The organism is Yersinia sp. 2553 StPb PI (genome assembly GCF_052217105.1).
GTDB lineage: Bacteria > Pseudomonadota > Gammaproteobacteria > Enterobacterales > Enterobacteriaceae > Yersinia > Yersinia enterocolitica_E.
The window spans coordinates 56,913-225,195 of sequence record NZ_JAZGPX010000001.1; the positions used below are offsets into that span (position 1 = coordinate 56,913).

Here is a 168,283-nt window from a genome sequence, read left to right on the forward strand (position 1 = left end):
CATGGTAGCGGAAGTGGTGTTGGTTTTCCTGCTGTACCTCAAAACACATAACCCAGCTACTTTCCTGCTGATCCCCGTGTTCATCGTCGTCACCAAAGTCATCTTCTCCATGATTGGTGGTACTACACCTTAAGTCGCGTTCACGGGATGAAGCGTTATGAACGAGGATAAACAATCTCGCTATGATTTTCCTCAAACGTTCTCAGAACAGCGCCGCATCATCGGGATACCTCTGGATGAAGCGATAGTAGCCATAACCCCCCTTTGTTGGGGGGTTATTTATAATCACCACTTTGCTGGGCTGATTATGGGCGCGGTGCTCTGGTATGCGTTGAACTGGTTTAAGAAAGGGCGAGGTTCTACCTGGTTGTACAACATGTGTTACTGGTATCTGCCGTCTTATTTATTCAACGGGCTTTACAAAATACTGCCCGACTCAAGCTACCGCTTGTGGTTAAAGTAACAGGAGACAATGTATGGAATTGAGTGCGCGTCGCTCAACCACAAAATTTGTTTCTCTGGTTTATATTCTTCTGCTGTTTTTTCTTGGATTAAGTCTTGCAGGCAACCTCTTTGCCTGGATGCAGATAGAACGCCTCATTGACTCACGGGAAGAAACTTTTATTCCCATGATGTTTGATGCCCCGTTTACCCTGTCACGTAACCATGCTGACAGTAATTATCTGCAACAGACCGCCGAGTCATTTCTGTTCTTGCGACTCAATGTCACCCCTGAAAACGTTGCTGGGCAACACACATCCCTGCTGAGATTTTTCTCCTCAGAAGACCGTGTTGAAATGGCAAAAGCCCTAAAAGAAGAAGAAAACCAGATAGTAACAAATAATGTGACCTCTGCTTTTTATGCCTCTGGATTTAAGGTCTATCCCGCCTCCGGTGTGATTGACATACAAGGGGAACTCAAGACCTGGTTAGGTAATAAACCGCTACCACCAGAACCCAAATCCTATCGGCTGACACTTCACTATAAGAACGGTGTTACCCACCTCAAAAGTTTCAAGGAGAGTGTCGATGCAAAAACGAAATAGTCATCTTCAGTTATTGCTCGCCAGTGTGTGTGGCACGGTACTGTGTGTTTCAGCACAGGCTAATGTTGCCCCGCAACAAATCCCTTTTACGCCTGATGCTCAAGTCAATTTAGTATTGAGTAATACCAACCCGAACATGCTGGTTGTGCCGGGCGACCGGATTGTTGCCATTGACAGTAATGAAGGAATGCTGGGTGACAGTAAAGGGAAGACGGGGCAGCAGAATGGTGGGGTCGTTTTAACCACCGTGCAGGATAAACCTTTTACGTTCTATCTGCGTACTGAGGCGGGACAGTCACTGTCAGTGGTCGTCACCCCCCAAAAGAGCGCAGGCAGAACCTATCATTTGATGTCTCAACGTCCGGTGAAACGTCCGGCAGCCCAGAAGTGGGAAACCTCACAACCCTATGTTTCCACGTTGGTTGATATCCAAAAAGCGGTTTCTCGTGGTGAAGTCCCCCCCCATTTCACGGAAGGTCCAGCGACCCAGCTACCGACTTTTATGACGTTGCCAGCGGTGTTACAGGCTCAACCGGAAACCATGTGGACAGGGGGCGAACTGCGGGTATATCGCTATCGTGTTCGCAATACCGGTACTGTTGGTATGGCGTTGCCTGAGCGGCTTTTCTCCGCACCGGGTGTCCGGTCGGTCATGATTTCGCCCTATACCTCCACGTTATTACCCTCCGGCCAGGCCACGGTCTTCATCACGATGTCGGCAGGATAAGGGGGAAGCATGGCGAATATTAATATCATCACCAGGCGAAAACAGAATCTGACCTTGATTGCGGTGGCAGTCGGATTAACGTTGGTTGCCGGTGTAGGGTACTACCTGAGCCAACCGGCCCAAAAATCGGTAAAGCAGAAAACCAACAAAGAGCCGGTGCCTGATATGACCGGTGTCGTCGATACGACGTTTGACAAGAAAATTGGTCAGAAAGCGATAGCCGATATCCAAAATACGGCTAATCAGGCCGATAAAAAAATCAGCAGCTTTGAAGCCAGGTTGAAAAAACTGGAGGAAGAAAAGCGTAACAGTAACGAAAAGATAGTCTCACAGGAAAATGAACTGCTTCAGTTACGTTCACAGTTGGAAAGTGTATTAGGTGAGGATGGCGGCTCCCCCGCGGGGATGCCTCAACCCAACTTTGGTTCCAACAAGGGCGCGGTTCCCCCGCCAACTGCATTTTATCCTCCAGGCAATGCACCTGCCAATTACCAGATATCGCCACAACCTCGTAATACGCTGTCTTCCATGACCATTTCTTATGATACGGATAAGGAAACAGGGCCGGTATTGCCGTATGTGCCATCAGGGAGCTTTGCCTCGGCAGATATTATTGAGGGTGCAGACACCAATGCGTCGGTCACGGGAAGCAGTGACCCGTCGCCCATGCAGTTCCGTCTCACCGGCAAAATCATCATGCCGAATGACCGTGAGTATGATGCGAGAGGCTGCATGGTCACCGCAGCAGGGTATGGCGATATCTCCAGTGAACGGGCTTTGATCCGCACGCAAAACCTGTCCTGCCACCTGAACGGTAAAACGGTCGATATCCCCTTTAAGGGACACGTCGCTTTTGCCGGTAAAAATGGCATCAAAGGCGAGCCGGTCATGCGCAATGGCAAAATCATTGGTTGGGCGTTTGCCGCCGGCGCGGTGGACGGCATCGGGAACGGTGTGGCCAATGTGGGGAGTCAAACTGTGGGCTTGGGGGCTGTGGCCAGTACCGGGGGTTCGGATGTTGCCCGTGGAGCGTTGGGGGGCGGTGCCTCTCAAGTCGGTAAAACCCTCAGTGATTATTACATCAAGCGGGCGGAACAATACCATCCAGTGATCCCCATTGGTGCAGGCGCTGAAGTGACGGTGGTCTTTCAGGAAGGTTTTCAGTTGAAGTATGTGAACGATAAACCTAAAAAAACCACGCCGACAGAACAGGCTAAAGATGTTGCTAATACCGGTATTACCGTCACGGCCGATGCCCTAAGAGATATCAATATGGGTGACTATATTCCCAAATCTGCACCGTAGTGACCTCCCCAAATCCTATTTTTATTCTGTCTGTAAGGGATCTGACAATGCAAAACACAATCACAGCCGCACCGGTTGAACGCGACACACTCGGTTACTGGACTCACCCTGATTTTTTCACACCGGCTAACGGTAGTGAATTGGGTGTTGAGGGCGAGTTTGACGCTTGGCTGCAAAAAAATAACCTCCGTGCCTGGCACACCTTTATGACCGATGAAGATGATATTGAGGAATCGATGTATCAAGCCTATGAGAAAAGTGGCCAGGGCGATTGCAGCCACTGGACACCCTCTGATGTTGAGGGCAAAGGCTGGTTTATGGCCTCAATTCATGACAGTGATTACGGTCCCGTCTGTGTCTGGCTAAGGAATAATACCGATGAATAGTCCTGTATCCCCGCGTTTTATCCGCAACAAAATAGCAGTCTCTGCCTGTACCAGCAGCATCGCTGATCTTCCCGACTCAGACCTTGCCGCTGAAGTTATCGCCGCCAATTGTAGTTTTCGCATCATCCTTCGTTTGCCAGCCTGCCCCTATCCAGTTGAGAGGGATGAACATGATTGTCACGCGTAAACGTTTCATCACTACTGAAAGCGAGCTACAGAGCTGCCGTCAATTGCTAGCCAGTAGTACCGACTCACTGGCGGGTATTCAGGTTGCTGCTGGAAGTGGCAGCGGCATCTACAAGCGCATTCTTGAATGTCGAGAGATGGCCGAACGCGTGCGACGGCTGATGCCACCAACCCCATGCCATGATAGCTATATGTTGCTCGATCATCTGTCGTATATGGACAGCTGGTTAACTCACTTGGCGATGAGGCTGCCACAAGACCCTGACACATTGCCTCTGAAACAATGGGTTCTCGCTGGGGATGCCACCCTTATTTATTTGGCTAAGCCATACAATGCTGAAGCAGTAAGGAAGGGGATCTCTTTCACATCAGACAACCACTACGGGAATGAAAAATAATGAAAAACATTCTTCTTACTCCCTTATTAGGAAGTGTGCTGTTACTGACCGGGTGCGTCGGGATGAACAGTGATTTTACCTGTAATGAGACGGTGCAGGATCAGTGCATGACCATGGAACAGGCCAACAGCAAAGCCCGCTTCAAGCAAGAGGGGGCAGGGGCCGTCAAGGGAAAGCCGGTTTCGCCGGTGGTGTTACCGGCTGTCGTTAACCCGCAACCTGTGCCGATAACATCCCGTATAGCGCCAGCCACTCACTCGTCATCATTGCTGAAAACTCCTACTGTTCCAGCAACAACACACGCTCAGGCAAATGCAGTCACTCAGGTGACACCGCCCGTCACCGCATTTCGTCCGAGTGTACCCCCCCAGGCAGTGACAGCGTATCGGGACACCTACAGTGATATTGGGATGATCCCACCTATCCGACAGAACGCCTCCACCTCCCGTCTTTGGGTTGCCGCGTGGGTAGATGAACACGATACGTATCATCAACCTTCAGTCGTGTCATTTGTTGTCACGCCGTCCCACTGGGCAGGAGCATCTCAATGAACCTTGATAACATTTTCTCCGGTCTGTTAGGCGATTGGCGTAAGCCTGATGGTGCGAACAGGGCTAATCAGCAAATGGATGAGATGGACTATCCGCAGTTTAGCAGTCTATTGAAATACCGTATGTATGACCGCGAATCCGGATTGTTCATCAATGATAAAACCATGGGGTTTGTGCTGGAATGTGCCCCATTGGTGGGGGCCAATGAGAATATCGTCGAGGCACTGGATCATTTTCTCCGCAATAAATTGCCCCGCAAAGTGCCGCTGACCTTTACGTTACTGGGGAGTAAATGTGTCAGCCATTTATTAGACTACGGGTTGTCAGATTCAAGTTGGACAGGCCCGATGCGGCATAAATTCAATCATATCACTCAGGCGTACTATGAAAGTGGTGCCCTGAATGGTTTGCCTAACAAAAAAGGATATCCCTTAACGCTACGTAATTATCGGCTGTTTGTCAGCTACGCCGAAGAACACAGCCATCCGGACGACAGCACCCTTAATGGTATTAAGCAGACACTCAGTTCTATCCAACAGGCGTTGAATGCAGCTCAACTTTTCTCCCGCGAGCTTGATGCTCAGGGGCTGTTGTCCGTAGTACACGAAATGGCGAACTTCCGGCATGACCAGATATCCCCCTCTTCCGTCAAATACAACTCGTATGATGAAATCAATACGCAGTGTGTTGACCGTTCCATCAACCTAAACATCCAGGCAGACCACATCGTACAGAGCCTGTCCTCTTCTTCGGGCCGCCAAACGACCCGCATCAAGAGTTTCATGCTCGAGAAAAACCCGGATAAGTTCTTCCTTTGGCAGCAGGGCGACAATATCAGCCGTTTGTTGGACCCGACATCGAGTATCCCTTGCCCGTTTGTCATGACATTGACGGTTGAAGTCGAGGGGCAACAATCCACCCAGAATGAGGCCAATACCAAGTTTATCAGCCTCGATAAAAAGGCCAATTCCGCCTTTGCCAAATGGGTGCCGGGTGTCAAAGAAGCCTATAAAGAGTGGGGTGGGGTTCGTGAGCGCCTGAATAAAAATCAGTCTTCGTTGGCCCGCTATTTCTTCAACATCACCTTGTTCAACGAAGATGATGACGCTATCGCACAGAAAAATGAGAATGCGGTACTGAATACCTACCGTAATAACGGACTATCTCTGTTTAGCCCCACGTGTATGCAGCTTCGCAATTACCTGAGTATTTTCCCATTTCTCCCGCAAGAAGGGCTTTGGAGCGACCTGAAACGGACGGGGGCGACCCTTCGGGCTGAAGCTTTTCATGTGGCCAATATGTTCCCGATCATCGGTGATAACCGGGGTAATACCAAAGGTCTGCCTATTCCGTCTTATCGCAACCAGCTCGCGTTCCTGAACCTGTTTGACCAACAATCCCCCTACGGTAACGATAACTACAATCTGGCGATTGCCGGTTATTCCGGCAGCGGCAAGTCATTTTTGATGCAATCCATTATTCGGCAAATCCTCGACAGTGGGGGACGGTGCTGGGTCTTTGATATGGGTGACTCATACAAAGGTTTGTGCACGAACGTGGGCGGTGTCTATCTGGACGCCACCGAGCTGAGGTTTAATCCGTTTGCCAATATTGTCGATATTGGTGAATCCGCAGAGAGTATCCGTAACTTACTGGTTGTGTTAGCTAACCCGTCAGGGGATATGAATGACACCCATCAGGCCATTATGCTCAAGGCCGTGCACGAAGTCTGGAAGAATAAGGGAAATGCGGCCCTGATTGATGATGTGGTGGATTACATTAAACAAGAGATTAAATCGGGGGATTACAAAGATTCCGTTACCGTGCGAGGACGGATGGAAGAGATTGTTATCTCACTGGATAAGTACACGACTGGGGGGATTTACGGGGCGTATTACAACAGTGCGAAACCCTCACTGGATGATAATGTTCGCTTCTCCGTACTGGAAATGGGGAAGTTGCAGAACAAGCCCGATTTGCTGGCGGCCATCATGTTCTCGATGATGATCTACGTTGAACAGCGCATGTATCTTGCGCCGCGTAATGAAATCAAGGCGTGCGTGATTGATGAAGCCTGGAAACTGCTGTCCAACGACAACAAACGGGCGGAATCCTTCATTGAAGATGGCTACCGAACGGCCCGTAAATACCTGGGTGCCTATATCACCATCTCACAGGGGATACAGGATTTTGACGGCGATAAGGCCAGTGGCGCGGCACAAGCGGGCTGGTCCAACTCGTCCTTTAAAATCATCATGCGCCAAGACATCGACACCTTCAAAAAGTACAACCTCATCAACGTGGGGCAATTCAATAAGCTTGAGCAGGCTCTGATTGAGCATTTTCCGCCCGCTAAAAACTCGGGTTTCAGTGCCTTTATGCTGCGTGTCGGCGGACAGTCCACTTTCCATCGTCTGATGCTAGACCCCTTAAGTCGGGCCATGTGCTCATCCAATGGCGACGACTTTGAATTCCGTGAGCGCTGTATGCGAGAAGGTATGGACATAGACAGTACGATTTATCAACTTGCGCTCAAAGAATACCCCGAAGAAATGGCGAAACTGGAAGCCTGGGGCACCGCCGTTTAACCCAACAGCATGATTAACAGGAGGCCCAATCAATGAATGCTGAAACCACCCATGATGAAATATTCCCCGACCGTAAAGTTAAACGCAGTAAACGGCGTAACCGCTGTATTCGACAGGTCGCGATAGTGGCGTTTTGTATGCTTTGTCTGAATACCGGCGTCACGTTATTGATGAATCAGTGGCTTACCCCTAAAACCGTCACCTTTGATATGAAAGGGACAATTGATAATTTCATGACCCAAATGACCGCCAAAACCCTGAGTGAAGAAACCACCAATGCATTGACCCACCGCTTTAATGAAGCCCTGATGGGAAGTCTGGAAGAGTATCAGCACAATCATCGCGTCATTGTGTTGGTCAGTTCTGCGGTGGTCAGTGGGGCGGAAGATGTCACTGAAGATATTCAGGCAGTTATCGCCACCCGAATGGCGGGAGGGCAGTAATGTTCACGCAGGGTATTAAAAAGCAAAAAAATCAAACAACTGAATGAAATAGTCGCTGTCATTAACATGAGCAGAGAAGGTGCTAAGGAGCGTTATAAGAATCTTAACACGATAATTTAATCCGCCCCCGTCGTTATCTAAAAATTACACTCTTAAGGAAATTATATGAAACGTATTATATTGTGTCTTACACTTTGTATTTCTAATTTTACTTCGGCAGAGGTTCTACAGCCTCATAATTTTGCTGCGACTGAGACTTTACCGCTTCATGATACACCAATAAAGACTATCACTCAGGGCACTGTTAAATCAGAGCCGCAGCAATTTCTAAAACATGTCGGAGAATATTTAAAAGGAACGGAGCAGGATACATTTCAACAAGAACGTCTGACTTCGCTTATTGAGAAGATATCAATCAATATTGAGATTATTCGTGATGCGACTTTACGTAATAACGAGCACTGTTTATTTGACGGAAATGCTTATTCATTGGGCGCTATTCATCAGAGTATGACGATGGCGTGCCGTAAAGATAATAATGGGATGTATTACTGGTCAAAATAAATACTCTTACCTCTCCATTCTGTTTGTCAGTTACGTAAGGAGTATTTGATGCCCGATATTGCTGATGTTGCACAAGAGTATACCGATATCCAACTTAACCAGGCGCTAACAAAAATTCGCGATCCACTGAAAACACCGAGTCTCAGTATCTGCCAACACTGCAACGCCCCTATCCCGCCAGCACGACAGGCGTTAGGTGGCGTGACAACCTGTGTGACGTGTCAGGAGAGAGTGGAGTTCACACACCGTATTGTTCTGGCGGGTTATAGCCGCCGTTAACCTATTTCTACAGGATGTTAACTCAGAATGAAACAGACCAAATCTAACCAAGGTGTTATAGTAATATTATACCCGTTGGCGTTATTAGCCCTATTAGGATTGTTATCATTAATACCACAACTGTATGACTTGCCCCTGAATGAAGAAAGTGTGTACTGGCGGAATTGGCGCATTGTTGTTCTGGCTTCCATTATACCGATGGGGTTGTATTTTGTTGGGTTGACAGATATTCGTTCATGGCAGGATAAGATTACCTATTGCCTCTTTAATTCATTTGCGTTGTATTTCCCTCCTGTTGTGTCTCTCATCTGGATTTTAATAAAGTCATTCGCTTTGCTTGAATGGCAAATTCCGCTTTATGATGAATTGGGATTGATTTTGTCTACTGGTGTTGTTATTTCATGTCTTATATTGTTTTTCATAATTAAAAAAATTTAAAGCTAACTATCGTTTTTTCTCTCTTTATTATGAGTAAATCATCATGCGTCTATTTATTACCATCACACTTCTGTGTTGTCCACTGCTCACCGGTGCCCGTGATTTAGGTAAATGGGGCGATATTTATCCGGTGCAGGAGCAGAGTTTTTTAAACCTGATACAACAACGTTTAGGGGCACTGGAGAAAAGTGGCGAAATGGCCGAACTCCAACAGAGATTCAAAGATAACGTTATCGAAAACACCCTGCGACCGCCCGCAGTGGACGGACTCAGCACCGACACACAATCGCATACACTCTGGTATGACCCCACTTTTACCGCCAATCAGGAATTAAGCGACCATAAAGGCACTGTTTTTGTCCGAAAAGGGGACAAAATCAACCCACTCGATACCCTTCCGCTTAATAGCACGCTGTATTTTCTTGATGCTGATGATCCGCGCCAGGTTGAGTGGATGAAGGCACAAAAGCCACCCACGGTAAGCTACAAGGTCATTTTGGTTAAGGGCAACATTAAAACAGCCACGGAAACGCTTAAGACGCGTATCTATTTTGACCAGGGCGGCGAACTGACCCGCCGCTTCGGCCTGACCCATGTACCTGCGACGTTAACACAGGACAACAAACGGCTGAAAATTGTCAGCGCACCGATGCTGGAGGCGCACTGATGGCCTGGCGGAAATGGTGTATTGCGGTGTTGTTCCTGTTGCCCGGACTTGCCAAAGCCGATGTGATGTGCGAGGGCCGCTTTGTTAACCCGATCACCGATATCTGCTGGGAGTGCATTTTCCCCCTGAGTATCGGCAATATTCCGATTGCAACGGGTTTGGCTGCTGATACCGAAAACCCGTCCAGCCCCATACAGATATGCCCGATGGGAATATTGTACCGCGTGGGGCTGGCTATCGGCTACTGGGAACCCTTTGCGTTGACGGATGTGACCCTTTCTCCCTACTGCATGGTAAATCTGGGTGGTTTTAATCTCAATGTCGGCAAAGTTGGCACCGGCATGGCCGGGCAAAGCGACAAGACGGCTGCGGGGGCGATGTATCACGTTCACTGGTACAAATACCCGCTCACTTACTGGCTTAACATCATTACGTCTATGGGATGTTTGCAATCAGGTGACATGGACATCGGTTATCTCTCGGAGCTGGACCCTATGTGGGACGACGATACGCTTTCTCTTATCATCAATCCGGAAGCACTGTTGTTTGGCAACCCCATTGCACAGGCGGCGTGTGCCGCTGATGCCGTGGCGGCAAGCTGGAAACCCATCAATGCGTTGTTCTGGTGTGCCGGTGCGCACGGCAGTATGTATCCCTTTACCGGCTTTGCCTCCGACGAATTCAGCCAGCAACAAACCTCAATTCTGCTCTCTGAACGCATGGCATTTAAACTGCATCGACAGGGATTGATCATGAATAGCATCGGTCAAGATAGAGCCGTGTGTTTTGAGTACCCGTCGCCCATTATCCCCAAAGACCGTTACCGCTACCAGATGGTCAATATGCATGCCGATGCCCGGATGTGTCACCCCTTTGGCCGCACGGTCATGAGCTGGGAAACCGGTCATACCACCCCCGCCAGTCGCAAAAACTTCGGCTATCTCATTTGGCGTAAACGTAATTGTGTCTTTTTATAAAAGGAACCCTCCCTTGAAATTACTTCTCAGAGTCACGCTGTTGAGCGTTGTCATTGGAGCCATGCCGGTACTGGCACAAACACAAGAAGAGAACCAGGCATTCATTGAATCTATGCGCGATAAGAATGAGGCGCTGCAAAAACAAAAGGCACCGGCATCACTTCCGTTTACCCAACCCCGGCAGGGTGCGTTTGATGAAAAGTGGATCAACTCACTGAAAAAACAGCAGCAGTCTGCGTTGTCTGGCCCTGAGAAACCCCAGCCTAAAGCCCTCTACTTTGTGTCATTTTCTATTCCGGAAACAGGACTGAAGCTGATTTTGCAGGAAGCCGCCGATGTCGGTATTCCGTCGGTCTTAAATGGCTTGATTGATGATGACTTTGCCAAAACGGCCCGCGCCGTTTTTAACCTGGTCAAAGAGGATAATCGCGGTGGCGTACAAATCGACCCAGTGCAATTTCGAACCTACAACATTACCCATGTTCCGGCACTGGTGGTGATCTGCGGGGATAAATCAGATGTTATTAGCGGCTCTATCCGGATAAAAAGCGCGCTGGAGCAAATTGTCCGCGAGGGGGATTGTCCGGAGGTAGCACGGGAATTACTGGGGGAGAAATCGCATGAAGCCACACAGTAAGTTCTTCTTTTTGCCCCTGTTGATCAGTCTGGTGTTTATGACAACCAGTGGTGCCAATGATAAGTACAAGGAGGGGGCTGATTTTGGCAAATCCATTCAAGGGCAAGGTACCAATGCGTTAAATTCCTTTAACGCCCCCAATACCTTCCCCGGATTTACCGCTACGCCGCCAGAAACCGGTTATTACGGCGGGGAAACCTCGATGTCGAATGCCGATATTCTGAATGCCGGTAACAATGCACTGAACACCTCCGAAGTGGGGAAGGTGGCGCAAGAGTCTTTATTAAACCGGCCTGACGATAAGATTTCCCTGGATGCTCCCTTTATCGACAATGGTTTTCAAATTCAGGACAAGGCCGAAATTATTACCGAGGGTAGCAATGAATTCTGTGAATCGGTGAACGTCAACAAGACTGAAATCAATACTTACCGGTGTGACCGTGCACCGGCGATAGAGGTAGCTTGCACACGAACTGCTGCGATTGACGGTGACTGGGTGGACAGTACGCAGGATGTCGATGTCATCATTGATTCCACACAGCTCAGCTTTTATGCATATGGCAGTGGCAATAACCGTGAAGATGGCGCTCGAACGACGTTTACTGTTCCGGCCAACGTTAATGGCCCGATATTGAGCGCAACGCTGACGCACAGTGGCAGTGGCTCTACCTATATGATGATGCAAATTCTGGGGACTGAGGTGAATACCAGTGATGGCACTCGTGGGTTTGCGCCCGCAGTCAGCACATTATCGACGGGGCAACAAATCCCCATCAACATGATCCTCTCTTCCAGACCGAGTGCCACGGTGAGTTTCTACAACAACAAACAAGGCCGCTTTACGATTGTGCTGAGAGTGCGCACCGGCAGTCGGGAATATAAGCCTAAAGTGGTCTGGACAGAAAGTTGTCCTTTTAACAAGGCGGAAGAGGTGCTGATCACCAGCCAATGTGTTGAAGCCGGTGGCAACAGAACCATCACGGTAGAGGGCAGACAATACCCGGTTTACAGTGACTGTTGGAAGTACAAAGACACCTACTTTTCCCAGGTGGCCGATAACGGCACATGCGATAAATACATGACAGACAGTGCCTGCACATTGTCCTCGCAAAAATGCCTCACATCCATTGGTAATATTTGTACTCAGGAACAGGTGTATTTCTCCTGTGAAACCAAAATCAGCGGTGAAGCTCAACTGTGCGCCGGTGAACTGGTCTGCAATGACGGCTCTTGTGATTTATTGAACAACGATAAATCAAACAGTTTTGGTCAGGCGGTTTCTGGCCTCGCTGCATTGGCGGCGGCTGGGGAGGACGTTGCTGCACTGAACGGCATCAACGTAACCGCGTTTACCGGTGCCCCTAAATCCTGTCGTCAGGCAGCGGCCGGCTTTAGTAACTGCTGCAAAGACAGCGGCTGGGGAGCCAGTATTGGTTTGGCCCATTGTGACAGTGAAGAAAAAGCGCTGGGCGAGGCAAAAGAGCGATTACTGACGGTATATATCGGGGACTACTGTTCCAAAAAAGTGTTGGGTGTTTGCCTGCAAAAGAAAAAAAGCTACTGCCAGTTTGACTCCAAACTTGCTCAGATTATTCAGGAGCAGGGCCGTGGCTGGCAACTTGGTATTAATTTTGGTAGTGCAGAGAGTCCTAATTGTCGGGGGATAACCATCGATGAGCTGCAACGTATCCTGTTTGATAAGGTGGATTTCAGCAACTTCTACAGTGATCTGACTGACGGGACCACCATTCCCGTGGATGCCGACATTATTTCGCGCGTCAAAGAGCAGGTTGCAGCCAGCATACAACAGCAATCCGCGAGGGGGAAATGATGCGACATTCCCTGTTAACCCTGGCGTTATGTTTTCTGATAAGCCCACTGACACTGGCGGCAGATAAACCTGATGCAGTGACTTCCACCAAAACCTATACGGATGAACCGATAGTCGGCTGGCACTGGTATAACGAACCGCAGCCTGAAGAGGAAGACGAGGTGGAAGAAAAAGCCCCCGATGTCCCCCTCTCTCAGTTACCCCCCAATGTACAAATGCGGTTACTGCAAAAACTGACCGAAACGCAACTCAATACGGCCATTCTGCATCCGTCAGCAGAAAATGTGGGTAAATTCCTGCGTTTGCAACAGTTCTGGACCAATCAGGCCAGCGCGTTCCGACAGGGGGGTAAAAAAGCGTTACTGTCCTATCCTGAGCTGGATTACAACCTGCAATACAGCCATTACAACAGTACCGTTCCGGCACAATTGGCGGCGGATAAAGCCAAGCAGGTGGAGGCCATTCGTTCACTGACGCAACAATACGGTGTGTTCTTCTTCTACCGGGGCAATGAGCCACTGGATAATCTGCTGGCCACCGTGGTGCGGGATTTTGCCCACGCACAAGGCGTCGCCATTATTCCCATCAGTATGGATGGCGCTCGCAGTTCTGCGTTCCCAGCCAGTCGTATGGACAGTGGTCAGGCGCAGAAGATGGGTGTGACCCATTTTCCGGCGCTGTTTCTGGTCAATCCCACGACGCAGGAATTTAAACCGCTGGCGTATGGCTTCATGACCCAGGACGACCTCTCCAAACAATTTCTCAATGTGGCGACTGATTTCGCGCCCGTCTCTTAAAGGAATAACGATGAAAAACGAAAAACTCCTCGAAAATGTCATGCTCTTTTTTGGGTGTGCATTGATGTGTGCCGCCGTTGCCTTTCACTTTCTGGCAAGGATGGCCATCAGCTCACGGCTACTGACTCTCTCGCTATCCGGGCAGGAAACCTTACACCTGATATCGGTGGGCGGTGCCTTGTTCCTGTTCGTTATTGGGGCAGGGTTGGTGATTGCGGGCTGGCTCTATTCGGGCATGAATGCCTGGAAAACCTTTATAACAGTGAATACCCATCGGGAGGAAAAACCGTGAAAAAAGGGATGCTTTGCCTGTTTATTACGCTGTTCTTCGGTTATAGCCTCGCTCAAGCATCAGTGCGTGACGAAATAGCCCAACTGGAGGCACATAAATCCCCCTCAATTGCCCCACAAATCGAAGACGTTCCGTCACCGATAAAAGTCCCTAAAGCGGCCAATACGATACGCCTGTCCAGTGGGGTAATGGTCAATCTGAATGATTTCAATATCGTGCTGTTTATGCAGCAGAGTTGCAGTTACTGCAAACAGTTTGACCCTGTTTTGCGCGGGGTGAGCGAATCGACCGGACTGAAGGTTTTCCCTTACACGCTGGATGGTCAGGGAGATGAGAGCTACCCGAATGCGCTGCCCGCGCCACCGGAAGTGGTGGTGAGTTTCTTTCAGGAGTTACCGGTGGCCACCCCCACAGCGTTTTTGGTGAATGTGCATACCATGCAGACCTACCCACTGTTTCAGGGTGTGATGACGCCAGAGCAGGTCATGGCCCGCTTAGATGAAGTTCTGGTTATCTCTCAACGACCACAATAGCGTCATACCGTTGTCAGTCTTATTGTATTAATGCCCCGAAAATACCTCTTTTATCGTACTCAATGAATTCCATATTGCCATGGAAAGGAATTAAATATGTTTTCATGTAAACAGAAGTCTATTTCTTTAGAACAGTTGAAAGAAAATAGAGAAAAACAGATTAAGTCGTTAGATGGAAATTTGGATTTTCCAACAAAGCTTTTATTTACGGGTGTCGCTTTTTTTGTTATGTACTTAATGAGTGATTATGTTTTAAAAACGCTGTTTGATACATTAACCCGCGTTGATGGATTTGACACCAGAGTCCAGTTTGTTCTGAATATGGTGATGTATATTATGCCATGGTTTTTTGGGTTCATCAGCGTTGGGCTCATGAGTGTCGCCGCATTCATTGCCTCGGTTGAAATTGGGTATTCTGCTTTCGTATTTTATCGTTTTAATAAGAGAATAAAAAAACGTCAGCAGGAAGAAAAAAATACAAATGAACCTCAGCAAACGCAGCCTCATCATATTCAATATAAAGAGGGAGTGTCTGTTTCGGTACTGGATTTACATCATAAGGCATCTGCTCTTGCGGAACATGCTAATACAGACTACTGGGAATTTCTGATGTGTGCCTTTGGTGAAGAAGCCCATGCCCGTGGCTTTATTGCCCTGACGATTGATGAGTACCAACAGCAGATTGTGACCTGGGAAATTGAAGACTTGGATGCTCAGGATAAATCACATCTGGGCTGTACAGTTATTAAAGCCCGGCAGAAGATCTTCTCCCCGACAATAGCGCCGGATATTGTAGACCGCATTGTGACCACGGGAACTGAGGATGGATATAACACTTACTGGGCTAACATTATTTTGAACGCACTTGAAAAAGAAGGTTTGGTGGTTGTTAAAACCACCAAGACAGAACTTCCCAATAACGGATAGTCGTTATTTTTATTCCCCCCCTCCCTATTGATGGTTTAAATTTTATTAAAGGACGTATTCGCATGTTTAATTTTAAAAGGAAATCACTTTCGTTATCTCAATTAAAAAGGAAAAAACGGGATATCAATAAAGCCATTGAAATAACCCATGTGTTTAGCCTGAAAATTCTTTTTATTGCCATCGCTTTTATTATTGCCTCCATAGGCATTAAAATATCCTATAACGTGGAATTTCTGGCTTTAATCAATAATCAAGAAATGACGCATCGGGATGTCATCAATATTCTGTATGTCACTTCACCCATATTTCACCTTATGGGGTTAGGACTCGCTTCATCGGCGACCATTTTGTGGGTGAGCAATATTTACGCTTATCATTCTTTACGAAAAATCACCCAAACCATTGAAACCCGCGCTGTACGAGAGGAAATACAACATGCGGAATAAGTCACTCTTGTTTGGCTCAATACTCCTTATCGCCTCACCACTCCATGCCGATGTGAATAATGACCTCAATAACTTCTTCAATAAGCTGGGCTTTGAGGGCAATGCCACGGCGGCGCAGGTCTGGCAAGGGCAGGCCGCAGGTTATGCGACCGGTGGCTCATTGTATTTGCGCAGCAACGTGAAACAAATCCAGATGATATCCATGACCGTTCCCAGCATTAACGCCGGTTGCGGCGGCATCGATGCCTATCTTGGCGCATTCTCTCACATCAACAGTGAACAACTGGAGCGGTTCGCCAAACAGATTATGGCCAATGCCGCCGGATACCTTTTTGATTTAGCGTTGCAAACCGCTGTACCTGGCATGAAGCAAGCCAAGGATTTTGTGCAGAAACTGGCGACCGATGTGAACAGCATGAACATGTCGTCGTGTCAGGCAGCACAAGGCATTATCGGGGGGCTGTGGCCCAAAACACAGTTAGGTTCTGAGAAGATTTGTCAGGATATTGCCGGTGAATCCAACATCTTCAGTGACTGGGCCGCGTCACGTCAGGGCTGCACGGTTGGCGGACAACTCAGTGGTATTTTGAGCAATGCCCCGGAGCAGTACAAAGACCAAATCGTTACCAACAAAAATCTGATGTGGGACGCGCTCAGTAAGAATGCCATGTTCAGTGGCAATCAGCAGTTGAAAGAGTTTGCGATGAGTATCACCGGCACACTGATATTTGATAATGATGGCAAAGTGATCCCTTTGCTGTCACTGGCCGACAATCAGGACATCATTAAAGCCCTGATGCACGGCGGGCAGGCCAAAGTCTACGCCTGCAACAGTGATGCGTGTTTAAGCCCGACCCTCTCAACCATGACCATCAGTGCCAGTAACGGCTTGGATAAGCGCGTGCAGACTATGATTGACGGCATTTATAACAAGTTGAGCAGTGATGAACCCTTATCCGATGCGGAGAAAGGCTTTATCGAAAGCACCTCGGTTCCCATCCTAAAATACCTGGTTGATCCGCAGATGGCCGGTATTGGTCCTAACATGCTGTCCAGCCTGTCCGAATATGTCGCCTATGACATTTTGCTTCAGTATCTGAAAGAAGTGTTGCAACAGGCCCGGATGATGGTCGCAGCCAAGAACTTCCCCGAAGAAACCGCCAAGAACCTGAAAGACAGCATGGATATCGCTGGCCGTCAGCTTAATTCTTTACAGGGTGCGGTACAGGTGAAATCCAATGCGTTGATGGAGCTTGACCGGCAGATGAGTTATTTACGCCAACAAGTGTCCAGTCAGTTACTTGAACGCTATCAGCAAAACTATGGCTACGAGGGGAAATAATGGACGTTCAGACGGTTTATGTCCTGGCATCCGGGGACTACTTTCAGGCGGCATTTAATGGAGTTGCGGCCCTTATCGGTTCCAGTTCGTGGGACTCGATGTTCCGCATCGTGCTTTTTGTTGCGGCGTTCGTCTTCTATTTCACCTACATCCAAACGCATGACCCTCTGGAATTTATCAAGTTTATTGCGGTGTTTGTGATTGTCAGCAGTCTATTGCTCATTCCGAAAGCCACGGTACAGATTATTGACCGGAGCGACCCCGCGAGTGTGTATGTGGTAGACAATGTGCCCGTTGGCCTGGCGGTGCCTGCGCGGATCATTACCTCGATTGGCACAGACATGACGGAGCTGTATGAGCTTATTTTCCGCACTCCGGATTCCGCCACCTACAGCAAAACTGGCATGTTGTTTGGTGCCACGCTGGTTCAGCGGGCCAATGATGTTTTCCTGCAAAACGGGGAGCTGGCTAACTTATTCGGTGAGTACGTCAAAAACTGTGTGATTGGCGACATGATGCTCAACCATAAATACAGTATGCAGGATTTGATGAATTCAACCGACCCTTACACGCTGATTTTCTCGCAACCCAGCCCGTTGCGGGGCGTGATGGTGCCGCGCGGAAGCACTTTAGCCTCAGCCGGATTTCATACCTGTCAGGCGCTGGCCAGAAATGTTCTGCAACCGACATTACAGGCAGACACCACCAATGGCGGAGCAACATGGGTGCATTATGTGAGCCGTTTTTTTGGCAAGAAACCGGACGCCAATGTGTTGTTCGCCAACCTGGTGGGTGAAAGTTATGACTTTTATTATGCCGGTGGGAAGTCTGCCAGCGAAGTGATGCGTAAAAACGTGACCATGAGTGCGTTGCGGTCGGGCATTGCTGGCACAGCGTCGCGTAATGGGGATACGGCCAGTCTGGTGAATATGGCCTCGGAGTCGTCTTACAGCAAAATGCGCATGAGCTGGGCGGCGTCCAGTAGTATCAGCATGACTTTTTTACCGGTGATGCACACCGTGCTGATGGCGATGTTGATTGGCATGTTCCCGCTGATGATATTGCTGGCGTCTATTCATACTTTGACGGTCGGCATTTTGAAAGGGTTTGTCTTTACGCTGGTCTATCTGCAAGCCTGGCCTCCGCTGTACGCCATTTTGAATTATGCCATGACGTTCTACCTGAAGGGCAAAGCGAGTGGGATGAACATTACTCTGGCTAATGTGGCCTCCGTTCAGCAGATGCACAGTGATGTTGCCACCATGTCAGGGTGGCTGGCCAATTCTATCCCGTTTCTCGCCGGGGCCATTGTGTTTGGCTTGTGGAAAGGGGTCTCTCAGGCGGGCAGTTATTTGGGGACCGCAACCAACAGTTCAACCAGTGCATCAGCATCCAATGCCACCGACGGCACCTGGGCGTTTAATAACATGCAGATGAATAACGCCAGCGGCCAAAAGTGGGATACGAACTTCTCTCACCGTGATGGACAAATGACATCACAGCACGCCAGTGGGGCGACCTCAACTCGAACGGGCAGCGGTCAGACGGTCTATGACTCGTCAACCGGGATGTCTAAATTGCCGGTGCATGTTGGTGGTGCAAGAATGTTAAGCAGTTCCTTGCAGTCACAAGCCCGTGAGAGTGAAGTTCAGGCACAAAGTGCACTTAGTGGTTATAACAGCAGTGTGACCAGTGGTTGGAATCAACTCTCACAGTTTGCATCACAAAAGGGTAATAGTGATTCATTAATTGCCGGTTCTGACAACGCTACGGCAACATCACAAACCAAGGCCGCTCATCAAATGCAGTCTGCGGTGAAAAACTACGCAAGTTCAAACAATATTAGTGAGTCTGAAGCCTACAACCAATTGATGGATAAAGCGTCAAGAGGAACATCTGCATTGGGCTTTACCGCAGGTGCAAGAGCTGAAGCTGGTCTTCAGGTGTTGGGAAGTGGGGCTAAAGTCTATGGTGACTTGCATACAAATCAAGATGTCACAGGCACTTCAGGTTCCTCACATGGAACGCAACAAAGTAGTCAGCGCTCGACTGATTATAAAAATGATACCAGCAGTCAGGCAGCAAAAGACTTTAAAGAGGGTATGGATGTATTGACAAGTAGTCGCGTGACCAACTCTGCCAGTCATACAGATAACACTTCCAGTTCCCGATTGGATCAATATGGCGCCACACTCAGTGAGTCTCAGAGTCAGTACCAGCAATATACTGATGGCATGACGCGTAGCCATGAGTACAGTGAGATGGCTTCTAAAGTTGAAAGTATGAGCAGCCAGATTGATAGCAACTTTGACCAGCAATTTGCGAATTTTGTGACGGAGAAGTCACCACAAAATGCTCATGCAATTTTAACCGATACCTCATCACCAGAGGTGGCTGCACAACGTGATAAGTTGGCCAGTGAATTTGTTAGTGAACGATTGATGCCTCAGATCGAAGCTGCTTATCAGTCAGGTCGGGGGGGGATCGGTAATGATATGCAGTCAGCAGGTCTTCCGGCTGGAAATGTGCAAGATAATTTCGCTGCCAATAAAGGCAACATTGACGACGAAAGCCAGAGAGCAGCTATCAGGAATGATGTTGATAGTCGTGTTTCTGATAAGAATGAGGAGAGCCTGGATAGGGTGGTAAAAAACAGTCAGGAAATTAGCGCTCAAAAATCGAACGTTAGTAAATCTTATGATAACCTACAAGAAAACCATACAAAGGCTAGTGATTATCACGAAAAAGGGTTGAAGGAAGAGAGGGAAGAACAAGATTTTTGGGACTTGAGCACTATTCCTGGTGTGAAAGGCAATGATAAGTTTAATAATAAAGGAGGTGGTGATGAGGAAAAGTAAACTTATGCTTAACATTCGGGAATTAATATTAACTTTATTATATATTATTCCTGGCTCTACCTTTGTTTATATTTCTTTAGTGTATAGTATATCTACTCGAAATGTTGGTGTAATATGGATACCATTAGTCCTGCTAATAATTAGCTTGTTGTTTTTGTTATCTTTCATTTCTTTTAAGAAAAAGCTATCCAATTCAGTGGTGGCGAGTGATATTGAGAAGATAACAATTTTCACAATACGAAAGCCATTTTTCATATGGTTTTCTTTTGCACTCGCTGGTTTGTTTTTATCAATGCTTGTATATATTAAAAGTACAAAGCATCCTTTTGACATTGAAATGATATATATCCTTTTTAGTGTATTTTCTTATGTTTCTTTTGTAGGTGTGGTTATAAGTGGGTTGGTCTTTCTAGTGAAAGTTGGAAAGGTATTCCCTTGCAAAAACTCGCATCACAATGATGTGCGAAACACTGTATATTCTCACCCTATTTCTTCCAGCGAAGTGTCAGGTGTTGTCGGTGCTACAAATATGCTAAATTTTGAAAGTAATATACTTTCGCATGATAATAATATGGCCGTGAATCCAGCGAATGGTTTACCTATGGCAAACAGTACAACGGATATTCATGGGAATTTGTATGGCTTCAGTTCACATGGTCATTCTCATATAGATATAAATCCAGCAAGTGGTCTGTCTATGGCTAATAGTTCTATTGATGTTCATGGTAACGTTTATGGCTCATCGATGAGTCATGATTTTGTACATCATAACCATCATCATGACATTCATTCAAGTCATGATATTCACTCACATTATGACCACTATAATAGTCATTCGTAATCGAATCAGTTTAAGGGATAAATTGCGTCAAAAGTGAAATTTGTTAATTGTTTAAAATTAAAAATGGATATAGGGATAAAAATGGAAATTATTAATAAACGTCTTTTTTCTGCTGTTGTTTTGAGTTCAGTATTCATCCTTTCTGGTTGCGGTGCCATGAGTACTGCCGTTAAAAAAAGAAACCTCGACGTAAAAACACAAGTCAGTGAAACGATCTGGCTTGAGCCATCTAGCGAAAAAACAGTGTATGTCCAAGTCAAAAATACCTCAGATAAGGATATGAGCGGGCTGGCAGGGCAAGTCACTCAGGAAATCCAGTCTAAAGGTTATACCGTGGTTTCATCTCCCGATACAGCGTATTACTGGGTACAGGCCAATGTGCTTAAAGCCGATAAAATGGATTTGCGCACCGCTAACGGTTTCCTGAGCCAAGGCTATGAAGGCGCGGCGATGGGGGCCGCATTAGGTGCGGGTATCACGGCATATAATTCCAGCTCCGCAGGCGCTACCTTGGGTGTGGGCTTAGCCGCAGGGCTGATTGGGTTGGCCGCTGATGCGATGGTCGAAGATGTTAATTACACCATGATAACTGATTTGCAAATATCGGAACGGAGTAAAGAGAAGAACGCAGTGACGACCGATAACGTTGCTGCCTTACGCCAGGGAACATCCGGTGTGAAAATTCAGACCAGCACCGAAACCGGCGATCGTCATAAATATCAGACTCGCGTTGTTTCTAATGCCAATAAAGTTAATTTGAAGTATGAAGAAGCCAAACCGGTTCTTGAAGCTCAGTTGGCAAAATCGATAGCCAATATTCTCTGATATAAGCCACGTTGTAGAGTACCCCATTTTCATATGCACACGATTTATTAGTCGTGTGCATAATCAATCTGACACTATCTTAATAAGCTAACGCACTGCGTTTGTTTGCATAGAACAGTTCCAATAATGAATGATTGAAACCGTTCTATGTGCTGTACTTTCAAGCTCTATTACTTATAACATTTCATTGAATAAAAAGGTATGTCTATGAACAATACATCACAACATGTACTCGGTGCCAATTCAGTAAATAAAAGCGCTGAATCCCAGTTGCCAAATAACATTAATGATAATAATCGCTGTAAATCATCTCCATCTGTTATGCGTAAAATAACCAGAGCGAGTATATCAATAATAAATGCCGTCTTTATTTTGATAATGACTTTATTTAACATTGTGGGTTGGCTTGCTGTTGCCATTCCTATTATTGCGTTCTGGGTTTTTGTTGCTTGTTACGATAATAGTGTCGTCATTAATCGTGAATTTATCACCAACCTTGTCCATCTATCGTCTACTATCTCCGTCTTGGTTCTGTTTGCTTATATCGCGTTGGTATGGGGGTTTAAACGTAAAGTTCCATTTGTCTATGAGTGAATGTGCGGTTGATTAAGTCAGTATGACTGATAATTCTTCATTATTGTTATTAACTCTCTACAGGTAATATTCAATGACCTCTTCCAGTAAGCATATTACACAGGGAGGCCAGGTATTCAGCTATATGCTGGGTATGTTTATGCAGGTCAATAAACGTATCTCCTTCTGGCTTATTCTCTGCTTTGCGATATTTATGCCCGCTATTTTTTATTTTCGCTTACCTAATCAGGAAATTATAAACGGTGGGAAGTATTGGTGGTTATATCTGACCCATAAAAGTGAAGGGGCCATGTACCGCGTTCCACCGGTGTATGACATCCATTACAACGATATGGTGCTGAAGTTCACCTCTGAAAATATCCTGAAAGACCCTTATATGACCTATGCCGGTCAAATGGTGTTGCAGGAATTGGGGCTGGCGGCATTCTGGACGTCAGTCATCGTATTGTTCCTGGCCTATCTGGTCTACCGCTTCCTGCACCGGCTCGGTGAACGACAGGCGCAAGATGAACTGATTGGCGGAAGAAACCTGACCGACGATGTGAAAGCCGTCGCGGCCCTGATGCGTAAGCGGAATGATGCCTCCGAAATCTATATCGATGACTTACCGCTGAAAAAGGACAGCGAAGTCGCTAACATCGCCATGCTGGGTTCACCGAGTACCGGTAAGACCAATGCGATCAACAAGATTATCAAGCAGGCACGTCAACGTGGCGATATGGTCATTATTTACGACAAGGCGGGGACCTATACCGAGAAGCATTACAACGAAAACACCGACAAGATACTGAATTCCATGGACAGCCGGTGTGAGAACTGGGACCTGTGGACCGAGTGCCGTTCAATCCCTGAGTTCGACAGCATGTCCAGCACGCTTATCCCCATGAGTGCCAAAGAAGACCCATTCTGGCAAGGTTCTGCCCGGACTATCTTTACCGGTGTGGGCTATCAAATGGGAAAAGACCCCAAGCGTAGCTATAACAAACTGTTGCGTACCTTGCTCGCCATCAACCTGAAAGACCTCCGTGAATTTTTATCCGGTACTGAGGCCGCATCCTTGATGGAGGAAAAGGTCGAAAAAACCGCCATATCTATTCGTAGCGTGTTAACCAACTATGTCAAGGCACTGCGCTATTTGCAGGGGATTGAAAAAAATGGGAAAAAGCCGTTTACCATCCGGGAATGGATGAAAGGCGTCAATGACAGTGGCCGCAACGGTATTTTGTTTATCACCAGTCATGATGAGTATCATGAATCTGTTAAGCCCCTGGTTTCTGTCTGGCTGGCCATCGCGGCCAAAAATCTGATGTCCATGACGCCCAACCTTAACCGTCGAGTCTGGTTTATTTACGACGAACTGATTTCCCTGCACAAACTTGCTGAGTTGCCGGATGTGTTGGCTCAGGCCCGTAAGTTTGGCGGTTGCTTTACGCTGGGTTTCCAGAATAAATCCCAGTTGGATTACACCTATGGTGTGGACTATGCCAACGCCATGTTTGACCTGATCAATACCCGTTTCTTCTTCCGCTCGCCCAGTGAGCATGAAGCGACCTTCGCGATGAAAGAATTGGGTCAGCGTCGGGCCAAAATCTTTAGCGAGCAATACAGCTACGGGGCCGATACCGTCAGGGATGGGGTGTCATTCAGCAAGTCGGAAGAAGACGTGTATCTGGTCAACTATTCCGATATCCAGTCATTACCCAATCTGAGTTGTTACATCACCCTGCCGGGTGAATATCCGGTGGTCAAAATGGCCATGCGTTACGAAAAACTCAAAAACTACGCCCCCTCATTATTACCTCGTGATATGGACATCAGTCTCGATGCCGAAATCGAGGAACAACTTGAGCAACGGGAGCTTGAAGATCCGGGTCTAACGCGTTTGCTGGCGGGGGTCGGACTTATCCCTGCGGATAACCTGTCAGGCACAAGCCCCGCCCCGTCAGACAACCAGACAGGAGCCGATCCCCTTTCTTCGGTGAAGAGTCTCTCTACGCCAATAAATCCACAGTCAACATCAGGCAATACCGCACCGGCCGTGACAACCGCAACGGCTACGACTGGGGCGGCATCAGCGGCGGCTTCAGTTGCCGGTAGGGAACAGGAGATCCCCGGATTTGAGTACGTGGACAAAAACACCGGCGAGCTGGTCCGTGAAGGTGACGACGCCTATCACGACATGCACGAAGCTTACGAGCAGTCGATGTATGGCTTGCAGGCCGATGAAAAAAACATTCTGGTTCACCGTAACGATGATTCACCGGAAGTGGGAGATCGTTGGTAATGCTGACTATTGCACCGATAGCGGCAGGAGCCGCCCAATATTATACCGATTCCGATAACTACTATTTTCTGGGGTCGATGGATTCACGTTGGTTAGGTGAAGGATCTGAAACCTTGGGATTATCAGGGCGTGTGGAGGAGGTGGCGTTTGCTGAGATGTTAGCCGGCCGTTTGCCTAATGGTGACAGCCTGGAACGCATGGAGAACGGTAAGAATGTTCACCGTCAGGGCTATGATTTGACATTATCCGCCCCGAAAAGTGTGTCTATATTAGGTATTGTTGGTGGCGACAGTCGGATGATTGAGGCGCATAACGCCGCAGTATCCGCCGTCGCCATAGAGATTGAAGGTTTGATTTCAACCCGCGTCATGGAAGAGGGGCAATCCCAAACTGTCCTCACCGGCGCAATGGTTGCCGCAGCCATTAATCACGATACGTCCCGCGAACTAGACCCCCAGTTACACACACACTTACTCGTCATGAATGCTACTGAGCATGAAGGCGAGTGGCGAACACTGTCCAGTGATACCGTCAACAAATCCGGTTTCATCGAAATGGTTTACGCCAATCAAATTGCCCTGGGGCAGATTTACCGCCATGAACTCCGCCAACAGATCGAGGCCATGGGATTTGAAACGGTTGAAACCGGTAAACATGGCCTGTGGGAAATCAAGGACGTACCTGTCCAACCGTTCTCGACGCGAACTCAGCAGATCCAAGAGGCCGTCGGCCCTGATGCCTCATTAAAGTCCCGCGATGTCGCGGCACTCGATACCCGACAGGTCAAGCAGAACCCCGATAAGGAGGAGTTACTAACCGAGTGGTTTGACCGTCTGGATAAAGCCGGTTTTGATATGGGTGCTTTCCAGCGACAGGCAACTGAGCGGCAGCAGGCGAAAGACATTAACAACCCCGTTCAAGCCGTCGCCCCCTCACCCGATATGGCACTGGCGGTCAATCAGGCCATTTCACATCTGAGTGATAACAAGACTCAATTTACCTATTCAGAGGTGTTGAGCAAGACACTGGGGGGTATAAGTGCTCAGGCCGGCAGTTTCCAGCAGGCGAGAGCCGCCATCGAGGTGGCCATCAATTCGCAACAACTTATTCCCCTTGATCGTGAAAAAGGTACCTTCACTTCTGCTATTCATTTGCTGGATGAGCTAAGTGTGCAGCAGCTGGCGGGGCGTATCCAGTCGGAAAACCGCACCGTGGCGTTTAGTGCGCCGGAACAGCGCCCACAAGGCGTGATGGGGCAAATTGCCGATGTCATGCCGAATCTCGCGATTATCAGCGGCAGTGGTGGCGCGACCGTTCAGCGAGAGCGGGTGATAGACGCGGTGAATATGGCCAGCGGACAGGGGCGGATTGTCACTGTGCTGGCGACCGACAAGTCCGGGCAAGATTTTCTGGAGCAGGACGGTACGTTGTCCGGGCGCGTGATTGACCGTCGCGCCGTTGCTGAAGGTGTTCAGTTACCCACGAACAGTACATTGGTTGTCGCCAGTGCGGAGAAACTGTCGGTGAAAGAGACATTGCACCTGTTAGATCATGCGCAACGCCACAGCGTCCAGGTTCTGTTTATGGATACGCAGGGGCGCAAAGGCACCGGTAACGCACTGGCGACACTCGAAGATGCCGGAGTCGCACGATTCAAAGCGGCTAATGAAACGCCGGTCACGGTGGACATTATCAGTCAGGGTGATAAGCGTCAGCGTTATGACGCACTGGCACAGAAATATGCGGAACTTACATCGTCCTCAGTTCCGGTCATCGTTCAGGTTTCCGGTCCGCGTGAACAACAACTGTTAACACAGACCATTCGTCAAACATTGCAGACACACGGCGAGTTAAAAGCCGAGAGTGTCTCCGTGCAGAGTCTGGTACCGGTGTGGCAGGACAGTAAAAGTCGCAGCCAGATGGACGATTATCGTGCTGGGATGGTGCTGGAGCGATGGCACGCAGAAGAACGTAAGTTGGAGCGCTATACCATCGACACGGTGGCAGACCAGACCCGTAAACTGGTGTTGCGAGACAGCGACGGTAATAAGAGCGTGATGCCGGTCGGTCAGCTTAACAGTGAATGGCGATTGTATCAGTCTCGCGCTATCGAGGTCGCCGTCGGTGAGCGGCTTCGGTGGTTATCTAAGCAGGAGGGGATTAATTCGCGTGACACTGTCACGGTAACAGCATTTAAAAATGACACTCTGCATGTTGAGCATAATGGCAAAGCGCGAAAAATCCCATTCGGTGACGGTATCAAGGCGACCTATGGCTATGTGACGGCACCGGGGAGTCAGGTGCAGGAAAAGGGCGTGGTACTGGCCGCCGTGGCAGGACGTGATACGAATGCGACCCAACTGAATACGCTGGCGCGTGGGGGGGATACCGTTTTGCTGTATACGCCCTTGAGCGAAAACGAAGCACAGGTGCGGTTGTCCGGTTCGCCGCTTTACCGTACCGCCTTGTCACAGGTCAATCCAGACAGCCAGCCGTTACCGGTCGCACTGGATCAGGCGCGCGATAATCTGATGTCGGTGGCGGAAAAATCCGTGCGCCAGGCGATTAATGTGACACAAGGCAGTGAAGTGACCTTTGCCCGCATGTCGGTGATGGCCACGGCCCTGCCGATGCACGCCTCCATGACACCGGCACGCGTCAACACCGAAATCGATCGCCAAATTAAATCCGGTGAACTGTTACCGGTTGATACCCCGAACGGTAAAGCGCGCCAACTCTATGTGACCGCCGCCAGTTATGCGATGGAAAAGCAGATCCTGCACACGATTTTAGAGGGTAAAAACAGTGTTGCCCCCCTGATGCCAGAGGCAGACCCGACGTTGTTTGCCGGATTGACTGCCGGTCAACAGGCTGGCAGCCGCCTGATATTGGAAAGCCCGGATCGGTTTGTCGGTATTCAGGGGTATGCCGGCGTGGGGAAAACCACCCAATTCAAGGCCGTCCTGGCGGCTATCAATACATTGCCTGACGCGCAACGACCGGAGGTTATCGGTCTGGCACCGACACACCGTGCGGTCGGTGAAATGGTATCGGTCGGCGTCAAGGCCCAAACCATTGCGTCATTTTTGATGGATACCGAACGGCGAACGCAAAGCGGCGAAACGTTGGATTTTTCGCGCACGCTGTTTTTGGTGGATGAAAGCTCGATGATTGGCAACCGTGACATGAGCGATACGTTGAGCAGGATCGCCGCCGCAGGCGGTCGGGCAGTCATGAGTGGTGATGAGAAGCAGTTATTGTCGGTAGAAAATGGTGCACCGTTCTCTCTGATGCAGCAACGCAGTGCGCTGGATGTGGCCATCATGAAAGACATTGTTCGCCAGTCGCCAGAATTGCGACCGGCGGTGGAAGCCATCATTGAGCGCCAGATAGCCCCAGCACTCAACGTCATTGAGTCTGTCACCCCTGGTCAGGTTCCCCGCGAGGACGGTGTTATCCCACCTAAATCGTCCGTAGAAGAATATCAACAAACCCCGAAGGATAAAGCGGGAAAAGGGGATTTGGTGATTGATGCCATTGTGCGTGATTACACCGGACGCATCGACACAGCCCGCGCACAAACCCTCATTGTCACGCAAACCAATGACGACAAACGCGCTGTGAATCAGGGTATCCACGATACCTTGAAAGAGCTGGGGAAACTGGGGGAGGCAACGGTCAGTATTGCGGTATTTGACCGTGAAAAAACACATGTGGATGCCCTTAAGTCTGTCTCAGGGATGGCGAAGTTTAACGGAGGGACAGTCCTCATCAATAAAGAGTATTACACCCTTACAGTCGGAAAAGAGGGGAAACAGCAAGGGGTGGTGACGCTTATCGATACCGAAGGGCAACCGCGCCTTTTATCGGCCTTTGAGAGCAGCGTCAGGGATGTGGCCATTTTTAAATCGCGGGAAATTGAGTTGTCTGTCGGGGATAAGGTCAGCTTCAGCCAGAACGATAAAGAGCGGGATCGCGATGCGAATACACGCTGGACGGTGAGTGCTATTGCCGATAATCAGGACATTACGTTGACCCATAACGGGAAAAGTCGGGTGATTAATCCATCAACGGACCCCGCTGACCGTCATCTCGACTACGCCTATGCAGGCACGGCGCACAAGGCTCAGGGGGCCAGTGAACAGTTTGTTATCGTGCTGGCCGGTGTGACCGCAACGCGAAAATATCTGGCCAGCCACAGCGATGCTTATGTTGCTTTGTCTCGTATGAAGTCACATGTACAGGTGTATACCGATAATCTCATCAAATGGTCAGAAGCAGTGGGTCGCGCCGGCAGCAGAAAGACGGCTCATGACGTATTACATGCCAGCGATGACCGCCAGGCGGATACCGGCAACCGACTTTGGGAGCAGGCCCGACCGTTGGCAGATAATGGTTTGGGACGTGCGTTGCTGCGAGACAGTGGACTGAGTGAACAGGGAGAGGCTCGGTTTATCAGTGGCAGCAAAAAATACCCGTCACCGCATGTGGCATGGCCCGCTTACGATGCCAATGGCCGTCAGAGTGGCGTCTGGCTGGATGAAGTGCGCCTGAATGATGACGGCTACCTGCAAGGATTGGCGGGGAAAGGGCGCTTGCTGGGGAGTGAGAGCAGCAGTTTTGTGGTACTCCAACAGAGCCAGAATGGTGAAACACAGCTGGTAAAAGAGGTGGATAGCGCGATGGCTATCGCCCGCGCCTCACCCGACAGTGGTGTGGTGATACAGATAGGGGAAGCCCCACCGGCTTACCGTGTTGAAGCCGTCACCCAGGGCAGCCTCCCTGTTACGTCACCCGAAAATCCCCCTAGCGCACCGCAAGCTGACGCGCCACTGAGCCTGAAAACACCGGAAGAGCAGGCGCGAGAGCAGGCCGAAAAAGCCGAAATAGACCGCCAACGAGCGATGCCTCTTGGGGCAGAAAAAACGACGCTCTCACCGGAGACGATGGAGGCCGAAAAACAGATGGCCCGTGAGATACAACAGGAAAAACACGTGGGAACACAACATCAACAACAGCACACGGAGCAGGAAACACATCTTGAGCGTCAGCATAATCAACAACAGGCGTTACAACAGATGGAGCGGGAGATCGTCAAAGAGAAAATCTTGGGAGAATCATGATGAAAAGACTTTCGGTCATCACTGTGCCTTTCATTTTATTATGCAGCTCACTGGCGAATGCCGGGGTACAGGTGGGTTTTTCACCGGATGGAGGCGCTGAACCGTTGGTATTGAACACATTAAGCCAGGCAACAGTATCGATTGACCTCGCCGCGTATGCATTCACCAGTAAACAGGTGGCCACTGTGTTACTGGCGGCAAAACGGCGCGGGGTCAGTGTCCGGGTATTGGCGGATAAACAGTCAGCAAGTGATCGCTACAGTGCCGTCACGTTTTTGGCCAATCAAGGTGTGTCGGTTCGTCTGAACGGTCGCTATGCGATCCAGCATTCCAAATTCGCGCTCATTGACGGTGAGACCGTGCAAACCGGTTCCCTGAACTACACGCATTCAGCATTTACGCGCAATGCCGAGAATGTCGTCGTGATACGCGGTGAGAGTGCTGTTAACCAAGTATATCAGCAGGAATTTGAACGTTTATGGGCTGAAGGAGAGCCGCTTAACGCGAATTATTGACCCTTTTAATTCTCAGTTATCCGCTATTTGTGCGCCAACATGAGCAGCGGATCACGATCATTTACTGCCAACTGTCAGAAATTGTAGTAATCTTTGCCTAATTGATCCTTATTAGATCCTTGGGGAGGCAGAGATGTCACAGGTCAATGTAGTTACTTCCTCATCGAAAACGAAGCGTAATTACCGTAAAGGTAATCCCATGTCAGATACTGAAAAACAGTTGGCTGCCGTGGCCCGGAAGCGTGTAACGCATAAAGAAGTAAGTGTATTTATTCGGAATCCGCTAAAAGAGACGCTACTCGAATTTTGTACAGAAGAAGGTTTGACTCAAGGACAGATGATCGAACGTTTGATAGAAAGTGAGTTAGCGCGCAGAGTTCATGAAAGGTAAACCGTTTACTTTCTTGATGAAACGAGCTTTGGGTGTTAGATTACGAATAGTTTAATGGCTGGCCACACCGTAAGTGGCAGGGACAGAAAACGTTGAGGAAATCCTCCGGATTCTGAAAAGCAAAAACCCCGATAATCTTCTCTAACTTGGCGGTCGGAAAGATTAACGGGGCCCACTAAAACTGTATAGAAGCGTTGCTCTATGCAGGGAGTATAGAATTGTGCCAAAAATAATTCAACTCCTTCCGTGCAACATAAGCACGGGTAGGTTTGGCTAATACTGCCCCTTCTCAGAACTTTGCTGAGATATCAAACATATCCCGTCGTGGTGAATCAAACTCTCTGCGCAAAGGGACATCAAAAATTCATCGGCGCTACACGCCTACACTGACTTGCACTGTGCCTCGCGGCATGGCGTCAAGGGTCGTTGCACGTCTCAGTAGTCACAACTGGCACCGTAACCACGAACTGATCGAACTGCGTCGTCAGGGCTATGTGCCGTATACCAAACGTAACGATCCGCACTTTTTGCCAAAGCCCATGCGTATCTCCGCACGGTCGGAAAGCTGTGAGGCGATGACTGCGCTCTCAATGGCACTGGCGGCGAATTGTGATTACAACCCAGACAGTGACTATCCGTTCGAGATCATGGCCCCGTTTGAGCAAATTGCGGCCTCGATGGGGATGTTGCATGTTTATGATAACGGCCGCAAAGCTTACGACAGTCCTTTGCATGCGTTATCTGTGCAAGAACAACTGGGCTACGTGATAGCGCTTCACGGTAAAGATACTGACAGTGGCCAGAATAAGCCGCTGCGGTTATGGCTGACTGAAAAGTTCTTCATTTCAAGAGGCATTGCCGTTGAAGAAATCCGTCATTGGCTTGGCCAGTTCAAAACATGGGCGATAAAAAACGGTTTAACTGAAAGCTTGCGCAAGAAATATGAACGGCACCTGCTACGTGTTGAGAATATGGGTATTGATCTGAAAGACAAACCCTCCTTACGGAATCGTTTAAAACAAATCAAACGTTGGGTTGTTAGCCCGGACTTGGCAAAAGAGAAGCAAGAGAAAGTGGCTATTTTGGAAGGTAGACTGGCTGAAATCGACAGTGAGAATACCCAGCGTCTCGATCTTATTCTCGATGAGACACAGCAAAAGATACGCAGTCTGGCCAAGGCGAAGCATAAACGCCAAAATCCGTATTATCAGGCGTATGTCAAATGGTCAACCAGTGGTGCTGTCATGACGCATGAAGTCGTTATGCAAGAACAGGCGTTGCAGAAAGAACAGCCTGGACTTAAACACAGTGACCCCGAAGCCTATTACCGACAGTTGCTTGAGCGTGCCGGCATAGTCTAACCCCCATATTCATACATTATGAACCTTACCGTGCCTGGCGCGGTTTTTGTCTTGGTGAAACCGGACAAAACGAGTGTTATTTAGCCACCAGGTCACGCCCCATTCAGCATTATTCCCCCGAATTCATGAGCGATATTGGCGTAATGCCGATAGGGCTGAATATTTGTACCATTAACTTCGAATTGATGTCGTTAGCTTCGTAAGCTGTTTGATTAATATCATTAATTTCGAACGTTATTCCTGAACAAAATAAGCCTCTAAAAAGAGGAGTACTTTTCGAGCGGCTAAAGCCTGCTCTCTAAAGTAGCTCCCCTCGCTTTGCTCAGGGCAAATTAACAATCAACAATTGAGAATAAACAACACAATAGGTAGCTCCCGACTAAAGTCGGGCAGAGGAACTGATGCATTGCAAACCTAAGCGCTCGTCACGCTACGCGTGCCTATCGCTAAGGCCCCGGAAATCATGCTCAGCGCGTCGCTACGCGCCACACTGACCACTCACCGAGGTTCTTTGCAGTGTAACCACAGAATTGTTTGTAAGCCTGTATGGCTCACCAGGACAGGGGGGGTTATGAGGATCTCTTATGATCCGCACCGGCGCTGCCGGGCTTCAGCGGTTTTACATCGGGGAACATGTCACGACTGTGTGCCGCTTTCTATGCACTGTGTGCATCAGGCTCTGCCATGATTAATGATATACTCTGAACGGAAACAAGATGTTAACAACGTAATACCAGGAGACTGTGATGACCGGTGAACGCAAGATATTGACGCTAAAACGTAAGTCCCTCCCTGAGAACCAGGAAAAAGCCAGCGAAACACCGGTTCGCTGGTCGCGAAAGAAAATCGTGATAGAAGCAGTACCTAACCCGCGTAAGAAGAAAAATCTCACCGAACCTGTGATTGAAACGGTAGTTCACCCCGACGCCCCCCAATATGAAATACCAGAGCTTCGCGTCAGAGAACCCAAACCCATCAAGCCACCGAGACCAAAGCGCACAGTACCGTATGATGAAGCGGTCTGTATCATGCAGCGTTATTGGCCAGGCCTTTTTGATGGCCAGCAGCCTCGATTGATGAAGATTAATATCAGGGAAGATTTTTATCGCGATATTGAACAAAGGGCATTACCGCTGTCGCATAAGGTTCTACGACGTTGTTTGAAATCCATCACCCGATCAGCGGATTATTTGTCACAAATCCAGACGGATGCCCCTCGATACAATCTTGACTGTGCGGTTCATGGATATGTTACTGAATTAGAGTATCAGTACGCATTAAACCGCTTGGCCAGAATACCTCCCTCTATGACATCAGCTATCGAGAACTCCAGGAGTTAGTGAAATATTGGATCTCATCGTGCACGATGATGGAAATTATAGGAGTCAGTCATCGCTTCATCAAACCGGCACCAACCAAAACCCACAGAACACAGGTGACAGGACAGGAAACAGATATAGCCCGGCATTTTTTTTCAGGTATGGGTATTTCCTTGATGTTAGGCTGATAAGGGGTTTGAGGTCCAATGGTGCGAAAACCTACGTTAAGTATATTTTGTATACTAATAAAAAAATACTTTTATTGGAGGCCAGTATGGATACAGTTAAACTTTTTATAAGTGCCGTTCTAAACCCGCCATCCTTCAATGATTGGCAGTCGATGAGCAGCATCATAGATATGATTGTGACGGGCTTTGCCTTTTTGTTTCGTGAGGTTTCGATATTCTCCCTTGTCGTTGCCGCTGTTATCATTGTTGCATTTGTTGTTACCCTCACTGCCCAGAAAATTAAATCTTTCTGGGCACTCAGGTAATTCTGCCCATTTCTGGCATTTCGTTACCTAAATATACCAGCGAGTTAGGTGACGAAATATCTGGCTTACAATCCCAAAACGTAAGTTTCTGTTAAAATTCTCTAAGGAGAGCATAAGCCGGAACCGTCGATATTTATGGGCCGTAGTCTTGAGGTATATTAGTTAAGTTCACTGTTATATCTACCGCGGCCATAGCTGTACAAGGGCCGCGAAAGTGTATTTTCCTAGAGCCGTTGACGCTAACTATTTAGTCAGATGTCGCATTTTGCAACTTCGCTCCCACTAGGCCTATTTGTTATGGTGCGATTCCAACTTCCCATTTATAAGTGTTAGGGCCATTTTCTCCGGTGGTAGCATTAGTCACAATCTGAACGTAGCGTTCTCCAGCCAGCTCTCGGATCATTTGATCTAAGACCCATTGCAAATGATGCATTTCATCAGTTCCTCCATATCGACAGGCCAGTTCGATAGCTCGCTCAATTCGTTGTTGTTCTTCTGTCATGCAGAGTTCCTGTAGTGTAAAAAATGTGTTTAACGTTCAATATTGTCAGTTTCCCAAGCTGACCCAAGATTACACCATTAGAAACCCACTGTATGGGAGATAGCTAAAGTTACAGCTGAATATCAATGTATGGGGAATACCTAAAGTTTATGTGCCAGAAAAAGAAGGCTCCGGATTTTTGGTTATGATGGTAAAAATTAATTTTCCGTCTTCGGTCTCTGACATCGATGCCGACAGTGGTGTTTCTTTACTGATTTTTTCTAGTGCGGGTTTGATGAACGTTCGCTTCATTTCAGCAAAATTATCGCGTTGGGATTGTGGTAATTGATAGCGTTCGGCAAGCCAGTTCGGTGTAGTGATCCATATACCTGACTTCCTAAACTGACACAGACTTTCATACAGACGGATTGCCCGGACACTGTTAATACGGCCACAGTCATACAAATTGTAAGTCGTAAATTGGCTGCTTAGATCAAGGAGATAAGGCATGACCTTATGATTGAATTCAATTGACCACGAACCCCGGCCACGTTTAAGACCAGCCTCAGCTAACCACGGGCGTTTACGTTCTTCATATTCACCGTCTGACGGGAAAAATGTCACTGAGCTATTAGATAAAGCATCAATTCCTTTTCTAACGTCGGTACTGGCGGTTGCCTGGCTTACTTTAAACAGGCGCTGATAATCTGCCACACGGACGGTAAACGTTCCCTGATGTTCTTCTTGGCGATAGGTTTCCATAAGGCATAACCAGAGCACTCGTTTCGCTTGTAGTGAGAGATAGTAGGCCGCTTCGGTAAGCTCATTTGATTGTGCAATGGCGGGACGGTTTGTTTTAATAATCCCTTTATTTTCATTCATATGAAAGTCTATGGGTTGTTTTCAATGTACCCATAGTGGCACCTGTTTTAGTTATCGGTCAAGACTAACTTGTGCTAGTTCCCATACACAACCAAACACAAAACAAACTTTAGCTATTTCCCATACCAACTTTAGCCATTTCCCATACGTACTTTAGCTATAACCCATACTAACTTTATGTTCTTCCCATACTAAGTTGGGGTATTTCCCATATTGACAAAGCTGAGATGGGCACCAGTCAAGGCTTTGCTTAAGGTCTAAAAAGCTTTAAAAAGCATTAAAAACCAAATAAAAAGGTTTTAAAAAACAATCCTGTATATATGTGGATAACTTATTTATGGGAAAGACCTATAGTATCCTTAGGTAAACTGCAGTACCCCCCATCGGCAAGCCGACGGGTCCCGTAATCTCAATTATTCATATCCAACAGATGAGAGTAGGAAAGGCATAGTAGCTCAATAACCGGGTAGTCAGGCATCGCAACGGCACGTTGCGATCCAAGCTTCGGTGGGGCTTCCTGCGTCGTTAAAAGACAGGCCTAGTAGGATGGAGGGGGTTACAGTGATCCTAATTGATCATTCATTGGGTTAATTAAGATGGAGGCATGTTGGGTAACGACAAATATAGGGGTTATGTGCCGGAACCGCCGAAATTTCCGGCACTACGAATTAGTCGATTTTTGAAGCATCTTTGGTATGTGTTGACGTGTACGTTTATGGTGCCGTGAATGAGAATTTATCCGTACCAGCTATGTGAGACGTTGCAATCAGCCATTTTCCGCTCCAAACGGCTATTTCTTTGCTGTCCGGTTGACGCAGTCTTACGTACAGGCCGCCGCACGCCAAAATGATGCGTCACGGAAATTTCGGCGGTTCCGGCGAAGAACCCCAGTATCGGTCATTTTAGTGCTGTTACTGCCGACCGTAACACCAATGCCGCCAGTACTCATCAGGCCGGATTTTTTCTGCTCGAACAGGTGAGATTCACTCTTGCTTTTCCGCGCAGTACCGCATGAACATCACCTTTACCCCCGAACCGATCCCTGAACTGACACTGGCAGTCGGCACGTTGGCCGCATTGGGATTTACCACTGGTACCCCGTTGCAACTGACACGCCAGCATCACACGCTCTGGATCACTGTCGTCACTGCCGAAGCCACCTAGGAAGTGCTGTGCGAAGCCAGCCAAGACCGGCAGGATTTAGGGGCGGATTGGGTGTTGGATAACGGCGAGCTGATTATCGGCGGCGACTGGCTGACCGAGTCCGGCATTGCCAGCGCTGAACAGCTGGAGGTGACCGCTGCACCTGGTGTACTTCGGTTGCAACGGCGGGAAGTGGAGGTTTTTAGGGTTTAGAAGCAAAGATCCCGGCCAACTGGCCGGGATCTTTCAGTTCATTTGTTTATATATATGTTTCAACCATTCCTCAGATGAAGACCATTCATTAGGATAATAATAACTACAATCAATTTTGTTAAGCAGGATGTCCTGTAATTCATCATCTGGCAGAGAAAGTGCCAGCAGATAATCTATTTCAGCCTTCATCTGCAACCGCTCTTCCGCAGTCTCAGTTGCTTTATAAGCTGCCAATGTTTCATCTGCATTACCAAATAGCACCTCAAAATCCTGGTTAAAGTAACACCTTAGTAGATATGACAAAGAAGGATATTTTTCGTTAATAATCATGGTGTTGGATATCCAGTAATGATTTTATACCCTGTTGGCATTGAAGGATCTCTCGCAATGATAATTCTAGCATTCGTCACTGAAGAGACATTTGTAGAACCACGAGAGACACTAATACCAATCGGTACATTGGATTGATAATCAATCTCTAAATATCCTTTCTGGCTACCAGAAAGATAACTATCGATTTTAGCCTGATTGCTATCAATTGCCTTGCTTGTGACTGCTTCAGCTGTAGCCCTATCTGTGAATGAGGACGCTGATTTAACATTACCCGTTGACACTCTATTTAATAGCTCCGCTTCTGTTTTTCCAACATGCCTATCGATTAGGTGTCCACCTGCCGCTTCATGAGCAGCTAATCCCCCACCAGGAACTATTGAGCTACTCGGTCCGCTTGGTAACTTAGCAGCCTCAATATCAGGTATTTTTTTGCCCGGCAGGAACATACCCGCCAGCATTCCGCCTGTTGCTTCAAGAGCAAGCTGGTTACCTTGAGCCGCTTCTTTCACCTGTCCTGCAACCGCTGACCAGGTTTCACTCTTCATCAGGGCTTTCAGCGTATCTGCCGCAGCCTGATTTTTACCCGCCAGATCATTTAATGCCTGAGTGCAGTAACTGTCTCCCATGGCACATGAGGTGAGCGCCATCGCCGCATCAGCGCCGTAATCTGCTCCGCCTAATATCGCATCACCTGTGTCAGCCGTCGCATTAATTATACTGTTAACGATAGCGGAGAGTGTGCCTTCACCCAGCTTGTCTCTTACCTGATCTTTCAGGTTGCTCGTAACCTGCTTAACAGACTCACGGGCTTGATCTCCACTCAGGGAGTTATTCTCCACCACCGTTTTACCGGTCTGCGCCCCTGTTACTGTATCCGCTGTACTGTCACCAATCAATCCACCCGCCAATCCTGCCGCCAGTGTTGCCAGTGCCGAGACCGTTTGTTTTTCCGTTTCGCTCAGTTCGCTAACCGGCTTACCATAGGCATTCATTGCAATCATGCCTATCAGTTCGCCTGTCACCGCGCCACCCGCACCAACCAGCGCGTTATTACCCTGTGCCGCTGCCAGTGCGGCATTAACCGCCGCGTGTGCCAGTGTGCGCGATACCGGATCGTCAGGCAGGGTATCGGCGATAAGTTTAGTGATATACGGTGCAGCACCATTCGCCAGTGCCGCCGCCATATTGCCACCTGACAACCCTTGTACTGCCGCCGTCGCTGCCTGCATGGCACGTTGCACTGCGCCACCGGTTCCTAAACCCGACTCGTTAAACGCCTGATTGTATGCCGTCTGGTAAATCTGCTGGTTGATGTCCTCAGCAGTGGGCACTTGGCCTGGGTTGGCCTTCGCCCACTGTTTTTCTGCCGCAGCAATATCTTCAGGCTTCACGTCCTTCATTTTCTCATTCGCCGCGTTGGTCGCAATAATCTTGCCTTGCGTCCGCGCAATATCCATTGCCTGCCCCCCTATCTCGCCAATCAGTTGGGCTTCGCGCAGGCGGTTCTGCTCTTTCTCTTTATCAAAGATAGGAGCGATGCTGCCGTTGGCATTGTCGGTGTCGCGGCTCAGGTCATCGACATTCTGCTGTTGTTTATCGGTATCACGGATGGTGATGGTACCCTCACTGACCGCTGCCTGCGTGGTACCTTCGGCATGGCCGTCATTACCCAGCCCCGACAGCACCACGCTGCCCAGATTACTCAGCAGGTCAGACCCCACCGGGCCACCGGTGCTCAGGCTACCGCCCTGATGTTCCGCTTTAAAATCGGCTTTATTTTCAATGTCACTGAAGCCGAGCGTGCCGGTATCCAGACTGTTTTTACTCTTGTCCGCGGTGCTGGCAATCACTGCGCCATCGAGCTGAGTGTGTTCACCCACGGTGATATCAAAGCCGCCAGAGCCTGCAAAAATACCGGTCTGCTCCTGTACCGAGTCATAATTGCTGTGCAGCTTATCTTTACTGATGCTCAGGTTGGCAGAGCCACCGCCGCCGACCACCGCCATGCTGACACCGCCGCTGGTACTGGTCTGCTTCGCATCATAGTTATCGCTGTCTTGCTGGCTTTGCAGTAACAGGTCACGGCCGACATCCACTTTGACGGTTTCACCGCTGGCTTGCGCGCCTATCAGCGAAGTATCACGCCCGCTGCTGAGCGACAGTGTGCCACCTGTGTCAATCTGCGTTTCAGTCCAGAAGGTGCCGTCGCCGTGCTCATTGCCCTGACCCTTGTTGGCATTGGCAAAGATGCTCAGACCACCGCCAGCGCTACCGAACCCCAGACTGACCCCCACACTGCCACCGCTGCTGCTGTTGCTGCCGTCGGTTTTCTGTGTGTTGGCGGCACCGAGCAACAGCACATCACGCGCCGCATCCAGGGTGGTGTCGCCACCGGCTTTAAGCTGGCTGCCTTGCACCACAATATCGCCGCTGTTCGCCGGGTTCCCCTCACCGGTGGCCGTCACGCTCAGGTTGTTGCCCGCCGTCAGGGTCGAGCCTGTCATGCTGGTCTGTTCCTGATGTTGCTGCGAGGCCGATTTTTGTGAGCCTAATGAGGCGCTGATGCCGAACATGCTGGCAGTATCGCCCCCTTGCGCCTGCACCAACTGACCTGCTTGTACCGCCTGCGCACCACTGAGTGCCGCTTTAACCCCTTGCAGCGCAGACAGTCGGCCATTGCTCTCTTCGCGGGCATCTTTGGCGGTGGTGACCGCGGTATTGAGGGCGCTGCCGACCGCGCCAGACAGTGCCAGTGTCAGGCCGCTACTTTTTTGCTCAACGCTGTGGGTCTGGCTGCTTTGGTTCTCCGCCGCCAAAATAGCGACATTTTTACCGGTCAGACTGATGTCTTTACCGGCTAACACGTCAGAGCCTTGCACCGTCAGGTCTTTACCGGCGGTCATGCTGACATTACCCCCCACACTGCCCACCGTGCTGCCCACGTTGGAGAGAGATTTGCCGGTGTCGGTGGTTTTTTGGCTGTTGCTGCCCACCGTGACACCAATCCCGCCGGTGCTCATCAGACCCGATTTTTTCTGCTCGAACAGGTGAGACTCGCTCTCGCTCTGTTGCGCAGTGCCGACGGTGATGTTCTCTTTTGCGCGCAGGTTAATATCGTTATCGGCCACCACATTGCTGCCGGTGACCGCGATATTGTTGCCGCTGACATCGATAGAACCTGCTGACAGCATGGAGCCGACCGCCAGTGTCTGGCTAATACTGTCTTCGGTACGCGTGGTGGTGCTGGAGGCCAGCCCTTTTTTGGTGCCGGTATGAGTGCGCTGCGCATCATGCTGTTCAGTCTGGGTGGTGAGGGTGACATCGCCGCCCGCCGCCAGATTCAGTGCGCCATGGGTTTGTACCGCACTGGCACTGATATTGATGTCTTTTGCCGTCTGCAAATTGATATCGCCGGTGGCGTTCAACTGGCTGCCGCGCAGGGTTTCATCGTAGAGATCCACTGAACTGGTATGGCGCTTGCTCGACGATTCGCCAGTGACGTGCAGGCTGTCGGTCGCTGCACTCAGGTTAATGTTCTGTGCCTGTATATCAATGGTGTTGGCATTAATATTAGCGCCTACGGCAGTTAAATTGTCGACGTTAGCGGTTAGCGCGCCGCCGACATTCACCTCGCTGCCCAGATGGCGGATATGCTCACTGGTCGAACTGCCATAACCATAATTCGCACTTATCTGGTCGCTGCTTTGTACGGTATTCAACAGCCAGTCGCCGCCGGTATTGACCTGAAGATCCTGACCGACATTGAGGCCGGCACCTTGCATGATAAAATCACGCTCAGTATTGATAACCGCGTTATTGCTGACATTGATACTCGCCAGCGGCCCCAGTACGGTTTGGCTGCGTTGAACCGCACCATTATCACTGCTGAGTTGCTCACTGCCGGTGCGCAGGATCACATCGCGGCCGCTATCGAGTTGCAGGTTGGTGGCATTTAACCGCGCGCTGGTCAGGTCAATATCGCTGTTCAGTGTGCTGAGCAACATATTGCCACCGGCCTGAAGTAGGCCGCCACGGTTATTGAGCGTGATGTCTTGCGCCATGCTAATGCTCAGGTCATTGCTGGCTTTAATCGCCCCCTGATTGGTGAAACCCTGCATATCGGTTAATTCGATATTATTCGCGGCAATTAATGCGCCGTTGGCCTGTAAATCGCCCGGCTTGACCCCCGCCAAATAGACCACCGGCACCAGCACGGTTTGCCCGGCGACTTCGCGGCTTTCCATCAGCACGATATTACTGGTCAATGCCGCCATCTGCTCGGCACTGAGGTGGGTGCCAAGGGCAAGATTGAACGTCTTGCTGTACTCGAGTCCCGCCGCAAACAGTTGTTCGAACTGTTCTTGTGCACTGCGGTAATCACTGGCGACCGCCTGACCGGTCAGTGCCAGTACCTGATCCCGCACCAGACGCTGTTCATAGGCGTTATCCCCCAGGCGTTTGAATATCACATCCGGGTTACTATTCAACTGCTGGAGCACGTAGTCTGATCCGCGCCAGTTATTCAGATTGGCAAACGCCGGGTTAGTTTCAATCAGATAACCGCCGCTGACTGTGTAGTCGGTATTGAACTTATACAGTCCACCGTTGGGCTGTGTCAGGGAGATACCGTTAAACTCGATGGCCAGATCTTTTCCGCTATTGTCGCTACTCTGGGGAGGCGCAATGGCACCGGGGTTGGCACCGTAATTGATCGTGGTGCCGCTGCCGCTAAGGGTTTGTGCGGTAATACTGGAGGCATATTGGTTAGTCGCGCGCTCACTGACCTCAGGGCCCCAAGAGGTGCCCCATAAATCGCCTTTGTAGGTCCGATAACGCCACTCACCCGTGGATGTTGTTTGTTCAATCAGGCGTTGTGCATTCCCCCAACCATCCTGGTTCAGGGTGACACCCGAAAGGTCAATCTCTCCCTGCGCACTGATTTTACTCCAGAAGTTTTCCAGCGTACCCACTTGTGGGGTCAGGTTCCCACCGGCCAGCAGTTGCGCCTCTGGGCTAATGTTATCGATGCTGTTATAGGCGATAGTCGATGTATAATCGGTGCCAATATAGTCGCTATTCATCGAGCCGCCATGAGGCGGTTCAGCATAGCGTCCGCCTGGAATATCAGGGTTTTCTTCTGTCCAGACCGCGGACCCATTCACGGTGTCGGCCACAACAAAGTTGCTATTGGCGGTGAGAATATGACGGCGATTGGTCAGTGTCGTGGCGTAAATCAACATATCTTTGCCGGATTCAATCAAACCCGAAATATTGAGCACCTGAGCCGCCGCCAGATAATTGCCGCTATTGTCCAATGCGCCGGCCAGAATAATGTTGCCCATGCCTAAAAGGGTGGTGGTTGGGGCGGAATCAGTGTTGGTGACGGTATCACTGTTTTCAATTACCGGTGCCAACAAGGCTAAGGTACCGTTTTCATCGGTGGCACCGATCAGGGCACCAGGGCCGGAGTTGGTAATACGCTCCCGTGCTTTAAGCGTGGCTTCGGCACTGATCAGGGTGCCGGTGTTGAACAGGGTATTGGAGTCGGTATCGAGTCGCCCGCGGGTTAATATCTCACCACGGTTAATCAATGCGCCCGCTGCGCTGAGGCTGGCTTGCGTCGCAATAATATGGCCACTATTGAGCAAGCTGCTTGAGCCGGTGCTGAGTTTGCCGCCCGCTAATAACTGCCCGTCATTGGTTAACGCGCCGCGGGTGGTTAAGGTTAAATCATGTCCGGCCTGCAGTGTCGAGTCGGCCAGATTGCTGAAATCACGCTGTAAATCAAGGGTCAGATCCTGACTGGCAACTATCTTGCCTGCGTTATTGTCAAGCTGGCCCAGATTCAACGCGATGTTATTCGCCGCCAGTGTGCCACTTTGGTTATTGAGGGTTTGCCCGGCACTTGCCCCCGCATTAATGGTCAGCGTTCCAAGGGCGAGAATATTGGCGCGCTGCGTACTGATATCGCCACTGTTGGCGGTGATGTCTATCTCGCGGGCTTGGGTATGGCTGTCGGTCAAATCAACCCGGCTACCGGTTAGCGTCATCGCACCGGCGGCGAGGGTCTGCCCTTGCGCGATCAGCTCCTGACGGGTGCTTACCCTCAAGTCACCGCTATCCATCAGGCGGCCATCACTGTGTACACCCGCCGCTAACAGGCTGCCCCCGTTGCTATCCAGGCGCTGTGCATTGACCGCCACATTGCCTTTAGAGAGCAGGGTGCCACCCCGGTTATCCAGATAACCCGGCAGATTCAGGTTGAAGTCCGTAGTACCGGTTTGCGCTATCACCCCGCCGACATTGGAGAGCGATTGGGCGCTAAGCGTGACCCTCTCCGCAATCAGTCTGGCGCTGTCGGTACGTAACAGCGCGGCGGTCGACGCAGACAGGTTGCCACTGGCTAACAGTTCAGCGCCGGTGAGATCGATAGCGCCACCTTGTGCGGTGAGTGTCAGGTCACGGCTCTGGGTTTGGCTGCCACTCAGATCGATACTGTGCGCGTTAAGCACTTGCGCCGTCCCGCTAATATTTTTGCCTTGGGCGGTTAACATCCCGCTGGCATCAACGCGCAAGGTGCCACTGGTGATCGCGCTGTTGTCGGACTTGACACCGGCACCCAGTACCGAGTTGCGGCTACTATTGACTTCTGCCGCGCTCAGCGAGGTATCACCTGCCGCCGCGACAGTGCCGGTGTTATTCAACTTGCCTGCAGTAGTGAGCTGGGTATTGCCCTGCGCATAGAGCACACCTGCGTTCGCTATACCGGCGGCGGTCTTCACCGCCAGATGTTGAGCACTGTTGATCTGGCCGTTGTTTACCAGCATGCCATCCGCCGTGATAGTGATATCGCCGGCTGACGCGCCTATTTCACCGGCATTGCGCACCCCGACACCGGTTTCAGTCCCGATCAGGCGGATTTTACCGGCGTACATGCCACCCAAATTGGCGACATCCACCGCCACGGTAGGGCGGGCGCTGCCATCGTCGGCTTTAGTAGTGATATTTTGGTGCGCGGCGTCAACCTGATTGCGCCCAGCAGTGACTTTCAGGTCATTGGCCCAGAGACCGGCATTGACTTTAACCGAACGGGCAATCAGGTCGGTATGGTCCTGACGGCTGCTGTCCAGACCTTTGCCCTGAATAACAATCTCACCCCGATCCACATTGTAGCCAGTGAGTTGGCCGTTATTGAGCTGTGCCTGACCGGTGGTTAAGGTCGCACGGTTAGCGTTGATAAAGCCGCAGCCATCACAGGTAATGCCTGATGGGTTGGCGATAACCACCTGCGCTTTGCGGCCAGCGACCTCGATATAACCGTTAAGTTTACTCGGGTCGCGGCTGTTGACTTCGTTGAGGATAATACTGGCCTCACCGCGTGCCAGCGACGGGTTGCCGTTGACAAAACCGCCGAGTTGGGTCTGGTTGACACCGTGGCCGTTATTGAGGATCACGCCGCGATTATCGACATCGAACTGGCTGTAAACGTTACGCGAAACCCCACCGCTACTGGGTGTCTGGATATTGACCTGTGGCGTACCGTTGGCGCTGCTGATAATGGTCGGCTGTTGGTTACCCGGCGCACTGGCATCGGCGACAATATTGGCTTGCGCGGATAACGAGACGCACCCCAAGGCCAGTAACAGACTAAAACTCAGCGACGATAAGGCACTGATACGGCGGCGTTGAGTATGCCCAAGACCTGACGAGGGCGATGAGGCGGCCCGACCGGAGGCGGCGATATCGGCTACCACCATTAATAAGCCACGCGCCTTGTTAAATACGATACGGTACAGGTTCTTATTCATGGTGACTCTCAACAGCTAAAGGGTTAATAAGGTGCATCAGTATTGCCAGTTCAGGTTAAAGCCCACCGTCACTGAGTCGGCTTTGAAGCCATCAGGTTTTGACAGCGGCTTGCCCGCAAACAGGTCATAACGGGTATTGAGCACAGTGCCGCGCACACCGACGACACTGCCCGCCAGATGGTGGCCCAGCAGATAAGGGTCGCTGCGACCGCTGACCTCGCCGTAATCCACGCCGACATACAGTTCATGGCCTGGTAGCGGGGTATACCAGCCGAGATCATTGCGCACCGTCCAGCCGCGATCGGCATTCAGCGTGCGTTCGCCATCAAATCCGCGCACTGACCAGCGGCCGCCGATGGAGAATTGATCCTGTGGTGTCAGGGGTGTGTTGGTGCTTTGCCGCTGATATTGCAGGTTGTAATGGACGTTTTGCGTCGCAATCACAAAAGGAATATCCAGTTGCGCATTCAAACGCAGAATTTTGCTCAGGGCAGTGGCTTCGCCGAAATACTCTTCTTGTGCCAGTACTGCACCCAACCAGCGGGTGCCGCGCTGGTAACTGATACCTGCGTCCAGTGTGGCCTGCGAGATAAAGTGGCGATGTTCCAGCCCGACACGCCAGGCCGAGGTGCGGCGGCGCTGCACTTCAATTTCGGTATCATTGATATAGTTTTTCGACGAGCGGGTCAGCACATCGTAGGTCAGGGTAGTTTTTTGGCTGGCATTGCGGTGCAGCAGGCGGCTGAGTTGCAGCGTGACGTTCTCACTTTCACCACTGTAGTGGTAGTCGCCATTGAGGCCCGCCACCGTTTGGTGATAGTCATAGCTGCTGGCGGTGATGCCCGCGGTCCAGTAACCGAACGGCAGCGAGTAATGGCCGGTCAGGTTATTGGTGCCTTTATCGCCGCGATCCTTTATTGACCCCCCGGCAGAGACATAAAACAGGTCACTCAGCGAAAGCGGGTTATCCAGAAACAGGGTTGCGCCACCTTGATAACGGCCGGTGCTGCGGGTGCCGGAGTCATCCAGTGAGGCCGCCAGCCGCCACATTTTGCGCTGCTGCCAGTTCAGGGCGATATCGGTCTCGCCGGGGGCATCACCCGGGATCAATTCCATACTGGCTTGCACGGTGGGGACGCGCTGCAGGTTCTCCAGTCCTTGCTCGATATCACGCAAATCCAACAGGTTACCAGGGCGGGCAGGGAAGGCACTGAACAACGTGACATGGCGGTCACTGCCGGGCGTCAGCTCAACATGGCGTATTTTGCCGGGCACCACGTGTAACGCCAGCGTGCCGCGGTTTAAGTCCTGCTGCGGGGCCAGTACCCGGGTGGTGACATAGCCATGGTCGATCAGGCGGTTTTGTATCTGGCTCATCAGCAGGTTAATGCCCTGGCCGCCCAAACACTGGCCTTGCGCCTGATTGGCGATACGTTGCAGTGGCAACCAGCGAGGTAATGGCTCTGCGCCACTGATTTTTATACGATCAATGGCAAAGCAGGGGTGCTCAACCGGGAAGACAATACGGCCCAAAGAGGCCGCTGGCGCTGATAAGCGCACATCCGGTGTTGCGGGGGCCAACCGCTCTTCCAGTGCCCGTTGCCGGGCCTGTTGATGAATACTTTGCTCAACGGGGGGGAATTCCGCGCCATAACTGGCGAGCGGAATAAGGGTTATGGGCAATATTGTGCTTACCATGGATAGGCCATAGCAGAAACGGGACATCAGGAATGCCTTTGCCCCAGAATATGGGGAGAGTGATAGACTATAATTTGAGGCTATTCTGCCTGTCGCGGTGTTATTTTCAACCTGTTTTTGATGAGGCTAAATATCCCAGGGAAATAATTAATCAATCTTGTAGGAAATATCTGACAATAAAGTCATTGTGTGGGAAATATCGCACATAGAAGACAAGTTAAGTGAGAAATATCTTATTTATGAGCCAGGGTGAAGTATCAATAGCCGATGAGGTCCAGCAGAAGCGAAGCTGCAAAAACGACATCTATCTTAACTGGGGCAGCTATTAACAACACATCTAGCCAAGGATATACCCGATCCTTAACTGTTTGCGGGCAAAGTTCAACATCCATGTTGAATCATTCAACGTTGAAGCGTTACCCTTGGTTTCTTTCTTGGTATGAATGATAGAAGTACAAACCAATCAGTCCAATGGGTGCAATGAAAATGGCAAAAGCCCAACATAGTGCCATCATTATAAATTTTGTCATGAGAAATAATATGGCGTTAGTCCAGAATCTATTATCCCCAATGATATAGTTTATTAGGGTTTCATATACAAATCGTGAGTATGGGTAGGGGTTTGAGGGCCAACGGGGTGAAAACCTACGCTAAGCCTAACCCCCTCATTACCTTTTTAAGTATCTAGGCTGTGTCCCTCAATTGCCAGAAACGGAAGTGCGTTCATAATTTAAGCATTTTTAGGGTGAATTCTGGCATTTTTGGCTCGATAATCACTCTAATTCGCTGCTTCTATCGTATTGGTTTGTATAAAAATGAATTAAGGGACATTGCCTAGTTTTTATGCCGTCAAATAATGGATCGCAAAGCCAAGTAGATTGGTGGGGTAAATTTCCTTAACTCCTGCCTGTCCTCCCACTTTCATTTGCTGTTGTAGCTCAATTTTGTTGCCATTCTTTTACAACAACTCCCCAATCGACAGTTCTCTCGACCAATTTTCCATCAGTATCTTTTCTTGTCCAAACATCCCAGAAGTCAGGATCATCAGAATGTGGTTGCTGCTCTTTTGTTAAATTTTTCATTTTAACCAGGACAGGAAGTTCAGATGCCCAGCCCATCAGTATTGCATGTTGAGATGGCAATGAAGGCAGCTCACGGAGTAATCCTCGCAAATTATCAGGTACCATTTTGTGAACTTGCTCCTGATCTTTGTCGTTACTGATTCGATGCAAAAGAAAAGTATTACATTGAGATAAAACTGTAGGTGATAATTCGGATGGTCGTTGCGAGGAAATCACCATACCAAGACCAAACTTTCTGCCTTCTCGTGCAATTTTCTCAAATACTTGGCAGCAAACAGCTGCGACATCCTGATTTTCAGAGTCATCACGATACCGTTTAATAAATGTATGTGCTTCTTCAGCGACAAGTACCGTGGGTAAAGATTTATTATATAGTCGTCTATAACGTTGTAATGATTCAAAAACAATCCTTGAAATAACTGCTGTCACAAGATGAGTAATTTCAGTTGGTACTAAAGAAAGATCAATGATTGAAACACAGCTATCATCGTCGCCAGTTCCATCTTTCCCAATATACGTTTCTAACCAATTGGCTAAGTCAACTCGGTGCTCTGAGTCATTGGTTATAGGTTTCATTCTCGTATCTGCAAGCATTGTGCGTATTCTAGCCACCAAATATTCGACATATTGCTCACTGCCATTTTCTTGGGCTAATGCTTCTAAATAGGAGACTAAATTACTTCCGTCAAAAGGGACGGGGATATCCTCATTTTTAGGAAAAAGCTCACGCTCATTTCCACCAAAGCTCTGAAATGACGATAATATTCTATATATTATGTTATCAACTGCGCTAACTTTAGCATTGTAATCTGGGTATTTGCCCTCTCTTTGTCCACAAAAATCTTGAATAGAGATAATTAATTCATCTAGCTCTAGATTTATAACAGGCAATCTTGCTTTATATTCCTCAAGACTCTGACGCCAAGTATTAATTTTAGCCAGAAGATTTTTAGCTCCCGGAAAGTCATTAAGCGCTGCTGCACCTTTTGATTTATCCGCTTTCAAAGAAACAAGAATCGTACCTAGGTACTTTTTAATTTCTACATCCAAGTTCGCTTGTAAATCAAACTTTTCATTTCTCATTGCTCTCAAAGAGCGCTTTAGTAATGGAAGTTGCGCCTTAGGACTTGCTTGTGTGAATGATGCCCATTCGGAACTATTCCAAAACCAAGAAGGTACTTGTAATTGCTTTTCACTACCTTCTGTTTCAACCTTAAAAACTCTGCCTTTAAATTTTGTAGTTGGTCCCAAGGCACGTGTATACTCGCCATTGGGATCTAATATAATAAATCTGGCATTTGGTTTACTGTCTGACTCCATTGCGGACTCGAGAGACCATTGGATTAACCCTGCGACAGAACAGGACTTACCACTACCAGTATTACCAAGTACTGCTATATGACGACCAAATAATCTATCCGGATCTACAGCGACATTAGCATTGTTAGCAAGTGGACTTTGTCCAATAATTACTCGTCTATTATTACCAGACTCTATAATTGATCTGAGCTGTAAATCTGTTGGTAGTAAAATAGCTGAACCAATAGATGGAAATGATTCAGAACCGCGTTGAAATCTAAAATAATCAGTACCATCTTTGGACAAACGTTTAAGAGTTCCAACCGGATTTAAACTCATTTTTTTTCGAGGAAATGGTAGATTTACAAGACCAAACTCTTGAATGTCTCTTTGTTTGGGATAAGGCGAATGCTCAACTGCAAGCCACTCTATTTGCCCAACTAAGTAACCATTATCACATGAGACTAATACATAGCTGTTTACTCTAGGAAAGTTTCTTGGTGTTCCTGCATTCAAGGCTACAGTATCAGGTGAGTCGATATCTAATAGCGCCCTAATCTCATTGGGTGAAACAAAATCTACAGTACCGACCCTGAGTTGCTCACCTTGTTCAATAGGAAATGAGTTCATTCGGCATCTCCACTCTTATTTTGGATTGTTGCACGATATAAACCTCTTGACTTTAATAGCTCATCCATACGAATTGATGATCTGTCTATCGCGGCTTTAGGAAGATAAAAGTCCACTAAATTTGTTAGGTCTCCAAAGTGATCACCAAGCAATAACGATATTTGAGCTTTTCTTCCACTATCATTTATAAAACGCATAATTCTACCAAGTGGATCACCGTAGGCAATAATTACTATATGCGTTGAGGGTATTGTCAACATGTCAATAATAACCCGATTTATATGTTCATCTCCAAAGCTATAACCATATGTTACCAAAGTACTATTAGGACGACATGTTGCAGATGCTAAATCCCTAAATAGCTCAACATAAGGATATTCAGATGTTTCACGGTCTTTAACTGAATTTGGATAAATCATTAATTGATGATAATTCGCAGTTCCAGCAGCTTCCACTTGTAAAAAGGGTTCTACCGAATTCGCTCCAAAAGGTAATCCAAAGCGCCTTATAGCCCCTTCAGTAGCATACCAGTCCAATGAACCATGTAATTTAGTAAAGCGCGCAACACCTTCCAAATATCTTGGCTCCCCCCGAATACCTGGTGGGTTGTAATGATAATCCACTTCTAAACGCGAAGATCTAAAAATCGGCGCTATAGTACCAACGAATCTGTCAATTAGTCGAAGGCCAGCTATTTCAGCACCGGTTTCAATTATCCTGTCGTAATTTGTCGTAAAAACATGTAATCTGTCCCGTGTTGCTGTTCGACTTGAAAAACTCATTAAGAAGCTTACTAAATAATTAAACGTTTTTGTTTTTAACTCGTTGTTTGCATCACGGATTAATTTCTCCCCATGACTAACTGAATCTGAAAATAATGTCAGACATCTCGTTAGCTCATTATTTAATTCAGCTAACTCATTTTTGAAATTGCGATATGGGGGGCTACCAGGTGGAGGTTCGGGAAGTAGTAGGTTTTGTACCGTTAAAATCTCTAATCCTTTAATCAACTCATTAATTGAACGAATTTGGTCTTCAATATTCCCCTTTTCTCTTCCCGAGGCTTTCGCTGTTTTAGCTACATAACTGTCTATTTCGGCCTTGCAAACTTTGAGATCATTAATCCATCCCATACCTTGAGGTTTCGTGCCTGTTGCTGACTCTTGAATAGCGGAGCTAAGGCCAGCGCCGATAAGTAGATTTAGGTGCTCAGACTGAAAAAGAGCAGTTAACCAAGGTTCTATTCTTGAACGCAGAAAGTCAGGAGTAATTTTATCTTCTGGTTTTGCCCAAAAACAGTGTCCAACGGTTTTAAATGCACCAACCTCGCTGTGGGGTTCCAACTGAACAGGAGACTGGTCATCTCCAAGTTTTAAGTATTGACTCAATTTAAATACATCCTTTTAGAATGTGACTATTACTAAATAGAAGCCGTGCATGTTTTCTAGAAAATATTCATCTTTCTTATTTATCATTGAAAAGATGAATATTCTTAGAGTTAATAACCTTTTTTCTTTTCAGCCTAAAATACGTCGCTCGTGATATTCCCGTTTTTTCCATTACTTCCTTAACTTGTATATCCTTATTGATCAATTCATTAGCTAATTCTGCCTTCTTGTGAGGCTTTCTTCCGAATTTAACACCCTTAATCATAGCTGCCTGACGACCATCGTTTGTTCGCTCCAAGATCCTTTCACGTTCCGCCTCAGCAACAGCCGCTAGTATCTGGATAACCATTTTTCCCATTGTGCCTTCAGTGCTAAGACCGTTCTCCAGAAAACGAATGGCGATTCCCTTTTTATAGCAGGCATCAACAATGTGGATCATGTCTGCAGTATTGCGACCAAACCGATCCATTTTGGTACACATAATGATGTCACCCTTCTCTGCACGAGCAAGCAGCCGTTGTAATCCTTCGCGCTCATCTGTGGCTCCTGACATCATATCGGTAAAAATCCGGTCATCTCTGACACCTACAGATTTTAGCTCCGTAATCTGTACCGTCAGTTTCTGATGGCTAGTTGATACTCTTGCATATCCCAGTAATGCCATATTGGTCTCATAAATCGATATTGATACTGCGTAGTATCATAAAGCATAAATCGCGATTTCTGATACTCATGTTTGGAGCCACTTTTAGTAGTCTCAAAATTTATAATATTTGAGATAATTAAAAGTAGACCAAAGTCATACTTATGCAAGGAACGCTGAATGCCTATCGATTTTTTGACCGAAGAGCAGAAACAAAATTATGGGCGTTATGCGGCAGAACCGAACGAGGTACAACTGTCTCGTTATTTTATTCTGGATGAAAATGATCTGACATTCATAGCACAACGGCGCGGGGACCAGAACCGTCTCGGTATAGCCCTTCAACTGACATCAGTCCGATTTTTAGGAGCGTTCCTGGCTGATTTGACTTTGGTTCCGCGCAATGTACAAACCGTTGTTGCCAGGCAGCTTTCAATCAGTCGGACTGATATTCTGGCAGAATACGCCAAACGAGAACCAACCCGTTGGGAGCATTACGCTCAAATCAAAAAGTATTATCACTATCATGAATTCGGGGAGTTTCCGTGGACATTTAGGCTGAACCGGTTGTTGTATACCCGTGCATGGATTAGCAATGAACGCCCCAGCCTGATGTTCGATTTCGCTACTGCATGGCTGGTACAACATAAAATTTTATTACCAGGAGCCACAACACTCACCAGAGTGATCACCGAAATCCGCGAACGAGCGGCTAACCGGCTTTGGCAACGATTGCTGGTATTGCCCAATGATGAACAGAAACAGCAACTGGGTGAATTACTGAGCTTTAGTGAAGGTCAGAGAGTATCCATGTTTGAGCGACTGAAAAAAGGTCCTGTGACAATCAGTAGCCCTGCGTTTAATGATGCACTGGATCGCTATAACACATTGCACCAACTGGGTTTTCAGCAACTTGATTTTACAGGTCTTCCACCGGCTCAGCTAAAAAGTCTCGCCCGCTATGCAAATGTTACCTCGGTAAAAAAGATAGCTCGTATGCCCATGAAGAAACGTACAGCGATACTTATTGCCTTTGTTAAATCATTGGAGGTCACTGCGCTGGATGAAGCCATCGATGTTTTGGATATGCTGATCACTAATATTGCGGGAGAGGCTAAAAAAGCGGGGCAAAAGAAGCGGCTGAGGACGCTGAAGGATCTGGACCGCTCTTCGTTGATGCTAGCTAAAGCCTGTGCACTCCTGCTGGATGAGGTAACTGATGATGTGCACCTCCGAAAATCGATTTTTTCCTGCATTCCCAAAGAAAGACTGGCTGAGTCAGTCAAAATGGTCAACGAGCTGGCTCGGCCGGCAGACAATAATTTCCACGATGAAATGATTGAACAATATGGACGCGTTCGCCGTTTTCTGCCCAGAGTACTACGGGAGTTAACTTTTCGGGCTGCTCCGGCGGGAGAACATACCCTGGCAGCCTTTAACTATTTATCGTCACTAGGCACTTCAAGAAAGCACATACTTGACGACGCGCCGAAAAATATTATCACCGGTGCCTGGAAACGACTGGTCTTTGACGAAGAAGGCCGAGTGAGAAGACCTGGCTATTCACTATGCCTACTGGAACGGTTTCAGGATGCATTAAGGCGGCGGGATATTTACCTTGAGAATAGCGATCGTTGGGGTGATCCACGGTCAAAACTGTTACAAGGGGCAGAATGGCAAGCCCAACGCGTCCCTGTCTGTCGAGCATTAGGTCACCCTGTAAATGCTCGGCAGGCAACAGAAAAGCTGGCTCAGCAGTTAGATTTTGCCTGGAAAACGGTAGCTGATGGTTTTAATGATAATGCGTCAGTTCATATTGACCACGCAGGGAAACATCCTACGCTGACTATCAGCAGCCTTGAGAAACTGGATGAACCACCCAGCCTGATAGCTCTCAACAGGCAAGTCAGACGTCTTTTACCCTTGGTGGATCTGACGGAGCTATTGCTGGAAATCAATGCTCATACAGGATTTGCCGAAGAGTTTACTCATGTCAGCGAGTCCAATGCGCGAGCGAAAGACCTGCATATCAGCATTTGTGCCGTATTACTGTCAGAAGCCTGCAATATTGGCTTTGAGCCATTGATTAAGCACAATATTCCATCATTAACCCGGCATCGCCTGAGCTGGGTTAAACAAAATTATTTTCGGGCCGAAACGCTTATCAAAGCTAATGCCCGCCTGGTTGATTATCAGGCTACCTTGAGCCTGGCACAGCGATGGGGTGGTGGAGAAGTTGCTTCTGCTGACGGTATGCGTTTTGTTACGCCAGTAAAAACGATTAACGCCGGACCCAATCGAAAATACTTTGGCTCCAATCGGGGAATTACCTGGTACAACTTTATTTCCGATCAGTTTTCTGGTTTTCACGGCATTGTTGTACCGGGCACCTTGAGGGACTCAATCTTTGTTCTGGAGGGTTTACTTGAACAACAAACGGGGTTGAATCCACAGGAAATTATGACTGATACAGCAGGTTCCAGCGATTTGATATTCGGTCTGTTCTGGCTGTTGGGATACCAGTTTTCTCCCCGTCTGGCGGACGCCGGAGATGCCGTTTTCTGGCGAGTTGATAAAAATGCTAATTACGGCCCTCTCAATGAACTGGCCCGTGGTTGCATTAATCTGGCACTGATTGAGGCTAACTGGGACGATATGATGCGGATTGCAGGCTCTCTTAAGCTGGGTACTGTACAAGCATCAGAGTTAATCCGTAGTTTATTGAAGAGCACGCGTCCGTCCAGTCTGGCACAGGCCATCATTGAAGCGGGGCGAATAAATAAAACGCTGTATCTATTGAATTATATTGATGATGAAGATTACCGTCGCCGAATACTAACGCAACTAAACCGGGGTGAAGGAAGACATAGTGTGGCTCGCGCCATTTGTCATGGCCAACGTGGCGAAATCAGAAAGCGCTATCGCGAAGGGCAAGAGGATCAACTGGGATCGTTGGGACTGGTAACAAATGCTACTGTTTTATGGAATACGCTGTATATGCAGGAAGCCCTTGGACATATTAATACTGATAGCCAGCCTACTGAAATTAATGAAGAAGATATATCCAGATTATCACCATTGATGCATGGCCATATCAATATGTTAGGTCATTACTCATTCACCTTGTCTGAAAATGTGATGAAAGGTGAGCTAAGACCGTTAAATCAACAGGTTAACGAATATATAGACGCTTAGCGTAGGTTTTCGCCCCATTGGACCTCAAACCCCGCTAACTTCTCTACGCTAATGAGACATAACCCTTTAGCTTAGGTTCTGTCGCATTAAGGCGTGGTCAGGTAACATGCTGTTTTTTTACGATGTTGCCTGCCCATGTCTCTGATCCGAAATGCCTTTAAACGCCTGCATTATCCCACTGATATCAACGCGCAATGTGTTCGTTGGTATCTGGCTTACGCCCTCAGCCTGCGCAATTTGGAAGAGATGATGGCAGAGCGCGGTATTATCGTTGACCACTCCACGCTTCACCGCTGGGTCATCCGCCGGGTGCCCTTGCTGGATAAGGCGTTTCGCCGGCATAAACGCTCAGTAGGTCGTCGGTGGCGCATAGATGAAACCTACATAAAAATCAAAGGTCAGTGGAAATATTTGTACCGGGCGGTCGATACTGCAGGCCAGACCATCGACTTCCTGCTGACGGCCAAACGGGACGCTGCAGCGGCATTGCGCTTCTTTCGCAAGGCCATTAGTCATCACGGCGAACCTGATGAGGAAGCGATTACCGTCAGGCAGAGTAAATACCTGAACAACCTGATAGAGCAGGACCATCGGAATATCAAACGATGCATACGGCTGATGCTGGGATTCAAATTCCGCTTAACTTTTTTACCTTTAATGCTACATAATCTTAAATAATTTGCAATGAATGAAGAATACAGAAACCACCGTACTGCGTGGACCGCTGGCGAATTGAGGTTTGTGCAAGCCCACTATCACACGCGACCCGTTTCAGAGATAGCGGTTCACCTGGGTCGCACTGTGACCGCAATAAGACTGGCGGCCAAATCGTTGGGGCTTTGTAAGGCACATGTGGGACCTTGGACGGAAGAGGAAAAAGAAATCCTCCGTACACATTATGCTAACGGTGAAGGGATAACCTATGTGCGCACCTTACTGCCAGGTAGAGAGAGAAAGTCCATTTTTATGATGGCAAAAGTGCTGGGGATAAAAAGTCTCCGGAGCTGGCAGGAAAGTGAAGTCCATATTTTGACACAGTTTTACGCCCTAATGGGCACCAAAGTGGCGCAAAAACTGCCGCGTAGGAGTGCTGAGTCGATCAAAATCAAAGCAAGCCAACTGGGCCTGAAATACACGAAATTCAGCGTACGAGAGACACCCTTTCAGCGCTGGAGTGATGAAGAATGGCGTTTGCTGGAGAGAAACCTGCATTTATTCCCTTCCGAGATGACAGCATTGTTTCCAAATCGAACCCAAACGGCGATTGAAAAGGCGAAAGAAAGATTAACTCACCGCAAACTCAGGCAGAAGACGCAGAGCAACTGAGGAAGCACTGTTGCAAATAGCCAATGGTGGTATCTTTTCGTTGGAGTTACAAGCGAATGAACCTTTTCCATGGTCAGCATTTTCAGAATGAGATCATCCTTTGGGCCGTTCGCTGATATTAAAAATATGGTATCAGCTATCACGAACTTCAGGAAATGCTGGCCTAATGCGGTGTGAATGTTGATCACACTGCGATTTACCGATGGGTTCAACGCCTATGCCCTGAAATGGAAAAGCGACGGTTGCCGTACTGGCGTAATCCCTCTGCTCAACCAATTGAAAGAGCTTGGCAATATGTTGAGTTTCCCGCTGATGCGCCCCGTTAACTCAGGCACTTTTCAATTGCGGGCATCGGGGCGAATTTTGCTCGTAATCTGTTTGTTTTTCAGTTGGGGCAGAAAGTTTATATTTTGCGGTACTTTTTCAAAAAAAATGGAAAAATACTCCTCAAAGATTACATTAGCTTTTCATCGTCCGAAGGTATGGCTGATGCATAAAGTTTAACCGTTTATCATACCCAAGCACGTGCTCTTTTTTTGAACACACAGGAGGCAGATCAGGCATATGAAAAGGTCGTTGAAGAGTTTGCTTTACTGGATCAACTGACGGAATTGCGAGGAAATGTAGGGTTAACCCGCGACAATGCAACAGTCAGTATGGGAGTCAGTAATCGGGTTATCAGTTAGCTGGAAAAAATGTTACCGGGGTGGGGTGGCGGACGCTGAAGGGTTATGCTCAAGCGTGTGGCGTGAAACTCGCGCTGACTGCACATCATGGATAAAGACATGGATAAAGACATGGATAAAGATTTATAGCGTTGGAACTGGATCCTGCTGTTCAGACAGCATCGTCGCTAATTGAACAGGATAGACATTGCGTAAGCGACAGCATTGAGATGACAATTATGAAAAGAAGATCAGAGACATATGAAATCAAAAAAATACGGTTACTCAATGCATTGTGGGAATTATGCATTACCCCTGATCAGGACACCCCAAAACCACTTCCTCCGCCTGAGTACTGGCGAAAAACGCGGGAATTGGCAGACCTGTGTGATGAGAATATTTATGTGACACGCCGATTGCTCCTGATACTTGATAATGAAGGAAAAGTATACTGCAGCCACCGAAAAATCAACAACTCACTGCGCTGGTATATTGTTACTCCATTCAAGTCTCAGTCATAGGGGTATGAGTTGAGCTGTTGGTTACTCGGACAGTGCCTCCTCAGAACCGGACTTGATGGTTAGGAAGTTGGATCCCTTTTTTTCCCTTAGGTCAGAGGCAAAATAGGGGGATAGGGCCATGCGTTTCATCCGCTCAGGCAGCACGAGGTTGACTATTGGTTAAAATAAACCCCATTTTGATGCCCAATACAAATTTCAGGCAGATCTTCCCTATGCCGCCTGCCGCAACCATCGCTCTGTTTTGAACTCCTGCCGACATCGCGCCAACAACTCTTCTGCACGGATACCAGCCTCCGCGCTGTTAAATACCATCCGACTACCACACAGCACGCACTGGTACGGATCCACATTGGTAAATTGTTTCATCAGCGACGCAAAGCCCGGTTTCGGCGGTTTTTTCTTCATTTCAATCCCCAGGGCGGTGTAGACCTTAGGCAATAACTCCCCCCGTTTGCGGTTGGCCAGAAAACCGTAATACCTGACCATCTTGAAATGGCGTGACGGGATATGGCTGATATAGCGCCACAACATCTCTTCCTGGCTGAGTCGTTGCGTGCGGTGTTGCTGAGTTCGGTGGTCATAGTAATGATGAACAACGGCTCCGCCGGTGTAATGACGCAGTTTTGAGGCTGCAATCGGTGGCCGTTTCAGATAGCGACCGAGGTAATTGACGTTTTGCCGGGCGTGTCGGGTCTTTTTAGCAAAGTGGATTTTCCAGCGCCGCTGAAACTGCGCCTCAAGAAACTGGCACCATTCCCGGTAATCCCTAATGTGTTGATAGCCGGCAGCAGATAAATTGAGCGAGGCATAGCTTTCTCGCAACAGGGTGATGACGGCCTGACGCCAATAGCGCTCAACGATTTTCTTTTTGAAGTAAACTGACCGCCAGATACCGTGTTTGAGGCACAAACCTCCGCGAGTGACGGACAGATGAATGTGCGGATGCTGATTGAGCTGGCGGCCATAGGTATGCAGGGCTACAAACAGGCCTATTTCGATATTGAGTTTTTTAGCCCATTTCAGCAGGGTATTGGCGGCGCAGGCGAAGAGTTTGTTGAGTAGGGGCCAGTTGTTGGCAAAGGCGGGCCAGAGTTTATCTGGCATGGTGAGGGTGATGTGCTGCCATTCGCAGTCGGGCAGGATGTGCTGTTGCTCAGCAATCCATTGCTCGGTGGCTTTCATGCCACAGGCGCTGCAGCCTTTGCTTTTACAACTTTGGCAGACGTATTTGGTGTGAGAACAGTGGGCAGAAGCGCAGCCATATCGGCGAACGCCCATGGCGCCGGTCCCGCAGGCGAGCATCCGCTCGACGACCCGTTTGGTCCATTCGGGGACGACGCTATCGTGTTTAGCGAGTAACTGGCCCCAGCCATCATCAATCTGGAAGAGGAGTTTTGACGGTCTAGGTATGTGCATACACGGGAGTATAGCGAGCTACGATGCCTGAAGAAAGTCACTTTCTAACAGCGTCTTAGCTCCCGCCGCAGGCGGGCTACTGTTCATAGCCTCCCCGCTTCACTGGCTTTGTCTCATGTGCATTTGTGCATAACTGACCGTTATAAATGAGAATATTCCCACACAGAAAGGGATGTAGTCCGATATAAACAGCATTTGCCTTACTGTAGAGTTAAACCACATCAAATCACTCACTAGCTATATTGCTTCATTAGTTTTATTCTAATTCTATCTTTTTAAAAGTATCAAATCATAAACAATGCTGACCAAAACAACTCTTTAATTATAATTTTATTTTTTTTCATAAAGGATATAGCCCAATATTTTTCTATTTAAATTGATAATATTCAATGAGTTGTAACCAATTGTAATTGAATTAGGTTGCATTTGTGTTTAACTAATCTTTACTCAAAATTTACAATATATCAAATCAAGGCGGTGTGGTTTTTTTAGGGATTTTTCCCTTGAATTTAATTTCACATGGTAATAAGGCAAATAGTTCAAATTAAATATGAAATATTTTGTAAGTAATAAATTTAGATTTATCCATAACCTGAACATTACTTACTAATAAGTAATATTTTATCAATTAACCAGGCATCTGAGCATAAAATGAAATTATCAACCAAAATAAGCGTGCTGACCGGACTTCTTTTTTTTGGCACTTCTATGGTCATGGCTGCTGATATAAGTACAATTAATATCACTGGCAACGTTATTGCAACGCCCTGTACCGTTGATGCGGCTAACTCAGTGATGAATATTGAATTTGATAATATCCAAGCAACAGCGTTAGCGACAGCGGGTTCTTTCAGTCCATGGAAAAGCTTTGCGATTACACTGAGCAATTGTCCGGTATCAACAACTAAAGTCAGTGCGGCTTTTTCAGGGACGGCAGATACGTCAGATGCAACACGTTATAAAAATACCGGCACAGCTTCTAATATGTCCGTTGAGTTGCAAAGCAGTGGTGGAGTTAATTTAGGAAACAGTAAAAAAACTAACGTCACAGTGAATTCTTCAAATAAACAAGCTGTTTTTTCATTGCAAACACGCGCTTATTCAGCTGCCGGTAATGTAATGCCCGGCACAATAAACAGTACTGTACTGGCAACTTTTACTTACCAGTAAATATGGGGTTCACATAATTAAATTTCAATAAAAAAAGAATTTTCCTACAAAAAATTCAATAAATGACCATATATTCCCATCGATACTTGATGCTATACTTCAAGTAGATTTTAGTAGTGGAAATACACTACTATTTATAATTAATAGTGATATGCCCCATTTCCTCTTCGTTATTGAAGCTTAAGAACACTCTTAATGCGGAAACTAGCAGTAATCTATAAACAGAAAATTAAAATACACTTTTATTTTTCATGTATGATCCTGTAACCCGGTTACAGAAAGTAACAGTATTTACACTCTTATTAACTGCCGTCTGGCACGTTATTTATATCACCGTCTACATATATTTATGCAGGCGTACTTATCAAATATTTAATGGATATTGAAATGAAAAATAATTTATTCACCCTTGCATTAGTCGTTTCTGGTTTTTTAGCCACCTCCGTTTATGCTGCTGACGGCGTAATCAATTTTACCGGTGAAATTATTGACTCAGCTTGTCAAGTCGATGCTAACTCAGTGAGTAAGAGTGTTTCACTGGGTAAAATTGCCGCTTCATCATTTGCCGGTGTCGGCTCTACTGCTACCGCAACCAACTTCCAGTTGGTTCTTGCTGAGTGTCCGCTCGCCGCATCAAGCGCCACTATCAAATTTGATGGAACCAGTGTTGCCGGTGACAATAGTGTGTTGGCTCTGACTCCGAACGCTAATGTTGCTAAAGGGGTGGGCATCCAGTTATCTGATGCATCTCAGAACGTTATAAATCTATTCGAGAATTCTGCACCTTACACCCTCAAGACCGGCGCTGGCTCTACGACCAATCTGGACTTTACCGCACGTTATATAGCAACTCAGGAGACCGTGAGTGCTGGTAGCGCAAACGCGGTTGCCCAGTTCACCGTGATTTATCAGTAATCTTTCTTTTCATTGTACACGTTAGGAAAATTTTGCTGAAAGTAGGCCGGTATTAAACCGGTCTTATTTTTTTGAATGGAAATAATATGAGAATTTCCATATGATTAAACGTTTTCATCAGGCATATTGAACTGTCGCGCCTCTTAACTTAAGTTTTCGTTATTACCGAATTAAATTATATAGTTGGTTGAGCGCAAGTAATGGTCTTTAAATAAAGACTAGGTAAACCAGAATCGCCTAAAGCATCTATACTTTATTTAGATCTCATTCGGATTCGCATACAGGAAATTTCAATATGAAATCATGGTCAATGGCATTAGTGACAGGTTTACTCGTTACCGCATTTAGTTCAACAGCAGGTGTTATTGTGGGGGGGACTCGTCTTATTTATGATTCCGCCAAAAAAGAAGTGACATTAAGTGTCAGTAACCCTGATAACGTTGCTTACTTGATTCAATCTTGGGTGGACACGCAAGAGGGGGCAGAGGCTAAAGCTCCTTTCATTATCACGCCTCCTTTATTTCGGTTGGACAGTAATAAAAGTAACGTTTTACGGGTCGTCCGTGCTGGGGGGAACTTACCGGAAGAGAAAGAATCACTGTTTTGGTTGAACATCAAATCAATTCCTTCCAGTGAAAAAACAGATAACACTTTACAAATTGCAGTAAAAACAAGGATAAAACTGATTTATCGTCCGCAAGGAATGAAAGAAACACTAGATCAGTCTGCAAAAAATATTAAATGGCAACGAAATGGTAATACCCTTAAAGCTATCAATGACTCTGGTCATTACGTGACATTTTTTTCCATCAATGTTGGGGGAAAGGATATCTCAGAAGTAACAATGGTAGCCCCCGGGTCTACATTGACTATGCCCCTACCCGCAGGCAGTGCCGGTAACAGTGTCAATTGGCAAATCATTAATGATTACGGTGGTACCAGTGAAACCTATAGGGCCTCACTGTAAATTTAATCGGTTGATTTGTTAAAAAAAGCTACCGCGTAAATATTTTTTGGTAATAGAAAATGAAAAAAGGTCCGGCCCCAAAAACCATCAAAAAAATAAAACGCGATGCCTGTTTGACGCGGCTCAGTTACCTAATTTTGTGTCAATTGGGGTTGCTGATCACTGGTATCAGTAACACACAGGCACAAGAATATTTTAACCCAGCATTATTGGAACTGGATAACCCATCCCAAGCAGGTGCTGATTTATCCGTATTTGAACAAAATGACATGCAAGCTCCGGGGAAATATCGTGTTGATGTTCTACTCAATAACCAACTTATTGATACTCGCGAATTGGAGTTCACTCTGGTAAAAGGAAGTACCGGTAATGAAAGCCTACAGCCTTGCTTGTCATTTGATGATCTCAAAAAATTAGGAATTAAAGTTGATGCATTCCCTGAATTAGAAAAGAAAGGTTGTGTTGATTTATCCGCTGCTATTCCGCAGGCATCTTCAGAGTTTAATTTTGGCCAACAGCAGGTTAACCTGAGTATTCCACAGGCAGCGTTGACCCAGCAAATCCGAGGATATGTCCCCCCAGAGCAGTGGGATAAAGGCGTCACTGCATTTCTGGCTAATTATAGTTTTAACGGTTCTAACAGCAAATCGAATAATGAAAGCGGAAATAGCAATAATAGTTATTTTTTGAATTTACGTACAGGGTTGAATACCGGCCCGTGGCGATTGCGTAATAACTCGACCTGGAACCGTGACGCTGAAGGTTCAGATAAGTGGAGTTCAATAAATACCTATTTGCAGCGTGATATTATTGCTCTACACAGCCAGCTTACATTGGGGGACAGCACTTCCCCGAGTGATATTTTTGACAGTGTGCCATTTCGTGGCGGCCAATTAGCTTCAGATGAAGACATGTTGCCGGATAGCATGAGAGGTTATTCTCCCGTAGTCCGCGGGATTGCAAGAAGTAATGCCCAGGTTACCGTGCGTCAGAATGGTTTTGTTATTTATCAGAGCTATGTTTCACCAGGGGCATTTGAAATTAATGATCTGTATTCGACCTCTAGCAGTGGTGACCTGGCCGTAACCGTCACTGAGGCTGATGGCCGTGAACAGAACTTTATTGTGCCTTTTGCCTCAGTTCCGGTTTTGCAACGTGAAGGGACACTCAAGTACAGCTTTACCGGCGGTAATTATCGTTCTTCTGATAATAGTGTGGATAAAAATACCTTTGCGCAGGGAACGGCTATTTACGGTTTACCCTGGGGTTTAACGATATACGGAGGGGTACAGGGTGCCGCAAATTATCATTCCGTTGCCAGTGGGATCGGTAAAAACATGGGGCGTATTGGCGCGGTATCACTGGATATTACCGAAGCAAAATCGACCTTATCGGATGAGAGTAGCAGTAACGGTCAGTCATGGCGTTTCCGTTACGGTAAGAGTTTTGTTGACATTGGAACCAACCTTAGTCTCGCTGGTAATCGCTATTCCGAGCAAGGTTTTTATACCTTGCAGGAAACGCTGGATACCTATAATAGTAATCACACCCCTTGGTTTAAACAGCAAAAACGCAGCCGTGCAGAGGTTGTTATCAGTCAAAATCTCGGGGAGTTCGCAGGTTCCCTTTCGTTAAGCCTGATCGATGAAAGTTATTGGAATAACGGTCAAAAAACTCAATCAGTGAGTATTGGTTATAGTAATAGCTGGCAAGGGATCAGCTATGGCATTAACTATAATAGAAGCCAGAATGCAGCCAGTATGAATGGAACCCTCAGTCAGACTTCTGATCAGATAGTTGCTTTAAATATCAGTATTCCACTCAACCGCTTTATGAGCAATTCATGGGTAAATTACACCATGAGCGACACCAAAGGTGGGGCAACGACTCATAACGTTGCATTAAATGGTACCGCGCTGGAGAAAAATAATCTGAGCTGGGGCGTTAACCAGGGCTATGCCTCGCAGGGCGATGGGATGAATGGCAATGTAAGCGCCAGTTATGACGGTAGCATTGGACAGATTAATGGTGGTTACAGTTACGACAATAATCAAAAAAGGATTAACTATGGTGTGCAGGGTGGAATTATTGCTCATTCGAGCGGTATCACACTTTCACAGCCATTGGGTGAAACAATAGTATTGGTGAAAGCACCGGGTGCCAAGGGTGTAGCCGTCAATAATAATCGCGGAATTAAAACAGATCGGTGGGGATATGCTGTGGTGCCCTATACCAGCCCGTACCGTAACAACCCAATCAGCCTTGATACCAGTTCGCTGCCTGATGATGTTGAACTTGAGCTAACCAGCCAAACGGTCACTCCGACGCGGGGGGCCGTGGTCGTGGCTAATTATCAGACAAAAATTGGTCAGCGAATAATGATGACATTACAACAAGCAAATGGTCAGTGGGTACCTTTTGGTGCCATGGTCAGTGATATGGCCAATCCATCAACAACTGGTTTTATCGTTGGCGATAGTGGTCAGGTTTATCTGACCGGCATGACAAGCATCGGCAAGCTGCAAGTTCAGTGGGGAAAAAATAGTGATAGTCAATGTGTGGTTGATTACCAGTTGCCTAAAAAAAGTACTCAGGACACAACCTCAAACGGTATCCAAATTATTAATGGCCTCTGCCAATAAAGGAACAGAGATGAAAGTTATATGTAATGCTGGTTGTATGATGTTATTTTTATATAGCATTCACTCATGGGCTTTTACTAGTTGTACAGTTAACTCATCTGGGATCACGATCAATACCAGCTCGTTAATAATCAATAGGGATGCTGTTAATGGTACGCGCATAGAACCATCAAATGTAACCTCACCTATCACACTACTATATACTTGTCCGGCGGGTCTTTCCTATCCATCAGGGAATCAATATGCAGGCGTAAAAGCTATCACGGCCTCTTCAGGAATGAGCAGTGGTGGAAGCCCTATCTTTAATACCAATATTCCAGGCCTGGGAGTACAACTGGGTGCTGTGACCTCTGCGGGGAATCTCACCGGTTGGATTGGGACGGGTAATAATATAGATGGAAATATTAATCAGGTTGCATTCATATCCTCTCCGAGTGTGATGCCGTCATTATATGCCGGAGCAGCTGTCGCTTTTTATAAAACAGGTCCTATGACCTCGGGTGTATTAACACAAAGAGTTGGGTCAATGATTCTTGGCGCTACAGGAAGTTGGGCCACCGAAGTCCCAATTAATATTAGCGGTATGACAGTGACCGTCTTATCCTGTTCGCTCACGACACCAACGTTTACCGTGCCGCTAGGGAATATCTATGCGACCAGTTTTACCGGGGTGGGTAGTTTCACAGGGGCACAAAGTTTTAATTTGGGTCTGAATTGTGCCAGTGGCTCCAAAATCAATGTGTCGATGGCTGGTACACAAGATGCCAATACGGTTAACACCAGTGTACTAGCGTTAACCGGTGCCGGAACTGCGGGCGTAGCCAAAGGGGTCGGTGCACAAATCCTGTATAATAATAGCCCACTGACTATTGGTAGCTGGTTGTTACTAAAAACCTCGGCGGGGGGAGTAGAAACATTCCCATTTACAGCACGTTATTATCAAACATTGAGCAATGTTTTGCCTGGTACCGCCAATGCAACAGCAACACTCAATATTACTTATCAATAAGTAAGGTTCTGTCGCATTAAGGCGTTGTAAGTATTCAGCGCTGTTTTTTTGTGATGTTACCTACCTATGACTCTGATCCGAAATGCTTTCAATCGACAGCATTACCCCGCTAATGTTATTGCTCTGTCGCATTAGCGTAGGTAAGTCAGCAAAAGTAGCGATGCCGTTTTTTTAGGCAGCCAACCAATAAAATTGTTCTGCTGGTGATAAATGTTCTTCGGCGGGATGCTGAAGTTGCCCTTTACGTATCATCTGTAACAACTCGATGCCTGCTAACAGCGTCTGCGCACGCCGAAATGATTTAAATCCCAGCATCAGCCGTATGCGTCGTTTGATATTCCGATGGTCCTGCTCTATCAGGTTGTTCAGGTATTTACTCTGCCTGACGGTAATCGCTTCCTCATCAGGTTTTTCAGCGTTGAGCGTGGCTAAAGCTGCGGTGTTGGCGCCACTTTTATCAAGGTTCACTGTCTCAGGTTCATCGTGGTGTCGAGTGGCTTTGCGAAAGAAGAGTAATACCGTTGCAGCATCCCGTTTGGCGGTCAGCAGGAAGTCGAGGGTCTGGTCTGACGAATCAACAGCCCGGTAGAGATATTTCCACTGACCTTTGACTTTGATGTCAGTTTTGTCCATGCGCCACCGACGACCTACTGAGCGTTTATGCCGGCGAAACGCCTTATCCAGCAAGGGCACCCGGCGGATGACCCAGCGGTGAAGCGTGGAGTGGTCAACGATAATACCGCGCTCTGCCATCATCTCTTCCAAATTGCGCAGGCTGAGGGCGTAAGCCAGATACCAACGAACACATTGCGCGTTGATATCGACGGGATAATGCAGGTGACGGAAAGCTTTTCGGATTAGAGACATGGGTAGGCAACATCGTAAAAAAACAGTACTGTTACCTGACGACGCCTTAATGCAACAGAACCTATTGATAACTTAAATACATATTACTTGAAATATAGAGAAAAATAATAGTTAATTATATATTTTTAACAATGTCGAGGTTTTCTCAGATTGTTCTAGTATTAATTTTCATTGAAATTATATGTTGTAGCAGCATGTGTATTACAGCCGATTTATTTTCATATATAAATCAATTATATTTTTTGATTTGTATTTTGTTTTTATATTTTTCCTATGTGTAAACACTGTTTTTACACTAATATTTAGTTGAATTGCAATGTCTTTACTTGACATTCCACGAAACATATAGCTGCAAATTTCCATTTCCCTTGGTGTTAATAAGGTTTTCTTTGCTGTATTGAAATTATTTTTTCTTAAAAAGAAATTGGGATTATAAATAAAGTTATAAAGGTCTTTTTCCATCTTATTTAATGATGATTCTTTACTCATAATAAATGGCGACTCTTTCTGCATCGCAATATAGCCATTAGAAGCTTCATTTTTTTTTGTAAAAATTAGAATTCGGCCATTTTTTAATTCAATAAAATGGAATAATCTGTATAAATCAATTCTTCCTATATTGTCAACATCAATGATAATCATCGGATGAATATCATTATAAATATTTTTTTCTAAGCTTGATAGACTTTCACATATAATTAGATTGTTACTTTCTGATTTTTTTATATTTAAAACATTATTTTCCAGGGATGACTGTAAAAAAAAACTAATTAACGCACTATCACTGTAAATAAGAATACTCATCTATTATATCCCATTGGGTTAAAGCCTATTTAGCTACTTAACATTCTCGTGTGCTACATGATAATGCTAAGTGACATAGTCGAAAAATATAAAAATAAATTGGGGTTAACTTACCCATTGAAAAATATTCTTTATATTCAGTATCTTATATATAAAATTAAATTTTATATATTGGAATGTTTCTTTATAATTATAGGAAAAATCTTTTTTGTATGTAAGTATATCGCCTACTTCATTGGAGGTATTTTCTTTTTTTTATGATTAAATAATAACGACTGTCTAGTATTGCGGTTCTGTCGCAATAGTACAGGTAAGTTAGAAAAAGTTGCGCTGCCGATTTTTTAGGCCGCCAACAGATAAATTTGTTCTCACTGTGATAAAGGCTACCACGGTAGGATGCGGAAGTCGCCCCTTGCGTATCATTTGTACTAGCTCAATGCGCGCCAATAGGTATTTTCACTGGCCTCTGATTTTAATTTAAGTCTCGTCCATGCACCCACTTTATGCTAATAAAAGGTCTTATCTAGTAGCTGCACCAGGCGGATAGTCCAGCGGTGTAACGTGGAATGGTTAACTATAATACTGTGTTCTGCCATCATCTCTTCCAAATTGCGCAGGCTCAGGCCGTAAGTCAGATACCAGTGAACACATTGCGCTATAATATCTATGGGATAGTCGTTTAAAGGCTTTTCGTATCAGAGGCATAGGCAGGCCGCATCGTCACAAAAACACAGCATGTTACCTGACGACACCTTGATGCGATAGACCCCAGATTGTCCCAGGAAAAATAATTCACATTTTAGCAGTATAAAAATAAATGCAACTTTTGATGATTTTTTTCTGTTAACGGAACAAAACTGAATTGTCTCTATATCCAACAGAAAGGTTTGTTGAGAAAATAGAATTAGATAATTTTCTTCGATAATAGAAAATATTTAGGTTGTCGACCGACTACTATAAGGCCTTAAAAGGCGTTTGCGAAACTGATCATTTGCTTCAACTTTCCGTGGTCAATTTCGATAAAATTATCGTTCTAAGCATTTTATGTCACATGAGGTTTCATGTGTCAATGATATTACATCAACATAAGGTACTCCGTTGATTTTTTATAAATATAACAGCCAGCACCTGAATGTGGGTTAACACTATTGGTAAACAGATGATCACGTTAATCATTTGCATCCCTCAAGTTCTTTATATAAATCTATTGTATTTTTTAATTGAAATTTTTTTAAAATATTCGTTCGGTGTGTACTGATGGTTTTATTGTTAATATTGAGTTTTTTTGCGATTTCACTATTTGAATCACCCTTTAAAATATAGTGAATGACTTGTTCTTCACGCTTGGTTAGTTTGACTTTAGCATTATCACTTTCAAACGGCACCGTCTTCATTTCATGGTTTAAAATAAAATTGGACAGTGTCAACTTCAAAAATTCGACAGGCGTCACTTTAGTTATATAACCACATGATATTTTTACTAATTCCATCATGATATATGAATGACCTGGGTCAACTATCGAAGTGTATAAAAATAATCTTGATTCTTTATTGATATTGTCAAAAATAAACGAAAGTTCTAATCTAGATATTCCATCCATGTCTAAAATGATTAAAGGACACTCTAACGTTGTTATTGATATTTTAAAATCCTCAAATGATTCCTGTATTTTAATTGTTGTGATGTCGGTAAGGCTTTCATTGATGACTTCATTGATGATTTCTTTTAGAGTGTATCTAATGAGAGAGTAATTGCTGAAAATAATGACGTCACCCATGTTGAACTCCAATGTTTTTGATGTAGTTTTTTTGGTTGTTATTGAATTATAAGAGAAAGACTAACTTCCGTTAGTTAATTATTTCCCTTCTTAGGGTAAAACCAAATTATTGACCATTTTCTTTACAAGAAAGTGTAAAAAGTCAGATCAAGTAAATGAATGAATTTCCGGGTCCTGATTGACGCTCAATACAGGCCCCGGAAAATACTCTTAGAAGTTGTATTTAAGGCCTAACATGACCGCCGTATCACTGTAGCCTTTGTTGCCCACTTGCTGACCAACATTGCCCCACAGATTCACTTGCTTATTGAGCTGCCCTTCAACACCCATTTTCAGTTCCGCAATATTGGCTGCGCCGTCTTGTTTCACGGTCACGCTATCCATTGTAGTACCAAAATCGTTGGTATTATGGACCCAGTTCGCTTCAACAAACGGCTGGAATACCCGGTCTTTGCCTTTGTCCTGGTCACTGTAGCCCTTCATAAACGCTTTCACGCCCAAACGGGTCTGGATATTGCCATCACCTTCACCTGACACATTCGTGCCGTTGGCTTCTTTATGGTCATCGGCTTTCACACCCATCCACGTCACTTGTGCTTTTGGCTGGATAAAGTACGTGGCGTTTTTAGCAGCATTCTCGCCCACTTTAAAGGTATAGCCACTCTCAACAGAAGCCGTTACCCCTTTGGACTTGTATTCTTCAGACGCTAAATCCTGACCCTCCACGGTGTTGTTAAACCAGCTGTACTGTGCCCAGCTGTCCACGTATAAGCCAGACTTGTCGGCATCATTGGCATACCAGGTACCGTAAATGCCGGTGCTGTAACCGTCAGTTGACCCTTTGGCGTTGTAACCCGACAAACTGGACACTGTGGTACTCTTGCTGTTGCCGTAACCGGCCATCAGGCCCAGATGGAAACGGTCCCTGTCGTTATTGCTCCATTGCGCAATATCGCCACCCAGTTGCACCACGTAACGGTTAGCCTGTGTGCGCAACTGACCCGAGGTATCACGGGAACGATTGTGCCCGCCTTCATTACGCAGCCACAGGCTGGTGACTTTCTGCTCGCCGGTCAGGGCATCAATGTACTGCGTTTCACCCAGGCGGTCATGCAGTGTAGTGACAAACATATTATTGACTGCCGCCAGGTTGGCGGTATAGCTGCCAGCTTCCGGACGTTGAAGCAGTGTTGGTGGTGTTGGTGTTGGTGTTGGTGTTGGTGTTGGTGTTATTACACTGGTCAGATACCAGTTGCTGGCATTTGTATCTGCACCGCGCACCAATAAGTAATCATAGGCACCCGCCACAATACGGCCATTTTTGACAAACTCCCCATCAGAAACACCGCTGACCTGTATTAACTCAATACCGTTGAGCGTTGCGGCACCACTGCCACCGAGGTTGTTCACTCCCACATACGTGGTTCCGGCAGTACTGCCGTTCACCACCAACTTATCGGTGACCGATGCATCATCAGCCAGCACGGTATTCAACAGCAGGCTGCCGCCATTCCCCACATAATCGCCGTTAATGATGGTGACATCGCCCGCGCGGCCGTTGTCCATGCTCAGGATACCGGTGCTGGCGTTGGTGAAGGTACCAACATTGTTGAATGTGGTGGTCTGCACCGGGTCAGTTACAGACCCGTTCGCGGCGATAAGGGTGCCGTTATTGACCAGGCTATTGCTGGCTGTCAGCGCGCCGAACTCATTGGTCCCACCTGCGGTGACCCAAGAGCCGCCGGCGTTGTTAATGACACGGTTGCCTTCATCGCTCAGTTGAACAGTCCCCTGCAACAGGCCACTGTTGGTGAGGGTTCCCTGTGCTCCGCTGGTCTGGATAGCGATATCTGAAGCGCTGCCTGATAAATTACGGACAGTCCCGGCGTTGGTGATATCGATTGGCGTGGTCGAATTGACGTCAATACCGGTAAGAGCGCCTTGCACCGTACTGCCAGTGTTCACCGAGACAGAGACCGGTCCAAGGCCGGTGTTTATCGCCTGAATGCCACTCTGGGCTGTGCCGGTCACCGTACCGGTGGTGGTAATCGATGTTACCCCCGTGCCGCGATTTTCAGCAAGAATACCAACGTTTCCGGAGACATCAGCGGCCTGGATGGTCAGGTCGGTGCCTTGGTTATAAGCATAAATACCAGACTCGTCCGTACCAGTTGCAGTGCCAGTGCTGGTGATGGACAGCGCACCAGTGCCACTGTTGATGGCTAAAATGCCTGCATCGCCTCCAAAGACATCAGTGGCGTGGATGGTCAGGTCTGTGCCGAGGTTGGTAGTAGAAATACCATATCCATCCGTACCCGTACCCGTTGCCGTGCCGGTGCTGGTGATTGACAGCGCACCTGAACCGTCGTTTCGTGCGAGAATACCGGACTGGTCTCCAGACACCGTGCCGGTGGTGGTAATGGACATCTCCCCCGTACCGCTATTGGTGGCATAAATGCCTGCACCTTCACCAAAGACATCGGCAGCCTCAATGGTCAGGTCCGTGCCATCGTTGGTGGCCCTAATGCCGTACCCGGTAGTGCCAGTTACCACGCCTGTCGTGGTAATGGACAGCACGCCAGAGCCGTTATTGGTGACATCAATACCTGCAGTTCCCCCGGAGACATCGGCAGCCTTTATGGTCAGGTCCGTACCGACGTTAGCAGCAGCAATACCAGACTCGACCGTACCAGTTGCAGTGCCAGTGCTGGTGATGGACAGCGCACCTGAACCACGGTTGTCAGCATTAATACCGTAATACAGTCCGAAGGTATCAGCGGCCTGTATGGTCAGGTCTGTGCCGATATTGGTAGTAAAAATACCAGATCCCTCCGTACCCGTTGCCGTGCCGGTGCTGGTGATTGACAGCACGCCAGACCCACGGTTGTCAGCATTAATACCGTAATACAGTCCATTGTTATCGGCGGCCTGGATGGTCAGGTCAGTGCCAGTGCTTTCGGCTGCAATACCGCTCCCACCGTTTATGCCGGTATTTATGCCAGTGCTGGTGATGGACATTGCACCCGTGCCGTAGTTATAGGCGAGAATACCGGACCGGTCTCCAGACACCGTGCCGGTGGTGGTAATGGACATCTCCCCCGTACCGTTATTGGTGGCATAAATGCCTGCACCTTCACCAAAGACATCGGCAGCCTCAATGGTCAGGTCCGTGCCATCGTTGGTGGCCCTAATGCCGTACCCGGTAGTGCCAGTTACCACGCCTGTCGTGGTAATGGACAGCACGCCAGAGCCGTTATTGGTGACATCAATACCTGCAGTTCCCCCGGAGACATCGGCAGCCTTTATGGTCAGGTCCGTACCGACGTTAGCAGCAGCAATACCAGACTCGACCGTACCAGTTGCAGTGCCAGTGCTGGTGATGGACAGCGCGCCAGAACCACGGTTGTCAGCTCTAATGCCTACATCACCTCCAAAGACATCAGTGGCTTGGATAGTCAGGTCTGTGCTGAGGTTATCGTTGTAGGCATTAATGCCGTGCCCAATTATGCCAGTCACTGTGCCAGTGCTGGTAATGGACAGCGCGCCAGAACCGGCGTTGTTGGCGTAAATTCCGACCCCTGCAGTTACCATACCTGTCGTGGTAATGGACAGCGTTCCCGTGCCAAAGAGATTGGCTACAATGCCTAGACCGCCGCCAAAGACATTGGCAGCTCGGATAGCCAAGTCAGTGCCGGCGTTGTTGGCAGAAATGCCCATCTGGCCTGTGGTGGTCACATTGCCAGTGGTAGTGATGGACAGCTCACCTGTGCCATTGTTATAGGCATCAATACCTAACATACCTCCAAAGACATCTGCAGCCTGGATTATCATGTCCGTGCCTGTGCTATTGGTAGCACTAATGCCAAACAGGTTTGTTCCGGTGACTGTACCAGTGGTAGTGATTGACAGCACTCCTGCACCGTCGTTTCGTGCTAAAATCCCGTACTCCTGTCCGGTGATAGTTGAACCATTGTCGTCGGTAAAACTCAGACCGTCGGTCCCATTCAGATTAAACGCCTCGTCTGAACTGGTAACGATGCCGAAGTTAGGCTCAGTGGTTACTGACAACGGTGAACCTGACAAGTACTGAGTGGAATCGGTTACGCTATCCTGAACTCCCGAACAGGTATAAACACCGAGCGAGCCAGTACACGAGCCTGCGTGAGCCATTCCGGCCATACTACAGAGGATGACTGTACTCAGGGTGCTCAGAAGAAATTTACGCCTACGAGTATCGCTGGGATGAGGGCAACGGGTTAATTTTAACATTTAATTTATCTGTTCCTGTGGAAGGTATTGTTGCCTTTTATAAGGGCTACGGTATGGTTGTGGCATGTGCTACCAATAAAGGCATCAATATCTGTAATTCAAAGAAATAATACAGACAAAAACCATCAAAAAGGGCCGCAATAAAATTATAGGAAAAAAGTCCTAAATAGCTAATACCGGACAAGTCGATGTTAGGGGACATCTTATTAGAAACAATACCTTTGGCGGTCGTCCTTAACTGAGTAATTCTATTGATTGGCTACGGGATAAGTATGGCTCACGATGTTTCTATAAACGCTCAACAATGATATTGTTATATAAGACAGTATTATATGGCGATAATTATTAACTTGATATAGGAATACAGCCTCTATTCAGTGAGAAATTTCCCATTTAACAGGGGCGATTTTGTCGCATTAAGGCGTTGTCCGGTAACATGCTATTTTTTGTGATGTACATTCCGCTGCTCTGTTGAAAATATTCTACAAAATCGAAGGGGCCTTATTCTGGGCATAGTGAGGCCACTAACGAATAGAACGGGGCTTGTTGCAAAAAAATGGAGTTGTCATGAAAACTGAGGCTATTCATCCCTTTTTCAGTGAACCCGCATGACCCCTAGCGATTTCAGCGGTTCTGTCGAAAATATTGGGCAAAGTCGAGTGTGGCCTTATTCAGGGCGTAATTAAGCCGCTAACGAATAAAACTGCCTCCAGGCTGGCGTATCGCCGGCGTTTTCCAGTTGTCCTTTCTTAAGCATCCTATGCAACTCAATTCCCGCAATAGTCGCTTCGGCCGTTTCAAATGATTTAAATCCGAGCGTATATTTCGTGATGTTTTTAATCCCTCGATGGTCTTGCCTCACCAAATTGTTCAGGTATTTTATTCTCCTGACCTCAATCAACAAAGGCCAAAGACCGTAGAGGAATAACAGGTTATTGATACGCTCTAACGCCGCAGTATTCGCGCCTGATTTATCAATATTGACCTTCTCTGGAAATCCACTGGCGCCAATCGCTTTTTTGAAAAACCTCAATACCGCCGCGCGGTCACGGGTTTCTGACAACATAAAATCAATCGCATGCCCGTCATTATCCACCGCCCGATAAAGGTAAACCCACTGGCCATTCACTTTGATATAGGTTTCGTCCATCGTCCAACTGCACCCTACAGGCCTCTTGCTTTTTCTGAAAGAATGCTCAAGTTGCGGCGCATAATGGGCGACCCATTTTTGCACTGTTGAATGGTCTACAGTGGCGCCCCGCTCTTCCAGAAGCTCTTCTATATGACGATAACTGAGCGGGTAGGCAAGCTTCCACCGCACAGCCATCAAAATGATATCTTTAGGAAAGTGGCGACCTTTAAAACTGAGCATCATTCAACCTTTACTCGGATGTCTTGGTCCGTAGTATCACTGAGCTTTCAGATTTTCGACAGAACCGCACGCAGTGCTGAATGGTCTCCTCCGGGGTGTCATAAAAGAACTCGGCGACGTCGCCAAAATCGCTTTGAGGCGGAGTAGAGACCAGAAAACGCTTCGGATAACAGGGGCGAGGGATGGCTGTTCCTGACGCGGTGTAGCCTGATTTACCGGGTTTACGCTTTCTGGGGGATTTATTGCGAGCCATGTGGATGAGTACCTGGGGAAATTATCATGCCGCAGAGTATAAAACGGTGCGCCGGCGCTGAACACCCCTGAAGCTGCACCGCAGCGCCGCCCCCGCCGCAGGCGGGCTACTGTTCATATAGGAATACAGCCTCTATTCAGTGAGAAATTTCCCATTTAACAGGGGCGATTTTGTCGCATTAAGGCGTTATCCGGTAACATGCTGTTTTTTATGAGAACGTAGCCCGCCTTTTCCAACAACGTAAAGGACAATATCAACATCCGCAAAATGAGGGATTGTCACCTGTGGAACAATTTTATCTGTTGGCTGCCTAAATAACCGGCAGCGCCACTTTTGCTAACTTCTCTACGCTAATGCAACAGAGCCTAATTAATCAGCTCCAGCGTCAGAAGAGACTCTTTTGTCGTGCTCACCCCGACTCTGGCCTCTTCGTTTGTCATAATAGGTTCTATCTCCACACGGACACTGAAGACTTTTCCCTTGACAAGCTGTCTGTTAAGAGTGGCTCCCACCGCCTGCCCAGGTTGCAACCGCTGTGACTCCGACGCAGACCCAGTCACACCGCCATCCGGGGTGACCGGCATTATCTGCACGCTTTCTCCATCCCGCTGCATATCAAACAGACGCACCACCACGCTGCCTCGCTCGCCATAACGCAACTCTCCATTACCCGAACGGTCGCCGCGCAGCGCCAACCGCAGGGGCTGCGTGTAAGGACACACCACACTCAACGTCAGTGTTCGCTTGCCAGGGGTTAGCGTATTGCCACCTGGAGAGGCGGCCTGCAGTTGCCCGCGAGACTGGTTACCGTAGTCAATCACTCCGCCGCCGAGAGACAGACTGCAACGGGTATCCACCAGCAGAGAAGGGGGCTGAGCCTCCGTTAACGCAGGCTCAGCCCCGGCAAGCGAGCTGAGCCCCCAGCCCAGCATCAGGGCAATAAAATAGGTTCTTTTCATGGCAGCTCCAGAGTTACGCCGGTTATCGGCATTGCGCATTAGCGGTCTCAAACAGTTCGCCCCGCACGGCTTTTTCAGGCAGGCTAAGCACGATACTGCACAGCGTCTGGCCCGAGGTTTGTACATCCAGCTTCATGTTGTTGGCCGCATCAGGAATAAACAGCTGCCCTTTGTTACCCACAACGGTCACGAAGTTACCCTCACTGTTGAACACACTGGCCCCGAGGGGTAAAGGATTACCCTGCACATCTCTCACTTCAGCCAAGACCCGACGGCTACGCACAACATCAAAATTGACGTAACTCACCGAACCCCGCGCCGCCTCGGTTTCCTGCCAAGCGTTGCCAATATCGATATTTTTCTCCAGACTGCGGGTATCCAACTGAATGGCAGAACGTTTGTAACCACTGAGCGACGGCAGCACCGCGTAGCCGCGCCTGTCGGTCCAGGCAGGACCGACAGGCGTTTCCAGGCGTACCCCCCCCTCTTCACCTACCTTGGCGATACCAAAGGTGTCACCCACACGGTAAGGCGACAACGTCACGCCATGGTCATGTGCCACCACGGCACCTGTGGCGCGTGCTGACCAGGTGGTGTTATTGTCAGAATTCCGGCTGAGGCTGCCGTTGAGCTGGCTGATGGGGGTCACCCAGTCTGCGCTGCCCGTACTAGACGTTCGTTGGTTACGAAAATCACGGTCGCTGGACAGGCTCCACCCACGGTCCTGGCTGGAGCGGTTGCTGTAGCGCACCCCTGCGCGGTTGCTGCTGCCGCTGCTGTTGAAGTAGCTGCTGACGCTGCGGCTATTGTCAAATGGAATATTGACGGTCAGGAAGGCGCGGCTCTCTGCATCGGTGGTACGGCTCCCACTGCTGCGCTCCAAGCTAGCACCCAAGTAGACTTGGCCGAACTGTTTGCTCCAGCCCCCGCGCAGGTAGTCGGTGTGGTAACCGTCAAAGGTGGTGCTACGAGCCCAAGCAACAGACAAACTGCCCAGGTTTTTCTCTGACCAGTTGACCCCTCCGCCAATCTGGTTACGGCTGCTCCCTGTGGTGTTCTGGTCATCTGCCTGCAAAGCATCGCTCAACTCCCGGTAACCAGCGGTTTTCTGCGATGCATTGACGTTGACCCCGATGCGTTCAGTCAGACTGTGGTTCAACGAGGCCGATAGCGAGACACCCTGACTCCCGTGCTTGTTGTCCTGGGCCACGGTGGTTTGCAATGACAGCAGGGTGGCATCAAACAATTGACTGTCCAGCCCGATAGCGCCCGCACGATAAGGCGTAGAACCCAACAATCCGGCATTTAATGTCGCTTGTGGGACCAACGTCCACCCATTGGCAATCGTGCCAACCAGAGGGGCTTCACTACTGCCTTTCTGGTCAATTTTTCCCACACCGAAAGACACCCCAGGCGCCACTGTGGTTCCGTTCAATAACAAGGCGGACGCCGGTACGGTGAACTGGCGCGTCGCCCCCTCACCGCCGGTGACAGTCACGACCAGGTCTGAGCGAGTATTAAGCAGCGAAAACCCCTGAAGACGAAAAGGGCCGGCTGGCACGGTGGTGCTGTAAACCAGTACCCCGGACTGCCGTACCTCGACCACGGACTGGTTGTCGGCAATCCCTTCCACCAAACCGGCCCCGCCGCGGTTACCCTGCAGTGCCATTTCCGGGAACATCTGAAACCCCAGCACCTGGCCGGTCCCGAACATGGAGTTGGACAGGCTGATTTGGCCAGCCTGCAGTACCTTTTTGATGCCGATAAACGAACGCTGGGCATAAGCATTCTGATGGCGTAACTGGTCTTCACCGTTAAAACGTGAAAACGTCTGGCGACTGCGGACAATCCAGTCGCTGACGTTGAATCCGGCCTCGGTACCGAGTTGCATAAAGCTGACGCCGGCCGCACTGCCGGCAGAATCCAGATATTGTGCGTCGTAGTTGAGCATACCGGCAAAACCACCGTGGCTCCAGTTGCCACTCTCTGTCCCAGGGCCCGCTACAGCCTGCGGCGGTACCACGACATCCACGCGCCCCTCTCCTGGGTCAAAGTTCAATTCGGTTTGCGGCCAGGCGGTTTTCAGATCAAAACAGGGGATATCCTCGTTAAAACCGGGCAGTGACACCAGGCCAGCGTTGTCCTGAAAACGCTTATTGGCACACAGCTTACCCTCACTGTCAAAACGCAGGGTGGCCTTGCCACGCGCGCTGCCGTTGACGGTCAGTTCCACCGTCGACTCGCCGGGCATAAAACGCGGTGCCTGACGAAACCATTCGGCCAGTTTGGGGTCGATACCCCGGGTCTTCATCATCTGCGCATCGAACTCGGTCCCCTCCTGACGGTCAGTGGGGTCAGCGGCCAGCAAGGGGGCTGAGATGGCGAGACTGCCCAGCAAGGTCAACTGTAGTCTGGTGAAGTGATACTTATATCTCATTGGTGTCGCTTATCAGTGAGTAAGAGCTGCGTCATAGGTATTGACGGTATAGCCCCAGGTCGTGGCCGGAGAAATCCGCACCTGTTGCGCGGCACCGGCCTTTTTATTGTCGTTTGGGGTGACAGTCATCGTCTGGCCCGGCAATATGTAGCTGTTCAGCAGGGTCCATGACGTGTTGTCCGGCAGGGTTTGTACGCCCTGCCCCAGGCGAACCACGTACGGTGACGGGTTGCTGACGGTGATACTGTTGCCACTCAACTTCCAGGTCAGGTGTTTCCACGGGGCAAGGTCTTTCTCCAGGCCCGCCGGACGAATAATCACCGGCAGGTTCTGGCGCACGGTCATGTGCACCTCGCTTGTGCCTTTTTTCTGCGGCGGTACGCCTTCAAAGATGACGCGTTTCAGGCGTTCCGTTTTCAGCGGCGTCTTGCTGGTCATGATAAAGCGCACCCGCTGGGTTTTGCCCGGTTCAACGCGCGCCGCTGGCGGCGTGACAGTCAGCAGGGTTTCATCGTCGTCCTTGATGTTTTCGAGGGTTGTGAGCAGCAGCACCGGGGAGGCATCCGTATTCTTGACGTTGATAGCACCTTCGCCATCATCCTGTTCGACAATCACGACAGATGTTTCCGGCACCATGCCGGTGGCCTGGCTATAGGTGGAGGACAGCAGCAGGGCCGCTGCACCGGTTTTCAGCAGGGAAGAGAGTGTCATGGTTTTTTCCTTTCGATTGCGCAGGGGATGTTGAAATAAATGGTCATGTATTCAATGGGTTGATACCACATCAAACGTAAGGCTCTGTCGCATTAGCGCAGTTCAGTCAGCAAAAGTGGCGTTGCCGGCTGTTTAGGCAGCCAGCAGATAGAATTGTTCCGCAGGTGACAATCCCTCACTTTGCGAATGTTGATATTGCCCTTTTAGTATCATGTGGCTCAGTTCGGTGCCGGTCATGAGCGTCTGTGCCCGTCGAAACGATTTGAATCCCAGCATCAGCCGTATGCGTCGTTTGATATTCCGATGGTCCTGCTCTATCAGGTTGTTCAGGTATTTACTCTGCCTGACGGTAATCGCTTCCTCATCAGGCTCGCCGTGATGACGAATGGCCTTGCGAAAGAAGCGCAATGCCGCTGCAGCGTCCCGTTTGGCCGTCAGCAGGAAGTCGATGGTCTGGCCTGCAGTATCGACTGCGCGGTACAGGTATTTCCACTGACCTTTGACTTTGATGTAGGTTTCGTCCATGCGCCACCGACGACCTACTGAGCGTTTATGCCGGTGAAACGCCTTATCCAGCAAGGGCACCCGACGGATGACACAACGGTGCAGCGTGGAGTGGTCAACGATAATACCGAGCTCTGCCATCATCTCCTCGAGATTACGCAGGCTGAGGGCGTAAGCCAGATACCAGCGAACACACTGAGCGATAACATCAGTGGGGTAATGCAGGCTTTTAAAGGCTTTTCTGATTAGAGCCATGGGTAGGCAACATCGTAAAAAAACAGCATGTTACCTGACGCCGCCTTAATGCGACAGAACCCCTTTATTTTTCAATAGTGCCAGGCACAATGCCTGGCACGGCGTGACGATTACAGATAAACAATTTCGATGGTGGTCAAACCATCCAGCGCGATGGGTTTGGTCAGGTCGAGCTCAGAGGCTTTGTTGATATAAGCCTGCACACCCAGTTTACCGGTCAGTGTGGTAAAAGCGATTGGGGTGGTTGTCCCAGGGGCGGCCCAACTAGCGCCCCGTGTGGCCGTGCTGAAAATGCTGCCAGTGGAAGTAACCACCCATGCAGAGGTAGGTGAAGGTCTGTAGATAGACACTACAGGGGCAGAGTCAGCGGTGTAAGTACCTGGCACAAAGCGCATGCCGTAGCCGCCAATTTTATTGTTGTCATGCAATCCGAGACCTGCAACATAATTACTGTTTGTACCAAAAATAGTCACAGAAGTGACAGGCTGCCCGCCGTTGGCTGTATCAGCGGCGGCATCAGGCAGTGTTCCCACACGGTAATTAATTACTTGAACAGCTACTTTGGCCGGTGCATCACAGTTGATAGTGAAATCCAGTTGTTTCTCAGCCAGCGTGGTGTAGGCATCTTTAGCCAACGTATTAGGATGGATGGCGCCATAATCGATGGTACCGCCACCAGTCAGTACCGGGGTACAGGCGGTCGGGGTGATGGTACCGATCACACGAACATCAACGCTTTCTGCAAAAGCCGGCAGAGAGGTGGTGGCCAGTACGGCCAGGGCACAAACGGTTTTCTGGATATTGTTTAACATATTTATTGATTACCTTTTCAAGGTGAGTAAAAGCGGCTCTGTCGCATTAGCGTAGAGAAGTTAGCAAAAGTGGCGCTGCCGGTTATTTAGGCAGCCAGCAGGGTTCTGTCGCATTAAGGCGGCGTCAGGTAACATGCTGTTTTTTTACGATGTTGCCTACCCATGGCTCTAATCAGAAAAGCCTTTAAAAGCCTGCATTACCCCACTGATGTTATCGCTCAGTGTGTTCGCTGGTATCTGGCTTACGCCCTCAGCCTGCGTAATCTCGAGGAGATGATGGCAGAGCTCGGTATTATCGTTGACCACTCCACGCTGCACCGTTGTGTCATCCGTCGGGTGCCCTTGCTGGATAAGGCGTTTCACCGGCATAAACGCTCAGTAGGTCGTCGGTGGCGCATGGACGAAACCTACATCAAAGTCAAAGGTCAGTGGAAATACCTGTACCGCGCAGTCGATACTGCAGGCCAGACCATCGACTTCCTGCTGACGGCCAAACGGGACGCTGCAGCGGCATTGCGCTTCTTTCGCAAGGCCATTCGTCATCACGGCGAGCCTGATGAGGAAGCGATTACCGTCAGGCAGAGTAAATACCTGAACAACCTGATAGAGCAGGACCATCGGAATATCAAACGACGCATACGGCTGATGCTGGGATTCAAATCGTTTCGACGGGCACAGACGCTCATGACCGGCACCGAACTGAGCCACATGATACTAAAAGGGCAATATCAACATTCGCAAAGTGAGGGATTGTCACCTGCGGAACAATTCTATCTGCTGGCTGCCTAAACAGCCGGCAACGCCACTTTTGCTGACTGAACTGCGCTAATGCGACAGAGCCAGTTAAATAACTCGGTACTGTTGTGTATTAATTCGATTGAGGTTGCCCACAAGAATTAATTATATATTTATCGCTGCTGGAAAATAAGACCAGTTGATGAGTACTTTTATCAATCTAATAAATGTAGAAACTCAAGGTGTGTACTTTGTAGCAAAACGATACTTTAAATATTTTTAATAGTAGGAGTAAAGCGGGTTTCTAATATTCACATTGCCCGTACTGTATATAAAGCATTTTAGAAACTTGAAATGTCCTTGTCGCTGTACTCTCTTGCTATTGATTGAAGTATACACGTTCGATTCCTCTAGTAAACGCAAATACTGCAGATCAATGGCCTGTGGATGGAATTGAATTTAAGTTTATTATTATGATATCAATCTAAATCCAGGTTTTTTAGATCAGTTATATAAAAAAATTAACCGTTAATATTGATTTGGATAATTTTAGCAGCTTATTGTTTTTTTAATTTAAAGAATCAAATGATTCCTTCCCATGCGAAAATGGGAATAATCATGTTATTTATGTAATTAAACCTACAAGTTAAAAATAAAAATCCTACGTTATTGTAGGAATATGATTATTTATTGGTCTTTTTTAGTATATTAACCTCACAGCAGCCTTACTTACTTCTCATTAAGTATGGCGTTGGTGCATGGATGGCTAAATTGGTATCATTAGAGGGTTCTGTCGCATTAAGGCGTGGTCAGGTAACATGCTGTTTTTTTACGATGTTGCCTGCCCATGTCTCTGATCCGAAATGCCTTTAAAAGCCTGCATTATCCCACTGATATCAACGCGCAATGTGTTTGTTGGTATCTGGCTTACGCCCTCAGCCTGCGCAATTTGGAAGAGATGATGGCAGAGCGCGGTATTATCGTTGACCACTCCACGCTGCACCGTTGGGTCATCCGCCGGGTGCCCTTGCTGGATAAGGCGTTTCGCCGGCATAAACGCTCAGTAGGTCGTCGGTGGCGCATGGACAAAACTGACATCAAAGTCAAAGGTCAGTGGAAATATCTCTACCGGGCTGTTGATTCGTCAGGCCAGACCCTCGACTTCCTGCTGACCGCCAAACGGGATGCTGCAACGGTATTACTCTTCTTTCGCAAAGCCACTCGACACCACGATGAACCTGAGACAGTGAACCTTGATAAAAGTGGCGCCAACACCGCAGCTTTAGCCACGCTCAACGCTGAAAAACCTGATGAGGAAGCGATTACCGTCAGGCAGAGTAAATACCTGAACAACCTGATAGAGCAGGACCATCGGAATATCAAACGACGCATACGGCTGATGCTGGGATTTAAATCATTTCGGCGTGCGCAGACGCTCCTGGCTGGCATCGAACTGAGCCACATGATACGAAAAGGGCAACTTCAGCATCCCGTCGAAGAACATTTATCACCAGCAGAACAATTTTATTGGTTGGCTGCCTAAAAAAACGGCATCGCTACTTTTGCTGACTTGCCTACGCTAATGCGACACAGAACCTTAAACCTTATTTATAAAAAAACAATAATGGTCCTATCATCTAAAATAATCATGATGCTTAGTGCGTATATCTATATATCAGTAATTTCACGATCTATCGGTCTATATAAAGACTGTTTTATGGTGTTTAATTCTACGAATACTGTTTGTATTGGTATTTAGATCTGCATTTTGTTTGGTTGACAGGATAAAAGGCTGTAATGTATAGTTTCTTCGGCGTTTGAGTTCGAGTAAAATCTAAATTTAAATTCTGCGTTTTCTAAGAAATATTTTCGTAGGTTGGAGTGTTTTATGGCGATTAATAAGATAAGCAAGTTAACTCATAAGAAGAATGAAATGAATTTGGCTCTCGGCACTTCATTTATTATTTTAGGCCTGCTGGGGATTGCCTTAGTCTTAATGTAATGAAACCAATTCCATTATTTTTTTCAATTAACCCTATTGGGTTGTGTCATTAAATAATGAGTTAAGTTGCCATTTATAATGTCAACGCCTTAAAAAATACCCAGGAAGAAAGGTAAGCGTAATGTTTATTCATCTATATGGCATGAAAGAGAATAAAAAAACAACAACAAAAAGACCCATTCTTTCAGGTCTATTACTGTTTCTGGGGTGTACGGCCCAATCATTCGCTGTACAACCTCCGGTTCCGGTGGAGAGCACGACTCAACCCTTTACCCTCAAGTTAGGGGCTACACGGGTGATTTATGACCCCACATCAGCGGGTGCCACATTGGTGGTCAGCAATCCGCAGGCCTATCCCATACTGGTTCGCTCCGCTGTGTTGGCGGAAGACAGGGTCGCATCAGCTCCTTTTATGGTCACGCCTCCGTTGTTTCGGCTGGAAGGACAGCAGCAGAGTCGCCTTCGGGTGGTCAAAGCTGGCGGTCAGCTGGCCAGTGACCGTGAGAGTTTGTACTGGCTGTGTGTGACGGGGGTTCCTCCTAAAGGTGATGAAGCGTGGGCTGAAGGACAGGATGGAAAACCGGCTCTTCCCCAAAAATCCGTGAATTTAAATATCCAGCTTAGTGTGCAAAGTTGCATCAAGTTGTTCGTTCGTCCCTCAGGATTGGGCCAGCCCTCTAATACCGCTTCCACGCTGACCTGGACCCGAAAAGGTGAACAGCTCGATGTCAATAATCCGACGCCGTTCTACATGAACCTGAAATCTGTCAGGGTGGGAGACAAGGCCGTTGAAAACATCACTCACGTACCGCCTTTCTCTTCACGACAGTTTACACTGCCTAAAGGGGGGGGCGGGCAGGTACAGTGGCAGGTCATTACTGACCTTGGCGGTGAAAGCCGTATTTTTAGCAGTACGTTGTCATGATTTTTATTGTAATGAAGGGTAAGTCTCCAACAATAAGCACAATGAAAAAAAATATTATGACCACATATTTGATGGCAGGATTGGTCTGTATTTCAGACGGCGCTGCGGCACGGACATATACCTTCGACTCTGCAATGTTGGGGGGCGATGCGAGCAGCGTTGACATCGAGTTATTTAACCAGGGTGGGCAGTTACCCGGAACTTATATAGTTGACATACTACTGAACGGTGAGCGTGTTGACTCGCGAGAAGTGACATTCGCGCAGGAGAACAATGCGCAGGGTGAACCAGTGCTTAACCCCTGTCTGGCAGTGGTGGCCTTATCCCGTTACGGTATCAGGGTTAACGATTATCCCGGTCTGTCACGTGACGGTGATGATTGCGCTGATTTGTCTGCCATTTCCCAGGCCAGTGCAGATTTTCAGTTTCATAACCAGCAACTGTTACTGAGCGTACCTCATGTGGCTATACGCCCAAAGATGCGCGGCATTGCTCCTGTCGAGTTATGGGATGACGGTGTGACTGCCGCACTGATGAATTACCGAGCCAATACCAACCGGACAGAGTATCTGGGTAACAGTAACAATCATACGGACTCGCAGTTTGTCCAACTGGAGCCGGGCATGAATCTGGGGGCGTGGCGCCTGCGTAATTCAACGACCTGGCAGAAGTCGGGGGACCAGTCGGGAAAGTGGCAGACCCCGTACACTTATGCTGAGCGGGGGTTATATCCCCTGAAGAGTCGCCTGACACTAGGGGAGCGTTATACCCCCTCCGATATTTTTGACACCGTTCCCTTTCGGGGAGCCATGCTCGGGTCAGATGATGAAATGGTGCCTTATCATGAGCGTGACTTTGGGCCGGTCGTTCGCGGAATAGCCCGCACACAGGCCCGTGTTGAAGTGAAGCAGAATGGATTTACTCTCTATAATGCGACGGTGGCTCCTGGGCCATTTGCGCTCACAGACCTGTCGACGGGGAGTTCGGGCGGAAATCTGGAGGTAACTGTCTGGGAAACGGACGGTAGCCCACAGATTTTTACGGTGGCCTATCAGACCCCCTCCATTGCTTTGCGGGAAGGGTATGTGAAATACAGCACGATGGCGGGGCAATACCGTTCAGCAGACACCTCGATAGAAGAGGCGGCAATCGGGCAGGCGACAGTGATGTACGGTCTTCCCTGGGGTCTGACCGCTTACGGTGGAGCTCAGGGCGCTAACCACTACCAGTCCGCTTCTTTGGGGTTGGGGGTGTCGATGGGGGAGTGGGGGGCGATTTCTGTCGATGGAACACATATGCAGGGTGAGCGTAACAAGTTGGAGCGTGAGCGTGGTGGTGCCTGGCGAACCCGTTACAGCAAGGTCGCAGAAGCCACGAATACCAGCGTGAGTGTGTCAAATACCTACTATACCTCATCTGGGTACCACACGTTGTCTGAAGTGCTGGATACGTACCGGGATGGGTGGAGTGACAGCGATATAAAGCTTCGTAAAACCCGTAACACGGTAACGTTGAGCCAGTCGTTTGGCGGCTGGGGCTATATCACTCTGAACGGAACCCGCGAGAGTTACTGGAACAGGGGCGGGCATGATGATTCCTTCGGTGCCAGTTATGGCGTCGGCTTGGGGGGAACGTCCTTGTCACTCAACTGGACGCAGAACAAACGAATTATTTATTCAGGCCAACAACAAAACGACCGTATTACCAGTGTGATGGTGAGCGTTCCGCTTGGGGGCACAGTGCGAGGCAACTACCAACTGGTGTCACCGTCATCCGGTGGGGACACACAGCAACTGGGGCTCAGTGGTCAGGCTTTAGACCGACAACTGAACTGGAATGTTAATCAGCGTTATCGCCCGGATGCCAACAGCGGTGACCGTAATAACAGTGCAATGCAACTGACCTGGTACGGCGGTTATGGACAGGTCGGGGGCAATTACAGTTACAGCCCAAATATCCGGCAAATGGGCGCGAATGTAGCAGGCGGTGTGGTGGTGCACCGGAACGGTGTGACACTCGGTCAGCCATTAAGTGACACCGTGGCACTGGTGGAGGCCCCTGGGGCGTCGGGTATTCCGGTTGGCGGATGGCCGGGGGTGAAAACTGATTTTCGGGGCTATACCACGCAGTCTTACCTGAGGGCGTATCAGGAAAACAACGTCAGTCTGGACCCATCCCGTTTGTCGTCGGAGGCAGATATCACCCAGACGGATGTTCGGGTGGTCCCGACAAAAGGAGCCGTTATTCCGGCAACATTCGCGACCCGTATTGGGGGGAGAGCCTTGATGGTGCTGACTCGCCCAGATGGTAGCACACTGCCATTTGGTGCCATGGTGACCCTGGAGGACGCCAAAAACCTAGGGGCTGCGGGCGTGGTGGATGATAAAGGGACGGTGTTTTTGACGGGATTGTCAGCTGAGGGTGAACTGGTGGTGAAATGGGGCCTGGGTCAACAGCAGCAGTGCCGTGTGAGTTATCGCCTGCCCAAAGACATCGGGCCTGCCGGTATATTTGAAATGAGCGGTGTATGCCATTGAGTCGAATTTTTTACGGGGTACCACGTCAAATGAAAGAGGCAATGATGGCAATAAAATATGCATCATGGCGGGGATGTGTGATGGTGGTGCTGTGGGCCGGACTTTCACTGGCGCAGGCGGCTGATACGGTACAGCTGACTCTGCGAATGGACAGTGTACAGGTTGCCGGCAGGGTTTTAGACAATAGCCGTATCGGGCAAGGACAGATTGTGTATGACGGTGAGCATGCGGGATTTCAGGTATGGAGTGACACCGCCCCGACCGGTGGTCAGCCGAACAGCTACGTGCTGACGGGACAGAGTCATGGCAATAATCAGTTGCGGGTGCGGATAGAGCAAGAGGGTTGGGTCGCGGACAGCGACGGTGGTAAGGGCATAAAGATACAGACCGGCGAGCGCAGTACGGGATTTGACCTGGTGATTGACGGTGACCAGACGGTGCTCGCCGACCGTTACACGCTGACGTTGCGGGGTGTCGGATTGCAGCCGTAAGCGTGTTGAATTAAACATACTGGTGCGGCCTGAATAAAAGAAAATATGGGCACGCAGCAGAGTGCATTATCTGAAAAGTATCTGGGGATATCCCGTGAGAAGATACCGTGAGTCAGACATAAATATAATTAGTGCATGAATTAACTCGTTTTATACAATGTGTTCGTCTGTATCTCGACGCAAATAATAAAAACATGAGTTGAAAATAACATGCTGCCGTTAATAAACTAGGCTCAATTATAATTTTTTATGCAACCCGATATTAATGGGGTTGATGTTACCGGTTAATATGATGCTGCCATGACCGAGCATATTGAATATATCTCAGTAATGAGTGCGCCGGAATTAAAAAATATAAGGTAGAAGATTAAATTCACTCGCTGATAGAGGCGTGACCTTTTTTATTATTCACTGGCCACCCTGTGAGGAATGAGTCAGGAGAGGTTTTATTTATTCAGATTGTCGGCGAGCTCAGCAGATGCCGGGAAAATATATTACTGCACTTAGACAATGGGTGCGGAATTGAGGTGTGTTAATGCGTGATATTAATTATCACGAATTGCACTGATGTTAAGAGAGTTAATTACAATACATGGAGTTTTAAATGAAGAATATGAAAAAGTTTACCCTGGCGGCGGTTGCTGCGTTAACACTGGTGTCACAGTACAGTACAGCAGCGACTGGGGATTTATTGACGGTGCCGGGGGCAAGCCAGCAAGTGTCGGCAGACTTAGTGTTCGCTGCGCCCGGAGTTTTGACAGCAACATTAACGCCGACGGGGGGGTTAAGCGCGGGCCAGGTTGCTAATGGTGCTGTGCTGGCTTCGGGGGCGGTCGACGCGAGTCTTTTAAGTGCCGCAAACCAAAGTGCAGTGAATGCGGAATGGTTGAACGGAACAATATATATGGGCATTAATTCTGCTCGAGTTATTCCTGGGAAAAATCCAGCTAACACGATACGAATCATGCTAGCTGATAACACTTATAGTGGCTTCCCCCCTTCGCCCATAAATTCGGGGGTAGATGTCGATATGAGTAATGGCACCGGGGATTTCTTTATTACCTCTATGGCACAAACGGTGGTAGCAGACACTTACACCGTAAATATTTTATTCACCGCTATCGAGCTCTGATCCGCTCAGGTTTATTTGGCTGTTTTATTTCCAGTAGTACTAATGAAAGCCCTATGATATAGGGCTTTTTATTTCAGACCTGCCAGTAGTGGACGATAATGTGCTATGAATACAGACATTAAATTCGGTCGGTAACAACATGATTATTTTTTATTTATAGGTAATGAAAAGGAGTTAATGTGTGAGTTATGTGATATTCAGCCGGTCTTGGCTAATTTCATTTTCTTTTGAAATTATTTTGTCTGAACAATTTAAATCCGCACCTCCACCCAAAAGTAAAGGGGGTAGAGTTTGTCCTTCTATAAGTGCCCTCATGAAGGCAATAGGTAAAAAAACAAAGTTGTTACTGTTAGATATTACGGAGTTAGACCATGCTGATACGAGGTTTTTACTCAATACAGTAAAATCAAAACACTCGATCAATATTATTTTGTTCTGTGATGAATATACTGACATGTGCCATTTCCCCCATCTGTATAACGCTGCCCTTTGTTGGAGTAGCAGTCTTGTCAATATCCGAGAAACGATTAATTCAGTGCGTGTCAATGGTAATTCGGGGGATATTATTAATATTGATGGGGGGGAGTTGCGCAAATCAGTCCTGACCCGAAGAGAGCAGGAAGTATTAGGTCACATTCGTTCAGGCTTAAACAACAGCCAGATATCGGACATTTTGTCGCTCAACTATAAGACTGTCAGTGCTCACCGACGCAGTATATGCGTTAAATATGGTGTTAACAATCTGGATGTTTATTATTCAAAACAGAAGAAAAAAATATCGTTAGTTAGCCGCACGGTTACATAAAAATATGCGTAGGCGGGCAGTATTGAATGACAAGAAAGGAAATGCCTTGTTTCGTATCTACTGCATTATTTCCGCACCACAAAATGTGGTTTGAGTCACATCATTGTTATATTGAACTTCAGTCATGATAAGTGACCTTGAAATGCGCATGTCAGTCATCACAGGGGATGCTTAGTACGAAACGTATTGGCTTGAATACGGGCTTAGCAGGGCGTTTTTGCATGATTAATTTCCAACGGACGCGACGTTGGCACGTTGTATGAAAACACGCGTTATCATCGTCGTTTTTGACGAGTCGCTGGCCTACAGATACAGAATAAGCTCAGCCAGGAAGGCTTATAACCCCTTATGTGTTGCTGAGCTTAGCGTGACAAAGAAGGGATCTGTCTAGGTGGAACACTTAAATTTGAGTGTGGCCAAGAATTTGGCAGGGGCATGAATAAAAATCGAAAAGGAGACGGTATGAACACCCCATTGACTGATCGTGTGCTGATTGCCTTACTGGGGATGTGTGACAGTGATAATGATATACTTCCTCCCCAGGAGCAGTGGCCAAAAACCCGAGATATTGCGGAATGCTGTGAGATGAGTATTTATAGTGTCCGGCATCATTTAATTCACCTCGTTAGAATGCAAAAAGCGCATGTTTCATCAAGTCCAATCAATAACAGTTTGAGATGGTATATTGTGAAGTGTAGTGGCATAGTGAATTTGGCCACCTGACTAGAGGTGTTATTCTTGCCTCAATAACTTTACAGGTGATCCATGACCAAATATTTTACGGCTGAATTTAAACTCGAAGCAGCAAAGCTGGTTGTTGACCAGAAATACTCTCATTCGGAGGCGCTAAAGCCATGAATGTCAGTCTTTCGCCCTTAGCCGATGGGTGGGTAAGCTCAGATTGGAATGTCAGGTTAAAACCCCCGCTGGGCTTCCACTGACGCCTGAACAAATAGAACTTCGGGAAATGAAGAAAAAGATTCAACGTCTTGAAATGGAGAACGAAATTCTAAAAAAGGCCACCGCTCTCTTGATGTCGGACTCGTTGAACAGTTTGCGATAGTCGATAAATTGAGCGCGCTTTATTCGGTAAAAGCACTGTGTAAGGCTTTTGATGTTCAGCGTAGCAGCTATCGCTACTGGCATAACAGAGAACGCGTCCCAGATGTCGAGCGCACAATTGCCTGGTTAGCGAAGTCTGGCAGGCCAGCGGCGGGTCAGCCGGTGCCCGAAATATCGCCATAATGGTGACGAATAAGGGCGTAAAACTGGGGCGTTGGCTTGCCGGAAAATTGATGGCAGAGCTGAACATGACAAGTTGCCAGCGTCCCACACACAAATATAAACGGGGTGGGCGGGAGCATGTTGATATATCGAATCTATTGGAGCGGCAGTTTGCAGTAACCCAACCGAATGAGGTTTGGTGTGGCGATGTGACCTATATCTGGACAGGTAAGCGCTGGGCTTATCTGGCTGTGGTGTTAGATCTGTTTGCCCGCAAGCCCATAGGCTGGGCGATGTCATTTTCACCTGACTCAGCGCTAACGGGTAAAGCGTTACAGATGGCATGGGAACTCAGGGGGCGCCCAGGCGGAGTGATGTTCCACAGCGATCAGGGCAGTCATTACAGCAGTAAAAAATACCGTCAGTTGCTGTGGCGTTACCGGATAAAACAGAGCCTAAACTGGCGTGGAAACTGTTGGGACAACGCGCCGATGGAGCGATTCTTCAGAAGTCTGAAATCCGAATGGGTACCGACGACAGGTTACCAGAGCTTGGGGGAGGGCAGAAATGGCATCACCCGATATATAACGGGTTACTACAGCGAACTTCGCCCGCACTGGTACAACGGAGGCTTAACGCCCAATGAATCCGAACGGCTGTTCTATGAACAGTCTACTACCGTTGCCAATTTTAGTTGACCACTACAGTATCAGGAAGCGTTGCAAGCAAAAGACATAAAGCAAAGCATGTCGCGTAAAGGGAACTGCCTGGATAACGCTGTGATAGAAAATTTTTTTGGTCTGTTAAAGACAGAATGCTGGTATCACGAAGAGTATGAAAACACGGAACATCTGAGAGATGCAGTGGAAGAATACATCCACTACTACAACAACGAGCGAATCAAAGGGAAACTGAACGACCTGAGTCCGGTACAATATCGAACTCAGGCCATGCCATCCGCCAGTTAAAGCAAAGTGTCCAATATATGGGGTTCACTTCATACGGGCGGTTTCTATTTGGCAGGATCAGGCGTGGGAGATACGCCGCCCCAACATTTCCATGATAGGACGCATTGGGGGTCGCTTATGTTTTTGAAGCGCTTCTCGCGCTTCCCAACGGTCATGAGCGGCTTGGAGGTTCAACCAAAATTCGGGCGTCGTCTCAAACAACTCAGAAAACAGCGTCGCTTCTTCTACAGTCAGACGACGACGGCCTTTGCACAAACGGTTAACCGTTGCGCGAGTCACGCCCATAATATCGGCCAGTTCTTCCTGCCCAATGGCTAATGGGGTTAAAAATTCTTCCTGCAAAATTTCGCCTACCGTAGTAGGTTCGCGAGTAGTGGTATCAAGCATAAATCCCCCTGCTAGGTGTCTTGATGAGGATCGAGGTAGATGCTTTCAGCATATCCGTCTTTCCATTGAAACATTAACCGCCATTGAATATTGACTCTCATACTTGACCAGCCATCAAACTGCCCTGAGAGACGCTTGTAGTAATTACTGGTTGGAATAAACAAATCTCGCTCATTATGTGCGGCGGCCAACATATCAAGCTTCTTCGCTAACTGGCGCTCTATTGTTGCCGGTATCGCGCGATCTCGTTTACTTTCCATGTAGAACAGTTCTAGGTATTTATCCCGAAAAGACTTAATCATTGTCTGTTCCGTCATTCCATTCCGTACATGCATTGTATCACTAAAAGTTACACAATGTAAAATATAAAGTTACCGTTATCAATTACTCTAAATACAAAGTGATATATGACTTCTATATATCACTTTGTATTTAAAGTATTAAGCGGCTTGTAGGCGGGAGAATATCGTCATCATCCGCTCAACGGCTTCAGCGTGTTTTAACTTCTCTTCCCACCCTCCCAGATACCAAAAAGGTGTATGGAAAGTTCTATTCACTGTCAGTGTGAGTGTATTACCGGTAATAACCTGGGCAGGGATACCCAACAACGATAATTGGATGTAACACATATCAGCAACCATGCCATCAATGTCTGTACAAACCGGCGTTGTTGAATAAATCGAACTTTTGGCCGTAGTTAGGATCAGATCACCACACTCCTGATCCTGCAGCGATATCACGTGGCAAAACAAAAGTTCAAAATCACCAACTGGGCCACCTACAACAAGGCGCTTGTCAATCGGGGCTCACTGACATTCTGGCTTGATGAGTCGGCCATTCAGGCATGGTATGACGAGCCCAACACGTCTTTACGCGGTCGTCCGCAACGTTATTCTGAGCTGGCCATTTCAACCGTTCTGATGCTCAAACGCGTTTTTCGCCTCACACTTCGCGCTGCGCAGGGATTCATTGACTCCATCTTTACCCTAATGAAGCTCCCGCTCCGTTGCCCGGATTATTCCTGCGTCAGCAGGCGGGCTAAATCCGTCAGCATCCCTTTCAAAAACCCAACACGCGGTGAAATTGCCCATCTGGTTATCGATTCCACCGGCTTAAAAGTCTTCGGTGAGGGTGAGTGGAAGGTGAAAAAACACGGCCAGGAAAAGCGCCGCGTCTGGCGGAAACTGCACCTGGCGGTGGATGCTGATACGCATGAGATTATCTGCGCTGACCTGTCCCTAAACAACGTGACTGATGCAGAGGCATTCCCGGGGCTTATCCGTCAGACGCACAGGAAAATCAGGGCTGCCTGTGCCGACGGGGCTTATGACACAAAGCGGTGCCACGACGAGTTGCGGCGCAAGAAAATTAAGGCGCTTATCCCGCCGCGAACGCGCGCCGGCTACTGGCCGGTGGAGTATGCCGACAGAAATCAGGCGGTGGCGAGGCAACGGCTTACTGGGAGCAATGCGTACTGGAAATGGCACACGGCTTATAACCGGCGTTCAGTGGCCGAAACGGCGATGTACCGCGTAAAACAGCTGTTTGGTGGGCATCTTACGTTGAGGGATTACGATGCGCAGGTTGGAGAAACTATGGCCATGATCCGTGCCTTAAACAAAATGACGCGTGCAGGGATGCCAGAAAGTGTGCGGATTGCCTGAGGAAGTCAGTGACGAGAGGCGCTTTTATCTAAATCCGAATTATTCAACAAAGCCCCGATTCAAACGTAATACTCGCGTTCAATGAAAGTGCCAATGATTTTGAATGGTTCTGTCGCATTAACATAGGCAAGTCAGCAAAAGTGGCGTTGCCTTTTTTTTAGGCAGCCAATAAAATTGTTCTGCTGGTGATAAATGTTCTTCGGCGGGATGCTGAAGTTGCCCTTTACGTATCATCTGTAACAACTCGATGCCTGCTAACAGCGTCTGCGCACGCCGAAATGATTTAAATCCCAGCACCAGTCGTTTGATATTCCGATGGTCCTGCTCTATCAGGTTGTTCAGGTATTTACTCTGCCTGACGGTAATCGCTTCCTCATCAGGTTTTTTACCGTTGAGCGTGGCTAAAGCTGCGGTGTTGGCACCACTTTTATCTCAGGTTCGCCGTGATGACTAATGGCCTTGCGAAAGAAGCGCAATGCGGCTGCAGCGTCCCGTTTGGCCGTCAGCAGGAAGTCGATGGTATGGCCTGCAGTATCGACCGCCCGGTACAAATATTTCCACTGACCTTTGATTTTTATGTAGGTTTCATCCATGCGCCACCGACGACCTACTGAGCGTTTATGCCGGCGAAATGCCTTATCCAGCAAGGGTACCCGACGGATGACCCAGCGGTGAAGCGTGGAATGGTCAACGGTAATATCCCGTTTTGCCATCATCCCCTCGAGATTACGCAGGCTCAGGGCGTAAGCCAGATACAAACGAACACATTGCGCGATAACATCGACGGGATAATGCAGGCGTTTAAAGGCATTTCGGATCAGAGACATGGGCAGGCAACATCGTAAAAAAAAACAGCATGTTACCTGACCACGCCTTAATGCGACAGAACCCTAATTGGAGGCATTACCAAAAAACTTAATTTAGCAGTCAATAGTTAATTTAAGAATAGGAGATAGTCCATTACTTTTTAGGAAAAATCTTCTTTTTTAGAGTTGTTGTAATTCTATTTTTTTTAAAAGATGGAATTAATACTAGCAAGAAATAAACCTCAAAAAACCTCGTTGTGCCGGTTCTGTCTCATCAAGACGTCTTCAGGTAACATGCTTTTTTTTGTGATGTTATACGGCTATGTGTTTGATCTGAAATGCCTTCCGTCGCCTACATTGGCCGGCATTGAGTTAGTACATATGATACGCAAAGGACAAATTCAGCATCCCGCCTGGGAGCATTTATCACCGGTTGAACATTTTTATCTGTCGCCAGCCTAAAGATCAGGCAGAAGCTTGGTATTATGATCAGCCTCTGGGCAGAGTGAGTCTGTTTAACTCTATTTTCAGTCTCTAAGGCTTTTAACCTGCGAGAAAGCTCAGCCTTAATATTTATTTGCAATAACACCCTATTACGTATGTTCGATGAATGAAGAGTGGCACCGAAGTGCCACTCTTCAACTTACTTTACTCTTATTAGAAGCTGTATTTCACCCCTAACATCACTGCGGTATCGCTGTAACCTTTGTCGCCCAATTGCTGGCCAACGTTACCCCAGACATTCAGTTGCTTGTTCACTTGCCCCTCAACACCCACTTTCAGTTCACCGATATTCTTCGCGCCAGCTTGTTTCACGTCAACGGCGTTCATATTGGTGCCAAAATCTTTGGTGTTGTGGATCCAGTTGGCTTCCACAAACGGTTGGAACTCGCGATCCTTGCCATTATCACTTTCGTGGTGGCCTTTCATATAAGAACGCAGCCCCAGACGGGTCTGGATATTACCGTCGCCTTGACCACTCACCTGAGTACCGTTTGCTTCACGGTGCTCGTCAGCTTTCACACCCATCCAGGTGATTTGGGCTTTCGGCTGGATAAAGTACGTTTCGTTTTTAGACTGATTTTCACCGATCTTAAAGGTGTAGCCGCTCTCGACCGACGCGGTGATCCCTTTCGATTTATACTCTTCCGTCGCCAGACCGTCGCCCTGCACGCTATTGTTAAACCAGCTGTACTGCGCCCAACCGTCAACATACAAGCCCGACTTGTCTTCGTCGTTGGCATACCAGGTGCTGTACACCCCGGCGGTGTATCCATCAACCGAACCACTCGACTTATAGCCCGATTTCGCGTGGGTGTCGCTCTTGCTATTACCGTAACCGGCCATTACACCCAGGTGTAAACGGTCCAGACCATCGTTGCTCCACTGGGCAATATCGCCACCCAATTGCATCACATAGCGGTTGCTTTGGGTTTTCAACTGACCACTGGTGTCACGTGAACGGTTATGTCCGCCTTCGTTACGCAGCCACATGCTGGTCACTTTCTGCTCGCCAGTCAGGGCGTCGATATACTGTGTTTCGCCCAAACGATCGTGCAGACGCGTCACAAACATAGTGTTGGCTGCGGCCAGGTTCGCGGTGTAGCTGCCGGCTTCAGGACGTTTAGTTTCCTCGCCTGGACTCGCCGGGTTTTCCGGGTCGACCGGGTTTTCTGGATCAACCGGTAAATTGCTCAAGCTGGTCAAATACCAATTACTGGCATTGGTTCCCACCCCCCGTACCAGAGAGTAATCATACGCGCCTGCCACAATACGGTCGCTGTTCACAAAATTACCGTCTGACTGGCCGTTCACCTGGATCAGTTCAATACCGTTCAGGGTCTTGGCACCCAGACCACCCGCATTGTCCACACTGACGTTAGTGGTGCCGCTGGTGTTACCGTTCACAATCATGCTGTCGGTGGCCGAGTTATCGTCACCCAGTGCGGTGTTGAAGTGCAGCAGACCGTTGTTGCCAATATAGTTACCGTTGACCACTAATTGGTTACCGGTGGTGCCGGAGCCGTCACTGGTTTTGTTACCGATAAATACCGTGCCGCTGTTGGTTAAGTCAGTGCCAACGGTAAAGATGTTACTGGCCGGCGCCAGACGGCCCATCGCCGGTACCACCGGTGCCGTTGGGTTGCCCACAAACAGCACGCCCTGGTTATCAACCGCGCCCGCTACGCCACCAAAACCGCCCATAAAGGCACCGCTGGCTATATTCACCTGCTGGCTTGCCAGCGTCATGGGGTCAGCACTGCTGCCTAACATCAGGCCACCCGCATTGATATCTGTCTGGCCGGTATAGGCCGCCGTTTGAGTCAATGACAGGGTACCGTCACCGTTTTTAGTCAGACTACCACTGCCGCTAATGCTGTTTGCCAGCAACCAGTTATTATCGCTATTGAGCACCAATGAACCGTCGTTAGTGACCGCTGCCGTCCCCAGATGTTCTGCCTGAGAAGCGGTTAACTGGCTGCCGTTCGTGATAGCAAACAGGCCGCTGAACAGGCGGTTATCACCGCTCAATGTGATATCGCTGTTATCTTCCAGCACCACACTGCCGGCATCACTGATAGCATTTGCTAACTGGCCCGCAGCCCCTTTCAGTGTCAGCAGACCGGCGTTAACGATATTGCCATCGCCCAGACCCGCTGCATTGTTCAGTAACGCTTGTGCGCCACTGGCAAGGGTGGTCACCGCGCTCAGGCCAGTATTGGCACGCTTAACGGTCAGCACATTGGCGGCAATTGTCAGCGCGCCACTGCCGGTCAGTTCACCCTCAGACACACCGCCCTGACTCAAGGTTAAGCTGCCACCATTGAGATCAACCGTTGAACCCGCAGTACTGTTCAGTTCGCCCACGGTTTGGCTGTGACCCTTCATGTCAAAGGCGGTATCTGCTGCCAGTGATAACAGCGAGGTATTCCCCAACACATTATTATTCAGCATCTGCAAGGTGCCGCTGCGTACATCGGTAGAACCGGTGTAATCATTGTCCAGATTGGACAGTGTTACCGTATTTTCTGCACCGGTATCAATCGCCAACTCACCACTGCCCGTCACTTTGGCACTCAAATCCGCCGACGGACCGGTTTTATTGGTGGCGTACAATGACAGCGCATCCGCGCCGCTGCCCAGCAGTTCAACTTCGGTCAGGCCGTAACCGATATACAAACCGTCGTTACCCGTACCGCTGCTCAGGCGATAATCGTAAGTGCCTTTGGCGACCGTGGTGCCATTCTGTGCAATATCGGCCGTGGTGGCATCGGTAATGACATTACCATCCTGGTCTTTCAGCACCAGATTGCCGCCATCGCCTTGCACGGCCACATCACTCACCGCCAGTTGCAGCACGGTGTTGGCATCATCCTGCTCCATGATGGGCAGCGCAGGATTGACCGGCGTCTGGCTGTTGTCGACGCTGTCGATGTCCACCACCACCGTCCCGGTGCCCAGCAGGTTCATCTCTTTGGTGGTATGGATAGTGCTTTTCGCCACCGTCTCACCCGGGGTGCCGGTGTCAAATTTCACCGTACCGCCGTCAAAGGCCAACCCACCGATAGTTTGCACACCGTCACCGACGGTGGTGATACTGTCCGCGCCCAGTTTCAGAGTGGCATTCACTAATGCTGCCGTGTTATCCGCCGCCAGCTCAAAGGTGGCGTGACCTAATGCCAGTACCCCGTTAAAGGCGTTCTGTGCCGCATTAGCCGTAAAATCAAAGGCATTACCGGCGGTATTAACGGCCATCGTGCCGAGGCCGTTCAACTTGCTGTTAAAGCTCACGGCATTCAGGTTATTAACCTGCAACAGACTGCCGTCACCCAGATTAAAACCGGTGTTGGCATTGTCATCCTGACTGTCACCCAACGCCAGCAGCACGTTGTCCAGTGTCAGCGTCGAGTTATTGATCAGATCGATATAATCCATATTACTGATGGCAGCAGCGTTACTCAGGGTATACGCCGAGTTATCAAAGCGCAGGGTATCCATGCCGGTACCGCCGTTCAGTGAGCTGAACACACCCGTATCAGTTAATATAAGATCTTTCAGAATAAACAGGTCGTCACCCGCGCCGGTGTTGAAATCATTGCCTTTACTGCCTTGCATCAGGGTCACGGTGTTGTTGCCCGCTAACAGATCCACCTTGCCAACAATTGTGCCACCCGTGGCGTTGGTAAATGCCACACCGTTACCGCTCGTGGTGATTACCGCTTGTTGTGCCTCGCTGTTGGCTTGAATGGTACCGCTGTTGACGAAGCTGTTAACAAAACCATTATCAATATCGACCACCGGGCTGCTCAGTGACTTAGATTTCAGGTTACCTGATTGTTCCACTTGTGCCGTGGTGCCGCCAACGATAAGCGCTGCACCGCCTGCGGCATCATTGACGTTTACGCTGGCACCGGTTTTCAGATCCTGGCTGGAGTTGGTGACAATCCCTTTGCCCGCGGCTGAATTGACGTTAATCACCAGATCGGCCGAGTCGGACATGTCCAGCGTATTATCGGTGATGGTGTCGCCTGTGTTGGCAAACAGAATACCGGTACCGCTGCCGTTGACATTGATCGTGCCAGAGTTGGTTGCCGCCATGGAGGCACCGGTACGAATACCTGCACCATTACCCACCGTCAGCGAGGTGTTTTTTAACTGAATGCCGGTAATTTCCGCTTTGTTTTCAATCGCATTACCTGTGCCGCCCGCGGTCATGGTAATGGTTGCGCCATCCACGGTCAGTGCTGTGGCACCGGTATCAAGCAGTACGCCATGGGCGGTGCCGCCCGCTTTGGTTTCACCGTTACCGGATAAGGTCAGGCTCGCACCCGCACCCAGCAGATAAGCGGCGGTGCCGTCGGTCGCGTTGACGGTACCGCTGTTATTCACGGTAGAGTTAGCGCCCTGAATATTGACCGCAGTCCCATTTACGGTGATGAGGTTTTGGTTGGTCAGAATCCCGCCGTCTACCAGCACGCCAGTACTGCCTGCTTGTGTAAAATCAATGGAGCCCTTGTGGATAAGCTCACCGCCATTACGGGCGATATAGCCATAGGCACCAGACGCGGTGTTACCGGTGGTCAATACCGCCGAACTGGTTAAGACAGATTTTCCGGTAGCACCGGTGGCAATACCATCCAGGCCGTAGTAGTTGCCATCGACGATCCCGGCAGTAGCCCCATCACCGCTCAATTCCAGACTGGCATCTGCCGTGATGGTGCCGGTGGCTCCTCCTTCAACTTTGACCCCAGTAGAGCCCTCGCCAGACAGGACCATATCTAACGCGCCGGAGTTAAATGTACTGCCAACACCGGTGACTTGAATAAGAGAAGAATCTTTACCGGTGGCATTCATGGTTGAGGCAGTGGTCCCGATAAAGCTGGCACCCTTATCAACGCGATACAGTGTAGAGCCTTCGGTTGAAACCGTTTCATCACCCGTGGCAATATTATTGACGCTAGAGCCCGTACCGTAAATCAGGTAGCCCACCTGTTTTTTACCTGAAACAAACTCAACCTGACCGGTACCGGAGACATTAATGGTACCTTTATCTTCAGCAACCACCCCAATAGCACCATCGCCCGCCAGCTTTACCTCACCAGAGAGATTAGCCACCGCGCCCGCACCAACCGCCTGAATACCGTAGTTCGCCAGATTAGTGGCAGCATCAAGCCCGTTATTTACATAAACGTTACCGGCGTTAGTGGCTGAACTGTTGGTCAGTACTTTGATACCGACGGTATTGATACCATTAATGATGATATCGCCATTATTGAAGATATTCGTGGCGTTAGCGCTGGACGAAATACCGATATTCTGCGCTGCATTTTGTCCTGGTGTTGCACCCGCACCGTTGAGCTCGAGGGTGCCGTTCTGATTCACCGCAACTCTCTCCCCCCGTGCATCAATAGCGATGGAGTTCTCAGTTTTGCTGCCAATCACGATTTTGCCGGTCGCATTATTGGTAAAGGTGGCGATATTGGCCAGATTAACCGTATCTTGCAGTAATTTGACGGCATAAGACTGAGTCTTAATGGCCAGATCAGTGACGATATCCGTCGCTGAACGCTGGGCTTGACGGCCAATGTAGATCGTACCGTTATTTTCAAAGGCAGCGCCTTTCTGAACACTCACCCCTTCGTTCAGATACCCGGTTGGAGGCGATTTATCGATAGTTGCAGCAATGTTAATTGCGCCGTTATTGACGAAGGTTGAGGTACCGTCAATGATAGCTACGCGGGTATAAACACTGGTCCCACGTGAAGCCGTGTTAATTACGCCGTTGTTAGTGACTGAGGAGGCCCCATTAGCCAAAATTGCAGTATGGCTGCCACTGGCGACATCCAGTGGTAACGTGGCACTCGGTATGGGTTTGAAATCCAGCATGTCAGGGTTAGTCCCCGCGTCCAGAACCCCAGTTGCTTCATTGATTACTGTACTGTCAGTGGCGAAAATAATATTGGTACCACGAACAGTGCCTGCGGCTGAACCTAATGTCCCGGCGTTATTCAGGGTCGCGCCATCGTTCAATCGCACCACGGAAATATCCGTATTGAACGCCTGAATATTGGCATCAGCACCTATATTCACAATAGCATGTTGACCATCACCATGAATAAAGGCAACACGGCTAGAATCGACCAGGTGATTTACGGCATCATTGGCATCAATACCCATATCAAGATAGATCGGGGTAACTTTAGGTGAGCTATTGCTGCCATTAGTGATATAAGCTCGCGCCAGTTCAGCCTGGTAGCCATTGCTGTCCAGTGCAATCGCACCACTTTTAATGCCCGCGATTAAATCATTGTTGTATTTTTGGAAATCAGCAAAATTTTGAACATTTTGGGCCCCTAGATAAGGGCTGGTGAATGCGCCGGTAAAGTCATCAAGTACAGCATTCGCCACCGCTGTACTACTATCGCGAATGTTATTGTTGTTATTACCCAGGTTGACTACAGTTTTGGCGTTATAATTTAAGACTGTATTCTGGGCCGATGTAGTAGATTCAACATAGAATCCTGAAGAGGTCGTTGTTGCCGCTTCACTTTTCAGGCTGCCTTTAAGAATGGCGTTAAAATAGTTATTGCTGTCATTAACCCAACCTGCGGCCGTGCTGCCGACAGCCACATTCAGATCGCTGCCATCCAACACATGGAATAAGTTGCGATTCACATACTGACCATTTTCACCAACCGCATAAGAAAAAGCCACCACAAAATCGGCAAGCGGTTTAATTGACATAGCAGTACTGCTATACACATTAATGGTAATTAATGCGCCAGTGCCTTTCGGGTCAAGGAAGGTTTCAGTTACCATTGAACCCAAGTTGAAAATATTTTTACTGAGCAGACTCTCAGCACCATTAAGGAATTTATCTGTCGGAATATCCCCTAACTTCATGTTTGTAAAACCATTGGCTCCGCGAGTAATGCTGCTAAAGCTCCCCAATAAAGTATTGTTGGCTCCACTAAACGTCTGCGTAAAATCAACTTCAGGTGTAAATCCGGGAACACTTACATCCGCAGCAAAAGCAGAGCTCGCCCCTAATGTAAACATCAAGGTGATGGCAATCTGGCTCAGGCGAGAAGGGGTCGTTAAACCTAAAGTTGTATCGACAGTTCCTGAGCAAAGTGACTTAGTTTTTTTTCCTGATTTAGAGATTTCAGATGCAACGTCATAGCGGCCTAAGGCACTATTCCAAATGACTTTAAATACTTTATTCATGGCGTAACTCTTATTATATTTAGGCATAACAATTGACCACGCCTATAAATAGTGCATGGTCAATTGTTAGGAAATATTAGAATATCCAATTACTGCTTTTAAACAATTCTGAAGATACTCAATAAATATAGATATTAATATAGGACAAATTGGTTAAGTTTGTAGGAGATTTCTCATAATATTGTTTTTTTTAAATAACTTATTGATTTATTTGTAGCGTCGTATACGTCTGATGCTGGGAGGCTTTGTTGAATAATTCGGATTTAGATAAAAGCGCCTCTCGTCACTGACTTCCTCAGGCAATCCGCACACTTTCTGGCATCCCTGCACGCGTCATTTTGTTTAAGGCACGGATCATGGCCATAGTTTCTCCAACCTGCGCATCGTAATCCCTCAACGTAAGATGCCCACCAAACAGCTGTTTTACGCGGTACATCGCCGTTTCGGCCACTGAACGCCGGTTATAAGCCGTGTGCCATTTCCAGTACGCATTGCTCCCAGTAAGCCGTTGCCTCGCCACCGCCTGATTTCTGTCGGCATACTCCACCGGCCAGTAGCCGGCGCGCGTTCGCGGCGGGATAAGCGCCTTAATTTTCTTGCGCCGCAACTCGTCGTGGCACCGCTTTGTGTCATAAGCCCCGTCGGCACAGGCAGCCCTGATTTTCCTGTGCGTCTGACGGATAAGCCCCGGGAATGCCTCTGCATCAGTCACGTTGTTTAGGGACAGGTCAGCGCAGATAATCTCATGCGTATCAGCATCCACCGCCAGGTGCAGTTTCCGCCAGACGCGGCGCTTTTCCTGGCCGTGTTTTTTCACCTTCCACTCACCCTCACCGAAGACTTTTAAGCCGGTGGAATCGATAACCAGATGGGCAATTTCACCGCGTGTTGGGTTTTTGAAAGGGATGCTGACGGATTTAGCCCGCCTGCTGACGCAGGAATAATCCGGGCAACGGAGCGGGAGCTTCATTAGGGTAAAGATGGAGTCAATGAATCCCTGCGCAGCGCGAAGTGTGAGGCGAAAAACGCGTTTGAGCATCAGAACGGTTGAAATGGCCAGCTCAGAATAACGTTGCGGACGACCGCGTAAAGACGTGTTGGGCTCGTCATACCAGGCCTGAATGGCCGACTCATCAAGCCAGAATGTCAGTGAGCCCCGATTGACAAGCGCCTTGTTGTAGGTGGCCCAGTTGGTGATTTTGAACTTTTGTTTTGCCACGTGATATCGCTGCAGGATCAGGAGTGTGGTGATCTGATCCTAACTACGGCCAAAAGTTCGATTTATTCAACAACGCCTTGAATCGGTATCAACTTATTGAATACACGACTATCAGATTCAACTAATTGCCGGCAACACCGAAATTTTCTATGTGATTTTACAAAAAAAAGAATAAAGAAAATTCCTACAATAATATGTACTATATCCTATATTAAAAAAAATAAATTATAGCTAAAATCATAACAAGATATAAAAAAATTAAACATTAGTATTATACTCTGGCGTAGCCTACACTCCATATTTACGAAAGTAAAAATGGTTACCGAGAATGGTTCAATTACATTTAAAATTACTAATAGCTCCATCTGCTATGACTGAGCGTCCAGAAGCTGGCGGCTATACTGCCAACTTAGCCTCGGCTAATAATATGTTTGTCACTCGTTTGCATGATCGTTTGGGCGAAACTCAGTATATCGACGTATAGACTGGCGAACAGAAAGTAACCAGTATGTGGTTGCGTAACGACGGTAGGCATAACCGTTTTCGTTATTCTCAAGATCAACTGAGGACACAGGCTAACCGTTATGTGCTGCAATTAGGCGGAGATATTGCTCAGTGGAGCAATAACGACATGGACCGTTTCCATCTGGGCGTTATGGCTGGGTATGGTAACAGCAAAAGCACCACCATCTCGCAAGTGTCCGGTTACAACGCTAAAGGGTCAACTGACGGTTACAGCACCGGTGTCTACGGGACCTGGTATGCCACGAGGCCGATAAGTCTGGCTTATATGTCGACAGTTGTGCGCAATTCAGCTGGTTCAACAACACCGTTGACGGTTAAGATTTGAATACTGAAGAATATAACTCTAAGGGGATAACTGCCTCGGTTCAGAGTGGTTATACCTTCAAAATTGGTGAAAATGCCGCTAAAAATGCCACCTACTTTATCCAGCCTAAAAGTGCAGGTGATCTGGATGGGTGTGAAAGCCTTTATGAATGGCTATAGCAGCCAGGATAAAGGTAAAGACCGAGTATTTCAGCCATTTGTAGAAGCAAACTGGATCCATAATACCAAAGACTTTGGGTCACTATGGATAACGTGACAGTGAAGCAAGATGGGGCCGCCAATATCGGTGAATTAAAAGTGGGTGTTGAAGGCCAAATCAATAAAAAAATCAACCTGTGGGGTAATGTTGCCCAGCAAATCGGCAACAAAGGTTACAGTGATACCGCTGTAATGCTAGGTGTGAAATATAATTTCCAACCTAGATTTCTATATTAGATATAAGTAAATAAAAATCAGATGATTATGACCTGCTACAAATAGCTGAAATCTTAAGTTCTAATAAAATTAGCTGTCACTTTTTCTGGCAGGCTAATTGACTTTCCATTTATATAGCCGCTGTTTCCAGCGAAGCATTATTGGGGGAAGGCATGGCGCTTTTTGGCCTTTAGCAATGATGTTAACTACGGCTATATTTATCTTTCCGCGAGTTTTATTAGTAAATAATCATGATGTATTTCATTAGAAATAAATTAGATATAATAAACAAATGCTCATGCAGTATACATCACTATTTCGCAGTGGATTTTCTTATTTCCATTCATTAGTTAAAAATAAAAGGAATTTTTATATGAACTATTTTATCCTCAGTCAGTGCGGACTGATGTCTTTCTCTTTCAAAATACTATTGAATGATGTGCTATACCAACAGTCAGAAGACTCAGTAATAAGGGTTTACCGTTCTATTTCCTCACTGATAAAAAATATGGATGGGAAACTCAAGCTGATACTACTTGACATTACTGGATTCAAACATAGTGAAGTTCATGATCTATTAATTAAAATAAAGTCAGCCCACAATGTAGGGATTATTTTATTTTGTGACAACTACTCTGACCTGTCTAGCCTCCCTAATATATATCATGCAGTCATATACAGAAAAAGTAATATTCCTTACATTAAAAAAACAGTAGGAACAATATGTCACAACCGCTATGACGGTCATTTCATACCTCTTGATGACGAAAATCTTGTTAAAAATAAATTAACTAAACGAGAAAATGAAACATTACAATGTATTATATCAGGTTTAAATTCTGTTCAGATTTCAAAGAAGTTATCACTCAGTTATAAAACTGTCAGTGGCTATCGTCGTAGTATCTGTAGAAAATATGGCATTAACAACTTAAATGTTTATTATTTAAAATACAGAGAAAAAAATCAGTAGCCGCGTCGGTAGGGTTATGTCGCATTAAGGTGTTGTGAGGTAACATGCTGTTTTTTTTGATGTTACCTGACTATGTCTCTGATCCGAAAATACTTCAAACGCCCGCATTATCCTGTTGATATTATGGCTCAGTGTGTTCGCTGGTATTTGGCTTATGCCCTGAGCCTGCGTGATCTCGAGGAGATGATGACAGAGCGCGGTATTATCGTTGACCACTCCATGCTTCACCGTTGGGTCATCCGTTTGGTGCCCTTGCTGGATAAGGTATTTCGCCGACATAAACGCTCAGTAGGTCGTCGGTGGCGCATGGATGAAACTACATCAAAGTCAAAGGTCAGTGGAAATATCTGTACCGCGCGGTCGATACTGCAGGCCAGACCATCGACTTTTTGCCGACCGCCAAACGGGACGCGGCTTCCGCATTACGCTTCTTTCACAAAGCTATTCGGCATCACGGTGAACCTGAGATAGTGACCCTTGATAAAAGTGGTGCCAACACGGCCGCCTTGACCACACTCAATACCAACAAACCAGAAGAAGAAAGGATAACCATCAGGCAGAGCAAATACCTGAACAACCTTGTGGAGCAGGACCACCGTAATATCAAACGACGAATAAGGCCGATACTGGGGTTCAGCTCATTTCGGCGCGCGCAGACGATATTGGCCAGCATTGAGTTAGTGCACATGATACGCAAAGGACAACTTGATCATCCCGGTGGCGCCGCATTATCACCGGCGGAACAATTTTATCTGTTGGCCGCTGGAAAAATAGGCAGTGCTATTTTGCCGACCTCGCTCTGTTAATGCGACAAAACCAATTTAAGACCGTCTTCTCATTAATTTCTGTCTTTCTTTTCCTTTGGGATCCTTTTCGGTTTTTGAGGTAAAGCCCCGAATCCTCCCCACCTTACCCCCTTTTTCTGTGGATAAGGCTATATCTTGTGTTTTTCATCTCACCTTCATACACTATGAGGTTCCGAGAGGCAAAGGGGCACGGTATGACGGGCGTCTGTCGCGGCCTTTTTTTATTTTCTTTGCTCGGTATTTAATCCATTATAGAAAAATAACCGAATGATCCCGGATCCGATCAGGGAATTATTGCGCTCGGCTGAGCGTGACTTTTACGGCACAATGGTGATAACACTTGGCAATATTGAGGGCGCGTTGTCACATGACGGGTCATCAGTCCGACGATCGCGGAGATTAAAAACGTGAGCCTTATACCCCACGAACCGGAAAACTTTTCGCGTAGCGCGATCGGCAGTTATTTTGACTGGCAGGGCGCAGCCGAACTGCGCAACATGGCGCTACGGGCCAATCTTGGTACGCCGGCATACCTGTTAGCCCCGGAAGTGTCGGTGCTGCTCGGGTATTTTGCTGACTTACATCAACGGTTGCTGATGGAAACGCTGTGGAATACCGGGGCCCGGATTAATGAAGCTCTGTCCATCACCCCGGCCGACATTGAGCTGGACGGAGGCCGTCCTTTTATTGTGCTGCGTACACTCAAGCAGCGCCGGCGTAAACCTGGCCGGCCTACGAAAATAGAACAAGTTCAAGGATTTGACCGAGCTATCCCATTATCGGACCAAACTTATACACTTCGTTTGCGGGAATATCTGGCCACATTCAAACCCAAACGGCATGAGCCGCTGTGGCCTATCACCGATGACACGGCGCGTAACTGGCTCACCCGCGCGGTGGACAGTGCCGAACGTGACGGGATTGTGTTTCGGGTTAATCCGGTGACCACCAAAACTTTTCGACACAGTTACGCCATGCACCTGATCCAGCACAGTGTGCCCTTGAAAGTGGTCCAAGCTTTTATGGGCCATAAAGAGCTGAAGAGTACGGAAGTGTACACCAGAGTCTTTACCCTTGAGGTTGGCCAGCAGTTTGGCGTGCGGTTCAGTATGAATACGGATGATGCACGACGGCTGATCACGACCATTCCGACGCACAGTGAAGGTACATTCAAGCCTGTTCCCACCGATGTTCGCAAGGATAACGGCAGATAAATATGTTACGTATTGATTAATAAAAGCAATATACTTAATACTTAATACTTAATAGGTAATAGGTAATAATTAATACTTGTGATGTAATACGGGTAAATGATCGAACAGAGGATGGACAATGATCACGATTATCGGATGTAACAAAGGTGGCGCGGCCAAGACCACCACTGCCATCAATATCGCCATTGGCCTGGCACTGCGCGGGGAAGACGTTTGTCTGGTCGATGCTGATGTTCAGCGCTCCGCCTCGCGTTGGTATGCCGAGCGGGAACTCTCGGGACTCAAACCGGCCATCACCTTGATTGAGAAACGTGACAATATCTCCCAGACGCTAAAAAGTCTGGAGAATCGGTTCGGTCAGGTTATCGTCGATGTTGCTGGCCGTAACAGTCGGGAACTGATCACCGGCGGTACCGTTGCCCATCAAATTATTGCGCCACACCAGTGTTCCCAGTTAGATCTGGATACGCTGATGGAACTTCAGCAGCAACTGGAGAGCATGCGAGATTTGAATCCCGAATTAAAAGCGTGGTGTTATCAGACGATGGCGACAACTAATCCCTTGATACGGGGTACGGAACGCAATGAGTTTCTTGAGTATGTGAAAGAGTTCGATGGGCTGGTTCCTCTGAGTAGTGTCGGGTGCTACCGAAAAATTTATCGTGATGTGATGTCCGATGGGCGCTCAGTACTGGAAACCGACAATGACAATGCCAAAGCGGAAGTTTTGGCTTTGTTACAGGAGGTTTTCTGATGGCACTTAAAAAGCCCCAGTTGCGTAAAGAAGTGACTGAAGCAGACGCCGAAGCACTGGCGAACCGGTTGGCTGACAGACCTTACGGTGAAGAGAAAAAACCGTCCTTACAGCCTGAAACGCTAACCAGAACTACTATATCGTTACCTGAAGGCTTGCTGCGTGAGCTTGAAGATAGGGCTCTGGCCAATAAGCGTGCGGGAGTCGCGCCTAAAAATGTCAGTGCGTTGGTTCGCGAAGCCCTAGACGCGTATTTTAAAATGGAGTGATAAAACATAGAGTATAAAATAATAAATATGAAGTATGAAGTATGAAGTATGAAGTATGAAATTTTGGGTGTTAATAGTTTACAAGATTTTTGGCTTGGAGTGTTTTTCTAAGCCTTAAATTGGGCTAATAGTGTGACAATCTACCCTCAATATATAGAACGGTGTGTGACATATTGCCTTGAGCAACCAGGATTTCTGGATGACTGTGACATATGACCCTCACTCTGGTGAGCTATGTTAGATAATTGCTATATGTGCTGGTCTTTCATGGGGAAAAAAAAACTGCCGACGTACACATGGAGGGTTATTTGTCACACTTCAGTGTAGGAAAATACGATGTGAGTCGTCTTACGACCTGATTTTTTTTCAATATAATCAAGACTTATTGGCGTTCGTTTATTGATCTCTTCGACAATGGGATTGAGGAATCGGCGCCTGAAATCAGGCATTCGCGTATAGCTCTGTGGCAATTGATAGCGTTCAATCATCCATTTCACCCCCAGAATAGCGACCCCGGTCCCATCACTTCTTCTGTATTGGCATAATGACTCATAGAGTCGCATGGCATAGGGGCTGGTGATCTCTTTCGTTTCACCGAGACGAAACTGCGTAAATCGATTTTGTAAACCGATAAAGAAGGGAATGAGATACGGGTTTAAATGTACGCTGTACACGCCCCGAGCCGGACTGTGCGCACGCTTAATAAACCATGGATAGGACTCATAGCCTTTCTCGTCCCCTAAGTCTTCCTCCGGCCGGTAGAACAGTAGCCCGCCTACGGCGGGAGCTAAGACTCTGTTAGAGAATGTGTTTCTTCAGGCATCGTAGCTCGCTATAATTCCGTGTATGCACATACCTCGACCGGCAAAACTCCTCTTCCAGATTGATGATGGTTGGGGCCAGTTACTCACTAAACACGGTAACGTCGTCCCAGAATGGACCAAACTCGTCATCGAACGGATGCTTGCTTGCGGTACCGGGGCAATGGGCGTTCGCCGATATTGTTGTGCTTCCGCCCACTGTTCTCACACCAAATACTTCTGCCAAAGTTGCAAAAGCAAAGGGTGCAGCGCCTGTGGCATGAAGGCCACCGAGCAATGGATTGCTGAGCAACAGCATGTTCTCCCCGACTGTGAATGGCAGCACATTACCTTCACTATGCCCGATAAACTCTGGCCTGCCTTTGCCAACAACTGGCCTCTACTCAACAAACTCTTCGCCTGCGCCGCCAATACTCTGCTCAAATGGGCCAAAAAACTTGGTATCGAAATAGGCCTGTTTGTGGCCCTGCATACCTACGGTCGCCAGCTTAATCAGCATCCCCACATTCATCTGTCCGTCACCCGCGGGGGACTGTGTCTCAAACACGGTGTCTGGCGACCGGTTTACTTCAAAAAGAAAATCGTTGAACGTTACTGGCGTCAGGCCGTCATCGCCCTGTTGCGGGAAAGCTATGCAGAGCTGGACTTACCCGCTGCCGGCTATGAACACGTTCGGGATTATCGCGAGTGGTGCCAGTTTCTTGAGGTGCAGTTCCAGCGGCGCTGGAAAATCCACTTTGCCAAAAAGACAAAGCACGCCCGGCAAAACGTCAACTACCTGGGCCGTTATCTGAAACGGCCGCCCATTGCCGCCTCAAAGTTGCGCCATTACACCGGCGGAGCCGTTGTTCATCATTACTATGACCACCGGACTCAGCGGCACCGCACACAACGACTTAGCCAGGAAGAGATGCTGTGGCGCTATATCAGCCATATCCCGTCACGCCATTTTAAGATGGTCAGGTATTACGGTTTTCTGGCCAACCGCAAACGGGGTGAGTTATTGCCTAAGGTCTACACCGCCCTGGGGATTGAAATGAAGAAAAAACCGCAGAAACCGGGCTTTGCGTCGCTGATGAAACAATTTACCAATGTGGATCCTTACCAGTGCGTGTTGTGTGGTAGTCGGATGGTTTTTAACAGTGCGGAAGCCGGTATCCGTGCAGAAGAGTTATTGGCGCGACGTCGGCAGGAGTTCAAAACAGAGCGATGGTTGCGGCAGGCGGCATAGGGAAGATCTGCCTGAAATTTGGATTGGGCATCAAAATGGGGGTTATTTTAACCAATCGTCAACGTCGCGCTGCATGAGCTGACGAAACTCATGGCCCTATCACCCTATCTTGCCTCTAACCTAAGGGAAAAAAAGGGATCCAACTTCCTAACCATCAAGTCAACTACACCTCCGGTTGCAGGCCAGGTTTTGGCAGCGTGATTGGCCAACTTCATGTCACTAATGCGACAAAGCCAATCGCTAGGGGTCATGTGGGTTCACTGAAGAAGGGATGAATAGCCTCAGTTTTCATGACAACTCCATTTTTTGCAACAAGCACCGTTCTATTCGTTAGTGGCCTCACTATGCCCAGAATAAGGCCCCTTCGATTTTGTAGAATATTTTCAACAGAGCAGCGGAATGTACATCACAAAAAAACAGCATGTTACCGGACAACGCCTTAATGCGACAAAATCGCCCCTGTTAAATGGGAAATTTCTCACTGAATAGAGGCTGTATTCCTATATCAAGTTAATAATTATCGCCATATAATGCTGTCTTATATAACAATATCATTGTTGAGCGTTTATAGAAACATCGTGAGCCATACTTATCCCGTAGCCAATCAATAGAATTACTCAGTTAAGGACGACCGCCAAAGGTATTGTTTCTAATAAGATGTCCCCTAACATCGACTTGTCCGGCATTAGCTATTTAGGACTTTTTTACTATAATTTTATTGCGGCCCTTTTTGATGGTTTTTGTCTGTATTATTTCTTTGAATTACAGATATTGATGCCTTTATTGGTAGCACATGCCACAACCATACCGTAGCCCTTATAAAAGGCAACAATACCTTCCACAGGAACAGATAAATTAAATGTTAAAATTAACCCGTTGCCCTCATCCCAGCGATACTCGTAGGCGTAAATTTCTTCTGAGCACCCTGAGTACAGTCATCCTCTGTAGTATGGCCGGAATGGCTCACGCAGGCTCGTGTACTGGCTCGCTCGGTGTTTATACCTGTTCGGGAGTTCAGGATAGCGTAACCGATTCCACTCAGTACTTGTCAGGTTCACCGTTGTCAGTAACCACTGAGCCTAACTTCGGCATCGTTACCAGTTCAGACGAGGCGTTTAATCTGAATGGGACCGACGGTCTGAGCTTTACCGACGACAATGGTTCAACTATCACCGGACAGGAGGACGGGATTTTAGCACGAAACGACGGTGCAGGAGTGCTGTCAATCACTACCACTGGTACAGTCACCGGAACAAACCAGTTTGGCATTATGGCCACCAACGATGGCACGGACCTGACCATTGAGGCTGCCGATGTCTTTGGTGACGGTGCAGGCATTTATGCCATAAATAGAGGTACGGGGGTAACATCGATTACCACCACCGGTACGGTGTCTGGATACCAGTCCGGTATTCTCGCACGAAACGACGGTTCAGGTGCGCTGTCAATCACCAGCACCGGCACGGCAACGGGTACGGGTACGGATGGATATGGTATTTCTACTACCAACCTCGGCACAGACCTGACCATCCACGCCACTGATGTCTTTGGAGGTGATGTAGGCATTTTAGCCATCAACAGTGGCACTGGTGCGCTATCCATCACCAGCACTGGCACTGCAACTGGTACGGACGAGTCTGGTATTTATGCTTATAACCAAGGCACCGACCTGACCATCCAGGCCGCTGATGTCTCCGGAAACGTTGGTATTCTTGCTGAAAATCGCGGCACGGGGGTAACATCGATTACCACCACCGGTACGGTGACCGGCACAGCCCAGAGTGGCATTCAGGCGATAAACACCGGCCTTGGACCGGTCTCTGTCTCGGTGAACACTGGCAGTACGGTGCAAGGCGCTCTTACCGGTATTGACGTCAATTCGACCACGCCAATCGATATCACCAACGCCGGGACTGTCCGTAATTTATCAGGCAGCGCTTCAGATATCGCTATCCAGACCAGCGGAGCACAGGGAACCCTCACCAACAGTGGCCTGTTGCAGGGGACTGTTCAACTGAGCGATGAAGGCAACCGTGTCATTAACAACGCCGGCGGCTCTTGGGTCACCGCAGGTGGGACCAATGAGTTCGGCGCGCTGACAGCCAGCAATAGCCTGGTCAATAACGGCACCCTTATCGCCGCGAACGGGTCTGTAACTGACCCGGTGCAGACCACCACATTCAACAATGTTGGTACCTTCACCAACGCCAGCACCGGTATCCTGAGCATGGACAACGGCCGCGCGGGCGATGTCACCATCATTAACGGCGATTATGTGGGGAATGGCGGCAGCCTGCTGTTGAATACCGTGCTGGCTGATGATGCATCGGTCACCGATAAGTTGGTGGTGAACGGCAGTACTGCCGGAACCACGTATGTGGGTGTGAACAACCTCGGTGGCAGTGGTGCCGCAACGCTCAATGGTATTGAGTTAATACAGGTTAGCGGTGTTTCTGATGGGGAGTTTGTCAAAAATGGCCGTATTGTGGCGGGTGCCTATGATTACTTATTGGTGCGCGGTGCAGATACAAATGCCAGCAACTGGTATCTGACCAGTGTAATAACACCAACACCAACACCAACACCAACACCACCAACACTGCTTCAACGTCCGGAAGCTGGCAGCTATACCGCCAACCTGGCGGCAGTCAATAATATGTTTGTCACTACACTGCATGACCGCCTGGGTGAAACGCAGTACATTGATGCCCTGACCGGCGAGCAGAAAGTCACCAGCCTGTGGCTGCGTAATGAAGGCGGGCACAATCGTTCCCGTGATACCTCGGGTCAGTTGCGCACACAGGCTAACCGTTACGTGGTGCAACTGGGTGGCGATATTGCGCAATGGAGCAATAACGACAGGGACCGTTTCCATCTGGGCCTGATGGCCGGTTACGGCAACAGCAAGAGTACCACAGTGTCCAGTTTGTCGGGTTACAACGCCAAAGGGTCAACTGACGGTTACAGCACCGGCATTTACGGTACCTGGTATGCCAATGATGCCGACAAGTCTGGCTTATACGTGGACAGCTGGGCACAGTACAGCTGGTTTAACAACACCGTGGAGGGTCAGGATTTAGCGTCTGAAGAATACAAGTCCAAAGGGGTAACGGCTTCTGTTGAGAGTGGCTATACCTTTAAAGTGGGCGAGAATGCTGCTAAAAACGCCACGTACTTTATCCAGCCAAAAGCACAAGTGACGTGGATGGGTGTGAAAGCCGATGACCATAAAGAAGCCAACGGCACGAATGTGTCAGGTGAAGGTGATGGCAATATCCAGACCCGTTTGGGCGTGAAAGCGTTTATGAAGGGCTACAGTGACCAGGACAAAGGCAAAGACCGGGTATTCCAGCCGTTTGTTGAAGCGAACTGGGTCCATAATACCAACGATTTTGGTACTACAATGGATAGCGTGACCGTGAAACAAGACGGCGCAGCCAATATTGCGGAACTGAAAATGGGTGTTGAAGGGCAGCTCAATAAGCAAGTGAATCTGTGGGGCAATGTTGGTCAGCAAGTGGGCAACAAAGGCTACAGTGATACGGCGGTCATGTTAGGCGTTAAATATAACTTCTAAGAGTAATACCTCCTCACAGACAACAGTGTTTCGGCACTGTTGTCTGTGCTCTATCGGGTTCTGTCGCATTAAGGCGTGGTCAGGTAGTATGCTGTTTTTTTGGTTCTGTCGCATTAACGAAGAGAAGACGAAAGAATGGTAGATGTCTATTTTTTAGGCAGCCAACAGATAAAATTGTTCCGCCGGTAACAACGCTGCACCACCGGGATGATCAAATTGTCCTTTGCGTATCATGTGCACTAACTCAATGCCGGCCAATATCGTTTGCGCGCGCCGAAATGAGCTGAATCCCAGCATTGGCCTTGTTCGGGTTCTGTCGCATTAAGGCGTCGTCAGGTAAAATGCTGTTTTTTTACGATGTTGCCTGCCCATGTCTCTCATTCGAAAAGCCTTCCGTCGTCTGCATTACCCCACTGATGTTATCGCTCAGTGTGTTCGCTGGTATCTCGCTTATGCCCTGAGCCTGCGTAACCTCGAAGAGATGATGGCAGAGCGCGGTATTCTTGTTGACCACTCCACTCTGCATCGTTGGGTTATCCGCTTGGTACCGTTGTTAGATAAGGTTTTTCGCCGACACAAGCGCACAGTAGGTCGGCGGTGGCGCATGGATGAAACCTACATCAAAATCAAAGGCCAGTGGAAGTATCTGTATCGGGCGGTCGATACAGCAGGTCACACCATCGACTTTTTGCTGACCGCCAAACGGGACTCTGCAGCCGCATTACGCTTCTTTCGCAAGGCTATTCGCCATCACGGCGAACCCGAGGTTGTCACTATCGATAAAAGTGGGGCTAACACCGCAGCTTTGGCCACGCTCAACGCGGACAAACCCGATGAGGAAGCGATTACCGTCAGGCAAAGTAAGTACCTGAACAACCTGATTGAGCAAGATCACCGAAATATCAAACGTCGGAGTCGACCGATGCTGGGATTCAAATCGTTTCGGCGGGCAAAAACGATCCTGGCCGGCATCGAACTGAGCAACATGATACGAAAAGGGCAATATCAACATCCGCAAAGTGAGGGATTGTCACTCGCGGAACAATTCTATTTGCTGGCTGCCTAAATAACCGACAACGCAACTTTGGCCAACTTCATGTCACTAATGCGACAAAGCCTGTAAAGACGTACCCACTCTATGATCTCATCGAGCTGTTTGCTGTCTAGGTCAGGACAATTGGCATAAATAGCTGCTGCTACTGTGCCCTGCTTTCTTTCAGTTGTGGAGCCTACCCCTGTTTTACCGCCCATGCCCTGCTGACCTTCATCGGTAAGCACTCTCCGGCCCCCATTGGTAACAAACTGTTCAGCTTTAACTTCCATCGTTCTTTCCTTATCGGAGAGCATAAAATTGTGTGGGGCAATGACGTAACACGTTGATGGAATGGTCAGGCGTTCTTGAAAGATGCGATTGAGTTTCCTAACCATGAACAAAGCCGGATAGACAAACAAAAGGCCGCATGTGCGGCCTTTTATCACAGAGATTGCGGAGGTTCAGATATGAAATACCCTGCCCCCCCCCTCAGGAAACTCAACGGTCAGACTCAGTTTCCCGCCCATTGCCTCAATATAGCGTTTAAGCGTTGCCAGCTTAACATCGTTGCCGCGCTGTTCAATTTGGGTGATGGCCGGCTGGCTGACGCCCATCGATTCGGCTAAGGTTTTTTGAGAAAGCTGCAATTCCTCACGCATCAGCTGTAACCCTGTTTCAAGGATCATCTCTTCCACCATTTCTTTGATCCGTGCCTGGCTTTCTGGCGAACGAGACGCTATAGCTTCACGTAGTGTTTTCATTTTTGCTCCTCGTTAACGGTTAAATGTACGGTGAATTCTTCATCCGCTATGCGGATCATCGTGTCGTAAAATCGTTTGTCGTTACTTTTGTCGCCGGCGCATAACACGATGGCCTGACGTTTTGGGTCAAAAGCGAAGAAGGCGCGCACCGGTCGACCTGAATACTGCACGCGAAGCTCCTTCATGTTTTTATGCCTGGAACCTTTCACGCTATCAGCGTAGGGGCGCGACAGTTTGGGTCCATAGGTTTCGAGGTTAGATAAATCGGCGAGCACCTTTTCCTGCATCCCCTCTTCTTGCTCCTGTAGCCAGGCGTCAAATCTCGGGGTGAAAATCACAGTCCACAAAATTACGTCCTCATAAGGTGTAGCTTATGCTCTCAATATATAATCTGTAGCTTATTTTATCAAGATCATTTGTTAAGTTACTGTTCACTTTTAAAAAATAAGGTAGTTGCCCCATTCCCAGTTGGAGAGCATGAAATTGTATGGGGCACGCCATGATATTGGCCACATCATAGCAAGCTAGATTTGTAGTAAAAGCAGAATGTGGGTGAGAAAAACATGACCATTGCAGCGCAGACAGTCGTCCATTGCTTTCGTCACTGGCGGTATTGGCGGCACTGCTGACCGCACCGGACAGCGCCAGTGTCAGGCCGCTGCTTTTTTACTCGACGCTATGGGTTTGGCTGCTGTGATTTTCCGCCGCCACAATAGCGACATTCTTACCGCTCAGATTGATGTCTTTACCGGCTAACACCTCGGAGCCTTGCACCCTCAGGTCTTCACCGGCGGTCATATTGACATTGCCCAGTACGCTGCCCACCGTGCTGCCGACATTAGACATCGACTGACCGCTGTCGGTGACTTTGGTGCCGCTGCTTACGGTCGCGGGAAGGTGGAGATTTAGAGCTTAGAAGAAAAGCCCCCGGTTTTGGCCGGGGTTGTCGTTAAGGCTGATAATCTTCATACGGCTTTGTCGCATTAGTGACATGAAGTTGGCCAAAGTTGCGTTGTCGGTTATTTAGGCAGCCAGCAAATAGAATTGTTCCGCGAGTGACAATCCCTCACTTTGCGGATGTTGATATTGCCCTTTTCGTATCATGTTGCTCAGTTCGATGCCGGCCAGGATCGTTTTTGCCCGCCGAAACGATTTGAATCCCAGCATCGGTCGACTCCGACGTTTGATATTTCGGTGATCTTGCTCAATCAGGTTGTTCAGGTACTTACTTTGCCTGACGGTAATCGCTTCCTCATCGGGTTTGTCCGCGTTGAGCGTGGCCAAAGCTGCGGTGTTAGCCCCACTTTTATCGATAGTGACAACCTCGGGTTCGCCGTGATGGCGAATAGCCTTGCGAAAGAAGCGTAATGCGGCTGCAGAGTCCCGTTTGGCGGTCAGCAAAAAGTCGATGGTGTGACCTGCTGTATCGACCGCCCGATACAGATACTTCCACTGGCCTTTGATTTTGATGTAGGTTTCATCCATGCGCCACCGCCGACCTACTGTGCGCTTGTGTCGGCGAAAAACCTTATCTAACAACGGTACCAAGCGGATAACCCAACGATGCAGAGTGGAGTGGTCAACAAGAATACCGCGCTCTGCCATCATCTCTTCGAGGTTACGCAGGCTCAGGGCATAAGCGAGATACCAGCGAACACACTGAGCGATAACATCAGTGGGGTAATGCAGACGACGGAAGGCTTTTCGAATGAGAGACATGGGCAGGCAACATCGTAAAAAAACAGCATTTTACCTGACGACGCCTTAATGCGACAGAACCCAGAAAACAGCGTCGCTTCCTCTACAGTCAGACGACGACGGCCTTTGCACAAACGGTTAACCGTTGCGCGAGTCACGCCCATAATATCGGCCAGTTCTTCCTGCCCAATGGCTAATGGGGTTAAAAATTCTTCCTGCAAAATTTCGCCTACCGTAGTAGGTTCGCGAGTAGTGGTATCAAGCATAAATCCCCCTGCTAGGTGTCTTGATGAGGATCGAGGTAGATGCTTTCAGCATATCCGTCGTTCCATTGAAACATTAACCGCCATTGAATATTGACTCTCATACTTGACCAGCCATCAAACTGCCCTGAGAAACGCTTGTAGTAATTGACCCTACCCCAAAATCCTGTTCCATTCAGAAACAGAATTCCGGCATGATAAACACTCCCCTGAGTGGAGGTTGTGCCGATGAAAAAGTCACGATTCACCGAAGAACAGATTGTCTTTGCCCTGAAACAGGCCGAGCTGGGTACATCGGTACCTGAAGTCTGCCGTAAACTGGGTATCTCTGATGCCACCTTTTACACGTGGCGTAAAAAATACGGCGGAATTTCCCCTTCAGAGCTGAAGCACATGCGGCAGCTCGAAGAGGAAAATCTCAGGCTGAAGAGGCTGGTTGCTGATCTGAGCCTCGACAAGGCGATGCTACAGGATGTGCTGGCAAAAAAGAACTGACGCTGGCACGCCTGCGCGAATGGGTCAGGGATTTACAGGCCCGATACGGTGCCAGCGAAAGACAAATCTGTTTTGCGCTACGGCTCAGCCGCAGCTCGTTTAGATATCGTTCTGTTGCTGCCGATGATAGCGCACTGCGCCTGCGTATTCGTGAGATCACCGAAACGCGAATTCACTACGGATATCGCCGGGTACACGTGATGCTCCGGCGTGAGGGCTGGCGCGACAATCACAAACGGATCTACCGCCTCTACTGTGAGCAAGGGCTGTCGCTACGCCTCAAACTGCCACGTCGCAATAAATCTGCCCAGCAGCCGCAGCCTCAGCCTCAGGGCTTATATCCAAACCACGTCTGGGGCATGGATTTTGTTTCTGATGCGTTGTTTGACGGGCGACGACTACGCCTGTTGACGGTTATCGACCTTTACACCCGCTAATGCCTGGGGATCTGCGTGGGACAGAATCTGCGTTCAACAGAAGTGGCAGAGATGCTGAATCAGGCGTCCTTTACCGCAGTTGCTGAAAACCGATAATGGTTCTGAATTTGCAGGGAAAATGCTGGACAAGTGGGTGAATGAAAGAGGGATCAGGATCGACTTCTCACGCCCGGGAACACCGACGGACAACGCTACGGTGGAGTCCTTTAATGGCAGATTGCGGCAGGAATGTTTGAACGAGAACTGGTTCATGTCTCTGGAGGATGCACGGTGCAAAATCGAGGGCTGGCGGATACACTATAACCAGAGCCGTCCCCATTCTGCCCTGGGCTGGATGACTCCTTCTGAATTTGCCGAGAAATCTGCCGGTTGCCAGAATATGCAGCCAGAATGAAGCCGGTTATTCCTGATTATGAATGGATCACATACGAGGAGCGGGTCAGGATCCGACATTACTAAGTGAGCGTTGTATCTAATCCTGGGGGTAGGTCACTTAATATGTAGTAAAAACCGACACGACAAACATCTGTTGTCAAAATCTGCAGTGACTAACTTTCTCTATTTAACCTAACTTGATGGAAGAAAAGACGCATAATATTTCACGATAAATACCAGCAATGACAATAAGAAAGTTCGCCATAGATATTTTATCTATTTTCAGTAGAGTAACCTCACTGAAATTTTGGCGATTTCACCCTGAAATAAAAATAAAATATCAATATAAAACAATTAATTAATGATTTTTATTCGATGGCGAACTTTTATGGTTGGATAAGAAAATAAGCAGATTACAGCACTGATTTCAGTGGCAATTTCAGGCTGAAATCGCCACTGAGTTGATAGAATTACTGTGATAAATGTTTCTTCATTGTGTGCAAAATAAGTCGGTCAAGTTCTACCTGCAACTCTTTTGGCAAACGGCTAAACTCATAGCTAAAAGCGCGCCCCTTTATACGTTTTCTAGCGTATTTATCTTTTTCTTCAAAGTCCCATAATTTTTCAACAACAGCAGCCTGTTTTCCTGGTTTAGCTAAAATTTCGTCTAAAACATGTCGGAACGATTTGATTATTTCATTTTTCAGTTCATCAGAGACTAGTTCACTGGCATTATAAATTGTTTTTATTTGCTTCCTAACAGAATCAACAAATGTCTCTAGTTCGAGACTACGCAGCCGTAATTGTTCATCAATATCGAGCAATAATTTATAATCTGGATAGGTTAGTTCATATTGAACAGGGAAAAGCTCTAACATCATCTCAGGTACCGACGCGGCCTGAATAGCTCGGGTAACTTTCGCGGGAGATAAGCGTTCAGATTGGGCTATCTCTTTCTGGTTCATGCCTGAATCACGGAGAAGTAAAAGCCTTAATCCAATCTCACGTAAATTATGTTCTTTTGCGGTTTGAATATCAGCGGCGAGTTTTCTCGCATCATCCATATCAATATCATCCTGAGTAACCAAGACATTGAGATCGACATGGCAAATCAATGCGGCAGCTCTGCGACGTGAACCGTCGAGAATTTCAATCTTTCCATCAATTATACGTCCAATTGCCGGGAAAAATTGTTGAAGACGAATGGTTCTGATAATGTCCTGAAGTGATTCCTCCGTGACACCCGCTTGATCTCTGCCATTTGTGGCCAGAGATACAAATGAACGTTCAGCAATATCCTCTTCCGGAATGGTTTCGAACATGAATACAGCTTTTTTCCCTGAGGAAAGAGTGAATATTTGACGATAATTATCAGTTGATATATTGGACAAAGGAGAACCACTAAATGTCCGGCCGATGGTTGGGCGTTTTTTTGTCATGGGTTACCTCAGTTCATCCGAATAAATTCGATGCGATCGAATACAGCTTTAGCAAAATCTTCCGCTGCAGCACGAGCATTTTTTAATGCCTCACTACTACCAACATAGGTAGAGGGGTTGGCGGAAATAACCGTATCAAAAGATTCGCCACATCGTTCAAAACCATCAAGCCGTGGTAGGGCCACATCCAACATATCACCCCCAAATATCTCTTTGGCCAGACTATGACAAAGCTTGTGGTCAGATTTATTCTGCAATTTAGACATAAATCCTATATTGCCCTGAAGGGGATACTTAGCCCCTGATTTTGCAATCATCTCAATGAGTTCAGGAAGACGAGTGAGATATTTTAGAGTGGAGTGGAAATCGACCTGAGCAGGGGGGATCGGAGTCATAAGCAAGTTAGATGCAGCAATGGCATTACTCAGGAAAGCATCGAGATGTGGGCCACTATCAATAAAGATAAAATCATAATCCTTGTTGAGTTTATCAATAATGTTCTCTTTAAGAACGGTATAGATATTCTGGCCAGGCAAATTTTCGGTACACAGTTCTTTCCATTGCGATGCAATAAATGCATCTTCAATAGAAGCAGGGATAACATCAACTCCCGGCACAATAGAAGAAATGACAAATTCAGACAGAAGTTCTTCGCGGGTGACATTCTGTAGCATTGCCTGAGCAGAGGTTGTATCTACAGCCCCAATAGAACGAGAGTGATTTAGAAACATTGTAGCTGAAGATTGAGGATCAAGATCTATAACCAGAATTCTTAAATCTTCATAAAGTAGGTGAGGGTGGGCACGTAATCCATGAGCAAGAGAAACCGAACTTACTGTTTTCGATACACCACCTTTCAAATTACCAACAAAAATAGTGAAGGCTTCATCGTGGCGATCACTGTATTTAGGAACACCACGATGATGATATATATCTATAATATTTTGCAGTGACATTGCATATTTTATAGATGTTCCAGCCGGTTTCTTCAAAAACGTGTAACCTTGCTCTTCCATTTCGGTGACAGCATAGTCAACACTTGCACGTGTCAATTTAGGTAATTTGGCAACAGCAGCCTTGGCATAAGTCTGGAAATAAGTTGTTTCTTCCAGCTCTTCCTTTTGTTCCTTAATCTGTTTGGTCAGAAGAGTGAGCATATGTTCAGAGCGCTCGGCCACTCTATAGATTTGTTTAGTATTTACCGACACAAAACACCTCAACATGTAGCATTTAAGTATACATACAATAATGCTACATATAGACGTTTATGTAAAATATTTACTTAAAGACAAGATGATTTTTATCTTTAGTTTCAGATCCTCATTTCAGAATGAGTCCGTATACAAGAATGCCGATTGCGCTACACGAAATCTGAGATATTCTTAAGGGGTGAGGTCGCTACATTTTGATATAGAGCAGCATAAATGGATTTTGATATAACGTTTCTGAAACTAGCGATATTGTTTGGTTTTGGGTCAAGAGTAATCAGGACATCGTTCAGCCCTTGTACTCAGGATGCAGTTCTATCTCCAGGTAATGTGACGATTTACGTCCTGTGATTGATTAAGAATACGAATTACAGTGATAGAAGACTCGGATGGAACGAAGAAAATCACATGCTTTTCAATAGGAAGAGAAAAAATATTTTCACCCAACTCAGATCGTTGTGTACCAATTTCATGTCTGGCCAAAATATCAAATATGTCAGAAAAGCGAGCGACATATTCATCCGCCTTGGCTAAACCAAATTGTATCTGGCCATAAAGCCAAATATTTTCCAAATCATCAATTGCTTTCGGTGTCAGATTAATCTCTTTCATTCAGATTAACCCTTTCCTTTATTCTCTGCAGGAATACATCTTTGTTCCAGGTTTCTGGCGTACCGCTACTCACACCTTCAGCCAATAAGTCCCGTAATGATTGTAAATGGGATTCAGCCTGCTTTTCACGCAATAAACGCAAAGCATCACGGAGCACTTCGCTTTGAGTTCTATAATCACCTGAGCTAACCAGCGAGTCTATGAAGTCGCGAAGTTCCTCACCAATATCTACTGTCATTGTCCTAGCCATAAATACCTCACGTAAGACATAATCTTACATTCATTATAAGTCTATCTATTTTAATGTGCCAGTTAGTTTTTTAATTCAAAGTAGTAATACAAAGATATACATGAATTTCATCCTGCCCAAAATCTATGACATTTATACCCTAATGTCATAGTTAAAATTATGGTCATTTCCCCATTGGATCATCACCTATCTGTCATGTACATTATGATCATCACCTAAAAGTCACTTATGGGCAAAAAATGTACATTCACGGCTATCTCCGCGCCTCGACGAAAGAACAAGACGCACTCCGAGCCAAAAACCGGATGAAAGCCTTTATTGAAGAGAAAGGTTTTCGGATGGCCAGCTGGTACACCGAAAATGTGTCAGGGGCGTCACTCCAGCGGCCAGAACTTTTACGGTTACTCGATGATGCCGCCCCGGGTGACATTATTCTTATCGAACAAGTTGACCGATTATCGAGACTGGATGAAGCAGGGTGGCAAAAACTAAAATACCTTATCCAAGAAAAAAGGCTTGTTGTTGTCAGCCTGGATCTACCCACAAGTCATCAGGCACTGACTCTGAATGCACCTGATGAGTTTACTCTGGCCATGCTGACAGCCATCAATGGCATGATGCTGGATATGTTAGCGGCTATTGCGCGGAAAGATTACAGTGACCGACGCCGGCGCCAGCAAGAGGGGATAACCAAAGCCAAAGCGGCGGGGAAATTTAAGGGACGACAGGCAGATCGCCTTCTGCATGAGAAAATAATAGAGCTGCGCATCAAAAATGGCCAAAGTATCAGGGATACAGCAAGGCTCACGGGTGTATCTGAAAGAACAGTTATACGGATAGTGAACAAAGCCAAAGTGACTGTTGAAAGTAGCGAAATTAAATCGGTGATCGGACATTTTTAAAAACGGGTATTTTTTGGGAGTTTCCGGTGGGAGAGGGGTAAAGCCAATAACACGGGGACTCTGCGGGACGTGACGCCCCCGAAACACCCCGCGCCCCTGCCTTCAGACGAACGGTAACCCGCTGAGGCATAGCCTATTATAACAGGGGTCGCAGCGATAAACAGGCGAAGAGTCCGAGTTTGGCACTCTACAGGTAAATCCCAAAGGGGAGGATAAGTATAGAAGAGGGAGGGGCAACCGGAATTGACGAAATTGCACATTTAGGGGCTGCGGCACTTGTGACCCTGGCTTCTATTATGCAGTAGCGTACTCCAACCGTATTGTGGGGGTAAGCAGTAGCGGCAACGTATGCTTTAACACCGATGCGGGTTAGAAAATACCTGGGATTGGTGCCCGCTATAATTTATATTCATTTTTTGTAAATGGATTTAACTCAATGGACTGTGTATATGAACAATTTTATTAAAAAGAGTATTGGCGGATTATCTAAGCAGTACTACATTAGAAATTTCCTCTTTGGTATGTTGTTCTTCGGGGCCTTTGTATGGATAATAAGCACCTCAACGACCCCGATGAAATTCCCGCCCCTATTTATTTTCGCTATTAGTACGTTGCTATACCCATACTCACGATTTGTATATGAAACCCTAATAAACTCTATCATTGGGGATAATAGATTCTGGACTAACGCCATATTATTTCTCATGACAAAATTTATAATGATGGCACTATGTTGGGCTTTTGCCATTTTCATTGCACCCATTGGACTGATTGGTTTGTACTTCTATCATTCATACCAAGAAAGAAACCAAGGGTAACGCTTCAACGTTGAATGATTCAACATGGATGTTGAACTTTGCCCGCAAACAGTTAAGGATCGGGTATATCCTTGGCTAGATGTGTTGTTAATAGTCGCCCCAGTTAAGATAAATGTCGTTTTTGCAGCTTCGCTTCTGCTGGACCTCATCGGCTATTGATACTTCACCCTGACTCATAAATAAGATATTTCTCACTTAACTTGTCTTCTATGTGCGATATTTCCCACGCAATGACTTTATTGTCAGATATTTCCCACAAGATTGATTGATTATTTTCCTGGGATATTTAGTCTCATCAAAAACAGGTTGAAAATAACACCGCGACAGGCAGAATAGCCTCAAATTATAGTCTATCACTCTCCCCATATTCTGGGGCAAAGGCATTCCTGATGTCCCGTTTCTGCTATGGCCTATCCATGGTGAGCACAATATTGCCCATAACCCTTATTCCGCTCGCCAGTTATGGCGCGGAATTCCCCCCCGTTGAGCAAAGTATTCATCAACAGGCCCGGCAACGGGCACTGGAAGAGCGGTTGGCCCCCGCAACACCGGATGTGCGCTTATCAGCGCCAGCGGCCTCTTTGGGCCGTATTGTCTTCCCGGTTGAGCACCCCTGCTTTGCCATTGATCGTATAAAAATCAGTGGCGCAGAGCCATTACCTCGCTGGTTGCCACTGCAACGTATCGCCAATCAGGCGCAAGGCCAGTGTTTGGGCGGCCAGGGCATTAACCTGCTGATGAGCCAGATACAAAACCGCCTGATCGACCATGGCTATGTCACCACCCGGGTACTGGCCCCGCAGCAGGACTTAAACCGCGGCACGCTGGCGTTACACGTGGTGCCCGGCAAAATACGCCATGTTGAGCTGACGCCCGGCAGTGACCGCCATGTCACGTTGTTCAGTGCCTTCCCTGCCCGCCCTGGTAACCTGTTGGATTTGCGTGATATCGAGCAAGGACTGGAGAACCTGCAGCGCGTCCCCACCGTGCAAGCCAGTATGGAATTGATCCCGGGTGATGCCCCCGGCGAGACCGATATCGCCCTGAACTGGCAGCAGCGCAAAATGTGGCGGCTGGCGGCCTCACTGGATGACTCCGGCACCCGCAGCACCGGCCGTTATCAAGGTGGCGCAACCCTGTTTCTGGATAACCCGCTTTCACTGAGTGACCTGTTTTATGTCTCTGCGGGTGGCTCAATAAAAAATCGCGGCGACAAAGGCACCAATAACCTCACCGGCCATTACTCGCTGCCGTTCGGTTACTGGACCGCGGGCATCACCGCCAGCAGCTATGACGGCTTTGTCGCATTAGTGACATGAAGTTGGCCAAAGTTGCGTTGTCGGTTATTTAGGCAGCCAGCAAATAGAATTGTTCCGCGAGTGACAATCCCTCACTTTGCGGATGTTGATATTGCCCTTTTCGTATCATGTTGCTCAGTTCGATGCCGGCCAGGATCGTTTTTGCCCGCCGAAACGATTTGAATCCCAGCATCGGTCGACTCCGACGTTTGATATTTCGGTGATCTTGCTCAATCAGGTTGTTCAGGTACTTACTTTGCCTGACGGTAATCGCTTCCTCATCGGGTTTGTCCGCGTTGAGCGTGGCCAAAGCTGCGGTGTTAGCCCCACTTTTATCGATAGTGACAACCTCGGGTTCGCCGTGATGGCGAATAGCCTTGCGAAAGAAGCGTAATGCGGCTGCAGAGTCCCGTTTGGCGGTCAGCAAAAAGTCGATGGTGTGACCTGCTGTATCGACCGCCCGATACAGATACTTCCACTGGCCTTTGATTTTGATGTAGGTTTCATCCATGCGCCACCGCCGACCTACTGTGCGCTTGTGTCGGCGAAAAACCTTATCTAACAACGGTACCAAGCGGATAACCCAACGATGCAGAGTGGAGTGGTCAACAAGAATACCGCGCTCTGCCATCATCTCTTCGAGGTTACGCAGGCTCAGGGCATAAGCGAGATACCAGCGAACACACTGAGCGATAACATCAGTGGGGTAATGCAGACGACGGAAGGCTTTTCGAATGAGAGACATGGGCAGGCAACATCGTAAAAAAACAGCATTTTACCTGACGACGCCTTAATGCGACAGAACCTCTTCGACTGCGTTCCGCCTCATCCCAAACTGCGGTGATGATCAGCCCATTTAATCGCCCAAAAAAGACATTTGTCGTGCTGATATTTCACGCTAAACCCAGCTTCAAACCTATGAGCGTTTGAGTCTCTAGACTCGAGCAGTCACATTTCTCAGCATTTTGAACCGCCATCCCGCGCCAACGGGAGTGATAAATGCATTTTGTACTGCCAAGTGACGGAAATTGTAGTAATCTTCACCAAACGATCCTTTTCAGATCCTTGGGGGAGAAAAATGTCACAAGCCGTAAATACAGATACTTCCTCATCGAAAATGAAGCGCCCTTATAGAAAAGGGAATGCTCTCAGTGATGCTGAAAAACAGCGAATTTCTATTGCTCGGAAAAGAGCTACTCATAAAGAGATTAAGGTTTTCATCGAACCTCAGCTGAAAAGTTTTCTTATGAGCATGTGCTCACAAGATGGATTAACTCAGGCAGAGGTTATAGCTAGATTGATAGAGCGTGAAGCACTGGACAGAAATTTATCCTGATGGGCTTACTTTCTTGATACTTTAGCTTGTGAGTGCTAGATTGCTGATCGGTTAAAGAATTTTTTGGTTGGCCACGCCGTAAGGTGGCAGGGAATGGGTTCTGAGGCTATTTGGGCTGAATCCTGAAAAGCAAAAACCCCGAGAATCTTCGACTGTTTGGCGACGAGAGAAGATTAACGGGGCCCACTAAAACTGTATAGAAGCTGTTGCTCTATGCAGGGAGTATAGAATTGTGCGAAAGAAAATTCAACTCCTACTGTGCAACATAAGCACAGGTAGGTTTGGCTGATAATAACTTTGCTCTGGCCGAGCCTGAAAGCACCCCACAATTAAACCGACGCGGTGAGTCAAATACGCTGCGTAAAGGTACATCAAAGATTCACCGGCGTTATACGCCAGCGCTGACATGTGCAGTTCCTCGCGGTATGGCAGCAAAGGTGGTTGCACGTATCAGTAGTCACAATTGGCACCGTAATCACGAGCTGATTGAATTACGTCGTCAGGGCTATGTGCCCTACACAAAACGTAATGATCCGCACTTTTTGCCAAAACCGATGCGTATTTCTGCCCGTTCAGAGAGCTGCGAAGCATTGACTGCACTGTCAATGGCACTGGCTGCCAATTGCGATTACAACCCAGACAGTGACTACCCGTTTGAAATCATGGCTCCGTTTGAACAAATCGCTGCCGCGATGGGCATGTTGCATATTTATGATAACGGTCGCAAAGCTTACGACAGTCCTTTGCATGCTTTATCCGTGCAAGAACAGCTGGGCTATGTGATAGCACTTCACGGTAAAGATACTGACAGTGGCCAGAATAAGCCGCTGAGGTTGTGGCTGACTGAAAAGTTCTTCATTTCCAGAGGCATTGCCGTTGAAGAGATCCGTCATTGGCTTGGCCAGTTCAAAACATGGGCGATAAAAAACGGTTTAACTGAAAGCTTGCGCAAGAAATATGAACGGCACCTGCTACGTGTTGAGAATATGGGTATTGATCTGAAAGACAAACCCTCCTTACGGAATCGTTTAAAACAAATCAAACGTTGGGTTGTTAGCCCTGATTTGGCAAAAGAGAAGCAAAAGAAAGTGGCTCTTTTGGAAGGTCGCCTGACTGAAATCGACAGTGATAATACTCAACGTCTCGATCTTATTCTCGATGAGACACAGCAAAAGATACGCAGTCTGGCCAAGGCGAAGCATAAACGCCAAAATCCGTATTATCAGGCGTATGTCAAATGGTCAACAAGTGGGGCCGTCATGACGCATGAAGTCGTTATGCAAGAACAAGCGTTGCAGAAAGAACAGCCTGGACTTAAACACAGTGACCCCGAAGCCTATTACCGACAGTTGCTTGAGCGTGCCGGCATAGTCTAACCCCCATATTCCTACATTATGAACCTTACCGTGCCTGGCGCGGTTTTTGTGTTGGTGAAACCGGACAAAACGAGTGTTATTTAGCCACCAGGTCACGCCCCATTCTGCATTATCCCCCCGAATTCATGAGCGATATTGGCGTAATGTCGAGAGTGTTGAATATTTGCACCATTAACTTCGAATTGATGTCGTTAGCTTCGTAAGCTGTTTGATTACTATCATTAATTTCGAACGTTATTCCTGAACAAAATAAGCCTCTCAAAAGAGGAGTACTTTTCGAGCGGCTAAAGCCTGCTCTCCAAAGTAGCTCCCCTCGCTTTGCTCAGGGCAAATCAATAATCAACAATTGAGAATAAACAACATCATAGATAGCTCCCGACTAAAGTCGGGCAGGGGAACAGATGCATTGCAAACCTAAGCGTTCGTCACGCTATGCGTGCCAACCGCCAAGGCCCCGGAAATCACGCTCAGCGCGTCGCTACGCGCCACACTGACCACTCACCGGGGTTCTTTGCAGTGTGACCACAGAATTGTTTGTCAGCCTGTATGGCTCATCAGGACAGGGGAGGTATCAGGATCTCTTATGATCCTCACCGGCGCTGCCGGGCTTCAGCGGTTCGACATCGGGGAACATGTCGCAACTGTGTGCCGCTTTCTATGCACTGCGTGCATCAGGTTGGGGTTCCGCGCCCATTTCCTCCATAAGTCCCAAGTTTTATACTTATCCTTATGAATTACATAGAATATATTTCTTATTTTTGACCTTAGTCGTTAAACCTGAAGTTTGTTGTTAATTTTAACGGTTAGTTCTCGATGGTTAGGAAGTTGGATCCCTTTTTTTCCCTTAGGTTAGAGGCAAGATAGGGTGATAGGGCCATGAGTTTCGTCAGCTCATGCAGCGCGACGTTGACGATTGGTTAAAATAACCCCCATTTTGATGCCCAATCCAAATTTCAGGCAGATCTTCCCTATGCCGCCTGCCGCAACCATCGCTCTGTTTTGAACTCCTGCCGACGTCGCGCCAATAACTCTTCTGCACGGATACCGGCTTCCGCACTGTTAAAAACCATCCGACTACCACACAACACGCACTGGTAAGGATCCACATTGGTAAATTGTTTCATCAGCGACGCAAAGCCCGGTTTCTGCGGTTTTTTCTTCATTTCAATCCCCAGGGCGGTGTAGACCTTAGGCAATAACTCACCCCGTTTGCGGTTGGCCAGAAAACCGTAATACCTGACCATCTTAAAATGGCGTGACGGGATATGGCTGATATAGCGCCACAGCATCTCTTCCTGGCTAAGTCGTTGTGTGCGGTGCCGCTGAGTCCGGTGGTCATAGTAATGATGAACAACGGCTCCGCCGGTGTAATGGCGCAACTTTGAGGCGGCAATGGGCGGCCGTTTCAGATAACGGCCCAGGTAGTTGACGTTTTGCCGGGCGTGCTTTGTCTTTTTGGCAAAGTGGATTTTCCAGCGCCGCTGGAACTGCACCTCAAGAAACTGGCACCACTCGCGATAATCCCGAACGTGTTCATAGCCGGCAGCGGGTAAGTCCAGCTCTGCATAGCTTTCCCGCAACAGGGCGATGACGGCCTGACGCCAGTAACGTTCAACGATTTTCTTTTTGAAGTAAACCGGTCGCCAGACACCGTGTTTGAGACACAGTCCCCCGCGGGTGACGGACAGATGAATGTGGGGATGCTGATTAAGCTGGCGACCGTAGGTATGCAGGGCCACAAACAGGCCTATTTCGATACCAAGTTTTTTGGCCCATTTGAGCAGAGTATTGGCGGCGCAGGCGAAGAGTTTGTTGAGTAGAGGCCAGTTGTTGGCAAAGGCAGGCCAGAGTTTATCGGGCATAGTGAAGGTAATGTGCTGCCATTCACAGTCGGGGAGAACATGCTGTTGCTCAGCAATCCATTGCTCGGTGGCCTTCATGCCACAGGCGCTGCACCCTTTGCTTTTGCAACTTTGGCAGAAGTATTTGGTGTGAGAACAGTGGGCGGAAGCACAACAATATCGGCGAACGCCCATTGCCCCGGTACCGCAAGCAAGCATCCGTTCGATGACGAGTTTGGTCCATTCTGGGACGACGTTACCGTGTTTAGTGAGTAACTGGCCCCAACCATCATCAATCTGGAAGAGGAGTTTTGCCGGTCGAGGTATGTGCATACACGGAATTATAGCGAGCTACGATGCCTGAAGAAACACATTCTCTAACAGAGTCTTAGCTCCCGCCGTAGGCGGGCTACTGTTCAAACTCTGGGGGTAGATACCGAGCAGGAAGTACATGAATCCATGCGTTCTTCTTACGGTAGTCACTATCGCCGGATGTTGATGCCGGTACTGGACCGGCTTGAATTTCAGTCTGGTAATGCCTTGCATCGACCCGTTATTGATGCCATTCAGATTATTAAGGCAAACAGGGCAAGCAACCAGCATTTCTATGCTGTGGGTGACGTGCCCGTTGACGGTATTATCCAGAAAAAATGGCGGAATATTGTCGTTGTGAGTAACAAACTCGGGGAAGAGCGAATAAACCGTATTAACTATGAAATATGTGTCTTACGTGCTCTACGTAAAAGTCTGCGCAATAAAGAGATTTGGGTTGATGGTGCCGATCGTTACCGTGATCCGGCAGAGGATCTTCCTGTCGATTTTGCCGTCAACCGGGAAAAGTACTATTTCATGCTGCAAGTGCCTGCTGATGCGAAAATATTTATCGACCATATCAAGGGGACGATGCGTCAGTGGCTTAGCACCCTCAATAATGGTCTGCCGAAAAATGCCAAACTTCGTCTCAGGGAACAGGGCAAGAACAGGATCCATCTGACGCCACTGGACAGACAGATTGAACCTCCCAATACAACGGCATTGAAGCGTGAGATTGGCCAACGGTGGGACGATCTGGAGTTAATCGATATTATTAAAGAAGTCGATTTACGTGAAAACTTCTCAGCGGTATTTCGAACTTCTGCCAGTCGGGAGGTTCTTGAACCAGAAATATTACAACGTCGCCTGCTGTTATGCCTTTTCGGCCTCGGTACCAATGTCGGGTTGAAGCGGGTAGCCAGCCAGCAACCCAGTGTCAGTTATGACGAACTGCGTTACGTCAAACGGCGTTTCATTAACAAAGACGCTCTACGTAGTGCGATTTCACACATTGTTAATGGAATTCTCCATATCCGCCAACCCGATATCTGGGGGAATGCCACCACATCCTGTGCCTCAGATTCCCGGAAATTCGGCGCCTATGACCAAAATCTGATGACTGAATGGCATGCACGTTACGGTGGGCGAGGCGTAATGATTTACTGGCATGTGGATACCCACTCAACATGCATTTATTCACAACTGCGGCGCTGCTCCTCCTCTGAAGTGGCCGCTATGATGGAAGGCGTCCTGCGGCACTGTACTGACATGGAAATCAACCACCAGTATGTTGACAGCCATGGGCAAAGTGAGGTGGCCTTTGCATTCAGCTACGTGCTGGGATTTGACCTGTTGCCACGCCTGAAAGGTATTGCCAGGCAAAAACTGAATTTGTGCGAAAAAGAAGATGCTGCTTTGTATCCTCATTTGACGCCGATTTTAACCCGGGGGATCGACTGGGAACTCATTTCGCAGCAGTATGACGAGATAATCAAATATACGGCAGCACTCAGGGTCGGCACGGCCGAACCTGAGGCCATATTGCGGCGCTTCACCCGTAACAATGCGCAACATCCAACCTATAAAGCACTGGCTGAATTGGGTAAGGCGATTAAAACTATTTTCCTTTGCCGTTATTTGCATGATGAGTCTCTCCGCTGCGAAATTAATGCAGGTCTGAACGTTGTGGAAAACTGGAACAGTGCCAATGATTTTATTTTTTATGGCGAGCATGGTGAATTTACCAGCAACCGGACAGCAGAGCAGGAACTGTCGATGCTGTCATTGCATCTGTTGCAAATCAGTCTGGTGTATATCAATACGTTGTTGATTCAGAATATTTTGTCTGAGCCGGCCTGGCGCCAACGAATGACTGAAGAAGACTGGCGTGGACTAACGCCGTTGATATACCAACACGTTAATCCGTATGGCCGAATAGAGCTGGATATGGACCAGCGGCTTGCACTGGCAGCCTGATATTGTTTAACGGGCCTGAAACTTTGAGTCGCATCGATGAGTTGAGTAAAGAAAACGGTGGTTTGTGAGAATCGAATATGTCGTTTTTTGCATGACGTAGTTTCAGGGCTTAGCGATTCTCGAAATCCATTCTTGAAACTCTATTCTTAATTCACTATGTTCTTAATGGGGTTCCGTGATCATTTCCTCCAAAAGTCCCACCTTCACGTCATATCACTTTGAATTATAATGATATTAGTCATTTAAAGTAGAGTCTATGTCTTCTTCATCGTTTAATGGGTCAACATCTTCCAGAATACTATCCAGATTAATGAGCACCGCCTGCTCTTCAAAAGAATAATTCCCTCCTAACAAAATATGCCCCCAGGCTACCGGGGATAAATTAGCTAACATTTCTATCGCCTTGTCATTACCCTGATTTTCAAATTTATCAACAAGTCCTGATAAGATTGCTGAGTTATAATAAATGATGCAGTTCGCTATCAGTCTTGCACAATCATTCCATTGATCTATTTGATAGTCACTCCCCCCACGAAATTGATTACCATTTACTGAAGCAATAGCCCTTCTTAGCTGATGATAGGCCTCTCCTCTATTCAGCGCCTGCTGAACAAATTGTCTTAACGTTTTGTTATCAGCATAGTCCAGAACGTAAATACATTTGATCAACCGGTCATATTCTCTGAGCGCTGCAAGCGTTTTGCTGCTACGTTTAGTATTCGATAATTTTTTAACCACTGTACTTTGTACCGCCGTTTTTCGGCTCAAAGAACAAATAATATGCTGTATATTACCCCACTCCTGCATGATGAGTTTGTTGTTAAATGGTTTCTTCAATTTTATAATTAACTGGTCTTCATCTAAAACAATTTCAAATAATTCATTAAATATTTTTTTGAATTTTGCATAGCGTGGTGAAAACTGATAGGAAAAAATATCGAGAATGGCAAAGTTTACGTTGTTAACACCATGGTTGTCTGTTGCTAAAGACTTTGGCTGTATTTCACTCGAGTTGTTATATAATAGGTCAAATGCAAAATGTCCTTCATACTCATTTGGAGAAATAACAACTGTCGCTAATGGCACATGGTTAGATACCAGAGTCATTGGGCGTTGTTGAATAAATCGAACTTTTGGCCGTAGTTAGGATCAGATCACCACACTCCTGATCCTGCAGCGATATCACGTGGCAAAACAAAAGTTCAAAATCACCAACTGGGCCACCTACAACAAGGCGCTTGTCAATCGGGGCTCACTGACATTCTGGCTTGATGAGTCGGCCATTCAGGCCTGGTATGACGAGCCCAACACGTCTTTACGCGGTCGTCCGCAACGTTATTCTGAGCTGGCCATTTCAACCGTTCTGATGCTCAAACGCGTTTTTCGCCTCACACTTCGCGCTGCGCAGGGATTCATTGACTCCATCTTTACCCTAATGAAGCTCCCGCTCCGTTGCCCGGATTATTCCTGCGTCAGCAGGCGGGCTAAATCCGTCAGCATCCCTTTCAAAAACCCAACACGCGGTGAAATTGCCCATCTGGTTATCGATTCCACCGGCTTAAAAGTCTTCGGTGAGGGTGAGTGGAAGGTGAAAAAACACGGCCAGGAAAAGCGCCGCGTCTGGCGGAAACTGCACCTGGCGGTGGATGCTGATACGCATGAGATTATCTGCGCTGACCTGTCCCTAAACAACGTGACTGATGCAGAGGCATTCCCGGGGCTTATCCGTCAGACGCACAGGAAAATCAGGGCTGCCTGTGCCGACGGGGCTTATGACACAAAGCGGTGCCACGACGAGTTGCGGCGCAAGAAAATTAAGGCGCTTATCCCGCCGCGAACGCGCGCCGGCTACTGGCCGGTGGAGTATGCCGACAGAAATCAGGCGGTGGCGAGGCAACGGCTTACTGGGAGCAATGCGTACTGGAAATGGCACACGGCTTATAACCGGCGTTCAGTGGCCGAAACGGCGATGTACCGCGTAAAACAGCTGTTTGGTGGGCATCTTACGTTGAGGGATTACGATGCGCAGGTTGGAGAAACTATGGCCATGATCCGTGCCTTAAACAAAATGACGCGTGCAGGGATGCCAGAAAGTGTGCGGATTGCCTGAGGAAGTCAGTGACGAGAGGCGCTTTTATCTAAATCCGAATTATTCAACAAAGCCGTAAATTAATCGTTTACAAGAATTAATGACCTGCCATATAAATCGTTAAGGTTCGATTTGTTCAGTAAAATCCAGCAAGGCTAGGCGTAAGGATTCATACGTAAATGTGTACCTTTATAGACGCTGTCAGCGGCGGCGACCCAACCAAATCACCTCAGGCTCCAGCGCCGGAGGTGATTTGGTTGAGTTTGCTCAGTTGCCGGTTGATTTTTTGGCGATTGAACCGGACGGCATCCAGATCGTCGATAAAAGGGCGGATATCACCAACTGTTGCTGCATCATCTGCGTTGATGATTGCCTCCAGGAACGCCAGCGTCTTATCAGCTTCATCCGCAGCCGTTGCTCCGGGCATACCATGACCGCTCATACAAAATGGCGTTTTCAGCGTGGAGTATTCATGAATAGCCTCAACACGAATGTCGTGAAGCCAGTGCTCAAAGAAATTGTATTCATAGGTAAAACGATCGCCAACATCAAAAGCAAAATCATCAATCACAACCCGGAACGGGTTATCCGGAAAGCCAACGCCCCCTTCGTATGAGATACCGTAATCTTTGCCATAAATGTGAAACTGATGAAGGTGGTCATCGCCCCAGCCCTGTACGATCTGGATTATGTAGTGAAGCGCGGCCAGTGACGTATCAGCAGCGATTCTTAACCGACGCCAGACCATAGGAGTGACACCACGAACAGCTATTTTGATAACATAGATTTTCATCGCAGGATAACAAGCATGGTGACGAAAGAATGCTGGTTATTCTAGCCCCAGCGAAAGACTCATTCGGTGATTGCCCCACACTTTTTCATGCTCTCCTATTAGAGACATGGGCAGGCAACATCGTAAAAAAACAGCATGCTACCTGATAACGCCTTAATGCGACAGAACCGTCCCGGACGGCTATTTTGGCCAGTATACGATCATACTCAGCGATTTTTAGCTCAATACTGTCAATATGACTGAGCAGGTCATCAACGCACTGGCTGACCCAGCCAGGCAAATTTTCGCGGTGTTCTCTGGCCAGTCTCCGCAGTTGTTCTGTACTCTGCGGGGCAATCAGGCCAAATTCAGATACCAGGCCACGAAGCCGGTTATATGATGCGGTGCGTTCTTCAATAAAACCCTGGCGGGTACGATGCAGACATTGCATGGACTGCTGCTCTTCATCTTTTACCGGCACAAAACGCATGTGGGGCCGTCGGACGGCTTCGCAAATTGCCAGCGCATCCGCGGCGTCATTTTTACCGGTTTACCTGCCAGCCGGTATGGCGAAACGAATTTCGGGGCCATCAATTTAACGTCGTGACCATACTGCCTGAAAAGCCTTGCCCAGTAATGAGCGCCTGAACAGGCTTCCATCCCAATAACGCAAGGCGGCAGACTGGCAATGAGTTCGGGCAGCGCAGCCCGGGCTACTTTGGGTTTAACGAGAACAGCATTGCCATTTTTATCAACGCCATGAACGGCAAACACATTTTTAGCGAGGTCGATCCCAACAGTTACAACGGCCATGGTTATTCCCCTGTAATATTTTGGTTACTCCCCATAATGTCACGGAAGATGGTTACAGTAACCACATCGAGGGGAAGTCCCTTTCATTCGCTAAGTATATTTTTTAACCAATTTTGCTAACTGATCTACGCTAATGCGACAGAGCCGTATTGCGTGCTGTTTGCTTGGAGAGGGTGGCACTGCTTACTATCACCAGATTTTCAGCAGTGCCAATTAAGATGGCTAACGGAAATTATCACCTTACCCTATTCATACAACAGTACCATCCTCCTTACTACTACAACACCGGTATAACCATTTTTGCGCCTAAAATATCAATTTTGGCTTATACAGGTATAACGGTAGGGATTAACAATATACAAGTAATCATAATCACCAATAGCTAAATTGGTTCCATATACAGCACCACTGGCTTGCAGAGTAGAAGAATAATAACGATTCACTCCAGAGCCCACGATCCAGCCATAAGCATTCATATTTCCCCACTCGCTCCACAGAGAGCTATTAGCTACCCGAGTTGCACCGGTACTTGAGGTAGAATTAGTTAATTCTCCCATAGTTGGAAGCCTATAACCTGCGCCCAGAGATGTTACGCAATGGTTAACATTATAAGTCGCTGAAGGTACATTATTATCCCACCATTTTTTAATGGTAAAGCTATATTGAACCGCTTCACTGTTAGTGTTATTCACCGCCTTAATAGTGACGATACTGTTCCCAGAGTTTGAGTTGATATTAATATTTCCTTGGTTATCAACCGCTACGGCAGAATTATCACTTGTCCATGTATAGAATAGAGCGGCTTCAGCTTCCGTATAATTGTTGATAACAATTCTGAATTTTGCATTTGCAAAACCATTTGCAGGAAAACCAGCATTAGCGGCAAAACTTGCCCCATTTACAGATAGTGATGTTATTGCACTACTTGCCGGAGCAATCAGTACGGTGGCCGGGGCCACGCCCAGTGCATTGCCCCCCACCGTCACCGTCAGACTGGCCACGCCCACCACGGTGCCGGCGGTCAGGGTCGCGGTATACACCCCGTTGCTGCCTTCACTGACCGCCCCGAGGGTGCCCAGCGTGCTGGCCAAGGCCACCGTCTGCCCGGTCACCGGGTTATTGTTACCGTCACGCAGCGTCAACGTCACCAGCGACGTGTCGCTGCCGTTGGCTTCGATGCTGACTGGCGCCGCCACCAAGGTGGAGTTCGTGGCACTCAGGTTGCCGCTGTCACCGTTCAGGGTCACGGTGGCTGGCGTCACGCCCAGCGCACTGCCGCCCACGCTGACACTCAGGCTGGCGACACCGGAAACGGTGCCGGCGGTCAGGGTGGCGCTGTAGATGCCACTGGCCTGCTCGGTCACATTGCCCAGTGTTCCCAGGCTGCTGGCCAAGGCCACCGTCTGCCCGGTCACCGGGTTGTTGTTGCTGTCACGCAGTGTCAACGTCACCACCGAGGTGTCGCTGCCGTTGGCTTCGATGCTGACTGGCGCCGCCACCAAGGTGGAGTTCGTGGTACTCAGGTTGCCGCTGTCACCGTTCAGGGTCACGGTGGCTGGCGTCACACCCAGCGCACTGCCGCCCACGCTGACACTCAGGCTGGCGACACCGGAAACGGTGCCGGCAGTCAGGGTGGCGCTGTAGACACCACTGGCCTGCTCGGTCACGCCGCCCAGTGTTCCCAGGCTGCTGGCCAAGGCCACCGTCTGCCCGGTCACCGGGTTGTTGTTGCTGTCACGCAGTGTCAGCGTCACCACCGAGGTGTCGCTGCCATTGGCTTCGATGCTGACTGGCGCCGCCACCAAGGTGGAGTTCGTGGTACTCAGGTTGCCGCTGTCACCGTTCAGGGTCACCGTGGCTGGCGTCACGCCCAGGGCATTGCCGCCCACACTGGCCGTCAGGCTGGCGGTACCGGAAACGGTGCCGGCAGTCAGGGTGGCGCTGTAGACACCACTGGCCTGCTCGGTCACGCCGCCCAGTGTTCCCAGGCTGCTGGCCAAGGCCACCGTCTGCCCGGTCACCGGGTTGTTGTTGCTGTCACGCAGTGTCAGCGTCACCACCGAGGTGTCGCTGCCATTGGCTTCGATGCTGACTGGCGCCGCCACCAAGGTGGAGTTCGTGGTACTCAGGTTGCCGCTGTCACCGTTCAGGGTCACCGTGGCTGGCGTCACGCCCAGTGCATTGCCGCCCACACTGGCCGTCAGGCTGGCGGTACCGGACAGGGTGCCGGCGGTCAGGGTCGCGGTATACACCCCGTTGCTGCCTTCACTGACCGCCCCGAGGGTGCCCAGCGTGCTGGCCAAGGCCACCGTCTGCCCGGTCACCGGGTTATTGTTACCGTCACGCAGCGTCAACGTCACCAGCGACGTGTCGCTGCCGTTGGCTTCGATGCTGACTGGCGCCGCCACCAAGGTGGAGTTCGTGGCACTCAGGTTGCCGCTGTCACCGTTCAGGGTCACGGTGGCTGGCGTCACGCCCAGCGCACTGCCGCCCACGCTGACACTCAGGCTGGCGACACCGGAAACGGTGCCGGCGGTCAGGGTGGCGCTGTAGATGCCACTGGCCTGCTCGGTCACATTGCCCAGTGTTCCCAGGCTGCTGGCCAAGGCCACCGTCTGCCCGGTCACCGGGTTGTTGTTGCTGTCACGCAGTGTCAACGTCACCACCGAGGTGTCGCTGCCGTTGGCTTCGATGCTGACTGGCGCCGCCACCAAGGTGGAGTTCGTGGTACTCAGGTTGCCGCTGTCACCGTTCAGGGTCACGGTGGCTGGCGTCACACCCAGCGCACTGCCGCCCACGCTGACACTCAGGCTGGCGACACCGGAAACGGTGCCGGCAGTCAGGGTGGCGCTGTAGACACCACTGGCCTGCTCGGTCACGCCGCCCAGTGTTCCCAGGCTGCTGGCCAAGGCCACCGTCTGCCCGGTCACCGGGTTGTTGTTGCTGTCACGCAGTGTCAGCGTCACCACCGAGGTGTCGCTGCCATTGGCTTCGATGCTGACTGGCGCCGCCACCAAGGTGGAGTTCGTGGTACTCAGGTTGCCGCTGTCACCGTTCAGGGTCACCGTGGCTGGCGTCACGCCCAGGGCATTGCCGCCCACACTGGCCGTCAGGCTGGCGGTACCGGAAACGGTGCCGGCAGTCAGGGTGGCGCTGTAGACACCACTGGCCTGCTCGGTCACGCCGCCCAGTGTTCCCAGGCTGCTGGCCAAGGCCACCGTCTGCCCGGTCACCGGGTTGTTGTTGCTGTCACGCAGTGTCAGCGTCACCACCGAGGTGTCGCTGCCATTGGCTTCGATGCTGACTGGCGCCGCCACCAAGGTGGAGTTCGTGGTACTCAGGTTGCCGCTGTCACCGTTCAGGGTCACCGTGGCTGGCGTCACGCCCAGTGCATTGCCGCCCACACTGGCCGTCAGGCTGGCGGTACCGGACAGGGTGCCGGCGGTCAGGGTCGCGGTATACACCCCGTTGCTGCCTTCACTGACCGCCCCGAGGGTGCCCAGCGTGCTGGCCAAGGCCACCGTCTGCCCGGTCACCGGGTTATTGTTACCGTCACGCAGCGTCAACGTCACCAGCGACGTGTCGCTGCCGTTGGCTTCGATGCTGACTGGCGCCGCCACCAAGGTGGAGTTCGTGGCACTCAGGTTGCCGCTGTCACCGTTCAGGGTCACGGTGGCTGGCGTCACGCCCAGCGCACTGCCGCCCACGCTGACACTCAGGCTGGCGACACCGGAAACGGTGCCGGCGGTCAGGGTGGCGCTGTAGATGCCACTGGCCTGCTCGGTCACATTGCCCAGTGTTCCCAGGCTGCTGGCCAAGGCCACCGTCTGCCCGGTCACCGGGTTGTTGTTGCTGTCACGCAGTGTCAACGTCACCACCGAGGTGTCGCTGCCGTTGGCTTCGATGCTGACTGGCGCCGCCACCAAGGTGGAGTTCGTGGTACTCAGGTTGCCGCTGTCACCGTTCAGGGTCACGGTGGCTGGCGTCACACCCAGCGCACTGCCGCCCACGCTGACACTCAGGCTGGCGACACCGGAAACGGTGCCGGCAGTCAGGGTGGCGCTGTAGACACCACTGGCCTGCTCGGTCACGCCGCCCAGTGTTCCCAGGCTGCTGGCCAAGGCCACCGTCTGCCCGGTCACCGGGTTGTTGTTGCTGTCACGCAGTGTCAGCGTCACCACCGAGGTGTCGCTGCCATTGGCTTCGATGCTGACTGGCGCCGCCACCAAGGTGGAGTTCGTGGTACTCAGGTTGCCGCTGTCACCGTTCAGGGTCACCGTGGCTGGCGTCACGCCCAGGGCATTGCCGCCCACACTGGCCGTCAGGCTGGCGGTACCGGAAACGGTGCCGGCAGTCAGGGTGGCGCTGTAGACACCACTGGCCTGCTCGGTCACGCCGCCCAGTGTTCCCAGGCTGCTGGCCAAGGCCACCGTCTGCCCGGTCACCGGGTTGTTGTTGCTGTCACGCAGTGTCAGCGTCACCACCGAGGTGTCGCTGCCATTGGCTTCGATGCTGACTGGCGCCGCCACCAAGGTGGAGTTCGTGGTACTCAGGTTGCCGCTGTCACCGTTCAGGGTCACCGTGGCTGGCGTCACGCCCAGTGCATTGCCGCCCACACTGGCCGTCAGGCTGGCGGTACCGGACAGGGTGCCGGCGGTCAGGGTCGCGGTATACACCCCGTTGCTGCCTTCACTGACCGCCCCGAGGGTGCCCAGCGTGCTGGCCAAGGCCACCGTCTGCCCGGTCACCGGGTTATTGTTACCGTCACGCAGCGTCAACGTCACCAGCGACGTGTCGCTGCCGTTGGCTTCGATGCTGACTGGCGCCGCCACCAAGGTGGAGTTCGTGGCACTCAGGTTGCCGCTGTCACCGTTCAGGGTCACGGTGGCTGGCGTCACGCCCAGCGCACTGCCGCCCACGCTGACACTCAGGCTGGCGACACCGGAAACGGTGCCGGCGGTCAGGGTGGCGCTGTAGATGCCACTGGCCTGCTCGGTCACATTGCCCAGTGTTCCCAGGCTGCTGGCCAAGGCCACCGTCTGCCCGGTCACCGGGTTGTTGTTGCTGTCACGCAGTGTCAACGTCACCACCGAGGTGTCGCTGCCGTTGGCTTCGATGCTGACTGGCGCCGCCACCAAGGTGGAGTTCGTGGTACTCAGGTTGCCGCTGTCACCGTTCAGGGTCACGGTGGCTGGCGTCACGCCCAGGGCATTGCCGCCCACACTGGCCGTCAGGCTGGCGGTACCGGACAGGGTGCCGGCGGTCAGGGTCGCGGTATACACCCCGTTGCTGCCTTCACTGACCGCCCCGAGGGTGCCCAGCGTGCTGGCCAAGGCCACCGTCTGCCCGGTCACCGGGTTGTTGCTGTTGTCCCGCAGCGTCAGCGTCACCACCGAGGTGTCGCTGCCGTTGGCTTCGATGCTGACTGGCGCCGCCACCAAGGTGGAGTTCGTGGTACTCAGGTTGCCGCTGTCACCGTTCAGGATCACCGTGGCTGGCGTCACGCCCAGCGCACTGCCACCTACGCTGGCGGTGATGCTGGACGTCCCCACCACGATCCCGGCGGTCAGGGTGGCGGTGTAAACACCGTTAACCTCAGTCACCGGACTCAAGGTTCCCAGGGTGCTGGTAAAGGCCACGGCCTGGCCGGTCACCGGATTGTTGTTGTTGTCCCGCAGCGTCAGCGTCACCTGTGAGGTGTCGCTGCCATTGGCCACAATAGCAGTCGGCGCGGCCACCAACGTCGAGTTAGTGGTGCTCAGGTTGCCGCTGTTGCCGTTCAGGGTCACAGTGGACTGCGTCACACCCAGTGCGACACCGTTGGCGCTCGCGCTGACTGTAGTGATGCCTGATACCATCCCCGCCGTCAGAGTAGCGGTGTAAACACCGTTGCCACTCTCTATCACTGTACTCAAGATACCCAGGGTACTGGTAAAGGTCACGATCTGCCCGGTGACTGGATTGTTGTTGCTGTCGCGCAGCGTCAACGTCACTACGGAGGTATCGCTGCCATTGGCTTCAATATTTATTGGTGCTGCCGTCAGAGTCGAGTTAGCATTGTTTATCATTGGTGCATTTACAGTTATGAGCATGCTCGCCTGACGGGAAGAGTTACCTTGGTTGTCATAGGCGATAGCATTCAGAATGTATCTGTTACCGCTAGCTCGATTGACCTGATATCCAGGCAGCGTTATCTCCAGCCCATCCTTGCTGGTTTGTTTTAACACGCCACCCGCTGCGATCAGCTCTGCACTTTGCCAGTCAATGTGTTTAAGACCGTGTGTTGCTGTCACTTGCGCGGTGATGGTGTGCAGCGATAGAGGATCACCCGCCAGACTTTCTGGCAAGGCCAAGCGCACCAGATTCTGTTTCTGGTAATCCAGCATTATATAATTGTTACGTTCAACCAAATCATACCGACTTCCGGCCAGTGTACGGCTCGCGGCAACGGCTGAGGGGTCTATATGAGATTGCCAGGTTTCACCCAGGCGATAGTTAAACTGAACGTTGATGTTGCTGTCGTTTTGCCCACCTTTGCCGACGCGATGCTCTGCGCCAATAGTGACTAATGGGATTGGGGTATAATTTACCCCCGCAGTAATGGAATGAGGGTTTTTCTGGCGGTTATCTTTGCCAAACAGCGCAACTTCATCACCACGATACTTTTCATACATCGCCTTACCGCCCAACTGGGGATACGACGGTAAATAGGCTTCAGCACGGAGATCATAACCGTTGGCAGGGCGTTCGTTATAATCGGTAAAGTCCCGGGATTGATGCCAATCCGTGAGACCAAAATAGTTATTGGCGGACAATTTCAGGTAATCAGTCCAGGCTTCTGCGCCCACGCCGACACGCCGGTTTTTACCGGTCAGATCATTATCAAAGAAGGTATTTGCACCATACATCCAATTCTCCTTGAATGTACGCACCCCGGCGCCCATATTGACCGTATTACGGCTGTCTTTATTGCGGGCCCCAAGTTGGGTAAAGAGAATGGATTTTTCATTATCATACAGCGGGATCAATACATCTGCCGCACTGCCGTCCAGATGGAGGTCATCATTAACATTCAGCTGTACACGAGCCGTACCAAACTGACTCAGCCACTGTTGTGCCGAGTTATTGAATTCATTACTGGCCGCAGAACGAACCATCCTCTCACCGGATTTAGCGGTATCACCGTTGGATAAGGCGGTCGCACCCGCCACCGCATGACCGGCTAATGTATTTTCTACTGAAAACGTATCGCCTTTATTGTTATCTATTGAGAAAGGAGAGACTTTACGGGGAACATCAATTTCATCGCCCGTCGTCAGAACAGTGAAGGGACGAGAAAAAGTACGGTAGACATTTATTTTTTTTAGTTCGTCAACGGTAATACCGTATTTTTTCGCTACAATATTAACATTTTCTCCCAAACCAAGCACATAGGGTTCAGTAGATGAATAGGATAATGTTGTTGTGGCCTTTGAAGCTTTCATCGCCGCAATGGCCGGAGAGAAAGATGTGCTCAGAGGGATAAATAATTGTAATAGTAACATACCCCAGGCAACTCGTCTGATATGGGGCCGGGGGAGAGGAGAAACGTGTCTTTTCAGTGAAACACCGACTGTAGGTTGCAGTTTATTTAAAAAAGAAAAACGTTTAATCATATTTTTGCGCTCACAAATAACGAATATCACCCTTTATCAAGCAAAATAAAGAGTAGAAATTAATTACACATAACTATTGTAATGGTGTTGTAAACTCGATTTTTCTTGAGTATGACAACCAAAAAAAATAAAACTAAAAATTAATATTAAATACTTTAATTAATAAAAATCAGATTAAGTAGAAGTGCTTTTCGTTACTAACCTTAAAGATGCTTTCTACTCAAAATTAGTAACAAACATTTAGAAATACAATGATCAGTTATCTTTTAATTTAACACATGTACTTCACAAAAAAACTTGATTTACAACACATAAGCAATAATCTTATAATAAAATAACAGGGTAGGTATATAAGATTTAATGGCTCTGTCGCATTAAGGCGTGGTCAGGTAACATGCTGTTTTTTTGGTTCTGTCGCATTAAGGCGTTATCAGGTAGCATGCTGTTTTTTTACGATGTTGCCTGCCCATGTCTCTAATAAGAAAAGCCTTCCGTCGCCTGCATTATCCCACTGATGTTATCGTTCAGTGTGTTCGCTGGTATCTCGCTTATGCCCTCAGCCTGCGTAATCTCGAGGAGATGATGGCAGAGCGCGGTATTATTGTTGACCACTCCACGCTTCACCGTTGGGTCATCCGTATGGTGCCCTTGCTGGATAAGGTATTTCGACGACATAAACGCTCAGTAGGTCGTCGGTGGCGCATGGATGAAACCTACATCAAAGTCAAAGGTCAGTGGAAATATCTGTACCGCGCGGTCGATACTTCAGGCCAGACCATCGACTTCCTGCTGACCGCCAAACGGGATGCTGCAGCTGCATTACGGGGTTGTAAGCGGGAAGCCGCCAAAATTTTGCGGCTGGGTATTTTTAGGGTTGTGTCGCGTTAACGGAGGAAAGACGAAAAAACTAGGGCTGTCTATTTTTCAGGCGGCCAACAGATAAAATTGTTCCGCCGGTGATAAATGCTCCCCGACTGGATGCTGAAGTTGTCCTTTGCGTATCATATGCACTAACTCAATACCTGCCAATATCGTCTGCGCCCGCCGAAATGATTTGAATCCCAACATCGGTCGTATTCGCCGTTTGATATTTCGGTGGTCCTGTTCAATCAGGTTGTTCAGGTATTTACTTTGTCTGAGGGTGATGGTTTCTTCTTCTGGTTTGTCTGCATTGAGTGTGGTTAGGGCTGCGGTGTTGGCACCACTTTTATCGATGGTGACCACATCAGGTTCGCCCTGGTAACGAATGGCCTTGCGAAAAAAACGCAGGGCGGCGGCGGCATCCCGTTTGGCGGTCAGCAGGAAGTCGATGGTCTGGCCTGAAGTATCGACCGCGCGGTACAGATATTTCCACTGACCTTTGACTTTGATGTAGGTTTCATCCATGCGCCACCGACGACCCACTGAGCGTTTATGTCGGCGAAACGCCTTATCCAGCAAGGGCACCAGGCGGATAACCCAGCGGTGTAACGTGGAATGGTCAACGGCAATACCGCGTTCAGCCATCATCTCTTCCAGGTTGCGCAGGCTCAGGGCATAAGCCAGATACCAACGAACACATTGCGCGATGATATCGACGGGATAATGCAGGCGTTTAAAGGCTTTTCTGATGAGAGACATGAGTAGGCAACATCGTAAAAAAACAGCATGTTACCTGACCACGCCTTAATGCGACAGAGCCAGAAAACATGGGAAGGGATAAGAGGTTTACTAGTGCGGCGAAACAATGGTGATTTCACTATGAAAGAATAAGAAAAAAACCATAAAATTCATAAATATAAGCATTAAAAAACCGTGGTGAATTTAGCTAAAAAAAGGATGCCATCTGACATCCTATTGTTTATCCCTGACTACCCTTGATAAGACATTCTCTCAACAATACGCTTGATTGCATCATCAATTTCTAACTGCACTTCAGCAGGCATACGAGAAAACTCATATACAACCAGCCGTTTCTTAGTATCAGTTTTCTTCCTCGCAAACTGGTTGCGATCAGAAAAATCTCGTAGCTTTTCGGTTTCAACCGATTTAAGAGGTGCATCCTTAAGCTCTTTGCTCTCAGCTCGGAAGATTGACAATATTTTAGCTTTATCAGTTATAGGATTATCAGGATCTTTGTGAATACATCGACAGACGTTCACCATTAGTTCTTCAACTGAAACTCTTTTTTTATTTGCGTCTTCTACTATATGCAACAAAAACTGATAGTCCGACAATGAAATATCATTGATTATTGGAAAAACAGAAATTATTTCATCTGGTATAGAAGCAGCCTGAAATGCACGAGTAACTTTTGCTGGGGAAATATTCTCCACCTGCGCAATTTCTTCTTTTGTCATGCCTTTGTCGTACATGACTTTAAATCGCTTCCCAAGTTCGCGAAGGCTATGTTCTCTAGCCGTCTGAATATCTTTTGCAAGTTGTTGGGCGTCGGCAAGGTCGATCTCATCCTTCGTTACAAGGATCTCGTACTTCACCTGATTAAAAATACAGGCGGCTCGGCGGCGGGTACCATCCAGAATTTCAATTTTCCCATTAACCTCCCGGCCAATGGCAGGAAAAAACTGCTGGAGATTTATCGTACGAGAAATATCACTGACTGACTCGGGCGTGAGCATAGTCTGGTCACGCCCATTAACAGTGGAGTCAACAAACGTCCGTGATTCAATCTCACCACTTAGCACAATGGTATGGACAAATTTAGCCTGTTTACCTGATTTGAGAGTGAAGGTCTTGGAATTCTCACCACCTTCTAGCATACGTGCAAATTCAGAACTACTATTCCCAAGAACTCGGCCTCGAGACACGATATTTTTCATGCTACCGTCCCTCTGATGTATTCAATCCGGTCAAAAACAGCTTTAGTGAAACGCTCAGCCTCAGTACGAGCCCTCTTAAGCGCCTCTACGCTGCCTGGATAGGACATCGGATTGGCACTGATTATAGTGTCAAATGACTCACCACAACGCTCAAAACCATCCAGTCGTGGCAATGATGAATCTAGTATGTTGCTGGCATACACCTCACGCGCCAAACTGTGCGATGTTTCATGATCACGTTTATTGGTCATTTTGGACATAAAACCGATACTGGCACTTAATCGTGGCTCAATGCCTTCATCTTCTAATTGTTCCAGCATTTCTGGCAAGCGAGTTAGATATTTAAGAGTTGAATGAAAGTCTACTTGAGCTGGAGGGGTAGGGGTTAATAGCAAATCACTGGCAGCTAGGCCATTGAGTAAAAAAGGGTCAAGGTGTGGTCCTGTATCAATGAAAATGAAGTCATAATCATTCGCCACACGATCAATTATTTTCTTACGTAATACCTCAGACGGAGAGACTCCAGGTAAGTGCTCAGCCACCAAAGACGCCCACTGACTCGCAACAAAACCATCATCAATTGACGCAGGGATAACATCAACCCCCGGAACAATTGTCGGGCGGATAACCGTTGTACGAAGTTGTTCTGCATCGAGATCATTCAGCATTGCCTGAGCTGCTGTTTCGAGTATAGAACCGATGCTATGAGTATGATCCAAAAACATTGTGCTAGAGGCTTGTGGGTCAAGATCAATAACAAGAATACGCAGATCGTGACGTAATAAATCCTGATGTACGCGCAAACCATGCGCCAACGTTACCGTGCTAACAGTTTTTGATACCCCTCCTTTTAGATTCACGACAAAGATCACGTATGGCTCTTTGTGAATATCACGATATTTCGTGATCTTACGATGGTCATAAATATCTATGACGTTCTGAATAGTCAATGCGTACTGCTCAACATTACCTACCTGTTTTTTATTGAAGTGGTAGCCACTGTCCTCCATCTCTTTGATAGCCTGCTCGACGATACGACGGCTTAATTTAGGAAGTTTTGCCACAGCATTACGCGTATAGGTCTGATGATACTCGGTAAGATTGAACTCTTTCCGTTGTTCTTCAATGTCCCTACTCATGGCTTTAAGTAAAGCACTAGCCCTCAGAGCAATAGTGCCAACACTACCGTAATCACGTTTCATCATTATTCCCCTAGAGATGGATTCCTTGCACATCATTAATATGTGAGACTGATTTCAGTGTACACAATAAAATGAAACGTACAACATTTTACTATCAGATAATAAAATTGTGTACGTTTCATTTTTTAGTTAACAAGTGACAACTTGGAGATCAGAAGTGATTGTAAGATAGACCTGTTTTTTGAAAATGAGCACATATCGCTTTAGCCTATACCCTAGTGATAGTGAGTGGTGCTCCACAAAAAACACTCTCATATAAATTGATTTATCACTTTTGATACCAGAGAATCACTTAATCTAGTACCTATTGAGATGAAATGAGATGGCACTTGTCGGTTATGCGCGAGTTTCAACTACTGATCAGGATTTGACTCACCAGGTTGAAGTTTTGACCGCTGCGGGTTGCCGCAAAATTTTCTCGGAAAAAGTTAGCGGGACAAAGAAAGAAGGGCGCCAGGCATTTGACGAATGTCTGGACTACCTGCGTGAGGGCGATACGTTGGTGGTCACACGCATTGATCGCTTATCAAGAAGCCTTCGCGACCTCCAGAATCTGGTGTATGACCTTGAACAGCAAAATATCAAACTCAGGGCGACAGAACAGGCCATCGATACCGCGTCAGCATCCGGCAAAGCCTTTCTGGATATGCTGGGCGTTTTTGCTGAATTCGAAACTAATCTACGACAGGAACGGCAACGGGAAGGTATTGCCCAGGCAAAACAACAGGGTAAGTATAAAGGAAGAAAACCCACCGCTCGCGCAAAATCCGCTGACGTCATCGAGCTGGTTCGTGCCGGTTTTACCCGCGACTCGGTGGCCAAACAACTGAATATCGGCAAAGCGAGTGTCTACCGGATACTGAAAACCTACCGGCTTCAGAACCCCGACGATATTTTGCCTGGCGAGCGTTCAGCCAGAAAAATAGCAACGCTACTCATCGAGCTACGCGTTGAAAATAATACCAAATACGTCAGAGGTAAATCCAAGGTCAGAACGGATATCGAGAACGAATGGCACTGGAGCTTTGATATGGAAAAGCCCGACCCAAAAGGCAACGACTATATTCTCCGGGTTCCCTATGAAACCGAACAAGAGCTGGATGAGCTGGTTGATGAACTAAACCAGGATGCCGCCTATGCAGCTGAGATGCGCTATTGTTATATCGAGTTAGAAGTTGTGCATCAGGAAACAGGGAAAATCTGGAATTAACCGCAGTATTCTTCACGCTCAGGCGCTAAAATCCGTGTTATCAATGACTATGCTACTATTGGCCAATGAAAACGACACCTACACCGCACGACGCGCTTTTTAAACAGTTTTTGACACACCCAGAAACCGCTCGCGACTTTCTGGATGTACACCTACCGCCAGCATTACGCCAGGCGTGCGACCTGAACACCCTGCGACTGGAGTCCGGTTCGTTTATCGAAGAAGATCTGCGTGCCTATTACTCGGACGTACTGTATTCCCTTAAAGCGGGGCAGGGTGACGGCTACATCTACGCACTGATCGAGCACCAAAGTTCGCCAGACAGGCATATGGGCTTTCGGCTGATGCGATATGCTATCGCCGCCATGCAGCGACACCTCGATGCTGGTAACGACAAACTGCCTCTGGTTATCCCGATTTTATTCTATCATGGCCAGGTGACACCTTATCCTTACCCGATGAACTGGCTGCAAGAATTCAGTGAGCCGGAACTGGCGGGACAACTCTACAGCAATGATTTTCCGTTGGTTGATGTGACCGTCATTTCTGATGACGAAATCATGACACACCGGCGCATGGCCATTCTGGAACTGCTACAAAAGCACGTTCGTCAGCGTGACCTTGCCGAGCTACTGGAACAACTGGTCACGTTGCTGCTTGCCGGTTACACTAATAATGAGCAGCTGACATCGCTGATGAATTACATGTTGCAGGTTGGCGACACGGCGGCACCGGAAAACTTTATTAGGGAGCTGGCCCGCCGCTCACCACAGCACGAGGAGGTATTGATGACGATTGCACAAAAACTAGAACAAAAAGGGATCGAAAAGGGTCGCCAGGAAGGCCGGATGGAAGGTATCCAGCTAGGTGAAGCCAAAGGACGTCAGGAAGGCGTGCTTGAAGGTAAACTGGAAGTCGCACGCACTATGCTGGCGAACGGTATCGATCGCGACTCGGTAATGAAAATGACCGGTCTGACCGCTGACGACCTGGCACAAATCCGCCATTAATCATCCAAATGACGGGCAGGGAAGACGTTGTTAGATAACATTGAACCGGACTCACCGGAAAACACCACTTTAGCGTTAAGCCACCTGGCCTTTTGTGCGTTGGTGGCGCTTGGCATAGCCCATCAGGATGGCATGGCGAGAACGCACTACGCAGATAATCTGTTTCTTATCCGCTGGCTGGCTACCGCACAAAAGCAAAAGCGGTTTCCAAAAAGTGTCGCTATCGACATTACCTGGTTACTGGAACGGGGCCGCAAACACGCTGCAGTAGGCAAACTACGCCAGCATCTGGAATATTTATGGCGTTCCTGTAGTGGCAATCTGGCCGAGCAATCAGACCTATTTCGACTCACCTACGCCACTGAGACACTGAGAGATCAAGGCTGGGACAATTATGTGATGGACAGTCGAGAATGGAAATCAGGAACTGTACTCACACCGTCTCAGAATAATGGCTTTTACGTCGAAAAATCCACGCTTAATGCCGCCTTTACCGCCGATGGTCGTCACCTGCATCCCGTACCGTTTCGCATTATCGGTGACACAATGACCTTTATTCAGGTGATGTCGGCGTATTCTCTGCACGCAAGGGTTATCAACAGTGCCCTGGATCACCACACAGTAGTATTGGAACCGGTAGAGTATTCATCCTCACATTGACGGTGCCTGTAGGAGGACACTTAAACGGGCTTGTTGCAAATAATGAGAGTCGGTGATTTTACTCATTGATGGGGGAAATAATTAGGCTAAAACCGTCTCAATGTTAAAGAGCCGATTCATAAAGGCGGATCTTTCCCGCACTAGACATTCAGGTTCGTCACGGCGTAGCCAAATATCAAATTGACCTTTATTCAGTCGTCGCAATGTTTCAAATCCCTGAAGCGTTGACCACGCTCGATTTGGCCGTTTGAACCCCCCGGCCGCTTTTACCAATTTTTTGATGGGTGCATGGTCAGACTCGATACGATTATTCAGGTATTTGACTTGCCGCTGCTTCGCATCATCCCGTAGCTTTCCTTCTTTCATCAAACGAGTAATAGCGTAACCGTATGACGAATGTTTATCGGTATTGAGTATTTTCGGCTGTCTTTCAACCGGATAGGGTTTTAACACCCGTTTAAGGAATTGATAGGCAGCATTTTTGTTTCGTTTAGGCGAAAAGTAAAAATCTAATGTAGTACCGAGCTTATTGATGGCGCGATAGAGATAAAACCATTTTCCGTTGACTTTGATATAGGTTTCATCGAGTTGCCATGAGGAGTCGGCATGCGTAAATTGATATCGTTTCAATTTCTGACGAAGTATGGGGGCATATTCAATAAACCAACGGTAAATGGTAGAGCGATGAACGGAAATCCCACGCTCTGCCAGCATATCGCTGACATTGGCATAACTCATTGGGGTTGAACCGTACCAACGTAAGCACCACAGGATGATCTCGGGTGCAAAATGTTTCCATTTGAAATCGCTAGGGGTCATGTGGGTTCATTGAAGAAGGGATGAATAGCCTCAGTTTTCATGACAACTCCATTTTTTGCAACAAGCCCTTTATTAAAACTTGTCACAACACAAGCTTCACGCGCGACGACCAATTCACGTTGACAGATGTTGCAATGGCAACGTCTGCTGCTCCTACGTACTTTTTACCTTAAGGCTTGGCGGGATGTGCAATGGGAATGTCCAGATTTATCTTCTATTGCTCTTATGAAGTGTGTTGTCGACATTTTTGACAGTACTCCAATGCCTAGTACAAAAGACTTTGGAGAGCTTTTATTGGCCGTTACAGAGCAGCTATCCTCTAAGCTGAAAGAAGGGGTTGAGAGCCCAGATGAATCCGATGATGGCCGCCTGCTGTTTCCCAAACCTAAAATGGATGAGACTGTTGCCCAAGGTATTATTTCAAAAGCAGACGATTTACATTTCACTTTCAAGTTAGCGCTTAATGCTTCAACAAAGAGCCAAACATTAAAGTTCTTAAATGAACTTTTCGGGGATAGTGTTGTGGATGAAGATATAATTAAACCTTGGGCATCCATGCCTGCATACCAACAACCACGGCAACCTCAACGACAAAACCAAATGAAAGATTCACTGACGAGTGGTTGATTGTGGCTATCCATAATTTGTTTCTGCTTAGCGGTTTTCGATATATCGAAAGCCGCAAAATTACTAATTTGCCTATCACCCTACATAGCGAATGTGCTGTTTATATCAAAGCATACCAAACGAAAGCTGGTGAGTTCGTTATTGCTGTTATAGGGCCAAGTGAAGATCTAAGCCGCTTACCGGATGTATATGTTATCAATCGGCCTGCGAACTTGATTGGCATGGCCTTACCACATATCAGTAGCTTCCAAAGATTATGTATTGTTAACCAAGACACGGCTGATTGGAACCCACAATACCCACCTGCTGTAATTTGTATGTTCGACAACCTGATACAGAAAGCATTGGATAATGCTGTAACCGTTGGGCATCAACGAAATGCTGAGTTTCAGGGCGAATTTGTAAATTACTGGGATGGCTTCATAGATACTTATATCTACGGAAATGCAGGCGAACTTTCGCAATCAAATTTCTCATACAGACCCATGAATGTAGTAACTTCGACTGATGGACGTACTGACAAGGAGTATGTTGTCTTCACCGATACCAAGCAAAGAGATGATTGGTTTAGGTTACGAGGACAAGAAGCATCTTCTGAAAATGATGGTAATGTTACCGTTGTCAGAATTACACGTAGTAATACAACTCCTATTAAATGGCCACCTCAATCACTTGGGGACATTTTTGACTGGTTAAAACTTGCCGATCTTTCTGCTCACGACTCGCTTGCCAAAGGAATACTAGCCAATCTAACCAAGGATCGGCAAATAGTGCTGTTGGACATTGTAAACGAAGGCATTATTGGCTTTGAAATCTGCTTCAGATCAACTATCAAGACGGTTTTGCAACATCATGCTAAAAAAAGATCCAAAACTGGAGGAAGTAAAAATAAGCAGAGACTTAGTTCAATCATCCCGACACTTAAATCAAAATATGCACTAAGTAAATTTTCTCGCTTGAATGCTCGTTCAATAAGCAGCAAAGAACTTCAACAACGTAATCGCCTTATCCCATTAGATCTAGAGAACAAGCAAATTCTTATCATTGGTTGTGGGACAATTGGTGGTTTTGCTATACAACTACTTACTAAGGTTGGAGCCGGGCGAGGTAATATTGGCCGATTGGTTCTCTGTGATGGAGACGTTTTATCACCGGGTAATCTTAGTCGACATGCACTGCCAGCAACTTATATCGGTTGGAATAAAGCCGAGGCTTTGGGGAGATACATAAAACGTGACTCTTTGGGCAGTCTAAAAATAGAGATCAAACCCTATCGTTTGGAAATGAAAGAAGAAAATATTCGTGGTTACGATATTGTAATAGATGCCACAGGTCATGCACCAACTAGTAAAATGCTGAGTTACATGGTGCGAAACTCTTCTCAACGGCCAACTTTTCTCATCCATGGATATAACGACGGTTACGGCTTGGCATCGGTTGTCATGATCGACGATGGAAAGGCTTGCTATGAATGTGCCAAGCATCTTCCTGTACTTAATGAAGCTCATAAGCCTATCAATCCCCATCGAAATTCATGCGGGAGTGTTTTCACTCCATATGATGCGAGTGTGAGTACTATCACAGCTGCATTAATTCAAGAGGCAGTTCTAAATACACTTCAGGACAGCCTCCCGAGCAGGTATGAATACTTACACCACTGGGTTCGGGCAATGAATGCGCAGGCAAAGTGGTGCAAATACCGCAGCTTTAGCCACGCTCAACGGTAAAAAACCTGATGAGGATGCGATTACCGTCAGGCAGAGTAAATACCTGGACAACCTGATAGAGCAGGACCATCGGAATATCAAACGACGCATACGGCTGATGCTGGGATTTAAATCATTTTGGCGTGCGCAGACGCTGTTAGCAGGCATCGAGTTGTTACAGATGATACGTAAAGGGCAACTACAGCATCCCGCCGAAGAACATTTATCACCAGCAGAACAATTTTATTGGTTGGCTGCCTAAAAAAACGGCATCGCCACGTTTGCTGACTTGCCTACGCTAATGCGACAGAACCAGTATTACCGCCGAACAGGGGAAACTGGTGATCAAGCTGGCGGCTAAAGGGTAACTGGCTGACGTGTAAAGTAAAATTCCGGCACCGAGGGCGGGATTTATTGTTTAGATTAATTCATATTTTGCTTTTACTTCACTAACTATGCGATGTACTTCATCCTTAGATAAAATAACTTCATGTACCTCAAGGTTGTTATGATTTTTCCACTCATAACCTTCAGTATCATTACCATATAAATAGCTAACCTTAGCAGCTAATATTCTAACCTCACCCATATAACCAACAGAAAATACATAACACGTGTCATTTTCTAAATTATATGTCGAAGCTTGGTAACGATAATCCGCCTCAAAATTATCTGATACCTCAGCATCCGGGTCTAATAGATTAGGAAGCATTGCACTCATTATTTTTGAGAAAGAATCTAATTTTTCCGCTTTAAATAAATACTCATCTTCAGGAACAGTAATCAAAGCATTATCATCCGATAAGCAACTGATATCACCGCTTAAAGTAGCCACACTTGCATAATCAGGAAAAAATTTTCCATCAATAATGAAGTGAAATAGACCATTTTTGTATCCGCCTTCTGAACTCCAGAACGGCACATAATCCATTAAAATTGCGAACTTATTTGGATCACCAAAAATCATAATCACCACCCCTTCTTAGGTAGGTCTAACTGTTTTTTAACATCCGATGGGATTGTGTTCTTATTTAACGGTGCAGACTTGTCCCCTGTACTACCTGACCAATGCCAAGTTCCATCATTTGTATTTGTAAATTGATGAACATTACCTTCTGCATCTTTCGCGTACATTTTTTTCCCACTCACAACTGCTGATCCAAATAGACCCATCGAGTTTTTAGGTTCTGTTCCAGCTTTAAAGCTATAACCTGGTTGCCCCGGTGTATGTTTAGGGTTGGACTGATAATTCAGTCCATTAGCTGCAGGAGTTGAATTCGGCGTAGGTAATGGACTGCCTTTCGGCCCTTTGGCTGCAATCATTGCAGGCACAGTAGCCGCCATCGCTGCCGCTGTATCCTTGTCCAGTCCAAGCGCCTCGAACTTCTGTTGCCACCCTAAATTGGCAACTGTCCCTTCGGCTTCCATACTGGAACTGTACACTGCTGACAGGTAGTTCTTGAACTCGTTAGGTAACTTACCGTCAGCGTCCAACTGCTTGATGGCTTTATCGAACACATCCCACTGACCAACCAGATAACCATACTTATTCCCACATTGATCAGGCTGACTGCTACAGAACTCCAGCATTTCCTTCTGCTGTTTCAGGTTGGTATCTACCATGTCCTGAATCACTTGCTGACAGGCTGCACCTTCACACGTCCTGGCTTTCTGAGCGAAGTTATCAAGCTGAGTTACGCTGAGGAAGTTATTCTCAACTACCGTTTTACCGGTCTGCGCCCCTGCTACTGTATCCGCTGTACTGTCACCAATCAATCCACCCGCCAATCCAGCCGCCAGTGTTGCCAGTGCCGAGACCGTTTGTTTTTCCGTTTCGCTCAGTTCGCTAACCGGCTTACCATAGGCATTTATTGCAATCATGCCTATCAGTTCGCCTGTCACCGCGCCACCCGCACCAACCAGCGCGTTATTACCCTGTGCCGCTGCCAGTGCGGCATTAACCGCCGCGTGTGCCAGTGTGCGCGATACCGGATCATCAGGCAGGGTATCGGCGATAAGTTTAGTGATATACGGTGCAGCACCATTCGCCAGTGCCGCCGCCATATTGCCACCTGACAACCCTTGTACTGCCGCCGTCGCTGCCTGCATGGCACGTTGCACTGCGCCACCGGTTCCTAAACCCGACTCGTTAAACGCCTGATTGTATGCCGTCTGGTAAATCTGCTGGTTGATGTCCTCAGCAGTGGGCACTTGGCCTGGGTTGGCCTTCGCCCACTGTTTTTCTGCCGCAGCAATATCTTCAGGCTTCACGTCCTTCATTTTCTCATTCGCCGCGTTGGTCGCAATAATCTTGCCTTGCGTCCGCGCAATATCCATTGCCTGCCCCCCTATCTCGCTAATCAGTTGGGCTTCTTTCAGGCGGTTCTGCTCTTTCTCTTTATCAAAGATAGGAGCGATGCTGCCGTTGGCATTGTCGGTGTCGCGGCTCAGGTCATCGACATTCTGCTGTTGTTTATCGGTGTCACGAATAGTGATGCTGCCCTCACTGACCGCTGCCTGCGTGGTGCCCTCGGCATGACCGTCATTACCCAGACCCGACAGCACCACACTGCCCAGATTGCTCAGCAGGTCAGACCCCACCGGGCCACCGGTGCTCAGGCTACCGCCCTGATGTTCAGCCTTGAAATCGGCTTTATTTTCAATATTGCTAAAGCCCAGTGTGCCGGTATCCAGACTGTTTTTGCTCTTGTCCGCGGTGCTGGCAATCACTGCGCCATCGAGCTGAGTGTGTTCACCCACGGTGATATCAAAGCCGCCAGAGCCTGCAAAAATACCGGTCTGCTCCTGTACCGAGTCATAATTGCTGTGCAGCTTATCTTTACTGATGCTCAGGTTGGCAGAGCCACCGCCGCCGACCACCGCCATGCTGACACCGCCGCTGGTACTGGTCTGCTTCGCATCATAGTTATCGCTGTCCTGCTGGCTTTGCAGCAGTAAGTCGCGGCCGACATCCACTTTGACGGTTTCACCGCTGGCTTGCGCGCCTATCAGCGAAGTATCACGCCCGCTGCTGAGCGACAGTGTGCCACCTGTGTCAATCTGCGTTTCAGTCCAGAAGGTGCCGTCGCCGTGCTCATTGCCCTGACCTTTGTTGGCATTGGCAAAGATGCTCAGACCACCGCCAGCGCTACCGAACCCCAGACTGACCCCCACACTGCCACCGCTGCTGCTGTTGCTGCCGTCGGTTTTCTGTGTGTTGGCGGCACCGAGCAACAGCACATCACGCGCCGCATCCAGGGTGGTATCGCCACCGGCTTTGAGCTGGCTGCCTTGCACCACAATATCGCCGCTGTTCGCCGGGTTCCCCTCACCGGTGGCCGTCACGCTCAGGTTGTTGCCCGCCGTCAGGGTCGAGCCTGTCACACTGGTCTGTTCCTGATGTTGCTGCGAGGCCGATTTTTGTGAGCCTAATGAAGCGCTGACGCCGAACATGCTGGCAGTATCGCCCCCTTGCGCCTGCACCAACTGGCCTGCTTGTACCGCCTGCGCACCACTGAGTGCCGCTTTAACCCCTTGCAGCGCAGACAGTCGGCCATTGCTCTCTTCGCGGGCATCTTTGGCGGTGGTGACCGCGGTATTGAGGGCGCTGCCGACCGCGCCAGACAGTGCCAGTGTCAGGCCGCTACTTTTTTGCTCAACGCTGTGGGTCTGGCTGCTTTGGTTCTCCGCCGCCAAAATAGCGACGTTTTTACCGGTCAGACTGATGTCTTTACCGGCTAACACGTCAGAGCCTTGCACCGTCAGGTCTTCACCGGCGGTCATGCTGACATTGCCTAGCACACTGCCCACCGTGCTGCCCACGTTGGAGAGAGATTTGCCAGTGTCGGTGGTTTTTTGGCTGTTGTTGCCCACCGTGACACCAATGCCGCCGGTGCTCATCAGGCCGGATTTTTTCTGCTCGAACAGGTGAGATTCGCTCTCGCTCTGTTGCGCCGTGCCGACGGTAAGCTCCTCCCATGTGACGCAACCTACACCGCCACCGCCACCGGTACAGGCCTCTATCAGCTCTTTACTATTCTTGTTACTGATTTCAATGTATTTTTCAATCACTGACGTACAGTCGCCACCGGACGCTTTACAGTCGGAAAGTTCTTTATCAAGCGCTCTGGCCTCCGTACTGCTCAGGTGGTTATTCTCCACGATAGTTATAATGTTCAGGAACTTGGTAGTCTTTAGGGAAAGAAAATTCTTTTGTCTCTCTGATAAAAAAGTCAATATCTTCAACTGATTGATAAAAAACGCCATAAATAGACATCATAAAAACTCTAATATCTAAGAGGGCCGCTCTCATAGCTAATTCATCCCTATTACTCTCTGCTCTTACAAACAAATCAATAGCTTGATTTAGTCGTATGATATTTTTTTCGAGCCGACATTTAATATCATCATCTTCGCTAAGATATAATTCTTCTCCCTCAGGTTTTGTGATTTTTTTTTCAACAATCATTTTCAAAAAAATGTTCTTAAAGTAATCAATGGAGTTCATATCAATCATTTTGGTAGTTTTCTCCCTTCTGCAACTGCTTTGTTGGTTTTATCTTGATTTATTGTTCCATCTAAATTAAGTACAGCCTTTATATTTCTATTACTATCAAACACTTCTATATGGTTTTTGTGTAATCCATCAAGATAATATTTATCGCCTTTAGAAATGTATGTACCAACATCACCTTTGGCTTGATACACACTTTGCCCCTGGAACATCTGATTGGTTTTACGTGAGTTATCCTGTATCTGGTTTCCAAAACCTGGTTGCTTTAGGAATTCATTCATATTTCCCACTGCACCTTTATTCGGCTGATATTTACCAGCACCACCAGTAACAGCAGCCATTGCTGCACCAGCCAATATTTCCGCTTTCTGGCTATCTAAACCATAAATTGTCTGGAGCTGTTGAGCAAACTCCGTGCTATTGACTATTCCTGACTCATCCATCTGTTGAAGCAGCAAAACCGATAAGTCATTTTTCATGCCCCATGGGATATCTTCACCAAGCGCTCTGTCTATTGCTTCATGAACTAACATACTGTTAGCTGGGATATCACCATATTTCTCTTTACAGACAGCGGCATCCGAAGCGCAAGTTACAATTAACTCATTACGTTGTTTCAGACTCAGATCTTCCATTTCCTTCACGATCTGATTGCAGTCACCACGCGCATCACAGCCTTTCGCTCTCGCCGCAAAATCATCTATCTGAGTAGCACTCAGGAAGTTATTCTCAACCACCGTTTTACCGGTCTGCGCCCCTGCTACTGTATCCGCTGTACTGTCACCAATCAATCCACCCGCCAATCCTGCCGCCAGTGTTGCCAGTGCCGAGACCGTTTGTTTTTCCGTTTCGCTCAGTTCGCTAACCGGCTTACCGTAAGCATTCATTGCAATCATGCCTATCAGTTCGCCTGTCACCGCGCCACCCGCACCAACCAGCGCGTTATTACCCTGTGCCGCTGCCAGTGCGGCATTAACCGCCGCGTGTGCCAGTGTGCGCGATACCGGATCGTCAGGCAGGGTATCGGCGATAAGTTTAGTGATATACGGTGCAGCACCATTCGCCAGTGCCGCCGCCATATTGCCACCTGACAACCCTTGTACTGCCGCCGTCGCTGCCTGCATGGCACGTTGCACTGCGCCACCGGTTCCTAAACCCGACTCGTTAAACGCCTGATTGTATGCCGTCTGGTAAATCTGCTGGTTGATGTCCTCAGCAGTGGGCACTTGGCCTGGGTTGGCCTTCGCCCACTGTTTTTCTGCCGCAGCAATATCTTCAGGCTTCACGTCCTTCATTTTCTCATTCGCCGCGTTGGTCGCAATAATCTTGCCTTGCGTCCGCGCAATATCCATTGCCTGCCCCCCTATCTCGCTAATCAGTTGGGCTTCTTTCAGGCGGTTCTGCTCTTTCTCTTTATCAAAGATAGGAGCGATGCTGCCGTTGGCATTGTCGGTGTCGCGGCTCAGGTCATCGACATTCTGCTGTTGTTTATCGGTGTCACGAATAGTGATGCTGCCCTCACTGACCGCTGCCTGCGTGGTGCCCTCGGCATGACCGTCATTACCCAGACCCGACAGCACCACACTGCCCAGATTGCTCAGCAGGTCAGACCCCACCGGGCCACCGGTGCTCAGGCTACCGCCCTGATGTTCAGCCTTGAAATCGGCTTTATTTTCAATATTGCTAAAGCCCAGTGTGCCGGTATCCAGACTGTTTTTGCTCTTGTCCGCGGTGCTGGCAATCACTGCGCCATCGAGCTGAGTGTGTTCACCCACGGTGATATCAAAGCCGCCAGAGCCTGCAAAAATACCGGTCTGCTCCTGTACCGAGTCATAATTGCTGTGCAGCTTATCTTTACTGATGCTCAGGTTGGCAGAGCCACCGCCGCCGACCACCGCCATGCTGACACCGCCGCTGGTACTGGTCTGCTTCGCATCATAGTTATCGCTGTCCTGCTGGCTTTGCAGCAGTAAGTCGCGGCCGACATCCACTTTGACGGTTTCACCGCTGGCTTGCGCGCCTATCAGCGAAGTATCACGCCCGCTGCTGAGCGACAGTGTGCCACCTGTGTCAATCTGCGTTTCAGTCCAGAAGGTGCCGTCGCCGTGCTCATTGCCCTGACCTTTGTTGGCATTGGCAAAGATGCTCAGACCACCGCCAGCGCTACCGAACCCCAGACTGACCCCCACACTGCCACCGCTGCTGCTGTTGCTGCCGTCGGTTTTCTGTGTGTTGGCGGCACCGAGCAACAGCACATCACGCGCCGCATCCAGGGTGGTATCGCCACCGGCTTTGAGCTGGCTGCCTTGCACCACAATATCGCCGCTGTTCGCCGGGTTCCCCTCACCGGTGGCCGTCACGCTCAGGTTGTTGCCCGCCGTCAGGGTCGAGCCTGTCACACTGGTCTGTTCCTGATGTTGCTGCGAGGCCGATTTTTGTGAGCCTAATGAAGCGCTGACGCCGAACATGCTGGCAGTATCGCCCCCTTGCGCCTGCACCAACTGGCCTGCTTGTACCGCCTGCGCACCACTGAGTGCCGCTTTAACCCCTTGCAGCGCAGACAGTCGGCCATTGCTCTCTTCGCGGGCATCTTTGGCGGTGGTGACCGCGGTATTGAGGGCGCTGCCGACCGCGCCAGACAGTGCCAGTGTCAGGCCGCTACTTTTTTGCTCAACGCTGTGGGTCTGGCTGCTTTGGTTCTCCGCCGCCAAAATAGCGACGTTTTTACCGGTCAGACTGATGTCTTTACCGGCTAACACGTCAGAGCCTTGCACCGTCAGGTCTTTACCGGCGGTCATGCTGACATTACCCCCCACACTGCCCACCGTGCTGCCCACGTTGGAGAGAGATTTGCCGGTGTCGGTGGTTTTTTGGCTGTTGCTGCCCACCGTGACACCAATCCCGCCGGTGCTCATCAGACCCGATTTTTTCTGCTCGAACAGGTGAGACTCGCTCTCGCTCTGTTGCGCAGTGCCGACGGTGATGTTCTCTTTTGCGCGCAGGTTAATATCGTTATCGGCCACCACATTGCTGCCGGTGACCGCGATATTGTTGCCGCTGACATCGATAGAACCTGCTGACAGCATGGAGCCGACCGCCAGTGTCTGGCTAATACTGTCTTCGGTACGCGTGGTGGTGCTGGAGGCCAGCCCTTTTTTGGTGCCGGTATGAGTGCGCTGCGCATCATGCTGTTCAGTCTGGGTGGTGAGGGTGACATCGCCGCCCGCCGCCAGATTCAGTGCGCCATGGGTTTGTACCGCACTGGCACTGATATTGATGTCTTTTGCCGTCTGCAAATTGATATCGCCGGTGGCGTTCAACTGGCTGCCGCGCAGGGTTTCATCGTAGAGATCCACTGAACTGGTATGGCGCTTGCTCGACGATTCGCCAGTGACGTGCAGGCTGTCGGTCGCTGCACTCAGGTTAATGTTCTGTGCCTGTATATCAATGGTGTTGGCATTAATATTAGCGCCTACGGCAGTTAAATTGTCGACGTTAGCGGTTAGCGCGCCGCCGACATTCACCTCGCTGCCCAGATGGCGGATATGCTCACTGGTCGAACTGCCATAACCATAATTCGCACTTATCTGGTCGCTGCTTTGTACGGTATTCAACAGCCAGTCGCCGCCGGTATTGACCTGAAGATCCTGACCGACATTGAGGCCGGCACCTTGCATGATAAAATCACGCTCAGTATTGATAACCGCGTTATTGCTGACATTGATACTCGCCAGCGGCCCCAGTACGGTTTGGCTGCGTTGAACCGCACCATTATCACTGCTGAGTTGCTCACTGCCGGTGCGCAGGATCACATCGCGGCCGCTATCGAGTTGCAGGTTGGTGGCATTTAACCGCGCGCTGGTCAGGTCAATATCGCTGTTCAGTGTGCTGAGCAACATATTGCCACCGGCCTGAAGTAGGCCGCCACGGTTATTGAGCGTGATGTCTTGCGCCATGCTAATGCTCAGGTCATTGCTGGCTTTAATCGCCCCCTGATTGGTGAAACCCTGCATATCGGTTAATTCGATATTATTCGCGGCAATTAATGCGCCGTTGGCCTGTAAATCGCCCGGCTTGACCCCCGCCAAATAGACCACCGGCACCAGCACGGTTTGCCCGGCGACTTCGCGGCTTTCCATCAGCACGATATTACTGGTCAATGCCGCCATCTGCTCGGCACTGAGGTGGGTGCCAAGGGCAAGATTGAACGTCTTGCTGTACTCGAGTCCCGCCGCAAACAGTTGTTCGAACTGTTCTTGTGCACTGCGGTAATCACTGGCGACCGCCTGACCGGTCAGTGCCAGTACCTGATCCCGCACCAGACGCTGTTCATAGGCGTTATCCCCCAGGCGTTTGAATATCACATCCGGGTTACTATTCAACTGCTGGAGCACGTAGTCTGATCCGCGCCAGTTATTCAGATTGGCAAACGCCGGGTTAGTTTCAATCAGATAACCGCCGCTGACTGTGTAGTCGGTATTGAACTTATACAGTCCACCGTTGGGCTGTGTCAGGGAGATACCGTTAAACTCGATGGCCAGATCTTTTCCGCTATTGTCGCTACTCTGGGGAGGCGCAATGGCACCGGGGTTGGCACCGTAATTGATCGTGGTGCCGCTGCCGCTAAGGGTTTGTGCGGTAATACTGGAGGCATATTGGTTAGTCGCGCGCTCACTGACCTCAGGGCCCCAAGAGGTGCCCCATAAATCGCCTTTGTAGGTCCGATAACGCCACTCACCCGTGGATGTTGTTTGTTCAATCAGGCGTTGTGCATTCCCCCAACCATCCTGGTTCAGGGTGACACCCGAAAGGTCAATCTCTCCCTGCGCACTGATTTTACTCCAGAAGTTTTCCAGCGTACCCACTTGTGGGGTCAGGTTCCCACCGGCCAGCAGTTGCGCCTCTGGGCTAATGTTATCGATGCTGTTATAGGCGATAGTCGATGTATAATCGGTGCCAATATAGTCGCTATTCATCGAGCCGCCATGAGGCGGTTCAGCATAGCGTCCGCCTGGAATATCAGGGTTTTCTTCTGTCCAGACCGCGGACCCATTCACGGTGTCGGCCACAACAAAGTTGCTATTGGCGGTGAGAATATGACGGCGATTGGTCAGTGTCGTGGCGTAAATCAACATATCTTTGCCGGATTCAATCAAACCCGAAATATTGAGCACCTGAGCCGCCGCCAGATAATTGCCGCTATTGTCCAATGCGCCGGCCAGAATAATGTTGCCCATGCCTAAAAGGGTGGTGGTTGGGGCGGAATCAGTGTTGGTGACGGTATCACTGTTTTCAATTACCGGTGCCAACAAGGCTAAGGTACCGTTTTCATCGGTGGCACCGATCAGGGCACCAGGGCCGGAGTTGGTAATACGCTCCCGTGCTTTAAGCGTGGCTTCGGCACTGATCAGGGTGCCGGTGTTGAACAGGGTATTGGAGTCGGTATCGAGTCGCCCGCGGGTTAATATCTCACCACGGTTAATCAATGCGCCCGCTGCGCTGAGGCTGGCTTGCGTCGCAATAATATGGCCACTATTGAGCAAGCTGCTTGAGCCGGTGCTGAGTTTGCCGCCCGCTAATAACTGCCCGTCATTGGTTAACGCGCCGCGGGTGGTTAAGGTTAAATCATGTCCGGCCTGCAGTGTCGAGTCGGCCAGATTGCTGAAATCACGCTGTAAATCAAGGGTCAGATCCTGACTGGCAACTATCTTGCCTGCGTTATTGTCAAGCTGGCCCAGATTCAACGCGATGTTATTCGCCGCCAGTGTGCCACTTTGGTTATTGAGGGTTTGCCCGGCACTTGCCCCCGCATTAATGGTCAGCGTTCCAAGGGCGAGAATATTGGCGCGCTGCGTACTGATATCGCCACTGTTGGCGGTGATGTCTATCTCGCGGGCTTGGGTATGGCTGTCGGTCAAATCAACCCGGCTACCGGTTAGCGTCATCGCACCGGCGGCGAGGGTCTGCCCTTGCGCGATCAGCTCCTGACGGGTGCTTACCCTCAAGTCACCGCTATCCATCAGGCGGCCATCACTGTGTACACCCGCCGCTAACAGGCTGCCCCCGTTGCTATCCAGGCGCTGTGCATTGACCGCCACATTGCCTTTAGAGAGCAGGGTGCCACCCCGGTTATCCAGATAACCCGGCAGATTCAGGTTGAAGTCCGTAGTACCGGTTTGCGCTATCACCCCGCCGACATTGGAGAGCGATTGGGCGCTAAGCGTGACCCTCTCCGCAATCAGTCTGGCGCTGTCGGTACGTAACAGCGCGGCGGTCGACGCAGACAGGTTGCCACTGGCTAACAGTTCAGCGCCGGTGAGATCGATAGCGCCACCTTGTGCGGTGAGTGTCAGGTCACGGCTCTGGGTTTGGCTGCCACTCAGATCGATACTGTGCGCGTTAAGCACTTGCGCCGTCCCGCTAATATTTTTGCCTTGGGCGGTTAACATCCCGCTGGCATCAACGCGCAAGGTGCCACTGGTGATCGCGCTGTTGTCGGACTTGACACCGGCACCCAGTACCGAGTTGCGGCTACTATTGACTTCTGCCGCGCTCAGCGAGGTATCACCTGCCGCCGCGACAGTGCCGGTGTTATTCAACTTGCCTGCAGTAGTGAGCTGGGTATTGCCCTGCGCATAGAGCACACCTGCGTTCGCTATACCGGCGGCGGTCTTCACCGCCAGATGTTGAGCACTGTTGATCTGGCCGTTGTTTACCAGCATGCCATCCGCCGTGATAGTGATATCGCCGGCTGACGCGCCTATTTCACCGGCATTGCGCACCCCGACACCGGTTTCAGTCCCGATCAGGCGGATTTTACCGGCGTACATGCCACCCAAATTGGCGACATCCACCGCCACGGTAGGGCGGGCGCTGCCATCGTCGGCTTTAGTAGTGATATTTTGGTGCGCGGCGTCAACCTGATTGCGCCCAGCAGTGACTTTCAGGTCATTGGCCCAGAGACCGGCATTGACTTTAACCGAACGGGCAATCAGGTCGGTATGGTCCTGACGGCTGCTGTCCAGACCTTTGCCCTGAATAACAATCTCACCCCGATCCACATTGTAGCCAGTGAGTTGGCCGTTATTGAGCTGTGCCTGACCGGTGGTTAAGGTCGCACGGTTAGCGTTGATAAAGCCGCAGCCATCACAGGTAATGCCTGATGGGTTGGCGATAACCACCTGCGCTTTGCGGCCAGCGACCTCGATATAACCGTTAAGTTTACTCGGGTCGCGGCTGTTGACTTCGTTGAGGATAATACTGGCCTCACCGCGTGCCAGCGACGGGTTGCCGTTGACAAAACCGCCGAGTTGGGTCTGGTTGACACCGTGGCCGTTATTGAGGATCACGCCGCGATTATCGACATCGAACTGGCTGTAAACGTTACGCGAAACCCCACCGCTACTGGGTGTCTGGATATTGACCTGTGGCGTACCGTTGGCGCTGCTGATAATGGTCGGCTGTTGGTTACCCGGCGCACTGGCATCGGCGACAATATTGGCTTGCGCGGATAACGAGACGCACCCCAAGGCCAGTAACAGACTAAAACTCAGCGACGATAAGGCACTGATACGGCGGCGTTGAGTATGCCCAAGACCTGACGAGGGCGATGAGGCGGCCCGACCGGAGGCGGCGATATCGGCTACCACCATTAATAAGCCACGCGCCTTGTTAAATACGATACGGTACAGGTTCTTATTCATGGTGACTCTCAACAGCTAAAGGGTTAATAAGGTGCATCAGTATTGCCAGTTCAGGTTAAAGCCCACCGTCACTGAGTCGGCTTTGAAGCCATCAGGTTTTGACAGCGGCTTGCCCGCAAACAGGTCATAACGGGTATTGAGCACAGTGCCGCGCACACCGACGACACTGCCCGCCAGATGGTGGCCCAGCAGATAAGGGTCGCTGCGACCGCTGACCTCGCCGTAATCCACGCCGACATACAGTTCATGGCCTGGTAGCGGGGTATACCAGCCGAGATCATTGCGCACCGTCCAGCCGCGATCGGCATTCAGCGTGCGTTCGCCATCAAATCCGCGCACTGACCAGCGGCCGCCGATGGAGAATTGATCCTGTGGTGTCAGGGGTGTGTTGGTGCTTTGCCGCTGATATTGCAGGTTGTAATGGACGTTTTGCGTCGCAATCACAAAAGGAATATCCAGTTGCGCATTCAAACGCAGAATTTTGCTCAGGGCAGTGGCTTCGCCGAAATACTCTTCTTGTGCCAGTACTGCACCCAACCAGCGGGTGCCGCGCTGGTAACTGATACCTGCGTCCAGTGTGGCCTGCGAGATAAAGTGGCGATGTTCCAGCCCGACACGCCAGGCCGAGGTGCGGCGGCGCTGCACTTCAATTTCGGTATCATTGATATAGTTTTTCGACGAGCGGGTCAGCACATCGTAGGTCAGGGTAGTTTTTTGGCTGGCATTGCGGTGCAGCAGGCGGCTGAGTTGCAGCGTGACGTTCTCACTTTCACCACTGTAGTGGTAGTCGCCATTGAGGCCCGCCACCGTTTGGTGATAGTCATAGCTGCTGGCGGTGATGCCCGCGGTCCAGTAACCGAACGGCAGCGAGTAATGGCCGGTCAGGTTATTGGTGCCTTTATCGCCGCGATCCTTTATTGACCCCCCGGCAGAGACATAAAACAGGTCACTCAGCGAAAGCGGGTTATCCAGAAACAGGGTTGCGCCACCTTGATAACGGCCGGTGCTGCGGGTGCCGGAGTCATCCAGTGAGGCCGCCAGCCGCCACATTTTGCGCTGCTGCCAGTTCAGGGCGATATCGGTCTCGCCGGGGGCATCACCCGGGATCAATTCCATACTGGCTTGCACGGTGGGGACGCGCTGCAGGTTCTCCAGTCCTTGCTCGATATCACGCAAATCCAACAGGTTACCAGGGCGGGCAGGGAAGGCACTGAACAACGTGACATGGCGGTCACTGCCGGGCGTCAGCTCAACATGGCGTATTTTGCCGGGCACCACGTGTAACGCCAGCGTGCCGCGGTTTAAGTCCTGCTGCGGGGCCAGTACCCGGGTGGTGACATAGCCATGGTCGATCAGGCGGTTTTGTATCTGGCTCATCAGCAGGTTAATGCCCTGGCCGCCCAAACACTGGCCTTGCGCCTGATTGGCGATACGTTGCAGTGGCAACCAGCGAGGTAATGGCTCTGCGCCACTGATTTTTATACGATCAATGGCAAAGCAGGGGTGCTCAACCGGGAAGACAATACGGCCCAAAGAGGCCGCTGGCGCTGATAAGCGCACATCCGGTGTTGCGGGGGCCAACCGCTCTTCCAGTGCCCGTTGCCGGGCCTGTTGATGAATACTTTGCTCAACGGGGGGGAATTCCGCGCCATAACTGGCGAGCGGAATAAGGGTTATGGGCAATATTGTGCTCACCATGGATAGGCCATAGCAGAAACGGGACATCAGGAATGCCTTTGCCCCAGAATATGGGGAGAGTGATAGACTATAATTTGAGGCTATTCTGCCTGTCGCGGTGTTATTTTCAACCTGTTTTTGATGAGGCTAAATATCCCAGGGAAATAATTAATCAATCTTGTGGGAAATATCTGACAATAAAGTCATTGCGTGGGAAATATCGCACATAGAAGACAAGTTAAGTGAGAAATATCTTATTTATGAGTCAGGGTGAAGTATCAATAGCCGATGAGGTCCAGCAGAAGCGAAGCTGCAAAAACGACATTTATCTTAACTGGGGCGAGCTATTAACAACACATCTAGCCAAGGATATACCCGATCCTTAACTGTTTGCGGGCAAAGTTCAACATCCATGTTGAATCATTCAACGTTGAAGCGTTACCCTTGGTTTCTTTCTTGGTATGAATGATAGAAGTACAAACCAATCAGTCCAATGGGTGCAATGAAAATGGCAAAAGCCCAACATAGTGCCATCATTATAAATTTTGTCATGAGAAATAATATGGCGTTAGTCCAGAATCTATTATCCCCAATGATAGAGTTTATTAGGGTTTCATATACAAATCGTGAGTATGGGT

General features: G+C 48.7%; 114 protein-coding genes and 23 pseudogenes (1 of these 137 running past the window's edge). 82 read left to right on the forward strand and 55 right to left on the reverse strand.

Features of this window, described 5'->3' with window-relative positions:
* The 35 genes from V2A84_RS00335 to V2A84_RS00505 all read left to right on the forward strand — a co-directional run.
* Positions 1-133, forward strand: the final stretch of a protein-coding gene (locus V2A84_RS00335; RefSeq protein WP_420073348.1) for a type IV conjugative transfer system pilin TraA. It extends 239 nt beyond the left edge of the window; only the last 133 of its 372 coding nucleotides appear in the window; its start codon lies beyond the left edge, outside the window; its stop codon occupies positions 131-133.
* A gap of 24 nt (positions 134-157) precedes the next feature.
* Positions 158-463 (forward strand): type IV conjugative transfer system protein TraL, encoded by a 306-nt coding sequence (gene traL / locus V2A84_RS00340; protein ID WP_050290606.1) that lies wholly within the window; start codon positions 158-160, stop codon positions 461-463.
* A 13-nt stretch (positions 464-476) separates the two neighbouring features.
* Positions 477-1,046, forward strand: coding sequence for a type IV conjugative transfer system protein TraE (gene traE, locus V2A84_RS00345; RefSeq protein ID WP_420073349.1), 570 nt, complete (start codon positions 477-479; stop codon positions 1,044-1,046).
* A complete protein-coding gene (traK, locus tag V2A84_RS00350; protein WP_420073350.1) occupies positions 1,030-1,773 on the forward strand; it encodes a type-F conjugative transfer system secretin TraK in 744 nt (247 codons plus the stop codon). Before traE ends, traK begins: the two co-directional genes overlap by 17 nt.
* 9 nt (positions 1,774-1,782) lie before the next feature.
* Positions 1,783-3,078 carry an F-type conjugal transfer pilus assembly protein TraB gene (gene traB, locus V2A84_RS00355; protein WP_420073351.1) on the forward strand — a complete coding sequence of 432 codons (1,296 nt, stop codon included), beginning with the start codon at positions 1,783-1,785 and terminating at the stop codon, positions 3,076-3,078.
* Between the two features lie 47 nt (positions 3,079-3,125).
* Positions 3,126-3,464, forward strand: coding sequence for a hypothetical protein (locus V2A84_RS00360; RefSeq protein WP_420073352.1), 339 nt, complete (start codon positions 3,126-3,128; stop codon positions 3,462-3,464).
* The gene (locus tag V2A84_RS00365) at positions 3,457-3,651 is read left to right on the forward strand and encodes a hypothetical protein (protein ID WP_420073353.1); all 195 of its coding nucleotides are present in this window, start codon (positions 3,457-3,459) and stop codon (positions 3,649-3,651) included. Before V2A84_RS00360 ends, V2A84_RS00365 begins: the two co-directional genes overlap by 8 nt.
* On the forward strand, positions 3,635-4,048 hold the full coding sequence (locus tag V2A84_RS00370; RefSeq protein ID WP_420073354.1) for a hypothetical protein: 414 nt from the start codon (positions 3,635-3,637) through the stop codon (positions 4,046-4,048). The genes V2A84_RS00365 and V2A84_RS00370 overlap by 17 nt, the downstream gene beginning before the upstream one ends.
* Complete coding sequence (gene traV / locus V2A84_RS00375; protein WP_420073355.1) at positions 4,048-4,599, forward strand: type IV conjugative transfer system lipoprotein TraV; 552 nt, start codon at positions 4,048-4,050, stop codon at positions 4,597-4,599. The genes V2A84_RS00370 and traV overlap by 1 nt, the downstream gene beginning before the upstream one ends.
* Positions 4,596-7,187, forward strand: a complete 2,592-nt coding sequence (traC, locus tag V2A84_RS00380; RefSeq protein WP_420073356.1) for a type IV secretion system protein TraC — start codon at positions 4,596-4,598, stop codon at positions 7,185-7,187. The genes traV and traC overlap by 4 nt, the downstream gene beginning before the upstream one ends.
* 32 nt (positions 7,188-7,219) lie before the next feature.
* Complete coding sequence (gene trbI, locus V2A84_RS00385; protein ID WP_420073357.1) at positions 7,220-7,630, forward strand: type-F conjugative transfer system protein TrbI; 411 nt, start codon at positions 7,220-7,222, stop codon at positions 7,628-7,630.
* A 165-nt stretch (positions 7,631-7,795) separates the two neighbouring features.
* On the forward strand, positions 7,796-8,194 hold the full coding sequence (locus tag V2A84_RS00390; RefSeq protein ID WP_420073358.1) for a hypothetical protein: 399 nt from the start codon (positions 7,796-7,798) through the stop codon (positions 8,192-8,194).
* A gap of 48 nt (positions 8,195-8,242) precedes the next feature.
* On the forward strand, positions 8,243-8,473 hold the full coding sequence (locus V2A84_RS00395) for a TraR/DksA C4-type zinc finger protein (protein WP_411935990.1): 231 nt from the start codon (positions 8,243-8,245) through the stop codon (positions 8,471-8,473).
* 27 nt (positions 8,474-8,500) lie between these two features.
* Positions 8,501-8,911, forward strand: coding sequence for a hypothetical protein (locus tag V2A84_RS00400; RefSeq protein ID WP_420073359.1), 411 nt, complete (start codon positions 8,501-8,503; stop codon positions 8,909-8,911).
* 43 nt (positions 8,912-8,954) lie between these two features.
* On the forward strand, positions 8,955-9,578 hold the full coding sequence (traW, locus tag V2A84_RS00405; protein ID WP_420073360.1) for a type-F conjugative transfer system protein TraW: 624 nt from the start codon (positions 8,955-8,957) through the stop codon (positions 9,576-9,578).
* Positions 9,578-10,555, forward strand: a complete 978-nt coding sequence (traU, locus tag V2A84_RS00410; RefSeq protein WP_420073361.1) for a conjugal transfer pilus assembly protein TraU — start codon at positions 9,578-9,580, stop codon at positions 10,553-10,555. Before traW ends, traU begins: the two co-directional genes overlap by 1 nt.
* Before the next feature lie 13 nt (positions 10,556-10,568).
* On the forward strand, positions 10,569-11,192 hold the full coding sequence (trbC, locus tag V2A84_RS00415) for a type-F conjugative transfer system pilin assembly protein TrbC (RefSeq protein ID WP_420073362.1): 624 nt from the start codon (positions 10,569-10,571) through the stop codon (positions 11,190-11,192).
* On the forward strand, positions 11,176-13,023 hold the full coding sequence (traN, locus tag V2A84_RS00420; protein ID WP_420073363.1) for a type-F conjugative transfer system mating-pair stabilization protein TraN: 1,848 nt from the start codon (positions 11,176-11,178) through the stop codon (positions 13,021-13,023). Before trbC ends, traN begins: the two co-directional genes overlap by 17 nt.
* Positions 13,020-13,820, forward strand: a complete 801-nt coding sequence (traF, locus tag V2A84_RS00425; protein ID WP_420073364.1) for a type-F conjugative transfer system pilin assembly protein TraF — start codon at positions 13,020-13,022, stop codon at positions 13,818-13,820. The genes traN and traF overlap by 4 nt, the downstream gene beginning before the upstream one ends.
* Before the next feature lie 10 nt (positions 13,821-13,830).
* The gene (locus tag V2A84_RS00430) at positions 13,831-14,112 is read left to right on the forward strand and encodes a hypothetical protein (RefSeq protein WP_420073365.1); all 282 of its coding nucleotides are present in this window, start codon (positions 13,831-13,833) and stop codon (positions 14,110-14,112) included.
* Positions 14,109-14,645 (forward strand): type-F conjugative transfer system pilin assembly thiol-disulfide isomerase TrbB, encoded by a 537-nt coding sequence (gene trbB / locus V2A84_RS00435; protein ID WP_420073366.1) that lies wholly within the window; start codon positions 14,109-14,111, stop codon positions 14,643-14,645. Before V2A84_RS00430 ends, trbB begins: the two co-directional genes overlap by 4 nt.
* A 96-nt stretch (positions 14,646-14,741) precedes the next feature.
* Positions 14,742-15,572 carry a hypothetical protein gene (locus tag V2A84_RS00440; RefSeq protein ID WP_420073367.1) on the forward strand — a complete coding sequence of 277 codons (831 nt, stop codon included), beginning with the start codon at positions 14,742-14,744 and terminating at the stop codon, positions 15,570-15,572.
* Positions 15,573-15,634: 62 nt separating this feature from the next.
* Positions 15,635-16,018 (forward strand): hypothetical protein, encoded by a 384-nt coding sequence (locus V2A84_RS00445; RefSeq protein WP_442848478.1) that lies wholly within the window; start codon positions 15,635-15,637, stop codon positions 16,016-16,018.
* On the forward strand, positions 16,008-17,360 hold the full coding sequence (gene traH / locus V2A84_RS00450) for a conjugal transfer pilus assembly protein TraH (RefSeq protein ID WP_420073369.1): 1,353 nt from the start codon (positions 16,008-16,010) through the stop codon (positions 17,358-17,360). Before V2A84_RS00445 ends, traH begins: the two co-directional genes overlap by 11 nt.
* Positions 17,360-20,218: a conjugal transfer mating-pair stabilization protein TraG gene (traG, locus tag V2A84_RS00455; protein ID WP_420073370.1), complete on the forward strand. Its 2,859-nt coding sequence runs from the start codon at positions 17,360-17,362 to the stop codon at positions 20,216-20,218. Before traH ends, traG begins: the two co-directional genes overlap by 1 nt.
* Entirely contained in the window at positions 20,205-21,059 is an 855-nt protein-coding gene (locus V2A84_RS00460) for a hypothetical protein (RefSeq protein WP_442848479.1), read from the forward strand. The genes traG and V2A84_RS00460 overlap by 14 nt, the downstream gene beginning before the upstream one ends.
* A gap of 81 nt (positions 21,060-21,140) precedes the next feature.
* The gene (gene traT, locus V2A84_RS00465; RefSeq protein ID WP_442848480.1) at positions 21,141-21,884 is read left to right on the forward strand and encodes a conjugal transfer complement resistance protein TraT; all 744 of its coding nucleotides are present in this window, start codon (positions 21,141-21,143) and stop codon (positions 21,882-21,884) included.
* A gap of 207 nt (positions 21,885-22,091) precedes the next feature.
* Positions 22,092-22,478: a hypothetical protein gene (locus tag V2A84_RS00470; RefSeq protein ID WP_442848481.1), complete on the forward strand. Its 387-nt coding sequence runs from the start codon at positions 22,092-22,094 to the stop codon at positions 22,476-22,478.
* Positions 22,479-22,551: 73 nt separating this feature from the next.
* Positions 22,552-24,762 carry a type IV conjugative transfer system coupling protein TraD gene (gene traD, locus V2A84_RS00475; protein ID WP_420073552.1) on the forward strand — a complete coding sequence of 737 codons (2,211 nt, stop codon included), beginning with the start codon at positions 22,552-22,554 and terminating at the stop codon, positions 24,760-24,762.
* Positions 24,762-29,885 carry a conjugative transfer relaxase/helicase TraI gene (traI, locus tag V2A84_RS00480; protein WP_420073553.1) on the forward strand — a complete coding sequence of 1,708 codons (5,124 nt, stop codon included), beginning with the start codon at positions 24,762-24,764 and terminating at the stop codon, positions 29,883-29,885. The genes traD and traI overlap by 1 nt, the downstream gene beginning before the upstream one ends.
* On the forward strand, positions 29,882-30,400 hold the full coding sequence (locus V2A84_RS00485; protein WP_420073554.1) for a phospholipase D family nuclease: 519 nt from the start codon (positions 29,882-29,884) through the stop codon (positions 30,398-30,400). Before traI ends, V2A84_RS00485 begins: the two co-directional genes overlap by 4 nt.
* Positions 30,401-30,533: 133 nt before the next feature.
* Positions 30,534-30,791 (forward strand): replication regulatory protein RepA, encoded by a 258-nt coding sequence (locus V2A84_RS00490; RefSeq protein ID WP_420073555.1) that lies wholly within the window; start codon positions 30,534-30,536, stop codon positions 30,789-30,791.
* A 410-nt stretch (positions 30,792-31,201) separates the two neighbouring features.
* Positions 31,202-32,152, forward strand: a complete 951-nt coding sequence (locus V2A84_RS00495; protein WP_420073556.1) for a Replication protein — start codon at positions 31,202-31,204, stop codon at positions 32,150-32,152.
* A 746-nt stretch (positions 32,153-32,898) separates the two neighbouring features.
* Positions 32,899-33,492 carry a ProQ/FINO family protein gene (locus V2A84_RS00500; RefSeq protein WP_420073557.1) on the forward strand — a complete coding sequence of 198 codons (594 nt, stop codon included), beginning with the start codon at positions 32,899-32,901 and terminating at the stop codon, positions 33,490-33,492.
* Between the two features lie 253 nt (positions 33,493-33,745).
* A complete protein-coding gene (locus tag V2A84_RS00505) occupies positions 33,746-33,964 on the forward strand; it encodes a hypothetical protein (protein WP_265317712.1) in 219 nt (72 codons plus the stop codon).
* A 295-nt stretch (positions 33,965-34,259) separates the two neighbouring features.
* Here V2A84_RS00505 and V2A84_RS00510 read toward each other — a convergent pair whose 3' ends face one another.
* The 3 genes and pseudogenes from V2A84_RS00510 to V2A84_RS00520 all read right to left on the reverse strand — a co-directional run.
* Positions 34,260-34,466, reverse strand: a complete 207-nt coding sequence (locus tag V2A84_RS00510; RefSeq protein WP_050288967.1) for a hypothetical protein — start codon at positions 34,464-34,466, stop codon at positions 34,260-34,262.
* A gap of 147 nt (positions 34,467-34,613) precedes the next feature.
* Positions 34,614-35,327: a replication initiation protein gene (locus tag V2A84_RS00515; protein ID WP_050288965.1), complete on the reverse strand. Its 714-nt coding sequence runs from the start codon at positions 35,325-35,327 to the stop codon at positions 34,614-34,616.
* An 886-nt stretch (positions 35,328-36,213) separates the two neighbouring features.
* Positions 36,214-36,336 (reverse strand): annotated as a pseudogene (locus V2A84_RS00520) (hemagglutinin repeat-containing protein); the annotation flags it as partial.
* A 2-nt stretch (positions 36,337-36,338) separates the two neighbouring features.
* Between V2A84_RS00520 and V2A84_RS00525 the strand changes: the two are divergent.
* A pseudogene (locus tag V2A84_RS00525) lies at positions 36,339-36,683 on the forward strand (hypothetical protein).
* A 33-nt stretch (positions 36,684-36,716) separates the two neighbouring features.
* On the opposite strand, the gene V2A84_RS00530 reads toward V2A84_RS00525, so the two are convergent.
* The 6 genes from V2A84_RS00530 to V2A84_RS00555 form a co-directional block, all read right to left on the reverse strand.
* On the reverse strand, positions 36,717-36,944 hold the full coding sequence (locus V2A84_RS00530; protein ID WP_054873165.1) for a contact-dependent growth inhibition system immunity protein: 228 nt from the start codon (positions 36,942-36,944) through the stop codon (positions 36,717-36,719).
* 65 nt (positions 36,945-37,009) lie between these two features.
* Positions 37,010-44,824: a hemagglutinin repeat-containing protein gene (locus V2A84_RS00535; RefSeq protein ID WP_442848482.1), complete on the reverse strand. Its 7,815-nt coding sequence runs from the start codon at positions 44,822-44,824 to the stop codon at positions 37,010-37,012.
* Positions 44,825-44,860: 36 nt separating this feature from the next.
* Entirely contained in the window at positions 44,861-46,549 is a 1,689-nt protein-coding gene (locus tag V2A84_RS00540; protein WP_442848483.1) for a ShlB/FhaC/HecB family hemolysin secretion/activation protein, read from the reverse strand.
* A gap of 911 nt (positions 46,550-47,460) precedes the next feature.
* Positions 47,461-49,533 (reverse strand): ATP-binding protein, encoded by a 2,073-nt coding sequence (locus tag V2A84_RS00545; RefSeq protein ID WP_442848484.1) that lies wholly within the window; start codon positions 49,531-49,533, stop codon positions 47,461-47,463.
* A complete protein-coding gene (locus V2A84_RS00550) occupies positions 49,530-50,921 on the reverse strand; it encodes an SIR2 family protein (RefSeq protein WP_442848485.1) in 1,392 nt (463 codons plus the stop codon). The genes V2A84_RS00545 and V2A84_RS00550 overlap by 4 nt, the downstream gene beginning before the upstream one ends.
* A 76-nt stretch (positions 50,922-50,997) precedes the next feature.
* Positions 50,998-51,585: a recombinase family protein gene (locus V2A84_RS00555; RefSeq protein WP_442848486.1), complete on the reverse strand. Its 588-nt coding sequence runs from the start codon at positions 51,583-51,585 to the stop codon at positions 50,998-51,000.
* Positions 51,586-51,744: 159 nt separating this feature from the next.
* Between V2A84_RS00555 and V2A84_RS00560 the strand changes: the two genes are divergently transcribed.
* The 6 genes and pseudogenes from V2A84_RS00560 (at position 51,745) to V2A84_RS00585 (ending at position 56,771) form a co-directional block, all read left to right on the forward strand.
* Positions 51,745-54,759, forward strand: a complete 3,015-nt coding sequence (locus V2A84_RS00560) for a Tn3 family transposase (protein ID WP_442821493.1) — start codon at positions 51,745-51,747, stop codon at positions 54,757-54,759.
* A gap of 135 nt (positions 54,760-54,894) precedes the next feature.
* Positions 54,895-55,392 (forward strand): annotated as a pseudogene (locus V2A84_RS00565) (IS6 family transposase); the annotation flags it as partial.
* Positions 55,393-55,560: 168 nt separating this feature from the next.
* On the forward strand, positions 55,561-56,085 hold the full coding sequence (locus tag V2A84_RS00570; RefSeq protein ID WP_442821492.1) for a hypothetical protein: 525 nt from the start codon (positions 55,561-55,563) through the stop codon (positions 56,083-56,085).
* A gap of 56 nt (positions 56,086-56,141) precedes the next feature.
* A pseudogene (locus V2A84_RS00575) lies at positions 56,142-56,351 on the forward strand (IS6 family transposase); the annotation flags it as partial.
* Positions 56,263-56,589 (forward strand): hypothetical protein, encoded by a 327-nt coding sequence (locus V2A84_RS00580; RefSeq protein ID WP_442848507.1) that lies wholly within the window; start codon positions 56,263-56,265, stop codon positions 56,587-56,589. The pseudogene V2A84_RS00575 and the gene V2A84_RS00580, both read left to right, overlap by 89 nt.
* Before the next feature lie 32 nt (positions 56,590-56,621).
* Entirely contained in the window at positions 56,622-56,771 is a 150-nt protein-coding gene (locus V2A84_RS00585; RefSeq protein WP_442821491.1) for a hypothetical protein, read from the forward strand.
* A 710-nt stretch (positions 56,772-57,481) separates the two neighbouring features.
* Here V2A84_RS00585 and V2A84_RS00590 read toward each other — a convergent pair.
* Complete coding sequence (locus V2A84_RS00590) at positions 57,482-58,687, reverse strand: IS91 family transposase (RefSeq protein ID WP_442821490.1); 1,206 nt, start codon at positions 58,685-58,687, stop codon at positions 57,482-57,484.
* Between the two features lie 651 nt (positions 58,688-59,338).
* Here V2A84_RS00590 and V2A84_RS00595 point away from each other — a divergent pair.
* The 5 genes from V2A84_RS00595 (at position 59,339) to V2A84_RS00615 (ending at position 65,390) form a co-directional block, all read left to right on the forward strand.
* Entirely contained in the window at positions 59,339-59,857 is a 519-nt protein-coding gene (locus tag V2A84_RS00595) for a fimbrial protein (protein WP_442821489.1), read from the forward strand.
* A 387-nt stretch (positions 59,858-60,244) separates the two neighbouring features.
* Positions 60,245-60,772, forward strand: coding sequence for a fimbrial protein (locus V2A84_RS00600; RefSeq protein WP_442821488.1), 528 nt, complete (start codon positions 60,245-60,247; stop codon positions 60,770-60,772).
* Between the two features lie 295 nt (positions 60,773-61,067).
* Complete coding sequence (locus V2A84_RS00605) at positions 61,068-61,739, forward strand: fimbrial biogenesis chaperone (protein ID WP_442821487.1); 672 nt, start codon at positions 61,068-61,070, stop codon at positions 61,737-61,739.
* 59 nt (positions 61,740-61,798) lie between these two features.
* Entirely contained in the window at positions 61,799-64,381 is a 2,583-nt protein-coding gene (locus V2A84_RS00610) for a fimbria/pilus outer membrane usher protein (protein WP_442821486.1), read from the forward strand.
* A 277-nt stretch (positions 64,382-64,658) separates the two neighbouring features.
* Entirely contained in the window at positions 64,659-65,390 is a 732-nt protein-coding gene (locus V2A84_RS00615) for a fimbrial protein (RefSeq protein WP_442821485.1), read from the forward strand.
* Positions 65,391-65,561: 171 nt separating this feature from the next.
* Here V2A84_RS00615 and V2A84_RS00620 read toward each other — a convergent pair whose 3' ends face one another.
* From V2A84_RS00620 to V2A84_RS00645, 6 genes and pseudogenes are all read right to left on the reverse strand, one after another.
* Positions 65,562-66,257: an IS6 family transposase gene (locus V2A84_RS00620; protein WP_442821484.1), complete on the reverse strand. Its 696-nt coding sequence runs from the start codon at positions 66,255-66,257 to the stop codon at positions 65,562-65,564.
* Positions 66,258-66,458: 201 nt separating this feature from the next.
* The gene (locus tag V2A84_RS00625; RefSeq protein ID WP_442821483.1) at positions 66,459-67,061 is read right to left on the reverse strand and encodes a helix-turn-helix transcriptional regulator; all 603 of its coding nucleotides are present in this window, start codon (positions 67,059-67,061) and stop codon (positions 66,459-66,461) included.
* A gap of 512 nt (positions 67,062-67,573) precedes the next feature.
* Positions 67,574-67,766: pseudogene (locus V2A84_RS00630) on the reverse strand (IS6 family transposase); the annotation flags it as partial.
* A gap of 467 nt (positions 67,767-68,233) precedes the next feature.
* Positions 68,234-68,839, reverse strand: coding sequence for a helix-turn-helix domain-containing protein (locus V2A84_RS00635; RefSeq protein WP_442848487.1), 606 nt, complete (start codon positions 68,837-68,839; stop codon positions 68,234-68,236).
* Between the two features lie 210 nt (positions 68,840-69,049).
* On the reverse strand, positions 69,050-73,108 hold the full coding sequence (locus tag V2A84_RS00640) for an autotransporter outer membrane beta-barrel domain-containing protein (RefSeq protein ID WP_442848488.1): 4,059 nt from the start codon (positions 73,106-73,108) through the stop codon (positions 69,050-69,052).
* A 682-nt stretch (positions 73,109-73,790) separates the two neighbouring features.
* Positions 73,791-74,483: an IS6 family transposase gene (locus V2A84_RS00645; protein ID WP_442821480.1), complete on the reverse strand. Its 693-nt coding sequence runs from the start codon at positions 74,481-74,483 to the stop codon at positions 73,791-73,793.
* Positions 74,484-74,972: 489 nt separating this feature from the next.
* On the opposite strand from V2A84_RS00645, the pseudogene V2A84_RS00650 reads away from it, so the two are divergent.
* Positions 74,973-75,047, forward strand: a pseudogene (locus V2A84_RS00650) (IS6 family transposase); the annotation flags it as partial.
* 51 nt (positions 75,048-75,098) lie between these two features.
* Here V2A84_RS00650 and V2A84_RS00655 read toward each other — a convergent pair.
* The 5 genes from V2A84_RS00655 to V2A84_RS00675 all read right to left on the reverse strand — a co-directional run bounded on the left by V2A84_RS00655 (position 75,099) and on the right by V2A84_RS00675 (position 80,411).
* Positions 75,099-75,692 carry a hypothetical protein gene (locus V2A84_RS00655; protein ID WP_442821508.1) on the reverse strand — a complete coding sequence of 198 codons (594 nt, stop codon included), beginning with the start codon at positions 75,690-75,692 and terminating at the stop codon, positions 75,099-75,101.
* A gap of 22 nt (positions 75,693-75,714) precedes the next feature.
* On the reverse strand, positions 75,715-78,129 hold the full coding sequence (locus V2A84_RS00660; protein WP_442821509.1) for a fimbria/pilus outer membrane usher protein: 2,415 nt from the start codon (positions 78,127-78,129) through the stop codon (positions 75,715-75,717).
* 12 nt (positions 78,130-78,141) lie between these two features.
* Complete coding sequence (locus tag V2A84_RS00665; RefSeq protein ID WP_442848489.1) at positions 78,142-78,840, reverse strand: fimbria/pilus chaperone family protein; 699 nt, start codon at positions 78,838-78,840, stop codon at positions 78,142-78,144.
* Positions 78,841-78,972: 132 nt separating this feature from the next.
* Positions 78,973-79,599 (reverse strand): IS6 family transposase, encoded by a 627-nt coding sequence (locus V2A84_RS00670; RefSeq protein WP_442821511.1) that lies wholly within the window; start codon positions 79,597-79,599, stop codon positions 78,973-78,975.
* A 110-nt stretch (positions 79,600-79,709) separates the two neighbouring features.
* Positions 79,710-80,411 carry a DUF1120 domain-containing protein gene (locus tag V2A84_RS00675; protein WP_442821512.1) on the reverse strand — a complete coding sequence of 234 codons (702 nt, stop codon included), beginning with the start codon at positions 80,409-80,411 and terminating at the stop codon, positions 79,710-79,712.
* Positions 80,412-80,573: 162 nt separating this feature from the next.
* On the opposite strand from V2A84_RS00675, the gene V2A84_RS00680 reads away from it, so the two are divergent.
* The 9 genes and pseudogenes from V2A84_RS00680 to V2A84_RS00720 all read left to right on the forward strand — a co-directional run.
* On the forward strand, positions 80,574-81,200 hold the full coding sequence (locus tag V2A84_RS00680) for an IS6 family transposase (RefSeq protein WP_442821511.1): 627 nt from the start codon (positions 80,574-80,576) through the stop codon (positions 81,198-81,200).
* Between the two features lie 793 nt (positions 81,201-81,993).
* Positions 81,994-82,689, forward strand: coding sequence for an IS6 family transposase (locus V2A84_RS00685; protein WP_442848490.1), 696 nt, complete (start codon positions 81,994-81,996; stop codon positions 82,687-82,689).
* Positions 82,690-83,269: 580 nt separating this feature from the next.
* Positions 83,270-84,073, forward strand: coding sequence for a fimbria/pilus periplasmic chaperone (locus V2A84_RS00690; protein WP_442821513.1), 804 nt, complete (start codon positions 83,270-83,272; stop codon positions 84,071-84,073).
* A 56-nt stretch (positions 84,074-84,129) separates the two neighbouring features.
* A complete protein-coding gene (locus tag V2A84_RS00695; protein WP_442821514.1) occupies positions 84,130-86,610 on the forward strand; it encodes a fimbrial biogenesis outer membrane usher protein in 2,481 nt (826 codons plus the stop codon).
* Entirely contained in the window at positions 86,601-87,101 is a 501-nt protein-coding gene (afaD, locus tag V2A84_RS00700) for an AfaD family invasin (RefSeq protein WP_442821515.1), read from the forward strand. Before V2A84_RS00695 ends, afaD begins: the two co-directional genes overlap by 10 nt.
* A gap of 604 nt (positions 87,102-87,705) precedes the next feature.
* Positions 87,706-88,233 carry a hypothetical protein gene (locus V2A84_RS00705; protein ID WP_442848491.1) on the forward strand — a complete coding sequence of 176 codons (528 nt, stop codon included), beginning with the start codon at positions 87,706-87,708 and terminating at the stop codon, positions 88,231-88,233.
* Between the two features lie 181 nt (positions 88,234-88,414).
* A complete protein-coding gene (locus V2A84_RS00710) occupies positions 88,415-89,038 on the forward strand; it encodes a response regulator transcription factor (protein WP_442821517.1) in 624 nt (207 codons plus the stop codon).
* A gap of 765 nt (positions 89,039-89,803) precedes the next feature.
* Positions 89,804-90,960, forward strand: a pseudogene (locus tag V2A84_RS00715) (IS3 family transposase).
* 9 nt (positions 90,961-90,969) lie between these two features.
* Positions 90,970-91,230, forward strand: a pseudogene (locus V2A84_RS00720) (transposase); the annotation flags it as partial.
* 57 nt (positions 91,231-91,287) lie between these two features.
* Here V2A84_RS00720 and V2A84_RS00725 read toward each other — a convergent pair.
* The 3 genes from V2A84_RS00725 to V2A84_RS00735 form a co-directional block, all read right to left on the reverse strand.
* Positions 91,288-91,617 (reverse strand): HigA family addiction module antitoxin, encoded by a 330-nt coding sequence (locus V2A84_RS00725; RefSeq protein WP_049615233.1) that lies wholly within the window; start codon positions 91,615-91,617, stop codon positions 91,288-91,290.
* Between the two features lie 11 nt (positions 91,618-91,628).
* Positions 91,629-91,919 (reverse strand): type II toxin-antitoxin system RelE/ParE family toxin, encoded by a 291-nt coding sequence (locus V2A84_RS00730; protein WP_442848492.1) that lies wholly within the window; start codon positions 91,917-91,919, stop codon positions 91,629-91,631.
* A 138-nt stretch (positions 91,920-92,057) separates the two neighbouring features.
* The gene (locus V2A84_RS00735; RefSeq protein WP_442821519.1) at positions 92,058-92,246 is read right to left on the reverse strand and encodes a hypothetical protein; all 189 of its coding nucleotides are present in this window, start codon (positions 92,244-92,246) and stop codon (positions 92,058-92,060) included.
* Between the two features lie 111 nt (positions 92,247-92,357).
* On the opposite strand from V2A84_RS00735, the gene V2A84_RS00740 reads away from it, so the two are divergent.
* The gene (locus V2A84_RS00740) at positions 92,358-93,281 is read left to right on the forward strand and encodes an IS5 family transposase (RefSeq protein ID WP_226717630.1); all 924 of its coding nucleotides are present in this window, start codon (positions 92,358-92,360) and stop codon (positions 93,279-93,281) included.
* A gap of 117 nt (positions 93,282-93,398) precedes the next feature.
* Here the strand turns inward: V2A84_RS00740 and V2A84_RS00745 are convergent.
* Positions 93,399-94,108, reverse strand: a pseudogene (locus V2A84_RS00745) (IS6 family transposase).
* 336 nt (positions 94,109-94,444) lie between these two features.
* Between V2A84_RS00745 and V2A84_RS00750 the strand changes: the two are divergent.
* Positions 94,445-94,549 (forward strand): annotated as a pseudogene (locus tag V2A84_RS00750) (IS6 family transposase); the annotation flags it as partial.
* 195 nt (positions 94,550-94,744) lie between these two features.
* Here the strand turns inward: V2A84_RS00750 and V2A84_RS00755 are convergent.
* Together V2A84_RS00755 and V2A84_RS00760 are read right to left on the reverse strand one after the other, a co-directional pair.
* Positions 94,745-101,815, reverse strand: a complete 7,071-nt coding sequence (locus V2A84_RS00755; protein ID WP_442821520.1) for an autotransporter outer membrane beta-barrel domain-containing protein — start codon at positions 101,813-101,815, stop codon at positions 94,745-94,747.
* Between the two features lie 295 nt (positions 101,816-102,110).
* Complete coding sequence (locus tag V2A84_RS00760) at positions 102,111-103,034, reverse strand: IS5 family transposase (protein WP_226717630.1); 924 nt, start codon at positions 103,032-103,034, stop codon at positions 102,111-102,113.
* Positions 103,035-103,404: 370 nt separating this feature from the next.
* Between V2A84_RS00760 and V2A84_RS00765 the strand changes: the two are divergent.
* The 6 genes and pseudogenes from V2A84_RS00765 to V2A84_RS00790 form a co-directional block, all read left to right on the forward strand.
* Positions 103,405-104,318: pseudogene (locus V2A84_RS00765) on the forward strand (autotransporter outer membrane beta-barrel domain-containing protein); the annotation flags it as partial.
* 352 nt (positions 104,319-104,670) lie between these two features.
* Positions 104,671-105,267, forward strand: coding sequence for a response regulator transcription factor (locus V2A84_RS00770; protein ID WP_442821522.1), 597 nt, complete (start codon positions 104,671-104,673; stop codon positions 105,265-105,267).
* Positions 105,268-105,339: 72 nt separating this feature from the next.
* A protein-coding gene (locus V2A84_RS00775; RefSeq protein ID WP_442848493.1) for an IS6 family transposase occupies positions 105,340-106,073 on the forward strand; the annotation gives its coding sequence in 2 pieces (ribosomal slippage) (positions 105,340-105,583 and positions 105,583-106,073; 735 coding nt in all).
* Positions 106,074-106,480: 407 nt separating this feature from the next.
* Positions 106,481-107,287, forward strand: a complete 807-nt coding sequence (locus tag V2A84_RS00780; RefSeq protein WP_442848494.1) for a tyrosine-type recombinase/integrase — start codon at positions 106,481-106,483, stop codon at positions 107,285-107,287.
* Positions 107,288-107,405: 118 nt separating this feature from the next.
* Positions 107,406-108,041 carry an AAA family ATPase gene (locus V2A84_RS00785; protein WP_442821526.1) on the forward strand — a complete coding sequence of 212 codons (636 nt, stop codon included), beginning with the start codon at positions 107,406-107,408 and terminating at the stop codon, positions 108,039-108,041.
* On the forward strand, positions 108,041-108,310 hold the full coding sequence (locus V2A84_RS00790; protein WP_420072592.1) for a hypothetical protein: 270 nt from the start codon (positions 108,041-108,043) through the stop codon (positions 108,308-108,310). The genes V2A84_RS00785 and V2A84_RS00790 overlap by 1 nt, the downstream gene beginning before the upstream one ends.
* A gap of 311 nt (positions 108,311-108,621) precedes the next feature.
* Here V2A84_RS00790 and V2A84_RS00795 read toward each other — a convergent pair.
* Positions 108,622-109,080: pseudogene (locus tag V2A84_RS00795) on the reverse strand (RepB family plasmid replication initiator protein); the annotation flags it as partial.
* Positions 109,081-109,156: 76 nt separating this feature from the next.
* Between V2A84_RS00795 and V2A84_RS00800 the strand changes: the two are divergent.
* Positions 109,157-110,362: an IS91 family transposase gene (locus V2A84_RS00800; protein WP_442848495.1), complete on the forward strand. Its 1,206-nt coding sequence runs from the start codon at positions 109,157-109,159 to the stop codon at positions 110,360-110,362.
* Between the two features lie 859 nt (positions 110,363-111,221).
* Positions 111,222-113,939 carry an autotransporter outer membrane beta-barrel domain-containing protein gene (locus V2A84_RS00805; RefSeq protein WP_442848496.1) on the forward strand — a complete coding sequence of 906 codons (2,718 nt, stop codon included), beginning with the start codon at positions 111,222-111,224 and terminating at the stop codon, positions 113,937-113,939.
* Between the two features lie 153 nt (positions 113,940-114,092).
* Here the strand turns inward: V2A84_RS00805 and V2A84_RS00810 are convergent.
* A pseudogene (locus tag V2A84_RS00810) lies at positions 114,093-114,254 on the reverse strand (IS6 family transposase); the annotation flags it as partial.
* Between the two features lie 55 nt (positions 114,255-114,309).
* Here V2A84_RS00810 and V2A84_RS00815 point away from each other — a divergent pair.
* A complete protein-coding gene (locus V2A84_RS00815) occupies positions 114,310-115,005 on the forward strand; it encodes an IS6 family transposase (RefSeq protein ID WP_442821523.1) in 696 nt (231 codons plus the stop codon).
* Here the strand turns inward: V2A84_RS00815 and V2A84_RS00820 are convergent.
* The 7 genes and pseudogenes from V2A84_RS00820 to V2A84_RS00850 all read right to left on the reverse strand — a co-directional run bounded on the left by V2A84_RS00820 (position 115,002) and on the right by V2A84_RS00850 (position 118,032).
* Positions 115,002-115,262: a hypothetical protein gene (locus tag V2A84_RS00820; protein ID WP_442848497.1), complete on the reverse strand. Its 261-nt coding sequence runs from the start codon at positions 115,260-115,262 to the stop codon at positions 115,002-115,004. The genes V2A84_RS00815 and V2A84_RS00820 overlap by 4 nt on opposite strands.
* A gap of 171 nt (positions 115,263-115,433) precedes the next feature.
* The gene (locus V2A84_RS00825) at positions 115,434-115,733 is read right to left on the reverse strand and encodes a helix-turn-helix domain-containing protein (protein ID WP_442821532.1); all 300 of its coding nucleotides are present in this window, start codon (positions 115,731-115,733) and stop codon (positions 115,434-115,436) included.
* Positions 115,730-116,080 carry a type II toxin-antitoxin system RelE/ParE family toxin gene (locus V2A84_RS00830; protein ID WP_442821533.1) on the reverse strand — a complete coding sequence of 117 codons (351 nt, stop codon included), beginning with the start codon at positions 116,078-116,080 and terminating at the stop codon, positions 115,730-115,732. Before V2A84_RS00830 ends, V2A84_RS00825 begins: the two co-directional genes overlap by 4 nt.
* A gap of 223 nt (positions 116,081-116,303) precedes the next feature.
* Positions 116,304-116,615 (reverse strand): annotated as a pseudogene (locus tag V2A84_RS00835) (hemagglutinin repeat-containing protein); the annotation flags it as partial.
* A gap of 141 nt (positions 116,616-116,756) precedes the next feature.
* Entirely contained in the window at positions 116,757-117,452 is a 696-nt protein-coding gene (locus V2A84_RS00840) for an IS6 family transposase (protein ID WP_442821523.1), read from the reverse strand.
* On the reverse strand, positions 117,362-117,697 hold the full coding sequence (locus V2A84_RS00845; protein WP_442848498.1) for a HigA family addiction module antitoxin: 336 nt from the start codon (positions 117,695-117,697) through the stop codon (positions 117,362-117,364). Before V2A84_RS00845 ends, V2A84_RS00840 begins: the two co-directional genes overlap by 91 nt.
* Before the next feature lie 11 nt (positions 117,698-117,708).
* Positions 117,709-118,032 (reverse strand): type II toxin-antitoxin system RelE/ParE family toxin, encoded by a 324-nt coding sequence (locus V2A84_RS00850; protein WP_420804354.1) that lies wholly within the window; start codon positions 118,030-118,032, stop codon positions 117,709-117,711.
* Here V2A84_RS00850 and V2A84_RS00855 point away from each other — a divergent pair.
* A pseudogene (locus V2A84_RS00855) lies at positions 117,923-119,020 on the forward strand (IS3 family transposase). The gene V2A84_RS00850 and the pseudogene V2A84_RS00855 sit on opposite strands and share 110 nt — an antisense overlap.
* 451 nt (positions 119,021-119,471) lie before the next feature.
* On the opposite strand, the gene V2A84_RS00860 reads toward V2A84_RS00855, so the two are convergent.
* The 4 genes from V2A84_RS00860 to V2A84_RS00875 form a co-directional block, all read right to left on the reverse strand.
* Positions 119,472-120,440: a ParB family protein gene (locus tag V2A84_RS00860; RefSeq protein WP_442821536.1), complete on the reverse strand. Its 969-nt coding sequence runs from the start codon at positions 120,438-120,440 to the stop codon at positions 119,472-119,474.
* Between the two features lie 8 nt (positions 120,441-120,448).
* On the reverse strand, positions 120,449-121,663 hold the full coding sequence (locus V2A84_RS00865) for an AAA family ATPase (protein WP_442821537.1): 1,215 nt from the start codon (positions 121,661-121,663) through the stop codon (positions 120,449-120,451).
* A gap of 300 nt (positions 121,664-121,963) precedes the next feature.
* The gene (locus tag V2A84_RS00870) at positions 121,964-122,260 is read right to left on the reverse strand and encodes a type II toxin-antitoxin system RelE/ParE family toxin (protein ID WP_050883276.1); all 297 of its coding nucleotides are present in this window, start codon (positions 122,258-122,260) and stop codon (positions 121,964-121,966) included.
* Positions 122,247-122,510 (reverse strand): type II toxin-antitoxin system ParD family antitoxin, encoded by a 264-nt coding sequence (locus V2A84_RS00875; RefSeq protein WP_050147638.1) that lies wholly within the window; start codon positions 122,508-122,510, stop codon positions 122,247-122,249. The genes V2A84_RS00870 and V2A84_RS00875 overlap by 14 nt, the downstream gene beginning before the upstream one ends.
* Before the next feature lie 239 nt (positions 122,511-122,749).
* Here V2A84_RS00875 and V2A84_RS00880 point away from each other — a divergent pair, with 239 nt between their 5' ends.
* Both V2A84_RS00880 and V2A84_RS00885 read left to right on the forward strand, forming a co-directional pair.
* A complete protein-coding gene (locus V2A84_RS00880) occupies positions 122,750-123,412 on the forward strand; it encodes a recombinase family protein (protein ID WP_420073677.1) in 663 nt (220 codons plus the stop codon).
* Between the two features lie 1,207 nt (positions 123,413-124,619).
* A pseudogene (locus tag V2A84_RS00885) lies at positions 124,620-125,525 on the forward strand (ShlB/FhaC/HecB family hemolysin secretion/activation protein); the annotation flags it as partial.
* A 52-nt stretch (positions 125,526-125,577) separates the two neighbouring features.
* Here the strand turns inward: V2A84_RS00885 and V2A84_RS00890 are convergent.
* Positions 125,578-126,273, reverse strand: a complete 696-nt coding sequence (locus V2A84_RS00890; RefSeq protein WP_442821523.1) for an IS6 family transposase — start codon at positions 126,271-126,273, stop codon at positions 125,578-125,580.
* Positions 126,274-126,606: 333 nt separating this feature from the next.
* On the opposite strand from V2A84_RS00890, the gene V2A84_RS00895 reads away from it, so the two are divergent.
* On the forward strand, positions 126,607-126,864 hold the full coding sequence (locus V2A84_RS00895; RefSeq protein ID WP_442821524.1) for a replication regulatory protein RepA: 258 nt from the start codon (positions 126,607-126,609) through the stop codon (positions 126,862-126,864).
* 281 nt (positions 126,865-127,145) lie between these two features.
* Positions 127,146-128,240: a Replication protein gene (locus V2A84_RS00900; protein WP_442821525.1), complete on the forward strand. Its 1,095-nt coding sequence runs from the start codon at positions 127,146-127,148 to the stop codon at positions 128,238-128,240.
* 968 nt (positions 128,241-129,208) lie between these two features.
* On the opposite strand, the gene V2A84_RS00905 is transcribed toward V2A84_RS00900, so the two are convergent.
* Positions 129,209-130,414, reverse strand: coding sequence for an IS91 family transposase (locus V2A84_RS00905; RefSeq protein WP_442848495.1), 1,206 nt, complete (start codon positions 130,412-130,414; stop codon positions 129,209-129,211).
* Positions 130,415-130,495: 81 nt separating this feature from the next.
* Here V2A84_RS00905 and V2A84_RS00910 point away from each other — a divergent pair.
* A pseudogene (locus tag V2A84_RS00910) lies at positions 130,496-132,370 on the forward strand (Tn3 family transposase); the annotation flags it as partial.
* A 234-nt stretch (positions 132,371-132,604) separates the two neighbouring features.
* Here the strand turns inward: V2A84_RS00910 and V2A84_RS00915 are convergent.
* A pseudogene (locus V2A84_RS00915) lies at positions 132,605-133,477 on the reverse strand (Tn3 family transposase); the annotation flags it as partial.
* A gap of 79 nt (positions 133,478-133,556) precedes the next feature.
* Here V2A84_RS00915 and V2A84_RS00920 point away from each other — a divergent pair.
* On the forward strand, positions 133,557-134,480 hold the full coding sequence (locus V2A84_RS00920; protein ID WP_226717630.1) for an IS5 family transposase: 924 nt from the start codon (positions 133,557-133,559) through the stop codon (positions 134,478-134,480).
* Between the two features lie 208 nt (positions 134,481-134,688).
* Here V2A84_RS00920 and V2A84_RS00925 read toward each other — a convergent pair whose 3' ends face one another.
* From V2A84_RS00925 to yrIlm, 3 genes and pseudogenes are all read right to left on the reverse strand, one after another.
* A complete protein-coding gene (locus V2A84_RS00925; RefSeq protein WP_442848499.1) occupies positions 134,689-135,207 on the reverse strand; it encodes a plasmid pRiA4b ORF-3 family protein in 519 nt (172 codons plus the stop codon).
* A 214-nt stretch (positions 135,208-135,421) separates the two neighbouring features.
* A pseudogene (locus tag V2A84_RS00930) lies at positions 135,422-136,044 on the reverse strand (IS110 family transposase); the annotation flags it as partial.
* Positions 136,045-136,358: 314 nt separating this feature from the next.
* On the reverse strand, positions 136,359-143,699 hold the full coding sequence (gene yrIlm / locus V2A84_RS00935) for a YrIlm family inverse autotransporter adhesin (RefSeq protein WP_442848500.1): 7,341 nt from the start codon (positions 143,697-143,699) through the stop codon (positions 136,359-136,361).
* A 468-nt stretch (positions 143,700-144,167) separates the two neighbouring features.
* Between yrIlm and V2A84_RS00940 the strand changes: the two are divergent.
* Positions 144,168-144,524: pseudogene (locus V2A84_RS00940) on the forward strand (IS6-like element ISYps1 family transposase); the annotation flags it as partial.
* A gap of 99 nt (positions 144,525-144,623) precedes the next feature.
* On the opposite strand, the gene V2A84_RS00945 reads toward V2A84_RS00940, so the two are convergent.
* From V2A84_RS00945 to V2A84_RS00955, 3 genes are all read right to left on the reverse strand, one after another.
* Positions 144,624-145,319, reverse strand: coding sequence for an IS6 family transposase (locus V2A84_RS00945; RefSeq protein ID WP_442848501.1), 696 nt, complete (start codon positions 145,317-145,319; stop codon positions 144,624-144,626).
* A gap of 230 nt (positions 145,320-145,549) precedes the next feature.
* Positions 145,550-146,518, reverse strand: coding sequence for a ParB family protein (locus V2A84_RS00950; RefSeq protein WP_442821500.1), 969 nt, complete (start codon positions 146,516-146,518; stop codon positions 145,550-145,552).
* Positions 146,515-147,720, reverse strand: a complete 1,206-nt coding sequence (locus V2A84_RS00955) for an AAA family ATPase (protein ID WP_442821540.1) — start codon at positions 147,718-147,720, stop codon at positions 146,515-146,517. The genes V2A84_RS00950 and V2A84_RS00955 overlap by 4 nt, the downstream gene beginning before the upstream one ends.
* 322 nt (positions 147,721-148,042) lie before the next feature.
* Here V2A84_RS00955 and V2A84_RS00960 point away from each other — a divergent pair.
* The 3 genes and pseudogenes from V2A84_RS00960 to V2A84_RS00970 form a co-directional block, all read left to right on the forward strand.
* Positions 148,043-148,591: pseudogene (locus V2A84_RS00960) on the forward strand (recombinase family protein); the annotation flags it as partial.
* Positions 148,592-148,995: 404 nt separating this feature from the next.
* A complete protein-coding gene (locus V2A84_RS00965) occupies positions 148,996-149,940 on the forward strand; it encodes an Rpn family recombination-promoting nuclease/putative transposase (RefSeq protein ID WP_420071497.1) in 945 nt (314 codons plus the stop codon).
* A gap of 27 nt (positions 149,941-149,967) precedes the next feature.
* Positions 149,968-150,600 (forward strand): DUF2913 family protein, encoded by a 633-nt coding sequence (locus V2A84_RS00970; protein WP_420071498.1) that lies wholly within the window; start codon positions 149,968-149,970, stop codon positions 150,598-150,600.
* Between the two features lie 81 nt (positions 150,601-150,681).
* Here the strand turns inward: V2A84_RS00970 and V2A84_RS00975 are convergent, their stop codons facing one another.
* Entirely contained in the window at positions 150,682-151,419 is a 738-nt protein-coding gene (locus V2A84_RS00975; protein ID WP_442821501.1) for an IS6 family transposase, read from the reverse strand.
* 126 nt (positions 151,420-151,545) lie between these two features.
* On the opposite strand from V2A84_RS00975, the gene V2A84_RS00980 reads away from it, so the two are divergent.
* The 3 genes and pseudogenes from V2A84_RS00980 to V2A84_RS00990 all read left to right on the forward strand — a co-directional run.
* Positions 151,546-152,046 carry a hypothetical protein gene (locus V2A84_RS00980; RefSeq protein ID WP_442848502.1) on the forward strand — a complete coding sequence of 167 codons (501 nt, stop codon included), beginning with the start codon at positions 151,546-151,548 and terminating at the stop codon, positions 152,044-152,046.
* A 2-nt stretch (positions 152,047-152,048) separates the two neighbouring features.
* The gene (locus V2A84_RS00985; protein WP_442848503.1) at positions 152,049-153,773 is read left to right on the forward strand and encodes a ThiF family adenylyltransferase; all 1,725 of its coding nucleotides are present in this window, start codon (positions 152,049-152,051) and stop codon (positions 153,771-153,773) included.
* A pseudogene (locus V2A84_RS00990) lies at positions 153,730-154,014 on the forward strand (DDE-type integrase/transposase/recombinase); the annotation flags it as partial. The gene V2A84_RS00985 and the pseudogene V2A84_RS00990, both read left to right, overlap by 44 nt.
* 156 nt (positions 154,015-154,170) lie before the next feature.
* Here V2A84_RS00990 and V2A84_RS00995 read toward each other — a convergent pair.
* The 5 genes and pseudogenes from V2A84_RS00995 to V2A84_RS01015 all read right to left on the reverse strand — a co-directional run bounded on the left by V2A84_RS00995 (position 154,171) and on the right by V2A84_RS01015 (position 167,693).
* Positions 154,171-154,719: an immunity 42 family protein gene (locus tag V2A84_RS00995; protein ID WP_442848504.1), complete on the reverse strand. Its 549-nt coding sequence runs from the start codon at positions 154,717-154,719 to the stop codon at positions 154,171-154,173.
* Between the two features lie 701 nt (positions 154,720-155,420).
* Positions 155,421-157,727, reverse strand: a pseudogene (locus V2A84_RS01000) (hemagglutinin repeat-containing protein); the annotation flags it as partial.
* A gap of 175 nt (positions 157,728-157,902) precedes the next feature.
* A complete protein-coding gene (locus tag V2A84_RS01005; protein WP_442848505.1) occupies positions 157,903-158,268 on the reverse strand; it encodes a hypothetical protein in 366 nt (121 codons plus the stop codon).
* Positions 158,265-165,968, reverse strand: a complete 7,704-nt coding sequence (locus V2A84_RS01010; RefSeq protein ID WP_442848506.1) for a hemagglutinin repeat-containing protein — start codon at positions 165,966-165,968, stop codon at positions 158,265-158,267. The genes V2A84_RS01005 and V2A84_RS01010 overlap by 4 nt, the downstream gene beginning before the upstream one ends.
* Before the next feature lie 36 nt (positions 165,969-166,004).
* Complete coding sequence (locus V2A84_RS01015) at positions 166,005-167,693, reverse strand: ShlB/FhaC/HecB family hemolysin secretion/activation protein (protein ID WP_442848483.1); 1,689 nt, start codon at positions 167,691-167,693, stop codon at positions 166,005-166,007.
* Positions 167,694-168,283: the final 590 nt, after the last annotated feature.

Coding starts and splice junctions, on each gene's coding strand:
- traL (WP_050290606.1), top strand. CDS start 158: ATGAACGAGGATAAACAATCTCGCTATGATTTTCCTCAAACGTTCTCA.
- traE (WP_420073349.1), top strand. CDS start 477: ATGGAATTGAGTGCGCGTCGCTCAACCACAAAATTTGTTTCTCTGGTT.
- traK (WP_420073350.1), top strand. CDS start 1,030: ATGCAAAAACGAAATAGTCATCTTCAGTTATTGCTCGCCAGTGTGTGT.
- traB (WP_420073351.1), top strand. CDS start 1,783: ATGGCGAATATTAATATCATCACCAGGCGAAAACAGAATCTGACCTTG.
- V2A84_RS00360 (WP_420073352.1), top strand. CDS start 3,126: ATGCAAAACACAATCACAGCCGCACCGGTTGAACGCGACACACTCGGT.
- V2A84_RS00365 (WP_420073353.1), top strand. CDS start 3,457: ATGAATAGTCCTGTATCCCCGCGTTTTATCCGCAACAAAATAGCAGTC.
- V2A84_RS00370 (WP_420073354.1), top strand. CDS start 3,635: ATGATTGTCACGCGTAAACGTTTCATCACTACTGAAAGCGAGCTACAG.
- traV (WP_420073355.1), top strand. CDS start 4,048: ATGAAAAACATTCTTCTTACTCCCTTATTAGGAAGTGTGCTGTTACTG.
- traC (WP_420073356.1), top strand. CDS start 4,596: ATGAACCTTGATAACATTTTCTCCGGTCTGTTAGGCGATTGGCGTAAG.
- trbI (WP_420073357.1), top strand. CDS start 7,220: ATGAATGCTGAAACCACCCATGATGAAATATTCCCCGACCGTAAAGTT.
- V2A84_RS00390 (WP_420073358.1), top strand. CDS start 7,796: ATGAAACGTATTATATTGTGTCTTACACTTTGTATTTCTAATTTTACT.
- V2A84_RS00395 (WP_411935990.1), top strand. CDS start 8,243: ATGCCCGATATTGCTGATGTTGCACAAGAGTATACCGATATCCAACTT.
- V2A84_RS00400 (WP_420073359.1), top strand. CDS start 8,501: ATGAAACAGACCAAATCTAACCAAGGTGTTATAGTAATATTATACCCG.
- traW (WP_420073360.1), top strand. CDS start 8,955: ATGCGTCTATTTATTACCATCACACTTCTGTGTTGTCCACTGCTCACC.
- traU (WP_420073361.1), top strand. CDS start 9,578: ATGGCCTGGCGGAAATGGTGTATTGCGGTGTTGTTCCTGTTGCCCGGA.
- traN (WP_420073363.1), top strand. CDS start 11,176: ATGAAGCCACACAGTAAGTTCTTCTTTTTGCCCCTGTTGATCAGTCTG.
- traF (WP_420073364.1), top strand. CDS start 13,020: ATGATGCGACATTCCCTGTTAACCCTGGCGTTATGTTTTCTGATAAGC.
- V2A84_RS00430 (WP_420073365.1), top strand. CDS start 13,831: ATGAAAAACGAAAAACTCCTCGAAAATGTCATGCTCTTTTTTGGGTGT.
- V2A84_RS00440 (WP_420073367.1), top strand. CDS start 14,742: ATGTTTTCATGTAAACAGAAGTCTATTTCTTTAGAACAGTTGAAAGAA.
- V2A84_RS00445 (WP_442848478.1), top strand. CDS start 15,635: ATGTTTAATTTTAAAAGGAAATCACTTTCGTTATCTCAATTAAAAAGG.
- traH (WP_420073369.1), top strand. CDS start 16,008: ATGCGGAATAAGTCACTCTTGTTTGGCTCAATACTCCTTATCGCCTCA.
- traG (WP_420073370.1), top strand. CDS start 17,360: ATGGACGTTCAGACGGTTTATGTCCTGGCATCCGGGGACTACTTTCAG.
- V2A84_RS00460 (WP_442848479.1), top strand. CDS start 20,205: ATGAGGAAAAGTAAACTTATGCTTAACATTCGGGAATTAATATTAACT.
- traT (WP_442848480.1), top strand. CDS start 21,141: ATGGAAATTATTAATAAACGTCTTTTTTCTGCTGTTGTTTTGAGTTCA.
- V2A84_RS00470 (WP_442848481.1), top strand. CDS start 22,092: ATGAACAATACATCACAACATGTACTCGGTGCCAATTCAGTAAATAAA.
- traD (WP_420073552.1), top strand. CDS start 22,552: ATGACCTCTTCCAGTAAGCATATTACACAGGGAGGCCAGGTATTCAGC.
- traI (WP_420073553.1), top strand. CDS start 24,762: ATGCTGACTATTGCACCGATAGCGGCAGGAGCCGCCCAATATTATACC.
- V2A84_RS00485 (WP_420073554.1), top strand. CDS start 29,882: ATGATGAAAAGACTTTCGGTCATCACTGTGCCTTTCATTTTATTATGC.
- V2A84_RS00490 (WP_420073555.1), top strand. CDS start 30,534: ATGTCACAGGTCAATGTAGTTACTTCCTCATCGAAAACGAAGCGTAAT.
- V2A84_RS00495 (WP_420073556.1), top strand. CDS start 31,202: ATGGCGTCAAGGGTCGTTGCACGTCTCAGTAGTCACAACTGGCACCGT.
- V2A84_RS00500 (WP_420073557.1), top strand. CDS start 32,899: ATGACCGGTGAACGCAAGATATTGACGCTAAAACGTAAGTCCCTCCCT.
- V2A84_RS00505 (WP_265317712.1), top strand. CDS start 33,746: ATGGATACAGTTAAACTTTTTATAAGTGCCGTTCTAAACCCGCCATCC.
- V2A84_RS00510 (WP_050288967.1), bottom strand. CDS start 34,466: ATGACAGAAGAACAACAACGAATTGAGCGAGCTATCGAACTGGCCTGT.
- V2A84_RS00515 (WP_050288965.1), bottom strand. CDS start 35,327: ATGAATGAAAATAAAGGGATTATTAAAACAAACCGTCCCGCCATTGCA.
- V2A84_RS00535 (WP_442848482.1), bottom strand. CDS start 44,824: ATGAATAAGAACCTGTACCGTATCGTATTTAACAAGGCGCGTGGCTTA.
- V2A84_RS00540 (WP_442848483.1), bottom strand. CDS start 46,549: ATGTCCCGTTTCTGCTATGGCCTATCCATGGTAAGCACAATATTGCCC.
- V2A84_RS00545 (WP_442848484.1), bottom strand. CDS start 49,533: ATGAACTCATTTCCTATTGAACAAGGTGAGCAACTCAGGGTCGGTACT.
- V2A84_RS00555 (WP_442848486.1), bottom strand. CDS start 51,585: ATGGCATTACTGGGATATGCAAGAGTATCAACTAGCCATCAGAAACTG.
- V2A84_RS00560 (WP_442821493.1), top strand. CDS start 51,745: ATGCCTATCGATTTTTTGACCGAAGAGCAGAAACAAAATTATGGGCGT.
- V2A84_RS00580 (WP_442848507.1), top strand. CDS start 56,263: ATGTTGATCACACTGCGATTTACCGATGGGTTCAACGCCTATGCCCTG.
- V2A84_RS00590 (WP_442821490.1), bottom strand. CDS start 58,687: ATGCACATACCTAGACCGTCAAAACTCCTCTTCCAGATTGATGATGGC.
- V2A84_RS00595 (WP_442821489.1), top strand. CDS start 59,339: ATGAAATTATCAACCAAAATAAGCGTGCTGACCGGACTTCTTTTTTTT.
- V2A84_RS00600 (WP_442821488.1), top strand. CDS start 60,245: ATGAAAAATAATTTATTCACCCTTGCATTAGTCGTTTCTGGTTTTTTA.
- V2A84_RS00605 (WP_442821487.1), top strand. CDS start 61,068: ATGAAATCATGGTCAATGGCATTAGTGACAGGTTTACTCGTTACCGCA.
- V2A84_RS00610 (WP_442821486.1), top strand. CDS start 61,799: ATGAAAAAAGGTCCGGCCCCAAAAACCATCAAAAAAATAAAACGCGAT.
- V2A84_RS00615 (WP_442821485.1), top strand. CDS start 64,659: ATGAGCAGTGGTGGAAGCCCTATCTTTAATACCAATATTCCAGGCCTG.
- V2A84_RS00620 (WP_442821484.1), bottom strand. CDS start 66,257: ATGTCTCTAATCCGAAAAGCTTTCCGTCACCTGCATTATCCCGTCGAT.
- V2A84_RS00625 (WP_442821483.1), bottom strand. CDS start 67,061: ATGAGTATTCTTATTTACAGTGATAGTGCGTTAATTAGTTTTTTTTTA.
- V2A84_RS00635 (WP_442848487.1), bottom strand. CDS start 68,839: ATGGGTGACGTCATTATTTTCAGCAATTACTCTCTCATTAGATACACT.
- V2A84_RS00640 (WP_442848488.1), bottom strand. CDS start 73,108: ATGTTAAAATTAACCCGTTGCCCTCATCCCAGCGATACTCGTAGGCGT.
- V2A84_RS00645 (WP_442821480.1), bottom strand. CDS start 74,483: ATGATGCTCAGTTTTAAAGGTCGCCACTTTCCTAAAGATATCATTTTG.
- V2A84_RS00655 (WP_442821508.1), bottom strand. CDS start 75,692: ATGAAAAGAACCTATTTTATTGCCCTGATGCTGGGCTGGGGGCTCAGC.
- V2A84_RS00660 (WP_442821509.1), bottom strand. CDS start 78,129: ATGAGATATAAGTATCACTTCACCAGACTACAGTTGACCTTGCTGGGC.
- V2A84_RS00665 (WP_442848489.1), bottom strand. CDS start 78,840: ATGACACTCTCTTCCCTGCTGAAAACCGGTGCAGCGGCCCTGCTGCTG.
- V2A84_RS00670 (WP_442821511.1), bottom strand. CDS start 79,599: ATGGCTCTAATCAGAAAAGCCTTTAAAAGCCTGCATTACCCCACTGAT.
- V2A84_RS00675 (WP_442821512.1), bottom strand. CDS start 80,411: ATGTTAAACAATATCCAGAAAACCGTTTGTGCCCTGGCCGTACTGGCC.
- V2A84_RS00680 (WP_442821511.1), top strand. CDS start 80,574: ATGGCTCTAATCAGAAAAGCCTTTAAAAGCCTGCATTACCCCACTGAT.
- V2A84_RS00685 (WP_442848490.1), top strand. CDS start 81,994: ATGTCTCTGATCCGAAATGCCTTTAAAAGCCTGCATTATCCCACTGAT.
- V2A84_RS00690 (WP_442821513.1), top strand. CDS start 83,270: ATGTTTATTCATCTATATGGCATGAAAGAGAATAAAAAAACAACAACA.
- V2A84_RS00695 (WP_442821514.1), top strand. CDS start 84,130: ATGACCACATATTTGATGGCAGGATTGGTCTGTATTTCAGACGGCGCT.
- afaD (WP_442821515.1), top strand. CDS start 86,601: ATGCCATTGAGTCGAATTTTTTACGGGGTACCACGTCAAATGAAAGAG.
- V2A84_RS00705 (WP_442848491.1), top strand. CDS start 87,706: ATGAAGAATATGAAAAAGTTTACCCTGGCGGCGGTTGCTGCGTTAACA.
- V2A84_RS00725 (WP_049615233.1), bottom strand. CDS start 91,617: ATGCTTGATACCACTACTCGCGAACCTACTACGGTAGGCGAAATTTTG.
- V2A84_RS00730 (WP_442848492.1), bottom strand. CDS start 91,919: ATGATTAAGTCTTTTCGGGATAAATACCTAGAACTGTTCTACATGGAA.
- V2A84_RS00735 (WP_442821519.1), bottom strand. CDS start 92,246: ATGTGTTACATCCAATTATCGTTGTTGGGTATCCCTGCCCAGGTTATT.
- V2A84_RS00755 (WP_442821520.1), bottom strand. CDS start 101,815: ATGAATAAAGTATTTAAAGTCATTTGGAATAGTGCCTTAGGCCGCTAT.
- V2A84_RS00770 (WP_442821522.1), top strand. CDS start 104,671: ATGAACTATTTTATCCTCAGTCAGTGCGGACTGATGTCTTTCTCTTTC.
- V2A84_RS00785 (WP_442821526.1), top strand. CDS start 107,406: ATGATCACGATTATCGGATGTAACAAAGGTGGCGCGGCCAAGACCACC.
- V2A84_RS00790 (WP_420072592.1), top strand. CDS start 108,041: ATGGCACTTAAAAAGCCCCAGTTGCGTAAAGAAGTGACTGAAGCAGAC.
- V2A84_RS00800 (WP_442848495.1), top strand. CDS start 109,157: ATGCACATACCTCGACCGGCAAAACTCCTCTTCCAGATTGATGATGGT.
- V2A84_RS00805 (WP_442848496.1), top strand. CDS start 111,222: ATGTTAAAATTAACCCGTTGCCCTCATCCCAGCGATACTCGTAGGCGT.
- V2A84_RS00815 (WP_442821523.1), top strand. CDS start 114,310: ATGTCTCTCATTCGAAAAGCCTTCCGTCGTCTGCATTACCCCACTGAT.
- V2A84_RS00820 (WP_442848497.1), bottom strand. CDS start 115,262: ATGGAAGTTAAAGCTGAACAGTTTGTTACCAATGGGGGCCGGAGAGTG.
- V2A84_RS00825 (WP_442821532.1), bottom strand. CDS start 115,733: ATGAAAACACTACGTGAAGCTATAGCGTCTCGTTCGCCAGAAAGCCAG.
- V2A84_RS00840 (WP_442821523.1), bottom strand. CDS start 117,452: ATGTCTCTCATTCGAAAAGCCTTCCGTCGTCTGCATTACCCCACTGAT.
- V2A84_RS00845 (WP_442848498.1), bottom strand. CDS start 117,697: ATGCTTGATACCACTACTCGCGAACCTACTACGGTAGGCGAAATTTTG.
- V2A84_RS00860 (WP_442821536.1), bottom strand. CDS start 120,440: ATGACAAAAAAACGCCCAACCATCGGCCGGACATTTAGTGGTTCTCCT.
- V2A84_RS00865 (WP_442821537.1), bottom strand. CDS start 121,663: ATGTTGAGGTGTTTTGTGTCGGTAAATACTAAACAAATCTATAGAGTG.
- V2A84_RS00870 (WP_050883276.1), bottom strand. CDS start 122,260: ATGAAAGAGATTAATCTGACACCGAAAGCAATTGATGATTTGGAAAAT.
- V2A84_RS00875 (WP_050147638.1), bottom strand. CDS start 122,510: ATGGCTAGGACAATGACAGTAGATATTGGTGAGGAACTTCGCGACTTC.
- V2A84_RS00880 (WP_420073677.1), top strand. CDS start 122,750: ATGTACATTCACGGCTATCTCCGCGCCTCGACGAAAGAACAAGACGCA.
- V2A84_RS00890 (WP_442821523.1), bottom strand. CDS start 126,273: ATGTCTCTCATTCGAAAAGCCTTCCGTCGTCTGCATTACCCCACTGAT.
- V2A84_RS00895 (WP_442821524.1), top strand. CDS start 126,607: ATGTCACAAGCCGTAAATACAGATACTTCCTCATCGAAAATGAAGCGC.
- V2A84_RS00905 (WP_442848495.1), bottom strand. CDS start 130,414: ATGCACATACCTCGACCGGCAAAACTCCTCTTCCAGATTGATGATGGT.
- V2A84_RS00925 (WP_442848499.1), bottom strand. CDS start 135,207: ATGGTCTGGCGTCGGTTAAGAATCGCTGCTGATACGTCACTGGCCGCG.
- yrIlm (WP_442848500.1), bottom strand. CDS start 143,699: ATGATTAAACGTTTTTCTTTTTTAAATAAACTGCAACCTACAGTCGGT.
- V2A84_RS00945 (WP_442848501.1), bottom strand. CDS start 145,319: ATGTCTCTCATCAGAAAAGCCTTTAAACGCCTGCATTATCCCGTCGAT.
- V2A84_RS00950 (WP_442821500.1), bottom strand. CDS start 146,518: ATGAAAAATATCGTGTCTCGAGGCCGAGTTCTTGGGAATAGTAGTTCT.
- V2A84_RS00955 (WP_442821540.1), bottom strand. CDS start 147,720: ATGAAACGTGATTACGGTAGTGTTGGCACTATTGCTCTGAGGGCTAGT.
- V2A84_RS00965 (WP_420071497.1), top strand. CDS start 148,996: ATGAAAACGACACCTACACCGCACGACGCGCTTTTTAAACAGTTTTTG.
- V2A84_RS00975 (WP_442821501.1), bottom strand. CDS start 151,419: ATGACCCCTAGCGATTTCAAATGGAAACATTTTGCACCCGAGATCATC.
- V2A84_RS00980 (WP_442848502.1), top strand. CDS start 151,546: ATGTTGCAATGGCAACGTCTGCTGCTCCTACGTACTTTTTACCTTAAG.
- V2A84_RS00995 (WP_442848504.1), bottom strand. CDS start 154,719: ATGATTTTTGGTGATCCAAATAAGTTCGCAATTTTAATGGATTATGTG.
- V2A84_RS01005 (WP_442848505.1), bottom strand. CDS start 158,268: ATGATTGATATGAACTCCATTGATTACTTTAAGAACATTTTTTTGAAA.
- V2A84_RS01010 (WP_442848506.1), bottom strand. CDS start 165,968: ATGAATAAGAACCTGTACCGTATCGTATTTAACAAGGCGCGTGGCTTA.
- V2A84_RS01015 (WP_442848483.1), bottom strand. CDS start 167,693: ATGTCCCGTTTCTGCTATGGCCTATCCATGGTGAGCACAATATTGCCC.